The organism is Geomonas anaerohicana (assembly GCF_016458305.1).
Lineage (GTDB): Bacteria > Desulfobacterota > Desulfuromonadia > Geobacterales > Geobacteraceae > Geomonas > Geomonas anaerohicana.
In genome coordinates, this window is sequence record NZ_JAEMHL010000003.1 from 286,410 (window position 1) to 517,095 (window position 230,686).

The window sequence follows — 230,686 nt, forward strand, 5'->3', positions numbered from 1 at the left end:
CATCGAGACTACGCTGGAACATGTCTGCGGTCCTCCCTTGGTAGGCTGATAGAGGGAGGAGGGAAGGGGGCAATACTATGTTTATGCCTCAACACTTCATTTCTCTGTCACTGCTCCTGCTACTCAATGCCACTTCGTCCTCTAGTCTTGCCGCCTCCTGTCCACCAACCCCTTGGGACGAGATTGGTCCTTTCTACCGACCCAACGCGCCGGTGCGCGACACCATCGGCAAAGGTTATCTCCTGAGCGGCACGGTGCGCTCTTCCGCCGATTGCTCGCCCATCCCCAAGGCCCGCATCGAGTTCTGGCAGGCCGGTCCTGACGGCCGCTACGACGATGCCTACCGCGCGACCGTCTACTCCGACAGCAAAGGACGCTACCGCCTGCAGACCTTTCCGGCCGTTCCCTACGCCAACCGCCCGCCGCACATCCATATCCTGGTGGACGTAAAGGACTTCGAGGGACTGGTGACACAGCATTACCCCAAACGAGGCGCCAAAGGGGCGCAACTTGACCTGGTGCTGGTGCCGGAAGGGAAGGATGAAGGGGAGTCGAAGGGCCGGGCCGGTGACCTGGTCCGGCCTGGGAAGGGATCCCGCTAGCGTTACTTTTTGTCCAGCGGCGCCTGCAGCATGATTGCCAGGTCCCTGGCGTTTTGCGGTGCAGCGCCACCCATGTCGTTGTTGAAGTAGATAAAGACGTCCAGGCCGCGGCTCAAGTACTTCCTTATCCTGGCCACGTCCTTCTCCAGTTGTTCCTTGGTGTAGAACCCGTTGTAACTCCCCTCCATACCATGCCGCCTGATATAGACGAAGTCTGCCGTGGTCGGCGGCGCGTCTATGAATACCGGGTAGTCCGCCATGCATAGCGACACGTTGCGGTCGCGGCACAGGCTCACTACTTCGTCGGTAAGCCAGCTTTCGTTCCTGAACTCCAGCGTGTGCCTGCCGTGGTACGGCGCGACCTGGTCGAGGAAACCTTCCAGTCTCTTCAGGTCGACCTTGAACTGTGGGGGGAACTGCCAGAGTACGACCTGCAGCTTATCCTGCAACTCGCGGGTGGGCCCGAAGAATCTCGATAAGGCCGTTTCGATGTCGTGCAACCTCTTGATGTGGGTGATGTACCGGCTCCCTTTCACTGCGAAGGAGAAGTTGGGCCCGCTCTCGTCGTGCCAATGTTTGAAGGTAGCCGCCGTAGGAGTGCGATAGAAGGTGACGTTGAGCTCAACGGTATCGAAGACGGACCGGTAATGGTCGAACCACTCCTTGGTCTTCAGTTCGGTGGGATAGAAGTTGCCGCGCCAGTGGTTATAGCTGAAGCCGCTGCAGCCGAGATAGAGCTTTGCCATGATGATCCCCCTTCATAGACAAGCTGCGCACCATGCGACGTGACGGATTTTCATAGTTAGTTTTTTCAAACGTGGCAAGTATAACCGATGACTCTGCATGAGCCAGCTTCAAGTGGGAAGAGAGCAATAAAAAAGGCGGGACCTTTCGGTCCCGCCTTTGGTGTTCATCTGGTGCTGCCTGTTACATCTTGTGGCACTTGTCGCAGTCGCCGTTGGAGGTGAAGGCGTCCTTGCCGTTGTGGCATGCGCCGCAGGACTGACCTTTCTCCATGTCGCCCATGGTGTGGTGCTTGGCGCCAGCCTGCATCGGGAAGATCTTGTTGTGGCAGTCAACACACTTGTAGGCTTCCAGGTGGAACTCGTGGCTGAACTTCACTTCGCCGCCCTCGTTCTTGAAGATGACGTTGCCCGGCTTGTAGCCTTTGTGGCACTTGTTGCAATCGCCTGCTACGGAGAATGCCTCTTTGCCGTTGTGGCAGCCGCCGCAGGACTTGCCTTTGCCCATGTCGGCCATGGTGAAGTGCTTGGCGCCGGCTTTGAAGGCGAAGAGCTTGGTGTGGCAGTCTTTGCAGCTGAAGGCTTCGAGGTGGAAGTCGTGGCTGAACTTGGCGTCGGTCACCCCTTTGGCTTTCCAGGTGATCTCGCGCGGCTTCATGCCTGCGTGGCATTTGCCGCAGTTACCGGCCACGGTGAAGGCTTTCTTGCCGTTGTGGCATGCGCCGCAGGTCTTGCCTTTCTCCATCTGGGCCATGGTCACGCGGCCGTCTTTGCCGGTGATCACGGTGCCGTTGTGGCAGGCCTTGCAGCCGTCACTGACTTTGGCAAGGTGAACGGCGTGGCTGAACGTAGTCTGACCCAGGCCCTTGACCTTGAACTCTACGTTACGAGGTTTGCCCTTGTGACATTTGACGCAGCTCTTTTCATCGGCTACGCTAAAAGCCTTGATGCCGGTATGGCAGGCACCGCAGGACTTGGTCTTTTCCATTTCGGCCATGGTGAAGTGACGCTTCGCCTTAAGATCAAAGATAGCGTTGTGACAGATCCTGCAATTGTTGTTATATTTCAGCAGGTGCACATCGTGACTGAAGACAACGGCGTCCCCGTTCTTAAGAGGAAACTTGACGTCTTTGGTCTCCTTGGCAAAAAGCGCAACCGGCGACGCACAGACGATAAGAACCATAAGCAAGGCGAGGCGAAACTGCATGGTACACTCCTTCTGGCTGTTTATTTGCTATCACCTTAGGGCAATAGCCGGGTTAATATACACATCGCAAGGGTCATCGTCAATTCAAAACTATTGATTGTTTTTTATGTTTGGCCGATTTGGCCCTGTTGATAAGGAGGGAAGATGAAAACGATTTTGCTCTCCCTTTCGCTGCTTTCACTTCTGATACCCTCCGTAGGCCGCGCTGCTTTCTACCAGTGGACCGACGCCAATGGTGTCGTTCACTTCACCGATAACCGCAGCAACATCCCCAGGCAATATCGCGACAAGGCACAACGCGTCGAGGTGTCCGACAGCGCGCCGGTGACCGTGTCTCCCGGTGCCACTACACCCTCCCATAAGGCGCCTGCCGCGGGCGTGGAGCCGGGCGGACATAACGAGGGTTGGTGGCGCGATCGCTACAAGTCGCTGCGCACCGAGTTGAAGACGCTCCAGGACCAGCGCGCCGCCCTGGACCAGCAACTGGTCGAGTTGCGTCGCAAGCGCACCATCTTCCAGCGCGCCCGGGACCGGGTGGCGATCAACACCATGGAAGCACAGGTCTCCACCATCGACGCCAAGATCAGCGACATGCTGAACCGCATCGCCGCCCTCGACCTCGCCGCAGCCCAGGCCGCGGTGCCGCTAGAGTGGCGTCAGTAGCTTCCTCGCGCAATTTATTAGCGGTTGCGGGCCTAGTTAAGCTGTGCTATAAAAAACTGCCGCTTAACTAAGGGAGACTACCGATTATATGAACCAAATCGATAACATAATCGACAACGCACTTGCCGAGGACATCCACACCGGCGACATCACCACCCTCTCCGTGGTCGCCAAGCCGCGCCGTATGCGCGCCAGGCTGGTCGCCAAGGAGGAGATGGTCCTTTCCGGCATCGACGTGGCCCGCCGCGTCTTTGCAAGACTCGACTCCGACATCGTTTTCACCGCCCACTTCGAGGACGGCGCCCGTCTGGCCAAGGGTGACGTGATCGCCGTGATGGAAGGAAATGCCGCGACGCTCTTGCAGGGGGAGCGGGTTTCCCTGAACCTGTTGCAGCGGATGAGCGGGATTGCCACCCAGACCGCCGCCTACGTGAAGGAACTGGAAGGGACCGGTGCACGCGTCGTTGATACCAGGAAGACCACCCCCGGCCTGCGCGTGCTTGAGAAGTATTCGGTGCGGGTAGGTGGCGGTACCAACCACCGTACTGGCCTGTACGACGGGGTCCTCATCAAGGAAAACCATATCGCCGCAGCAGGCGGCATCGCCGAGGCGGTGCGTGCCGCGCGTGCCTACATCCCGCACACCCTGAAGATCGAGGTGGAGACCGAGACGCTGGACGAGGTCAAGCAGGCGCTCGAGGCGGGTGCCGACATCATCATGCTGGACAACATGTCCCTGGAGCAGATGACCGAGGCCGTGCAGCTAATAAACAAGAGGGCGCTGGTTGAGGCGTCCGGGGGGGTGAACCTGAAAACCATCAGGTCCATAGCCCTGACCGGTGTGGACATCATATCGGTCGGAGCGCTCACCCACTCGGTACGCGCGACCGATATTTCGATGCTGATGGAGGGCGTTTGAAAGACTCCGGGGTCGACGGCAGGATAATCGAGCTGTTCCGCTCCGGCGACGGGGTGGTTTCCGGCGCTGCGCTGAGCCGCCTCCTGGGTGTGTCGCGAACCGCAGTCTGGAAGCACGTCAAGGGGCTCCGCGCCAGCGGATACCTCATCGAAGCCGTCCCCTCCAAGGGTTACCGGTTAGTCTCTTCACCCAAAGTTCTCACCCAGTTGGATCTCTCCGCAGGCCTTGAAACCAAGAGGGTCGGCTCCAACATCATCTGTCTCAAGGAAACCGAGTCCACCAACAAGGTCGCCTTCACGCTGGCCGAGGAAGGTGCCGCGGAAGGGACCGTGGTCATCGCCGATGCCCAGAGCGCCGGCAAGGGGCGTCTCGGACGCATCTGGCTGTCCCCGCCGGGCGTCAACCTGTACTGCTCGGTGGTGCTGCGTCCCGCTATTGCGCCGATGGCCGCCTGCCAGCTCACCTTTCTCTCCGTGGTCGCCGTAGCCCGCGCCATTGAAAGCTGCACCACGCTGAAGCCGCAGATCAAGTGGCCCAACGACATCCTGATCAACGGCAAGAAGGTGGCCGGCCTTTTGAACGAGATGAATGCGGAGACCGAGAAGGTCAACTTCGTGGTGCTCGGCATCGGGGTGAACCTCAACCTGGACATGGCCTCGATATCGGAGTCGCTGCTGCGCCATCCGGCGACATCGCTTTTGCAGGAAGGGGGCGTCGAGGTGGACCGGCTCGCCTTCACGCGGGCGCTGCTGCTCGAGTTGGACAGGCTTTACGACGTGTTCCTGGCTGAAGGGGAAGCGCCGGTGCGGGCCGAATGGCTGGAGCGCTCCGCCATCAAGGGGCGCAAGGTCAAAGTGAGCCAGGGCGAGCGGGAATTCACCGGCATGGTGCAGGGGGTGGACTCCTTCGGCGCTTTGTTGGTGCAGCTGTCCGACGGCAAGGTCGAGACCGTCCTCTCCGGCGACGTCGCCCTTGTTTAAGATCAAAAGAAAAAGGCATTATTTAACGCAAAGACGCAAAGACGCGAAGAAACACTAACCCTTTTAGGGCCTTTAGGCTTTTGAAGTTCGATTCCAGTTTCTGGTTTTCTTTGCGCCTTTGCGGCTTTGCGTTAAAACCACGGTTTTGGTTTCAGGAGGTTCGGCTTGCTTTTGGTGATCGACGTCGGGAACAGCAACATCGTTCTCGGGATTTACGATGAGGAACGATTGGTTCAGGACTGGCGGGTTTCCACCGACAAGTCCAAGACCATCGACGAGTACGGCATCCTGTTCCACGACCTGTTCCGCCTGTCGGGCATCGTGTTCTCGGACGTGAAGGACATCATCGTTTCCTCGGTGGTGCCGACCCTGACCGGCGTCCTGGAAAAACTGGCCCGCCAGTACTTCAAGATCACCCCGTACGTGGTGGGACCCGGCATCAAGACCGGCATGCCCATCCACTACGACAACCCGAAAGAGGTGGGGGCGGACCGGATAGTGAACGCCATCGCCGGCTTCGAGAAGTACCGTTCGCCGCTTATCATCGTGGACTTCGGCACCGCCACCACCTTCGACTATGTCAACAAGAAGGGCGAGTACTGCGGCGGCGCCATCGCCCCCGGACTTGCCATCTCCATGGAGGCCCTGTTCCAGAAGGCGAGCAAGCTGCCCCGGGTGGACATCGCCCGTCCGCCCGCCATCATCGCCAAGAACACGGTGAACTCGATGCAGGCCGGCATCTTCTTCGGTTACGTTGGGCTCGTGGACGGTATCGTGCAACGCATGAAGGCCGAGGGGAAGGAAACCGTCAAGGTGATCGCCACCGGCGGGCTCGCCTCGCTGATCGCACCGGAGTCGACCACCATCGAGGCGGTGGACGAGTTCCTCACCCTGGAGGGGCTGCGCATCATCTACAAGAGGAACAAGCCGTAAAGTTGGATGAAGGGACTGGCTCCGTCAGGTGCCTGTCCCTCTAGCGGAACGCTCCTTTCTGCTCAGCCAGCTTCTCCAAGCCCCAAGGTCACAGACACCTGGCGGTGCCAGTCCCTCCTTGGCGGAGCGTTGTTATTGATCTCGTTCCCAAGGTCCACCTTGGGAACGCAAAGCCTCTCCGAAGTTCCAACTTCTCTCGGATGCAAAGCTGGAGCTTTGCGCCATATGGGGTTCCCAAGCTGGAGCTTGGGAACCAGGAAAAGCTGGAGCTTGGGAACCAGGAAAAGCTGGAGCTTGGGAACCAGGAAAATCCCCCCTGCCACCCCTTTGACAAGGGGGGGACGTGTGGGGCGTGCAACGCTTTGGGAATACAAGGCTGCTGCCAGGGGCGTTCTCAGTTGAATAGTAACAGTTGGTTCACTCGCTTACATGGCGGGTGAGGGAGGTACATCAAAATCCAGTGAGAGTTCAGCCAGGTAGTTGGTAGTTCGCTGTTTGTTTCGTTAGCTTTACTCAAGTCGGTTTCTCGTTGAAGCGTAGGTCATTCATGATCTTCATTCTAAAGGGAGGGCGTTATGGGAAGGTATGAAACGGCAAAACTGCGTAACCTCGGTATTGTAGCTCACGGCGGTGCGGGCAAGACCTCGCTGGCCGAGGCGATCTTGTTCGACACGGGCATGATCGACCGGCTGGGGCGGGTCGACGACGGCAGCTCCACCATGGATTTCGAGCCTGAAGAGATCAAGCGCCGGATCTCGATCACCTCTTCCCTGGACCACTGCGAGTGGAAAGGGCACTCCATCCACATAGTCGACACCCCGGGATACGGCAACTTCATCGCCGATACCCGCGCCTGCATGAGGACACTCGACTGCGCCGTCGTCATCCTCTCCGCCATCTCCGGCGTCAAGGTTCAGACTGAGGAGGTCTGGCAGTGGGCCAACCAGTTCGAGATCCCGCGCATCGCGTTCGTCAACAAGATGGACCGCGAACGGGCCAGCTTCCTGCGCGCCATCGACGACATGGAGAAGGCGCTGGGCGCACGCGGGGTTGCGGTGCAGATGCCCCTGGGCGCGGAGGAGAACTTCGAAGGGGTCATCGACCTGGTGCGCATGAAGGCCTACCGCTACACCAAGGACTTATCCGGTAAGTTCACGGAAGGGGAGGTTCCGGCGGAGTACCTGGACGAGGCCAAGCGCCTCCGGGAGATGATGGTCGAGACGGTCGCGGAGGCGTACGACGCCCTGACCGAGAAGTTCCTTGATGCCGGCGAACTCTCCGAAGAGGAGATCCTGGACGGCATCAGGGTCGGCACCATGCGCAGCACCTTCACCCCGGTATTCTGCGGCTCCGCTGCCATGAACATCGGCGTGGCGCAGCTCCTGGACGCGATCTGCGACTTCTTGCCCTCCCCCCTGGATCGGACGGCGGCGGTCGGGTTGGACCCCAAGAGCGAGCAGGTCATTGAGCGCGCTCCGTCGGAGAGCGAGCCGTTCTCGGCGCTGGTATTCAAAACCACCTCGGATCCCTACACCGGCAAGATCACCATCTTCCGCGTGTACTCCGGCGTACTCAATTCCGACTCCCTGGTCTACAACTCGACCAAAGGGGTCCAGGAGCGCATCGGGCAGATCTTCGAGCTGGAAGGGAAGAAGCAGCACCCGATCAAGCAGGCAGTGGCCGGCGACATCGTCGCGGTGGCCAAGTTGAAGGAAACGGTTACCGGCGACACGCTCTGCGACGAGGCCAAGGCGATCGTCTATGAGCCGGCCCAGCCGCTGCAACCGGTGATCTCCTACGCCATCGAGCCCAAGACCAAGAACGACGAGGACAAGATCCACGGCGCCCTGCAGCGCATGATCGAAGAGGATCCGACCATCGAGAGCCACCGCGACCCGCAGACCCGCGAGTTCATCATCTCGGGGATGGGGCAGGTGCACCTTGAAGTTGTGGTCGAGAAGTTGAAGCGCAAGTTCGGCGTCGACGTCATTCTGAAGACCCCGAAGGTCCCGTATCTCGAGACCATCCGCGGCTCGGCCAAGGTGCAGGGTAAATACAAGAAGCAATCCGGCGGGCGTGGCCAGTACGGCGACTGCTGGATCGAACTGTCACCGCTGCCGCGCGGCGAGGGGTACAAGTTCGAGGACAAGATCGTGGGCGGCGTCATTCCGCGCCAGTACATCCCCGCGGTCGACAAGGGGATCCAGGAGGCGGCCAAGGAAGGGTTCCTGGCCGGCAACCCTGTGGTGGACTTCAAGGTGGCCCTCTACGACGGCTCGTTCCACACCGTCGACTCATCGGAGATGGCCTTCAAGGTCGCCGGTTCCATGGCCTTCAAAAAGGCGATGGAGCAGTGCAAGCCGGTCCTTTTGGAGCCGATCGTCAATATGAAGATCACCGTCCCCGACGAGAACATGGGCGACGTGATCGGCGATCTCAACTCCAGGCGCGGCAAGGTGGTCGGCGTCGAGCCCAAGGCCAATTCGCAGATCATCAGGAGCGTGGTGCCCATGTCGGAGGTGCTTACCTACTCCAACGACCTGCGCTCCATGACCAGCGACCGCGGCATGTTCACCTCGGAGTTCTCCCACTACGAGGAGGTCCCGAGCCATCTGGCCCAGAAGATCATTGCCGAGGCACAGGATCCGAAGAACAACAACCACAAGAGTGCATAGCTGACTTACAGCTTGTCTGCTGCCCGGTCTCCCCGCGGAGGCCGGGCAGGCTTAATTTCGAATGTCATGACATGGAGGATGAGCCAGATGGCGAAGCAATTTACACCCGATGAAGATGAAACTGTAGATCCCAAGAAGAGTTCGCAACAGCGACTCCTTTTGCTTCTGCTGCTGCTCATTGCCCTTTTTGCTTACCTTTATTTCTTTACCGGGCTGATCAAGCCCCGCGAAGAGGCGCCTGCGCCCCCGCCGCCCGCGCCCGCACCGGCCGTGGTGAAAAAGCCGCTGCCGCCGCGCCCGCAGGGTGCCGCCTCTTCCGCACAGGCTCCGGCCTCCGGCAAGGCTTCGGCCGGCAAACCGGCCGCCGGTGCTGCCGCTAAGCCCGCTGAGACGAAACCCGCCCCGGCCAAGCCGGGTGAGCCTGCCAAGGCCGGCGAGGCCAAACCGGCTGCTGCCGCCAAGCCGGGTGCGCCCGCGGCACCGCCGGCCAACACGGCGGCGCCCGCTGCCAAGCCGGGGGCACCGGCTGCCAAACCGGGCGCACCGGCTGCCAAACCGGAGGCACCTGCTGCGAAACCGGGGGCACCGGCAGCGAAACCGGGCGCGCCTGCGGCGAAGCCGGGCCAGCCTGCAGCAGCTCCCGCTGCCGCCAAGGAGGCCAAGCCTGCCGCTGCGGCGAAAGAAGCAAAACCTGCCGGGAAGGAGGCCAAGCCGGCCGCCAAGGAAGCCAAAGCCGCGGCAGCGGGCAAGGAGGCGAAACCTGCCGCCAAGGAGGCCAAAGAAGCCAAGCCCGCCAAGCCGGCGGCCAAGCCCAAGGCGAAAACCGGTGCCTTTGCCCTCGAGCTCGACAGCGAGGTCGCCGAGAGCGAGGTGGCCTCGGTCACCACGAAGCTGAAAAAAGCCGGCGTGGCACCGGTGGTCACCACCAAAACCCACAAGGGCGAACCGATGCACCGCCTGTTCCTGGCCGACTTCGCCAATCGCGACGAGGCCGCCGAAGAGCTGACGCGCCTCAAAGGCGTGGCACCCAACGCCTTCATGCTCAAGGAAGGAGGCCGCTACGCGGTCTACGCCGGTTCCTTCATGAGGGAAGGAAAGGCCGCCGTGGAGCAGGACCGTCTCTATGACAAGGGGGTCCGCCTGGTGCTCAAGAAAGCGAACATCCCGGTAACGGTGGTGAAAGTCCGTGCCGGCAGCTTCTCCGATCCGACCAGCGCCGAGAAGGCGGCAGCAAATCTCAAAAAGACCGGCCTCACTGCCAAGGTCGTCAAGGTAGGGAAATAAACCAGGTGTCGAAGGTAACCTTCAGGATTTCTGCGGCGGCGGCCCCGTACATCGGGGCCGACAAGCCCAGGGAGAACCGGATGGAAGCCGCTGCAGGGCGGGTGGCGCTCCCGCCGGGCGACCTGGTGCTGTTGCTGTACTACCTCTGCCACGATCCGGACCAGGAGGTGAAGCAGCAGGCGATGGGGACGCTGCGTTCCCTGCAACGGCCGATCCTGGAGCAGGTCCTGTCCGATGGCGAGCTCCATCCGCAGATCCTCGACGCACTGGTTCAGCTGCATGGCAGGAAGGCTGAGATCGCGGCGCTGCTCGCCCGGCATCAAAACCTCAGTGAAAAGGCGGCTGCCTTTCTCAAGGCGCAGGGCTTCGCTGTGGCGGCTGCTCCCCAAGCCGCACCGCCGCATGCGGCGCCCCACAAGGAGCACGACCTGGACGAGGCCGATGAGAAGATCGGTCCCGATGCGGACGAACCGATCGACGAAGAGGAGTACCAGTCCAAGTACCAGATGGCCCAGTCGATGGGGGTGAGCGACAAGATCAAGATGGCCATGACCGGGGACAAGGAGTGGCGCGCCATCCTGATCAAGGACAACAACAAACTGGTCTCCGGTGCCGCCATCAAGAATCCGCGCATGACGGAGTCGGAGGTGCTCGGCATCGCCAAGTCCCAGATCCAGAACGACGAGGTGATCCGCGTCATCTGCGCCAACAAGGATTGGATCAAGAACGCGCAGATCAGGAAGGCCTTGGTGGAGAACCATAAAACTCCTCTGCCCAACGCGCTCCGCTTCCTGGGGACGCTGGGGGAGAAGGATCTTGCCAACCTCGCCAAAAGCAAGAACATCAACAGCATCATTGCGACGCAAGCGCGCAAGATCTTGCTGAGCAAGAAGGAAAATAGGTAATTCAGGGGGATCTCGAATGGCTCTGGTCAACCAGGCAAAGCGTGAAATCAACGCGAAGATAGTCTTTTTCGGCCCCGGTCAGGCAGGTAAAGGTACCGGCCTCAGGCATGTCTTCAATAAACTCAAGCCGGAGTTCCGCGGCGCGCTGAAGGTGATGAGCGTGCAGGGCGCCCGCATGCTGTTCTTCGACTTCACCCCGCCCGGTGACGGCAACGTCGACGGCTTCCGGGTCCGTTTCCACCTCTACACGGTGTCCGGGCCGCTGGTCGATCCGGCGGCATGGAAGATGGTGCTGAAGGGGGCCGACGGCCTGGTGTTCGTGGCCGACTCGGCGCCGCAGCGTCTGGCCGACAACCAGGCCTCGTTGGGGCAGCTGGTCGAGTACCTGAAGGGGTACGGGCAGAGCCTGACCACCATCCCGACCATCCTGCAGTACAACAAGAGCGACCTGGCCGACGCCGCTTCCCTGGCTGAGCTGGAGCAGCAGCTGAATTCGTCCCGGCTGGTCAGCTTCAAGACCAACAGCCAGACCGGTGAAGGTGTACTGCAGGGGCTGATGGCGCTGGTAAAAACCGTCCTGACCGGGCTGCGCGCCAAAGGGACCGAGGCCATCGCCAGCAACGAAGGGCTTCAGCAGATGGTGGAACCGCCGGCAGCCGCGGCCCGGCCCGCTGCGGAGGCCCCGGCTGCGCCCGCGCCCGCTCAACCGGCCGCTGCCGTTTCCGGGCCCCTGGTTGCGTCGGCAACGCCGTCTGCAGCGGCGGCACCCGAGGAAACCCCGCTCTCACTGGAGATCGCCGGTGACCCGGTGGCGACGGGGGATTTGGTCCGGGTGCCCCTGACCATTCGCAGCGGCGACCGGGAAAAGACCGTGGTGTTGACCCTGTCGCTCGGCCTTTCCGAGGAATAGCGCTTGGGGCCCGAATTCGACATTTACCTGCTGTGCCGGCTGCTGCTTGCCTCGTTCCTGGGTGGACTGATCGGGCTGGAGCGCGAGATCCACGGCCGTCCGGCCGGGTTCCGGACCCACCTGCTGGTCTCGCTAGGGTCGTGCCTGTTCACCATCACCTCCATCGAGATCTACCGCATCTTCGGTAACTTCACCGGCGGGCCGGTCGGGGTCGACCCGGGGCGCGTGGCCGCCCAGGTGGTTACCGGCATCGGTTTCCTTGGCGCGGGCGCCATCATCCGCGAGCGCGCCTCTATTCGCGGGCTCACCACTGCCGCCTGTCTCTGGGTCGCCGCTGCTCTTGGCGTTGCCTGCGGCATAGGTCTGTTCTGGCTTGCCGTTTCGGTCACCCTGGTGGCCTTGGTGAACCTGTTGCTGCTGAAGGAAGTTGAGAAACGGTTGTCGCGCGACACCTACGTGCTGGTCAAGGTGTGGGGTGAGGATCGCGCCGACTTCGTGACCCGCGTCTACCAGACGCTCAGCGGCGCGGGCATTGAGCGGGTAGAGGCCAAGTTGCAGAAAGACATCGAGCATGGCGTGATGTTCATCGAGTTCCAGGTAAAACAGCCCAAGAAATCCAGCTCGTCCGACCTAATGGCGCGCCTGAGCGCAGTGGAGGGGGTCAAGAGGATCGGGATCGACTGATCCTCGACAACCCCTCCTTTTTTAAAGCAAGTAACTAAATGAAAGGAGAACAGAGCATGGCGGAACTGAAAGGAAGCAAGACAGAGAAGAACCTGCAGGAAGCGTTCGCCGGCGAGTCGATGGCACGCAACAAGTACACCTACTACGCGGCGGTGGCCAAGAAGGAAGGGTACGAGCAGATCGCGGCACTGTTCCTCGAAACGGCCGACAACGAGAAGGAACATGCCAAGCTGCACTTCAAGGCGCTCTCCGGGCTCGGCGACACCATCACCAACCTCAAAGCAGCGGCAGCAGGGGAGTACGCCGAGTGGGTCGACATGTACCCGCGCATGGCGAACGAGGCCCGTGAAGAGGGGTTCACTGCCATCGCAGCCATGTTCGACGGCATCGCCGCCATCGAGAAGGCGCACCAGGAGCGTTACAAGGCGCTGCTCGCAGCGGTAGAAGAGGGGACCGTCTTCAAGGAGGAAGCCCCGACCAGCTGGAAGTGCCGTAATTGCGGCCACATCCACGAGGGGACCGATGCCCCAGACATGTGCCCGGTCTGTCATCACCCGAAGGCGCACTTCGAGCGTCTCGCTGAAAACTACTGATCTGTCGGGGTGGGGGAAAGTCCTCTCCCTCACCCCCTGTTCCGCTCCATCCCCGTTGGGCCTGCCTCCACGCTGCGTGCAGTTCATCCAAGACAGCAAAATTCCTTGTATACGGCAGACTTTACGTGTTATGATGCGGCGGTTTCTCATTAGCAAAGGAGGCTTGCATGGCAATCATCACAATTTCCAGGGAGATGGGTACAGGCGCCTACGCCATTGCCAAGGAACTGGCAAAGAAGCTCAAGTACACCCTCGTTGACCGGGTGAAGATCGAGGAGTTGGCCCCCGCATACGGCCTGACTCCCGAGATCCTGGAAAGGGTGGACGAGAAGCCGCCGTCCTATCGTACCGCCGAAGACCGCCTCCAAGCCGCGCACCTTGCCACCATGGAGCTCATCCTGCTTGACTGCGCCAAAAAGGGTAACGTGATCCTCTACGGAAGGGGAGCGCAGGACCTCATCAAGGTGCTGACCAATGTGCTGAGGGTTCGCTTCATAGCGCCCTTCGAAGACAGGGTGGAAAAGTTTGCCGAAAGGGAATGGATCGATCCGGATCTCGCTCGCGAACTGATCAGGAGGAGCGATCACCAGTTGGGCGGCTTCATTCATTTCTACTTCAACCGCGACTGGAACGATCCCCTGGCGTACGACCTCATATTCAACACGGAAGTTTCCACTTCCCACGCCATGATCGAGGCCATCATTGCCGCCTCCAAGGATCCCCGCCTCAAGGAAGGTGAAGAGGAGTCCATGGCGCTGCTCGAGGATCTGATTGTCGCCAAGAGGGTAGAGGCCGAACTGCTGAAGTCGTCGCTGGCGCGGGCTCTGAAGTTCTGCATCAGCTGCGAGGACGGGGTCGTCACCCTTGCGGGTCACGTGCAGACCGAGGAGGAGATCGAGGAAGCCATCGAGCTGGCCCGGTCCGTCGAAGGCGTCACCGACGTCGAAAGCGATCTGGATGTGCTGAGCTACAAGCCGGTGAAGGACTAGGGCTAAGGCTAAGGCTTAGGCTAAGATCAAGATCAGGAGTAAGCGTAAGAATAACAAAGGGGCTGGAGCGAGGAATACACCTCATCTCCAGCCCCTTTTTCCTGGTTCCCAAGCTCCAGCTTGGGAACCCCATATGGCGCAAAGCTCCAGCTTTGCATCCGAGGGAAGTTGGAGCTTCGGAGAGACTTTGCGTTCCCAAGGCGGACCTTGGGAACGAGATCAAGGTTCGTTAAGGTTAAGGTTAAGACAGAAGGGGCTGGAGATGAGGTGTAATTCCTCGCTCCAGCCCCTTTGTTTTTTGCTTTATCTGAGCCTGCTACGCCCGTTGTTTTTGAGCCCGCTTCAGCGCCTCGACACAGCTGTAGGGTATGGCCATACTCCCCTTGCCGGTGCCCATGTTGATCCCTTCCTCGATGCCGTGGTAGTCGGAACCGCCAGTCCAGATAAGGCCTTTCTTCTCTGCACTGGATACCAGGAACGCGCTTTCCTGCTCATTGCAGACGTTGTTGAAGGCCTCGACTCCGGCGAGCCCCATGGCGCAAAGTTCATCGATGATGCGGTTAAGCGTGTCACGGTCGTTGGTGATGGTGGTGGGATGGGCAAGCACCGCCACGCCGCCCAGCCTCTGCACCGTTGCCAGTGCCTCTTCCATCGGAAAGTACCGCTTGGGGACGTCGCACGGGAGCAGGTAACGCACGAAGGCGTCCTGCATGTCCCTGGCATATCCCTTGCCCATGAGGACCTGCGCGATGTGAGGGCGTCCCAGCGCCCCTCCCGCCAGTGCAGCCGCTTCGGCGCTGGAGATGGGGGCTCTTCCTTCTATTGCCAGCTTCTCGTTGATGCGCCCCACGATCGCCTCGCCGCGCGCCTCCCTGCGGTCCCTGAATTCCTTGAGGATCAACTGCAATTGAGCATCGCGGTGGTCGAGGAGGTAGCCGAGCAGGTGGACGTCTTTAAACGAGCTGTAGGCCACCGAAAACTCCAATGCGGGCAGCACCTCCACGCCGGCGGCTGCGCCTGCCGCGAGCGCCTCGTCGATGCCGTCCACCGTGTCGTGGTCAGCCAGCGCGATGGACTTGAGCCCCAGCCCTTTGGCCATGGCCACCAGTTCGGTGGGGGTGCGCACCCCGTCGGAAAACGTCGAATGTAAATGCAGGTCTACCAGTTCTCTCATGTGTGCCTCTCGAATTTGATCAGGCCATTATAGGGGGTTCTCACGTTTGTGCAACAGTTAAGGACGCAGTTAGCTGTTGCCTTGACGGGGACCATCTTGTATAAGGAAGCATTACTTTTGGGAACGACAGAGGTGTGTGTGGCAAAGAGCAAGGGGATGGCAGGTGCGGTATTCGCTCTGTCGACGTTTATCATAGGGGGGCTTCTCACTTTTACCGGATTGGGGCTCATAGCATTTATGAAGAACCAGGATCTGCTAGGCTGGGGCGAAGGGCGCAGTATCGGCATTCTGCTGGTCTGTGTCGGGCTTCTTGCTTCCATCATGGGCGTGCTGGTAATGCGTGTGATCACCAACAGGTTGTAACATGAGGGATGACCAGATCCACCAGGCGATAGCGATCCTCACCGAGGCCGTCAAGGCGTGGGTGAGTCCCGCGGTGACCATTGTCGCCACCCAGGGCAAGGATCCTTTCAAGGTGCTGGTCTCCTGCATCCTCTCGCTTAGAACCCGCGACCAGGTTACCGCCGAGGCATCGGCCAGGATTTTTGCGCTGGCGGACACCCCTGAAAAGATGGCCCGCCTGGATGTGCCGCAGGTCGAGGCCGCCATCTACCCGGTCGGCTTCTACCGCGTCAAGGCCGAACAGATTCTCGAGATTTCGCGCTCCTTGTGCGAACTGTATCGTGGCGCGGTGCCGGATGATCTGGAAACGCTGTTGAAGTTCAAGGGGGTAGGGCGCAAGACGGCCAACCTGGTGCTCACCCTCGGTTTCGGCAAGCCCGGTATCTGCGTCGATATCCACGTGCACAGGATCTGCAACCGCTGGGGTTACGTCAAGACCCGCACTCCGGAACAGACCGAATTCGCACTGAGAGAGAAGCTGCCGGCTGAGTACTGGATCATAATCAACGATCTTCTGGTAACTTTCGGGCAGAACCAGTGCACGCCGCTTTCACCGAAATGCTCTACCTGTCCGTTGTATGATCTCTGCGATAGGGTGTCAGTTACCAAATCAAGATAAAACAGTGTTGCACAAACTGGCTCTTTGAGTATAATGGGGCCTTGAGTTTTTTCAGTTAAGCAAAAATGCTATCCGCTGATGCCAAGCATCAGCCACTCTGGGGGGATTATGCTTAAGAAGATAGGTTTCGTCGGTCTGGGCACCGTCGGTGTTCACATGGCAGCTAACCTTGCCAAGTCGGACTACCAATTAACGGTGTTTGACCAAGACGCAAATGCGATGGCTGAGCTTGCCAAGCTGGGCGTGAAAGTCGGCGATTCGCCGATGGCGACCGCCAAGGGGCAGGACCTGGTCATCGTGATCGTGCCGGAGAGCAAGTACCTGGTCTTTGGCGAGAACGGCGTCCTGGAAGGGATCGATCCCGGCACCATCCTGGTCGACATGGGCACCCACTGCCTGGAGACCATCGAGCGCATGGCCGAAGAAGCCAAGAAGCGCCGCGTCATGTTCCTCGAGGCACCGGTCTGGGGGAGCAAGGAGCATGCGGCCAACGGTCTGCTGACCATCCTGGCCGGCGGTGACGAGGCCCTTTTGGGGCGCTGCCGCGAGCCGTTCTCCTATTTCGGCCTCAATATCATCCACATCGGCAAGATCGGCGACGCCACCCGCATGAAGCTCATCGTCAACCTGCTGCAGGCCGAGATGATGCAGTCGCTTTCCGAAGGTCTGGTTTTCGGCGAGAGGATGGGCTTCAAGCCGGACAAGATCCTCGAAGTGCTCGACTCCGGCGGGGTTGCCTCGCCGCTGTTCCACTCCAAGGGGCGCTCCATCGCGCGTGGCGACTTCAGCCGCAACCTGGCGCTCAAGTACGTCGACTCGCAGATGCGGCGCGTGCTGGAGATGGCCGAGAAGCTGGAGCTCGACCTGCCGGCCGCGAAGACCGTTTCCGCCATTTACGATCAGGCCGTCCAGGACGGCAGGGGCGAGGAAGACTTCTCCGCCATCGTGAAGCTGCTGCGCAAGTAATTACGTTCCGATACCGCTGCCAAAAGAGGCGCCCCCAAAAGGGCGCCTTTTTTTTGTCCTGTAGGGGCGAATAATCATTCGCCCTGTTTGCTCGAAGGGGCAGGCTCCGTAGGTGCCTGTCCCTTTAGCGGGACGCTCCATTCCGCTCGGCCCCTTTACCTAAACATTAAGGGGCCAGGCACCTAGCGGAGCCAGTCCCCCCAAGCGCCGCCTGTGCCCTAGCGTTCCCCCCTTTGCGAAGGGGGGATAGGGGAGGGGCCTCGCCAGCACGGCGCATCAAAGGCGGGCGAATGATTATTCGCCCCTGCAGGCGGGGGGGTAACACCTCCTTCGCTTTCTACCTGCCGCTGAAAATGAAAAAAAATTGTGTGTACAAAAAACTTCAAGCTGCAGTAAAAATAGATATTCAATTTTTCGAGCACAATTGAAGCGGTTTTAGTATGTGCTAATTGTTGTTCAGGTGCAGTAATAACAATTAGCACTTTTCACTGTTACGGTTATCAAAACTCAATATAGTACTGTATAAGCCGTGACATTATTACTACTACAGTAGTAATGGGAGAACTATGGGGAACACGAGAAACAAGAAGCTTATGTTGTTGGGCCTGTCTTTGAGCTTTTTGGCCGTCGCTGGTTACGGCTTCTATTCCTGGCAACAATCACATGCGGACCATAGCAGGCAGATCAGCTACACCACCTTCATCCAGAAAGTTTCCGCCGGCAACATAGCCAAAGTGAGGATCGTCGGGGACGAGATCACTGCTCACGCCAAAAACGGAGAGCAATTCAGTCTCTTTCTTCCGGCCGGAGCCTACCTGGGCGACTTGCTCATCGCCAAAAAGGTCGATTTTTCCTCCACACCTCCTTCCGGCGGACCGAATTGGTTCGAAATCGGGTTCCTGGTCGCCATAGGCATCTTCCTGTTCGCCATCCTCAGGCGTTTTACCGGCATCGGTCGAAGCCGCGCCCGCATGGTCGACTACTCCGAATCGACCACCCGTTTCGGAGATGTGGCCGGCGCCGAGGAGGCCAAGGCGGAACTGCAGGATACGGTCGAGTTTCTCAAGGATCCGGAGAAGTTCTCTACCTTGGGCGGCAAGATGCCCACCGGCGTGCTTCTCGTGGGTCCTCCGGGCACCGGCAAGACCCTGATCGCCAGGGCGGTGGCCGGTGAGGCCGATGTTCCCTTCTTCTCCATCTCAGGTTCCGAATTCGTGGAGATGTACGTCGGCGTGGGCGCCTCCCGGGTCAGGGACCTGTTCGCCCAGGCCAAGAAGGCAGCGCCGTGCATCGTCTTCATCGACGAGATCGACGCGGTCGGTCGCAAGCGTGACGCCGCCGCGGGGGGCGGCGCCAGCGACGAGCGGGACCAGACGCTGAACCAGCTGCTGGTCGAGATGGACGGTTTTGAGGTCAATTCGGGGATCGTGGTGCTCGCTGCCACCAACCGCCCCGAGATCCTCGACGACGCGCTGCTGCGCTCCGGGCGCTTCGACCGCCAGGTCACCGTGGGCTCGCCCGACATCAGGGGACGCGAAGCGATCCTCAAGGTGCACGCCAAGAACGTCCCGCTGCACGACGAGGTCGACCTGATGGTGATCGCCCGCGGCACCCCTGGCTTCTCCGGCGCCGATCTGGCCAACGTGGTCAACGAGGCCGCCATACTCGCGGCGCGCTCCAACAAGGGTGTCGTGGAGATGATCGACTTCGATCTGGCCAAGGACAAGGTGCTCATGGGCGCCGAGAAAAAGTCCATGGTCCTCTCCGACAAACTGAAGCTTTCCACCGCGTACCACGAGGCGGGTCACGTGCTGGTCGCCAAATTGACCCCGGGTTCCGACCCGGTGCACAAGGTGACCATCATCCCCAGGGGTAGGGCGATGGGAGTGACGGTGCAGATCCCCGAAGACGACATCTACTGCTACACCAAGGAGATGCTGGTCGCCCACCTCAAGGTACTCATGGGCGGACGCGCCGCCGAGGAGCTGATCTACAGCACTACTACCACGGGGGCGGGCAACGACCTGGCGCGAGCTACCGACACCGCGCGCAGGATGGTCAGCGAGTGGGGCATGTCGCGCGCCTTCGGTCCGGTCGCTTTCGGGCACAACGAGAATACCGATAACGGCGGGAAGAAAGGCTTCAGCGACGTCACCGCGCGGGAGATGGACAACGAGATCCGCTCCATCGTTAGTGGCTGTTACTCCGACGTCGTGACACTGTTGCAGGAGCACATGGATGCCCTGGAGCGGCTGACTCGGGAACTGGTAGTCAAAGAGACCCTCGACGCTGCCGAGATCGACGCCATCCTTGGTTTCGGCGACAACAGCGACGAGCCCATATCCGCAGCAGCCTGACACCTCTGTCCCACATCAAACGGGGGGGCGGCGCGCTCTACACCAAGCGCCTGTCCCCCCTCACTTTTCCCGCCAGCAGCAAAAGCTTGCCCCCCCAGCCGATCGATGTTATGAAAGAGCCTGGCTTTGGCCGATCAGAATCGAGGAGCACCCGATGACCAATAACGACGTCTTTCGCAGATTGCGCTACGCGCTTAACCTCAACACCCAGGCTGTCGTGGAGGCATTCCGGCTTTCGGACGTGAAGATGGGGCAGGCGGACATTACCAGCCTGGTCAAGAAGGACGATGAGGAAGGGTTCCGCGAGTGCGGCGATGACGTTCTGCAGGCCTTCCTGGACGGGCTGATCGCCTTGAAGCGGGGCAAGCGCGAAGGTGCGGAGGACAAGGCGGCAGCCACACCGGAGCAACTGACTAACAACGACATCCTCAAGAAGATCCGTATCGCCCTGAGCCTGAAAGAGGACGAGATGCTGGCGATCTTCAAGCTGGCCAAGTTCCCGGTTTCCAAGTCCGAGCTGAGCGCGGTGTTCCGTGCCAAGGGGCAGGAGAACTACAAGCCCTGCGGCGACCAGATGCTACGCAATTTCCTCAAGGGACTGACCATGAAATACCGGGAAGGTGCCTAGAACTAAAGGCTGAAGGGAGGTTCGCTTGGACCGTCACGAAGTCAGAGAGGCCGCCGTCGCGGACGGAACTGCCGAAGCCGAAGCTGCTGCTGAAGCTGCCGAAGCTGCCGAAGCTGCCGAAGCTGCTGCTGCGAAAACTGCCGAAGTTCTCGACCCGGCTGTCATCGCCCGCGGCCTCGCCGCTGTGCGCAAGCGCCGCTGGTGCCTCTGGATCGTCCTCATCGTTTACCTGCCCACCATGTACCTGACCCAGAAGATTACCCATTCCTTCAGCGGATCCATGCCGGTCTTTTTCTGCTGGTTCGCGGTTCTGCTTGGCGTCATGTTCTATTCCGCCACCGCTCGTTGTCCTCGCTGCCGCAACTACTACCATATGCACGGCATGATGTTACTTTACCTGCGCAAGTGCCTGCACTGCCAACTCCCTCTCACCAACGACAAGGGCGACAAACTCTAAGGAGGGGTTGCTCCCTTTCCCTGGTTCGTTTCACTGTATGCCCTCTGCGCCCTGTCCACCACTGACAGTTCCGTCTCGAGCTCGTACAAGAGACTGTCCCCATCCACGCCGCTTTTGCGTATGAAAACCTCCATGTCCCTCACCCCTTGCTCGCTCAACTCCCGGGACAGGTACCCATCGATAGCCTCGATGTCGAACTCGAAGGCGCGGTAGGCGCGCTGTACCGCTTGCCCTTGCTCGGCTATGGGCTCGAAGGCGTCTCCCAACTCCATGCGCGGCAGTCGCGCATTCCGCGAAAGCCTCGGGTAACGACACTCTCCAGCCGACTTTTCCGCTTCGACCAGGTAGGAGTTCCCCTGGTAATGCATGCCGTTAGCGTGTTGCACCAGCTTTTCGCCAGCGCCGGTCATGGTGTCCACCTCTTCCCGGAAGGCCCGGTAGGCCCGCGGCAGGTCGGCCGCGTCGGCGAACCTGACATCATCGAGCGCCTTACGCGTTTCCTGTGTCTTTAGCTGCGCGTACTGCAGATCGTCCTGTATCGTCTGCAGTGATGCGCTACTCCCTTGCCGCGACCCGCCCCACCACGACGTGCATCCCGTCAATGAAATCCCAATGAAGACTACTGCCAGCCAACCGAGAGAGTGGGGTGAGTTCAGTTGTCTCATGACAGGCTCCTGTTATGCTATTGCGATTGGTTAATCGTACTTAATGTGCAGCGGGTGTCAACGCAGCTGGCGGAACAATATCCCGGCAGCCGTCCGGACCGCGCCAGCAACGACTATTGCCAACAAGGCGCTGCCGGATCCTGCGGTTTTTGGTAAAATGAGCATACTTATCTCACCTGCTAATGAGACTGGACGCGATTCAATTAGAGCTGTGTTTGCCGTATTCATTGGTAATCAGCAGCGTGGAGGAGATCATGAAAAAGTATCTTTTGGCTTTGATGATGACCTTGGTAGCGCAAGGGGCCGGAGCCGCAGTGGTGGGACATAACGTGGAGTACCGCCAGGGGGATACGGTCCTCGAGGGATACCTGGCCTATGATGACACCATCAAGGAGAAGCGCCCGGGTGTGCTCATCATCCACGAGTGGACCGGCGTGAGCCCATACGAGAAGATGCGTGCCGAGCAGCTTGCCAGGCTTGGCTACGTTGCCTTTGCAGCCGACATCTACGGCAAGGGAGTGCGCCCGGTCGGACCCGAGCAGGCCGCCAAGGAAGCAGCCAAGTACCGGGGAAACGACCGGAGCCTGATCCGTGCGCGTGGCGCGGCAGGGCTTGAGACGCTGGCCGGGCTGCCCCAGGTTGATCCCAAGCGGCTGGCGGTGATGGGGTACTGCTTCGGCGGCACGGCCGCGCTGGAGTTGGCCAGGAGCGGCGCCGACGTGCTGGGTACGGTCAGCTTCCACGGCGGGCTCAGTACCCCCAATCCAGCCGACGCTAAGAATATACGCGGCAAGGTCCTCGCGCTGCACGGGGCCGATGACCCCTACGTGAAGCCTGACGAGGTGGCTGCGTTCCAGAAGGAGATGCGGGATGCCAAGGTGGACTGGCAGATGAATTATTACGGCAACGCGGTGCACAGCTTCACCAATCCCAAGTCAGGCAATGACAACAGCAAAGGGGCCGCGTACAACGAGAAGGCAGACCGGCGTTCCTTCGAGGCCATGAAGCTTTTCTTCAACGAGATATTCGGAACTCGATAGGCGATTCCGGCATGTGGTCCACTGCTCCTCCCCCCCGGAGGGAGGAGGTTGGGAGGGGGGATGTATTTGGTTGCTACTTTTTGAGCTCCCTGCCCCTCCCCCTCCTGGGGAGGGGAGTGAGACGGCAGGCCTTATGAGTCTCGCTTACTCAAAGCAGCAATGCCCAAAGGTGTAGCCATGGTGGATCGATCCCAGACTGAAGACCATCCGCTCGAATATGCCTCCTTCGAAGGAATCATCCCCGCCGGCAACTACGGTGCCGGGACCGTCCTCATCTGGGATCAAGGCTCCTGGGAACCGCTGTAAGGCGGGAAGGGGGATTACTACCGCGGCAGGCTCCATTTCATACTGCACGGTGAGCGGCTCAAAGGCGCTGGACCCTGATCCCCGTGGCCGGATTACTTCGAGCTTCGGCAAAAGTTGCCAGGTTAGAGAGCTTGACTTGCCCCCGCGGGCGGCGTTATACCTGTGCAATTCACTTTTCCCGGAGCATCCATGCCCGTTCGTTTCATCCACACCTCCGACGTTCATCTCGGCAAGACCTACCGCGCCTCCGGCTGCGACGCCCAGCGTTACCAGGACTTCTTCACCACCTTCGCCGCTATCGTGGCCGATGCCGTGCACGAACAGGTCGACTTCGTCCTGATCGGCGGCGACCTGTTCCACACCGGCCAGATTCTCCCCAGGACCTTCGCCAAGACCATTGAGATCCTGCAGCCCTTGAAGGACGCCGGCATCCCCTGCCTTGCCGTGGAGGGTAACCACGACTGGATCCACCGCCGCGACAGCGTCTCCTGGATGGAAGCGCTCTCGCAACTGGGCTACATCTCCCTGCTGCGTCCCTCCAGGAGCGCCGATGGCGGCTACCTTTTTGATGCGTTTGATCCGGAGCAGGGGAGCGGCGGGCACATCGAGGTCAAAGGGGTGAATATCTACGGCCTCGGGTATATCGGCTCCCAGGCGGGCAACCATGTGCCCCGCATCTGTGACGCCATCGGCACCAAGCGCAACATCCTGCTTTTCCACGTCGGGGTCTGGACTTACTCGCCGGTAGAAATCGGCAACATAAAACCGGAGGAAGCGCAGCCCCTGGCGGCATGCTTTGATTACGTCGCCCTCGGCCACGGGCATAAACCCTACATCGTCAATGATGCCGATGGCCGCCCCTATGCCTTCAACCCCGGCTCGCCCGATTGCGTCAACTTCGGGGAGGAGCGCTACGACAAGGGGTATTACCTTGTTGCGCTGGGCCAGGACGGCAAGGTAGCGCATGAATTCCGTCGCACCACGCCGCGCCCGATGCTGGTGGTCACTGCCAACCTGGACGGGGCGGGCAACGCAACGGACGCGTTGGAGCTGTTCAAAGCCCAGATGGCGCAGAAACTCGCTGGTTGCACGGACGAGCGAGCCCCGCTCATCGAGGTTCGTCTGGCCGGAAAGGTCGGCTTCCACCCCTTCGAGCTGAGTCGCGACCGTCTGCGCGCATCGCTGTGCGAAATCTGCGAGCCGCTGCACTTGGAGATAAAGAACCACCTCTCGCTGGTTGCTGGCGGGGGAGGGGAGGAGAAGGTCAAAAAGAGCCTCGCGGAGATCGAGCGGGACGTGCTGGGCGAGCTGATCGGTGCCAACAGCCACTACCAGGGACGTGTGGACGAACTGACGCGCCTGAGCCTGGCGCTGCGGGACCTGGTGCTCAAGGGTGACGTGGAAGGCGAGGAGCTTTTGAGTCTGCTCTCCTCGGGAGGTGACCAGTGCGCATAGTTTCGGTCCACCTCAAGAACATCAAATCGCATCGCGACAAGGAGCTCGTCTTCTCCCCGGGGATCAACGTCCTTTCCGGTGCGAATGGTTCCGGCAAGAGCACCATCTTCGAGGCCATCGGCTATGCCCTGTTCGGCGTCGACGCCAAGGACTTCGTCTCGAATGCCGAGCGCTTCCTCACCATCGGTACCAAGCGCGGCGAAATCGCTGTCGTCTTCGAACCGGCGCCGGGAGAGCTGTACCGGGTCACGCGGACTGTAGGTGCTGCCGGGAAGTGGCTCCTGGCCAAGGAAATCGGCGACGGGTTTGAGGTCGAGGAACACGCCAACATGGAGGAGACTGAGGCGCGCATCGCGCAGTTGCTCGGACTCTCCGCGGGGCGGCCGCTGTCGGAACAGTTCAAGTTGGTTATCGGCCCCTTCCAGAACGACTTCCTCGGTCCCTTCGTGATCAAGCAGCCAGCGAAGCGTCAGGATGCCTTCGACGAGATCCTCGGCATCGATGCCTGGCGCAAGACACAAGACAAAACAAAGGTTTTGACCAGCACCATTAAGGCAAAACTCGACGTGCTGCAGGCCGAGGTGGATAGCAAGTCTGAGCAGATTGCCGTACTCCCGGCGAAAGAAGAGGAACTGGTACTCCTGCGGGCGCAGGGCGAGTTCAAGCGGGGCGAGTTGGCAACGAAGACCGCGGAGCTTGATCAGGCCACTGCCCTGTTGAACGCGCTGGAAGCGAAAAAAGAGGCGATCCAGTCAGTCCAACAGGAGGTGCAGGGGCTGCAGGAGCGTGTCGAGTCCGGCAAGAACTACGTCGCTACGCAGCAACTTCTGGTCGAACAGTCGCAGCAGGCGGCGGCAGTCGTGGCGGCATCGGCCGCGGGCAAGCAGGCGTATGACGCGGCTGAGGCAAGGCTCAAGGAACTGCGTGAGCAGATACAGCAGAAGCACCAACTGGAAAAGAAGCTTGCTGACCTGGAAAAGGAACAGGGGAGCGTCCAGGCGATGCTGGAGGCGGAAAGCCGCGAACTCGAGCTGGCCAAGTCGACGATGGACGCGGAGCGCAAGCGCCTGAAGAGCGACCAGGACGCACTGGCGGCGGCATTTGCGGAGCAGAAGAAGCTGGAGACCGTGTCGGCCCAGGGGCTGGCATTTGCGGAGCAGAGCCGGCTTCTTTTCCGTGAACTCCCTATGCACAACATGGAGACGACGCTTCCCTATCTCAACGTTGCCCTGAGCCGGATAGAAGAAATCGACCGGCAGATCCGGGAACGGGAGAGCGTTTTGGCCGGTTCTGCGCTCCTCAAAGCGGAGGCCGGACAGTTGGCGGCGCGCCAGCTTCGGCTGGAGCAGATCCAGGCGCGACGGTCCGAACTTGCCGGGCGCAGGCATTCGCTAATCGAGGGGCGCGACAAGATCGGGGCTGGTGCCTGCCCGTTCTTCCAGGAGCCTTGTCAGAACCTGCAAGGGGCAGATCCGGCAGGTCTCTTTGATGCCCGCATTGCCGCCCTGGATGATCAGATCGCAGCCCTTGATCGCGAGGCGGCTGACCTGGCGTCCCAGGTGAGTGCTGCGCAACAGGCTGCTCATGAGCTGGCAGGCATGGAGCAGGTGGCTCTGGAGTTGGCCAAGGCGGGGCGGGAGCGGACAAAGCAGGAAGAAGAGTTCAGCCGCAATTACGCCCAGATCGCCGTGCCAGCACTTCGTGCACCGCTTGAAGAGTGGTTGGCAACTGCCGGTGTTGCCAATGTTTCTCTCCCGGAGTTGCCAGGCGCGGACGTCGACCTGGCGGCGGCACCTCAGCAGCGCCGGGACGCGCTGGCCCAGGCGACAGATGCATGGCAGGGCGTCATAAACCGGCTGGAATCTGCACTGGAAGAGCGCGTGAAGCAGGCGGCCGAGCCAGTCCAGGAATCTGCGCGCAAGCTGGCCGAGCTGTCGGCACGAGGGGAGGCGCTGGAACAAAAGGAGCGCGAGTTGGCCGACGCGCTGCAAAAGGCTGCCCTGCGGGAGCACTCTGTGGCGCGACACAATGCGCGGCTGGCCGCGTTGCTGACGGAGATCAGTGCCCGGAAAACAGAGGTCGCCGCATTCGCCGATGTGGAGCGGAGAGTGAAGGATGCGGAGGAGGAGCTGGTCCGTTTCCAACCGGCGCGCGACACCTACATCGCCAACCAGAAGGCGGCGGATGAACTGGGTAAGCACCAGGAGACCCTGGAGAAATACCAAAGGGGATTGCAGGTGCTCGCCGCGTCGCTGGCCGCCAAGCAGGCGGAACTGGCAAAGCTTGTCGCTGATTATCGCCCTGAGCAGCATGAGGCCGCGAAGAACGATCGGGAACAGCTGGTGATGGCGGCTACCAGGTTGAAGTCCGAGATTGGCGCCATTGCCGAAGGAGTGTCGCGGCTGGAAGGGGAGACTGCAGCGCTGCGCGCCGTCGCCGCCGAGATCGAGCAGAAGCTGGCGGCCATCGAAAAGCTGAAGGAGCAGGCCGACCTGGTCAAGTTCCTGCGCAACCAGGTATTCAAGAACGTCTCGGCCCAGCTCTCCGAGCGTTTCCGGGAGGAAATCAGCTTCCGCGCCGACCGCATCTATCGCAGCATCTGCGAGTCCGACGAGGAACTGCTTTGGGGCGATAACTACCAGATCGTACTCAAGGACATGGCCGACGGTAACATGAGGGAGCGCAGCGACGACCAGCTCTCCGGCGGGCAGATGATGAGCGCGGTCGTAGCCCTGCGCCTGGCCCTGTTGCAGACCATCGGCGCCCGTATCGCCTTCTTCGACGAGCCCACCTCAAACCTTGATGCCGAGCGGCGCGAGAACCTGGCCAAGGCATTCCGCGCTATCGATGTGGGCCAGGAGGAAGTCACCGAGCACTGGTACGACCAGCTCTTCCTGGTCAGTCACGACGTGAGCTTCACCGAGATTACTGACCAGACCATACAGTTGGATTGATTTGGTCTTGGCGGCGCCGGGAATTCCCTCCCCCGGAGGGGGAGGGTTATGGAGGGGGCTTCTTTTTCATTTATTCCCGACCACTTCCCCCCTCCCGACCTCCCCCCTCCGGGGGGAGGAGTATCCAACAAGGATTTTTATTCATGAATAACAAGCATCGTGGAGCCTGGTTCATCGTCGCTTCGGCGGCGGGATTCGCCACGCTCGGCATCCTCATAAAAAGCGCCTTTGACGGCGGTGCCAACATCAGCACCGTGCTGGCGGGGCGCTTCCTCCTGGCTGGTGTCTTTCTCTTCGGCATCCTGCGCGTGCGCGGCGTCAACTGCGCCCTCGACCGTAAGACCGCGCTGCAGCTCATCCTTATGGGGGCGGTCGGCTACGGCGGCATGTCCGGGCTTTACGCCAACGCCATCCACTATCTCCCCGCGTCACTCACCGGCATGCTCCTTTATACCTATCCCGCCTTGGTCACCGTCCTGGCGCTGATCGTGGGGGACGAGCGTTTCAACGCACCCAAAGGCATCGCGCTGGTGGTCTGCTCGGTGGGGTTGGTCTTGCTGCTGGGGGCGTCGTTCGAAGGGGCGCAACTCACGGGCATCCTTTCCGTACTCGGGGCCGCGGTGATCTACAGTTGCTACATCATCATCGGTAACCGCATCCTCAAGAACATCGATCCCATGGTCACCTCGCTCTGGGTCTGCACCGCTGCCGGGCTTGCCTTTTTCTGCTACGGTGCGGCCAAGGGGGAGTTGGTCCTCGATCTGAGCCCCGGTGGATGGCTTTCCATCGTGGGTATCGCCGTCTTTCCGACGCTGTTCGGTGTCATGGGGTTCTTCGCCGGTCTGCGCCTGATCGGCGCCACTAACGCCTCCATCATCAGCATGCTGGAGCCGCTGATCACCGTGCTCCTGTCCGTGATCCTGCTTGGAGAGCGCATCACACCGCTGCAGGGCTTCGGCGGCGCGGTACTCCTCTTCGGCGGGCTTATCCTCCAGCTATGGGGACATGAGGCGCGGCATGAGACGGTCACGGAAGTGTAAGGTCGCACCTTCTCAAAAGCTAGGCGCTGCAAGCTCTTCGCAGGTCGATTCAGTGTCCCCCTTTCGCAAAGGGGGATTGAGGGGGATTTGACTGTCCTTGCAGGCTTTGACGCACTCGCTACTTCGGCTAAATCCCCCTCACGTCCCCCCCTTCGCAAAAGGGGGGGACGTGAGGGGGCGTGCATCGCTTAGTGGACGAACTTGCTCCGCTTCCCTGAATTCTGCGGTGCTAGGGAAAGCTGGTTGAGCTGAAAGAAGCGTTCCGCTAAAGGGACAGGCACCTTATGGAGCCTGTCCCTTCCGCCACGCGATGCCCCCCGCCAATCGCCTGCTATCGTTGACTTTCCAGCACCGATCTGCTAGAGACATAGGGCTTGTAGCTAACCCGGCTTAAAGGAAGACATGGAAGAGTTCTTCATAAAGTTGTCCATCATGCTGGTTCCCGCGTTGATGGCAATTACCTGTCACGAGGTGTCCCACGGCTACGTCGCCGACAAGTTCGGCGACAACACTGCCAGATACCTCGGGCGCCTGACGCTCAACCCTCTGAAACATCTCGATATCCTGGGCACGCTGCTGATCTTCGTGATCGGGATCGGCTGGGCCAAGCCAGTGCCGGTCAACTTCGGCAACCTCCGCCATCCCAAGCGGGACATGATCTGGGTGGCGGCGGCCGGGCCGATCACCAATTTCTGTTTAGCGACCGTGTCGGCTCTCGCCATGCGCGCCTTGATAGCCGGTACCCAGAACGCCGCCGAGGGGTCCATGGTGGCGTCCTTTGCAGACCCGGTCACCTTGATGCTGGCTTTCTCGGTCTATATCAACCTGCTGCTCGGCGTGTTCAACCTGATTCCAGTGCCGCCCCTGGACGGCGGGCGGGTCGCAGTCGGGCTGCTGCCCTACGGTCTGTCCATGGCGCTGGCCCGGGTTGAGCCGTTCGGCATGATCATCATCGTAGCCTTGGTGTTTTTAACCAACGCTTTTAGTTATGTAATTGCACCCGCCCTTAACTTCGGCGTGCACCTGCTGGCCGGTCCCTACGCGAACCTGGTCTTCGGTGTCACCAAGCTCATGATGAAGGGGTAGGGGAGCAGAATCCAAAAAGGAGTTCGATTCTATGAGCAACAACCGTATCGTTAGCGGCATGAGACCGACTGGAAAGCTGCACCTGGGGCACTACCACGGGGTTCTGTCCAACTGGATGGAACTGCAGCGCAACTTCGAGTGCTTCTTCTTTGCCGCCGACTGGCACTCGCTGACCACCGAGTACGCCAGCACGGACGGTATCCAGGACAGCATCAACGAGATGGTGCTCGACTGGCTCGCTTTCGGAATCGACCCCGAGCAGAGCGTGATCTTCAAGCAGAGTCGGGTGCCGCAGCACGCGGAGCTGAACCTGATCCTGTCCATGATCACCCCGGTCTCCTGGCTGGAGCGCAACCCGACCTACAAGGAGATGCAGGAGAACCTGACCACCAAGGATCTCTCCACCTTCGGCTTCCTCGGTTACCCGGTGCTGATGGCCTCCGACATCATCGTTTACAAGGCCGCCCGCGTGCCGGTGGGGCAGGACCAGATCCCGCACCTCGAGATCACCCGCGAGATCGCGCGCCGCTTCAACTACCTCTACGGCGAGGTCTTCCCGGAGCCGGCCGCGCTCTTGACCGAGACCCCGAAGGTACTGGGCATCGACGGCCGCAAGATGAGCAAGAGCTACGGCAACGCCATCTTCCTGTCCGACGACGCCGAGGAGACCAGGAAGAAGGTCATGTCCATGGTCACCGACACCCTGCGTCCCTTCAAGCGTGACCCGGGCGAGCCGGACCGCTGCGTCGCCTTCACCCTGCATTCCCTCTACGTGGATGCCGACAAGCGTGCCGAGATCGTCGAAGGGTGCCGCGGCGCCCAGCTTGGCTGCGTAGACTGCAAGAAGATCCTGGCCCAGGCCATGGTCGACACCCTGGCGCCGTTCCGCGAGAAGCGCGTGGAACTGACCGAGAAGCCGGGCCTGGTGGAAGAGGTGCTCGCCGAAGGCAGCCGCAAAGCCGAAGTCGTCGCCAAGCAGACCATGGACGAGGCCCGCGCCGCGCTCAAAGTCTAACCGCTTTAACGGCTTTAACGGACGTTCAAGGTTCAACGTTCAACGTTCGATGTACCTCCTGCCTGTGGGGAGCGGCATCCCGGCGGCACCTTTGTCACGTTGAGCGGTTAGGGGAGTAACAAGTAACGGCGACCTTGCCCGTCGCGGAAATCCCTCTCGAACGTTGAACATTGAACGTTGAACCGCTTTTTAGGAGTTTTTTTGTCGCTCGAAGAGATGCAAAGCAACCTTTTCTCCGAAGCCCTGGAGCAGTCTTACCGGGTGCAGATCGAGGAGTTCGAGGGACCGTTGGACCTCCTGCTCCACCTCATCAAGAAGAACGAGGTGGACATCTACAACATCCCTATCGCTGCCATCACCAGGCAGTACCTCGACTACATGGAGATCATGAAGGACCTCAACCTCGACATCGCGGGTGAGTTCCTCGTGATGGCGGCAACGCTGCTGCAGATCAAGTCGCGCATGCTCCTGCCGGTTACCCCGGAGGAGGACGCCGATGGCGAGGTGGAAGACCCGCGTGCGGAACTGGTTCGGCGCCTTCTGGAATACCAGCGTTACCGCGATGCTTCGCAGATGCTCAACTGCCGCAACCTCCTGGGGCGCGAGGTCTTTGCCCGCAAGTTCGATTCCCCGGAGCTGGGTGAACTGGACCCGGTGGAAGAGCCGGCGGACGTCGAACTTTTCGAGCTGATCGAGGCCTTCCAGAAAGTGCTGGCGCGCGTCTCGGTCGACACCTTCCACGACGTCGTGGCCGATGGCATCTCCATCGCCGACCGCATCGGGGAGGTGCTCTCCATCCTGCATGCCGAGAAGACTGTCTGTTTCGACTCGCTCTTCAACACCGGCATGACCCGCGATCTCCTGGTGGTCACCTTCCTTTCCATCCTGGAGCTTTGCAAACTCAAGCTGATCAAAGTCGTGCAGATGGACAGCATGGGCTCCATTTGGCTGCATCTGGCTGCCAAAGAGGAAGGAGACGGCGAGGGCAGCGAAGAGGGTGAGGGCGAGGGCGAAGTCGTAGCAGAAGGGACTGGCTCCGTTTAGGTGCCCGTCCCTCTAGCGGAACGCTCCAATCCACTCAACCATCTTACCCAACCCCTAACGGGACAGGCACCTGCAAGCCCCTCTCCCTCCGGGAGAGGGTGCCCGAAGGGCGGGTGAGGGAGGTGCCACGAAGGGGGATCATTGCCTATTGCAGCGCCCTCACCCCAGCCCTCTCCCAGAGGGAGAGGGGGATTGGCATCTTGGCGGAAGTTCATCGCTAGTCAGGTTTGGTTTTTAAGGTTTACGGAGGCATCTGTTGTCGGGAAAGTCGCTAAAAGGAATCGTTGAAAGCATCCTGTTCGTCCACGATCAGCCGCTCACCCTGGACCGGTTGGCCGGCATCCTGGAGGAGTACGACCGTGCCGACCTGCGCGAGGCGCTGGACGAGCTGATCCAGGATTACGAAACAGCGGAACGCGGCATCGTCCTCATCCATGTCGCCGGCGGCTACCAGTTGCGCAGCCGCCCCGAACACGGCGACTACATCCGTAGGCTCAACAAGACTAAAGGGGTGAAATTCAGTCAGTCCGCCCTGGAAACCCTTGCCATCGTCGCCTACCGCCAGCCCATCACCCGTGCCGAGGTGGAATACCTGCGCGGCGTCGATTCCGGCGGCGTCATGAAGAGCCTCCTGGAAAAGAAGCTGCTGCGCATCATGGGCAAGAAGGACGTTCCCGGCAAGCCGCTCATCTACGGCACCAGCCGTGAATTCCTCGAACTCTTCGGCCTGAAGGACCTGAACCAGCTCCCCACTCTCAAGGAAATCCAGGAACTGGTGCCGCCCGATCCGTTCGCCGATCAGCCCGCGCTCCCGCTGGGATCCGCCGCTGCCACTGACACCGCGCCCGGTGCCGATTCTTTGGAACCCGTCGCATCCGTGGAATCAGTCGAATCCTTCGAATCCGTTGATCCCATTGACTCCTTGGAACCCGTTGAAGGGTAATCGCTGCTGAGTTAGAATATTGCCTGGTGCGCTGTTCATTAGCATTTCCGCAAAAGGAGGCTGGTATGGTACGGCAACCTGCAGTAGCTGGTAAGTTCTACACCGGCGATCCCGCCCGGCTCCGCCGGGAGCTCGCAGAGATGATGCCGCAGGGGGAGACCCAAAAGGCCATCGGCATCATTGCCCCGCATGCGGGCTACGTCTATTCCGGCAGGGCGGCAGGCAAGGTCTACGCCGCAGTGGATGTCCCCGACACCGTGCTGATCCTGGGGCCGAATCACACCGGCGCCGGTGTCGCCGCGGCGCTCGCTCCCGAAAACGAATGGCTCACGCCGCTGGGCGCGGTGCCGGTGAACCGGCGCCTATCGCAACTGATCCTCGACAACGCCCCGCTGGTCCGGGAGGACCCGCTGGCCCACCGTTTCGAGCACTCCCTGGAAGTCCAGGTCCCTTTCCTGCAATACCGTAACCCCGGCGTCTCCATCGCCGCCCTCTGCCTTGCGTTGCCCGACTATCGCTCCATCGCGCAGGTAGGCGAGGGGATCGCCCGTGCCATCGCCGCCTACGGCGAGGACGTCCTCATTGTGGCCAGTTCGGACATGACCCACTACGAATCCGCCGCCGCAGCCAAGGTGAAGGACGACCAGGCGCTAGCCCGTCTCGTCGACCTGGACCCGGAAGGGCTTTTGAAGGTCTGCCGCGAGAAGAACATCACCATGTGCGGCGTCATTCCGGCCACCGCGCTCCTGGTTGCGGCCAAGATCATGGGAGCCGACTCCTGCCGCCTGGTGCACTACACCACCAGCGGCGAGGTGAACGGCGACCTGAACAGCGTCGTTGCCTACGCCGCCCTCATGGTTTCCTGATGGAGATAATCACCACCCACGTCAACGCCGATTTCGACTGCATCGGTTCCATGGTCGCTGCCAAAAAGCTCCATCCCGATGCAGTCCTGGTGTTTTCCGGGGCCCAGGAAAAGGGGGTGCGTGACTTCTTCCAGAAAGCACCCCATCCGGAATTCGAGTCCCTGCGCATCAAGGACGTGGATTTCTCCGCCGTAACCCGCCTGATCGTCGTCGATTGCCAGCACTCCGCACGTCTCGCCAAGTTCGGTGAACTCGCCCAGAAAGAGGGGGTCGAGGTGCTGATCTACGACCACCACCCCATCAGCTCCGGCGACCTCAAGGCCGACGGCGGCATCATCCGCCCCTGCGGCTCCACCACCACTATTCTCGCGACGCTGTTGATGCAGCGCGGCATCGAGGTGAGTCCCGCAGAAGCCACCCTGATGATGCTCGGCATCCACGAGGACACCGGCAACCTCACCTTCCCCTCGACCACTGCCGAAGACTACGCGGTTGCTGCGTGGCTCCTGGAGCGCGGCGCCCAACTCAACGAGGTCGCCGACTCCATCGGCCGGGAACTGACGGTTGAACAGGTCTCGCTGCTGAACGACCTGCTCACCTCCCTGAAGACCAGCTCGCTGAAGGGGGTGGACGTCTCGGTCGCGCACGCCTCGGTGGACCGCTACATCGGCGACATCGCTTCACTGGCGCACATGATCCGCGACATGGAGAACCTGCAGGTGCTGTTCCTGGTGGTGGGGATGCAGGACCGGGTCTTCATCGTCGGGCGCAGCCGCATCCCGGAGGTGAGGGTGGGCGAGATCCTGCGCGAACTGGGCGGCGGAGGGCATGCTACCGCGGCGTCGGCCACGGTGCGCGGGCTCACCCTGATCCAGGTGCTGGAGCAGCTGGACGCGGTGCTGAAAAAGCGGGTCGATCCTATCCGTGTCGCACGCAGCATCATGTCCTCGCCGGTCAAGACCCTTCCCCCCGACTGCAGCATAGAGGAGGCGCGCGAGCGGCTGGTGCGCTACAACGTGAGCGCCATGCCGGTGCTCTCGGGCGACCAGGTGCTGGGCATCATCTCGCGCAAAACAGTGGAGAAGGCGCTCTACCACAACCTCAACGCGGTGCCCATCTCCGACTACATGCACTCCGAATTCTACGCAGCGAACCCCGAAACCCCGATCAGCGAGATCCAGAGCTACATGGTGGGTGGGGATTCCCGCCTGGTGCCCGTTCTGGACCAGGGGCGGCTGGTCGGGGTGATCACCCGCACCGACCTTTTGCGTTACAGCCTGGGGAGCGAGGCGATCTACGATCTGTCCCGCGACGCCATTCAGGTGAAGAACCGCGAGGTCGAGGGGATGATGAGACGCTACCTTCCCAAGGCCTCGGTGGAGATCCTGCACAACCTGGGGCGGGTCGGCGACCGGCTCGATCTCCCGGTCTACGTGGTGGGCGGCTTCGTGCGGGACCTGTTGCTCGGTCAGCAGAATTCCGATGTCGACGTCACCGTCGACGGCGACGGCATCCTCTTCGCCGAGACCTTTGCCGCCGAGTTCGGATGCCGGGTGAAGAGCCACGAGAAGTTCGGCACCGCCGTGATCGTCTTCCCCGACGGTTTCAAGATCGACGTCGCCAGCACCAGGCTGGAGTACTACGTCTCGCCGGGGGCACTCCCCACCGTGGAGCGCTCCTCGCTGAAGATGGACCTGTATCGCCGCGACTTCACCGTGAACACCCTGGCCATTGCCCTCAACAGCCAGTCCTTCGGCAAGCTGATCGATTATTTCGGCGCCTACCGCGACCTGCAGGCCAAGGTCATCCGCGTGCTGCACAACCTCTCCTTCGTCGAGGACCCGACCCGGGTGTTCCGCGCCATCCGCTTCGAGCAGCGGCTCAACTTCAAGATCGCCAAGCACACCGAGGACCTCATCAAGAACGCGGTCAAGATGGACTTCCTGGTGAAGCTCGGGGGGAGGAGGCTGCTCTCGGAACTGGTGCAGATTCTGAGGGAAAAGGAACCGCTGCAGGGCATCGCTCGCATGGCGTCGCTGGGACTATTGCGCTTCATCCACCCGTCCATCGAACTGACGTCGGAGTTGCAGGCGTCCCTGGAGGAAGTGCGCTACGTCGTCTCCTGGTTCGACCTTCTGTACCTGGAGCGCCCCTACGAGCGCTGGGCGGTCTACTTTCTCGCATTGTGCGAGGTGCTCTCGCCGGAGCAGTTCTCGGCCACCTGCACCAGGCTTGCCGTCAGCGAGCACCAGAGCGAACACCTGGCCGATATGCGGCGCCAGGGCGAGGAACTGATCGGCGCCATGGAGCGGAAACTGGCGCGGCAGGAGCGGCTTGAGAACAGCGAGATCTACTTCACCCTGCGCGTGCTTTCCGTCGAGATCCTGCTCTACCACATGGCCAGAAGCCACAACCCTGAAACCAAGCGCTGCATCTCGGTTTATTTCACCAAGTTGCATGGCATGGAGCCCCTCATCGGCGGCGAGGAGCTGAAACGGCTGGGCATAAAACCGGGCCCGATCTACCGCGAGCTTCTGGACGCGGTGTTGAGCGCCAGGATGAACGGTAAGGTCTCCAGCAAGGATGATGAAATCCGCTGGGTGCTCAAGCTTATCTCGTAGCTGTTGCAAATTTGCAACACCACCGTCTTTTCACGGTGGTGACGTAAAATGCCGGTTAATAACGTTTTTTGTCACAAGTGCCTATGATGTGAGGCGTTTACAGCACATTAAAGAACCCTTCCTCAACGCCCCCCGTTCCCCCCTCGAGTCCGTTTTGGCGTGCTGTCTGCGTTATTCCAGCTACTTAGCGCGTTGCTGCGATGTCATACCTTTTTTGGCCCCTGATTTGCAGTGGTTACGGCGAATCTGCACAAACCGGAAAAGGGGATCGTATGAAGAACCTGAAGCGCGCAGTGGCTATCGTAGTAACCCTCCTCTCTATGGCAACACCCTGTCTCGCACAAGAAAACGGTATGAAGACCATTTTCGAGGATTCTTTCTACGGCGGTCTCGCCGGCGGCCTGGTCGGCGCTGCCATGCTCGCTTTCACCGACAAACCCGGTGACCACCTGCAAAACGTCGGCATCGGCGCAGGTATCGGTGTCATTGTCGGCGCCGTTTACGGTGCAGTGACCACCTCCAAGTCCCTGGCGGAATACGACAACGGCAAGGTGAAATTCGCCATCCCCACGGTCCGCCCTGAATTCAGGGAAGGGAACGTCAAGGGACAGAGCAACATTGTTGCCATGGCCGAGCTGCTGCGCGGCAAGTTCTAATCAATCCTTACCCACACGAAACGTAAGGGAGGCTTTTGCCTCCCTTTTTTTTGCTCTATTAGCGAATGCTGTTGGTATTTCCTGGTTCCCAAGCTCCAGCTTGGGAACCCCATATGGCGCAAAGCTCCAGCTTTGCATCCGAGGGTAGTTGGAGCTTCGGAGAGGCTTTGCGTTCCCAAGGTGGACCTTGGGAACGAGATCAAGGGAAATACCAACACGGATCGCTAACACAGCCTTTTTTTTTGCACCCGCGCCGGGAGTGGGTTAAACTTCACGGGTTTACAGCTCACCAGCCGGGGGTGCCCATTGGCGGAAATTGAAACTCGCTCCGATTTGCTCTCCTATACCGATGCCATGCTCACCTGGGTCAGTGGGCGGGGGCGCATCCTCATCGTCGTGCACGACAATCCCGATCCCGACTCGCTCGCCTCTGCCATGGCGCTCAGGCACCTCTTCGCAGTACGACTGAACCGCGAGGCGGTAATCGCCTTTTCCGGCATGATAGGTAGAAGCGAGAACCTGGCCATGGCCAAGCTGCTGCAGATTCCGCTCACCCCGTTCCCGCTGATCGACCTTAAAGCCTTTCCCGTAGTCTGCCTGCTGGACACCCAGCCCGGCACCGGCAACAACTCGCTTCCTCCCGACGTGCGCGCCGACATCGTCATCGACCACCATCCCGTGCGCGAGAGCAGTACCTCCTGCCGCTGGGTCGATATCCGCCCTAACTACGGCACCACCGCCACCATCCTTTACGAATACCTGAAGGTGCAGGGGGTCTCAGTGGGGACCAAACTGGCCACGGCGCTCTTCTACGCCATCAAGTCCGAGACGCAGGACCTGGGGCGCGAGGCAACCAGGCCGGACCGCGACGCCTACCTGGTCCTCTTCCCCCTGGCCAACAAGACCCTGCTGAACAGCATCACGCGGCCCAACCTTCCCAGGGAGTACTTCATAGCGCTGCACAGCGCCCTGGAGCACGCCAGCCTCTACGGTAAGGTCCTGGTCGCCTCCCTGGACGGGGTGCAGTTCCCCGAGGTGGTCTCAGAACTTGCCGACCTCCTGGTGCGGCTGGAGGGAACCGAGACCGTGCTCTGCCTGGGACACTACAGCCAGGAACTGATTCTCTCCATCCGGACCACCAGCGAAGAGATCAATGCAGGAGAACTGATCCGCAAGCTGGTGGCCGGCATCGGCGCCGCCGGAGGGCATGGCATGATGGCGGGGGGGAAGATCGACAACGTGGCGACGGAACGGGTTGCGGAACTCGAAGCGGTGCTGACCCAGAGGTTCCTGGCGGAGCTCCAGGTGACCGACCCACCATTAGCGTTAGTCCCGTAAACAATTCATGAAAGCGGTTGCCAAAGCCCCCTTAAAATGCTAGTAAATACGGTATGTCCGTATTCCTAGATAACGCAGCGACTTCATTCCCGAAACCGGATGCCGTGTACCAGGCGATGGACGCTGCCATGCGGGAAGTCGGTGTCGCGCCGGGCCGGGGAGGATACCGCCAGTCGCTTGCCGCCGCCCGCATCGTCTTCGAAGCACGCTCCGCATTAGCCCGCTTTTTCGGGGTCTCGGACTCCTCCCGACTCGTCTTCACCCACAGCGCAACGGAATCGATCAATATTGCCGTGTTCGGACTGCTGAAACCCGGCGACCACGTGGTCTCCACCAGCGTGGAGCACAACGCGCTGTCGCGTCCGCTGCACCTGGCCGCCAAACGCGGTGTCGAGGTCACTTTCGTGCCGTCGGATACCTGCGGCGTGGTCTCGGAGCAGGACATCGCCCGTGCCATGCGCCCCAACACCAGGCTGGTCGCGCTGGCGCACTGCTCCAACGTCACCGGCGCGGTGCAGCCCATCGCCGAGATCGCCCGGGTGGCACGGCAGGGTGGCGCGCTGTTCCTGGTGGACGCAGCACAAAGTGCAGGCTTTTTCCCCATCGACGTGGAACAGATAGGGATCGACCTCCTGGCAGCCCCGGGCCACAAAGGGCTTTACGGTCCTCCCGGCACCGGCATCCTCGCGGTCGCCCCGGGCATCGCCCTGGAGCCGCTGCAGGTGGGCGGCACCGGCGGCAGCGCCAGTAACCCCGAGCCCCCGGAGCAGATGCCCGAGCGGCTGGAGAGCGGCACCATCAATACCCCGGCCATTGCCGGTCTCAAGGCCGGGCTGGACTTCATCGAGGCGACCGGCCTCGACGTCATCCGCGCCCGGGAGAGTACCCTGGTAGACCAGCTCCTGGACGGGCTTTCCGGCATCCCCGCGGTGCGGCTCTACGGGCCGCTCAAGGGAGAGCGCGGCGCCGCCGTCTCCTTCAACGTGGAAGGGCACGACCCGGCCGCCCTCGGCTACCTGCTCGACAGCGAGTACGACATCAGCGTGCGGGTCGGGCTGCATTGCGCACCGGACGTGCACCGCAGCATCGGCAGCTTTCCGGAGGGGACCGTGCGGGTCAGCCCCGGCTTTTTCAACACAGATTCGGATATCGACTTTTTTATTAAGGCACTGCGTGAGATAATATCATGAGCGCGGCTGCGGCTCATTAGTCGGGTACGGTACGCCACTCTCTGCACGAGCCTGTAAGGGCAATGCCGAATGGGGCGGCGCTGGGCGAATGATTATTCGCCCCTACAATAAACGGCACTAGACAGCACGAGACGGCCATGGAGCCGTGGAAGGGGATACTACGAAAAGTTCAGCTTTGTTGGTCAGGGATGAGGTATTCGGTTTTTCTGAAGGCAGCAACGTACAGGGAGTGGATATGAAGAAAATCTATGTTCTTGATACAAATGTACTTCTGTACGACCCGCAGGCTCTCACCAAGTTCGAAGACAACTCCATCATCATACCCATCACGGTCATCGAGGAAATCGACCGGTTCAAGAAGGACATGAACGAGACCGGCCGCAACGCCCGCCAGGTCTCCCGGCTCATGGACGCCTTCCGCAAGGAGGGGTCGCTGTCGCAGGGGCTTGAGTTGGATAGCGGCGGCACCTTGAAGATCGAGATCTACGAAGAAAAGGTGATGAAGCGACTCCCGCCCGAGCTGCGCGAGGAGAGGGGCGACAACCGCATCCTGGCGGTAGCCGTGGACCTCATGGAATCGCAGAAAGAGATGCCGGTCATCCTGGTCACAAAGGACACCAACCTGCGCATCAAGGCGGACGCCCTCGGGCTTTCGGCACAGGATTACGAATCCGACAAGGTCGCCATCGACGAGCTCTACACCGGGTGCGCCACCCTCGAGGTGGGGGCCGATGCCATCGACCGCTTCTACAGCCAGGGATGGCTGGACATGGACAACAACGGCTACCTGCCCAACCAGTACCTGCTCCTCACCGAGGTCGACAACCCGTCCCACAGTGCCGTGGGGCGCTTCGATCACGTTTCCCGCAGGATGGTGCCGCTGGCCAAGCTGGACCAGGATGGGGTCTGGAGCCTGTTCCCCAGGAACCTGGAGCAGTCCCTGGCGCTGGACGCCCTGTTGGATGACGACATCAAGATCGTTACCCTCGTGGGCAAGGCCGGTACCGGCAAGACGCTGCTCGCCATTGCCGCCGGTCTGCAGAAGACCGCGGAAGAGAACGTCTATAACCGCCTGCTGGTATCGCGCCCGGTGTTCCCGATGGGCCGCGACCTGGGCTTCCTCCCCGGCGACATCGAGGAGAAGCTTTCCCCCTGGATGCAGCCCATCTTCGACAACGTCGAGCTCCTTCTGAGCGGGCACGAAGGGGAGAAACGCCACAGCAAGGGGTACAAGGAGCTGATGGCGATGGGGATCCTCGAGATCGAGCCGCTCACCTACATCAGGGGGCGCTCCATCCCGAACCAGTACATGATCGTCGACGAGGCACAGAACCTGACCCCGCACGAGATCAAGACCATCGTGACCCGCGCCGGCGAGGGGACCAAGATCATCCTGACCGGCGACCCGTACCAGATCGACAACCCCTACGTGGATGCAGAGAGCAACGGTCTCACCTACGTGGTCGAGCGCCTCAAGGAACAGACCATCTCCGCCCACGTTACCATGACCAAGGGTGAACGCAGCGACTTGGCCGAACTGGCGGCGAACCTGCTGTAACGGACGCCAAAACCTTAGAACGGGAGAAAAAAGGGGGCACGCTGCTGGTGCCCTCTCTATTTTTTATGCTTTTACTTGCGCTGGAATCTTCATGTGACGAAACCGCGGCGGCGGTGGTAAGAGACGGTAGGACCGTCCTCTCCAGCATCGTGGCAAGCCAGATCAGTACCCATGCCGAGTACGGCGGTGTGGTCCCCGAGATCGCGTCGCGGCAGCACCTGGAGACCGTTTCCATCGTCGTGGAACAGGCGCTCCAGGAAGCAGGGGTGGGGATTGCGGACATCGAGGGCATCGCGGTGACCCAGGGGCCCGGGCTCGCCGGTGCGCTCCTGGTCGGTATCTCCGCCGCCAAGGGGCTCTCCTTCGGGAGGAGGATCCCGCTGGTCGGGGTGAACCACATCGAGGGGCATCTGCTGGCCGTGTTCCTGGAACGTCCGGTCGAATTCCCGTTTATCGCCCTGGCCGTATCCGGAGGGCACTCGCACCTGTACCGGGTCGACGGCATCGGCCGTTATAGAACGCTCGGGCAGACCGTGGATGACGCCGCCGGCGAGGCCTTCGACAAGGTTGCCAAGCTGATAGGGCTCCCGTACCCGGGTGGCGTGGCCATAGACCGTCTCGCTGCCTCCGGCGACCCCCAGGCCATAAAGTTCCCTCGCCCGCTTTTGCACGACGGCACCTTCAACTTCAGCTTCTCTGGGCTTAAGACCGCGGTGCTGACCCACGTGAGCAAGCACCCGGAGGCGAAGGAGGCGGGCATCAATGACCTGGCTGCTTCCTTCCAGGCCGCGGTCTGCGAGGTGCTCACCAAGAAGACGGCGGCGGCTATTGCCGAGACCGGCATCAAGCGGCTCGTGGTGGCCGGCGGTGTCGCGTGCAACAGCGCCCTGCGCCGCTCCATGGCCCAGTACGCCGAGGCCAACGGGGTGGAGCTCTCCATCCCGTCGCCGAAGCTCTGCGCCGACAACGCGGCCATGATCGCGGTCCCCGGTGATTTCTACCTGGGCGCCGGTTACCAAAGCGGCTTCGATCTGGATGCGCTGCCGGTCTGGCCGCTCGACAAACTCGCGGCGCGGTTCCAGGGAGGGAAGTGATGGAAAAAAGGATCAAGGCCAAGAAGGAGTTCGGCCAGAACTTCCTGGTGGACGACAACGTGCTGCACCGCATCGTTTCCTGCGTGGCGCCCACAAGCGACGACTGCATCCTCGAGGTTGGGCCGGGGAGGGGGGCGCTGTCCAGGCTCCTGGTGGCCAGCGGCGCGCGCTTCGTGGCGGTCGAGTGGGACCGCGAGCTGATCCCCTTTCTGCACGCCGAGTTTGCCGGCAACGACCGCGTCGAGATCGGCCACGGTGACATCCTGAGGGTGGATCTCCCCCAGATCCTCACCACGCGGGCCCCGGGTCACAAGTGGAAGGTCGCCGCGAACCTTCCCTACAACATCTCCTCCCAGGTGCTCTTCAAGTTCATGGAGCACTGCGACCTCTTCGAGTCACTGGTGCTCATGTTGCAAAAAGAGGTTGGCGACCGGCTCACCGCCCCCCCTGCCTGCAAGGACTACGGTGCCCTCACCGTGCTGCTCAGGCTGCACTTCGACATCCGCCGCGAGTTCATCGTGAAGCCCGGCTCCTTCCGTCCTATCCCCAAGGTGGACTCGGCGGTGCTCACCTTTACGCCGCTTGCCGCACCGCGGGTCGAGGTGGGTGACGAGGACCTGTTCCGCCGCGTGGTGAAGGGGGCTTTCCTTCAGCGCAGGAAGACGCTCTTGAACTCGCTGCGGTCGGCCGGCTTCGATGACGGCGATGGTTCGCTGTCCGACGCGCTGTCCCGCTGCGGCATTGACGGACTCAGGCGCGGGGAAACCCTGTCGCTGGAAGAGTTCGCGGCGCTCTCCAGGGACTTGTGCGCGGGGAAATCTCTGGCATAAACACACATGAGTGTGCTATATAAGAACGCTAATTTTTTATCCTAAGAGGAGTGCGCCTCATGAAAGTATGCGTGATCGGTTCCGGATACGTCGGCCTTGTTGCCGGCACCTGTTTCGCCGAGAGCGGTAACGACGTTATCTGCGTGGACGTCGACCACCAAAAGATCGAAGGTCTTAAAGGTGGCGTGATCCCGATTTACGAGCCGGGGCTGAAGGAAATGGTGCTCAGAAACGGCGAGGAAGGGCGCCTGAAGTTCACCACCGATCTGGATGCCGCCGTCAAGGAGTCCCTGGTCTGCTTCATCGCGGTGGGGACCCCGCCCGGTGCGGACGGTTCCGCCGACCTGCAGTACGTCCTCTCCGTGGCCCGCAACATCGGCCGTGCCATGGAAAGCTTCAAGATCATAGTCGACAAGTCGACCGTCCCCGTGGGGACCGCGGACAAGGTGCGCGCGGCGGTGAAGGAAGAACTTGACGCCCGCGGCGTGCACATCGAGTTCGACGTGGTCTCCAACCCCGAGTTCCTGAAGGAAGGGGCGGCCATCGACGATTTCATGAAACCCGACCGCGTCGTGATCGGCACCGATAACGTGCGCACCGCGGAAATAATGAAAGAGCTGTACTCGGCCTTCATGCGCAAGTCCAACCGCATGCTGGTCATGGACATCAGAAGCGCCGAGATGACCAAGTACGCCGCCAACGCCATGCTGGCGACCCGCATCACCTTCATGAACCAGATCGCCAACCTGTGCGAAAGGATGGGCGCCGACGTCATGGCCGTGCGTGAGGGGATCGGTTCGGACTCCCGCATCGGCTACGACTTCCTCTTTCCCGGTGTCGGCTACGGCGGCTCCTGCTTCCCCAAGGACGTGAAGGCGCTGGTGCGGACCGCTGACGAGTGCAGCTACGACTTCGTTCTTTTGAAGGCGGTGGAGGAGGCCAACGAGCGCCAGAAGCGGATCCTCTCCGACAAGATCGAGCGTCGCCTGGGGCAAGGTGGCGACAAGCCGCTCGCCGGCATGAGTATCGCAGTCTGGGGTCTGTCCTTCAAGCCGCGCACCGATGACATGAGGGAGGCACCGTCGCTCACCATCATCAACCGGCTCCTGGAGTTGGGCGCGACGGTGCAGGCCCACGACCCGGAGGCCCTCACCGAGGCCAAAAAGCATTTCGGCGACCGCATCGGCTACCACATGAACCAGTACGAGCCGCTCAAGGGCGCCAACGCCCTGGTCATCATCACCGAGTGGAACGAGTACAGAAACCCCGACTTCGACCGGATCAAGACGCTCCTGGTCAACCCGCTCGTCTTCGACGGCAGGAACCTGTACCAGCCCGGCCGCATGCGCGAGATCGGCTACGAGTACCATCCCATCGGCCGAAACGGCGCGGCATCCTGCGAGATGGAATAAGGGTCGTTCAACGTTCAACGTTCAACGTTCGTCCAGTTTTTTTGCTTTGGCTCTTTCTTCCTGGCGGCACCTGGTGTCCCTGCCGTCAAGGTACAGTTCTTCGAAGGCAGGGAACCCTATCGAACGTTGAACGTTGAACGTCGAACGGGTTTTGAGAGGTTTTATGCGCATACTGGTCACCGGCGGTGCCGGGTTCATCGGTTCACATCTTTGCGAGAGGCTCCTGAAGGAAGGGCATGACGTCATCTGCCTCGACAACTTCTTCACGGGGAGCAAACGCAACATCGCGCATATGCTGGAGCACCGCAGCTTCGAGCTGATACGCCACGACGTCACCGAGCCCATCCTCCTGGAGGTGGACCGGATCTACAACCTGGCCTGTCCCGCTTCGCCGATCCACTACCAGTACAACCCCGTGAAGACCACCAAGACCAGCGTCATGGGCGCCATCAACATGCTGGGGATCGCCAAGAGGGTGAGGGCCAGGATCCTGCAGGCCTCGACCTCGGAGGTCTACGGTGACCCGCAGGTGCACCCGCAGACCGAGGCCTACTGGGGCAACGTCAACACCCTGGGGCTTAGAAGCTGCTACGACGAGGGGAAACGGGTCGCCGAAACCCTGATGATGGATTACCACCGCCAGAACCACGTCGACGTCAGGATCATCAGGATCTTCAACACCTACGGCCCCAAGATGGCCGAAAACGACGGCCGCGTGGTCTCCAACTTCATCCTGCAGGCCCTGAAGGGCGAGGACATCACCGTCTACGGCGAGGGGGAGCAGACCCGTTCCTTCTGTTTCGTCTCCGACCTCGTCGAAGGGATGGTGCGCATGATGGAGACCCCCGGCTTCACCGGACCGGTCAACCTGGGCAACCCCGCGGAGACCACCATTCTGGAATTTGCCAAGAAGATCATAGCTCTCACCGGGTCCACCTCGCGCATCGTCTATCGCCCGCTTCCGGCGGATGACCCCAAACAGAGGCAGCCGGACATCACCCTGGCCAAGCAGATGCTGGGCTGGGAGCCCAAAGTGAGCGTGGACGACGGGCTCAAGCAAACCATCGACTATTTCCGCTCCGTCCTCACCTCGGCATAGGAACGCATGCAGAAACGATTTTTTCTAGTACCGGCCGCAGTGATCCTCTTCATTCTCTGCTTCACCGTCTTCGGTGACCGGGGACTGCTGCGCATCAACCACCTTCACCGCGACCTGGACGAGACGCAGAAGCACCTCAACGAGTTGAAAGAGGAAAACGACAAGCTGAAGCGGGAGATCGCCGCGCTGCAGTCGGACCGGCGCTACCTGGAGAGCATCGCCAGGCGCGACTTCGGCCTGGTGCGCAGCAACGAGGTGATCTACCAGTTCCCGGGGGGGGGCAAGCCCGCTGCTGCCGGCACTCAGGCACAAGGGGCGACGCAGGGTGCCGCGCCCGCTGCAGCACCGGTGGCACAGGGTGCCGCGGCGGGAAAGCCGGCCCAGCCGGCGCAGCCGGCGACGCACTCCGGCAAGTAACGAAGCCCCCAGGGGGCATTTTGAGGGAAAAGGTATGACTCAGGCTGGAAAGCAACACTGCGTGGTCTGCGCCTGGCGCGAACACTGCTCCAAGAAGTTTTGCGTGCCCGACGGCGGCGCCCGCTGCCCGGACTTCACACGCGACGTAACCATAAAACCCGTGCCCGACGCGGAAAAGGATAAGGAAAGGGAGGAGAAGATATGAAGGAGCAGCTGCGCGCATGCATCCTGAAGGGAATCGAGGGGTGTTTCGCCGACGGCACGCTCACCTCTGGTGTGGTCCCGGCCATCAACGTGGAGAAACCGGCGCACGCCGAGCACGGAGATTTCGCCACCAACGTCGCCATGCAGATGGCCAAGCAGGAGCGCAAGGCGCCCCGCGCCGTGGCCGAGGCCCTGGTCAAGAAACTCGCCGAGGCGTCCGACCTGATCCAGTCCGTCGAGATCGCGGGCCCGGGCTTCATCAACTTCTTCATCAAGGACAGCGCCTGGAGAAAGATCCTCACCGACATCGACCGTGCCGGTGACCAGTACGGCAAGAGCAAGGTGGGTTCCGGCAAGAAGGTCCAGGTAGAGTTCGTCAGCGCGAACCCGACCGGACCGCTGCATATAGGCCACGGCCGTGGCGCCGCGACCGGCGACGCGGTGGCTTCGCTCCTCTCCGCCGCCGGTTTCGACGTGCAGCGCGAGTACTACATCAACGACGCCGGCAACCAGATGAACACCCTGGGGCTTTCCGGCCTCCTGCGCTACAAGGAACTCCTGGGCGAAAAGATCGACTTCCCGGAGAACTGCTACCAGGGCGATTACATCAAGGACATCGCGCGGGACGCCATCACGAAGCACGGCGACCGCTTCCTCAAGGCGCCCCAGGAAGAGGGTGTCGCCTTCTTCGCCAAGATGGGGGGCGACCTGATCCTCAAGGGGATCGACGACGACCTGCAGGACTTCGGCATCCGCTTCGACAACTGGTTCTCCGAGCAGTCCCTGTTCGACGAGGGGAAGGTCACTTCCGCCATCGCCGAGATGCAGCAGAAGGGGCACATCTACGAGGAGGAGGGGGCGCTTTGGTTTAGGACCACCGCCTTTGGCGACGACAAGGACCGCGTCGTAGTGCGCAGCAACGGCGTCACCACCTACTTCGCCTCCGACATCGCCTACCACCGCGACAAGTACGTACGCGGCTTCGACTGGGTCATCGACGTCTGGGGTGCCGACCACCACGGCTACGTGCCGAGGCTGAAAAGCGTGGTGCAGGGGCTCGGCCGCCCGGCGGACGACCTGGGCATCATCCTGGTACAGCTCGTCTCGCTTCTGCGCGACGGTCAGCCGGTAGCCATGTCCACCAGGAGCGGTGAGTTCGTGACGCTGAAAGAGGTCGTGGACGAGGTGGGGCGCGACGCGGCGCGTTTCTTCTTCCTGATGCGCCGCTCCGACAGCCAGCTCGACTTCGACCTTGAGCTCGCCAAGCGCCAGAGCAACGACAACCCGGTCTATTACGTCCAGTACGCACATGCGCGTATCAAGAGCATCTTCGACACCGCCAAGGAGCGCGGCGTTGAGCCCAACTTCCAGGCGGTGCGCCTGGAGTTGCTGGAAAGCGCCGACGACATGAGCCTCATCAAGAAGCTCTCCCTCTACCCGGAGATCCTGGAGGGGGCGGCGGTGAACTTCGAACCGCACCGGATCACCTACTACCTGCAGGACCTGGCCGGCGAGTTCCACAGCTTCTACAACAAGAGCAGGGTAATTACGCCCGAGGAGCCCGAGCTCACCCAGGCCCGCCTGTTCCTCTTGCACTGCGTGGCCGTCACCTTGAAGAACGCGCTGACCGTGCTCGGGATTTCGGCTCCGGAGAGGATGTAGGAGGAGCGCATGCGGCTTGACTACAGCGACAAAATGAAGGCGGTCAGGGAGAGCGCGGAGCGCGTGAAACCCGTGCAGAAGAACCGCCCGCGCCGCGAACCGATCGGCACCTTTGCGGTGGTCGGCCTGTTGCTGCTTGCCCTGGGGTACGGTGCCGGGGTGCTGACCGGATGGTTCCTCTTCAATGGGAAGGTCGATGCCAAGGCCCTTGCCGCGGCGCAGGCCGCAGCCCAGCAGAAGGCACAGGCCGCAGCCGCGGCGCAGCCGGCGCCCGCCGCTCAGCCCGGGCAGGCGGTTCAGCCCGGCCAGCCGGGTCAGCCCGCCCCCGACGTCCCGCTTACCTTCTACAAGACCCTGCCTTCGGGCGGGAAGGGGGCCATGGGGAGCGGCATCAACACCAAGCTTCCCGAGGTGCAGTCCAAGGCGGCTGCCGCGGCACCGGCCGCGAACGCGGCGCCCGCTGCCGAACCGGCCAAGCCGGCCGCTGCCGCTCCGGCAGCCAGGGCCCCGGAGGCCAAACCGGCGGAGAAACCAGGCGACAGGGCTTCCGATACCGCCGTTGACAAACCCGCCGCCGAAAAGCAGGGTGGCGAGGTGCGCTACCTGGTGCAGGTCGCTTCCTACAAGGACAGGAAAGAGGCCGACGCGGTGCGCGCCAAGCTGGTCGCCAAGGGAGTGGCCGCGTACCTGGTAGAATCGAAACTGCAGGATAAGGGCGTGTGGTATCGGATCAGGGTAGGGCGGCACCTCTCCAAGCAGGAGGCTCAACAACTGGCCGGGAAGGTAGGAAGCGGGGCGACTGTCGTCACCGAGTAGCTTTTTTGCCCCCTGGATGGTTTTTTTTCTCTCCCCGAGCTACAGTTAACCCCGGGATGGGGAGGCACTATGGAAAAGCGAAAAAAACTGGGCGAAATATTCGTCGAGAACGGGCTGCTCACCGATAAAACGGTGGAGCGGATGCTGGCGGTGTCCAAGAAACTGGGCAAACGCTTCGGCACCGTCCTGGAAGACCTGGAGCTGGTCACCGGTGAGGAACTGGCCCAGGCCCTGGCCACCCAGTACGGCTGCCGCGTTGCCAGCAACTTTGCCGGCTACAGTTTCTCGCCGCAACTGCTGAGCACCATCTCGGTGGACGTGGCGATGCAGAACAACATCTTCCCGCTCAAGCTGGACGAGAAGAGACTGGCGCTGGCAATGGCCGACCCCACCGAAACACGGGTGGTGCGCAACATCTCGGCCAACCTCGGTTTGACCATCACCCCTTTCATCGCCACCAGGAAGGAGATCTACGCCGCAATCTGCAAGAACTACCTGCAGAAAGAGGTGTGCAGCGCCGCGGCCCACACCGTGCTGGTGGTCGAGGACGACAAGCTGATCGCGGCCATGTTCGGCGATTTCCTGGCGCGTGAAGGTTTCCGTGTCATCCACGCCGCCGACGGCCTGGAGGCGTACAAGGCGGTGCTGACCGAGAAGCCGCACGTGGTGCTCACCGACCTGATGATGCCCAAGCTGGACGGTTTCGGGCTCTTCGATGCACTGCGCAGCGTGCCCGATTTCAATGCCATACCGGTGATACTGATCACCAGCTCTTTGCAGCCGGAGGACGAGGTCAAGGCCTTCGAGAAGGGGTTCTTCGACTTCATTGAGAAGCCGGTGCGGGAGGAGACCCTGATCACCAGGGTGAAGAGGGCGTTGCAGTTCCGGGAGCGCAAGTACCAGTTGAGTTAAGCGGTTCGCCGCAAAATGACCAGGACCACGCACCCTCCAGCCCCCGTCCGGCGCTGGAGGTATTTATTTGAGGAAACGCCATGTGCGCCATACAGACCGTCAAGTGCCCGCACTGCCGCAAAGAAGCCCCGCTGGCCGGCAACCCTTACCGCCCGTTCTGCTCGGAAAGATGCAAGATGATCGACCTCGGGACCTGGGCCAGCGAAGGTTACCGCATCCCCGGTGAGAAGATGCCGCGACACCCGGATGACGATGAGGACCAGGGGTAGCTGGGCAGCTCCGACTACCTTTTAGGACACACCATTTTATTGCAGCAAGCAATGATCAAAGCAGCAAAGGAGCCTTTCATGTCAGAAGTACGTCTCCGTTTCGCACCGAGCCCGACCGGCTTCCTTCACGTTGGAGGAGCGCGTACGGCGCTTTTCAACTGGCTTTTGGCCAGAAAGCAGCACGGCACCTTCGTGCTCAGGATCGAGGACACCGACGTGACCCGGTCCACCCAGGAGTCGGTCGATGCCATTTTCGAAGGGATGAAATGGCTGGGACTGGACTGGGACGAGGGGCCGTTCTTCCAGTCCGACTACTTCCCGGTGTACAAGGAGTACATCGACAAACTGGTGGCTGAGGGGAAGGCGTACAAGTGCTACTGCAGCGTCGAGGAGCTCGAGGCAAAGCGCGAGAAGGCGCTCGCGGAGGGTGGGAAGCCCAAGTACGACGGTACCTGTCGCGATCTTCCTCCCCAGGAGGACGATGGCCGCCCCTACGTGATCCGTTTCAAGACTCCCAAGGAGGGCGCCACTACCTGGAACGACCTGATCAAGGGCAAGGTCTCCTTCGAGAACGCGGAACTGGACGACCTGATCATCCAGCGTACCGACGGCACCCCGACCTACAATTTCGTCGTGGTTGTCGATGACGTCACCATGAGGATGACCACCGTGATCCGCGGCGACGACCACGTCAACAACACGCCGCGCCAGATCCTGATCTACCAGGCACTGGGGGCGCCGGTCCCGGTGTTCGCGCACGTGCCGATGATCCTCGGCGCCGACAAGGCCCGTCTCTCCAAGCGCCACGGCGCCACTTCGGTCATGGCCTACCGCGACATGGGCTTTCTCCCCGAGGCGATGGTGAACTACCTGGTGCGCCTGGGGTGGAGCTACGGCGACGAGGAGATCTTCTCCCTGCAGGACCTGATCGAGAAATTCTCCATCGAGAACGTCGGCCGCTCGGCAGGTGTCTTCAACACGGAAAAACTCCTGTGGCTGAACGCCCACTACATCAAGACCGGTGACCCGGTGCGCCTGGCCGACCTCCTGACACCGTTTTTGAAGGAGCGCGGCGTCGATCCCGCCCAGGGCGGACCGGACCTGGTGGCCGTGATCAAGACACTGCAGGAGCGCGCTAAAACCATGCTGGAGCTCGCCGACGGGGCGCTGTTCTACTACAGGGACGAGCTCTCCTACGACGAGCAGGGAGTGGCCAAGGCATTCAACGCCGACACCCCGGCGCTTCTCACCGCTCTCGTGGAGAAGCTGGCGGCCCTGCCGGCTTTGGACCAGGCCAACATCGAGCAGGCCTTCAAGGAGCTGATGGCGGAGAAGGGGATCAAGCTGGGCCAGGTCGGTCCCGCCGTCCGTCTCGCCCTCTCCGGCACCACCGCCTCCCCGGGGATCTACGAGATGATCGAGGTGCTCGGCCTGGCCGAGACGAAAAAGCGCATCGAACGTGCCATCGCCGTCCTGGCCAAGTAGCCGCAACGGAGTGCTGAACGGAAAAAAGGAGGGCGCCCCTAGGGGCGCCCTCCTTTTCGTTGTCGCTGCGGCAAAAAATGAGGCCTGCAGCGGACGAGCCGGCTGCAGGCCATGGCATTACATGTTTCTTGTGGTGCGGTTGCTGATTAGGCCGGGGAGATTGCGGACACCGGGCAGGTGTCGACGCAAGCGCCGCAGTCGATGCAGGTATCTGCAGCGATAGCCCTCTTGTTGCCAGCCTCGCTGATAGCGTTGACCGGGCAGGAATCGTCGCAGGCGCCGCAGTTGATGCATTCGTCGCTGATGGTATGTGCCAAAGTATTCACCTCCTTCACCTGGAGTTAAAAGTTGACGTGGAAACTAGCACAGCGCTCGCAAAAAGTCCACCATAAAGCTGTAGACAATAAACTCCTAATCGGGAGAAAAATCTTGAACTGGGAGCCACTCTCCTGTATATATAAAAAAAGGTTTTATTTGTGTACTTTTTGTCCGGTGTGGATCTTCCTCGTATCACTGGGCAAACTACAATCACGGGGGATGCTAATCGATGGATATTCTGGCACTTAACTGCGGGAGTTCTTCTGTAAAATACCAGTTGTTTGACTGGGATAAAAAAGTGGTTGTGGCGAAGGGGATGGTGGAGCGTGTGGTCATCGGCGATTCCTTCATCCTGCACGAGGTCCCCGGGCGTGAAACCTATCGTGAAGACTCCGACTGCCCCGACCACAAGACCGCAGTTGACCTGATCCTGAGAACCCTGACCTCCCCGAGCCACGGCGTACTGAGGGATATCAAACAGATAGCCGCAGTCGGTCACCGCGTCGTGCATGGTGGCGAGAAGTTCACCAAGTCCGTGCTGATCGACGACGAGGTTCTTGCCGCCGTCACCGAGGTACAGCACCTGGCGCCGCTGCACAACCCCCCCAATATCGCCGGTATCGAGGGGGCCATGGCGGTCCTTCCCGACGTACCGCAAATCGCCATTTTTGATACCGCGTTTCATCAGACCATGCCGGAGCACGCTTACCTCTACCCGCTCCCGTACGAGTGGTACGAGAAGTACGGTGTGCGTCGTTACGGCTTCCACGGCACCTCGCACCTCTACGTCTCCAAGCGCATCGCCGCCATCCTGGGCAAGCCGGCCAACCAGTGCAACGTCATCACCATGCACATCGGCAACGGCGTCAGCCACTGTGCCATCAAAAACGGCGTGTCGGTCGACACCAGCATGGGGCTTACCCCGCTGGAAGGCGCCATGATGGGAACCCGCTGCGGCGACATCGACCCGGCCATTCCCGCCTTCATGATGCAGAAGGAGAACCTCTCTGCCAAGGAGATCGACTCCATCCTGAACAAGAAGAGCGGCGTCATCGGCATCACCGGCCGCTTCACCGACCGTCGTGACGTCATCGAGAACGCCAACGGCGGCGACCGCCTCTGCTCGCTGGCGCTGGACATCGAGGCGTACCGTCTCAAGAAGTACATCGGCACCTACATGGCGGTCGTCGGCCGGCTCGATGCGGTGGTCTTCACCGCCGGGGTAGGGGAGATGGGGGCGCCGATCAGGGAGCGCGCCATCGCCGGGCTCGAGCACCTGGGCATCTTCCTGGACAAGGAGCGCAACGCGTCGGCCATGACCAGGAAACGCGAGACGCTGATCACCACCGACGACTCGCCGGTCAAGGTGTACGTCATCCCGACCGACGAGGAACTGGTCTTCACCGAGGACGTCGCCGCCATCCTGGACGGCACCTACACCGACCACATGAACTTCGAGTACAGCTTCTCCAGGCCCGACTTCGTCAGGAAGTAGGGCAGGCGACGCTAGACAGCAAAAAAGGCCGGCGGGGCAACCCCGCCGGCCTTTTTTCTGTGGTTGTCACGCTCTTGCCAGTTGCTTGATACCCCCTCTCCCTCCGGGAGGGGATGGGGTGAGGGCGTTGCAATCGGCAAGTAATCAGTTGTGGCAGCGCCCTCACCCGCCTTGCGGGCACCCTCTCCCAAAGGGAGAGGGAACCCTGGGAAGCCTGAGGAGGATGTTGCGGGTTAGCCTTGCGCCTGCACCGCGGTGATGGCGGTGACGTCGACGATGTCCTGTACGGAGCAGCCGCGGGAGAGGTCGTTGACCGGCTTGGCGAGGCCCTGGATCACCGGGCCGATGGCCTTGGCGCCGGCCAGGCGCTCGACGAGCTTGTAGGCGATGTTGCCGGCATCGAGGGTGGGGAAGACGAGCACGTTGGCCTTGCCGGCCACGCCGCTGCCGGGGGCCTTCTTGGCGCCGACCGCCGGAATGAGGGCGGCGTCGGCCTGCAGCTCGCCGTCGATGGAGAGCTCGGGATCCATCCCCTTGGCGATCTCCAGCGCCTTGAGCACCTTGTCGGCGTCGGGGTGGCTCGCGCTTCCCTTGGTGGAGAAGGAGAGCATGGCGACGCGGGCGGGTACGTCGAGGAAGGAGTTGCAGTTGCGCGCCGTGGCGATGGCGATCTCGGCCAGGGCCTGGGCATCCGGGTTCGGGTTGACCGCGCAGTCGGCGAAGAGGATGACGCCGTTCTCCCCGAAGTTGGGGGTCTGGGTGGCCATCAGGAAGAACGAGGAAACGGTCTTGATGCCGGGGGCGGGACCGACGGTCTGGAAGGCGGCGCGCAGCACGTCGCCGGTGGTGCCGGTGGCGCCGGCCACTTCGCCGTCGGCGTCTCCCTCGCGGACCATCATCCCCGCGAAGTAGAGGTTGTCCTGAGCGGTCAGCATCTCCTGGGCCTGCTGCGGGGTGAGCCCCTTGGATTTGCGCAGTTCCACGAGCTTGCCGACGTAGGCGTCCAGCCTGGGCGAAGTGGCGGGGTCTACCAGTTCCACCCCGGCCAGGTTGATCCCCTTGGCAGCGGCCGTCGCCCGGATCGCGTCCGGCTTGCCCAAAAGCACGATTTTGGCCAAACCTTGTTCCACGATCTGCTGCGCGGCGAAGAGCATCCTCTCGTCATAGCTCTCCGGCAGGACCACCGTCTTGAGTTTCGATTTCGCCTTGTCGTGAATCTGCTTAACCAACGGCATGAGCATTCCTCCGTAATTGAATTATAAAACCGTGTTAGTTATATAACCCAGCGGGCGGGATCGGTCAATAAAAAAGCCGTCTTTGGCGGTCAGCGGGGGAGCGGCGTTCCGCACTCCTCGGGGTCTCCCTGCAGTTTGGCGACCGCGTGCGGAACCGCGGCCCAGACGAAGCCGATGTTCTCGGTGGCGCCCTTGGGGCTGCCGGGGAGGTTGATGATCAGGCTGTTCTTGCGGATACCGGCGACGGCGCGCGAGATGATGGCGTGCGGGGTCTTCTTGAGGCTTTCCATGCGCATCACCTCGCCGAAGCCGGGGAGCAGGCGCTCCACCACGCGCTCGGTTGCCTCCGGGGTGACGTCGCGCGGCGAGACGCCGGTGCCGCCGGTGGTGAGGATGAGGTCGTAGAGGCCGCTGTCGGCCCACTCGGTGAGCTTTGCCGAAATGAGCGCCCCCTCGTCGGGGATGACGTCGGTGCAGGCTACGGTGACGCCGCGCTCCTCGAGCCAGGTCCGAAGTGCCGGGCCGCTGCCGTCGGCACGCTCTCCGGTGGAACAGCGGTCGCTGAGGGTAAGAATGGCTGCTCGCATGTAGAGGCTCCTTTAAGTTGGGTGGACGTTTGACGTCCGACTGGTCTGACGCAGCGGAAGGGGACCGGCACCTGCGGAGCCAGTCCCCCGTCGACGCATGCCTTAGTCCTCGCGCTTGAAGACGCCGCTCTTGCCGCCTTCCTTGTAGTGCAGTTTCACGTCCGAGATGACGATGCCCTTGTCGGTCCCCTTGCACATGTCGTACACGGTGAGCGCGGCCACGGTGGCGGAGGTCATCGCTTCCATCTCGACACCGGTGCGCTCGAAGGCGCGCACGGTGGCCATGACGCCGATGGTCCCCTGCGCCTCGTCCACCTCGAACTCGATGGCGACGTGGTGGATGGCGAGCGGGTGGGAGAGGGGGATCAGGTCGGGTGTCTTCTTGGCGCCGGCGATACCGGCCAGCCTTGCCACGCCGAGGACGTCGCCCTTGGCCATCTTGCCGGACACGATGGACTGCACGGTTTCGGGTTTCAGGGTCAGCACGGCGCCGGCTACGGCGGTGCGCATGGTCGGGGTCTTCTGACTTACGTCGACCATGATGGCGTTGCCGCTGGCGTCGAAGTGGTTGAACGACATGTTAAACCTCCATTTCCAAGGTGGGATCGAGCAGGTGCAGGTCTACTTCCGCGCCGGCGGCGAACTCGGTTGCCTCGGCGGGAAGGATGGCGAGCGCGTTGCAGCGCAGCATGGTCTTCAGTATCCCGGTGTTCTGATCTCCCGAGGTGCTGGCGATATAGCGCCCACCCTCGATGGCGACGTGAACGCGCAGGAAGTTCACCTTGCCCGCCTTCTTGCGTGCCCCTTCCTTGAGGGTGCCGCGCACCGTGCGGCGGAATACCTTCTCGTGCCCCATCATGCGCAGGATGGCGGGGCGCGCGAACTCTTCGAAGGTGATCATGGTGGAGACCGGGTTGCCGGGGAGGGAGAATACCGGGACGTTCCCCTTCATGCCGAAGGCGGTGGGGCCGCCCGGCTTGATGCCCGGTTTCCAGAATTGTTCCACGACACCCAGCTCCGCCAGCACCTCGCGCACCAGGTCGCGGTCGCCGGCGGAAACCCCTGCCGAGGTGATAAGGATGTCTGCTTTCAGTCCCTCGGCGAGCAAGGCCCGGTGGCTGTCCCGGTCGTCGCGGGCGATGCCGAGGATGACCGGTTCGGCGCCGCAGAGCTTGACGGCGGTGGCGAGGGCGAGGGTGTTGCTGTTGACGATCTGGCTCTCCTTGGGCTCGGTGCCGACCTCCACCAGTTCGTCCCCGGTGGAGAGGATGGCGACGCGCACCTTGCGGTAGACCGGGACCAAGACCGTGGAGAAGGAGGCCAATAGACTTACCTGGGGTGCGCCGATCACGGTGCCGCGCGGCATGATCGCCTCGCCGCTGCGCACGTCCTCGCCCTGGAAACGGATGTGGTCGTGCTTTTTCACCTGCTGCAGGAGCTTCACGGTCTCCGCCGTGTTCTCCGTTTCCTCTATGGGCACCACCGCGTCGGCGCCGGGCGGGATGGGGGCGCCGGTCATGATGCGCGCGGCGCATCCCGGCGTCACCGCGTCATCGGAGCTGACCCCGGCGGGGATGTAGTCGGTGACCTTGAGCACGGTGCCCGGGGCGCAGTCGGCGCTCCTGACGGCGAACCCGTCCATGGCGGAGTTGTCCCAGCGGGGCATGTCCCTGGGCGCGATGTAGTCTTCGGCCAGCACCCGGCCGACCGCTTCCAGAAGCAGTACCCTTTCCACGCCCGCGGGCGCCACCTTGTCGATGACCATGCGTCTGGCTTGCTCGTAGTTCGTCATCTCTTCCTCTTTGTTCGTTGGTAATGTCAAAACGAGAAAAGGCCCGACTCCGGTAAGGAAGAAGGGCCCGTGCGCTTAAGCGGCGGTGCTTCTCCTTTCCAAGAGGGAGGCGGTGCCGTTTCCGGCAGCACCCATCGGCTGCGGCGCCCTGGGGGTTTTCCCTTTAGACGGCCGCCGCTCGGAGACGTTCTGCATATTTTCTCAAAGCCATAGCATATTCGCCGCTAAATAAACAATTATTTTAGGTTAAGGCAGTACCCCCGACGGGGGCAAGGCGTCTGTAAAACCTGCAGCAGCCGCTGTTTTTGTTCAGTTCTTGCCCGGGGGGCGGCGCCGTATACTTTCCTGTCCGGGAGGGTGCGGCGGCGGTGACGGCCTCATTAAAGGGGTTGATTTCCGTTTGACAAACAGAGTATGGTTTTTATCGTGTATGCGGAATCCGAGGCGACGTGCCTCGCAACCGGATCACGCGCATCTTGAAGTTGACCGGTCCAAATATACGTAATCAGGAAGTATTATGTCATTGATAGACACCTATGGCAGGCGCATCAACTACCTGCGCCTCTCGGTCACCGACCGCTGTAACCTCCGCTGCAGCTACTGCATGCCGGAAGAGGGCGTCGAGAAACTGAGCCACTGCGAGATGCTCTCCTACGAGGACCTGCTTCGGATCTCTGCCGAGGCGGTCGCCGCCGGGATAGAGAAGATCCGTGTCACCGGCGGTGAGCCGTTGGTGCGCAAGGGGATCGTTGATTTCCTGGGGCGCCTGGCGGCCTTGCCCGGCCTGAAGGAACTGGTGTTGACCACCAACGGCCTGCTTTTGAAGGAGATGGCCCAGGGGCTGAGGGATGCCGGGGTGCAGAGGCTCAACGTCAGCCTCGACTCGCTCAAACCGGACACCTTTGCCGCGATCACCCGCGGAGGCGAACTGCAGCGGGTGCTGGACGGTCTCGACGAGGCGGAACGGGTCGGCTTCCCGCCGCACAAGATCAACGTGGTGGTGATGCGCGGGGTGAACGACGACGAGATCCTCGATTTCGTGGCGCTTACCCTGAAGCGTCCCTACGCGGTGCGCTTCATCGAGTACATGCCGACCTCTGGCGACGCGGACTGGCGCGACCTCACCGTGCCGGGCGCCGAGATCAGGGAGCGCATCGCCCGCGAGTACACCATCGAAGAGAGCACCAACAGTGAGCGTTCCGGCCCGTCCAAGAACTTCCGGGTCCAGGGGGCGCCCGGGTCGCTGGGCATCATCACCGCCATGACCGGGCATTTCTGCGACGGCTGCAACCGCCTGCGGGTCACGGCCTCGGGTGTCGCCAAGGGGTGCCTGTTCTCCGGGACCGGTGTCGATCTCAAGCCGGTGCTGGCGACCGGCGACGACGAGCTTTTACGCAAGGAAATCCGGCGCATCGTGGCGGCCAAACCGGGGCGGCATGAAGTGACCGATGAAGGAGTGGAAACCAAACCTTTTGCCATGTCTCGTGTGGGTGGCTAAAAACAAGGAGAACGCATGATCGGAAAGGTAATCGCCGTCAACATCAGCAAGAACAAGGGGGAAAGGAAGACCCCGGTCCCCGAGGTCACCATGCGCGAGGAACACGGCATCGTCGGTGACGGCCATGCCGGAGACTGGCACCGGCAGGTGAGCCTCTTGGCCCAGGAAAGTATCGCCAAGATGCAGGCGCTCGGGCTGGACGTGAAGGAAGGGGACTTCGCCGAGAACATCACCACGGAAGGGGTGGACCTGGTGAGCCTCCCCATCGGCGCCAAAATCGAGCTGGGGGAGACCCTCCTGGAGGTGACCCAGATCGGCAAGGAATGCCATACCCGCTGCGCCATCTACTACCAGGCCGGCGACTGCGTGATGCCCAAGGAGGGGATCTTCGCCAGGGTGCTCAAGGGCGGGGTGGTTCGGCCCGGGGACAAGGTGGTGGTGTAAGGCTGCTGGTGGCGGCTGCGGTGGGCGGTGCTGCCGGCTGCGGTGGGCGGTGCTGCCGGCTGCGGTGGACTGGCGTGCAGGTTTTTGGTGGACCACATGGACCCGGTGGACTAAGTGGACCCTGTGGACGCTGCAACTGAAAAAAACTTAGAAAAAGGCCGCGAGGCGCTGGGCGCTCGCGGCCTTTGTGTGTTAAAGGGGCGGCTCCTCATTGCTCGCAGGGGAGCAGCACGGTGAAACTGCTGCCGCGACCGGGCACGCTCTCCACGTCGATGCAGCCGCCGTGCTCCCTGATGATGCCGTAACTGACCGACAACCCCAGCCCCGTGCCGTTGGCCTTGGTGGTGTAAAAGGGGTTGAATACCTGCCTCAGGTTCTCCAACTGGATGCCGACACCAGTGTCGGAAATCTTCACCTCGTAGTTGTCCCCACTCCCCACCGGCGCGCTCCTGATATCGAGCACGCCCCCTTCGGGCATGGCCTGCACGGCGTTCAGGATCAGGTTGGTGAACACCTGCCGCAACTGGTCCTGGTCCCCTTCGACGACGGCCACCTCCTCGGCGTAAAACTCAAACACCTCGATCTTCTCCAGTGAAACCTGGTGCCCGATCTGCCCCACGATCTCGTGCAGCAGCTGGTTCAGGTGCACCTCGCCGCGCTCCATCTGCTCGCGCCGGGCGAACTTCAACAGGTTGGACACGATCCGCTCCACGCGCTTCACCTGCTGGAAGATGGTGTCCACTTCCTCGCGGTTGGGGGCGTCCTCCGGAACCGAGAGCTGCAAAAGCTCCGTGTTGCCGCGGATGATCGCCATGGGGTTGTTGATCTCGTGGGCAACGCCTGCCGCCAGCTCGCCGATTGCCGCGAGTTTCTCGACCCGCAACAGCTCCTCGCGCGTCTGCACCAGGAGCCGGTTCTTCTCCTCCAACTCCGCGGTCCTCAGCTGCACCTTCTGCTCCAGGTTCCGGTTCAGCTCGATGATGCTGTCCTCGCGCTCGGCAAGGGACTGGCTCATGTCGTTGAAGCGCTCGGCCAGGTCGCCGATCTCGTCGCGCGAGTCGATGGTGCTCTTCACGTCCCGCTCGCCCGCCGCCACCCGCCGCGTCAAGAGCTCCAGCTCCTTGATCGGTTGCGCCAGCTTGCGTCCCAGGAAACCGGACATGGAAACCCCGGTCAGCCCGCTCAAAAGGAGCACGAAGCTCAACAAGACGGCCATGTCCGTCTTTACCGCCGAGTAGTGGCTCTCCAGCATCCCCACGTAGAGCGCGCCGATCGGCACCCCCTGCAGCGAAAAGATCGGCTCGTAGGCGGTCAGGTACCAGTCGTTGACCACGAAGGCGCGACCCACCCACTTGGTGCCCTTCAACAGGACGCGGTCGTACACCGGCGCCGAGAGTTTGGTGCCGATGGCACGGCTGCCGTCGGTATTGGGGACGTTGGTCGCGATCCTGACGTCCCCCTGGAAGATGGTGGAGTTGCCCACGTCGCGGCCGTTGGATTTGGCCCCTTCGTAGACGACAGTCTTGATCTTGTCCACCAGCTTCTTGTTGTTGTTCAACAAGACGCCGCCGTAGAGGGCGCCCACCACGTTGCCGGCCGGGTCGCGCACCGGCGCCGCCACGAAGAGGAACATGGCGCCGTTGAGCGGGGCGGGCGGGGTGGGGTCGGACTTGGTTCCGGTGACCTGAACGCGCGCCTGGCGCACCAGTTCCTCACCCTCCAGAGTCAGTTCCGCGGTGGGGATGATGGTGGTGCCGCTCACCAATTCCCCCTTCAGGGCCCGCGCCACGAACTGGTTGCGCAGCTTGTCGTCGCCGAACTGTTTCGGGTTGTTGGCGCGGAAGATCACCTTGCCGGATGCGTCCACCGCTGCCAGTACGTCCAGGTGCTCGCTCTTGCGCACCGGCGAGAGCGTGGCAGCAAGGGCGTGCTGGTCTGCGGCCGCCACGGTCTCGGAGGTCCTGCCGAAGGAGGCGGAGAGCTTCACGGCATCGTAGAGGCGGGTCAACTCGTTCAGGTAGGCCTCGCGCGCCACGGAGAGGTCGTAGCGCACCTTCTCCTGGGCCTGGGCGGCCACCTTGGCGCTCAGGATGAAGACGCCGGCCATCCAGCAGATCAGGATGGCGATCGCCAGCGGGATCAGCGTGGCGACCGTGAGCTTGGTCTTGATGGGAAAACGGAGCCTGGGGATATTCATGAGGGGATGGTGATCTCGTACTCGGCGATCTTGCGATCCAGCGTCTTCCTGGAAATGCCCAGGATCTCTGCCGAGCGGCTCTTGTGGTAGCCGGTGCCAAGCAGGGTGCGCTCGATGTGCGCCTTCTCCATGTTCTCCAGGGAAACGAGTTGCGGCTCGACGGGCGCGGCCGAAGCCTTCTGCTGCCTACGCCAGATGGGGAGCTCCTTGGGGGTCACCAACTGGGTGCGGGCCAGGATCACGGCGCGCTCCATCACGTTTTCCAGTTCGCGGATGTTGCCGGGCCAGTCGTAGCCGCACAGGAGGTGCAGCGCCTCGGGGGTGACGCCGGTCACTTCTTTTTTCATCTTGAGGCTGTACTTCTTGAGGAAGTGCTGGGCCAGCGGCTCGATGTCGTCTTTGCGCTCGCGCAGGGGGGGGAGGGGGATGTTGATCACGTTGAGGCGGTAGTAGAGGTCCTCGCGGAACCTGCCGGCGCGCACCTCCTCCTCGAGGTCCTTGTTGGTGGCGGCGACGAAGCGGATGTCGGCGCTCTTGGCGCGGGTGGCGCCCACGGGGATGAAGTCGCGCTCCTGGATCACACGCAAGAGCTTCGCCTGGATGGGGAGGCTCATGTCGCCGATCTCGTCCATGAACAGGGTGCCGCCGTCGGCTTCCTCCAGAAGGCCTTTCTGGTGGGTGATGGCGCCGGTGAAGGCGCCGCGCACGTGCCCGAAGAGCTGGCTCTCAAGGAGGGTCTCGGTGAGGGCGGCGCAGTTGATGGAGAGGAAGCGGCGCTCGCGCCGCGGGCTGTTGTAGTGGATGGCGCCGGCGATCAACTCCTTGCCGGTGCCGGATTCGCCCAGCACCAGGATGTTCGCCTCGCTGGCCGCGACCTGCAGGGTGAGGTCGTAGGTCTCCTGGAACACGGCACTTCTGAAGATGATGGCGTCCTGAAGGATCGGCTTGCCCAGCTCGGTCTTGAGCGCCCGGTTTTCCTGCAACAGCTGCTCCTTCTCCAGGGCGTTCTTCAGAACGCTCAGGATCTTCTCCTTGGGGAAGGGCTTGGTAACGTAGTCGTAGGCCCCCAGCTTGATGGCCTCCACCGCGGCATCTATGGTGCCGAAGGCGGTCATGATGATGATGGGGAGGGTAGGGCGAAGCTGCTTTACCTCCTGCAGCACGCTGATGCCGTCCTGGTCGGGCATCCTGACGTCCTGCAGAATGAGGTCGGCGTCACCGGGATCCCCTTCGCGCAGGCGGCGCAAAAGCAGCGCACCGGCGTTGAAGGTCTCCACCAGGTACCCCTGGGTCTGCAACAGCTTCTTCAGGTAGATGAGGATCCCTTCCTCGTCGTCACAGATCAGAATTCGTTCTTGTGTCATTTTGGGGCGTTCCTCGCTTCTTTCCCGCGCCGTTGCTGGAAGAGTCGTTTTGGACAAAATGTCACACATTTTGACAAAACGACGCATTTGTTAATTAAAGTTAATCTTGCCGAAATTCCCTACCGGCGCTGACAACATTATCATTTCGTAGGTTTACGGTACACAACTATTTTTATCGTAAACGTTTACGGGCTGGCATGGCAATTGCCGTATACGCGGTGCTTATCCGGCGTCGACGACGTTTATCATGGAAAAAGGAGAGATTCAACATGGCAGTTTCACGACGGGAGTTTCTGCAGGGGGGGGCGGCTGCGGCGGCACTGATCCTCTCCGGCAAAAAAGCGGAAGCGGGCGGCGCAGACGGCTCGCAGATGCGCACCAAGGGGCTGAAAAGCTCGACCACCATCTGTCCTTTCTGCGCGGTAGGTTGCGGGCTTGTGGTGCATACCAAGAACGGCAAGATCGTGAACATCGAGGGGGACACCCAGCACCCGATCAACCAGGGTGCGCTCTGCTCGAAAGGTAGCGCGCTGTTCCAGGTGGCCAACAACGAGCGTCGCCTGCAGAAGGTAATGTACCGCGCCCCCGGTAGCGACAAGTTCGAAGAGAAGTCGTGGGACTGGGCCCTGGAGCGTATCGCCCAGAAGATGAAGGAAACGCGCGACAAGTCCTTCAAGGCTAAAGAGATCAACAAGAAAGACAACAAAGAGTACGTGGTCAACCGCACCGAAGGGATGGCATTCCTGGGCGGCGCAGGTCTGGACAACGAGGAGTGCTACCTCTGGAGCAAGTTCGCCCGCTCCATGGGTGTGGCTAACCTCGAACACCAAGCCCGAATATGACACTCCGCTACAGTCGCCGGTCTGGCGGCTTCGTTTGGACGTGGGGCAATGACCAACCACTGGATAGACCTGAGAAACGCTGACGCGATTCTCGCCATCGGCTGCAACCCGGCCGAGAACCACCCGATTTCCATGAAATGGATCGAGGCGGCCATGGATCAGGGCGGCAAGCTGATCGCCGTCGATCCCCGCTTCACCAGGACCGCTTCCAAGGCGGACCACTACGCGCAGATCCGTCCGGGCACGGACATCGCCTTCCTGGGCGGCATGATCAACTTCGCCCTTCAGAACAACATGATTCACGAGGAGTACGTTCGCGAGTACACCAACGCCTCCTTCATCGTGAACGAGAAGTTCGACTTCAACGAAGGCCTTTTCTGCTCGTTCGACGACCAGGAGAAGACCTACGATCCCAAGGCCTGGGCCTACGCGGTCGACGGCGCCGGCAACCCCAAGCGCGACAAGTCCATGAAGGACCCGCGCTGCGTATACCAGCTGCTGAAGAAGCACTACTCCCGTTACACCGTGGACATGGTCTGCAACATCACCGGCACCAAGAAGGAAGACTACATCGCCGTCGCCAAGGCCTTCTGCTCCACCGGCCGCGCCGACAAGGCGGGTACCATCCTCTACGCCATGGGCATCACCCAGTCCACCCACGGCACCCAGAACGTCCGCGCTACCGCCATGCTGCAGATGCTTCTCGGTAACATCGGCATCGCCGGCGGCGGCGTCAACGCGCTGCGCGGCGAGTCCAACGTCCAGGGTTCCTCCGACTACGGTCTGCTGTTCCACCTGCTGCCTGGCTACCTGAAGTCCCCGGAGTTCGACAACGTCGATCTCAAGGCCTACCTCGAGAAGTGGACCCCGAAGACCAAGGACGCGAAGAGCGCCAACTGGTGGGGCAACACCCCGAAGTACACCGTCAGCCTCCTGAAGGCCTGGTACGGCGACAACGCCACCAAGGAAAACGGCTTCTGCTACGACTACCTCCCCAAGAGAAGCGGCAACTACTCCTTCGTGAAGCTGATGGAGAAGATGGGCAAAGGCGAACTCGCTGGCCTGGTCTGCATGGGCCAGAACCCGGCCGTCGGCGGCCCGGACTCCCTGAAGACCCGCGAGGCACTGGGCAAGCTCGACTGGCTCGTCACCGTCGACCTCTGGGAGACCGAGACCTCGATCTTCTGGAAGCGTCCCGGCGTCAACCCGAAGGACATCAAGACAGAAGTCTTCATGCTGCCGGCAGCCTCCTCCGTCGAGAAGGAAGGTTCCATCTCCAACTCCGGCCGCTGGGCGCAGTGGCGCTACAAGGCCGCCGAGCCGGTTGGTGAGGCAAAGAGCGACCTCTGGATCATCAACCAGTTCGCCAAGCGCATGAAGAAGGCCTACGAGAAAGGCGGCGCCTTCCCCGAGCCGATCACCAAGCTGTCCTGGAACTACGGGCAGGGCGAGGAGCCGGAAGTGCACATGGTTGCCAAGGAGATCAACGGCTACTTCACCAAGGACATGACCATCGTCGACAAGGACAAGACCCTGGAGTTCAAGGCTGGCGATCAGGTTCCGATGTTCAAGTACCTCCAGGACGACGGCTCCACCGTCTCCGGCTGCTGGATCTACTGCGGCTCCTACACCAAGGACGGCAACCAGATGGCGCGTCGCGACCTCGCCGACCCGACCGGTCTGGGCATGTACCCGAAGTGGTCCTGGTGCTGGCCGGTCAACCGCCGCATCATCTACAACCGCGCCTCGGTCAACCCGGACGGCGTGCCGTTCAACCCCAAGCGCGTCGTCATCACCTGGGACGCCCTGGAGAAAAAATGGAAAGGCGACGTGCCCGACGGTCCCTGGCCGCCGATGAACGACGCCAAAGAAGGGAAGTACCCCTTCATCATGGTGCCTGAAGGTCACGGTCGTCTCTACGCCCTGGACATGAAGGACGGCCCGTTCCCCGAGCACTACGAACCGGTGGAGAGCCCGGCCAAGAACCTTCTCTCCAAGACCCAGACCAACCCGGCCGTCAAGATTCCGGCCAACATGACCAGCGACACGGCCAAGTTCCCGTTCGTCGGCACCACCTACAGGATGACCGAGCACTGGCAGGCAGGCGCCATGACCCGCAGCCTTCCCTGGCTGGTGGAACTGGTCCCGACCATGTTCGTGGAGATCTCCCAGACCCTGGCCCGCGCCAAGGGGATCAACAACGGCGACATGGTCAAGGTAACCACCGAGCGTGGTTCCATCGAGGCGAAGGCACTGGTCACCTCCAGGCTGAAGCCGTTCAACGTGCAGGGGAAAGAGATAGAGCAGGTGGGTCTCCCCTGGCACTTCGGTTATGCAGGTCTGGCTACCGGCGACTCCGGCAACGTCCTTACGCCGTCGGTCGGTTGCGCGAACACAAGCATCCCCGAGTTCAAGGCATTCCTCTGCAACATCGAGAAAGGGGGTAAACGCGCATGAGCAGCGAGAACCAAGACTTCAACAAAACCAAGGCATTTTTGATCGATATGACCAAGTGCACCGGCTGCCGTGGCTGCCAGGTTGCCTGCAAGCAGTGGAACCAGCTGGGTGCCGAGAAGACCGAGTTCTTCACCGGCGAAGGGTACCAGAACCCGCCGCTCATGTCGGAATACACCTTTACCCGCATCAAGTTCCGGGACTACGAGAAGAACGGGCAGAACGAGTTCGCCTTCTACAAAGAGATGTGCATGCACTGCAACGAGCCGGCCTGCGCATCGGTCTGCCCGGTAGGCGCCTTCAAGAAGACCAAGGAAGGCCCGGTCACCTATGATGCGGAGCGCTGCATCGGCTGCCGCTTCTGCATGGTCGCCTGCCCGTTCGGGGTGCCCAAGTACGAGTGGAGCAAGGCCCTGCCGCTGGTGAGAAAGTGCACCGGCTGCTACTCCAGGGTGAAGGAAGGGCTGAAGCCGGCCTGCGCCACCACCTGCGTCTCCGCCATCACCTACGGCAACCGCGAGGACATGATCAAGGAGGCCAACAAGAGGATCGCGGCACGTCCGGAGAAATACCTGAAGAAACTCTACGGCTCCGAAGAGGCGGGCGGCACCTCGGTCATCTACCTGACCGCGCTTCCCTTCGACGAGCTCGGCTTCAAGCCGGTCACCAAGCGTCCGCTCCCGTCCTACACCTGGCAGGCGCTGCGCCTGGTCCCGGGCATCTTCCTCACCGTCGGCGGCTCGCTGTCGCTGCTGTCCTGGTTCAACCACAGGAAGGAGAGGATCGCCAAGGAAGAGGAGCAGAGAAAATCCGGCGCTACGCCGAAGGAGGAGAGCTAGATGACCGCTGCAAAGATAATCGCTAACGAGATCAAGGGCTACCACCGCTTCGTGCAGTTCCTGATCGTCCTGGTGGCTGTGGGCGCTCTCGCCTCCCTGGCCCGCTTCGTGTTCGGCCTGGGCGTCACCACCAACCTGAACGACACCTTCCCGTGGGGTCTCTGGATCTCCTTCGACGTCGTCACCGCGGTACCGCTCGCGGCGGGCGCCTTCACCCTCGGGGCCATCGTGCACTGCTTCCACATCAAGAAGCTCGAGCCGCTGGTACGTCCGGCCATCGTGACCGGCTTCCTCGGTTACTCCCTGGTCAGCGTGGGGCTTCTGCTCGACCTCGGCCAGCCGCAGCGCTGCTGGCACACCATGGTGTACTGGAACCCGCACTCCCCGATGTTCGAGGTTTCCATGTGCATCATGGCCTACACCACGGTGCTCTTCCTGGAGTTCCTGTCGCCGGTGTGCGAGAAGTTCGGCTACCACGTGCCGCTGCGTCTGCTGCGCACCATCGAGATGCCGCTGGTTGTAGCCGCGGCATCCATCTCGACCCTGCACCAGTCGTCCCTGGGCACCTTCTTCCTGATCGCGGTCGATAAGCTGCACAGCCTCTGGTACAACCCGCTGCTGCCGCTGCTGTTCTGGATCTCTGCGATGTGCGCCGGCATCTCCATCATCATCGTGGAAGCCACCATGAGCCACAAGTACATGGGGCAGCCGGACGAGGGCGAACTGCTCGAGACCCTGGCCAAGATCCTTCCGTGGGTCATCACTGTGTACCTGACCGTCAAGTTCTTCTCCCTCTTCGCCTTGACCCAGGGGCCGCTCTTCAACCGTCCGGGCCTGTTGGTCCTGTTCATCGTCGAGGTTGCCGTCGGCATGGTCCTGCCGCTGTTCATGCTGATGAGCAGGAAGGTCCGCGAAGACGGCCGCCTGCGCGCCACCGCCGCCTGGCTGGTGATCGCCGGCATCATCCTGAACCGCTTCAACGTCTCCATGTTCGGCATGGAAGCGCCGGGTACCTTCTACTACCCGTCCTTCATCGAGAGCCTGGTCACCATCGGCATCATCGCGGCGCACATCCTGTTCTTCGTGCTGATCGCGAAGTACTTCCCGATCTTCGAGCACCATCCGGAAACCGTCGACTACTCGATTCCGGACCACTTCCACAAAACCGAGAAAGGCCACGCTCACGGTGCGGCCAAGGCCTAACGGAAGTTGCAGCAACAGTTTGAATCTTTCGCAGTAACAGCTTAGAAGTACGAGGAAACCCTCCCGAAGTCCCCTCTCCCGCGCAGGCGGGGGAGGGGCAGGGCGGGGGCCGGCAAGAACTCAAGCCAGATCAGATTCAAGGAGTGCGCAGGTGGCAACTATTTACAGTTTCAAGAAGGGCGTCATGGAGCAGGTGGAAGGCGGGGTGGTCACCGAGTACCCCCTGCAGCTGGTGGTGAACGGGCGCGAGATGGCGACCCTGATCGCCTCACCCCACGACCTGCGTTTCCTGGTCGCCGGCTTCCTGCGCCTGCAGGGTTTCGTCTCCAAGGTTGACGACTTCCTTGCGCTGGCCATCTGCCAGGACTTCGGCGCCGCCAGCGTCACCATCCGCGGCGAGCTTCCCGAGCGTCTCAAGCCGGTGCTCACCTCTGGCTGCGGCACCGGGATCAGCTTCAACATGCCCAAGCCGGTCGAGAAGTCCGGCCCCTCCCGGGTGCACGCACCCGAGACCATCTTCGCGCTGATGAACCAGCTGGCCCAGAAGTGCGAAGGGTACAAGAGTCACGGCGGGATGCACTCCGCGGGCGTGGGGAGCGACACCCTGCTCCTGCATGCCGAGGATATCGGCCGCCACAACACCATTGACAGAATTGCCGGCGAGGCCCTCCTGAAGGGGATCTCGCTGGCTGGAACCATATTGGTCACCTCGGGTCGCGTCTCCACCGAACTGGTCGCCAAGGCGTCGATGCTGGGCATCGACCTGATCGCCTCGCGCACCTCGCCCACCGACATGGCGGTGAAGATGGCCGAGGAGGCCGGCATCACACTGGTGGGGTACGTCAGGGCCGATAGTTTCAAGGTCTACACCCACCCCGAGGCCATCAGCACCACCGGGCCGGAGAAGATCGCCGGGGTTACCGGCGTGATCCTCGCTGGGGGCGCCTCCAGCCGCATGGGGAGCAACAAGGCCCTCCTGCCGCACAAGGGTGGGCGCTTCATCGAGAGCATCTACCGGGAACTCTCCGAGATCTTCCCCGAGGTGGTCCTGGTGACCAACACCCCGGAGCAGTACCAGTTTCTTCCCTGCCGCAAGGTGGCCGACCTCTACCCGGGCATGGGCGCCCTGGCCGGGATCCACGCCGGGCTCGCCCAGGCCAACACCCCGAGCGTCTTCACCGTCGCCTGTGACATGCCGCACCTCGATCCGGCCCTGATCAGGCACATCGCCGCGCGTCGCGGCGACTGCGACCTGGTCCTCCCCAAGAGCGAGCACGGCTACGAGCCGCTGCACGCCCTGTACAACAAGAGCGCGCTGGCCGCGATGGAAGAGTGCCTGGAACAGGGGAAGCGGCGCATCGTCTCCATCCTGCCGCAGCTGAAGGTGCACGAGATTGCCGCCGACGAGGTGGCCGGCTTCGACCCGAGTTTCGACTCCTTCAGCAACATCAACACCCCGCAGGAATACTACGAGTTGAGAAACGGCGACAAGGCGAGGCCGGGCATCGAGAACCTCCCTGTCGCAGAAAAGGCACAGAAAGCGCAGGCCTAGCCCAGGGGGCGGTCTGAACCAAGAGGCGTCAACGCAACAGCTCCCCGGCGCGGGAGTTCAAAGGAGAAGGTAAATGTTTGGATTCGGTATGCCGGAAATGATCATCGTGCTCGTGATAGCCCTCGTGGTTGTCGGCCCCGCCAAGCTGCCCCAACTTGGGCAGGCACTGGGCAGCAGCATCAAGAACTTCAAGAAGGCCTCCGCGGGCGAGGACGTGGTCCAGCTCAACGAGGAGAAAAAGGCCTAGATTTCTGCAGGCACATCAGTACTTTCAAGGCCCTGGGCGATCCCGGGGCTTTTTTTTTAACGAAAGTCCTCAAGCAAAGACGGGTACCTGCCGATCTGGGAAGTAACCGGTCAAGAAACCGGTTCTGCGGTTTCGGTGGTGCTTGCAGCCGCCGTGGCGTGTCAAGGAGACGGCAAATGTTGACGCAGTGGCATCAGGATATGGCGACGGGTAGCGAGGCGGTGGACAAGCAGCACAAGGAGCTGCTGCGCCGGGTCGATGACCTGCTCAAGGGGGCGAAAAACAAGAAGGGCGCCGACGAGATCGGCAGGTTGATGTGGTTTTTGAAGAAGTACGTCCGCTGGCATTTCCGGGACGAGGAAAAGCTGATGCTGGAAGCCGGTTTTCCGGGCTACCACTCTCATAAGACGCAGCACGAAATCTTTTTCCGCGAGGTGCTGCGGCTGGAAACGCTGCACGCCGAGCAGGGGGACAACACCCTCATGATCGTCGCCGTCATTACCGCGATGTGCGAGTGGCTCCGCTCCCACTTCAACAAGCTGGACAAGGAGTTCATCGATTTTCTGAAAGAAACAGGTCAGAATGGCAACGGCAACGGCGGCCATAGCGAGAGCCCGGACGGCAACGGGGAGCAGTAGCGGGAGGTCAGGGCGCGGCAGGCGAGAGGGTAGGGCAACAGAGCATTTAAATAAAGGGGAGCGCCGATTGATCGGGCTCCCCTTTTGTGTTTGGCTCTGCCGGCGTATCCAAGTCCCCTCTCCCGGAGGGAGAGGGAGGAAGAGTCTACGACCGGTGCACTGCCAGGGGCCCCCAGGCTTGGTGCACCGACATCACCTCGACGCTGTTGATGTTGACCCGCGCCGGAACCGAGGTCACCCAGACCACGATGTCGGCGATGTCCTCGGCCCGTAGCGGCTCGGTCCCCGTGTAAACCCGCTGCGCCTTTTCGTCCTCACCCTTGAAGCGCACCTTGGAAAATTCCGTTTCCGCCATGCCGGGCTCGATGTTGGTGACCCGCACCGCCGTCCCCAACAGGTCGGCGCGCAGGTTCCTGGAGAACTGCTGCACGAAGGCCTTGGTGGCGCCGTAGACGTTGCCGCCGGGGTAGGGCCAACTTCCCGCCACAGAGCCGATGTTGACCACGTGGCCGCGGTTGCGGGCCACCATCCCGGGGAGGATGGCGCGGGTGCAGTACATGACTCCCTTGACGTTGGTGTCGACCATGGTCTCCCAGTCTTCAAGCGATGCCTGGTGGGCCGGTTCCAGCCCGAGGGCGAGCCCGGCGTTGTTGACCAGCAGGTCCACCTCGGCGAACTCCGGCGGCAATCCTGCGCAGGCGGCAGCAACGGCATCGCCGTCGCGCACGTCCAGGGTCAGCGTGTGCACCTGTGTCTTTCCGGCAAGCTCCTCCTTGAGGGCCTGCAGCTTGTCTCCACGTCGCGCGGTCAACACCAGTTTCCAGCCCAGCTCTGCCAGCGCCCGCGCGCAGGCGGCGCCAAATCCCGACGATGCTCCTGTAATGAGGGCACACTCTTCCATTCCCATTCCTCCTGAGGCTAGTCGCGCTGTTGCGCGCTATCTTAGTTGAGAACGCTTTCCAACACAAGATGTAGCTTGCCTGGTTGGCGCGTTGTCCTCAGTGCTCCCGCCGTCGGGTATGTGCAGCGGCAGCATGTTATTTTTCGGTCATTTTCCCATGAAAAAACCCCGGCCTGGTCATTGCCGCCCCTCGACAATCGGGTAAAGTATTCCAGTTGTTTCACTAGGGGGATAGAATATCTAATGAGCCCTCGCGGGCAGAGCAAGCGGGAGGTGCACGCCATGCGCAAAATCTCTCATAGCTGCGAAGTACACGCTGCGCTTGATACCGTGTGGAAACTTCTCATCGAGAAAATGGAACAGCCGCATTCCTACCTGCCGGGGGTGACCCAGTCGCGCACCCTGCAGCATTACGGCAACGGTCTGCTGCGTGAAATAAGGGGGGAGGGGCTCCTGATCAAGGAGAAGGTGGTGCTCGACAAGCCGCACGGCGAGGTCCGCTACTTTCTCCTGGAGCACCCGCTTTTTACCGGCCGTGTGGTGAACCGGGTGGTGCCCTCCTCGGTGCAAAGCCCGGTGGCACCGCAAGTGCTTACCATAGAGGTCGAGTGGGCGCCCAAAGACGACCAAGCCGAGCGGATGCTCCACGGCGATCTGCCGGAGCAAATCCAAAGAGAGGTGATGAGCTTGAAAGCTAGAGCGGAAGCACTGGAAGCGCAGGAGGCGAAGCCGCTGTCCACGCCGTACGCCTTCGGCATTACCATGGCGCTCCCCTTTGCCGACACCCTGCCCAGGGTGCACCAGGAGCTGCAAAGGGAGGGGTTCGGGGTCCTCTTCGAGATCGACGTGAAGCAGAAATTCAAGGAAAAGCTCGACAAGGACTTCCGCAACTATCACATCCTCGGGGCATGCAACCCCGGTCTGGCGTACCAGGCCTTCGGGGCCGAGATCGACATCGGCACGCTGCTCCCGTGCAACGTGGCGGTGTACTCGGTGAGCGAGTCCCGCACCGTGGTGATGGTGATGGATCCTGTGGCGGGGCTCTCCCTGGTGGGGAACAGCCAACTAAACGAACTCTCGGTCACGGTCAAGCAGAGCCTGCAGCGGGTCATGGCGGGGCTGCACCCCGTTGCGGATTGAGGCCATGATCCGGTTAAAGAGGATATACGACGAGGCGGCAGCGCAGGACGGGGTGCGCGTGCTGGTGGACCGGCTCTGGCCGCGGGGAATCTCCAAGGACAAGGCGCACTTGGACCGCTGGGAGAAGGAGCTTGCTCCCTCGGACGAGCTGCGGCACTGGTTCGGACACGATCCCGAGAAATGGCAGGAATTCCGGGCCCGCTACCGGAAGGAGCTGGAGGGACAGGGGACGCTGATCGAAGAGCTTGCCGCGCTGGCCGCAGGCAAGACGCTGACCCTGCTCTATGCGGCGAAGGACGAGGAGCACAACAATGCAGTCGTACTGAAGGAAATCCTGGAGGACTCCAGCATCGGCTGATGCCGCGGCAAGCCCGCGGGCTCAGGAGGCTAAGATGGGAGACAACCTGGCTAGAAAAATATTGAAGGAACACCTGGTGGAAGGGGAACTGGTGCCGGGGCGGGAAATCGCCATCCGGATCGACCAGACCCTCCTGCAGGATGCGACCGGCACCATGGCCATGTTGGAATTCATGGCTACCGGCATCCCCAGGGTCAAGGTTGGACTGGCGGCGCAGTACGTCGACCACAACCTGTTGCAGACCGATAACAAGAATGCGGACGACCACGTCTTCCTCGCCACGGCGGCGCAGAAGTTCGGGGTCTACCTCTCCAAACCGGGTAACGGCGTTTCGCACCAGGTGCACCTGGAACGCTTCGGCGTCCCAGGCACCACACTTCTTGGCGCCGACTCGCACACCCCGACGGCCGCCGGTCTAGGACAGCTTGCCATCGGCGCCGGGGGACTCGACGTTGCGCTCGCCATGGCGGGGTATCCCTTCCACCTCACCTGCCCGAAAATCTTCGGGGTGAAGCTGACCGGTCAGTTGCAACCCTGGGTTTCGGGGAAGGACGTCATCCTGGAACTCCTCAGGCGCCACACGGTGAAGGGCGGGGTAGGGAAGATAATAGAGTATTACGGTCCAGGCGTCGCCACATTATCGGCGACCGATCGCGCCACCATCGGCAACATGGGGGCGGAACTGGGCGCGACCACGACGGTATTCCCAAGCGACGAGAATACCAGGGCCTTCCTGGAGGCACAGGGACGCGGCGACGTCTGGCGCGAACTCTCCGCCGACGCCGATGCGACCTACGACGAGCACGACGAGATCGACCTGTCCCAGGTGGTGCCGCTGATCGCCTGCCCGTCGTCACCGGACAACGTGGTGCCGGTCTCCGAGATCGAGGGGCTCAAGGTGGACCAGGTCATCGTCGGCAGTTCGGTCAACTCCTCCTTCCGCGATCTGATGACCGTCTGCCGTGTCCTGGAGGGGCGCCGCATCGCCCCGGGCCTTGCCTTCCACATCAACCCCGGCAGCCGCCAGGTGCTGGAGAACGTGGTCTCCCATGGCGGCTACATGATGCTCCTTTTGGCCGGAGGCCAGGTGCACCAACCCGGCTGCCTGGGCTGCATCGGCATGGGGCAGGCCCCCGGCACCAACCAGGTCTCGCTGCGCACCTTCCCGCGTAACTTCCCCGGCCGCAGCGGCACCAAGGAGGACCGGGTCTACCTCTGCTCCCCCGAGACCGCGGCCGCAGCCGGCGTTTTCGGCGTCGTCACCGACCCGCGCAAGCTCTCGGAACTGCTCCCGTGGCCGGACGTGAAGAACCCCGACCGCTACCTGGTGGACGATGCCGGCATCCAGGCGCCGGCAGAGGACGGCGGCCCGGTCGAGATCGTCACCGGTCCCAACATCGTCCCCTTCCCGGAGTTTCCCGCGCTCCCGGACCAGTTCGACCTGGAGGTGATCATCAAGGTGGGGGACAACATCTCCACCGACACCATCATGCCGGCGGGAAACAAGGTGCTCCCCTTCCGTAGCAACATTCCGGCTATCAGCAAGTTCGTCTTCGAACAGGCCGATCCCGAGTTCGCGACCCGCGCGGCGGAGAAGGGTGACGGCGCGGTGGTGGGGGGCGAGAACTACGGGCAGGGCTCGTCGCGCGAGCACGCGGCGCTGGCGCCGCGCTACCTCGGCATTCGGGTGAAGATCGCCAAGAGCTTCGCCAGGATCCATCGCTCCAACTTGATCAACTTCGGCATCCTGCCGCTGGTCTTCAAGGATCCCACCGACTACGACCGCATCAAGCAAGGGGACCGCATTACCATCCCGCGGCTGCGGGAACTGACCGAGAGCGGCGCTACGGAGATCCCGATTCGGGTCGCTGGCGCCGAGATTGTGACCCTCCTGAATGCATCGGAACGCGAGCGTCGCGAACTGGTGGCCGGGGGGCTGCTCAATTCGGTAAAGGAGGAGAACCATGGCTGAGACCCTGAGGGAGCTGCTTTCCGAGGACGAGCTGCTCCGCTTCTACGAGCAGATGGTGCTCTGCCGCGAGTTCGAGGAGAGCTGCGCAGAGCAGTACTCCAAGGGGCACATCACCGGTTTCCTGCACCTGTACTCGGGCCAGGAAGCCGTCGCGGTCGGTTGCACGGCTGGATTGCAGCAAAAGGACTACATCCTGTCCGCCTACCGCGACCACGCCCAGGCCATCGTGCGTGGCGCCGAGCCCAAGAAGGTAATGGCGGAACTGTTCGGCAAGGCAACCGGGCTTTGCAAGGGGAAGGGGGGCTCCATGCACCTCTTCGCACCGGAGCTCAACTTCATGGGAGGCTATGCTATCGTGGGTGGGCAGTTCCCTATCGCCACCGGACTTGCCTGGGGAAGCCAGCTGCTTGAAGAGGACCGCGTCACGGCGTGCTTCTTCGGCGACGGCTCGATGAACCAGGGGACCTTCCACGAGTCGCTGAACTGGTCGCGGCTTTGGGACCTGCCGGTCCTGTTCGTCTGCGAGAACAACTTCTACGGCATCGGCACCGAGGTGCACCGGGCCTCCGCCCAAGCGGCGCTGCACCGGCGCACCTGCGGCTATGACATCCCCAGTGAAAAGGTGGACGGCATGGACGTCATCGCCATGTACCAGGCCACCAAGCGGGCCGCCGAGTGGGTGCGGGAGCGGCAGCGTCCCTACTTCATCGAGGCGGTCACCTACCGCTTCCGCGGCCACTCCATGTCCGACCCCGCCAAGTACCGCAGCTCCTCCGAGACCGACGTCTGGAAGAGCCGGGACCCGATCATCAACCTTTCGCGGAGGCTCCTGGAGGAGGGGATAGCGACCCAGGAGCAGCTCGATGACATCGCCAAGCGCTGCCTGGCCCAGGTAGAGGAAAGCGTCCGCTTTGCGGAAGAGTCCCCCTGGCCCGAGGATGCCGCGGTTTGGGAGGATATCCATGTCTGAGATGACCTACCGTGACGCCATCAACCTGGCGCTTAAGGAAGAGATGCGGCGCGACAAGACCGTGGTTACCTACGGCGAGGACGTGGCGCTGTACGAGGGGGCCTTCAAGGTGACCCGGGGGCTCCTGTCGGAGTTCGGGGAGTTGCGCGTGCGCGACTGCCCCATTTCCGAGAATACGATCGTCGGGGTCGCCGTCGGCGCAGCGATGGCAGGCGTCCGCCCGGTGGCGGAGCTGATGACGGTGAACTTCGCCCTGCTCGCCATGGACCAGATCGTGAACCACATGGCCAAGGTGCGCTACATGTTTGGCGGCCAGACCAAGGTCCCCATGGTGATCCGGATGCCGGGAGGCGGGGGAAGCCAGCTGGGCGCCCAGCACTCGCAGAGCCTGGAGAGCTACTTCATGCACTGCCCCGGCATGCTGGTCGCCTATCCGGCGACGCCGGCCGATGCCAAGGGGTTGCTGAAGACCTCGATCCGCGACGACAACCCGGTTATCTTCCTGGAGCACGAGCTGCTCTACAACAGCAAGGGAGAAGTCCCGGAAGACCCGGAGTTCCTGGTACCCTTCGGCAAGGCCGCCGTGATGAGTGAGGGGGAGCAGGTGACCCTCGTGGGCTACGGACGGATGGCCATCCTTGCCCTGCAGGCCGCGCGGCAGCTGGAAAAGGAAGGGATCTCCTGCGAGGTGATCGACCTGCGCACGCTGGTCCCCCTGGACATGGAGACCGTGCTCGCCTCGGTGCGTAAGACCGGGCGGGCCATGGTCATCGAGGAATGCTGGAAAAGCGCCGGGCTGGGCGGGGACATCGCCTCCCGCATCTACGAGGGGTGCTTCGACACGCTGCTCGCGCCGGTGCGCCGCATATCCGGGCTCGATGTGCCGATGCCCTATTCGCGCAAGATCGAAAAGCTCTGCATCCCGCAGCTGGAGGGGATCGTGCAGGGCGTACATGACCTTCTTAACGAACCGTACTGAGGAGCCGCTATGAACGAGATCGTCATGCCTAAACTCTCCGATACCATGACCGAGGGGAGACTGGTCAGCTGGAAGAAGCGGGTAGGGGACGAGGTGCGCCGCGGCGAGGTGATCGCCGAGGTGGAAACCGACAAGGCGAACATGGAACTCGAGGCCTTCGTGCCCGGAGTGATGCTGGAGATCAAGGTGCAGGCCGGGGAAATGGTGCAGGTGGGGACGGTTATCGCCGTGGTCGGCAAGGCCGGCGAAAAGGGAGGCGGTGCGTCCCCTGCCGAAACCGCTCAGCCGGAGCCGGAAGCCGCGCAGCCTGAGGCAGCCCCCCAGGCGCAAGGCGAGACGCTGGACACCGTGCAGGGGCAGGGAACGGAGGCGCCCACGGCGGCTTCGGCGCAGGGCTCCCAGGATGGCCAGGGGGGTGCAGCACCGACGGCGGAGCCGGCCCGGGCGGAGGACCTTGCCGTCCAGGAGGGGGAACACCAGGCTCCGGCTGCTCCGCCTGTACCGGGAGAGGACACGACACAGCCGGCAGCCGAATCCCCGGGCACTCCTACGCAATACATACAGACGAGGGCACCCTCGCCCGGCGGTCCCGCCCCGGAATTGGGCGCCCCCGGAAGAGAGCGGGCCGCACCGGTGGTCCGCCGCCGCGCCCGGGAACTCGGCATCGATCTGGCACAGGTACGGGGCACCGGTCCTGATGGGCGCATCCTGCTCCAGGACCTGGAGGGGGAGGGGGGGAAACCTTCACAACCTGCCGAGGCCACGGCTGCGGCCCCGCTCCAGGCACAGGCACAGGCACAGGCACAGCCCCAGGTCGTGGCACCGCCGGCAGAGGCCAGGGCGCAGGGGCCGAGGCTGGTGCAGGAGGTAAAGGCGATGTCCCGACTCAGGGCGGCCGTAGCCAAGACCGTTGCGGAGTCCTGGGCACATATACCGCACTTCACCGTGACCATGGATATTGCCATGGACGAGGCGGAATCGGTGCGGCGCCAGTTGAAGCAGGGGGGGATTCGGGTCACGGTGAACGACATCATCGTCAAGGCCGTCGCACTCGCTTTGATCCGCTTCCCGCAACTCAACGCCAGCTTCGCTCAGGATGGGCTGCAGTTTCACGGGGAAGTGAACGTCAGCGTGGCGGTGGGCGTGCCGGAAGGTGTGCTCATGCCGGTGATTCACGGCTGCCAGGATCTTTCCCTGGCGGCTATCGCCCAGGAGGCCGACCGGTTGGTGCAGCGGGCGAGATCAGGCGCCCTGGCCGAACAGGAGATGGGCGGCGGGACCTTCTCCGTCTCCAACCTGGGCATGTTCCAGGTGAGCAGCTTCAGCGCCGTCATTCCCCCCTCCCAGGCCAGCGTGCTCGCGGTTGGGGCGGTGGTGGACGTCCCGGTGTTGCGCTCGGGCGTGCTGGCCAACGCCAAGATGATGAAGGTGACCCTTTCCGCCGACCACCGCGTGGTCGACGGTGCCTATGCCGCCCAATTCCTGGTCGAACTGCGGGACGTGCTGGAGAATCCGGTGCGCCTGCTCATGTAACCGAAAAGGGGCAGGCCTGCGGCCTGCCCCTCGTCCCTTTCTCCCACCGCAGCTCCCCGTCCCATTCCCCCCCGCATGTTCGTACCTCATCCCTGCCTTTTATACCTGCAGTCTCACTCCGGGCACTGCCCATACTTCAGGCGCGGCACCTGTCCCACGCCCCGCCGTAGCCGTCCCGTTTTTTTCATTATGACGCTAAAGAATGGTTCCCATGAGCCGATAGGAACAAGTGCTGCTGGGCGAAAAGACTCCCGAAGGGAAGTGCCTGCCGGCAGGAACACACACCAAGAACTGGGGGAGAGCTATGAAGTGCTTGATAGTAGATGACGAGGCTTTTTGCCGTGACTTTGTCGCCACCTTGCTCAGCGCGACGGCGGACTGTCACCAAGCCACCAGCGGCATGGAGGCTCTCGAAAAATACAACGCCGCCCTGGCGAGCGACGAACCGTTCGACCTCGTGATCATGGACATCATGATGCCCGGGATGAGCGGCCATGACGCGGCCAAGGCGATCAGGCATATCGAGAAGGAACAGAAACCGGCCAAGCGCGTTAACATCGTCATGTTGACCGCGTTGAACTCCTCGAACGACGCCATGGAGTCCTTCTGCAACGCGCAGTCGGCGGCCTACCTGGTGAAGCCGGTTTCCAAAGAGGGGCTTTTCAACGTGCTGTCCAAGCTCGGCTTGATGAAACGCTGAAAGTTTTCGGGCGGGGCTGCCGTTCCCTGAAGGGAGCTCCGCCCGTTCCACCTAGGCCACCTTGAACTGGGTCACCAGCGTGCCCAGGTCGTCCGACAGGCTGGCGAGCTCTGCAGCGGCTGTCGACGAATCCTGGGACCCCTGGACGGTGAGCTGCACCACCTCCGAAATCCTGGTGATGTTGCCGGTTATCTCACTGATGGTGGCCGTCTGCTCCTCCGCAGCGGTGGCGATCTGGTTTACCTGCATGCTGACCGCGTTGATCTGGTCCAGGATCTCCTGCAGAGCTGCCCCGGACTTCGCCGCTTCCTCCGTCCCCTGCTGCACCTCGCGCACACCTTCCTCCATCGCCAGCACCGCCCCCTTCGTTTCTCCCTGGATCGCCTTGATCATTTCGCCGATCTCTCTGGTCGCCTTCGTGGTGCGTTCAGCGAGGGCGCGCACCTCGTCGGCAACGACCGCGAAACCGCGCCCCTGTTCCCCGGCACGAGCCGCTTCGATGGCGGCGTTCAGCGCCAGCAGGTTGGTCTGGTCGGCGATGTCCTCTATGGTTCCCACGATGGCGCCGATCTGGTCCGAGCGTTCCCCGAGGCTTTCCACGGTACGGGAGGTTGCGTTGACCCGGTCGGCGATCCTGTTCATTACCTCGACGGTTTGTGCCACTACCTGTGCCCCCGTCTCCGCTGCGCTGCTGGCCTGCTTGGAATTTCGGGCGGCTTCGTGGCAGTTGAGCGCGATCTCGTTGGACGTGGCCGACATCTGTTCGCTTGCCGTCGCGACGGTCTGGGCTTGGCAGGCGACCTGTTCCGCTCCGCTTGCCATCTGCTCGGCACTGCGCTGCAGCAGGCTCGACGATGCGGCTATGCCGCAGGAGATGTCACCGGTTCGCCTCACCATGTCACGCAGGTGCTGCACCATGGTGCCGATGGCAGCCATGAGCCGACCCGTCTCCGCAGAATCGTCACCCTCGATCTCAGCGGTGAGGTCGCGTTGGGCGATGCGCCCGGCGGTAACGACAGCAACGTGGAGCGGCCCGGATATGCACCTGTCCAGCCACAGTGCCGCGACAAAGGCGCTGCCGATCGCGACCAGCAGCAGGGCGAGGATGGCAAGCCTAGCGCCGCGAACGCTTGGCGGAGTCTGGGCCTGCACCACGCCGCTGTCGGCGCTGGCGGCACCCAGTTGACGCAAGGCGTCCTGGATTTCCCCTCGCCGCACCTTGAGGTCTCGCAAACCCTGGAGTGCCAGGTCCTTGTCCCCCAGGTTGATGAGCTGCAAGGACCTGCTGCGGGCCGCTTGGGCTGCGGCAACCTTGGTCGACAGAGCGAGGATCAGGGACTTTTCCTTGTCGGTGACCGACGCAGACTTTAGTTGATCCACCTTTTCCGAAACGGCTTTTTCGGTCGCCGCTATCGCATTCAACTCCGGTCTGGCCCCCGCGATACCCCCCGTTGCCAGCGCCTCCGCCAGGCGCTGTGCGGCGCCGGCGTTTGCCGCACCCATCTCGGCGATGGCTCGCATCTGCGCGACCTGCCGGCCTGCCTGGCTTTGCGCGCCGGCGGCCGCGGCACTGATGCCGTACAACGCGGTGATTGCAAGGAGGACCGACACCACGCAGCTGATGCCGAAGCCGACGAAAAGTTTCGACCTGAGGTTCAAGTTGGTGCGCATCCCGTTCCTCCCTTTGGACCGTGAACTAATGTAGAAAATTAAAACAAATTCACAGTATAGGGTGGGATGTGTACCTGTCAAGGTGACGTGGGGAGAGTCCGCCGCCAGCTGTCACGGACCGGATTTGTGTCGGTAACAGCGCCAATTGTCTTTGCAGCCGACTCCCCTTGTGTTAGTTTGCGCCAACAGCTACCAAAAGGAGTGAGTCATGGACCAGGATCTAAAAGAAGCGATTTTCCGGCAGGTTGAGCGCGAACCTTTCGCGCAGGCTTTGAAGATGCAACTGGTAGCGCTCGATGACGGATTTTCCGCAGTGGAGATGGCCTACGATGCGGATGCGATGAACAACATGTTCGGTCGAGCCCACGGAGGGGCGATTTTTTCCCTCATCGACGAGGCCTTCGAGACCGTCTGTCAGACGGTCGGCAGCGTCACCGTTGCTCTCAACGTTTCGGTGAACTACGTGGCCAGTCCCGAGGTCGGAGCGAGGCTCAGGGCTGAGGCGCGCGAGGTGAACAGCACCAGGAAGACCGCCAGCTATGACATAAAGGTTCATGACCAGGATGGCACGCTCATAGCGGTCTGCCAGGCGCTGGCATACCGGACCGGGAAGCCGCTCCCTTTCCTCTCAGAGGTTCAGGCGTAGCCGGAGAAGTACTTTCCACACCCAGCTGATAGTGACAGGGGATCTGCGACGGAGTTATAATGGTCGTGATCCGGCTCGCAGTGAGGTCATCGCCAGGCATAGCAGGTTTTACTGCCGGGATGATGTAACAAGCGCGAGCTGAAGAGGGAACCTGAAATGGTTGGGGAGGAGTTATGAAACGGACTTTTCTGATCCTCGTTGCGCTTTTGTCTATCGGCCTTAGTGGTCACAACGCTACTGCAGGAGTAAACCTCAGCATCAATATCGGTCCGCCGGTAGTTTTGGGCGCTCCGTCGGCCATGGTCATGGTGCCGGGGACCACCGTTTACTTCGCGCCCGGTTTTGAAGCCGACATCTTCTTCTACGGCGGCTATTGGTGGTCGCCGCGCGGCGACCGCTGGTATCGGGCCGGCGACTACGACGGGCCGTGGCGCATGGTGTCCCGCAGTTCGGTCCCGCGCCCGGTGTATCGGGTGCCGAGGGAGTACCGCGAGATGTACGGTAAGGAACGCCACATCCCCTATGGTCAGTGGAAAAAGGAACGAGGTGGGCACGGCAACGGCGGCGGACGCGGTCATGGTCGCGGCCACGACTAACTGTCAACCGGACTGGCCGATGGCCAGCCACCAGGCGTAGAGCACCACCGAGGCGCTGGCCAGCGCGAGCAGGGCGTTGGCCAGCCGTCCCGGCCTGCCCAGGTAACCCACCAGCAGTTCAGCGACAAACCCCAACAGACAGCCGAACATGAAGCCGAACAGGTGCGCGCCCAGGTCGGTCCTTTCTCCCTCCGTGCCCAGCAGCACCAAAAGCGACAGCGCTGCGGCGATGGGGAGCGGCCACCTCCTGCGCAGGTGGTGCCGGTAGCGCATCATGGTGAGGGCTCCCAGGATGCCGACGGCGCCGAAGACCGCCGTTGACGCGCCGACCGAGGTGTGGCTGGGAAGCTGGACGTAGGCGTTGGCAAGGTTACCGCAGACACCGGAGGCGAGCAGCAGCGTCCAGGCCAGCCCGGAGCCGAGGTCCCGGCAGAGGTAGACGATGAAGACCCCGCCGATGGCGAGGTTGCTGATGAGGTGCAGCGCGTCGGCGTGCAGGGTAAGCGCCGTCGCCAGGCGCCACCACTCCCCCTTGAGGATCAGGCCGGCATGGGCGTTCCCGATGTCGATCCAGTCGACCGGGTAGTGCCCCAAAACCTTCAGGTCCAGGTTGGTCAGGTTGTAAAAGGTGGCCAGCAGGACCAGGATGGAAAGGGTGGGGAGAGTGTTCTCCTTCATGGGGTGCACCGGCGGCAGGAACGGCGGCCAGTTGCGGTTCTCCTCGACGTAGAGGTTCAGCTCCCGACAGGCGGCGTCGTAGTTCTCCGGCGCGACCCATACCTGCCACCCCCGCGGTCCCGGTTCCAGTCGGCATTCGATGAAGCGCGACTCCAACACCAGCGCCCACAGGCGGGCCTGGCGCAGGGACAGCTTGCGCCCCCGCTCCTCCACCCGCCAGACCGGGACGATACGCCAGTCATCCTGCGGCTCTACGCTATGTTCCTGGTCCTCGCTCATGCCCGGCAGTATGTCAGATCCTTCCCGCTCCGTCATCAATAAAGGGGATGCTCCACCGCAGGCTTCTTCTCCTGGTCGCTCCATGCTGCCTTTACCCGCCGCTGGACCGCTGCAAACGGCGGCCCAACCCCCTTTCCTTGACTATTTTTATCCCAGTGCTACAAGAAGCTAGTGCTGACGCACGGTTAAATCAAGGGGGGGCTGACAGAAAGATTGATCCGAAGGAGAAACCAGGATGCGATCCAGGGTCAGGCTGACTAAAGCGGCGCTCCCGCAAGGGATGCAGCCTCTCGGTGGACGTTGCGGCACTCCCGGTTGCAGGCACCGTCACCCTTCGCGCAGGTGGCCGATCCGGATGCGCTGGCATCGCAGGCTGATCCGCATCGGCAAGAGGAGGTACGTCAACATGATCAGCGACAAGATCAGGGGACTGGCCGAGCAGGTGGGGCATGCTTTCGTGGCAAGCTGCGATACCGGCGGCCATCCGCATCTCGCTGCAGGCAGAGGGATCGCCCTGTTCGAGCCCAACCGGCTGGTATTCGAGTCCTGGTTCTGCCCAACCACCATGAGAAACCTGAAGGAAAATCCCCACGTCTCGGTAGTGGTCGCTGATGATGCCGGAAACGGCTACCAGTTCGTGGGGAAGGTGGAAAAGGCGACCGACACCGCGGTCTTGAACGGATATGCCCCCGAACTCGAGCCTGCCGGTTTACCGCAGGTGCAATGGAGGCTCGAGATCAGGGTAGAAGGGGTGATGGCTTTTACTGCCGATGCTCATTCGGACCGCCCGCTCGGATAGGTGGCGGTCCGCTGTCAGTTTCACTTCGTTTTGAGGAGCAGTTCTTCCGCCCTGGGCAGGTCTTCCTCCGCTACCTCGATTTCACCGCTTACATCCTCCTTGGCTCGGCCGGTCACGAAATACTCGACCCCACCCTGTTTCAGCACCGCCTCGACGCGGGCCAACTCGGCTTCGCTCCTGGCATCGTAGAATTTCACCATGGTTCATCCTCCTTGTTCGCTGGTGCGCCTCAGAGGTGTGAGGGGGGCTGAACGGTCAGTTCCGCCTCTCGTGCCGCACGCTCGCGGCTGATCCTGCTGCGCGGGCTTTCCAGGGCGCGGTCGATGGACCAGCGGCCTGCACCGAAGATCATGATGTTCACCGCCACCGTGATGGCGAGAAGCTGGAACTCCACCCCCGGTGACAGCTGTTTGCCGCTCCACGTGGTCAGGAATCCGTTGCCGTAGTTCAGCACCCCGAATGATGCCAGCATCACCAGGATTACTGCAGCGGCTACGATGCGTACGTAGGCTCCCAGCATTAGTGCGATACCTCCGAAGAACTGGGTCATGATGATGAGTACGCCGACTATCTTCGGCATCCCAAGCTGCGTGGTCATCACAGCCATAGCCTGCTCAAATCCCAGTCCATAAAACCATCCTAGCAGATTTTGAGCACCATGTAGAAACATCACGAGCCCCAGTCCCACTCTCAGTACCGTCCCGCCCCAGCTGTCGTTGGTCAGCAATAACCTTTCCATTGTCCTTCCTCCTTTTGTCTTGTCGTTGCTCGACGCCATTAGTTCAGCTGCCCGTCGCTATGTGGCACTCTCCGGAATTTGGCTTAGCAAATTCTAATCACATCCATTGCAAAAGCAAGAGCGTTCCTCACCGCTGACCGGTGGGGCATTTCGCCTTGCGGGCTACGTCATTTAGCGCAGGACTGGGCCGGATTTCGCGTAAAGGCCGGGTTGCTTGCCGCGGTTGCAGTGGTTTCATGGTTTCACGCGTCTTCACACCATCGGCGTCGGATTAATCTCCCGTGCAAGGTGCTCGGAAATGGACAAAGATTTCCCGAGGTTGGCAAGAGAGCCTGGGACTGGAATTTTAATAAAGGCTTTGCTCCCCCTTAAATGTGCGAAGTTTGCACAATTTGGGCACGCTTTAGGCAGCTAATGTAGTCAAATGCCCACTGGGCGCGGTCAGTACTCGATTGAATGCATTGGGGTGTGAAATGAAGAGAAGGGTCCTGATAGTTGACGACGTAGAAGATATCAGGCAGATGCTGCGTTTCATGGTGGAGAGGGAAGGGCACGTCATCGTTGCGGAGGCCGCCAACGGTGTCGAGGCGGTCGAGAAGTTCCGGGAGCATCGCCCTGACGTTACCATCATGGACATCGACATGCCGCTGATGACTGGCGTCGAAGCGGCACGGGAGATCCGCGACATGGGCGGCAGCACGCGGATCGTATTCTGCAGCGGGGGGTATTCCAAGTTCGAGACGCCCCCCCAGGAACTGCGCAGTGAAGGGAGTACCTTTTTACGCAAGCCCTTTCTGCCCGCACAGTTGTACCAGGCACTGGCTGCCTGAGCACCTTATGTGATGTTGTGATTGCTTGTCATGAATTCCTGCTTGTCATGGATTGTTCTGTATCGGTTGCAATGATGTAATGTGATGTACTGTGATGGATTGATGTGATGTGGTGAATGCAATGTTCTTTCTAATGTCCTTGTTTTGCTGATATGATGGAGACCTGTAGTTTTGTTGATGTTATGACCTTTTGGGTCGCAAATGTTGTCTGATTACTTTAACGATCGCTGTGTTTGAGTTGTGACTGGGGGGCCCTGTGTGGGCTCCCTTTTTTTTTCGTCCCGGCGGTAGCTTCACACTTCCGACTGCCCTGGCCATCTTGTCCTGGTCGAGCGAACTCTTCTTTACTTCGAGCCAGTGACCAATTTGATGTATGCGATTTGCCCCTGCTTGTGCTAGGGTAGTGTTTTGCCGTGCGGGGGGGCGCGCTGCCCCTGCGTCTGGCCACGAGAAATACAATGAATGGTAGGGTGGGTATTTCATCATGACCTCAGAACATCTGCAAAAAGTTACCGATCAGCTCGACAAGCTCCACGGTCACGCCTACTTCCGGGTGGAAGAGGGGATCCTCAAGGAGTGCCTGACCGGATTGATCCTCGATGCCGTCGAGGGCGATCTCGCCGAACAACTGGCGAGCGGTTCCTTCGACCTGGAGGTGAGCGTCGGGGTCCAGGAAGGGGAGACCGAGCCGACGGTCGATTACCGCGTCGATCGTCCCGGAGTCATCTATCGCGCCGATGCCCCCGTTTCCCGCCTCAGCGTCCCCGCGTTGGAGGACCTGGCGCGCTTCCTGGAGCACCTGGTGCAGCAGGCGCAGGCGGCGCCGGTGGTCGAGGAAAAGGGCGCCGGCAGCAACATCGTGCGCAAGAAGCAGGACCACGACCACCATGAAAAAGAGGCGGCCGCGGCGCGGCTCAAGGTCACCCCGCAGTGGCTGAAGAGCGTGGTTCCCTGCACCGATTACAGTTACGACGAGATCGACGGCAAGAAATACATCCGGGAGTACTACTGGTCCCGGGAGCTGATCGAGCGTCTCTTCAAGATCAAGTCGAGCAAGACCACGCCCGAGGATCTGCAGTACGTGGCCAAGGAATGCTGTGACGGTGATGCCGACTGGGCGCGCGACCTGATCGCCCGTCTCAAGTCGCCCAACCGTCCCGAGCAGCAGCCAAAGGAGCAGCCGCAGAAGAACCAGCCCCAGAAGGAAAAGGAAAAGGGTGCCGTGCAGCAGCAGGCGAAACCTGCGGCAGGCGATCGCCCCCGCAGCAGGTCCCGGCACAGGAAGTCCTTCCGGCACGGCAAGGACGGCGGCCGCAAGCCCGAGGGAGCTTCCGAGGCGAAGAAACCTTCCTAACCTTCCTCATTACTCGGTAGCGATCGCTCCGCCCTCACCCTGGCCCTCTCCCGGAGGGAGAGGGGATGTTGGTGGCAGGGGCACAAAAGGATTTGGCACAACTAAAAAAAGGTCCTCCTCGACGCGTGAGGGGGACCTTTTTGTTTGTGCAGGTGGCGGCGGGAGGCGCTACCCCGTTTGCTGGCAACGCGCTTTGCCGGGCCTTATTGCGCGCGCAGGTACTTCGCGAAGGCGGTGTCCACCTTCTTGATGTGCTGGATCAGCCAGTTGGCCAGGGTCCTGTTGGTCTGGATCACCAGGGGAAGGGTGGCCCCTTCGTTGCGGAAGGAGTCGGTCAGCTTGTGCACGTCGGTGATGAAAGCGACGTGCTGCGCCTTGTGTGCCGGGTAGTCGGGATAGTTGCTCCCCTTTTGCAGTTGCTCCTCGGCGGCGAAATGCTCTTTTACGTAGTCCTCCAGGAAGAGCAGCAGCTTGAGGACCTCCTCGTTGCCTTTCCCCTCGTTGCAGGCGCTCAGCAGGCGGTCGAACCTCCTGAAGATCTCCTTGTGCTGCTCGTCGATTTCGTTCACGCCGATGGCCAGGTCACTGGTCCACTCGATGTTCATGTTGTGCTCCTTTTGGGTTTGTCTGCTGTGGTTATGGTGCGCTCCCCAAACAGCTGCTGCGGGAGCGTCATTGTTCGCTTTCGGCGGGGGCGAGCGGGTCCATCCCCGGCAGTTCTATTTCGAAGCAGGTGCCCATCCCCGGGGTGCTCGACACCCTGATGTCGCCGCCGTGGTCCTTGACGATGCCGTAGGAGACCGAGAGGCCGAGGCCGGTGCCGGTGTCCTTGGTGGTGAAGAAGGGGGTGAAGATCTTCTCCAGGTGCTCGGCGCTGATCCCCTTGCCGGTGTCGCGGATCTCGACGATGCAGCCGTTGCCCGGGCCGTGCCGGCGGGTGGTGAGCCGCAGGGTGCCTCCGTCGGGGAGCATGGCCTGCACCGCGTTCAGGATGATGTTGCTGAACACCTGCCGCAGCTGGTCGGTGTCGCCGGTGACCGGTCCCAGGTTCAGGTCGTATTCCCATTTCACGGAGACCGCGTCCATGGGGACCTGGTGCCTGATCTGGGCGACGATGTCGTCCAGTACCTCGTGCACCATGAACTGGCGCTGGTTCAGCGACTTCTGGCGCGCGAAGGTCAAAAGGTTGCCCACGATCTTCGCCATGCGTTCGGTCTGCTGGCTGATGATCTCGACCTCTTCGTGGTTGGGATGATCGCTGGGGAGGCACATATCCAGGACTTCGGTGTTGCCGCGGATGATGGCCAGCGGTGTGTTGATCTCGTGGGCGACGCCGGCGGCGACGATGCCCAGGTCCGCCAGTTTCTCCGCGCGCGCCAGGTCCGCCTGGGTCTGCGCCAGGAGTTTCGTCTTGTCGGAGAGTTGCGCGGTGCGCTCCTCTATCTTCAGCTCCAGGGCCCGGTGCAAGAGGCCGATCTCCGCCTCCTGGCGCCCCAGCGCCCGGGTCATCAGGTTGAACGCCTCGGCCAGGTCGCCCACCTCGTCGGTCGACTGCACCTCGATCTGCAGGTCGCGCTCGCCGCGGGCCACCCGGTGCGCCAGTTTCTCCAGTTCCTTGATCGGGCGCGCCAACAGGGTCCCTATGAAACCGGAGACGGCGATGCCGATCAGCGAGGTGACGAAGAGCACCAGGTACAGGATCGAGTTGACGCTCTTTTGCATGTGGGTGTAGGGCTTTTCCAGCATCCCCACGTAGAGCGAGCCGATCGCCTTGCCCTGCAGGTCGATGATCGGTTCGTAGGCGGTGAAGTACCAGTCGTTGACCACGAAGGCGCGGCCGATCCACTTCTTCTTCTCCTGGATCACCTGCTTGTAGACCTGCTCGGAGACGCGGGTGCCGATGGCCCTGGCACCGTCGGTGGTGCGCACGTTGGTCGCGATGCGGGTGTCACCGAGGAAGATGGTGGCGCTCCCCACGTCGGTCCCTTTGAACTGCACCCCCTCGTAGACGATCTCCTTGATCTTGTCCACCAGGGCGTTGTTGTTGTTGAGGAGGATGCCGCCGTAGAGGGCGCCGATCACGGCGCCGGAGCCGTTTCTGAGCGGGAAAGCGGACACCATCAGCATCCCGGAACGCTCCGTCTTGTCGGCGCGCGGCCGGGCATGCGGCGTGGAGACGAGGGGAATGGTGGCGCGGTTGGTAAGGGCGATCCCTTCCTTGCCCAGTTCCTCCGGTGTGAGCACCGTGGTGCCGGTTACGGCGATCCCCTTGAGCGCCTGTTGCACGAAGTAGGAGGTCTGCTGGTCGCCTTTGAGCTGGGGGCTGTGAGCGCGGAAGAGCACCCGTCCGGAGGCGTCGACCGCGGTGAGAAGATCGAGGTGCTTGTTCTCCATGCGGCTGCGCAAAAGGGACTGGATGTTCTTCTCGCCGGCCACGATGGAGTTGGCGTTGTAGGGGTTGGTGGCGGTGAGGTCCATCAACTCCCGGATATGCTCGAGGTCGTTCCGGTACACCTCGCGCGCCGAGTTGAGGTCGGTGCGCACCTTTTCCTGGGCCTGGCTGGCGATCTTGTCGTTGATGATGTAGAGACCGGCCAGGGAACAGATGAAGAAGGCGACGAAGAGGGGGGCGACGGAGCCGACGGTGAGCTTGGCCCGGATCGGGAAACGCCTGAGCATCAGCGTGCTCCCTCGTCTTCCAGCCCGTACTCCTCGATCTTGCGGTCCAGGGTGCGCCTGGCGATCTCGAGGATCTTGGCGGCCCGGCTTTTGTTGTTCCCGGAGGCCTTGAGGACGTGCAGGATGTGCTCGCGCTCCACGGTCTCCAGGGAGACCAGGCGCTTGCCGCCGTCCTGCCTGGTTTCGGGAAGCTGGACCGGCGTGCGCCACACCGGCAGGGTTTCGGCGGTGATGGTGCTGCCGCGGGTGAGGATGGCGGCGCGTTCGATCGCGTTCTCCAGCTCGCGGATGTTGCCGGGCCAGTTGTACGACTTCAGGAGCTGCATCGCCTCGCGGGTGAAGTCGTTGATGTCGCGCTTCATGCGCGCCGCGTACTTGGCCAGGAAGTGCCGTGCCAGCAGTTCGATGTCCTCGCCGCGGTCCCGCAAGGGGGGGAGGTGCAGCGAGATGACGTTGAGCCGGAAAAAGAGGTCTTCGCGGAAGCGCTTCTGGCGCACCTCCTCCTCGAGGTCCTTGTTGGTCGCGGCCAGGAAGCGGATGTCGACGCTCTTGGCCTTGGTGTCGCCGACGGGGATGAAATCTCCCTCCTGCAGCACGCGCAACAGCTTCGCCTGGATGGCGGGGCTCATGTCCCCCACCTCGTCTAGAAACAGCGTGCCGTGGTTGGCGGCCTCCAGGAGCCCCTTCTGTGCGGTGATGGCCCCGGTGAAGGCGCCTTTCACGTGCCCGAAGAGCTGGCTTTCCAAAAGGGTGTCGGAGAGGGCGGCGCAGTTGATGGTGAGGAAGCGTTCCTTGGCCCTCGGGCTGTTGTTGTGGATCAGGCTGGCGACCAGTTCCTTGCCGGTGCCCGACTCCCCGAGGATCACCACGTTGGATTCGCTCTGGGCTACCAGCATGGCCATGTCGTGGACGCGGCGGAAGGCCTCGGAATTGAAGATGAGCGGCGTGGACGCCGACGGTATGCCCAGTTCGTCCTTGAGGGCGCTGTTTTCCTTGAGCAGTTCCTTGCGCTCCAGGACCTTTTCCAGGATCCCGAAGATCTTTTCCTTGGGGAAGGGCTTGGTGACGTAGTCGTAGGCGCCGAGCTTCATCGCCTCGATGGCGGAGTTGATGGAGGCGTAGGCGGTCATCATCACCACCGGGACGTCCAGCTTCATCCTCTTCACGCGCTGCAGTATTTCCAGGCCGTCCAGGTCGGGCATCTTCACGTCGAGGAGCATCAGGTCGCCGTCGTCAAGCCCCCGGTTTTCCAGGCAGTTCATCAGGGAGGTGCCGGAGCTGAACACCTCGAGCTCCAGCCCCTTGGCCGATAGAATCTTGCTCAGATACCTGAGGATCTCGACCTCGTCGTCGCAAATGATCACCTTGCCGTTATACATGTTCTTGTTCACCCGTACTGTTGGGGCCGTCTGCGTTTATCGGCGCGCTGCGCGGCGCCGGCAACCCGCCCCGGATTCTGTAGACACCGGATCACTATCTTTCGCCGGAGCCTTTCTTGTCAAGGGAAAACCTGACCAGGCGCAGATCTGCGCCGGTCCCTCTCCCTCATATGAGAGGGGGCGCACAGCCATCGTCTGTATCAGGCGCGGTGCCTGATGTTCGACGCAAGGACGATACTGTTTCAGCGTCACATCAGGTCGTAAAGGTTAAGATAATACCACTTTATCCTTTGGATAACCATATCCTGGACGAATTATGTTACTCTTCCCGTTCTGGACAATGAGGTCACTGCAACAAAATAACACCAGCAGGGAGCTTTCATGATTTTTTTTGCTATTCTCTTTAAAGGCATAGTCTGGATCGTCATCCTTCGTTCCGCGCTTAAAAGTGATGGAACAGGGATGTTGCTGCGTGCTGCGGCCGTCGCCGTGGCACTGACCGTGGTCGACAGGTTCAGCGTTGCAGCCAACCTGCGCCTTTCCGCGCATCTGCTCACCCTGTTTCTGTACCTGGTCATGTCTTTCAGCCTCATTCCCGTCGCATGGAAGATCCGAAACGGCCTCTTCTCGCTGGCCTGCGGCGTGGTGGGGACGCTGGGCGCGCTGGCCGGGGTGAATTTCGCCATGGATCTTATGCGTGGCCTGGTTCCGCTTCTGAACCGCTAGCCCCCCTGACATCGTTTGATATACTGCTCCGGTCATTGCCGGGAATGGAGGAAGCCATGCGTTGTGCCGCATCGTTGTTACTGCTCGCTCTCGTCGCCCTGCCGGTGTCGGGCTGGTCTGCGTCGGACCAGGTCCACCTTGCCAAGGGGCAAACCGTGTACGTCCCGGTCTACTCCAACGTGTTCACCGGGCCGCGCAGCCTCCCTTACCAACTGGCCGCCACGCTCGCCATCAGGAACACGGACATGGATTCCTGGCTGCGCATTACCGCCATCGATTACTACGACACCAGCGGAAAACTGCTGCGCCGCTACCAGGACAAGCCGCTCTCTCTGGCCCCCCTGGCGAGCACCTACGTCCATATCGAGGAGAAGGACGTGGCCGGCGGCTTCGGCGCCAATTTCATCGTGAAGTGGCAGGCCGACCGCACCATGAACGCGCCCATCATCGAAACCGTCATGATCGGCGCCACTTCCGGACAGGGGATTTCCTTCGTCAGCCCCGGACAGGTGATCCGTCCGGGCACCAGGTAGCCTGCCGCCGCACGCCCGTGCGGGAGGAGCAGCCGTGATTGCATCGGGGAACCGCCGGCCCAACCGCCCTGACCAGCCAGCGCAGCTTCAGGTCCCCTGGCACAGCCTCGAACCGGGTGAGGTCTTCACCCACCTGGAAAGCGGCCCGGCCGGGCTGGACCACGCCGAGGCCGCGCGCCGGCTCTCCCGCTTCGGCGCCAACGAGCTCACTGCCGCCAAGCCGCTCTCGCCCTGGCCCGTCTTTTTCCGGCAATTCAAAAACGTCCTCATCGTCATCCTGTTCGTCGCGGCCCTGCTGTCGGCTTTCCTGGGCCATGCCGTCGAGGCGGTCACCATTGCCGTCATCGTCGTTTTCGCGGCCTTGCTCGGCTTTTGGCAGGAGTATCGTGCAGAACGGGCGCTGGAGGCCTTGCGCCGCATGGCGGCGCCGGATGCCGCCGTACTGCGGGGGGGGGGCGAGGTGACGGTGCCAGCCCGGGACCTGGTGCCGGGCGACCTGCTCCTGCTGCGCCCCGGCGACCGGGTCCCGGCCGATGTCAGGCTCACCGAGGCCTTCAACCTGCAGCTCGACGAGGCGGCGCTGACCGGCGAGTCGCTCCCGGTGGAGAAGCAATCCGCGGTTGTCTTCTCCCAAGAAACCCCGCTTGCCGAACGGGCCAACATGGTCTACGCCGGCACGGTGGTGAGTTACGGCCGCGGTGCCGGGGTGGTGGTCGCCACCGCCATGCAGACCGAGTTCGGCAGCATCGCCCGGATGATCTCCGGCATCGAGACCGGCAGGACCCCGCTGCAGGAAAACCTGGATCGGGTGGGCAACCTGCTGGCCCGTGCCGCCTTGGTCGCGGTCGCCGTCATCGTCGCCGCCGGCCTTTTGCGCGGCGAACCGTTCATCGAGATGCTGCTCTTCGGCATAGCGCTCGGCGTTGCCGCGGTCCCCGAGGCCCTTCCCGCCGTGGTCACCATCTCGCTGGCCCTGGGCGTGCAGCGCATGGTCAAGCGCCACGCCCTGATGCGGCGCCTGGCCGCGGTGGAAACCCTGGGGAGCACCACGGTGATCTGCTCGGACAAGACCGGCACCCTCACCAGGGACGAGATGACCGTGCGCAGCCTGTACTGCGCCGGTGCATGGTACGAGGTCTCCGGCGCCGGCTACGGTCCCGAAGGGGAGTTTTCTCACCAGGGGAGGGGGGGGGGGGCCTCTGGCGCGCTCGTCGAGTTGCTGCGCGTGGGCGTTCTGGCGTGCGACGCCCGGGTGGTTTGGGACGAGGCTTCCGGGCGCTTTTCCGCGCAGGGGGATCCTACCGAGGCGGCCCTCGTGGTTGCCGCCACCAAGGCGGGGCTGTCCCAGTCCGAGCTCGTCGCCCGCTACCCGCGCCTGGACGAGATCCCCTTCAGCTCGGAGCGCAAGCGCATGACCACGCTGCACGGCGAAGGCCCCGACCTGGTCGCCTGCGCCAAGGGGGCTCCCGAGGTGATCCTCTCCGCCTGTTCCACCCAACTGCCGGGGGAGGGGAATGGCTCCGAAGGTGCCTGTCCCCCTGGAGACGGTGAGTGCCCCCTTGACGAGGCGTCGCTGGCGCGCATTGTCGAGGCCGCTGGCGAGATGGCCGCCAAGGCGCTGCGAGTGCTGGCCGTCGCGCGCAAAAGGGGCACCGACCGCGCCGGTGCCGAGAGCGGCATGACCTTTCTCGGCCTGGTCGGCATGATCGATCCGCCCCGTCCCGAGGCCCGCGCCGCCATCGGCGTCTGCCGGGAGGCGGGCATCCGCCCGGTCATGATCACCGGGGACCATCCGGTCACCGCCGCTGCCGTGGCGCGCGAACTGGGGCTCCTGGAGCAGGGGCGCGTCGTCACCGGCGCCGAGCTGGAGGCGATGGACGACGCGACGCTGGAACGCGAGGTCGCCGACATCCGGGTCTACGCGCGGGTCTCCCCGGCGCACAAGCTCCGGGTCGTCGCCGCCCTGCAAAAAAATGGCGAGGTGGTCGCCATGACCGGCGACGGCGTCAACGATGCCCCGGCGCTCAAGAAAGCAGACATCGGCATCGCCATGGGGATCACCGGCACCGCGGTCAGCAAGGAGGCCGCCGCCATGACCCTGACCGACGACAACTTCGCCTCCATCGTGGCCGCGGTGGAAGAGGGAAGGGCCATCTTCGGCAACATCAAGAAGTATCTGATGTACCTGCTCTCCTCCAACATCGGCGAGATCGGCCTGATGATGGGTGCCATGCTGGTCGGGCTGCCGCTGCCGCTGGGCGCCGTGCAGGTCCTGTACGTGAACCTTGCCACCGACGGTCTGCCGGCCCTGGCGCTCGCGGTCGACCCGGCCGAACCCGATCTCATGCGGCGTCCCCCCAGGGACGCCACCCGCGGCATCTTCAGTCGCACCGTGGTGTCCTTGATCCTCGTGGGGGGAGCCTGGACCGGGCTGGTGAACCTGGCCCTTTTCGCCTGGGCCCGCGCGTCCGGCTGCTCGGACGCCGAGGCCATGACCATGACCTTCGTGGCGCTGGTGCTGATCCAGTTTTTCAACGCCTACAACTTCCGCTCGGACCGCGACTCCATCTTCAGGCGCCCCTTCGCCAACAGGTGGCTGAACCGCGCCGTGCTCTGGGAGATCTGCCTGCTGCTGGTGGTGGTCTACCTGCCGGTACTGCAACGCCCCTTCGGCACCTTCTCCTTGACACCCCTCGACTGGGGCGTCATCATCCTTGCTTCGGGATCGATCGTGCCGGTCCTGGAGCTGGCCAAGTGGTATGTGCGGCGCCGCGGCGCCGCTGGAATATAAAGTGAGGTTTCATGGATTTTCACGCTCTACGTGACATCGTCGTTCTCTTCGGCCTGGCCCTCTTCACCGTCGTGGTCTTGCGCAGGTTCAAGTTCCCCTCCATCATCGGCTTTTTGATCACCGGGGTCCTCGCCGGCCCCTATGCCCTGGGCTTCATCAGGAACACCCACCAGGTCGAGCAGATGGCCGAGTACGGCGTGGTGCTCCTTTTGTTCACCATCGGCATCGAGTTGTCCCTGAAGGAACTCATGCGCATCCGCCAGATGGTGCTCCTGGGGGGCGGTCTGCAGCTCGTGCTCACCATCGCCGCCGTCGCCGGACTGGGGGCCGTCGGGGGATTCCCGCTGTCCCAGGCCGTCTTCTTCGGCTTCCTGGTGGCGCTCTCCTCCACCGCCATCCTGATGAAGCTGATGATGGACGCCGGCGAGATGGACACGCCGCAGGGGAAGGCGGCGCTCGGCATCCTCATCTTCCAGGACCTCTGCATCGTCCCCCTGATGCTCTTCACCCCCTTTCTCGCCGGCGGCGGCAAGGGGCTGGCCGACATCGCCCTCGTCTCCGCCAAGGCGGCAGTCGTCATCGTCGGCGCTCACTACGGGGCGCGCTTCCTGGTTCCCTGGCTCTTCGAGCAGGTGGTCAAGACCAGGAGCCGCGAACTTTTCGTGCTCTCCATCATCTTCATCGGGCTGGGGACCGCGTGGCTCACGGCCCAGGTCGGGCTCTCACTGGCCCTGGGCGCCTTCATCGCCGGCCTTGCCATCTCTGAATCCGAATACAGCCACCAGGCGCTCAGCGACATCATGCCCTTCCGCGAGGCCTTCATGAGCCTCTTTTTCATCTCGGTCGGCATGCTGCTGAAGCCCGCCATCCTGTTCAAGTTCCCGCTGCTTTTGCTCGGCCTGGTGCTTTCCATCATCGTGGTCAAGGCGCTGCTCACCTCGGCTGTCGGCAGTGCCCTCGGCCTTCCCATGCGCATCGCCATTATCGCCGGGCTCTCTCTGGCTCAGATCGGGGAATTCTCCTTCGTCCTCTCTCGCAGCGGGTTGAAGTACGGCCTGCTCACCCCGGAGACCTATCAGCTCTTTCTGGGGGCTTCCATCGCGACCATGGCACTCACCCCGCTGTGCATGAAGGTGGCGGGGCCGGTGGCGGATTTCCTGACCGCCACGCTGCCGCACTCCTGGACCCGCGGCCGCAGCAGCCTGGCGCAAAACGGCGACAAGGTCGGCCTTAAGGATCATGTCATCATCGTGGGGTACGGCGTCAACGGCAAGAACCTGGCGCGCACCCTGAAGAACCTGGAGATCCCGCGCGTCATCATCGAGACCAACCCCTTCACGGTGCGCAGTCTGAGAAAAGATGGGGAGGAGATCATCTTCGGCGACGCCTCGAAACCCGAGATCCTCGAACACGCCGGGATCCACGACGCCCGCATCGTGGTGGTCGCCATCTCCGACGCCGCGGCCAGTCGCCGCATCGCCGCCCAGGCAAGGTCGATGCACCCTTCCATCCACGTCATCGTGCGCACCCGCTACCTGCTGGAAATGGAGCCCCTGTTCCGGCTCGGGGTGAACGAGGTGATCCCCGAGGAGTTCGAGACCTCGGTGGAGATCCTGTTCCGCGTGCTGAAGCGGTTTTTGATCCCGCAGGACGTCATCGAAGACTGCATCGCCGAGGTCAGGCGCGACGGCTACGACATGCTGCGCAGCGTGAGCAAGCGCCACAGCCACGCCGTCGGCATCGCCGGCTTTCTTTCCGGTGCCGAGATCGGCAGCTTCAGGGTACGCAGGAACGCGCCCATCGAGGGGGAGCGGCTCAGGGGAGGGATGTTGCGGTCACGATCCGGTGCCACCGTGGTGGCCGTCAAGAGGGGAGACGACATTGCCGCCAACCCGGACCCGGTCTGGGAGTTTTTGGAGGGGGACATCGCGCTTCTCCTGGGCACCCCCGAACAGATGCGCGCCGCGGCCAGGCTGTTCGAGCCGGCCTGAGGCGGCATCTTCCCTCACCCGGCCTGCGGCCACCCTCTCCCGGAGGGCGAGGGTGCAACCGCCATCCAGGCCGTTCCGTCCACGCCCCCTCTCCCTCCGGGAGAGGGCCGGGGTGAGGGCTGGGTTCAGGGCATTGGGAATTGCCTTCAGATAAACGTTTTTCTGCCGAAAAAGCTAAAATGTATCGCGCTCAACCAAACCACCAGCGAAAGGAGTTCTCGCATGCAAGTTAAAGAAAAGAATATCCTTTGCCCCCAGAACATATGCGAGATGGAGGCGCTCCCCATGGACGCCGAAGGCCTGGTCAAGGATTTCGCACACCACTACTTCCACCACCTGGGACGGGACAAGTTCTGCCGCAACATCCGCTACCACTACCAGGCCATCGCCTATACCATCCGCGAGCGCCTGATCGAACGCTGGAACAACACCCGCTATGCCTACATCAATGCCAATACCAAGACCGGCTACTACCTTTCCCTCGAATTCCTGATGGGGCGGGCGCTGGGCAACGCGGTGCTCAACCTCGGTCTCGATGAACCGGCCGCGGAGGCGATGCAGCAGCTCGGGCTGCACCTGGAGGAACTGGCCGACCAGGAGATCGACGCCGGTCTGGGTAACGGCGGTCTCGGCCGCCTGGCTGCCTGCTTCCTGGACAGCTGCGCCACTTTGCAACTGCCGGTGATGGGGTACGGCATCCGCTACGAGTACGGCATGTTCCGCCAGCGCATCGAGGACGGGCGCCAGGTCGAGGAGCCCGATCACTGGCTGCGCGACGGCAACCCCTGGGAGATGGAGCGCCCCGAGTATACCCAGCGGGTCCGCTTCGGCGGGCGCTGCGAAACCAGGCGTAACGACGACGGCACGATAAGCTACTGCTGGCTCGACACCCACGAGGTGCTTGCCGTTCCCTACGACCTCCCCATCCCCGGCTACCGCAACGGGACCGTGAACACGTTGAGGCTTTGGAAGGCCGCCGCCACCGACGTCTTCGACCTGGAGGAATTCAACGCCGGGAGCTACACCGAGTCGGTCGCAATGAAAAACGAGGCCGAAAACATCACCATGGTGCTCTACCCCAACGACGCCAGCGAAAACGGCAAGGCGCTCAGACTCAGGCAGCAGTACTTCCTCGCCTCGGCGAGCCTGCAGGATGTTCTGCAGCGCTGGATCTCCCGTCAGGGCAAGACCTTCGAACACTTCGCCGAGCGTAACTGCTTCCAGCTGAACGACACCCACCCCAGTTGCGCCGTCCCCGAACTGATGCGCCTGCTCATGGACGAGCAGGGGCTCTCCTGGGACGAGGCGTGGCAGATCACCACCCGTACCATGGCCTACACCAACCACACCCTGCTCCCTGAAGCGCTGGAGAAGTGGTCCGTGCCGCTGTTCAGGCAGCTTTTGCCGCGGCTTTTGGACATCATCCTGGAGATCAACGCCCGCTTCCTGGGCGAGGTCGCCAGCCGCTGGCCCGGCGACGGCGAGCGCCTGCGCAACATGTCCATCATCGAGGAAGGGGAGGTGCAGCAGGTACGCATGGCCTACCTCGCCATCGTCGGCAGTTTCTCGGTGAACGGCGTGGCCGCCCTGCACTCGGAACTGCTGGTGCAGGGGCTGTTCCGCGACTTCTACGAGCTGTGGCCCGAGAAGTTCAACAACAAGACCAACGGCGTCACGCCGCGCCGGTGGCTGGCCCGCTGCAACCCCGGGCTCACCAGGCTGCTCGCCTCCCGGATTGGAGACGGCTTCGTGGCCGACCTCTCCAGGATTTCCGAGGCGCTTCCTTTTGCCGACGACCCGGAGTTCCGTAAGGATTGGCACGCAGTGAAACGGGCCAACAAGGAGCGGCTGGCGGCCCTGGTGCAGGAGCAGTGCGGCGTCACCTTCAACCCGGACAGTCTCTTCGACGTCCAGGTAAAAAGGATCCACGAGTACAAACGCCAGCTTCTGAACGTGCTGCACGTGATCCACCTCTACGACCGGATCAAGCGCGGCGACCTCGACGGTTGGACCGACCGCTGCGTGCTGATCGGCGGCAAGGCGGCTCCCGGTTACTACATGGCCAAGCTGATCATCAAGCTGATCAACAACGTGGCTCGCGTGGTCAACGAGGACCCGGTGGTGGGGGACCGGCTCAAGGTTGCCTTCCTCCCCAACTATCGCGTCACCGCCATGGAGGTAATCTGCCCCGGCACCGACCTCTCCGAGCAGATCTCCACCGCGGGCAAGGAAGCCTCCGGCACCGGCAACATGAAATTCATGATGAACGGCGCCATCACCATCGGCACCCTGGACGGCGCCAACATCGAGATCCGTGAGGAGGTGGGGGACGAGAACTTCTTCGTCTTCGGCCTCACCGCCGACGAGGTGGAACGGGAGCGGCGCACCTACAACCCCGCCGGCATCGTCGCCGCCGACCCCGACCTGGAGCGGGTCATGCAACTGCTCACCAGCGGACACTTCAACATGTTCGAGAAGGGTATCTTCGATCCCATCGTGAAGGCGATCATGAGCCCGCATGACCCCTGGATGGTCGCCGCCGATTTCCGCAGCTTCGTCAGGGCGCAGCGACAGGCTGCCGAGGCCTACCAGGACCGGGAGGCATGGGTGCGGATGAGCATCGTCAACAGCGCCAGGAGCGGCAAGTTTTCCACCGACCGCACCATCTCCGAGTACAACGACGGGATATGGCACCTCCGCGCAGTGGACCCGGAGGCGAAAGGCTAGCGCGCGGAGGGTGTTCAACTTCCCCTCAAGATTCCTTTGCGGTTGCCGATACGTCCAACAAAGTGTCGAGGATGGCGACGTGACAGCAGTAACTGATGCCGTCGCATGTCACGATCCGGTTGAGAGATAGATCCAGAAACCTCGGAGGAATACATGTCTACCGCGAATTTGCCGATCAAAAAGGGTGAGTCGAGCAGCGAACTGATCCAACTCGTGAGCTTCAACCTGGGCGCAGAAGAGTATGCCGTCGAGGTGCTGAAGGTGCGCGAGATCATCAGGATGACTCCCATCACCCACATACCCAACACCCCGCCCAGCGTGGAGGGGATCATCAACCTGCGCGGCAAGGTGATACCGATCATCTCGCTGAGGAGCAGGTTCGGCATGTGCTCCACCGACGATGACCAGCACACCAGGATCATGGTGATGGATATCGACGGCAAGCTCATGGGCTTCATCGTCGACGGCGTGTCCGAGGTGATCAGGATCTCCAGCGGCGAGATCCAACCCCCGCCCAGCATCGCCGCGGGCGGCGTTGACCAGGACTTCATCTGCGGGGTCATCAAGCATGGCGAGCAGTTGCTGCTCATGCTCCAGTTGGACCGCATGTTCACCAGCGCAGAGCAGGATGCCTTCGCCAGCTTCGGGTAGCTGTGCAGCGGGCAAAGGGTAAAGAACGAGGGGAGGTGGGCTGTAGCCTTCCTCCCCTTGCTGCGTCGTGTCACCACCTGTAAAGCTGTAAAGGAAATCGACGCATTTTGGCGAGAAAAGTGTCGGGAAGGTTTACAACTGCCGCGGGAGGCGTGGTTGAAATGCGGATCTCATGCAGGTAGTGCCGCGGGGCTTACGTCTGCGGCCTATTCATGGGAGGAGTGACGAAGCAGCGGCATAGCATTGCGTGGCACCGTCTATGCTTCTATCCTGATAAGTCGGCGGCGGTTCCTTTCTGGATGTGTTGCAGAGCACAGAATTTCCGCCGATGGAGGAGGTGGCCAGTATGGAATACTTAAGCTACGGCCACGAATGCATCATCTACATTGTCCTTATTTTAGTTCTTTGCCATCTGCTTCTGGATGTGCTGCCGGTGTGGTTCAGGCGTGCGCGCCACCTCCTGTTATCGGTGCCGGTCAGAATTACGGGCGGGCTCTTGATAATCATTATCGCGTTTTTCCTTCTGTAGGTGCTTTTGCTATGACATTGGACGGCAGGTAGTAACCAGCGCAGGTAGAAGGTGAAAAGGCCGGGATTGCTTCCCCGGCCTTTTTGCTTCTCTGGCGAGTCGCTCCATGCGCGTGGGGCGGCGGTGGTGAAGGCGGGCGAATGATTATTCGCCGCTACGAGGGCGGGGAAGGTCGCACGATTGTTACCCGGTGCGAGCTGCGGGCTGGTGAGGGTGGCAATGGAGGTCGAGCTTCAGGCGGCAGGATTCCTGGAGCAGGTCGCTTTTGGCCTTGGCACCGTACAGCTCCACCGACATGTCCTCGGCTCCCCCCAGGGTAAGCCGCAGGATGTCTTTGTCGAGCACGCAGTCGAGCTGCTGTACCACGGCGTTGCGGCGCCGGTCCAGGCCGTCGCACAACCTGAGGATGCCACCCAGCCGGGATACCAGGAGCTGGTCGGCAGCGGACAGCCGGGTGTACTCGTCGTGCTTTTTCTTGGGCATGGACTTGCGGTGGTAGCGGGCGATGTTGGCCATCAACTCACGCTCACGCGGGGTGAAGCCGAACAGGTCGGCGTGGCGAATCAGGTGGTAGGAATGCTTGTGGTGGCTGGAATAACTGATGAAGTAGCCGACGTCGTGCATGATGGCCGCTGCTTCCAAGAGCCTCGATTCCTTGTCGCTCCAGCCGTAACGCTTGGCAAGCGCCAGGAAGATCTGCCGTGACAGCCTGGCGACCTGCTGGGCGTGCCCTTCGTCGCTGTGGCAGGAGCGGGCGAATTCCAGGGCGCTGTCGCGCCAGGAACGCTGCTTCTTTTCCGGAAGCAGGTTGCGGCGGCGCAGGCCGCGCAGGATGAGCCCCTCGCGGATGCCGCGCTCGTTCACCTTCAGGTGGTTCACCTGGAAAAAATCCATCAGCTCGTCCACCGCGGTGACGCCGGCGACGATGATGTCGGAGCGGTCCGGGTTCAGCCCCGGCAGGGCGCGGCGCTCCTTGTCGCTCTTTCTGACCAGCATGGCCAGCAGGTGCACCAGTTCGGAGCGGAGCAGCTCGTAGCCGTGCAGGGAATCGAACTTCTCGCCCCTCGCCGCCGCCACCATGGCGGCTATGGAGGTGACGGTGCCCCCCGAGCCGACCAGGCACTGCATCCCGGTGCGCTCCCCGGTGTAGGCTGCCTTCAGGCTCTTGCGGACATGCTTGCGCAGTTTCTGGTGTTCGGTCTGCAGCACGGGATCGCTCTTCAGAAAGCTCTCGGTGAGAAAGACGGCGCCCAGTTCCAGCGACAGCATCTCCTCGGTGTGCGCCCCCAGGGCCGCGATGAGCTCGAGGCTGCCGCCTCCTATGTCGAAGATCAGGTGCCGTACCCCATCGAGTTCGAAGTTGTGCTGGGCGGAAAGGGCGGCCAGTTCCGCTTCCTCCTCGCCGCTGATCACCTCGATCTCCAGCCCGGTCTGCTCCTTAACGGCGGCAACCAGCTCGCGGCCGTTGCCCGCTTTGCGCACCGCGCTGGTCGCTACCGCCTCGATGGAGGTGACCCGGTAGCCGTCGATGATCTTCTTCTGGCGCGACAGCGCCTCGATGGCACGCTGCCACGCCGCGGGGGAGATGATCCCGGTCTGGTGCAGCCCTTCGCCCAGGCGCACCAGCACCTTCTCGTCGTCGAGGATCTTGTATTTGCCTTCCCCCGCTGTCTCGACGATGATGCTGCGGATCGAGTTGGTGCCGATGTCGATTGCGGCCAGCCGATTCTGTTTCAACGGCTACTCCTTGAGCATGATGGGATGCCGAGATTGTATCAGGACGGGACGGATTATGACAACCCGGGAGGGCGGGAGCGGTGACGCTAAGTCAGAGCCTTCAACACTGCCTTTCTCGCCTTCTTGAAACCCTTGCGCACCTTTTTGAGTGTTGCGTCTTCCAGTCCACTGACTTTCTTTTCCACCTTGGTGAGTACCTTGACCATGCGTTTCGAGCGCTTGTTGCCGAAATCATGCATCTGCAGCAAGGCGTTCTCGATCCTTTCCAGATCGGAGCCGAGTTTTCTGCCGCACTTCTCGGACATCTCCCCGGCGAAGCGGTCGCGGGTCGCCTGGGCCAGGTTTTCCACCTTTTCCCGCATACCCGTCACGCGCTGCTGCATGAGCTGCGCCGGCTCCTGCTGTTCGTCCTGCTCCATCCCGGCCAGTTCCCGGGCCTGCTGCAGTATGGAGGGGAGGTGGCGCCGGTTCACCCCGCGCACCTTGCTCAAACCTGCCTCTCCGGCCTGGGCGATCTTGGTGAAGCTGTCGAACCCCGCGTCGTACAGCCGTTTGCCCAGGATCGCGCCGACGCCTTTCAGCCGTCTGAAGTCTGCTGCCGACTGGACCATCTTTGACACTCCTTGTGCGTTGTGTGTGGGGACTGGCTCCGCAGGTACCTGTCCCTCTTGTTTGCCCCGGTGAGGGGACTCTGTTTGCCCGGCCTTATTTCCGGGTCAGCCTCCCTGGCGCAGGCGTTCGAGCGCCTTGGCCTTTGAGGTAACGATCCGGCCGGTTCCGGTAACAAGTTGCAGGAACAGCGGTTCGCCGCTGCCGCTGGCGCTTCTCTTAAACGATGCCGTCCCTCCTTTGGGGAGAGAGAGCGATGTCTCTTCGCCGAGGAGCGCCTGCGTCACCAGGCCCAGGTCCGGTTCGTGGCCGACCAGGGCGACCTCGGTTACCTGGGGGTAGAGCTTGAGCAACTCGTCGAGCTTTTCCGGGCGGAAGCCCGGCGAGAGCTGGGGCGCCACGACGAGTTCGCGCTTGTAACGCAGCTTTTCCGCCAGGATATCCGCGGTCTGGACTGCGCGCACCAGCGGGCTGGTCAGGATCAGGTCGGGCTCGATACCCAGCGTGGCGAGGCTCTTGGCCGCCTTGCGGAAGCGTCTTCTGCCGCGACGGGTGAGGTAGCGGTGCTCTTCGGGCACCTCGGGTGTTCTCTCAATGGCTTCCGCGTGTCTTACTATGTGGATGATCATCGGCGGCCCCCTGGATTAGGCAACGTTAAAGACTTTAACGAATCTGTTTCAAATTGCAACCGGCTGTCTTTACCGGTGTCCGACTGGGTGTGGCAAACGTGCCGTTGCCGGCCGACAGTCGCAGGGGCAATCGTGTGAGTGAGCGGGGCGAATTTGAGGAGAGGCGCCAACGAGGTGGAGAGGGGAGACTCTCCCAGTGGGGAAGGGCACTTCTATGACAATTGTCGAGAGAGGGCATCGCACTGAGCTAACGGTACGAGAGCATCTCCCTGCCGCAACCGGTGAGGAAGTCGAAGACCTCGCCGCGGCTGAAGATGAACCGGGGCATGTCCCGGTTCATCAGGTCCTCCAGGAAGTGCAGGGTGAAGGCGTCATCGCGCTTCAGTTCGTTCATGACAGCCGCCAGCAGCGGCAGGATGTCGTACAGGTCGTCCCGGTTGAACGGGGCGCTGTCGCCCGGACCGGAGAACTTGGCGTCGAACCTGGTCTCGGTAACCTTCGGGTACCTGTACTTCAGATCGGAGGCAAGGATGGTAACTCGCATGGCGTACTCCTAATGGCAGCCGCACCTTGAAGCGGTGCAGGCACTGCGGCAGGCAGGCTGTTGCTGTGCTGACTCGCCGTGCAGTTCATAGTTATCCAGAGAGGCTTTGGTGATGAACCATCCCTGGTCGGACAGGGTTCCCTGTAGCGCCTTCTGCTTGAGCAGCATGAGCACCCGGGTTTCGGTGGTAGAGAGTTCGATGGCAGCCTCGGCTGCGGTGACGTGTGCAATCCCGTCGATGATCTCGGTCATGGCAACTCCTCCTTGCATGCCGCTTTACATGGAGCATGCCATAGTCGGGTAAGGAGGTGGACCGTTGCATTTACGCTCACTTATCCGGGGGCGGTGCCGCTACGCCGCTGCTGGGAACTGCTCATTAAATAGCCATCCTGCCTGTTCGGAGGCATGTGCACAGATGAGGGGGGGGCGTTGGGGCGACCTTTGGTCGTGTACTTGGGAGCACAATGACTATGGAGGAAGGTAAGGGGGACAGGCACCTGCGGAGCCAGTCCCCGTAGAATATCTGAGTTGATAACAAGAGCCAGACATAGTAACCTGCACCCGTAATTCATCACGGTATCTGAGAGATTTTATGCCGACACAATTGCAGCTCCAGTCAGTGAACGGGCTGGTTGAAGCAGAACTGCCTTCGTTGGTGGAGATCTATAAGCATCTGCATGCCCGGCCCGAACTGTCCGGCCAGGAGCGTGCGACGGCCTCGCTGCTGGCCGGGGAACTGAAAACGCTTGGCTTCACGGTAACCGAGCACCTTGGCAGGTACAGCCGGTTCGACTGGCCCGGCTATGGAGTGCTGGCGGTACTGGAAAATGGGGCGGGCCCGACACTGCTGATGCGGGCGGACATGGACGCGCTGCCGGTGGAAGAGAAGACCGGGCTCCCCTATGCCAGTACTGCGCGGGCAATCTACCGGGACGGCGCCGAGGTCCCGGTGATGCACGCCTGCGGGCACGACGTGCACGTCTCCTGTCTGCTGGGCGCTGCACGGGTCCTTGCCCGCGCCAGGGGGTGCTGGGCCGGTACGCTGGTCCTGGTCGGCCAACCGGGAGAAGAGGGGGGTGACGGCGCCCAGGCGATGATCGACGACGGCGCCTACCGGCTCTGCCCGAAACCGGATTACGCCCTGGCCCTGCACAGCACCCTGTTCCTCAAGGCCGGAACTGCCGGGTACGCACCGGGCAACTTTCTCGCCAGCTTCACGGAGGTGGAGATCGTGGTGCGCGGCGTGGGGGCGCACGGTTCCGCGCCTGAGCACGGCAAGGACCCCGTGGTGATGGCGGCACAGGTGGTACTGGCCCTGCAGACCATCGTGAGCCGCGAGATCACCCCGCACGAACCGGCCGTGGTCACCGTCGGTTCCATTCACGGCGGCGCTGCGTGCAACGTGATTCCCGAAGAGGTGGTGCTGCAACTGAGCATCAGAAGTTACGACAACAGGGTGCGCGACAAGATCCTGGAGTCGGTTAAGCGCATCTGTGCCGGGGTGGCCCTTGCCGCCGGCGTTCCCGAGGAGCGCTCCCCGATTGTCTCCGTGCTCGCCTGCCATCCGGCGACATATAACGATCCGGCCCTCGCGGAGCGGGTGGCCGAAGCGCTGCGAGGCGCGATCGGTGCGGACAACGTGGTGCGCTCGGCGGCGAAGATGGTGAGCGAGGATTTCGGTTCCTGGGGGCTTGGCGGTGAGATCCCGATCTGCATGTTCTGGCTGGGAGCAGCCGATCCCGTTCTTTTCGAAGAGGGGCAGCGCCAGGGGGTGTCGCTGCCGTCGCAGCATTCGCCGCTGTACGCGCCGCTGCCGGAGCCGACGCTGCGGGCAGGAGTCAAGGCCTTGGTCGGCGCTGCCTGCGACCTGCTTCCGGCGGGGTAAGCAGGGGGGGGACTAGCAGAAGGGACAGGCTCCGTCCGGTGCCTGCCCCTTTAGCGGAACGCTTCAATTCAGCTCATCCAACTTCTGCAAGCCAAGGGGGACAGGCACCTGGCGGAGCCTGTCCCCTTACGATCAGCGGTCATCGCCCCGCTGCAAGGCTCGCCCGCCCGGGGATTCCCCGCGTCCACCGGATTCGCCGCGTCCGCGGCCCTGTCCCGGCTCGGACTCCCGTACTGGCCGTGCGGGCTCCGCAGGCTCGGCCCGGGGCGCCGGTGTTACTGCCGGGGGCGTCGGTGCGACCCGCGGCTTCTCGACCCGCGGCGTGACGGGGCGCACCGGAGCGGCCGGCACTGCCGGCGTTGTTGCCGGTGCCTTCACTGCAGGCACTGCTGCCGGAGCGTGGGGTGCTGCGCCCCGAACCACAGGAGCTGCTGTCGCAGGCGCCGGTGCAGTCGTGGCTGCGGGAGGCTCAGCACCGGGGCGGTTCATCGGGCGCGGTATCCTGCGCCGGTTTTCACCTCTGCCCTCGCCTTTGCCGGTGCGGCCCGCCGGTTCCTTGGTTGCGGCAGGTGCCGGCTGCTGGGGGGCAGGCTGAACCTGGGACTGCTCTTTAGGCTGGGTCGGCGCCGGCTGACGCTGTGCAGCAGGCGGGGGCGTACCCGGCTTGGCCGGCGTGGTCGCGGGGGCAGGTACGCCAGGCGCGGGCACCGTATCACGCCGATTCCAGGGCTCCCTGCGTCGCTCTATTGCCGGTTGCCCCTTCCCTGGGCGCACTTGCTCCACCTTGCCCGGGCGCTGCTGTTCTACCCTGCCGGGGCGCGGCTGCTCAAGCCTCGGGCTGCGCGGTTCTACCCGCACCGGCGGCATCCTCCCCTCGTCCCTGTGACGCCTGGTCTCCACGCGCAGTTGCTCACGATACCGTCGGGTGTCGCGCTGCACCACGCGCTCATTGATGGTGATGGTGGCGGCGCGCCTGTTGATGTAGATACCGCGGTTGTCGCGAGCGTAGGGGCGTGAGCGATTGATCCATCCGCCGCCGCGCCAACCGTGGTAGTAGACCCTGCGCTCGCGCCAGTTGCAGTCGCGGTTCAGCCACGGCCCGATGGCGAAACCGACGCTGAAGGTGATGAAGGGGGAACTGGGGTAGTAGCGGTCCACGTAGACGACGGTGGGGTCGTACACGGGCACGTAGACGTACTCCGGACGCGCCGGTACGATGCGGATCATGTCACCGTCGAAGAAGACCTGTTGCTGCCTGGTCGAGAACAGGTTGCCCTGGTCGTAGGCGAAGCGGCGCAGCCTCTGGATGGCGTCCATCACGTCCTGGGGCTGCTCGATGTAGGCCTGACCCACCGACGCGGTCCACTGGTACTCTCGGTCCATCATGTACAGTATCTGCGGATAATGAGCTATTGCGCGTACGCTGAAGTCCCAGGGCTGGTAGTCGATGCGCGGGGTGTCACCGTAGAGCCGGACGAAGTTGGCGGCATCGTGGATCTGGTCCACGTAGGTTGCCGCCGGTAGTATCTGGGCTATCAGCGGGTCCGGGTACAGTGCGATCCGGGCCAGCAGGTCGTCCAGTTCCTCGGGGTAGAGGAGGTAGTCCTCCTGATAGCCGTCCTGGTCGGACATCTGGTAGTAACCCGGCTCCGATTGTGCCTGAACCGGCGCGGTAGTGACAGCAATCGGAAGCAATACTGTCATTAGCAGGATGATCAATAACCTTTTCATAGCTTTCTCCTAAAGCTGCGTTGCCTTTAGCCACCGCTCCAGTCTAGCAGAAGGCGTCAGGCATGGCAAAACGGACGGGCGCTGCGCCAGGCGCGTCAGCAGGCGGCCCGCATCTCGATGATCTTGGCGTGCAGCCCCTCCATGTCGAAGGGCTTCTGGATGTAGTGCAGTTCCCGATCGGCGCTGATGCCACACTTGGCGATGATGTCGGACGAATAGCCGGTCATGAACAGCACCTTAGTCTCCGGGCGCAGGTCCGTTATGCCCCGTGCCATGTCCAGACCGTTCATTTCCGGCATGATCACGTCGGAGAGCACCAGGTCGATGTCGTGGCTTGGTTCACCGCAGATGGAGAGGGCGACGTGCGGGGTTGCCGCCTGTATCACCCGGTAGCCGATCTTCTCCAGCATCTGGGTCGCCATGGCCCGCAGCATGTCGTCGTCCTCGACCACCAGGACCGTGCCGGTGCCGCACAGCGCGGCAGGAACGTTATGAACGGCAGGGAGCGCCTCCCCGGTCAGGCTGGGGAGGTAGATACGGAAGGCTGTGCCCTGCCCGGGCTCGCTCTCAACGTCGACGAAGCCTCCGTTCTGGGTCACGATGCCGTACACCGTGGCCAGCCCGAGACCTGTGCCTCTTCCCACCTCCTTGGTGGTGAAGAACGGCTCGAAGATCCGTTTCACCAGTTCCCGGTCCATCCCGGTCCCGGTATCTATGACGCTCAGGCAGGCGTACGGGCCGGGCTTGGCGTCCAGTCGGTAGTCGCAGAACTCTTCGTTCACCACAACGTTCTCGGTCTTTATGGTGAGCATCCCCCCGTCGGGCATGGCATCCCTGGCATTCACGGCGAGGTTCATGAGGATCTGGTCCACCTGCGACGGGTCGATCTTCACCGTCCACAGCGCGGGGTCCGGACTGAAGTTGAAGCGGACCTCCTCGCCGATGAGGCGGCTCAGCGTCTTCTCCGTTTCCAGGCAGTGCTCGTTCAGGTTCACGGCCCTCGGCGAAATGATTTCCTTGCGGGAGAAGGCGAGCAGCTTGCGTACCATGTCGCGGGAGCGTTCGCCGGCCTTGATGATCTCGTGCAGGTAGATCCACAGCGGGGTGGCTTCGGCTGTTTCCAGTTGGCCCAGCTGCGCGTAGCCCAGCATCACGCTGAGCATGTTGTTGAAGTCATGTGCTACGCCCCCCGCCAATTGTCCGATCGACTCCATCTTCTGCGAGTGCCTGAGTTGTGCCTCGATCTTTCTGTGCTCGGTGATGTCGATGCCGAAGCAGAGGGTGCCGATGCGGACCCCTTTCTCGATGATGGTGCTGTTGCGCCAGGAGATGGTGCGCATCGCCCCGGCCTTGGTCACGATCTGTCCTTCGCAGGCATCCATGCGCTGGGTGTCCTTGCCCTGTGGCGGAGCGACGCACATCTTGTAAAAGGCCTCCGCTCCCATCACCGTCTCGAACCAGTTTTGGCCGGCCAGTTCCTCCTGGCTGTAGCCGGTCACCTCCTCGGCGGTCCTGTTGAAGAGGGTTACTTTTCCCTTGAGGTCGAGCCCGAGGATAATGACGCTGGCGGCCTGAATCAGGTTCTCGGTGTACTCCTTGGCCGACCGGAGCGCCTCCACGGCCATCCTGCGCTCTGTAATGTTGACTATGGAAAGGACAGTGCCGGCGATGCGCTTTTCCTGGTACACCGGGGTCGCGCCGCAAGCGATGGTGACCGTGCTGCCGTCCTTGCATAGAAGGTCTGCTTCGAAGTGGACCAGGTCCTCGGCCCCCGTGGCCACAAGGTGCAACTGCTTGATCACCATGTCCCGTGACTCCGGGCACACCAGTTCCGGGAGCCCCTTACCCAAAAGCTCTTCCGCGGTGTAACCGCTGGTCTCGGTGCAGCGCCCGTTGAGCATGCCGATGGTGCCGTCCAGGTTGAGGACGATGAGGGCATTGGCGCTACTCTCCATCACTTTTCTGAGAAAGTCGTAGGAGTCCCGCAACTGGCGGTTAGCGCGGTTGATGGCGCGGAAGGGAAGCAGTATGAACACGATGACGGCGATGCTGAGCCCGATAATGCCTACCAGAAGGGATTTCTTGAGGATGGGGCGCAGGGAGCGGCTGATCTCGACGCTGCCGATTACCTTGTCACCGTAGTGAATGGGCTGTGAGCGTAGAATTACCGGTGCATCAGGATGGTCCCCCCTGACCGCCAGTTCGTTCCCCAGCGCATCGAGGATGCGGTGCTTTTCTTTCTGCGTCGGGTTGTGCTGGGAGAGCAGGGCGTCCAGGCGGTGCGCTTCGCTGTGCCAGGACCCGGGGACCAGGTCGCCGAGACCGGAAATGATCCCTGCGTTTATTTCGGCCTCGGTCTCAAGACTGCCGACGGCGTATTGATAGCTGATGGCGAAATAGCCGAGAGGAAAGAAGAGAGCTACGAAGAAGGCGAGTAAAACTGTGCAGTTGGCGGTGAAGTGGACTGTTTGCTTCTCAGAACCAGTCATGGCAAGCGCTCCTTGCGCAGCAACCAAATCAGGATCTCGTGCTTTGGCGATAAGGCCGCGGCCAACTGCCTCGATCACCAGCGACGCAAATTAGCATCATTTTAGGAAAAAGAGAAGAACATTGTACGCCTTTCACCTAAAAACATTCATCCGTGTTACCACGGTAAACCGCTAACAAGGAGAACATCTGAGGACATCTGAGGAATCCAGAAGCGGGAGACAATCAAATTTGGGGGTAAACCAAAACCGTTGTGGTTCAGATATTCCCGTTGTTCTCGGGTCTTCTCAGAAGTTCTCAGATTTCCTCCTTGTAAGGGTTTTGATTGTGCCTTTATGATGTATACGCGTCCGCGCTGGCAACAGGGGCCATATGCGTTGACAGCATCCGGGGAGTCTTGTATATATTGCCGTGTCACTGAATGGAAAATCGTGCTACTGCATTCTGCACGGCACCTGGAGGAAGATCATGCACATGGCGGACGCTCTGCTCTCGCCCACGGTAGGCGCGGCCATGTGGGCCGTATCCGCGGGTGGCGTCGCCCTTGGCTCGGCACGATTGTGCCGCGAGCGGGACGACCGCCTGGCTCCGCTCATGGGCGTGCTGGGGGGCTTCCTTTTCGCCGCGCAGATGATCAACTTCTCCATCCCCGGCACCGGGTCGAGCGGGCACCTGACCGGCGGGCTGCTCCTCGCCATCCTGCTGGGCCCCAGCGCCGCCTTCCTCACCGTCGCTTCCGTCCTGATGATCCAGGCCTTTTTCTTTGCCGACGGCGGCCTCCTTGCGCTTGGCTGTAACATCTTCAACCTCGGCATGATCCCGGCACTGCTGGTCTACCCGCTTTGTTACCGGAGGCTGATCGGTTCCGCACCGGGGCGCCGGCGCGAAGTGGCGGTGACCATGTTCTCGGCACTTTTAGCCATGCAACTGGGTGCCCTCTGCGTCGTCCTCGAGACGGCGGCCTCCGGCATCTCCGCGCTGCCGCTGGACAAATTCCTGCTCCTGATGCAGCCCATTCACCTGGTCATCGGCCTGGTGGAAGGGGCGGTGACGCTGGCCGTGGTCTCCTTCCTGCGCAAGGCCCGCCCCGAACTGCTGACGAGGGGAAGCGCCCCAGGCGCCGTCCCCGGCCGGGTTGTGCTCGCGTCTTTTCTGGTCTGCGCGGTGCTTGTCGCCGGCGGCCTGTCCCGCTTCGCCTCTGAAAACCCTGACGGGCTCGAGTGGTCCGTGGCCAAGGTTGCCGGGGCAACCTCCCTCTCCGAACACCGCACCGGCCTGGGCGGTTTCCTTGCTGCACTGCAGAAGAAGACCGCTCGCTTTCCCGAGTACCAAGCCGTTCCTGCCGCGGTGCCGGGCAGCGCATCCGCTTCGGCAACGACCGCCCCGCAGGCGAGTACTGTTGCGGGCAAGGGAAGTGCTGTCGCGGGTATCGTCGGCACCGTCGTCACCGTCTTGCTGGTTACCGGTGCAGCGTTCGTGCTGCGCAGGTCCAACCGGGCAGCGGTAGCACCCGAGGCGTAGCGCTGGCCGGACTTGGGCCGGCGAGGATGGGAGCCTGATGGCATCGGTACACGGGGCATTGCTGGATTTGAAGCGGCTGGACCAGCTCGCGGCTGGAGATACCGCCGTGCACCGGCTGGACCCCCGCGCCAAGGTACTCGCCACCCTCGTCTTCATCGTCTGCGTCGTTTCATTCGGCCGTTACGAACTTTCCGCCCTGATTCCCTTCTTCATCTTCCCTGTCTGCCTGATCGCTGCCGGACGTCTTCCCGCCGGCTACCTGGCCGCCAAGGTCGCCCTGGTGGCGCCGTTCGCCATCGCAGTCGGCATCTGCAACCCCTTGTTCGACCGAACGGTGCTCGTGCACCTGGGCACGCTGGATATCACCGGCGGGTGGCTTTCCTTTGCTTCCATCGTTGTTCGCACCGCGCTCACCGTCGCCGCCGCCCTCACCCTGACCGCTCTAACCGGGTTCACCTCCATTTGTCGCGCGCTGGTGCGCCTGGGCATGCCTAAGGCCTTTGCCATGCAGCTTCTCTTTCTGTACCGCTACCTGTTCGTGCTGGCGGAGGAGGGGGGGCGGGCATCGCGGGCGCGTGAGTTGCGCTCCTTTGGCCGCAAGGGGTCGGGCCTTGCCAGCTACGCCTCGCTTTTGGGGCACCTGCTGCTGCGCACGTGGCAGCGGGCCGAGCGGATGCACATGGCGATGCTGGCGCGTGGCTACACGGGGACCTTTCCCGCGGCGCAGGTGGGGCGTTTCGGCGCACGGGAAGTCGCCTTCGTGCTCTTCTGGAGTGCGCTCTTTATCATCTTGAGGTTGTACAACGGCGCCGAACTGCTCGGGACGCTGGTTACGGGGTATCTGCCATGAGCCACCACATTCTCGAAATCGACCACCTGCGCCACGTTTATCCCGACGGCACCGAGGCGCTGCGTGAAGTGACCTTCAGCGTCTGCCACGGCGAATCGGTGGCCGTAATCGGCGCCAACGGCGCCGGAAAGTCCACGCTCCTGGCGCACCTGAACGGCCACCTGCTGCCCCATTCCGGCGAGGTGCGCATCGGCCACGCCCCGGTGGACCGGAGCAACCTGCACGAGGCGCGGCGCACCGTGGGCATGGTGTTCCATGACCCGGACGACCAGCTCTTCATGCCCACCGTGTACGAGGACGTTGCCTTCGGGCCGATGAATCTCGGCTTGACTGGTGTCGAGTTGCAGAACTGCGTGGCCGCTGCGCTGCGCAGGGTCGACGCGGAGCACCTGGCAGGGAAGGCCCCCTATAATCTCTCCGCCGGGGAGAAGAGGAGGGTGGCCATCGCCACCGTGCTCTCCATGTCGCCGGACATCCTGGTCATGGACGAGCCGACCAACGGGCTGGACCCGTACGCGCGCCGCCAGTTGATCGGGCTCTTGAAGGATTTCCACCACAGCAAGATCGTCACCAGCCATGACCTGGACATGGTGCTCGAGGTCTGCGAGCGGACCGTGGTGCTTTCGCAAGGGGTGGTGCGGGCCGACGGGCCGACGCTGGAGATTTTCCGTGACGAGGCGCTGCTCAGGGAGTGCCGGCTGGAAAAGCCGCTTTCGATGCAGGGGTGCCCGGTGTGCGGCAAGTAGGGGACTGGCTCCGCAAGGTGCCTGTCCCCTTGGTGTTTCTGGAAGGTCACTGAGCTGAAAGGAGCGTTCCGCTAGAGGGACAGGCACCTGACGGAGCCAGTCCCTTCTGCCGCAAATAAAGAAAGCCCCGGATTCCTCCGGGGCTTTCGTAAAGTTCTACGCTATGTGAGTGGGATTAGACCCTGCTGACGTTGGCAGCCTGGAGGCCTTTCGGTCCCTTGACGATTTCGAAGGTCACGCTGTCACCCTCGGTGAGGGATTTGAAGCCGTCGCTGTTGATAGCGGAGAAGTGAACGAAGACATCCTCGCCGTTCTCCTGCTCAAGAAAGCCAAACCCCTTGCTGTCGTTAAACCACTTTACAGTACCGTTTACCATTTACTTACTTCTCCCATATTACTTCTTGTTGGTTTTAATCCCCGGGTATTCGAGGACACGTGACAATACCACTGGGCAAATGGTGTGTCAATATATTTTAAATTAGATTTAAAGTTTTTTGCTTTGTATACAGAGTCCGCCGCGTTGACACAGGTGGCGCGCTGTAGTAGCGTGCCGTGACCGCCACTGTGAATGGGGGCGGCAGATCCTGCTGCTGTGCCAGAGTGCTGTGCCGAGAATCTTGCTAGAGCTGCAACCTGAGGAAATGAACCTATGAAGATCTGGATCGATGCCGATGCCTGCCCGAAGGTGATCAAGGAGATACTGTTCCGCGCTTCCCAGCGCCTGAAGGTGCCGGTCTGCCTGGTCGCCAACAGCGACCTGTCCCGGGCGCACACCGCCCTGATCACCTCGGTGCGCGTCGCTGCCGGTTTCGACGTAGCCGACGACTATATAGCCGAGCATGCCGAGGCAACCGACCTGGTTATCACCGCCGACATCCCGCTGGCCGCCCGCGTGGTCGAGAAGGGGGGCGTGGCGCTCGATCCGCGCGGCGAGCTCTACACGGAGGAGAACGTGGGCGAGCGACTGTCCATGCGTAACCTGATGCAGGAGTTGCGCAACGACGGCATGCTGCTCGGCGGCCCGCCCCAGTTCAACCTTGCCGACCGGCAGCGGTTCGCCTCGGCGCTGGACCGCCTGCTGACCCGCATGGTCCGTGGCGATCGTCCCTGACCTTTTCGAGCCCCTTCCATCTCTTCACTTTCCCCTCTCCCTCCGGGAGAGGGTCAGGGCGAGGGGCATTTCCAATGTCACAGTCTTTCTTCCTCCCTGAATCTACATTTCCTTCAGTGTGATAAAATCTTTTGTATGTCAGCCTCAGGTCGTGTTAATGTCTGCTCAAAAATGACGGTTCTCAATAATGTTTGAGACAGTGCGACGCCTATGACAGCACACTATCAACAAAGGTCTTCCGAGGAAGTGGAACTCGAGCACAAGCGCGCCGAGTTGGCCTCCCTGCGTGCACGGCATGCCGAGGCTGCCGCCGTATTGCACCAGTTGCGCGAGGAGATCGCCGGTTTCGAGAGAAGCTATCAGCAGACGCTGGGGCGGCGCATGGCCGAGTTGGAGCGGCTGGAGGAGGAGATCGCCCGCCTTACCGGAAGCTACATTCCGCCGGAGGCGGATGACGTCGAGGAGGAGCAGAGCCGCCGGAGCGACGAGGACGATGTCAGCGATGGGCAGACCTACCAGCGCGGCACATCGTTTCGGGGCGAGGGGCAGGTGCGGGGACGCGTCTGGAAGGCCGATGAGGGCGACATCAAGGCCCTCTACCGCGAGGTCGCCAAGGCCATTCACCCCGACCTGGCCGGGGAGGGCACCGGTTCGCTGCGGCATGAACTGATGCTGAAGGCTAACAAGGCCTACGCTGAGGAGGACCACCGTACCCTGCGCGAGATCCTCAGGAGTTGGCGGCGGCATTTTCCGGATCAGGCCGAGCAGAGCGACCTGAGGGCCGAGCTGGCCCGGCTCAAAAAACAGATAGCGGTAGAGATCGAGGCGATCCGGGAGATCAACGAGCAGGTCGAGCAGTTGCGCGGCAGCTACGTGCACCGTTTCAAACTGCGCGTCGATGAAAGCGCCGCAGCCGGCAGCGATCTCTTTGCCGACCTGGTCGCCGCTGCAGAGATAAACATCGCCCGCGCCCAGCGGCGCCTGGCAGCCCTGCAGGGGGAAAAGGGGCGGGTTCGCGCGCAGGGCGCGAGCAAGCGCAGTCGCGTCGTCTCTTTCCCCAACGACCTCCCCTGCGGCACCCTTTACCTGCGCGAACTCAACTCGGTCAGTTTCAACGCCTGGAAGAAGGCGGGGCCCGCCATCGGCCCGGTGCAGGTCTACCTGGACCAGGCCCTGCGCCTCGACGTGAAAGAGGGGGCGACGCGGCAGCTGAAGTCCTTGCAGGGGCTTGGTCCTGAGGACCTGCATGCGCTCTTTCTGTACGATGTCTGCGACGCCGACCTGGATAGCATAGTCCACCTCTCCGGTCTTGAGGAACTCTACCTGTGCGGGCCGAAACTGACCGACGCGGCGCTGCTCAGCATTTCGACCCTGGCCAACCTTAAGCGGATTTACCTGTACCAGACCCGTATTTCCGATCGCGGTCTGGTCTATCTGCAGGGGATGCAGGGATTGCAGGGGCTTACCAGCAGCGGTAACAGCATCACCGACGAGGGGCTCGCGGTATTCCAGCAGGCCATTCCCGGAGTGAAGACGGTGAGCTTCAAGTGGAAGAGGTGAGGCAGGGGAGGGGACGCTGCCCAGATATGGAATGAAGAAAGCCCGGGAAATGAATTTTCCCGGGCTTTTTGCATGGTACTAAACTTCCCCCTCCCTAACCCTCCCCCTCCTGGGGCGGGAACGTGCCTTCGGCCGATGAGTACACCTCCCGCATCGGTGAAGCTCGAACCTTTCAGCTCTACTCCTCCCCCAGGAGGGGGGAGGCTGGGAGGGGGGCTTGAGCGTGCCTTAAACGTTGAGAAACCGCGCCATATCCGCAATCAGGTCATCCGGGTCCTCGAGACCGACCGAAAGCCTCACCAACGTATCCTTGATGCCGCGCGCCTCGCGCTCGGCCGGCGGCATCGCCGCGTGCGACATCTTGGCAGGGTAGGAGAGGATGCTTTCGACGCCCCCGAGGCTCACCGCGAACGCCGCCAGCTTCACACCTTCCAGGAGACGCTTGGTTGTGTCGTAGCTGGCAAGCTCGAAGGAGAGCACGCCACCGGGGCCGCTCGCCTGGCGGTTGTGGATGTCGTAGCCGGGATGGTCGGGGAGGCCCGGATAGTAGACCCGCTGCACCTCTTTCTGCTCGCTCAACCATGCCACTATTTTACGGGCACTTGCCTGATGTTCCTCCATGCGGACCTTGAGGGTTTTCAGCCCGCGCAAGACCAGCCAGCAGTCCTGCGGACCGAGCACGGCACCGAAGGCATTCTGGATGAAACGCAGCCGTTGCCCCAGCTCGGCATCCTTGGCGACCGCGAAACCGCAGATGACGTCGGAGTGCCCGTTCAGGAACTTGGTGCCGCTGTGGACCACGATGTCGCAGCCAAGCTCCAGCGGCCGCTGCAGGTACGGCGTCATGAAGGTGTTGTCCACGATGGTGAGGATGCCGTGTTCCTTGGCCAGCGCCACCGCTGTGGACAGATCGGTGATCTTGATCAGCGGGTTGGACGGGGTCTCCAGGTAGAGTGCCCTGGTCTCGGGGCGGATGGCCGCGGCGATGGCGTCGTTGTCGGTCGCATCGACGAAGGTGGCCTCCAGCCCCCACCCCTTGAACAGGGTGGTGAGCAGTCGGAAGGTGCCGCCGTAGACATCCTCGCAAACGACCAGGTGGTCGCCCGGCCGGAACAGGAGCAGGGTGGAGGCGGTGGCCGCGATCCCGGAGGCGAAGGCCAGGCCGACGGCCCCCTTTTCCAGCCCGGCTATCGCCTCTTCCAGCGCCTCGCGGGTCGGGTTGCCGGAGCGGGCGTAGTCGTAGCGCCCGAAGCTGTCGATGGAGCGCTGCGCGAAGGTCGAGGAGAGGTAGATGGGGTGGCTGACGGAGCCGTGCTGGGCGTCGATCGGGTCCAGGCCGTGGATCAGTTCGGTGGCGAATTTCATGCGTCTTCTCCTTCAAATGCCTGCGCCAGGTCGGCGATCAGGTCGTCCTTGTCTTCGATCCCCACCGAGAGGCGCAAGAGCAGGTGGTTGATCCCCAGTCGCTGCAGTTTCTCGGGCTCGATGTCTGCGTGGGTCTGCACCTGGGGGAAGGTGATCAGGCTCTCGACCCCGCCCAGGCTCTCGGCGAAGGAGATGAGCTGTGTCTTCAGCAGAAGCTGGTTCACCAGCGCCGGGTCGGTCACCTCGAAGGCGATCATGGCGCCGAAGCCGCCGCACTGGTGCTGCATCAGCTCGTGCCCGGGGTGATCGGGGAGGCCGGGGTAATAGACGCGTCCCACCTGGGGATGCTGTTCGAGCCACTGCGCCAGCGCCAGGGCGTTTTCCTGCTGGCGGTCCATGCGCAGGCCGAGTGTCTTGATGCCGCGGATGGTGAGCCAGGAATCCTGCGGGCCGAGCACCGCGCCGGCGCCGTTCTGGTGGAAATAGACCTTTTCCGCAAGGGTAGGATCCTTCACCGCCACCAAGCCGCAGACGACGTCGTTGTGGCCCGCGAGGTACTTGCTACCGGAGTAGACGGTGATGTCGGCGCCCAGGTCGAGGCAGCGCAGCAGGTACGGGGTCAGGAAGGTGTTGTCGACGATGCAGAGCATGTCGTTGGCCTTACACAACCCGGCCAAGGCGCCGACGTCGGCAACTTTCAGCAGCGGGTTGGTGAGCGATTCCACGAACAGGGCGCGGGTGTTGGGGCGGATCGCCTGGCGCACCAGTTCTACGTTGCTGGTGTCGACGTAGCTGAAGGTGAGTCCGAACTGCTGGAACAGCTTCTCGAAGAGGCGGTAGCTGCCGCCGTAGAGGTCTTCGGTGACGATCAGGTGGTCACCCTGCTGGAACAGGAACATGAGGCTGGTGATGGCGGCCATTCCCGAGGCGTAGGCGAAACCGCGGCTGGCGCCTTCGAGCCGGGCCAGACCCTCCTCGAGGGCCTGCCGGGTCGGGTTGCCGGAGCGGCTGTAGTCGTACCCGGTACTCTGGCCGAGGCCGGGGTGGCGGAAGGTGGCAGTCTGGTAGATGGGGACGGTGACCGCGCCGGTCCGGCTTTCACGCTCCAGGCCTATCTGTGCTGCGGTTGTTGCGATGTTCATCATAGCCTCCAAATGGAAAAGTCCCCTTCCGGGGTCGGAAGGGGACTAGTCTCTATGGCTCGGTCCGCACTTCCTTATCTTCCGGAACGTTTCCGCTCCGCAGGATTTGGCACCTTCCCCACATGGGGAGGTTGCCGCGACGTCATAGGGCCAGTCCCTCGATCGCTCTAGATAAGTAATGCTATTCGGTTGTAAGGGGTTCTGCTTTAAGCAGTGCTCTACTAATACTGGGACGCTGAGGATTTGTCAACCGTAAAAGTCGAGTCTTTGACTAATGTAAAAGTTATTTTGGGTAAATCTTTACCCTACCCCATCGCTGGTGTTGCCGCTGCCGTACGCCGCTGGTGGGAGCGCGTTGACCTTTGATGGTATAGGGAGACTTGATTCAGTATCTGGAAAAGCGGCGACGACGTCTTTGCCTTTGATAAGAGAACCCGATCGAACATTTTGGCGATTGCTGTTTTTAGCTACTGACATCGGCAATGACCTTGCCTGTCATTGACGCGCTTCTGTGGCTATACACAAATAAAGTTTCTTTTGTTGATTTGACAATGCATGGAAACCTGCCACTATATTGCAAGCAGATAATGATCAATGGAGGGATAATCAATGGCAACTTTGGTAGAGATCGCGGCTCAGATCGTAGCGTCACATGCGTCAAGCACTCCGATGACTTCAGATCAGCTTATATTCGAAATCAGCAAAGTGCACAGCGCCCTCAAAAACCTTGAAGCTGGTGAACCTGTCGAGGGTGTAGAGGAACCGAAGGCTTCCATGAGCGTTAAAGAAGCGTTCAAGAAAGGCGAGGTTGTCTGCATGCTGTGCGGTAAAGGGGGCTTCAAGACGCTGGCCCGCCACCTGAACACCGCGCACGGCATGAAGCCGGGCGAATACAAGAAGCAGTTCGGCATCCCGGGCAAGCAGCCGCTGGCGGCCAAGAACTACTCCGAGGCGCGCAGGAAAATGGCTCTGGACCGTGGACTGGCCGACAATCTCGCCAAGGCGCGCGGCGTGCGCATGGCCAACATCGAGGCGAAAAAGGCGGTTCCCGCCAAGGGAGCCAAGCCTGCCAAGGCCGCGAAGGCTGCCAAGCCTGCCAAGGTGACCAAGGTCGCCAAGGCTCCCAAGGAAAGCGCCAAGGCCAAGGTGGCCTGATCCCCATCGTCCCCGACTCTGTAAAGAAGCCGCCCACGCACCGGGGCGGCTTTTTTTGTTCTCTGAAACATGGATGATAAAAGCGGTAGCGTAGTACGTTTCCCTCTGGCGCCGTACGTGACCTGGAGTTCCCCCATTTGCGAAGGGGGGACAGGGGGGATTTGCTCCTTTTGCATTGGTTTTTGCGGACCCCTTCGGTTAAACTCCCTTCCTCGGCGCAGTTGCTCACAGCGTTACCATTGATTGCTCACTACGTTTGTATGGTTGCCAAAGCGATGCTCGCGTGTGACAATGCATCCTTGGGGAAAAGACACGGACGAAATAGTGTCAGTAGGTGGTGCCCCCGGGGCTTTCCTGATTCGAAGTTGTGATCTACATGGTAAAGCTGCAACTGACATGCGCCGTCTACGGGAGTCAGATATGCGGACACTGGTTGATCTATTCCATAGTTTCGCGCAGTGGGGCGACAAGACCGCGTTGGTGAACCGCACCGGCGTGCGCCGTTTCGCTGTCTCCTATCGTGAGCTTTCGCTACTGTCCCTCAAAATGGCCGCTCTGCTGGCACGACAAGGGGTCGAGCCGGGGGACCGCGTCCTCTTGTGGGGACCGAACTCGTCCTGGTGGGGTGTTGCCTATTGGGGCGTAATCATGCGCGGCGCCATCGCGGTTCCTGTGGACTTCATGTCCGACCGCGGCCGGGCCGAATCCATTCTGAAGCTGACCCAGGCCAAGGTGGTGCTGCAAAGCCGCTTCAAGCCGGAACGGCTCCAGGTCGAGAATTCACTGCTGCTTGAGGATCTGAAGTACCTGCTGGAGGACGTGGCGCCTTACCCGGACGTGGTGCATCCCGCCCCCGATGACATCGCGCAACTTATTTATACTTCCGGGACCACCGGCAACCCGAAAGGGGTGATCCTGACCCACAGGAACCTGGTGGCCAACATCCTGCAGATCAACCAGCAGGTGCCTATCATCACTCCGGAGTTTTCCTTTCTCTCGCTGCTGCCGCTGTCGCACATGTTCGAGCAGATGGGTGGTTTCTTCACGCCGCTGTACCGCGGCGCCGCCGTCATCTATCCGCGTACCTTGAAGCCTTCCGCGATCATGGAGGCGCTCGGCGAGGAAGACGTCTACGTCATCATGTCCGTGCCGCGCCTGATGCAGCTTTTGAAGACCACCATCGAGCGCGAGCTGGCCGAGAAGCATCTCTCCGGGGTCTTCGCCTCCCTGGCGAAGTTCGGGGCGGGGCTCTCCAAACCGGCGCGCAAGAAACTCTTCCTGCCGGTGCAAAAGAAGTTCGGCACCAACTTCACCGTGTTCGTCTCGGGCGGGGCTCCTCTCGACCCGGACGTGTTCCGCTTCTGGGACAGCATGGGATTCACCGTCCTGGAGGGGTACGGGCTGTCCGAGTGCTCGCCGGTCCTCTGCGTCAACACCATCGACAAGCAGGTTGCCGGCTCGGTGGGGCCGCCGCTCCCCGGGGTGGAGCTCAGGCTGGACGGCAAGGAGGTGGTGGTCAGGGGGGATAACGTCTTTCCCGGCTACTACCAGAACGAGGCCGCGACCAAAGGCGCCTTCACAGCCGACGGCTGGTTCAGGACCGGCGACCTGGGCGAGATCGGGCCGGACGGCTGGCTCTCCATCAAGGGGCGCGAGAAGGAGTTGATTGTCACCGGCAGCGGGGTGAACGTCTATCCCGACGAACTGGAGGCGGTGCTGAACAAGGTGCCCGGCGTCAAGGAATCCTGCGTCATCGGCCTGGACCGCGGTGCCGGCGAGGAGGTGCACGCGGTCCTGTTGCTGGACGACAGCGGCGCCAAGCCCGACGAGATCCTGGCCCGGGCCAACGCCCAGCTGGACACCATGCACCAGATCACCGGGTACACCATCTGGCGCGAGCCCGAGTTCCCGAAGACCACCACGCTCAAGATCAGGAAGTTCCAGGTCAAGGAGCAGGTGAAGCAGGGCGCCGCTGTGGGGGGCGCCGGGACCACCCAGGACCACCTGGTGAACCTGCTGGCCAAGGTCACCGGTGCCGACCCGGGGGAGATCAAGGAGGAATCCCTGCTGGTCGCCGACCTCGGGCTCACCTCCATCGGCCGGCTCGAGCTGGTCAACTACCTGGAGCAGGAATTCCGCCTCGACATCGAGGATTCCCAGATCGGGCCCCAGACCAGGGTCTTGGAGGTGCGCCGCATCATTGCCCGGCGCGAGAAGGGGCACCGGCGAGGTCACTACCGCTTCTGGACCAACTCGGTGCCGGTGCGCGCGCTGCGCATGCTCGGTGACGCGCTCCTGAACTACCCCCTGTACCGGCTCTTCGTGACGCTCGAGGTGCGCGGGCGCGAGAACGTCGAGCATCTGGACGAACCGGTGATCTTCGTCGCCAACCACCTGGGGTACTTCGATCAGCCCTCGCTGATGTTCGCGCTCCCCAGGAAGGTCCGCTACCGCACCGCCACCGCCGCCTGGGAGGAGTTCTTCTTCGGCGACTACCACGGCCTGGACCGCTTCTGGCGCCTGGCGGCCTATCAGTACGGGACCCTGTTTCTGAACCTGTTCCCGCTGCCGCAGACCAGCGGCTTCTCCACCGCCGTCAAGTACATGGGAAAACTGACCGACCGGGGGCTCAATACCCTTATCTTCCCAGAGGGTGGACACTCGCACGACGGCAGCATGCAGGACTTCCAGCTCGGCCTGGGCATCATCGCCAAGGAACTGGAGATCCCCATCGTGCCGGTGAAGATCGTGGGGACCGACAAGATCCTTGCCCCGAAACAAAGCGGCCTCCCCAACCGGGGCACGGTTACGGTCAGCTTCGGCAAACCGCTCCACTTCCGGTTCGAGGAACCTGCCGAAATCGTGGCGCGGGCGCAGGCTGCGGTGGCTGAAATTCAATGATGTTGTGCTGAAGGAGTGTGTCGGATGAAGGAACCCATTTCCCTGGCTTACCGCCGCTATGCCCTGGGGCTTTTGCTGGCGGTGAACCTCTTGAACTACATCGACCGGCAGGTGCTGTTTGCCGTCTTCCCGCTCATCAAGGCGGACCTCTCCATAACCGACACGGAACTGGGCCTCTTGGGCAGCGCCTTCATGGTGAGCTACATGGTGATCGCCCCCGTTTTCGGCTGGCTGGGCGACCACTGGGATCGGGTCAAGCTCGCCTCGACCGGCGTCGTCATCTGGAGCTTCGCCACCATCCTGGCCGGCTTCGCCCCCGGCTACCGCTCGCTCCTTGCCGCCCGCGCCACCGTCGGGGTAGGGGAGGCCAGCTTCGGGACCGTCTCGCCGGGACTGATCGCCGACTTCTTCGAGAAGGAAAAGCGCGGCAGCGTCCTCTCCTGGTTCTACGTCGCCATTCCCGTCGGGAGTGCCCTCGGCTACCTCCTGGGCGGCGTCCTCGGCCAGCGCTTCGGCTGGCACTCCGCCTTCTTGATGGTCGGCCTGCCCGGTCTCCTCATCGCCGTACCGCTCTGGTTCCTGCGCGCGCCCGAGAGCAAGGCTCCCGATAACGAATCGGCGGCGGGGGAGGGATTCGCCGGCTACCTGCAGCTCTTCCACAACCGCTCCTTCGTCACCAACACGCTGGCCATGGCCGCGATGACCTTCGCCATCGGCGGCTTGGCCCAGTGGATCCCCACTTTCCTGTTCCGTACCCATGCACTGAACGTGGAGAAGGCCAACCTGATGTTCGGCGCCGTCACCGTGGTGGCCGGCATCCTGGGCACCCTGGTTGGGGGCGTCTTGGGTGACCGGTGGCAGAAAAAGAGCAGCAAGGGATACCTGCTGGTGTCGGGCTGGGGCTTCTTCATCGGCGCCCCCTTCGCCGCCTGGGCCATCCTGGCCGGTGGCGTCCCCTCCTGCATGGCGGCGATCTTCATGGCCGAGTTCTTCCTGTTCCTCAACACCGGTCCGCTCAACACCGTGATCATCAACGTGACCAACCCGGGCATGCGCGCCATGGCCTTCGCCGTGAACATCTTCTTCATCCACGCCCTGGGCGACGCCATTTCCCCGTCGATACTGGGATGGTTCTCCGACCAGTGGGGGCTGCGTAACGCGCTCTTATCCACCCCGCTGGTGATGGCCCTTGCCGGCGTCTTCTGCTTCGTCTGCGGCCGTTTCGTCGCCCATGACATGGCGCAGGCCGAACCGGCCCCCTAAGTCTGGATTCCCAATTACCGACCCGAGGTTACCGTGACTGTTCACAAACGTCTTCGTCCACTGCTGCTGATAGTGCTGCTGATTGGCGCCGCAACCCTTACCGGTTGTGCCACCGTCAAGAAACCCCTTACCGGCCTGGTGCCCGGCCGCGGCATCACCACCGTGCAGTCCTCGGTGAGCCTGTCTGCCACCTCGGGAGAGCGGAGCAGCGCCGGGCGTGGCTACCTGGTCTACCAGGCGCCCGACCTGTACCACCTGCTCATTCTGTCCCCGTTCGGGCAGACCATGCTGGAAGCCTTCGGCGAGGACGACCGGTTCACCTGCGTCATCCCGTCGAAGCAGGTTGCCTTCACGGGACTGCTCTCGGAGTTGCCGGAGCAGAGCGCGCTGAAGAGCCTGCAGCTGTTTCGCTGGGTGATGGCGCCATCCCCCCTGCCGGTGCCCGGGCCCCTCAAAGAGAAGGTGGAGGTCGCCGGCACCACCTACTACTTCGACGAGGTCGGCATGCTGGAGCGCAAGGTCGCCCCCTCGGGTGACAAGGTGAGCTACCAGGGCTATCAAAGCCTCGACGGCGTTCCCTTTCCGGAGACTATCGAGATCCGCAATGCCACCGGGGGCGAGGTCCGCATCGTCTTCGATGAACCGCAGCTGAATGCGCCGGTCGAGGCCTCCACATTGAAGCCGGAACTGTCGGGAATGGCGGTCTATCCGCTCTCCGAGTTCAGGGCCATGTGACGCAAAAAGTTGACCGCGCCCGGTTCTTTGCCATAATTAGCCCTTGGTTGTGGTTTTGGCGGCAGTTCGATCAGAAGGAATTGTTGTTGCTACAGCTGCAGTTGCTGAGCCGTTCAAAACAAAACTTTTAATTATATCCGTGTCTTGCTATCCTTACTCTCAGGACCGGCAAAGAGTGCGGTAAGAACGATCAGCAGCAGAATTAGATCCAGCTCACCGGCAACAAATCCTCCAGGAGTCGACGCCATGAGACACGCACGTTCAACGCTACTTGTAATCGCTCTGCTGTCACTCAGCGCCTGCACGATGTTCGCAGCGAAACAGCAGCCCCAGGTACAACCGGCACTGGTAAAAGAACTCTCGGTCCCGGTCGGCAAGAACTGGAAGGTCGTCGAGGAACCGCCCGCCCTGGGCAACGAACGCCGCGAACGGCTTCCCTTCCAGACCGAGCAGTCGGTGCAGCCCGAGGGGACCCAGCGCCCGACCGCGGCGCCCGCGGAGAAGGAACGCAAGATCGAAACCACGCGTTAAGGGAACAGGCACCTGGCGGAGCCAGTCCCCTTTAGCTACCTAACCCTTACCTGTCAGGCGGGCGCCCCGGCGTCCGCCTACATCACGGACCGATCCGGTCCAGCCATGGCACTTCCCGAAGCACCCCGGTAAACCAGCAATGCCCATACCACCCTCCAAGGGGAGACCGATGGACAGAAGACTCTATCTCAGCATAGTTGCGGCCCTGATCACGGTCGCTGTCGTAGTACTGATGGTTATTCTGGCTGCTCCCGTGTTGAAGCCGCTCGCCTGGGGACTCATCATCGGCGTGTCCACCATGCCCCACTACAACCGCGTGCTGCGCCGCTACCCTGAGCATCCGGACCGCTCCGCGGGGATCATGGTGCTCGCCGTCGCGGTCTGTTTTGTCCTTCCGGTAGCCGCACTGGTGGTTACCGCCGCCATCAACGCCCCGGAGTGGTACAAGCAGGTGGTGCAACTGGTCCAGACGGTTGGCAAGACCGGCACCTCCAACTTCGGCCACCTTCCCGTGGTGCAAAAGATCATGTCGCTGGTGCAGCGCTTCAACGTCGACCTGGAAGCCCTGGGCGGCAAGGTGGCCTCCAGCAGTTCCACGGTGATACTGGGGCTCGCCGCCGACCTCGCGCGCAACATGTTCAGTTTTCTCGGTACCCTTGCCATCGCTCTCTTCATCCTTTACTTCATTTATCGCGACGGGGAACGTGTGGTTGCCGCTTTCATCGGCAGGCTCGCGCCCGACCCGCGCAAGGCCCAGCACTACGCCTCCCAGGTACGCTCCATCACCACCGCGGTCACGGTAGGGACCGTGCTCACCTGTGCCACCCAGGGGGTGCTCGCCGGGCTCGGGTACTGGGTCGCCGGGGTGCCGGCGCCGGTCTTTTGCGGGGCGCTCACTGCCATCGCCGCACTGGTCCCGGTGGTGGGGACCGGGGTGGTCTGGGTGCCGCTGGTTGGCGTCCTCGCCCTCAACGGTTCCTACCTCGCCGCCGGGCTCCTCGCGGCCTGGTGCATCATCTTCGTGGGCATAGCCGACAACGCCATCCGTCCCCTTGCCATTGGGGCCTCCAGCGACATCTCGACCCTCGCCGTGGTGCTGGGGGCCATCTGCGGGGTGGTCAGCATGGGGCTCCTTGGCCTGATCGTCGGGCCCGTCATCTTCGCCGTCCTGTTCTCTTTGTGGGACGATGCGGTAGCCGATGCTGAGGCGACGGACCAAGCAGAAATTCCCTGATGCCCGCGCCTTGACCCCGGCAGCAGAGTGGGTGGGCGGAGGAGGTTTTCCCGAATGGTAGTTAGTAAGTGGTTTGCCCGGGCAGGTCTGGGCGCCCTGGTCCTGCTGATCTTCGTTTTCTGCTACGGTCTTGCCTGCGCCGCGGAAGCCGAGCCTGCCGGGGAGCACGCCCTCCTTGCCAAGTATGCCGCCATCAAGGGGAAACTGGACAAGAACCAGTTCGGCGCCCCCATCTACCTCGAGTCCACCGAGGGGCAGGACTCGGTCCGGGTCGACATGTACGGCGTCATCCACCACCCCTACGACATCGTGCGTGAGGCGCTGCAGTCCCCGGCGGCGTGGTGCGAAATCACCCCCCTGCACATCAACATCAAGGCCTGCGTGTACAAGACCGTCAAGCAGCAGACCCTGTTGACCCTCTACAGCGGCCGCAAGTACTTCCAGCCCCCCTCCGACGCCTACCCTCTGAAGCTTGCCTTCCGGGTCGGCGCCAGTCGCCCCGACTACCTGGAGCTTTCCCTGGTAGGTGAAGAAGGACCTTTCGGCACCCGTGATCACCGCATCGGGGTGCAGGCGGTCCCCCTGGAGGGGCAGGCCACCTTCCTGCACTTCAGCTACACCTACAGCCACGGCACCATGGCACGCATGGCCATCAAGACCTACTTCGCCACGCTGGGGCGGGACAAGGTGGGCTTCACCATGGTCGGCGAAGACGGCAAACAGGCCTACATCGACGGGGTGCGCGGCGCGGTGGAACGCAACACGATGCGTTACTACCTGGCCCTGCAGACCTACCTGGATACCCTGAAGATCCCGGAGGGGCAGCGTTTCGAGCAGCGCCTGAACCGGTGGTACGACCTGACCGCCAAGTACCCGCGCCAGTTGAAGGAAATCGACAAGGCCGCCTACCTCAGCAACAAGAAACTGGAGCGGGCCCAGCAGGAGGCTCTGCAGGCCAAGCAGGGAAGCTGATCGGCGCCTCCTCCCCGGGCAAAGGACATGTGATGGCAGAACCGATTGTCGAACTTAAGGGCATCGGCAAGGGTTTTCACGAAGGGGACCGGGAGCGGGTCGTCTTTCGGGATGCCTCCCTTACCATCGACCCCGGCTCCTGGGTGTTCCTGTTCGGGCGCAGCGGTTCCGGCAAATCGACCTTGCTGAACCTGGTATCCGGCATCGACCTCCCCGACCGTGGCGAGGTGAGGGTGGACGGCTCCGACCTCTCCCGCCTCTCCGAACGCGAGCGCACCCTGTTTCGGCGCAACCACATCGGCTTCGTCTTCCAGTTCTACAACCTGATCCCCACCCTTACCGTCGAGGAGAATGTCCTGCTTCCCCTGGAACTCTCCGGGACCCTGACCCTGGCGGGACGCCGACGCGCCGCGGAGCTTTTGGACGCGGTGGGCCTTGCCGACCGGGGGCGCGCCTTTCCCGACCGGCTTTCCGGCGGCGAGCAGCAACGGGTCGCCGTGGCCCGTGCCCTGGTGCACGCCCCCAAGCTGGTGCTCGCCGACGAGCCCACCGGCAACCTGGATGCGGAGACCGGCCGCCAGGTGCTCGACCTGTTCCAGCGCCTGCTCCGCCCGGCCGGCACCACGCTGGTCCTGGTGACCCACAGCGGCGAGGTTGCCTCCCTTGCCGACCGGGTGCTCAGTATCAAGGAGGGCGTCCTGGTCGATGCGGCCGGCGTACCGGGAGCAGGGGCATGATCCTGTGGCGCGCCGGGATGCGCAACGTGCTGCGCCACCCCTGGCTCACCGTGCTGGCCGTCCTCGGTGTCGCTCTCGGGGTGGCCGTGGTCACCGCGGTGGACCACGCCAACGAGGCTGCCCAGCGGGCCTTTCGTCTCGCTGCGGAGACCGTCGCCGGGCGCGCCACGCACCAGGTGGTCGGCGGTCCTACCGGGCTCGCCGAGGACATCTACCGCAGGATCCGCGTCGACCTGCGCGTGCGGGGCTCCGCCCCCGTGGTCTCCGGCCACCTGCAGCTCGCCGGCCGTACCTTCCAACTGATCGGCATCGATCCCTTTGCCGAGCCTCCCCTGAGGAGCTTTTCCTCCCTCTTCGCCGACCGCGGCCTGCTCACCGAACTGATGACCCGCCCGGGTACCGTGCTCATGCTCCCCGAGAGTGCCGTGGAACTGGGGCTCAGGCGCGGTGCGACCTATCCCGCCGACAGCGCCGGTGTCAGGCGACGACTGGTGCTGGCGGGATTCCTGGAGCCCCCCGACCAGGTGAGCCGGGTGGCGCTTGCCTCGGTGTTGGTATGCGATATCGCGACGGCCCAGGAGCTGCTCGGCCTGGCCGGGCGGTTGTCACGCATCGATTTGGTCCTGCCGGAAGGGGAGGCGGGGGCGAGGGTGCTCCAGGAGGTCCGTGCCATACTCCCGCCCGGCGCCGACATCGTCCCCGCCGGCACCAGGGCCGGTGCGCTGGACCAGATGACCCGCGCCTTCCGGCTCAACCTGAAGGCCCTGAGCCTGCTCGCCCTCGTGGTCGGCATGTTCCTCATCTACAACACCATGACCTTCTCGGTGGTGCGCAGACGGCGCCTGATCGGCATGCTGCGGGCGCTCGGGGTGAGCCGCAGGGAAGTCTTCGTCATGATCTGCGCCGAAGCGCTTTTAATCGGGATAGCCGGCACCGTGGCCGGCCTGGTGGCGGGGGCACTGCTGGGCTCGGAACTGACCCGTCTCGTTATCAGGACCATCAACGATCTCTACTTCGTCATGGAGGTGCGCCGGGTCCCGCTGCTGCCAGGCGCACTCTGGAAGGGGGCGCTCCTCGGCGTCGTCGCCACCCTGGCCGCCACCATGCCCGCCGCCCTGGAGGCGACCGGCGCACCCCCGCGTGCGGTGTTGTCCCGCTCGCAGGTGGAGTCCCGGCGCAGGAGGCTCCTGCCGCTGGCGACCTGCGGCGGCGTGCTCCTGATTGCCGTCGGCTGTGGGCTGTTTTTCACCGAGCGCGGCGGCATTGTCGGCGGCTTCCTTGGACTCTTCGCCGTCATCGTCGGTTATACCCTGCTGGTTCCCGCCGCCGTCATGCTCCTCTCTGCGCTGCTGCGTCCGCTGCTCGAAACGGTGCTTGGTTCCCTGGGCAGGATGGCCGCCCGCGGTGTGGTGGTTTCCCTCTCCCGCACCGGGGTGGCGACGGCGGCGCTGGTGGTTGCGGTCTCGGCCGGGATCGGCGTCGGCATCATGGTGGGTGGGTTCCGGCTCACGGTGCAGAACTGGCTGAGCAACTGGCTGCAGGCCGACGTCTACGTCACTTCTGCCGACCGCGGCGGCGGGCGCTACCGGCCTCCGCTCGATCCGGCCCTGGTGAAGCGCCTCTCCGGGCTCGATGGCGAAGCCCTGGTGACGCTGTCGCGCCGGGTCCGCATCGAAGGCCCCGCCGGTGGGGTGGAGGTTTTCTCGGTGCAGGTCCCTGAGCGCACCTTCCTGCACTATCCCTTCAAAGAGGGAGATCCCGCCCGTGCCTGGAGCACGTTCCGCAGCGGGGCAGCTGTAATTATTTCCGAGCCCTACAGTTACCGGCATCGCCTGCACCCCGGGGACAGCGTTACCCTGCGTACCATCCGCGGCGAGCGGCGCTTCCCGGTGGCCGGCATCACCTACGACTACGGCTCCGATACCGGCATCGTTATCATGAGCCGTGCCGGCTACGTCGCCAACTTTGCCGATGACAGCGTGGATGGCATGTCCTTTACGGCGCGGCCCGGGCTGGGCGTGGCGCGGCTCCTGGAGCTGGTGCGAACAAGGGTAGGGGGGGATCAGGTGATGGTGGTGTCAAACGCGCAGTTGCGCCAGGCCACGGTCGAGGTCTTCGACCGCACCTTCGCCATCACGGGGGTGCTGCGCATGCTGACCATGCTGGTCGCCTTCGTGGGGATACTTTCCGCGCTCATGGCGATGCAGGTGGAGCGGGCCCGGGAGCTCGCCGTGCTGCGCGCTATCGGGCTCACGCCGGGCCAGGTCTGGGGGGTGGTTTGCGGGGAGACGGTGCTGATCGGGCTCATCGCCGGGGTGCTGTCGCTTCCCCTGGGCATTGCCGAGGCGCTGGTGCTGATCTACGTGATCAACCTCCGCTCCTTCGGCTGGACCATGCAAGTCGCCATCACACCGGCCCAACTGGGCCAGGCGCTGCTTCTCTCGGTGACGGCGGCTTTTTTGGCCGGCATCTATCCCTCGCTCAGGATTGCCCGCACCTCTCCCGCCGTGGCCTTAAAGGAGGAGGATTAGCATGCGCCGGATCCTGACCTCCGCGGCTGTTGCTGCCTGCGCCTTGCTGCTGATGTGGTTTTTGTGGTCCGCCACGCGCCCTCCCGGTAGCGAGCGCCGGGAAACGTTCTCCGTTGCCCAGACCCTGGGCGGGGCCGCCGCACCGGGGTTTCAGCGCGCCGACAAGCCGCGCCGGTTCTCCTTCCCCGCCGACCACGGACCGCATGCGGGCTTTCGCAACGAGTGGTGGTATTTCACCGGCAACCTGCAGGCGGCAGACGGGCGACGTTTCGGCTATCAGCTCACCTTCTTCAAGACCGCCCTGACTCCCGGTGCCGTGACCAGGGCATCGGCCTGGGGGACCAACGAGGTCTACATGGCGCATTTCGCCGTGACCGACGTGTCGGGAAAGAGGTATCGCTTCGCCGAACGTTTCAGCCGAGCCGCGTTGGGCCTTGCCGGTGCCGGGGGAGATCCTCTCGCAGTGCGCCTGGAGGACTGGACCGCGCAACAGACCTCGCCCCGCCCCTGGGGTGTCCACCTGACCGCCGCCGAGCCCGATGTTGCCATCGACTTCGACTTGGTCAGCGTCAAGCCCGAGGTACTGAACGGGGCAGGGGGCCTCAGCCGCAAAGGCCCGACGCCCGGCAACGCCTCGTACTATTACTCCATTCCGCGTCTGGCAACGTCCGGGATATTGCGCCTCGGCAAGGAGCGGTTCTCCGTGAGCGGGCTTTCCTGGCTGGACCGCGAATGGAGCACCAGCGCCCTCGAACCGGACCAGGTCGGCTGGGACTGGTTCGCCTTGCACCTCGATGACGGCAGGGACCTGATGTTCTACCAGTTGCGCAGGCGTGACGGCAGCAGCGATCCCTTCTCTGGTGGGACCCTGGTCGCTCGCGACGGGCGCAGCAGAAATCTAAGGCGTGACGAGGTGCAGTTGGAGGTGGTCAGTCGGTGGGAGAGTCCCGCCGGCGGTGCCCGCTACCCCTCGGTGTGGCGGCTGCGGGTTCCGACACAGGGGCTTGCCCTGGAGGTGGTGCCCAGGCTAGCCGATCAGGAGCTGCTTACCGGTTTCCGGTATTGGGAGGGGGCAGTCGCGGTGCGCGGTTTGGATGGGAGCCCCGGCGGTTCCGGGTACTTGGAGATGACCGGGTACCAGGGTGCTGCTGCGGAAAACAAGGAACCGCCGCACTGAGGCAGCGTGGCAAGCAGAGGGGATTGGCTCCGCAGGTGCCTGTCCCCCAAAAAGAAAAGCACCCGGCGCTGATGCCTGGTGCTTTTCACGTTGAGTAGCAGATTGTGTTTAGTGCTGAAACAAAAAAGGACTTAGGAAAGCCCTAAGTCCTTTGTAATTGATGGTGGAGCTGAACAGGATCGAACTGTCGACCTCTTGAATGCCATTCAAGCGCTCTCCCAACTGAGCTACAGCCCCATCGAAGGAGCCCTGTTTATAGCAAACGGTGCTTTGACTGTCAATACCTAATTCTTACGTGAATGCAAAAAACTTTTTCACGTACAGCCGCACTAGCTGCGGATCTATGCACCAGCGGCCGCCCAATATATCTTCTTCTCGTGCAGCTGATCTAAACCATGTGTTTATCATAGATGAGCCGGCTGTGCTCTTGCCTTGTATCGGGGTGGAGACGCTGCGAATGAAAAAATTCGTTTGCTCCTATAAAGCAAGGGCGGTTTTAAACCGATATGTCTGAGAAGACCTCAACCGGACAGCGGTACTCATGGCCCTGCTCTCCGACCCTGACGCTGCTTCAGCCCGGCATCAGAACGCCTAGGAGAATGTCTTCTGGTGAAAGCCGATCAACAAAACTCCTTTCCGCATCACGGACCCGTCAAAACAATCACTTCTAGAGCTATATTCGCAGCACTAGTCTGGACCCTGCTTATAGCCGTCGCCGTGTGGTGGAACGTCCGCGTTGCCTACCAACAGGCGTTGGCTCTTGCAGAGACCCAGGCCGAGATAGCGCTCGGCAAGGACCTCGCTTTCAGGAAATGGGCCTCCAAACGAGGCGGTATCTATATGGAACAGGGGCCCCTGGTTTCACCAAGCCCGTTTCTGAACCATGTGCCGGACCGGGACCTGGAGACCACCCGGGGCGTGCACTTGACCCTGAAAAACCCGGCCATGATCATGAATGAGATCACCCGGGAAGCGCCGCGGTTCTTCGGAGTCGATACCAGGATCACCTCCAGGTTGTACATCAACCCGGTTGATGCCCCTGATGAGTGGGAGCGGACCGCGCTGTTCATAGTCGAGGGGACGCGCGAGGATTATCACGCTGCTACCATCATAAACGGGAAGCCTTACCTGCGCATGATGCAGCCCATGATCATGGAGGAGTCCTGCCTCAAATGCCATGCCTGGACCGGGATAAAGGTCGGGGAGTTGCGCGGCGGGACCGACGTCTCGATACCGCTGGCGCCTTTTTACGCCGCTGCCGGGAAGCAGGCTCGTGGTGTGGCCGCCAGTCACGGCGCGATCTGGCTTTTGGGGCTCGTCGCCATCGGTTTCATCACGCGCCGCACCATGACCGTCGAACTGGAGCGCTCCCGCCATGAAGCCCAGTTGCGTGAAAAAAATCTGGAGCTACAGGACTCCAGGCAATACCTGCTGACCATCATCGAGTTCCTCCCCGATGCCACCCTGATCATCGACAACCATGGCAAGGTTGTAGGATGGAACCGGGAACTGGCTAGGTTGACCGGCGTGTCTGCCGAAGAGATGATCGGCCGTGGCGATCTGGAATATGCCCTTCCTTTCTACGGCCAGCGGCGCCCGCTCTTGATTGATCTCGCTTTGGATCCTGGCTGCGAAAGCGACGGGCGCTACGAAGGGTTTTCCCGCATCGGAGACATTGTCCATGGCGAATGCTACGCCCCAGGTCTCGGTGAGACCCCCGCTTACCTTACCTCCGCCGCTTCCGTACTGCGCAATTCGAAGGGGGATGTCATTGGCGCCATTGAGTGCATCAGGGATACCACCGAGCAGATGAAGGCGCAGCAGCGAATCAAGCTGCTGGCGAAGATCTTCAACGAGAGCGGCGAGGCCATCGTCATCACCGACAGCGAAAACAGGATCATGGAGACCAACAAGGCCTTTGCCCAGTTCACCGGTTATTCCCGCGAGGAGGCGGTAGGCAAGAACCCGCGGGTGCTCAAGTCGGGTATTGAAGACAAGAAGTTCTACGAGAACATGTGGCGCTCCATCCTGGAGAGTAACTACTGGCAGGGTGAAATCTGGGACAAGCGCAAGGACGGTTCTCTCTATCCCAAGTGGCTCACCATCACGGCCATCCGCGGCGAGGACAACGTCATCACCAACTACTTTGCCACCTTCTCGGACATCACCCAGCGCAAAGAGGCGGAAAAGCGCATCGAGCAACTGGCGCACACCGATACCCTCACGTCGCTCCCCAACCGGCACACGCTGGTCGAGCGGTTGACCCAGGCGCTGGAGCAGGCTAAGCGTGGCGGTCATCTGCTTGCTGTCCTTTTCGTCGACCTGGACCGTTTCAAGATGATCAACGACACGCTTGGGCATCACGTCGGGGACCTGCTGCTCATGGAAGTCGCCTCCCGGCTCAAGAGTTCGTTGCGGGCCGAGGACGTCGTGGCTCGCTTCGGGGGCGACGAGTTCGTCGTGGTACAGCCAAGGATCCGGTCGCAGGTCGAACCCGCACATCTGGCCGAGAAGATCCTGAAGACGGTGGCAGCTCCCTACTTCCTGGACAACAACACCGTCTATACCAGTCCCAGTATAGGTATCAGCGTATTCCCCAATGACGGGACTACGGTCGCGGAGCTCTTCAAGAACGCGGACGTGGCCATGTACCACGCCAAGGCAGCGGGGCGCAATACCTACCAGATGTTCACCAAGGAGATGCACACCGCCGCCCGGCAGCGGCTCGCCATTGAGAACAGCCTGCGCAGCGCGGTCACCAACGACGAATTCGTGCTCCATTACCAGCCCCAGCTGGACCCGGCAACTGGCAAGCTGCTGGGATTCGAGGCCCTGGTCCGCTGGCAGAGCCCGGACAACGGACTGGTCTATCCGGACCGTTTCATTCCCGTCGCCGAAGAGACCGGCATGATCCTGGAAATAGGCCGGCGCGTGTTTGAGATGGCATGCCAGCAGGCCGCACGGTGGCGCGATGCAGGCTACCCGTCGGTTCGGATCGCCGTCAACCTCTCTGCGCGACAGCTGCGGCAGCCCGATCTGCCCGAAATGCTGTCCGGGATCATGAAGGAGTGCGGCGCCGACCCGGAAATGATCGAGCTGGAGGTGACCGAAAGCATGACCATGGAGCGCCCGGTGGAGAGCATCAGGATTCTCGGGGCCTTGAAAGCCATGGGAATCGGTCTCGCCATCGACGATTTCGGCACGGGGTACTCCTCGCTGAGCTATCTGAAGCTCTTCCCGGTGGACAAGCTGAAAATCGACCGCTCCTTCGTAAAGGACATCGAAGTTGATCCCGACGATGCTGCTATTGCGTCCGCGACCATCGCCATGGCGCACACATTGGGCAAGAAAGTCGTGGCGGAAGGTGTGGAGAGCCAGGCCCAGCTCGACTTCCTGGTTCAGCACGGCTGTGACATCATCCAAGGCTATTTCTACAGTAAGCCCCTGGCTGTGGAAGAAGCCGAACAGTATCTGGCGCGGCACGCGCAGAGTGGGACAGTCTGACCAGAAAGAAAACAGGTTAGGGAAAGTTACTTGACCAGCATTCGTTTTGTTGGTATAAGATGTGTCTCTTTTGCGGCGGGATCTTGATTCCGTTTTTAAAAGATGCCGGAGTGGTGAAATTGGTAGACGCACTGGACTCAAAATCCAGCGCCGCAAGGCGTGCCGGTTCGACCCCGGCCTCCGGTACCATATCTACAATCAAAAGGCTTAGCTCTCACGGGCTAGGCCTTTTGTTTTTTGGCATTGATCGGGCCTAACCTTGCGTGTTAGTTTGAGCTTGTTGACGCAACATCCTGGGAGGAGTCATGACATTATCGGAGGTGAGTACCTGCCCTAAGTGTTCAGCGCCGGTCCCGCCAAGTTGTGACACCTGTCCCAAGTGCGGGGTTATCTTCGCCAAGGTGCGGCAACGTCCTGACCAAACGCCTGCGGAGCAGGTGCTCGGCATCTCTTCGACTGTGCATGTTGCTGGCAAGCCCGCAGCCTTGGGCATTGTAGCGGCGCGATTGGTATTCCTCGCTCTCCTCGCTTTCTATAGTTTTCGTATCCTGAGCAATTCCATTGCCTCCAATTACGTCGGCGAAACGTTTCTTCACCTGGTCAATCTCCCCTTTCACGAGGCAGGACACATCCTGTTTTCCCCTCTGGGCCGATTCCTCCTGGTCGCCGGGGGGACCATCATGCAACTACTCGTCCCGACGGTGGTGGCAATATCCTTCTATCTGCGCCGGGACCGCTACGCTGCGGCGGTCGGTATCTGGTGGGTAGGGGAGAGCATGGCGGACGTGGCGCCCTACGCGGATGACGCCCGCGCAGGGGAGCTACCGCTCCTGGGCGGAGTGACGGGGAGCGAGGTGGAGGATTACCACGACTGGGAGGTGATGCTAGGGAAGCTTGGACTGCTTTCCTTGGATCATTCCATCGGCAGCTTCTTCTTTGTAACCGGCGGTATCATCATGACATCAGCCATCGTCTGGGGAATCATGATATCATTCCGCCACACACAAGCGGTCTCCGACTAAGTTTGTCGGTACTCTCACAGACCCTTGAAGTGCACCTACAGGGAGAGTGACATGAAGAAACTATCGCTGTGGTTGACGCTTTTGTTGTCAGGCTGCGCGGCAATGCCGGAACGGGTGAAACCGGTTGATAACTTTGACGTGCAGAAGTACCTGGGAAAATGGTACGAAATCGCACGACTGGATCATTCCTTCGAACGAGGCTTGAGCCGCGTCAGCGCGGAGTACAGCTTGCGGGATGATGGTGGCATCAAGGTCATCAACCGAGGCTACCTGGCAAAAGAGAACCGGTGGAAGGAAGCCGTCGGCAAGGCATATTTTGCAGATGCCCCCGAAAAAGGTTTCCTGAAGGTCTCCTTCTTCGGACCCTTTTATGGCTCATATGTCATATTCGACCTTGACCATGACAACTACCAGTACTCTCTGGTCTGCGGTCCCAACACAGGTTACCTCTGGATTCTGTCACGAAGCCCGGTGATGGAAGCTTCAGTTAAAGACCGCCTCGTGGCAAAGGCTGCCTCACTGGGCTTCGACACCAGCAAACTTATCTACGTTACCCACGACTAAACAAAATGATCGCAGGAGCCACATTGCCATCTGAAACAGGAACTCGTAGGGTAGTCATCGCCGCAGCCTGCACGCTCCTCATGTTGAACCTGGGGACGGTGTATGCGTGGAGCTTCTTTCAGAAACCGCTGTGCCAAACCTATGGCTGGTCCAACAGCCAAGTAATCTGGACCTTCAGCCTCGCCATCTGCTTTCTCGGTCTTTCTGCCGCTGCCGGCGGTCTCATCCTCCCCAAAAGCGGGCCGCGTCCGCTTGCTCTTGCCGGCGCTGTCTTCTTTGGTTCGGGTTACCTCCTTGCGGCCCTCGCACTCCGGATGCACTCGTTGCCGCTTCTTTACCTCGGCTACGGTGTCGTCGGCGGCATCGGCCTCGGGCTCGGATACGTAACTCCGGTCGCCACCGTGTCGCGCTGGTTTCCCGACCGCAAGGGACTGGCTACCGGGACGGTGGTGATGGGGTTCGGTTTCGGCGCGCTGCTCATGTCCAAGGTGATAGCTCCTTTTTTACTGCGCAGTGTCGGCGGAGACATGGTGCTCGCCTTCACGGTCATGGGCGTAATCTTCCTCGCTCTCTCGCTCCTGTCCGCCGCCTTCATTTGCAACCCTCCCGCCTCGGTGCTTGCCAACGCTACAGCCGGAACAGCCCCGGATGGTGACGTTGCGACTGCCGGAAATTGCATCGCGTCGAGGCCGTTCGTCTTGATGTGGTTGATCTTCTTCTGCAATATAACCGCCGGGATCGCACTCATCGGGTTCCAATCCCCATTGTTCCAGGATGTCTGTGCGAAGCACGACCCGGCACTCGGGGTGGAAACCCTCGCCGGTTACGGCGGGACCCTCATCGCCGCAAGTTCGGTGTTCAATGGTATCGGGCGTTTCCTGTGGGGAGCTCTATCCGACCGTCTCGGGCGACTGCTGGCTTTCAGGCTGATCCTCGCTTCGCAGATTGCGGCCTTCGCCGTTTTGATGCAGACCTCACACCCGTGGCTGTTCGCGACTCTTGTCTGCTACATTCTTCTCTGTTACGGCGGCGGGTTCGGGACCATGCCTTCGTTCGTCCTGGACATGTTCGGCGCACGGCTCATGCCGGCGGTCTATGGTGCCATCCTCACTGCCTGGTCGGCCGCCGGGATCGCCGGGCCCCAGCTTGTGGCTGCGATGAAAGACCGTTTTCCCGGTCAACCCGGGCTTGCCTCCTTCTACAGCTTTGCCGCCGCCATCTGTTTCCTTGGCACCGGGATGGTGCTTTCGTTCTTCGTTAAGGAGCGAAGCAAGGGGTAAAGATATAAATAACCGTCACCGCTGTGTAGGCAGCACTTAAATGGAGAGCAGCACGATGTTCGAGATGCAGTACAACGAGGAGATGGAAGCGGAGGTAAGGCGGTTGGAGGCTAAGAAGAGGGCGGGGGAAGCGGGGCACCCGGAATGGGACAACGCCTGCGCATCTTGTGGATGCCAACTCGCCGGTACCGATGACAAGTTCTGCGAGCACTGCCGCCGAACCGCCCAGCCCTAACCGGCATACCACCTAACTCTATCCGTTATGACCTTAGGGCTGAGGGCATACCCCTCATCCATGGTCGGTATGCCACTCATGCATGGTCGGTATGCCACCCATCCATGGTCGGTATGCCACCCATCCATGGTCGGTATGCCACTCATGCATGGTCGGTATGCCACCCATCCATGGGTGGTATGCCCTCAAGGTCTGACGGCATACTACCCAACCATGGTTGGTATGCCCTCAAGGCCTAACGGCATGCCACCCATCCATGATCGGCATGCCCTCAAGGTCTAATGATCAACCACTTTATTCTAGGTGGTTCACCATCCTGGCCAAAAGGTCTACCACTTACTCCTAACTGGTTTACCATTTAAGCCAAAAGGTCTACCACTTACTCCTAACTGGTTTACCATTTAAGCCAAATGGTCAACCACTTACTTCCAACTGGTTTACCATTCGAGCCAAATGGTCAACCACTTACTCCCAGCTGGTTTACCATTTAAGCCAAATGGTCAACCACTTACTCCCAGCTGGTTTACCATTCAAGCCAACTGGTCTACCACTTACTCCCAACTGGTTTACCATTTAAGCCAAATGGTCAACCACTTACTCCCAACTGGTTTACCATTTAAGCCAAATGGTCAACCACTTATTCCCAACTGGTTTACCATTCAAGCCAAATGGTCAACCACTTATTCCCAACTGGTTTACCATTCAAGCCAAATGGTCTGCCACTTACTCTCAACTGGTTTACCCTCCAAACGAACGGTATACCACTTCACTTGAACCGGTACGCTGATCCAGCGAAATGGCATACCACCTAACAGCGCTCTGTTCTCATCGTTTCACAAGGCAAGGGTGTAGCGTAATTGACGGCATTAGCACTTATATGCAAAAACAAAAAGGGCCCCCTCCCGGAGGGGGGCCCTTTTCCTTCAAACGTTCTGTCGTAGGCGCTACTACATCTGCATCCTTTCCTCGGCCTTCGTCCACTCGATGTTCTGGAAGAAGGAGTTGATGTAGTCGGCGCGCTTGAGGCCGTAATCGGTCATGAAGGCGTGCTCGAAGACGTCCATCACCAGGATAGGAACGCAGCAGGCAGGATGACCGACATCGTGCTCGTTGATCCAGCAGTTCATCAGCTTGCCGCTGTGGGCGTCCTGGTACAGGATCGCCCAGCCGATGCCGCGCATGGCGCCTACCGCCTTGAAGTCCTGGACCCACTCGTCGTAGCTCCCGAAATCCTGGTGCAGCCTGGCCGCCAGCCTGCCGTCCTGGTTGATGGGCTGGTTGCCGCCGAGGTTCTCGAAATAGAGCTCGTGCAGCTTCATGCCGTTGAACTCCCACCCGAAACGTCTCTTCAACTCTGCAAAAGTCGGGTCTGAGCCCTTGCCGTCCTTGCGCAGCTGCATGAGCTGCTCGTCGAGGGCGTTGCTGTTTTTCACGTACCCCTGATACAGGGTGAAATGATTGTTGAGAAGCGCCTCGCTGAAGCCGGGCATCCCGATCAGCTGGGAGTAGTCTTTTGCCGTGAACGCCGTCATATCTCTCTCCTTTGTATGTAGTTTTGGGCATTTGCGACGGTTCCGCAAAAACACGGACCAATTGTACAAGCCCGATTAGATCTGTCAAACGTGGGCGGCGGCGAGGTTGGCTGGATGCCTGCTCTGCCATAGATTATTTTCATTGACCGCTGGTGCTTCCATCGTTAAAGTGACGGTTTGACTGTGGATTGCATAAATTTCGTCCGTCGCCATCTTTCTTGCACAATTAACGATTACTCTGACGCAAGACTGGTGTCGCTTCTGGCGCTGCAAGGACAGTCTCAAGAATCAACCAAGAGGTGGAATCGTGAAAAGAATCGTAGGCGCCGTCATATTATTGTCCGTTCTGGGAGTGGCCGGCTATTTCTACTTCAAACAACCTCCTAAAGCGCAGTACAAGACTCAGAAGGTCGAACGCGGCGCCATCACTTCCACGGTTTCTGCCACCGGCACCCTCAATGCTGTGGTGACGGTCCAGGTGGGCACCCAGGTTTCCGGGACCATCGCCAAACTCTACGTGGACTTCAACTCGCCCGTGAAAAAAGGGCAGCCCATAGCACAGATCGACCCGGCCCTGTTTAATTCAGCGGTGCAGCAGTCCCGCGGCAATGCGCTCAACGCCGAGGCCAGCCTCGCCAAGGCCAAGGTGACGCTTGCTGATGCCAAGAGGACGCTGGGGCGCAACAGGGAACTGCTCAAAGAAGGCATCATCGCCCAGAGCGATCTCGACACTGCCCAAACCGCCTACGACTCGGCACTCACCGGGGTGAGAGCAGCCGAGGCCGCCGTGATGCAGACCAGGGGCGCCTTAAAACAGGCCGAGACCAATCTCAATTACTCCACCATCAGGTCGCCGGTAGACGGCACCGTCGTTTCCCGCAACGTCGATGTGGGGCAGACCGTGGCGGCTTCGTTCCAGACGCCGACCCTGTTCACCATCGCCCAGGACCTCACCAAGATGCAGATCGACACCAGCGTCGACGAGTCGGACATCAGCAAGCTCAAAGTAGGTCAGCGGGCGACCTTTACCGTGGACGCCTACTCTGATCGCCAGTTCGAGGGGACCGTGGTGCAGATCAGGAATGCGCCGGTGGTGACCCAGAACGTGGTCACCTACGTCACTGTCATCGCGGTGGACAATAAGGAAATGAAACTAAAGCCGGGCATGACCGCCAACGTCACTGTGGAAACCATGAGAAAGGACAACCTGCTCAAGGTCCCGGCTGCCGCGCTTCGCTTCAAGCCGCGCTCCGACAAAGATAAAAAAGCATCCGGCAAGACCGGTCCCGGCAGTATGACCGGCACCGGCGGTGGCCGCGGCGCGGGTACCGGTCCCAAGGGCAAGCCCGGCGGCAAGGATGGCGGGCAGAAGGTCTACACCCTCAGTCCCGAGGGTAAACCGGTGACGGTTACCATTACTACCGGGATCAGTGACGGCAGTTTCGTCGAGGTGCTGACCGGCAACCTGAAGGAAGGTGACGACGTCATCCTTGAGCAGGTGAGCCAGGACAAGAAGAAGGGCGGCATGGGGTCGCCCATGGGGCCGAGGTTCTAAATGGACGAAGTGGTCCGTCTCACAGACGTCGTAAAGATTTACACCATGGGAGAGGAGCGCGTCGAGGCGATGATGGGGGTCTCCTTCACCGTGCACCGCGGCGAGTTCGTCTCCATCATGGGGGCCTCCGGCAGCGGCAAGTCCACCTGTATGAACATCCTGGGATGCCTGGACGTTCCCACGCGGGGGAGCTATTTCCTGGACGGCGTGGACGTGGGCGGCCTTTCTGCCGATGCCCTGGCCGAGGTGCGCAACAAGAAGCTGGGTTTCGTCTTTCAGGGGTTCAACCTGCTGGCGCGCACGACGGCGCGGCAGAACGTTGAGTTGCCGCTGGTCTACGCCCAGGTGCCGGCAGCAGAACGCAGGAGCCGCGCACTGGAGGCCCTGGAGCGGGTAGGGCTTGCCGGCAGGGAAGGGCATTACTCCAACCAGCTTTCCGGCGGACAGCAGCAGCGCGTGGCTATTGCCCGGGCACTGGTGAACCGGCCGTCCATCATCCTGGCCGACGAGCCCACCGGCAACCTCGATTCCAGGACCACCATCGAGATCATGTCCATCTTCCAGGAACTGAACCGGCAGGGGATCACCATCATCATGGTCACTCACGAGCCCGACGTGGCCGAGTTCACCAGCCGGCACATCATCTTCAAGGACGGTCAGGTCATCTCCGACCAGCCGTACCAGGCCAAGAGCGCCGTTTTGCCCGCGGAGGCCCAGCAGCGATGACCACCCTGTATCAAAGCCTGCTCATAGCCCTGCGCGCCCTGCGGGTCAACAAGATGCGCGCGCTGCTTACCATGCTAGGCATCATCATCGGCATCGCCGCCGTCATCGCCATGGTCGCCATCGGCTCCGGCGCCAGCAAGATGATCTCGGATCAGATCTCCAGCATCGGCTCAAACCTGCTCCTGGTGCTCCCCGGTTCGGTCACCTCCGGCGGCATGCGCTCCGGTTCCGGCGGCACCCAGACGCTTACCTATGACGACGCCCGCGCCATCAAGGCGGAGTGTCCCTCCGTCGCGGCGGTCGCCCCCAACGTGCGCGGCTCCGGCCAGGTGGTCTACGGCAACCAGAACTGGTCCACCGTTGTCTATGGCGTGACGCCGGAGATGGTCGATGTGCGCGACTGGACTATCGTGGCGGGACGCAACCTGACCCAGTCCGACGTCGACGGCGCCACCAAGAACTGCCTGATCGGCCAGACCGTCGCCGAGAACCTCTTCGGCGGCACCGACCCCGTGGGCAAGATCATCAGGATCAAGAAGATCCCCTTCACGGTGGTGGGAGTGCTGGGGAGGAAAGGGCAGTCGCCCCAGGGGCAGGATCAGGACGACGTGATCTACGTGCCGCTAAGGACCGCGCAGAGGAAGCTTTTGGGGAGCCAGTTTCCGAACGTGGTCGGTTCGATCATGGTGCAGGCCAAGAACGCCGACGTGCTGGACAAGGCCGAGGACGAGGTGACCGAGCTTTTGAATCAGCGCCACCGCATCGGCCCCAACCGCGAGGTCGATTACACCATCAGGAACCTCTCGGAACTGCTGGCGGTCACCGAGCAGTCCTCCAAGGTGATGTCAATCCTGCTCGGTGCCGTCGCCTCCATCTCCCTTGTAGTGGGTGGTATCGGCATCATGAACATCATGCTGGTTTCGGTCACCGAACGGACCCGCGAGATTGGTATCCGCATCGCCATTGGTGCCAAGAAGCGGGACATTTTGCTGCAGTTTTTGACCGAGGCCGTGCTCCTCACCACCTGCGGCGGCGTCATCGGCATGCTGCTCGGTGTGGCGGGAGCGAAGCTCGTGGCGAGCTTCATCGGCTGGCCCACCCTGATCTCGGTCAACACCATCATCATCGCCTTCGCCTTCTCGGCAGGGGTCGGGGTATTCTTCGGTTTCTACCCGGCACGCAAGGCGGCGTCGCTCAACCCGATCGACGCACTGAGATACGAGTAACCGTTTAACTAGCTGGTCGAAAGGATCGCATATGAAGAGAAACAGGAAAACCGCGCTGGCCCTTTCCCTTGGCCTTGTGCTCGGCGCCGCCACCTCGGCTTTCGCGCAGCCCACCGTCAACCTGACGCTGAAGGACGCCATCAGGATGGCCTTCGAGAAGAACCTCGACCTGAAGGTGGAACTGTACAATCCCGCCATGGCCGAGGCCGATATCCGGCGCAACCTCGGGATCTACGATCCGCTGCTTACCCTCGGGTTCAACTACGAACGCAGCAACAGCAGCAACTTCCTGACCTTCCGGTCGCAACCGATCGACCAGGTCACTGCCAACGCCGGGGTGAGCCAGCTGCTCCCCACCGGCACCGTGGTCGGTGTCACCGCGCAGAGCGGCTGGATCAGCAACTCCGCCAAGTACTACTCCAACGCCGTCGACCTCACCCTGCAACAGCCTCTGCTCAAGGGGTTCGGGCAGGAGACCACCGATCTGGCCATCAACGTCTCCCGTTTCACCAAGGGGGAGACCATGAACGTCTTTAGGACCCGGCTGAGCGACACGGTCGCCAAGGTGCGCAACGACTACTTCCAGCTCTACAACCTGATCGAGGTGCTCGAGGTGCGCCGCACCTCGCTGGCGCTGGCCAAACGGATCCTGCAGGATGACCAGGGGCGGGTCAAGGCGGGCGTGCTCCCTGCATACGAGCTTTTGAACTCCGAGTTCCAGGTCGCCACCCGTGAAAAGCAGGTCATCGACGCGGAGCGGGCGGTCCGGGACCAGATGGACGTGCTGCGCGTTGAGCTGCAGCTACCTGCGACGGCGGAGATCGTTGTTGCCGACCAGCCCTACCGCGGCAGCTTCAACACCTCGGAACAGGAGGCGGTGCAAGATGCCCTGGGTAACCGCCCGGAGCTGGCCACGCAGCGCGACGTGATCAAGATCAACGACCTGCAGCAGCGGGTGGCGAAGACCCAGACTCTGCCCGATCTCACCCTTAATGCCAGCGTCGGCACCGGCGGCTTCGACCGCCGCTTCCTGCGCGGTATGGAGAAAACCGCGACCATCGACGAGCCGAGTTGGGGGGTAGGGCTGCAGTTCAGCTATCCGTTGGGCAACCGCGCCGCGGAGAACGACTACATCAGGAAGAAGCTCGCCCTCGAGCAGGCCCAGACCCAGTTGCATAACCTGGAATCGGCCGTGGTGCGGGACGTGAAGGCAGCGCTGCGCCTGGTGGCAGCAAGCTACACCCAGCTTGACGTGACCGCGCGCGGCAGGGCCTATGCAGAGGACCGTCTGCGCGCCTTCCAGAAGCGTCACGATGTCGGCCTGGCCACGACCAAGGACGTCTTCGACGTCGAGAACGACCTGGTGGCCGCCAAGGGGAACCAGATCCAGGCCGTGGTTGATTACAACAATTCCATCACACAACTGTGGCGGGCGACCGGGGAGATCCTGGACCAAGAAGGGATCAGCGTGACCGACACGGACGCCGATCACCTGTATCAGAAGATGAAGTAGCCACCACAGCCGCTCCATTTGCCAGCCGCACGATCCACGCTACAATTGGCGGGTGTTAATGCGGCGGGCGGAGGTGGCTATGCAAAGGGTGCGCTACGAGCATGTTCATCAGATCAGGTTCACCGCCGTCGGCGCCAGGACCATTGCCGACCTGATTCGCAATTTCGACGACAGCCTGCAGCTCTTCAAACAGTGGGAAGCAAAAGGGATCCAGCTGGATCCGCATGGCGTAGGGAGCAACTACGCCATTTTCTATACCTACGATGAAGAGGTCGCCAAGCAGGAAGGTTTCGAACGGATGCGGACCGAGTCGGGGAACCCGCTGCCGCGCCGATGACAGTTGATATGGTTAGACAGTGATAAAGGGGACAGGCACCTGCGGAGCCAGTCCCCTTTTTGCTTCCAACAAGCGCCCCACCTGTGCGATACTTTGCCGTCACCATCTCCGGAAAATCATCAAAGGCAAAGGAATCAATGTCACATCTGCATCGCTTCTCCCGTACCGAACTCCTCATTGGACCTGCTGGACTCGATAAACTGAAAAACTCGACTGTCGCCATCTTCGGCCTGGGCGGGGTAGGGAGCTACGCCGCCGAAGCCCTGGCTCGTGCCGGGGTAGGGCGCCTGGTCATCGTCGACTTCGACGAGATCTGCCTCACCAACGTGAACCGTCAGCTGCATGCCATGGACGGCACGGTGGGCAAGGCCAAGGCCCTGGTCATGGCCGAGCGCATGCGCCTGATCAACCCGCAGGCGGAGATCGTCCCCTACCACGACTTCTACTCCGCCGAGAACAGCGATTTCCTGCTCCACGATCACTACGATTACGTGGTCGACGCCATCGACCACATCACCAGCAAGCTGCACCTGATCCGCACCTGCCGGGAAAAGGACATTCCCATCATCTCCAGCATGGGGGCCGCCGCGAAACTCGACCCGACCAAGATCGGCGTGGCCGACATCTCGCAGACGCACAAGTGCCGCATGGCGCGTTCCGTGCGCAAGCTTCTGAAAAAACAGGGGATTGAGAGCGGGGTGAAGGTGGTCTTCTCGACCGAGGAGTACCGCGAGCAGGAGATGAAGGACGGCGGCTGCAAGGGGAACTGCATCTGTCCTAACAAGGACGATCAGAAGTTCTCCTGCGAGCACCGCCGTGTGATCCTGGGTAGCGTTTCCTTCATCCCCTCCATCTTCGGACTGACCATGGCGGGGGTGGTGGTAAACGACCTGTTGGCGGGTAAAACGACCCGCTAGAGAAGTGTCTGCAGCGCCTTGTACCGCTTGCTGGCGCTCTTCAACTCCTGCTTCAGGTCTTCGGGCAGAGTGGATTTGAAGTTGCGGACCGCCCCCTGGTACTCGGTGTCGAACTTGGCGGTTGCATCGACCAGTTCGTTGACTGTAGGGGAGGGTGAAAGCGCCAGCGCCTGCATCTTTTTGGATGCGGCATTGAGGGCCGCCACCGCTTCGCTGCTCTGCTTGTATTTCTCCGGAGGGGTGGCGGTCTTGGCTTGCAGGTCTTCTATCTGCGTGGCCAGGATAGAGAAATCCTTCTCGTCCTCGGCCGGCATGTGCGGCGCCGTCCTCTGGACGCTGGCCGTTTTCCATTCCGCCGCTATCTTGGTTGCCGCGTCCTTGCTGCGCAGCTGTCCGGAGTGGATGCAGTAGGTCAGCTTCACGAAGCTTTCCACGAAGGCCTTTTCCGCTTTCAGCTTGTTGTAGTAGGTGAACCCGGCGGCGCCAAGCGCCAGCACCAGGAGCACGGCTATCACGGCGCCCAGGTTCTGCGGTCTGTTCACCGCGGTATCGCTGCTGGCAGTACGGGAGACCTGCGGCAGATAAAGTTTTGCCGAGGGGGCCGGGAGTGAGAAGCTGCCCGAGCCTCCCTCAGTCTTGGGCAGTGGCGTGGGCTTGCTTCCTGGTGAGGTGACCAGGTACTCGGGGTAGGGCGCGCCGCACCCCAGGCAGAAGATTTCCTGGCCGAGTTGTTCCCCGCAGGCGGCGCAGGAAACCTGGCCGATCTTGCGGAAAGCGCGCGCTCCGAACGACTCCCTGTGGACGTACAGTTTGGCCTTGCAGGACGGACAGGCTGCAGCAGTGCCTTTTTCAGACACGGCTTCGAGGTGGAGTTCGATCTGGGCTTGGCATTTGGGGCAAGTGGACTTCATGTATGATCCTCTTTCATCCGGTGCCGGCGCACCGACCATCTTAATTAGTAGGACGCTCCCAATCCCATGAAGGCGCCGTCGGCGCCACGGATGATGTCGTCGAAGCTCTTGGGGTTGGAAAGGAGTTGGGCGGTGAGACCGTCCCCCCCCTTGCTGTAGAGGTCGTAGTCCGTATTGATGCTGACCACTGCCAGGTCTTTGCGGGGAGGCCCCCCATCGGAGAGCCTGACGTAGACGTACGGGTTTCTCCAGGGGTCGAGGAACTCACCTTGGTTCAGCTGGGCCAAGCTCGTTGGCAGTGTCCCCGATTCGAGGCTGTAGCCGGCGATAACTTTTTCGATCGCCCGCAATTCTTCCATGGCCCGTGCGCTGTAAACCTTCCGCTTGATGTCGCCAAAGGCTGCCAGCGCCATGAGGGTCAACGCGGTAAGGATCGCCACTACCACCAGCAACTCCACCAGGGTGAAGCCCCGTTGGCGCTGCAGGTTGTGCTCTTGAGGGGGCCGGTTCGGGCAATGCTGCTGTCTGAATACGGTCACTGAGTTGTTCCTTCGCTTTGCGCGCACGTGGCGAGCGGGTGGGGACTACGTTCACGATAAAAGCTGCCGGAGCGGACATCCTATACTATTACGGCTTTTCGCGCAATCTTTACTGGAATGATTCTCTTTTTCTGATAGTGCACAACTCGAGCGCGTTACGCATGGCATAGCCGCAGCGACAGTTGCTGAACATGATGAAAATGGTTCGCACCGCCTCGCTTAGGCGCACCGCATGTCGTGCGATCTCCTGCAGCTCGTACTGGGGGTAGAGGTACTCGTCTGTAGGGGCTTCACTGTGCCAGCTGTCGCCGTTTCTGCCGTGCAGCCTGAAGTAGGCGATACCGGTTGTTGCGGCGGGATGGAAGGGTGCGGTGGAGAGGTTGCCGAACTGGGGCTCGTCGCAGGTGATATAGGTAATCTTGTGCTTCTTGAGGAAGGCGAGCATGTCGTCCCGGTGCTGCGACGTGAACCAGCTGCCGTGACGGAACTCTACGGCGATGGGTATCCCGGCCATAAGTTCCCTGCAGTAGTGGATGTAGTCCAGGTTGGACTTCTTGTAGCCGAACCAGGGCGGGAACTGGAAGATGACGAAGCCCATCTTGTGCGCCTGTTTCAAGGGCTCCAACGCAGCCACCAGCGCCTGAGCCATGGCCTTGAGCAGCGTCGGTTCGGCCACGTGCAGGTCCTCCCGTTCCAGGTCTGCCGGGGCGAGCATGGCGCGCAGCCGCTCCGGCAGCCTGTGCGGGTCGATGTTGTGGCCGGTGAGTGCGCCGAAGGCCTTGACGTGGAACAGGAACCCCGGCGGCGTGCGCTCCGCCCAGGCCTGCGCCATCTCGAGAGTCGGAATCTGGTAGTAGGAACTCTCTATTTCCACTGTATCGAACCGGCGGGCGTAGAACTTCAGGCGTGCTTTCGGGGTGGAGGCGCCGTGCGGATAAAAGGTGCCGCTTTCGATGAGGCTGCTTTCGGTCCAGGAGCAGGTGCCGATGCGGATCTTGCCCGGTGCCATGAGACCTCCGGTTGTTGTCCCCCCCCTCTCTTGACGGGAGGGGGCCGGGGGGTGGGTGAAGCGGCAATGTGCGGATATGATGGCACCTTCCCCCACCCCCTAACCCCCTCCCGCAAGGGGAGGGGGGACCAGGGCAATCCTTCAGGTAATTCACCAATGAAGCAAATGAAAGGGTGAGATGGACCGATCTTCCAAGAACCGACTGACCGAGCACATGCTGCCGCACTTTGCGGGCGACACTCTCTTTGACCGTATTGCCCGCGCTGTCTGCCGGGCCGGTTGCCTGCCGCGCAAGGAACTGTACGAGGCCTGGGAGGTGGCGCGACGGGTGCACCGGCGCTTTCGCGGAGGCCGGGTGGTGGACCTTGCCGCCGGGCATGGGTTGCTGGCCCAGGTGCTGCTCATCCTGGATCGCGAGTTGCGTGAGGGGATCGGCGTCGATCTGCGCGTTCCGCCCAGTGCCGCGCGCCTTGCCTCCGAGATCCGCACCGATTGGTCCGCAGCGTCGGAGCGGTTCACGCTCCTGAAGCAGGACCTTAACCTGGTCCAACTGCGCCCGGACGACATCGTCGTTTCCGCCCACGCCTGCGGCTCCCTTACCGATCTCGTCCTGGCAAAGGCCGCGGCCGCCCGCTGCCGGGTAGCGGTGCTGCCGTGCTGCCATGACCTGCACAGTTGCGACGACGGCGGACTCACCGGCTGGCTGGATGGTCCCCTCGCTGTCGACGTCACCCGGGCCGCTTGGCTGCGCTCCCAGGGGTATCGGGTCTACACCCAGACCATCCCGTCCGACATCACGCCGAAGAACCGCCTTTTGATGGGCGAGCCGCTCTAGAAGATCGCGTTCAGAAGGAAGTTGACCACCGACAGCACCAGGCTGAACAAGAGCGCCCATAGGAAACTGCCCACGGAGAAGCCGCTCACCAGCGCGCTGGTCAGCATGATGAGCAGGGCGTTGATCACGAAAGTGAGCAGCCCCAGGGTCAGGATGTTAAGCGGCAGGGTGAGCAGCATCAGCACCGGCCTGATGAAGGTATTGATGAGGCCGAGCACCAGTGCCGTGATCAGCGCTGCGCCGAAACCCGATAAACGTACCCCCGGCAAGAGATATGCGGTGATGACGATCGCCACCGCGTGTACCAGCCACTTCACAATGAATCCCACGTTGAACCTCCTTGGTTTCCAGCAAAAAAAACAACCCGCACATTATACCTGATTCTCTTCCGTGACAAAGCTCTGTTTAATGCCTCCGGCAGCGGTGGGCAGGGCTTCGTTTTGAGCTGTTGTTTCGGCTCCTCAAAACGATGTTCAACCAGACAGTAAACACCTGCTCGACACCCCCTCTCAAAAGCATTAAAGGTGGTTTGTGATTGGTGGTGGCAGTATTGTAACTCCGCATAAATATTGATTATAGCGATTAAGTTGCTCCTATAAAGCAGTTGACAGCGCTGCCAATACTCGGGTATATTTCGCCGACTCTCACATTAAACAGCAAGGGGGACAGGCACCTGGCGGAGCCAGTCCCCTGGACTAAAGAGGACACGTAACCCATGAAGGAAATACTTTCCGGCAACGAAGCCATTGCCAGAGGCGCATACGAGGCAGGGGTGAAAGTTGCCTGTGCCTATCCCGGCACCCCTTCCACGGAGATCCTGGAAAACACCGTCCGCTACAGGGAGATCGACTCCTCCTGGGCCACCAACGAAAAGGTAGCCCTTGAAGTCGGCATCGGTGCCTCTTTCGTCGGCGCCAGGGCCCTGGTCACCATGAAACATGTCGGCGTCAACGTTGCCGCCGATCCCTTGTTCACGCTCTCCTACACCGGCGTGAACGGCGGCCTGGTGCTGGTCTGCGCTGACGACCCGGAACTGCACTCTTCCCAGAACGAGCAGGACAGCCGCAACTACGCCAAGTTCGCCAAGGTGCCCATGCTCGAGCCCGGCGATTCGCAGGAGTGCCTGGAGTTCACCAAGCTGGCCTACGAGATCTCCGAGAAGTACGACACCCCGGTCCTGCTGCGCACGACGACCCGCATCTCGCACAGCAAGTCGGTGGTAAACCTGGGCGAGCGCACCGATCTGGTCCGCGAGGCGAAGATCGAGAAGAACGCCGCCAAGTTCGTCATGCTGCCCGGTAACGCGCGCGTGCGCCACGTCGTGGTCGAGGACCGCACCGTGCAACTCTCCAAGGACGGCTGCAGCATGCCCATCAACCGCGTCGAGATGCGTGACGCGAAGGTCGGCGTGATCACCGCCGGTATCGCTTACCAGCACGTGCGCGAGGCGCTACCCGAGGCTTCGGTGTTGAAACTGGGCATGGTGCACCCGCTTCCCTTCGACCTGATCCGCGAATTTGCCGCCAAGGTGGAAAAGCTTTACGTGGTCGAGGAGCTGGATCCGTTCATCGAGGAACAGGTGAAAGCGATCGGCATTCCGGTCATCGGCAAGGAGATCATCTCGATCTGTGGGGAGCTCACCCCGGGACGGGTCAGGAAGGCCTTCGGTCTTCCCGAGAATGCCCAGGCTACCGTCGGGAAACTCCCGGGGCGCCCCCCCAACATGTGCCCGGGCTGCCCGCACCGCGGCGTCTTCTACACCCTGAACCAGCTGAAAGCCTATGTATCCGGCGACATCGGCTGCTATACCCTGGGCTTCATGCCGCCGCTGTCCGCCATGGACACCTGCGTCTGCATGGGCGCCTCCATCGGCATGGCTACCGGCGCGGTCAAGGTGCTCTCCCCGGAGGAGAGGAAGAAAGTGGTCGCGGTTATCGGCGACTCCACCTTCCTGCACACCGGCATCAACGGGCTGATGGACATGGTCTACAACAAGGGTGCGGCGACCGTCATCATCCTGGACAACAGGATCACCGCCATGACCGGCCGCCAGGAAAACCCTGGCTCGGGGCACACCCTGATGGACGATCCCACCAATGCCGTCGACTTCGAGCTTTTGTGCAAGGCGATCGGCGTCAAGAACGTGCGTACCATCAACCCGCTCGACCTGGACGAGTGCAAGAAGGTGATCTCCGAAGAGATGGAGCGTCCCGAGACTTCCGTCATCATCACCGACAAGCCCTGCGTCCTCATCAAGCGGGAAGGTATCTTCAAGGCGGGCGCGCCGCTGCAGGTGGTTGACGAGTCCTGCACCGGCTGCCGTGCCTGCCTCAAGATCGGCTGCCCCGCCATCGAGTGGGTCCCGGCCAGCGGCAAGAAGGGCAAAGCACATATCGATCCGCTGTTATGCAACGGTTGCGACGTCTGCAGCCAGCTGTGCAAGTTCTCTGCGATCCAGGAGGCAAAATGAGCGACAAGGTAACCAACATAGTCCTGGTAGGCGTGGGTGGCCAGGGCATTCTGCTCGCCGCCGAGATCCTTTCCGAGACCTTCATGCTGGCGGGCTTCGACGTCAAGAAGAGCGAGATCCACGGCATGTCTCAGCGCGGCGGCTCCGTCGTGTCCCACGTCCGTTATGGCAAGGAAGTCTTTTCTCCCATGGTTCCCGAAGGGGAGGGTGACATCCTGTTCGGCTTCGAGCTGATGGAGAGCTATCGCTACCTGTCGCTTTTGAAGCCCGGGGGCACCGTCGTGGTGAACGACCTGTGCATCGCGCCGCCGTCCGTCCTGGTCGGGCAGGAGGCGTATCCTGCTGACATGGCACTGAAGATCCAGGAGCTCTGCCCGGACTGCCTGCTGGTGGACGGCCAGAACCTCGCCATAGAGGCCGGCAACGCACGTGCCGCCAACACCGTGCTCTTGGGCGCCGTTTCCAAGCGTCTGGATATCGAGGAGAAGTACTGGATCGAGGCCATCGAAAAGATGGTGCCCAAGAAGGCGCTCGAGGTGAACCTCAAGGCCTTCCAGATGGGGCGCGGGCTGAAGTAACACAGACCTGAAGTCAAAAACATATTTGTAACGCAAAGACGCAAAGACGCTAAGGCTGACAAAGGCAAAAGATTTTGGGTTTAAACCAGTTTTCCCGGGTTTCTTTGCGCCTTTGCGGCTTTGCGTTAAATACGCCTTTAGGCCTCTGCTGTCGTATTTGAGTTAAGGAGTCAGTCATGTTTTTCAACGAGGAATTCGAGACACTGCCGAGGGAGGCGCTGGAGGCGCTGCAGCTCAAGAGGCTGAAGGCGATGGTGGCCCGGGTAGAAAAAAGCGTTCCCTTCTACAAGGAGGCGCTCGCCAAGGCCGGTGTCACTTCCGATTCCATCAAGACGCTCGCGGACCTGCAGCGACTCCCGTTCACCTACAAGCAGGACATGCGGGACTCCTACCCGTACAACCTGTTCGCAGTGCCCATGGAGGACATCGTCCGCATCCACGCCTCCTCCGGTACCACCGGCAAGCCGACCGTGGTCGGCTACACCAAAAAGGACATCGAGACCTGGAGCGAACTGATGGCGCGCTCCTTCGTCGCGGCCGGGGTGCACAGGGGCGACATCATCCACAACTCCTACGGCTACGGCCTCTTCACCGGCGGCCTGGGCGCGCACTACGGCGCCGAGCGGCTGGGGGCCTCGGTCATCCCGATGTCCGGCGGCAACACCAAGAAGCAGATCATGATCATGCAGGACTTCGGCTCCACCGTGCTCACCTGCACCCCGTCCTACTCGCTGTTCATGGCCGAGGCCGCCAAGGAGGAGGGGATCGACTTCCGCGACCTGAAGCTGCGCGTCGGCATCTTCGGCGCCGAGCCCTGGTCCGAGGAGATGCGCCGCGACATCGAGGCCAAGCTGAACCTCTCCGCCGTCGACATCTACGGTCTCTCGGAAATCATGGGGCCGGGCGTCGCCATCGAGTGCTGCGAGGCGAAGAAAGGGCTCCACGTCTGGGAGGACCACTTCATCCCCGAGATCATCAACCCCGAGACCTGCGAGGTGCTAGGGGAGGGGCAGATGGGTGAGCTGGTCATCACCACCATCACGAAGGAAGGGATCCCGCTCATCCGTTACCGGACCCGCGACATCACCTCCATCACCTACGAGCCGTGCGCCTGCGGCAGGACCCACGCCCGCATCGCCCGCATGAGCGGCAGAAGCGACGACATGCTCATCATCCGCGGCGTCAACGTGTTCCCGTCCCAGATCGAGGCGATCCTCATGGGGGTCGAGGGGGTCGAACCGCACTACGTGCTCATCGTGGAAAGAAGGGACAACCTCGACACGCTCGAGGTCCAGGTCGAGGTGGGCGAGAACATCTTCTCGGACGAGATCAAGCACCTCCAGGCGCTGTCGGTCAAGATCGAGAAGCAGATCAAGGAGATGCTGGGCGTCACCTGCCGCGTGAGACTGGTGGAACCCAAGAGCATCACCCGCAGCGAAGGGAAGGCGAAGCGCGTCATCGACAACAGGAACAAGGCCTAAGGAGGGAACGTCATGCACGTAGAACAGATCTCCATTTTCATCGAAAACAAGTTCGGACGTCTGGCCGAGGTGACCCGCATCCTGGGCGATGCCGGGGTGAACATCCGCACCCTGTCCCTGGCGGACACCTCCGATTTCGGCATCCTGCGCCTGATCGTGAACGACACGGAAAAGGCGCGTACCGTGCTCAAGGAGCGCGGCTTCACCGTTAGCAAAACCGAGGTGGTCGCGGTCGAGATCCCGGACCGTCCCGGCGGGCTCGCCGACATCCTGCAGGTGCTGGACGCCGACGGCATCAACGTCGAGTACATGTACGCCTTCGTGGAGCGCTGCGGCGAGAACGCGGTGATGATCTTCCGCTTCGACGAGACGGAGAAGGCCATCAGCACCCTGACCGGCAAGAGCTTCAACGTGCTGCCGGGGGAGAGGCTGTACAGCATGTAGTTTTTCCCGCGAGGGGAGGGCGGCCAGGCTCCCTCCCCCGGAGGGGGAGGGTTGAGGAGGGGGAACCTTCGCCTGATCTTACCCCCCTCCCGACCTCCCCCCTCCGGGGGGAGGAGTGTGCAATCGCAGGTACATACGGTGCCTGTAGGCGAATAACCATTCGCCCGGCACCGGTGCCCTACCTGAACCGTTTCTTCAACGGCTGTCGTACAACCTGTTCATATTTGATGTGTTTTACCAAAGAGGGGGGCAACAGATGAGAAAGATGTTCGCTGTAATCGGTATCACCATGCTGCTTCTGTGCAGTGCCAGCGCGGCCCTCGCCGCGGCTCCGATCAAGATCGGGGGACTCTTCGCCGTTACCGGTCCTGCTTCCTTCCTTGGCGAACCTGAAAAGAACACCCTTGAGCTGCTGGTCAAAGAGGCCAACGCCAAAGGGGGCATCAACGGCTCCAAGATCGAGCTCTTCATCTACGACACCGGCGGGGACGCCACCAAGGCGGTGCAGCTCGCCAACAAGCTGATCAAGAACGACAAGGTTGTCGCCATCATCGGACCGAGCACCACCGGCGAATCGATGGCCGTCATCCCGGTCGCCGAGAAGGAGCAGATCCCGCTCATTTCCTGCGCTGCCGGCATCAAGATCACCGATCCCGTTAAGAAATGGGTTTTCAAGACCCCGGCCAACGACCACGTTGCTGCCGAGAAGATCCTGATCCAGGCCGAGAAACTGAAACAGAAGAACATCGCCCTGATCACCGTTTCCGACTCCTTCGGCTCCTCCGGTCGGGAACAGTTGAAGCAGATGGCCGCCAAGCGCGGCTTCAAGATCGTGGCTGACGAGGTCTACTCGCCCAAAGACACCGACATGACCCCGCAGCTCACCAAGATCAAGGCTGCCAAGCCGGACGCCATCATCTGCTGGGGCACCAATCCCGGCCCGGCCATCATCACCCGCAACATCCAGCAGCTCGGCATGAAGACCCAGGTCTACCAGAGCCACGGCGTCGCTTCCAAGAAATACATCGAGCTCGCTACCGCCCAGGCCGCCGAGGGGATCATGCTTCCGGCCGGCAAGCTGGCCGTGTTCGACCTGCTGAAGCCCAGCGACCCGCAGGCGAAACTCTTGAAGGATTACAACACCGACTACAAGAAGAGCTACGGCGTCGAGGCTTCCACCTTCGGCGGCTATGCCTATGACGGCTTCCAGTTGGTTGCCGCGGCCATCAAGAAAGGGGCTGCCACCCCGGCCCAGATCCGCGACGGCATTGAGAAAAACGGCCGCATGGTCGGCGTGTCCGGCATCTTCAAGATGACGCCCACCGACCACAACGGCCTCGACTTGGGCGCTTTCGAGATGGTCCGCATCGTCAAGGGCGACTGGGTCATCGTTAAATAACGACCGGCGGCAGGAGTGCCGCTCAAAAGGAGAGGGAAATCGTGAAAAAACTTGTCTCGACTGCTTTTGCTTCGTTTGCATTGTTCTGCCTGTCCACCGCTGCACTGGCAGCCCAGCCCATCAAAATCGGCGCGCTCTTCGCCGTGACCGGCCCCGCTTCGTTCCTTGGCGAGCCAGAGCGCAACACGGCGCAGATGGTGGTCGACGAGATCAACAAGGCCGGCGGCGTCAAGGGGCGCAAGCTGGAACTGATCACCTACGACACCGGCGGGGACGCCACCAAGGCCGTCCAGCTCGCCAATAAGCTGGTCAAGAACGACCAGGTCGTCGCCATCATCGGCCCCAGCACCACCGGGGACAGCATGGCGATCATCCCGATCGTCGAGAAGGCCCAGGTGCCGCTCATCTCCTGCGCTGCCGGCAGCAAGATCACCGAGCCGGTGAAGAAGTGGGTCTTCAAGACCGCCCAGAACGACGGGCTGGCCGTGGCCAAGATCTACGAACAGCTGAAGAAAGAGAAGAAGACCAAGGTGGCCATCCTGACTGTCTCCGACGGCTTCGGCGCCTCCGGGCGCGAGCAGTTGAAGGCGCAGGCGGCCCACTACGGTATCCAGATCCTGTCCGACGACACCTACGGCCCGAAAGACACCGACATGACTGCACAGCTGGCCAAGATCCGCGGCTCGCAGGCCCAGGCCCTCATCTGCTGGGGCACCAACCCGGGTCCGGCCGTCATCGCCAGAAACGCCAAGCAGCTCGGCCTCTCCATCCCGGTCTACATGAGCCACGGCGTATCCTCCAAGAAGTTCATCGAACTGGCCGGCGATGCCGCCGAAGGGATCCGTCTGCCGTCCGGCAAGGTGCTGGTTGCCGACCTGCTGCCTAAAAACGACAAGCAGAGGGCTTCGCTGCTCGCCTTCATCAAGGATTACCAGAACCACTTCAAGGCCGAGGGCGACCACTTCGGCGGTCACGCCTGGGATGCGGTGATGCTGCTGAAAGGCGCCATCGAGAGGGGAGGGGACACCCCTGCCGGCATCCGCAACGCCCTGGAAGCTACCCGCAACTTCCCGGGCATCGGCGGCGTGTTCAGCTACTCCGCCAAAGACCACGCCGGTCTGACCAAGGACGCCTTCACCCTGGTCGAAGTGCGCAAAAAAGACTGGGTGCTGGTCAAGTAGGTAAAGAGGATTCATGGAGCTTTTAAACCAGGTAACGCAGTTCGTCATATCGGGGCTCGCCACAGGTTCCATCTACGCCCTGATTGGCCTCAGCTTCGCCATCATCTTCAATTCGACAGGGATCATCAACTTCGCCCAGGGTGAGTTCGTCATGCTGGGCGGGGTGTTGACCATCTTTTCGCTGAACGTGCTGCATCTGCCGCTAATAGCTGCCATTCTGGTCGCGGTAGCGGTAACCACCGTAATCGGCCTTGTTTTCGAGCGGCTGGCCATCCGGCCGCTCAAAAACGCCACCCCGCTCATGCTCATCATCATCACCATCGGCGCCAGCATCCTGATCCGCGGCCTGGTGATGCTCCTGTGGGGCAAGGACACCCAGGCGCTGCCGGCCTTCTCCGGGACCGACCCCATCAGCGTGGCCGGCGCCACTCTGTTGCCGCAGCACCTCTGGATCTTCGGCGTCACCGTCCTGGTCATCATCGGCTGCAGGCTCTTCTTCAACCACACCATCAGCGGCAAGGCCATGCGCGCCTGCTCCTTCAACCGCCGCGCCGCCAACCTGGTCGGCATCAGCGTCGGGCGCATGGTGCTCTTCTCCTTTGTCATTTCCGCTGCGGTCGGCGCGCTGGCCGGCGTGATCATCGCGCCGCTCACCATGACCGCTTACGACGTCGGGGTCATGCTGGGGCTCAAGGGGTTCTGCGCCGCCATCATGGGGGGCATGGGGAGCGGTCTGGGCACCGTCCTGGGCGGCCTGATCCTCGGCACCCTCGAGTCGCTGGGTGCCGGCCTCATCTCATCCGGTTACAAGGACGCCATCGCGTTTTTCATCCTGCTCCTGATCCTTTTCATCAGGCCGCAGGGGCTTTTCAAGAAGGGCGAAACAGAAAGGGTTTAAAGGTTTTACTTTGAAATCGGACAGAATAAAATTTCTCGTTTTTGCCCTCGTGGTGCTGCTCATCCCGCTGCCGCTCTCCGGTGGGTATCTCACCAACGTCCTCATCTTCGTCGGGATCAACAGCGTGCTCGCCCTGGGACTCAATCTCCTTCTGGGCTATGCCGGGCAGATCTCGCTCGGGCAGGCTGCCTTCTTCGGCCTGGGCGCCTACGGCTCCGGCGTCTTGACCACCGCCTACGGCCTCAACCCGTGGCTGGCCATGGTCGTGGTCGCCGTCTGCGTCGCCCTGTTCGCCTTCGCCATCGGCTTCCCGGTGCTGCGCCTCAAGGGGCATTACCTGGCCATGGCCACCCTGGGCGTCGGCGTCATCGTCAACATCGCCTTCAACGAGACCGTGGAGCTGACCGGCGGACCGTCCGGGCTCTCCGGCATCCCCAACCTCAGTATCGGCAGCCTCACCTTCGACTCGGACCTCAAGAACTACTACCTGGTCTGGGTGTTCGCGCTGGGGATGATCCTCCTGTCGCTGAACCTGGTGAACTCCCGTTTCGGCCGGGGGCTGCGCGCCATCCACGATTCCGAGGTGGCCGCCCGCGTCATGGGGGTCAACGCGAGGCTGATGAAGGTGCAGGTATTCACGCTTTCGGCATTCATGTCGGCCATCATGGGGAGCCTGTACTGCCACGTGATGACCTTCATCTCGCCCAACTCGTTCGGCTTTCACTTCTCGGTGGAGATCCTCACCATGATCGTCATCGGCGGCCTGGGGAGCGTGTACGGCTCCATCCTGGGCGCCCTGCTGCTGACCCTGCTCCCCGAGATGCTGCGCACCTTCCAGGACTACGACATCATCGTGTACGGCCTTTTGCTGATCACCATGACCATCTACCTCCCCGGCGGTCTGGTGGAGGGGATTCCGGCGCTGCTGCGGCGCCTGGTGCCGGCGAAGAAGGTAACGGAGGGGAGCGATGCTTAGCCTGAACGGAATCGGCAAGAGGTTCGGCGGGTTGACCGCCCTGGAAGGGATCAGCTTCAACGTCGGTAAGGGGGCCATCACCGGCATCATCGGCCCCAACGGCGCCGGCAAGACCACGCTCTTCAATGTCGCCACCGGGATCTATCCCCCCTCCTGCGGAGCGGTGCTCCTGGAGGGGAAGGACATCTCCAAGCTGCCGCCGGAAGGGCGTGCGCGGCTGGGGCTGGTGCGTACCTTCCAGAATATCGAGCTCTTCGGCAAGATGACCGTGCTGGAGAACGTCATGGTCGGCCTGCACACCCAGAGCAGCTCCGGCCTGTTCGCCTGCTCCTTCCGGATGCCGTGGCAGATGAGCGAGGAGAAGCGCATCCGGGCGCGGGCCATGGAGCTGCTCGACTTCGTCGGCATTCCCGAGCTGGCCGAGGTTCAGGCGGGGACGCTTTCCTTCGGCAAGGGAAGGCTTTTGGAGATCGCCCGGGCCATGGCGCTGGAGCCGAAGCTCCTCCTTATGGACGAACCGGCGGCGGGGCTCAACAGCAGCGAAACTGCGGATTTGGCGGACCTCATCAAGAAGATCCGCGACCTGGGTGTCACGGTGGCGCTGGTCGAGCACGACATGGATCTGGTCATGGACATCTGCGACCAGTTGGTGGTCTTGAACCTCGGCACCATGCTGGCCGAAGGGACCCCGCGGCAGATTCAGGACAACCCGGCCGTCATCACCGCGTACCTGGGCGAAGAGTAGCCAGTCTGGTTCCTCCCCCGGAGGGGGAGGAGAGTGCAGGCTCACTCCCAAGAACCAAATCTGCTTCCACGGGAGCATGCGGGGCAGAGAGCTTCAAAGGACACAAATGCTAAAGATCAAGAACATCAACGCCTATTACGGCAAGGTGCACGCGCTCAAGAACGTTTCGCTGCACCTAAAGGCCGGCGAGATAGTGACGCTCATCGGTGCCAACGGCGCCGGCAAGACCACGCTGCTCAACACCCTCTCGGGCATCATCCCTACCGCAAGCGGTGAGATCCTGCTGGAGGGGAAGGATATCGTGGGGCAGGCGGCAGACCGCGTGGTCTCGCTGGGGCTGTCCCAGGTGCCGGAAGGGCGCCAGGTCTTCAACCCGCTTATGGTCGAGGAAAACCTGGAACTGGGTGCCTACCTGCGCTACCGGGCCGGCGGACAGAGAAACGAGATCGCGGTGGACCTGGAGCGGATGTACCAGATGTTCCCGAGGCTCAAGGAGCGTCGTCGCCAGGCCGCTGGGACCCTGTCCGGCGGGGAGCAGCAGATGCTCGCCATCGGCCGCGCGCTCATGGCGCGCCCGAAGCTGTTGCTGCTCGACGAGCCGTCCATGGGGCTCGCCCCCCTGGTGGTGCAGGACATCTTCAAGGTGATCGAGCGCCTGCGCAGAGAGGAGGGGACCACCATCCTCCTGGTTGAGCAGAACGCGCGCGCCGCGCTGAAGGTCGCCGATCGCGGCTATGTCCTCGAGACCGGTAAAGTGATACTTGAAGGAAAGGCATCCGAGCTGCTGGAAAACAAGGATGTGCAGCGCGCCTATCTGGGGCGCGACAAGAAAGAAATTTGGGAGAGGTAGCTATGCAGATTTGGGAGCCCGAATACGAGTGCATGCCGCGGGAGGAGATCGAGCAGCTCCAATTGGAGCGGCTCCAGGCTACTCTGAACCGCGTTTACAAGAACGTCACCTGCTACCGCACCAGGTTCAAGGAGATGGGGATCGTCCCCGAGGACGTCCGGTCCCTCGCCGACCTGGCCAAGCTCCCGTTCACCACCAAGGAGGACCTGCGCCTCAACTACCCGTACGGCATGTTCGCGGTGCCGCTGCGCGAAGTGGTCCGTATCCACTCCTCCTCCGGCACCACCGGCAAGCCGACCGTCGTCGGCTACACCAAGCACGACCTCAAGGTCTGGTCCAGCCTGGTGGCCCGTTTCATGACGGCAGCCGGCGTCAACAGCGACGACGTGGTGCAGATCGCATTCGGCTATGGCCTCTTCACGGGCGCCTTCGGCCTGCACTATGGTTCCGAGATGATCGGCGCCTCCGTCATCCCGATGGGCGCGGGGAACACCGAGAAGCAGATCATGATCATGCAGGACTACCGCACCACCGCGCTTGTCTCCACCCCGAGTTACGCGGTCACCATCGCGGAGCGGATGGAGAAGATGGGGATCGATCCCAAGGGGCTTACCCTCAAGGTCGGTCTCTTCGGCGGCGAGCCCTGGTCCGAGGCGATGCGTCGCGAGATCGAGGAGCGCCTCGGCATCACCGCCACCGACAACTACGGCCTTTCCGAGGTCATCGGCCCGGGCGTCGCCGGCGAGTGCCAGTGCAAGCGCGGCATGCACATCTCCGAGGATCACTTCATCGCCGAGATCATCGACCCCGATACCGGCGCGGTGCTCCCTCCGGGGAGCGTGGGCGAACTGGTGCTCACCTCGCTCACCAAGGAAGCGTTCCCGATGGTGCGCTACCGGACTCGTGACATCACTTCGCTGGACTACGAAAAGTGCGACTGCGGCAGGACCATGGTGCGCATGAAGAAGACCATGGGGCGCTCCGACGACATGCTCATCATCAAGGGGGTCAACGTCTACCCGTCGCAGATAGAGGACGTGCTGTTTGCCATCGAGGGGTGCCAGCCGCACTACCAGCTGGTCGTGGATCGGAAGGGGGCGCTGGACACTCTGGAGATCCGTATCGAGGTGACCGAAAACATCTTCTTCGACGAGATGAAGAAGCAAAAGGCCTTTCTGGACAAGGTGGAGAAGAAGATTGATTCCGTGCTCGGCGTCGGCGCCGTCGTGAAGTTGGTTGAGCCCAACAGCATCCCGCGAGCCGAAGGCAAAGCATGCCGCGTCATTGACAACAGGAAAATCTAGACTAGCATTGATTCCGCTTTTGGTTTCCAGCCGGGTGTTATTAGGCTGCAAGCGATACTCAACTGGGGCACGCCCCCCCGATACTACCAAGGAGGAATCAACATGAAAAAAGTTGTCATTGCTACTGCTGCTGTGCTGTCTATGTCGGTAATCGCGGTTCCCGCCTTCGCTGACGTCAAGAAGGGCGAGAAGATCGATGCCAAGGCCGAGTTCGATAAGCACTGTGTCGCCTGCCACCCGAAAGGGGGCAACATTATCAACCCCAAGAAGGGCCTGGGCAAGAAGGACCTCGCCGCCAACGGGGTAAAGACCGAGAAGGATATCGTCGCCAAGATGCGCAACCCGGGTCCCGGGATGACCAAGTTCGACGCCAAGGCCGTGCCCGATGCCGAGGCCCACGCCATTGCCAAGTACATTCTCGCCACTTACAAGTAATACCGTTTCAGATAGCAGCATCTAAAAGCACCTGCCGGCCTCGCGCCAGTAGGTGCTTTTTTATTCGCCCCGCAATGCCAGAGCCACTACAGCAAGTTCATCAACGAAGTGCATTACGTGACTTACGTTCCCCCCTTGTCAAAGGGGGGACGTCAGGCCGCGTGCAGCGCTTCGGGGAACGTCAGGCCGCGTGCAGCGCTTCCGATGGGACGAAGAGCGCCGCAGGAAATCCTGCGGCGCTCTTACTTTGTTTTGGCTCGTTTTCCCTCTCCCTCTGGGAGAGGGTGCCCGAAGGGCGGGTGAGGGAGGTGCCCAGCGCACCGTATTGCCAACTGCAGCGCCCTCACCCCTGCCCCTCTCCCGGTGGGCGAGGGGGACTGCCCGGCAGCTTCGGCTGCCGCTCTACAGCGTCTGCTTGGCTGTCGTTACCTTGATCTCGAGGACCGCTCGGGCCCAGGGGAATTCACCCTTGGTGGAGTCGAAGGTCGGGCCGGAATCGAGGATGGTTCCGGTGCCCTCCACAAAGAACCCCGTGCCGGGACCGTGACTTCCTTCCACTTCGCGCGTGCCGAGGGTAATCAGTACCCGCGGGTTCTGGGCCAGGTTGTTCTCGGTCACGTGCATGTAGCCGACCGGTACCAGCAGTTTCCCGTCGGGACTGATCCGCAGGTAGCTGTTCCAGGTGTTGACCATGTGCGGGCCTTCAATGCCCTGGGTCACTATGGCCACCACGCCCTCATGCGCCATCACTTCTTTCATCTTGTCAGGAATAGGAATCATCATATAGCTCCTCCTTTGGTGGCTACCACTGTCTCAGTTCAATAGAAAATCCGTCGCAATCCCGTATCTCGGCACGTTTGGAGGGGCCGAGTTGGACCGGTCCCCAACTGGGGGTGATGCCCTTGCCGGCCAGGTAGGCGAGGGCGGCGTCCATGTCTTCCACCTCCAGCGCCATCATCCGGTAACCGGTACTCCAAGGCTCTGCCGTGGTTATGGTGGGATCCTTCACCCGCATCAGTTCCAGCACCGTGTCTCCCAGTGCGAGATAGGCGATTTCCTCCAGCGGTGCTGCTGCCACCGCCATCTGTTCCTTAATGGAAAAGCCAAGAACTTCCGTATAGAACTTGACGGAACGATCAAAGTCGGTGGGGATTATCTCAATGTGATCAATCCTTTTGAACACTCTTGTCTCCGTATCGCTGTATCTACTTACCGTATTACCTGCTGTGGTATTTATTGTGCTTCCGCTATGAGTGTCGCTTCCGGCGCTTTATGAGGGACCCGCATCCACTGTGCTGCGATCAGCGAGATAACACCGAGCACTGTGCCGCCGATGAACGGTATCCGGTAGTCCATCATCCAGAAGTACCCGCCCAGGGCCGGCAGGAACACGGCGGCTATGTGGTTGATGGTGAACCCCACTGACATGGAGGAGGCGATATCTGCCGGATCGGCCACCTTCTGGAAGTAGGTCCTGATGGCGACCTCGAAATTGTAGAGGATGTTGTCCAGTATGTACATCAGCATGACCAGATTTTTCGAGGTGGTGAAGGCGTAAACCAGGAAGATGACGATGACGCCGGAGTACTCGATGGATGAGATGGTGCGCTCGCCGAAGTGGTTGATTGCCTTGCCGATCAGCGAGTTGAGGATGTAGGCCACCACGTTGTTGACGATGAAGAGGATGGTCATCTCCCGCACCGTGAAATGGAACACCTGGACCAGGAGCAGGATGGAGAACACCACGAAGATCTGGCGCCGGGCGCCAGACAGGAGCGTCAGCAGGTAAAAGAGCGAGTAGCGGCGCCGCAGGATCATCTTCTTGCGCTGCGGCACGATCCCGCCGTGGGTCGGGTTCTGGAACAATCCCCAGATCCCTGCGGCCAGCACGAGACCGCCGATGGTCAGGTACATCTCGCGGTACTGCGCGATGCCGCTCAGGCAGTACACGATGATCCCGGCGACGACGCTTGACACCGCCGCGAGCGCCCGCAGACGACCGAAAATCAGTGGCGACACGGCCGTGGAGAAATATTGCAGCGTCAGTGACTGGTTGGTGCTCTCGTAGTAATGGAAGCCGAAGCTCATGACCACCGTGGTGAAGATGACCCAGCCGTAGGAGGGGATCAACGCGGTGATGCCGGTGCCGAGGCCGAGAAGGACGATGGAAAGCGCTGCCAGCTTGTGCTCCCGTACCAGCAGCAGTACGAACACGACCAGCAGCGACAAAAGCCCCGGGATCTCGCGCACCGACTGGGTCACGCCGACTTGGCTTCCGTTCAGGTGCACCATCTCGGCGGCGAAGTTGTTGAAGAGGATGGTATAGCCCTGCAGGCCGATGGTGGAGGCTGCGGTGAGCACCACCAGAAAGCGCAGCATCGGGCGCTGCTCCGAGGCCAAAAGCCCAGTGTCGAATTTTCCCAGTACGCCTTTCATGAACTCTCCGGTAGTCGTGTTGCGATCCCCGCACCGGCTCAAGCCGCGCAGAGCGCTATTCTTAGCACCGTTGGCGTCGCCTGTATATACCACTCTCTCTAATGATTACGCGGCGGCTTGACATTAATGGGGCGCCAGCTACTTTTTATCAATGTTTTCAACTCAGGTTCCAGCGGCCAGCCAGTCAAGGCGCGGTAGGGGCTGCATCAAATTCAAGGAGGACGTCATGCAAAAGTATCGCTGTACTGTGTGCGGGTACATCTACGATCCGGAGGTAGGGGACATCGATAGCGGTGTTGCCCCGGGGACCGCTTTCGAGGACATCCCGGAGGATTGGGTCTGCCCCATCTGCGGCGTCGACAAGAGCATGTTCGAGCCGGAATAAGCCAGTTGAGGGAGACCCGCTCATGAAGTGCGTGATCATCGGCGGCATTGCCGCCGGCCTCTCGGCCGCGAGCCAGATCAAGCGGCAGTCTCCGCAGGCCGAGGTGGTCGTCCTCGAAAAGAGCGGCGACGTTTCCTACGCCGCGTGCGGCATGCCTTACAACCTGTTCTTCAAGGACAGGCCGGTGGAAAGGCTCTACGCCATCCCGTTGGAGGTCATCCGCAGCGAACGCGGGGTCGACTATCGCCTGCGCCAGGAAGTGACCCGTATTGATGCTGACGGGAAAAAGGTCGAGGTTGCCGATCTTCAAACCGGCCGGACTTACAGCGAAGGTTACGATTTTCTGGTCTATGCCACCGGAAATAAAGCGATCCGCCTGGATTACCCCGGTTTCGACGACAACGATGTCTTCTATTTCCGCACCCTCGAAGACACCCGACGCGCCAAGGAGTTTCTCTACCGCACCCCTCCAGCCAAGGTGCTCCTTATTGGGGCCGGCTATACCAACCTCGAGGTTGCCGACGTCCTGACCAACCTGAAGCTCGCCCCGGTGATCGTCGAGAAAGCGCCGGTGATCCTGCCGTCCTTCTGTGAAGAGGTGCGCGAGCAGGTGGTGGCGAAGGCATTGGAAAAGGGAATTGAGCTTTTCACCGGCGTGGATATCGAGGAGAAAGCCGGGCGCCAGGTGAAGACCTCCGCCGGGACCTTCCAGGCCGACATGGTCGTGGTTGCCGCGGGGGCGCGACCCAACACCGCCCTCTTTGCCGCCGCAGGTGGGGAACTTGGTGTGGCCGGCGCGGTAAAGGTGGACCGTTACCTGCGCACCAACCTGGACGGGGTCTTTTCCGGCGGGGACTGTGCCGAGCACTACGTCCGGCAATTGGGGCTGAACTCGTACTTCCCGCTGGGGCCGGCTGCCAACAAGCAGGGCAGGGTGATCGGTCACAACATCTGTAATCCCGACCGTATGACTGAGTTCTGGGGCATCGACCAGACCGCGGTCTTCAAGTTCTTCGACTACACCGTGGCCACCACGGGGCTGAGCGAGCGGCAGCTGCAGACGCTGGGCAAGGACGTGGTCAAGGTAGTGGTTGACGGTCCGACCAGGGGAGAGTTCCCCGGTGGCGGCACCATCCGCATCGTGCTCCTGTGCGAGAAAGGAAGCGGTCTGCTGCTCGGCAGCCAGATGATCGGCGAGGACGTGGTCGCCAAGCGGGTCGACGTCCTGGCCACCGCTATCTACAAGCACATGACGGTTTTCGAGATCGCGGAATTGGACCTGAGCTATTCCCCACCGTACGCGCCGGTCTGGGATCCGGTCCTGGTCGCGGCCAACGTGGCAGTAAAAAAAGTCTGAGGAGAAGACATGAGTGTATTGAACAGCTACAACACCCTCACCACGCTCACCGTGGACGGCAAGACCTACCGTTATCACTCCTTGAAGGCCTTCGCGGCCAACTCGGGCATCGATATCAGCCGCCTGCCGTACTCGATGAAGATCCTGCTGGAAAACCTGCTGCGCCGGGAAGACGGCGTGGTGGTGAAAAAGGAAGACATAGAGGCGGTCGCGCGCTGGGACGCACAGGCAGAGCCGGACCAGGAGATTCAGTTCATGCCGGCCCGCATCCTGCTGCAGGATTTCACCGGCGTGCCCGCCGTGGCCGACCTGGCCGCCATGCGCTCAGCCCTGAACCGGCTCGGTGGCCGCCCCTCGGACATCAATCCGATGCAGCGCGCCGACCTGGTCATCGACCACTCGGTTCAGGTGGACCAGTACGGCAGCCAACTCGCACTGAAGGCCAACTCGGTGCTGGAGTTCGAGCGTAACCACGAGCGTTACCAGTTCCTGCGCTGGGGACAGTCCGCGTTCCGGAATTTCAGCGTGGTGCCCCCCGCAACCGGCATCTGCCACCAGGTTAACCTGGAATACCTGGCGCAAGTGGCACTGGTGAACACTGGTGAAGGCGAGGGCGGCGCGGAGTGGGTGCTCCCCGATACGCTGGTCGGTACCGATTCGCATACCACCATGATCAACGGCTTGGGCGTGGTCGGCTGGGGCGTTGGGGGCATCGAAGCGGAGGCCGCCATGCTGGGGCAGCCCTGTTCCATGCTCATCCCGCAGGTGGTCGGCTTCCGTCTGACCGGCGCCCTGAGCCCGGGTGCAACCGCGACGGATCTCGTGCTGACCATCACCCAGATGCTCAGGAAGAAAGGCGTGGTCGGCAAATTCGTCGAATTCTACGGCCCCGGCGCCGCCTCGCTCAACATCGCCGACCGGGCCACCATCGGCAACATGGCCCCCGAATACGGCGCCACCATCGGCGTCTTCCCCGTCGACGAGCAAACCACTGCCTACCTGCAGCTCTCCGGCCGGGGCAAGGTGGTGCCACTGGTGGAGGCGTACTTCAAGGAGCAGGAACTGTGGCGCTCTTCCGACCGGCCCGAGCCGGTGTTCAGCGATACGCTGGAACTGGACCTGGCCGACGTGGAACCCTCCCTTGCCGGCCCCAGCCGTCCCATGGACCGGGTGCGCCTGAAGGAAGTGCGCGGCTCGTTCCGCAGGCAGTTGGTGACCCTGAGGCAGCAGGACGCGGCCCACGTGGACAAGGAAACCCTGAACCGGTGGCTCGGTGAAGGAGGCTCGCCCGTTACCGTCGCCCCGGAACTGATGGCCGAGCACCCGGACAAGGCGCTTGGCTCGCTGGGCCAATGCGTTCCGGTGCGCCAGCCCGACGGCACGAGCTACAACCTGTGCCACGGCTCCATCGTCATCGCGGCCATCACCAGCTGCACCAATACCTCCAACCCCTCGGTCATGATCGGCGCCGGCGTACTGGCGAGAAACGCGGTGCGGCGCGGACTCCAGGTGCGTCCCTGGGTGAAGACCAGCCTCGCCCCCGGCTCCAAGGTGGTGACGGATTACCTTGCTGCGGCGGGGCTCACCCCGTACCTGGATGCGCTCCGCTTCCACCTGGTCGGCTACGGCTGCACCACCTGCATCGGCAACAGCGGACCGCTGGCGGACCACATCTCGCGCGCGGTGGTGGAAGGGGATCTCGCGGTAGCGGCGGTCCTTTCCGGCAACCGGAACTTCGAGGGGCGCATCAATGCCCACGTGAGGGCCAACTACCTCGCTTCGCCTCCGCTGGTGGTTGCCTACGCCCTGGCCGGCAACATCAACATTGACCTCACCCGCGATCCACTCGGCACCGACCCCAACGGCGAACCGGTCTACCTGAAGGACATCTGGCCGGACGACAAGGAGGTGGCGGAACTGGTGCAAAGCTGCGTCCACGCCGAGTCCTTTGCCACCAACTACGCCGACGTCTTCCACGGCGACGACGAGTGGCGCAGCCTGGTCGTTCCCAGCGGCGAACTGTACCAGTGGCAGGATGACTCTACCTACATCAAGGAGCCGCCCTTCTTCCTCGACCTCCCGCCCGAGCCGCAGCCGGTAGCCGACATCACCGGGGCGCGCTGCCTGGCGCTGCTGGGCGATTCCATCACCACGGACCACATCTCGCCTGCAGGCTCCATCGGCAAGACGACTCCTGCCGGGCGCTACCTGATGTCGCTGGGCATCGAGCCCAAGGACTTCAACTCTTACGGTGCGCGACGCGGCAACCACGAGGTGATGGTGCGCGGCACCTTCGCCAACACCCGCATCAGGAACGCCCTGGTTCCCGGCGTGGAAGGCGGAGTCACCATGTTCTTTGCCAAGGGAGACGGCAGCGGCAAGCAGATGTCCATCTTCGATGCCTCGGAGCAGTACCGCGCCGAGGGGACGCCGCTGGTGGTCATCGCGGGCAAGGAATATGGCACCGGTTCCTCGCGTGACTGGGCCGCCAAGGGGACCAAGCTCCTCGGGGTCAGGGCGGTGATAGCGGAAAGTTTCGAGAGGATCCACCGCTCCAACCTGGTCGGTATGGGGATTCTGCCGCTGCAGTTCCTCCCTGGCGATAGCTACAAGAGCATCGGCCTCAACGGCACGGAGAGTTTCGATCTCACCGGGCTGAACGACCTGACACCGGGCCAGAAACTCGATGTGAAGTACACCGGCGTGGATGGTTCCAGCGGATCCTTCACCGTGCTGGTGCGCATCGACACGTCCAACGAACTCGACTACTACCATCACGGCGGGATACTGCCGTTCGTGCTGAGGCAGTTCCTCAAGAAGTAGCCTCGCCTTTTGTCCCCTCCCCTGGAGGGGGAGGGCTAGGGAGGGGGATGGTTTGCGTTCTCCCCTCCCAACCTCCCCCCTCCAGGGGGAGGAGCCTTCCGCCGCCTATCGCCGTCTCGTCCCCAGTACCTCTCGCACTCAATCACACCATCCATCACATTCCCTCTTGACGATTTATACCCCCTGGGGGTATTGTTGCCTTAACTGAATACCCCATGGGGGTATTGCGAAGGACGGAGGGACCCATGAGCGACTCGTCGAAAAACAAGCTGAACACGCGCGTGAAAAGGATTGCCGGGCAGGTGGCCGGTATCGAGCGGATGCTGGAGGAGAAGCGCTACTGCGTCGACATCCTGAACCAGATCTCCGCAGTCCGCTCCGCCCTCGATTCCCTGGGTGTCGAACTGCTCACCCGTCACCTGGAAAACTGCGTGCTGGGGCAGGGGGGCGACAAGCAGCACGACCAGGCCAAGCCGATGAGCCAGCAGCAGTTGTTGGACGAGGTGAAGACCGCCTTGTCCCGTTTCCTGAAGTAGTGCTTTACGGAGGAAAAAGTGATGGCTGAGAAAGTATCGTTTCGCGACCCGGTCTGCGGGATGGAAGTCGGCGCAGCAGCGCCCCTGTCCGCGACGCATAAAGGGACCACTTACAAATTCTGCTCCGCGGGCTGCCTGGAGAAATTTCTTGCCACTCCCGACACCTATCTTGCGCAAGCCGCCGCGCCCGCACCGGCCGAGGCGTCTGCCCCTGTAGAGCCGCCGGCATCATCTCAGGCGCCTGCACCTGAGCAGGTGGAGCAGTGCGAACTGCCGCTTCTGGGGATGAACTGCGCCGGGTGCGCCGGGCGGATCGAGAAGACCTTGAATGCGACGCCCGGCGTCGTGACCGCGGCGGTTAACTTCGCCACCACGCGCGCCACCATCAAGTACGATCCTGATGGAACCAGCCCGGATACCCTCAAGCAGGTGGTGCGCGACATGGGCTATGACGTCCTGGAGTCCGGCGGCGGAGGGGAGACGGACGAGGCCGGTATGCTGGAGGCGCAGACCCAGGTGCACGAGGCGCAGTATCAAAAGAACAAGAAGAAGTTCTTCGTTGCGCTGGCGCTGACTCTTCCGGTGGCCGTTCTAGCCATGGCCGGGCACCTGGTCCCCGCCTTGGAAGATGCCCTCAATTTCCCGGGCCGGGCCTGGGTGGAGCTGGCTCTAACAACCCCGGTCCTGTTCTGGGCCGGGCGTGAGTTCTTCACCGGTGCCTGGGCCGCAGCCAAGCACCGCGTCGCCGATATGAACACGCTGGTTGCTCTGGGCACCTTGTCCGCCTACCTCTTCAGCTTGGTTGCCACCATCGCGCCGCAATGGCTGATGGCCGGCGCCAGCGAGGGAGGCGTTGCCGGGCACGGCCACGCCATGGCCTCGCCGGTCGGCGTCTACTACGAGGTGGCCGCCATCATCGTTACCCTGATCCTGATGGGGCGCCTCCTGGAAGCCCGGGCGCGCAGCAAGACCAGCGGCGCCATCCACGCCCTCATCGGTCTGCAGCCCAAGCTGGCCCGCGTCGTTCGCGAGGACAGGGAAGAGGACATCCCGATTGCCGAGGTGGTGCTTGGCGACGTAATCGTCGTGCGTCCCGGTGAAAAGGTGCCGGTGGACGGCGAGGTTATCGAGGGGGGCTCAGCGGTCGACGAAAGCATGCTGACCGGCGAACCGCTGCCGGTGCACAAGAAAGCCGGCGATACCGTCATCGGCGCCACCCTGAACAAGACCGGCTCGTTCCGGATGCGCGCCACCCGGATCGGGAAGGACACGGTGCTGCAGCAGATTGTGCGCCTGGTGCAGCAGGCCCAGGGAAGCAAAGCACCCATCCAGCGCCTGGCCGACCTGATCGCCAGTTACTTCGTCCCCGTGGTGATCAGTCTCGCCATTGCCACCTTCGTGATCTGGTTTGATGTCACGCCGCCCGAGACCCGTCTCAACATGGCGGTGCTCACCTTCGTCTCGGTGCTGATCATCGCCTGCCCCTGCGCCCTTGGTCTTGCCACCCCGACCGCCATCATGGTCGGCACCGGGCGCGGCGCCCAAAGCGGCATCCTGATCAAGGGGGGCGAGGCACTGGAGACCGCACATAAACTCACTACCATCGTCCTGGACAAGACCGGCACCATCACCCGCGGCGTCCCTTCGGTGACGGACGTCGATACTTTCGTAGTTGATCGCCGCACCTTATTGCAACTTTCTGCCTCTGCTGAGGCAGGCAGTGAACATCCGCTGGGTGAGGCAATCGTGCGTTCCGCAGAGGAGGAGGGTATCGACCGGCTGCCGGTGACCGGGTTCAATGCCATCCCAGGTCATGGCATCGAGGCTGAGGTGGACGGCAAGAAGGTCCTTGTCGGGACCGAACTGCTGCTGACCAACCACGGGATCGCGGTCAATCCTGCCAAAGCGCATGGGCTGGCAGATGAGGGAAAAACCCCTGTGCTGGTTGCCATCGATGGCAAGTTCGCCGGTGTCATCGCCATTGCCGACCCGATCAAGGAAAGTTCCGCCGCTGCGGTGAAGCGACTTCACGAGCTGGGGCTCGAGGTGATCATGCTGACCGGCGACAATCGCCGCACCGCCGACTCCATCGCCCGCCAGGTCGGTGTGGATCGCGTGGTTGCCGAAGTGCTGCCGGACGGCAAGGGCGAGGAGATCAAGAAGCTCCAGGCGCAGGGCAAGATAGTCGCCATGGTCGGCGACGGCATCAACGACGCCCCGGCGCTGGCGCAGGCTGACGTGGGGATCGCCATGGGGAGCGGCACCGACGTGGCCATCGAGGCGGCTGACATCACCCTGGTGCGCGGCGACCTGAACGGCGTTATCTCCAGCATCGCGCTGTCCCGTGCCACCATCGCCAACATCAAGCAGAACCTGTTCTTCGCCTTCATCTATAACATCCTCGGCATTCCCATCGCCGCCGGCATCCTGTACCCGTTCACCGGCTGGCTGTTGAGCCCGATCATCGCTTCACTGACTATGGCGCTCTCATCGGTCAGCGTGGTCACCAATGCCCTGCGCCTGCGCGGGTTTACTGTAGAGAGGGGGTAATCATGGATACCTCGCAGATATTCGTTACCCTGGGCGGCGTCGCCCTGATATCGTTCAACCTCTGGTTCTTTTTCGGCAAAAAGGCTACGATCAAGCCTGCCACCAAGGGGGAAGTCTACGCCTGCCCGATGCACCCCTGGATCACCAGCGATGACCCGACCGCCGATTGCTCGATCTGCGGCATGAAGCTGGTCCGCAGCAACGAGGTTGGGAAGTAGTCGGGCAGCGGCCGTGTGTGGAATATTCTGCGCACCACGTTGAATATTCTTCCGCGGCCGTTGTCGTGTCCTGTCCTCGGGCAGGCACCTGTCGCGCTGTTCCAGGCACTTAGGCATTTGCCGCCACTTTGGCATGACACTTGATAAAGAGCTAGCCGGTAGTCGTTGAAGAAGATGCCGCGGGGTTCCGCCTCCTCGGTCCCGCGGCATCTTTCAAACCCGCAGCACGGAGACACGATGAAACTGCACACCATCTCGATCAACAACCTGAAGCGCCGCAAGGCCAAGATGGCCTTCCTGACCATCGGCCTCATGGTCGGCATCGCTACCATCGTGACCCTGGTCACCCTGACCCGTTCCATGTCCAACGACATCGAACGCAAGATGGACGAGTTCGGCGCCAACATCCTGATCACCCCGCAGAGTAACGGCCTGTCCATGAACTACGGCGGCATCAACCTGGGCGGCGTCACCTTCGATCAGCGCGAGATCAAGCAGGAAGACCTCGACAAGGTCCGCAAAATCAAGAACAACAGGAACATCTCGGCGATCTCCCCCAAAGTCCTTGGCGGCGTCAAGGTCGGCACCCACGACGTGTTGCTGGTCGGGGTGGACTTCCCGGCCGAGCTCAAGATGAAACAGTGGTGGCAGATTTTCGGCAGCGAACCCAAGGGGGACAACGAGGTGCTGTTGGGGAGCGACGCCTCCAATACCCTCAACGCGACCTCGGGCGACAACATCGAGATCAAGGGGGAGCAGTTCAAGGTGGCCGGCGTTTTGAACCAGACCGGCTCGCAGGATGATTCCCTGGTCTTCGTCACGCTCCCGAAAGCACAGAAGATCCTGGGCAAGGAAGGGAAGATTACCATGGCCGAGGTGGCTGCCCTCTGCTCCGGCTGCCCGATTAGCGACATGGTGAACCAGATTGCCGAACTGCTGCCGGACAGCAAGGTCTCCGCCATCCAGCAGGTGGTGGCCGGGCGCCTGAAGGCGCTGGACCAGTTCAAGCGCTTCTCCTACGCCATGGCCAGCGTGGTCGTCTTCATCGGTTCGCTCATCGTCTTCGTGACCATGATGGGGAGCGTGAACGAGCGCACCACCGAGATCGGCGTGTTCCGCGCCATCGGTTTCAGGAAGAGCCATATCATGCGCATCATCCTGCTGGAGGCCGCGCTGGTGAGCCTCCTGGCTGGCATCCTCGGTTACGCGGCGGGTATGGGGGGCGCCAAACTGGCACTCCCGTTCATGGCGGAAACCAAGAACGCGCACCTGGTCTGGGACACCACGATCGCCTTTGGCTCTATCGCGCTGGCGCTGCTCCTTGGCATCCTGGCCAGTCTCTACCCGGCGCTGCACGCCAGCAAGATGGACCCGACCGAAGCCCTGCGGGCGCTTTAAGAGAGGACGACATGGCTATCATAGAAATGAAGAACGTGAAGAAGCAGTACCAGACCGGCTCGGACCTGGTCGAGGCGCTGCGCGGCGTGGACATAACCATCGAGGCGGGCGAGTTCATTACCATCATGGGGCAGTCCGGCTCGGGCAAGAGTACACTGCTGTCGGTGCTGGGCGGGATGAACCATCCTACCAGCGGCGAGGTCGAGATGGCCGGGGTCAAGCTGTACCAGTTGAAGAGCGAGGAGTTGGCTGACTTCCGCGCCCAGAACCTCGGCTTTGTTTTCCAGTCCTTCCACCTGATCCAGTACCTGACCGCCCTGGAAAACGTCATGCTGCCGCTGGCGATCGTGAAGATGAGTACGGCTGCCAAGAAAGATGCGGCACGACAGGCGCTGGAACGGGTCGGCCTGGGTGCGAAGACGGACCGTCTCCCCAACCAGCTTTCCGGCGGCGAGCAGGAACGAGTCGCCATCGCACGCGCCATCGTGAACAACCCGCACATCCTGCTGGCCGACGAACCGACCGGCAACCTCGATTCCAAGACCAGCGAGGAAGTGATGGCGCTGTTCAGGCAACTGAATGAAGCAGGGCAGACGGTGGTGATGGTTACTCATAACCCCGAGAATGGCGCCTACTCTGACCGAACTATCCATCTCAAGGACGGCTTGATCAGCGCGTAGATTTAGTAGAACTTGCTGAGTCGCCCCAAAATCTGGGGAGCACACACTTCTTATACTTCGTGCTCTTCAGATTTTTCTTTTTATGCCGATTTTCTGTGAATGAAAAAGTAAATGGTGCCGATATGTGTATAATATTCCACGGTAACTGCCGAATATCCTTCTGGGATTTTGTATGAGTCGCTGGCAAAAATGCGGTAAAACAGGCACTTAAAAAACGGGCACGGATCGTGTAAACCCATTGTGAAAGCTACCGCCACGTTTCTGGAGTCACCATGAAATACCGGCTTTTCCCGCTGTACCTTTTGTTAACCGTCCTGATGACCGCCCCTGCGGTTCTCGCAGAAGACACAAAGCCCGCCACCGAAAACCTTGACCAGCTTGTGCAGGCTGCTCTGGGCAATAACCCGGAACTGAAGTCGACGTCGGCCCGCTGGGAGATGTACAAGAGCCGCATCAAGCAGGCCGGTGCCCTGGAAGATCCCATGCTGATGCTGAAGCTGCAGAACATGATCGTCACCGATCCATTGAGCTTCAACAAGGATTCCATGACCCAGAAGGTGGTGGGCATCAGTCAGCTGATCCCCTTCGCCGGCAAGAGAAAGCTCAAGGAAGACATCGCCGCCGCCGAGGCCGAGACCTATCGCTGGAGTGTCGAGGAGCGCAAGCTCGAACTGACCCGGATGGTGCGTGAGGCGTACTACCAGGTCTACTTCATCGATAAATCCCTTGCCATCATCGATAAGAACATCAAGATCCTCGACGACTTCATCACCCTGGCCCAGACCAAGTACTCGGTCGGGCAGGGCGCGCAGCAGGACATCTACAAGGCGCTTCTCGAGCGGTCCAAAATGCTGGACATGAAAATATCACTGGAGCAGCAGCGCAGGAGTCTCGAGGTGAGCCTCAACTCGCTGCTGAATCGCCCCCAGAGCACCAAGGTCGGCGCCGTTCCCGATTTCAAGCTGACTCCCTTCACCTACACCCCTGAACAATTGGTCGACATGGCCGAGGAAAACCGCCCGCAACTCAAGGCGGTCAAGGCGCAGATCGAGAAGGGGAGGGCGGGGCACATGCTGGCGCAGAAGGAGTCCTACCCCGACTTCAATGTCTCCTTCGAATACATGCAGCGCCAGAAGGCCATGGGGAGCGACGGTTCCGACATGTACTCGCTGGGCGTAACCTTCAATCTTCCCATTCAAAAGGAGCGCCGCGCTGCCATGCGGGCCGAGTCTTCCTCGGAGATCAACATGGCCAGCGAGGAGTTGAACGGCGCGCGCAACACCATTTCTTCGGGGGTGAATGATCTGCTGGCGCAGCTGGAGCGGCGCAGGAAGCTGATCGACCTGTACACCACCGGCATCATCCCGCAGGCCGAGCAGTCGCTGGAGTCGGCAGTCATCGGTTACCGGGTCAACAAGGTGGACTTCCTGACCCTGCTGGACAACCGGGTCACCCTGTTCAACTACGAGCGCGAATACTACGACTCCATGGCCGATTACCAGATGAAGCTGGCCCAGCTCGAAGCCCTGGTCGGCAAGGACCTGCAGTAGCTATAGCTCCTCCCCCCGGAGGGGGGAGGTTGGGAGGGGGGAGCCCCCAAGGTAACGATCCCCCTCCCTGTCCCTCCCCCTCCGGGGGAGGGGACGTGACAGCATATTATGTTGTAAAAGCAGCATGTTTCCCCGGTTGACCGCTGCAATTTATTTAATTTCTACCCCGCGAGGTATTTACTCATGAACAAAAGCGTCAAGGTCGCAATCCCCGTCGTCCTGATCCTGGTTGCCGCGGCAGCCGGTGGAGGTTACTACCTGTGGCAGCAGAAGCACCAGGCGCCGGCCGGCAAGGAAAAAGCGGCCCAGGGGCAGGTGCTCTACACCTGCGCCATGCACCCTTTCATCATCAAGGACAAGCCCGGGGTCTGCCCCATCTGCGGGATGCAGCTGATCAAGAAGGTCGAGGGGACCCAGGCCAGCGCCGAGGAGCAGAAGATGCTCGGGCACGTCTCGCTGTCGCCGACCCAGTCGGTCATGGCCAACGTTGCCACGGTGCCGGCCGAGTACGCACCGCTTTCCAAGGAGATCAACGCCGTCGGCATCGTGCAGTACGACCAGTCCAAGCAGGCCAAGGTGACCGCCTGGGTGGCAGGGCGCATCGACAAGCTCAATGTGAGCACGGTGGGCGCCTTCGTCTCCAAGGGAAGACCGGTGGCGGAGATCTATTCCCCCGACCTGGTCGCTGCGCAGCAGGAATACCTGCTGGCCTTGAGAAGCCGTGAGCAGTTCAAGAAATCCACCATCGACGCCATCTCCCAAGGTGGTGAAGGTCTGGTGGCATCGGCGCGCCAGAGGCTCAAGCTCCTGGGGGTGAAGGACGAGCAGATCGCCGGGCTGGAAAAGGCCGGGCATCCCAATATCAAGCTCCCCATCTACACGCCGCTTTCCGGGGTGGTGATCGAAAAGGTGGTCCAGGAAGGGCAGTACGTGAATATGGGCGATCCGCTCTTCAATATCGCCGACCTCTCCACCGTCTGGGTCGACGTCGAGGTCTACGAGAACGAGTTCAGCTTCGTGAAGATGGGGCAGCGGGTGGAGATCGTCTCCCAGTCGTATCCCGGTAAGACCTTCGCCGGTCGTGTCTCCTTCATCTATCCCTTCCTCGATCCCAAGACCCGTACCGTGAAGGTGAGGGTGGAGATGGGGAACCCCGGCCTCAAGCTGAAGCCGGACATGTTCGTCAATGCCTCCATCAAGGCGCCGCTGGGGAGCGCGCTGGTTGTGCCGGCGACAGCACTGATGGACACCGGCAAGCGCCAGGTGGTGTGGGTGGAGTCCCAGCCCGGCATGTTCGAGCCGCATGACGTCCAGGTGGGCGCCCGCGTCGGGGACAAGGTGCAGATCCTGTCCGGTCTGAAGCAGGGTGACAAGGTGGCGGCTTCGGGCGGCTACCTGATCGATTCCGAATCGCAGCTTGCCGGCGGTAGCGGTGGCGGCGGCCACGAAGGGCATGCCGGCGGAGCTGCCGCTCCCGGCGCTGCCACGGCCCCTGGTGCAGCAGGTCAGCACCAGGGGCACGGCGCCCCGGCCGCACCCGCCGCACCCAAAAAGGGCGGCGGCATGGATATGGGCGACATGAAGATGTAGTTGTTAACTCGTTCCCAAGCTCCAGCTTGGGACGCACCGCCATCTCAAAGCTCCAGCTTAGAATCGGAAACGGACCTGAGAAATTTTGCTTCGCAAAGTGTGAAGCTGGAGCTTCACGGAGCTGTTACGTTCCCAAGCAGGAGCTTGGGAACGAGGTTAAGCAGGAGCTTGGGAACGAGGTTAAGCAGGAGCTTGGGAACGAGGTTAAGCAGGATCTGGTTCACGAACGGCATTGTTTTTATTGTTCTCCTTGAGGGGTTTACATGATTGAAAAGATCATCGAATATTCCGCCCGCAACCGGGTGATAGTGCTGATGCTGTTCGCCCTGCTGATAGCCTGGGGCGTCTGGGCGGTCTACAAGACCCCGGTGGATGCGATACCGGATCTCTCGGACAACCAGGTCATCGTTTTTACCGATTATCCGGGGCGCTCACCGCAGGTAGTCGAGGACCAGGTCACCTATCCGCTGGCGGTCAACCTGCAGGGGCTGCCGCAGGTGCGCGCCGTGCGTGCTTCCTCCGCCTTCGGCTTCTCCATGATCTACGTGATCTTCGAGGACAAGGCGGACATCTACTGGGCCAGGACCCGCGTCCTGGAGCGCCTGAACTACGCTGCCAGCCTGCTGCCGCAGGGCGTCGTGCCGACCCTCGGCCCGGACGGCACCGGCGTCGGCCACGTCTTCTGGTACACGCTGGAAGGGAAGGGGTACGACCTCGAGCAGCTGCGGACACTGCAGGACTGGTTCGTGCGCTACCAGTTGAACACGGTGCCGGGCGTGGCCGAGGTCGCCTCCATCGGCGGTTTCGTGCGCGAGTACCAGGTCGATCTCGACCCCAACCGCCTCTTTGCCTACAACATCAAGGTGGGACAGGTTGCCGATGCCATCAAGAAGTCCAACAACGACGTCGGCGGCAGGCTTCTGGAGCAGGCCGATGCCGAGTACCTGATCCGTGGCCGCGGCTACGTGAAGTCCACCGCGGACCTGGAAAACATCGTGGTCGGCGCCGACATGCGCGGCACGCCCATCTACGTGAAGAACCTGGGCACCGTGCAGCTGGGCGGCGCGATCCGGCGCGGCATGCTGGACATGAACGGGCAGGGCGAGGCCGTGGGCGGCATCGTGGTCATGCGATACGGCGAGAACGCCAAAGACGTCATCGACCGGGTCAAGGAGAAGATCGTTTCGCTGGAGAAGGGGCTCCCGCCCGGCGTCAAGATCATGGTCTCCTATGACCGTAGCGATCTGATCGAGCGCGCCATCCACACTTTGAAGCACTCGCTGATCGAGGAATCGGTCGTGGTGTCGCTGGTCATCCTGGTGTTCCTGCTTCACTTCCAGAGCGCCATGGTCATCGTGCTCACGCTCCCGATCGCCGTGCTGATCTCGTTCATCACCATGAAGCTGATGGGCGTCACGTCCAACATCATGTCGCTGGGCGGCATCGCCATCGCCATCGGCGTCCTGGTCGACGCCGGCGTCATCATGGTAGAAAACTGCTACCGCCACCTCTCCGAGATGCCGCCCGAAGAACGCAAAGAGAAGCGCCTGGACGTCATCATTACCTCGGCCAAGCAGGTTGGGCGCGCCATCTTCTTCTCGCTGGCCATCATCATTCTCTCCTTCGTGCCGGTGTTCCTGCTCGAAGGGCAGGAAGGCAAGATGTTCCATCCCCTTGCCTTCACCAAGACCTTCTCCATGATGGGGTCGGCCTTCATCGCCATCACGCTGGTGCCGGTCCTCATGTACTTCCTGATGCGCGGCAAGATGCCTCCGGAGAGCTCGAACCCGGTTTCATCTTTCTTCATCAAGCTCTACTCCCCGGTGATCCGGTGGGTGCTCAAGTGGAAGAAGACCACCATCGCGCTGAACGTGTTGGCGCTGGCCATCGCCATCCCCATGTTCATGAGCATCGGCAGCGAGTTCATGCCGCCCCTGGATGAGGGCTCGCTGCTCTACATGCCGGTGACACTGCCCAATATCTCCATCAACGAGGCCAAGCGCCTGATCCAGGTGCAGGACACCGTGATCAAGAGCGTGCCCGAGGTGGAGCACGTGCTGGGCAAGGTTGGACGCGCCGAGACCTCCACCGACCCCGCGCCCGTCTCCATGTTCGAGAGCATCATCATCCTGAAGCCCAAGGAGAAGTGGCGTCCGGGCATCACGAAGGCCGATATCGTGGCGGAGCTGGACGGCAAGCTACAGCAGATCGGGGTCAGAAACGGCTGGACCCAGCCGATCATCAACCGTATCAACATGCTCTCCACCGGCGTGCGTACCGACCTGGGCGTCAAGATCTTCGGCTCCGACCTCAACGTGCTGAAGGACCTCGCGGTGCAGGCCGAGGGGATCCTGAAGACCGTGCCGGGCGCTGCGGACGTCGTCGCCGAGCGAGTCACCGGCGGCAACTACATCGACATCGACATCGACCGCGAAGCCGCGGCACGCTACGGCGTCTCGGTGGGGGACATTCAGGAAGTCATTTCCACCGCCCTGGGCGGTGAGATGCTCTCCACCTCGGTGGAAGGGCGCAACCGTTTCCCGATCCGCCTGCGCTACATGCGCGAGATGCGCAGCGACATCCCGTCCATTCAGCGCATCCTGGTTTCCGGCATGGAGGGGGCGCAGGTGCCGCTCTCGCTGGTGACCAAGCTGAAGGTTTCCACCGGTGCCCCCGAGATCAACAGCGAAGGCGGTCTCTTGCGCTCCATCGTCTTCCTCAACGTGCGCGGCCGCGACATGGGTGGCTTCGTCAACGAGGCCAAGACGGTGCTGGAGAAGCAGATGAAACTCCCCCCGGGCTACTACGTCGCCTGGTCCGGACAGTGGGAGAACCAGGTGCGCGCCAAGGCGCGGCTGCAGATGCTGGTTCCGGCCGGGATCCTGATCATCTTCATCCTGCTCTACTTCACCTTCCACTCCGCGCTGGAGGCGAGCATGGTCATGCTCTCGGTGCCGTTCGCGCTGGTGGGCGGGGTCTACCTTGTGAAACTGCTCGGCTACAATATGTCGGTTGCCGTCTGGGTCGGCTTCATCGCCCTCTATGGTATTGCCGTCGAGACCGGCGTCGTGATGGTCATCTACCTGCACGAGGCGCTGGACAAGAAGCTCCTCAAGGGGCCGGTCACCGAGCAGGATATCTATGACGCCACCTTTGAGGGGGCGGTGCTGAGGCTGCGGCCCAAGCTGATGACGGTTGCCGTCGCTCTCCTCGGCCTGGTCCCCATCATGTGGTCCTCCGGCACCGGCGCGGACGTGATGAAGCCGATCGCGGCGCCGATGATCGGCGGCATGATCTCCTCCGCGGTGCACGTACTGATCATGACCCCGGTGATCTTCGTACTGATGAAGAAGCACGACCTGAAGAAAGGGAAGCTGAAGTACTCGGGGATGAAGCATTAGACGAATATGCTACTGCTGCAGTAGAATATTCCTCTAGTGGTCTTGCTGCACCACAGCGAGACCACGTTGAAACGGCACTTTAGCTCTTGGCACACCGCGTGCTTAGTCAATCACAGATTATTTTTCACGCAAAAGGAGAATTACCATGAAAAAACTCGTCGTCCTGGCTGCCGCCGCACTCGCTCTGTCTGCTCCGATCGCTTCTTATGCTATGGATCACGGTTCCATGGACATGGGCCATGGCAACATGAAGATGGATCATGATATGGGTGGCGTCGCCCACGAAGAGGTTGTCAATGGCGTCAAGGCTACTTTCAAGGTCATGAGCATGAAAGAGCATATGGCTGCCATGAAGATGGAACTTCCCAAAGGTATGAAAGAGACCCATCACATTGCTGTCGAGTTCAAGGACGCCAAGACCGGCAAGCCGCTTACCGAAGGTGAAGTGAAGGCCAAGGTTCAGGGTCCGGACAAGTCCGAGCAGACCAAGGACCTGATGGGGATGCAGGGCCACTTCGGCGCCGACTTCGACCTCTCCAAGAAGGGGAAGTACGGCGTGATGTGCAAGTTCAAGCTGAAAGACGGCCAGGTACGCACCTCCAAGTTCTGGTACACCGTGAAGTAGCACAGTCTGGGCGGCTCCTGATCGGGAGTCGCCCTTTGCTTTACCTTCTCCCTCCTGCTATATCCTGTCCTCTTCTGCCGTTGGTGTCTCGCTCTGACTACCTGTAAGGGTAACTGATTGAACCATAAGAATTATCGGTTGGCGTTTTTTCAGAAAATACATTAGAGGATACTTTTCATGGACAACGTCTCCCTCGTGCGCACCGCTCGTGCCCTAATCCTGTTTCTTCTTGTCTTCGCTTTTACAGGATGTACTTCCCGTAAGGAGCCGCCCGCGGAAGCGAAGGGGAGGGTTAACGCCACCGGGGCTTTCGTCAACTACTTCGGACCGGTTCCGCCGGTAGACAAGGGCACCTGCTACGGTTTCGTCATCTACTTCCCCTCGGCGAAGGAGCCAGGGAAGGTGCTTCCTTTCCCGTTCTTCACCTTTGATGAGGCGAGCATTAAAAAGGTTGCGCTGGGCAAGCTCCTAGCGGGAATGGGGGACCAAAAGGCGTACCAGGGCGAACTTGCCCAACCATTCCCGGCTGGTAGCCGGGTCCTCGACGTGTCCCAGTCCGGCGGCACGGTATCCGTCAGCTTCAGCAAGGAACTGGGCACGATGAAGCCCGACCCGCAGGCAGAGCGGGCAATTGTCAACGCCGTGGTGCTGACCATGCGCCAGTTCAGCGGTGTGACCGATGTCACCATCAAGGTCGATGGGGCCTATACTGCGTTCAACAAACTTGTTGCTGAAGCCGATGAGAAGGCGGTGCTTCCTCTCACGGAGCCCCGTCTGTTAGGCGTGGTCGGCATGAAGGAGAAGGGAGCTGCCAAGGTCGAGGAGGTAGATGCCTTCTTCGACCGCCCGGTGGATATCAAGGAATTGTCGTTGTCCGGTGCCGATGGCAAAAAGATCGATGGGGAGATCTACCAGTCCGTCTTTGACATGGCAGGAGTGCTGAAAACCAGGACTCCGCTTTCCCTCCAGGCGGGGGCGCCGATCAAGGTGCACTGGAAGATCACCGACAAACTGGGGCGGAGTGCCTCGGGTGACGATGACGTTGCGCTGGAGATAAAGGAGCACTAACTGGAGAAACTATGATCAAGGTTATGACAGTAATAGCTGCTGCCATGTTGCTGGCCACAGCAGTGGCAGATGCCCACGAAGGGCAGCACCATGACAAACACCACGTCGACGCCCATATGGCTAAACTGCACAAGATGATGCCGCGGTACGCCAAGGCTCAGGTGCTGATCGTGACGTCGTTGGATAAGGGTGATTTGAAGGGTGTGGTCAAGCAGACTGACTACATTCTCTCCACCACTGCCGATCTGAAGAAGTCAACGCCCCATAAAAACGTGGCCAAACTGAAAGACTTTCAGGGCATCGTCAGCGACTTCGAAAGGGATGTCACGGTCCTTGCCGACTCCGCCAAGAAAGGTGACCTTCAGGGCGCCCGGGCGGCCTTCGCTTCTGTGGCAAAACGCTGCAATTCTTGCCATGAAACGTTCCGGGCGGAGGTGGGGTATGGGGGGGCAGCTAGTGAAGTGTCCGGGTAGATAGTATGTTCAGGAAAGCGATCTTGCTGCTTGGTGTCGCCGTTACCTGTTGTCTGCTCTGGTTTGCAGTCTACGACTACCGCGAGGCCGGGCCCATAGCCAGGGAAAACCTGCGTGGGCTCGAACTCTCGCTGACTACCGCCATAGAAAAACTTGCTGCCAACGACCCCTCCCTGGAGACGCTGCACTCTTTCCATCCACCAGATGTCGCCTATTTTGCGCTTGTCGATCGACAGGGCGTCTATCGCTTCCACTCCAATCATGATCTCATCGGTGCCACAGTCGGCCGCCATTCTGATCAGGATATCTCGCTGCTGACGCGGTCCGAGACCCGTGTTGTCCTCGGCACCGGTGAGCGCGCCTACCAGTTCGTTTCGCCCGTGACGCTGCATGGGGAGCCGCTCGCCTTGGTGCTCGCCCTGCACACCTATCGCGCGGACGCGGTGATCCGGCGCGCCCGGCTCAACATGACCATCGTGCTCGGGCTGGTTGCCGTGGGTTGGCTTTTGGCCGTCGGTCTCGCTCGCTATGCGCGGCGCGACGAACGCCACCGGGAGGAACTGGCGCGCAGGGAGGCGCTGGCGAAACTCGGGGAAATGGGTGCCGTGCTGGCCCACGAGATTCGCAACCCGCTGGCGGGGATCAAGGGGTTCGCCCAGGTCATCGCCGCGAAGCCCCAGGAAACGCGTAACGCTGCATTTGCCCAGAGCATCGTGACCGAGGCGGTGCGTCTGGAGAGCCTGGTGAATGATCTTCTGGCCTACGCGGGGAATGAGCCGGAGGTGGTCGCTGATTTTCCCCTCGCTGACCTTCTAGCGCATACTGTCTCTTTACTCCAGCCGGATGCCGTAGCCAACGGTGTCACCATCAACTGGCGCTGTCCTGCAGATTTGCTGCTCCGCGGCAACCGGGACAGGATCGAACAGGCGCTGCTGAACCTCGGGCACAACGCGGTTCAGGCCATGCCTGACGGCGGACAGTTGCACGTGCTGGCCGAACGCTCCGGCAAGGATGCCGTTGTCAGCATTCGTGACAATGGTAGCGGTATCGCGGAGGAACATCGCACGCATGTTTTCGACCCGTTCTTCACCACCAAAAGCCGGGGGACCGGGTTGGGGCTTGCCCTGTGCAGGAAGATCGTGGAAGCAAACCGTGGCAGCATCATGCTGCAAAGCAGGGCAGGGGAGGGGACCGTGGTTACGCTGACTCTCCCCTGCGCCCGCTGACCAGGTAGAGGAGCCGAAATGAAGGGATCTGTGCTGGTTGTTGAGGATGACGAGACCTTTCGTGCTTTTTTGCGGACCGTTCTGCAGGACGAAGGGTACCAGGTGGAAACTGCAGGCGACGGCGCGAAGGCGCTGCGCCTGTTGCGCCAGACCGGCTTCGACGTCGTGGTTTCCGACCTGAAGCTCCCCGGCAAGAGCGGCCTTGACCTGTTTCGGGAGACACGCACCGATCCCGGCGCGCCCCCCTTCATCTTCCTTACCGCTTTCGGCACCGTTGATGAGGCTGTCTGCGCCATCAAAGAAGGGGCGGTGGACTTCCTGACCAAGCCGCTGCAGGACCCGCAGGCGCTGCTCGTCCTGGTGCAGCGCACCATCGAGGCGCAAAGCCGGACGCGGGAATACCTCTCCCTCAAGGAGTCCGAGGACGCGGGGCTGCCGCCGGAGGATCTTCTTTTTGCCGGTGACGCCATGCGCGCCGTGCGGCAACTGGTCCATGACGTGGCCGGCACCATGGCGAACGTGCTGATCTTCGGTGAAAGCGGCACTGGAAAAGAACTGGTTGCGCGAACCGTTCACTTGATGAGCCAGAGAAGAAATGGCGCCTTCGTCGCCATAAACTGCGCCGCCATACCGGAAAACCTCCTGGAAAGCGAACTGTTTGGTCACGAGAAGGGAGCCTTTACCGGCGCCATCCAGGCGCGCCAGGGGAAATTCGAGCTGGCCAAGGGGGGCACCATCTTTCTTGACGAGATCGGTGAGATGCCGCTTTCCCTGCAGGCGAAACTGCTGCGCGTAATCCAGGAGCGGGCGTTCGAGCGGGTAGGGGGAAGCCGGGAGATAAAGGCAGATGTCCGCATCATCGCCGCTACCAACCGAAACCTGCGCGAGGAAGTTGCCGAACGTCGCTTCCGCGAAGACCTTTATTACCGGCTCAACGTCTTCCCGCTGCAACTTCCATCTCTGAAGGAAAGGGTAGATGCCATAGCAATTTTGGCTGAATACTTCATGCAGCACTTCAGCTCTCAACTGGGCAAGACACTGAAGGGAATCGAGCACGATGCCCTGTCAGCCCTGCGTCGTTATGACTGGCCCGGCAACGTTCGGGAGCTGCAAAACGTGATGGAGAGGGCGGTGATCCTGTCGAAGGACCTGGTTCGGGTAGCTACGCTTCCGGGGGAGATCGTGTCCACGAGTGGGGACAGGCCACTGGACAGCAGAGAGCGTTTGAAAGGAACGGAGCGTGACCTGATCGCCCAGGCGCTTGCAAAACATGTCGGCAATCGCCGCCTCGCTGCTGCGGAACTCGGCATCTCACGTCGCTCTTTACAGTACAAGTTGAAGGAGTACGGCTTTCTCGACGAGAAGGCAGTTGTGCAAGACCCTTGAGGTGCGGTGCAAATCTTTGCACCAAACGAGCACCCCCCGTACATGGCCGAGCGCATAGTTGCATGCTGATCCGGTGACTTACGCTGTTGCGGCATCCTGGCACGAACCGTGATAACCCTTCACCGTCGACATTTGGGAAAGGAGGTGGATATCTTGGGACGAAGTGGGCTGCTGAGCGGTGCCGGTAACCGGAACAATGGGGGGATGATGAAGGCTATTGCGGTGGTTGTGGTGCTGGCGGCGTTTACGCTGCTGACCGGATGCTGCATGTTGCATCCGATGTGGTGATCAACCGGAAGGACGGTGCATTGTTATGGCTGGTTGGCGTTTAATTTTGATGGCTGTGCTCCTGAACGGGCTGTGGCTCGGCAATGCTTCCGCGGGCTTTCTCGGCTTCGGCTCGGACGACAAGGGGAAAAGCGGTCTTGACTTCAACCGTGGCTACGACCTCAACACTGTGGGGAATGTATCCGGTCGGGTCAGTGCTGCGCCGCACCAGGTAGAAAACGAGCAGTTCATCGTAGAGGTGCAGACGGCCTCCGGCACCGTGAACCTGAGCGTAGGGCCGGGCACCTACTGGCAAAAGAAAGGAATCGCTGTCCGGGTTAACGACGAGATCAGCGCCAAAGGCGCCAGGGCGCAGGGGCAGGACGGCAAAAATTACCTGCTGACACAGAAACTGGTGAACAAGACTACGGGAGCCGCGGTCGAGCTGCGCAGCGACAGCGGTGACCCCGTCTGGGCGATGAAAGGAACAGGGGCAGGCATGCGATCACAGGATGGCCGGTTCGGCGCTGGAGGCAGTGGTGGTTTCGGCGGCGGCTTCATGCGTGGCGGCGGTATGATGGGCGGCGGCATGCGGCGCTAGCGCCGCCAGAACGGCCGGACCATGAGGTGAAGATGATCAAGAAGGGTATCGTTGGCTTCTTCCTGTTGGCAGGATCTTTACTGCTTCCAGTGCTGGCGCGGGCGGAAGGGCCTGCACTTTCCGCCACTCTCGGGTTCGAGTTCGCCACCGGCGATTACGGCACTGGCGTCACGACGCGGTCCATCTATCTTCCCGTGACCGTGGCCCTCGCTGCAACCGACCGGCTCGGGTTTTCCCTCGAAATACCGTATGTCTATCAGAGCAACTCTGCCGTCAATACCGGGGTCTTGCTCGGTTCAGGCGGCCATATGGCAGGGATGCAGAAACAAGTTGCAGCGATGAGCGGACAGCACGGCGGCAGCGGCTCGATGTCAACCGCCAAGCCCGACAACTACGGCCGCTCCTCGAGCGGTCTCGGCGACATCACCGCCAAGGCCGGTTACGTCCTGGTGCCGGAGGGGGAGTTGATGCCGCGGATCCGTCCCTACCTCTTCGTGAAGATTCCGACGGGAGACGAAAACAAGGCTCTCGGGACCGGGGCCTTTGACGAAGGAGGCGCGGTGGAGCTCTTCAAGCAGGTGGACAGGTGGTACTCCTTCGTTGAAACGGGTTATACCTTCCAGGGGAAGTCATCGTTACTCCCTTTGAAGGACTACTTAAGCTTCAATGCCGGAACCGGTTACGCGGTAACAGATACGCTGCTCCCCATGCTGGTAGTGAAAACGTCCACCGCTCCCATCGAAGGGAGCAGCACGCTAGTGGAAACACGCCTCAAATTGAAGTACCTCGCCACCGGCCACACCAGTATCGAAGGGTACCTTGCCAAGGGGTGGACCCGCAGCAGTGCCGATTATGGTAGTGGCATCGCGGTTTCCTACGAGTTTTGAACATTACTTACAACGATAGAAGAGGGGGCATTACTATGAAACGACAGATTGTCACGGTAGCGGCAGCGGTCATGGCGGTCGGTATGCTGGCAGGGTGCGGTGGCGGTTCTTCGTCCACCACTGCGAAGGTGGCTGGGAAGGTAGCCGACGGTTACCTGGAGAAAGCGACGGTTTTCCTCGATAAGAACAACAACTATCGTCTCGATGCGGGTGAGCCGAACACGCAGACCGACGCAAACGGCGCCTATACGCTCACCGTGGACCCCGCCGATGTCGGCAAATATGCGATCGTCGCCCTTGCGATCAAGGGTGTCACCATCGACCATGACAGCGGTCTCGCCGTGGACCACAGTTACCTATTGAGCCTTCCCAAAGACAGTGTTTCCGGAAGCGTGAGCAGCAACTTCATCAGTCCCATCACGACGCAGGTGCGCGAAATGATGGAGACCGGCAACTACACCATGACCCAGGCCATGGACCAATTGCGCCTCAAGCTGCACCTTGCCCAGGATGCCGACATGATGGGGGATTACATGGCCGGGCATAATACGGCGCTGCACCAGACCGCCCAGAATATGGCGACCCTGATGGGGGGACAGATGGGGCAGGTGTACCAGTCGGGCAGCGACACCGTGGTGGATGTCAACCGCTACCGCGGCATGATGGGGGTGATGTTCAGCAACGTGTCATCGGTGCGGGCTGCAACAACCGATGCCGACAGGCAGCAGTTGATGACCATGATGTTTTCGGATCTGAACAACATCACCATCGGACAGCCGTTCCACAACATGTCCTCCTACTTCGGCGGCATGATGGGGAGCGGAGGGATGATGGGCAGGTAGATTGTGCTAATGGCGTCCCCGGTGTACAGGCAGACCAGGGACGCCATTAGTTAGTTGGGGTGCTCCCGCCGAGCGCCTCCCTCACCTTGGCCGCCAGCGTCTGCATGGTGAAAGGCTTCTGCAGAAAACACATGTCCCCTTCAACCTTGCCTCTCTCCGCTATGACATCTGCGGTATAGCCGGACATGAACAGGCACTTCAAGCCGGGGCGGCTGCTGAGCAACCGCTCGGAGAGGTCGCGGCCGTTCATGCCGGGCATGATGATGTCGGTGAGGAGCAGGTCGATCACCTTGCTGTCATCAGCCGCGATAGAGATAGCCTGCTCAGGTGAGCCCGCCGCATAGACGGTGTAGCCCAACCCGGAGAGGATCGTGGTGCCGATATCCATGATCGCCGCTTCGTCCTCCACCAACAGGATGGTCTCCGTACCCCCCACCGGCCTTGCCCCCTCCGGCTTCGTTTCCTGGGCGACGTCATGCACCGCCGGAAGATAGATCCGAAAGGTCGCTCCATGGCCCGGCTCGCTGTCGACCTCGATGTTGCCGCCATTTTGCTTCACGATGCCGAAGACGGTGGCGAGCCCCAGTCCCGTACCGCGTCCCAAGGCCTTGGTAGAAAAAAATGGCTCGAAGATGCGGTCTATGACCTCGCGCGTCATCCCGGCGCCGCTGTCCGCGACCACCAGCATCACGTAGTCGCCGGGCTCCAGGTCGACCATGCGTGCCTGGTCGTGGTGGCTCAAGGTGACGTTTTCGGTGTAGATGTTGATGGTGCCGACCCCGGCGATGGCGTCGCGGGCGTTGACGCAGAGATTGGCCATGATCTGGTCCAGTTGGGACGGATCGATGCGCACCTTGCTGACGTTGAAGCCCGGGGACCAGGACAGGTCGACGTCCTCGCCGATCAGACGGTGCAGCATCTTGAGCATCCGCGCGATGGTCTCGTTGAGGTCGAGCACCTTCGGTTCTGCGTGCTGCTGACGGGAAAATGCGAGCAGTTGCCTGGTGATGTCGGCGGAACGCTTGGCCGCGTCCAGTATCTCCTTGAGCCGGTCGTGCATCTCGCCGGAGGTGTCGGTGCGCAGCAGCGCCAGTTCGGCATGGCCGATGATGACCCCCAGCATGTTGTTGAAGTCGTGGGCCACACCGCCCGCCAACTGCCCCACGGCCTCCATCTTCTGGGATTGGGCCAGCTGCTGTGCCAGCCCCCGTTTCTCCGCCTCGATAGCTGCCTTCTCGGTGACGTCTCGAATCACCAGTACCATACCCGCCAGCTGGCCCGAACTGTCGATGATCGGTGCTCCGTTGGCGGTCACGGTGCGGCGTGCGCCGCTCTTGGAGACCAGCAGGTGCTGGCCCGGCAATTCGAGCGTTCGCCTTGCCTGCAGGACGCAGTCAAGTTGCGCCATCGCCTCGTCGTGTTCCTCCTCCGTGCCGAGCTTCAGCACCTGGCCCAGTTCCGCCCCTTTGGCTTCGCCCTCGCTCCAGCCGGTAAGTTCTTCGGCTATCTGGTTCAGGAGCATGATCCTGCTGCCGGTATCGGTGGCGATGACGCCGTCTCCGATGGATTGCAGGGTTACCGTGAGCCGTTCCTGCTCCGCGAGCAGGCGCTGTTCTGCGTCGCGCAACTGGGTCGAAGAATGGTTCAGCGCATCGGCCAGCAGGTCGATCTCGTACACCCCGCGCTGGACCGAGACCTGTGCCCCTTTGTGGTCCTGCAAATCCTGGGCGAAGCTGCTCAGTTCCCGTACCGCTCTCAATGGGCGCTTGACCACGACGATCATGAGCAGCGTGCCGACCATAATCCAGAGCGCCCCTATCTGAAGGCTGCTGTTCCAGGTCGCGGCCTGGAGCTGGTTGGCGGTCTCGAGGCTCAGTGCCATGCGGACCCAGCCGAGGTGGGTGCCGGCAAAGATCGGTGCCCAACTCACCAACTGGTTCCCGTCGCGCCGGAGATCGGGTTTAGGGGCGCTCGGAACGGGTATCGACCTGGCGGCGTAGCTGAGCGTCGGGAGGGTGTTGCGCGATGAGCGCTTGATGTTGCACAGCAGATGGCCATCCGGTTCGGTCACCTGGATGGAGAGAACGTCGGGCATGCTCGCCGCATTCATCATATGCGATTCCAGCCCCGCGTACTCCTGGGTCACGATGTAACTGGCGGCGTCGTCGGCGTGGTTGTACGAGAGCACGCGCAGGTTGTCGGAGAGGGCTTGGATATAAACGGACTGCTGTCTGCTGCCGGTCCACCAGCCGTAGACGGCAATCATCACGGCCAGGATCAGGGCCAGTAAAACGATGATCTTTACTTCCAGGCGCTTGAGCATCAAAGAATCCGGTTATTTAGGTTGCTGCCTGTCGAGCCGGTCGAAGTTCACGTCGGCAAAGAAAGAATAGTCCCGCTTGTAGTCCGCCTTCACCGGCTTGGCCAGCTTAGCGGTCTCCAGCATCTTGCGCCCCTGTTCCGACTTGTCCAGGTTCAACAACGCGGTGGTGACGGCGTCGCGAACCTGTTTGGGAATACGGGGATGCGCTGAGAAAGGGTGGGGGGCGATCTTATCGGTCTGCATGAGGACCCGGAATTCCCTCTGCATCTCCGGGGCGTCTTCCATCATGCTGCTGTCCAGCGTGGCGCCGGCATCGGCCTTTCCGACCAGGACGCTCTTCGCCACATTGATGGTGGAACCACCGTAGGAAACATTGAAATCGATGTTCTGTCCGCTGAGGAGGGCATGGCGGGTGATAACGCTGCAAACGTTCTTCGGCCCGACGATGGCGATGGTCTTGCCTTCCAGGTCCTTCACCTTGGTGAAAGGTGAGTCCTTGCGCACGAATACCTGGCCCCGCAGCATGTTGGACCCGCGCACCAGCGGGATGTACTTCTGTTTCTGGTAGGCAAGATAGAACATGTTCGGGGCGGCGTACATGAAGTCGGCGTTGCCCGCCTTGGTCTCTTCGAGGAAGGTCGTTATCTTGTCGTAGAGTTTCAACTGCACCTTGACGCCCAGTTCACGGGAAAGGTACTCCGCGATGGGTGTCCAGTTTTTGTGCAGGGTCACGGCGGGGAGGTTGGGGACGATGGCAAGGGTGTAACTCTTTTCCGCTGCGGCAAGCGTACAGGGGAGGGCGGTGAGGAAGATGAAGACCAAAGCAAGACTGAAAAATGCAGACCTCGAACGTGACATAGACATCCTCCGGAAGGCATTGGCGTTGTAGCAGCAGCTTTCTTCTCTTTACAGCATTCTGCAGATATAGACTCAGAATCGACTTATAAGTAATACCATAGAAAATTAAAAAGTCAGCTGTGGTTGCTGATTACCTGTGGTCTCAGTAATAACTACTATTGTCGACGCGGCAGACTGGATAGGTTGTGTTACGGGCATCGCTATGCCTATTGCTGTTGTTTTTCATGCGGGGGTGCGGTGACGTTCAGAAAGGGATGAGAGAGAGGGAGGTAAAAAAGGGAAATTAGTTAAAGGTGGAGTCTTACCCGTAAATGTCCCATAAGATATATTGCTGCAAGTTCAATTACTTATAAAGATACAACAGCCCCGACCCGTAACGTGCCACCCTGTAAGGTCGGACCTTGTACGACTTTGTCTTACCTTTTGTTAGAAGCACCTATGATTTCACAAAAGCGAAATCGGCGAAACTGCTTTTCTACGTCAGGGGCCTTGATGCCTTTCTGAAGCGCCCTGAAGCTCTCAGCACCCCCTGCACCGTCTCGTAGCTGGCCCAAGGGCAATTCTCGGCTTTAAGGGCGGAATTCGTGCGACTGACGGCCTCTTTTACATCGAAACCCTGACCGACCAGAAAGTCAAACGTGGAACAGACTCTCTCTCTAAAGCTAGCCAGCCTCGCCTCAGCCTTGGCGATCTCCGAGGGATCCAAAGCTTTCCTCGATGCTGCCGCGCTCCTGGCCTTGATGTCCATGTGCCTGAAGAAACCGTGCATCGACTCCAGGAACTGAATGAAAAAGCGAGTCATGCCCTCAGGAAGTGCTATCGAGAGAAACACATACCCGTCTCGAGCTTTGGAGACGTGGAAGTCAAAAGCGAAGTCCCGGTGCAGCGGATTAAATGTCGTGTTCAACTGAGAAAGCGCACGATCAATGTCGGCAATGACTGATTGAGGCGCAAGGGAAGGGGAGGCCCCTTTGGTTTTAATCAATGGCGCAGTGTTAGAGTTCATCCTTCAACTCCGGTTGTAATGAAGGAGAGAACCTCTGTTGGCTTTCAAGAAAGCGGCTGACAAGATGTCGCAAAAGAATTGATACAGTGATTCCCTCCTTACGCGCATAATCATGCAGCGCCTCAAAACGTCTGTCATCGATTTTTATACTGATTTTCCTGCCGTAGATGACCACATAGTCCTCCAAAGGGCCTGCCTGACCACAGGCATAGGGGCCAAAACCGCCCCAAAGCGGGCCGCCATGCGCGCCACCCTGGCGCGCGGCCCTGGGGCCATGGCCATGCCTATGGACAGGCCCAGATACGAGGGCGGAATTTGTGTAAGGTGTTTCTAATAATGACCCTGATTTCCGACGTAACCCATTGATTTGCCGTTCTGCCCCCCTACGCTTGCCGCACTTTAGTTATATGTATCAAGAAATAGGCGCTGCCGGCGCCTCTCTCTCTCCGTCTCCGCCTCCGAGCCGATCGCCACCGGCATCACCTAAAACGACCAGGGGGGACAGCGGACAGAAGGGCATCAGTGCCTCACCCCAATTTGCGAATCCAAGGCAATATCGCCCTGGTCAATCACATCGGGTAAGAATGATTCATCGAAAGACTGAGCGATAGGCAGACGCTTTCTCAGAAGATCGAGCAGCTCCTGGTCAACCAAGTAAAGACGGTTTCCTTCAACCGGGCCCTCACATTCAAAGCCTTCATCGTCAGTGAAGACTTGATTGACAAACTTGACCTCAGCAACAAGCAGGGGGGGATTCAAATGATTTTTGCCCATAACACACCTCCGAGGTTTATCGCCCATAAGATATATTATGTCAAGTTGAAGGTCTCTATTTGCGGGTGGACGCTTTGGACGGGCTCCCCCCGACCCCGAAGGCTGTCGCCGAACGAAATGAGATCGGCTGCAAAAGCGAACCGCGCAGTGGCAGGCTTCGCTCATGTCGTGGGTCCCGTAGGCTCTATCATGCTTCGGCCGACTGCACCGCGTGGGCAGGTTTTGACGGGCGAATGATTATTCGCCCTTACAGGACGTTCGATCCCCGCACTTGACGGATGCCCCATGCTACCAGGCCATTCCCGGGCCGGGTTCCGCTGGTCGCCTTTTCGATCCTGGATTTGCTTACTGGTCGGCGCCTGCCCGTCCGCCCCGTTGCTCGACACCTTTCGCTTGCCACCCTTGTTCGCTCGACACTCGGCGACTCAAATCGAGGTTGCATCGCCGGAGGGACCTCGCCGCGCGCCGTAAAAGCGCTTCTGGCGCCTGATGGCAAAAATCCGGTGCAGGGTTACCCCTGCGCCGGATCGAAAAGTCCCTTTAAACGGCAAATTTGGAAGCCGCTTTTTTGGGCAATTACCAGCGGCGGCTCTCGAGGGCCTTGACCAACTCGACCACCTTGTCTGCGACCAGTGATTCCAGTATCTTACCTTTTTCCGCGCTCGCCTTGCCGGGGTCACCCCAGACGCCGCCGGGCCAGAAGCTACGTTTGTCACGTACCAGGATGCCGACGGGAAAAATCGGATACTCGGCCGGCGCCAGGCCTTTGACCAGGTGCGGGTGTGAATGCATGATGCGCGAGGTCTCGATCTCGCCGGCATGGGCGTCGCCGCGCGTCTCGATGAGATGGGCGCCGCTTTCCTTGGCCAGTTCATACTCGGTGACCACGGCCATATTTATTTCCGGCAATTCCTGGATCAGTTCCTCGCCGGCATCCTGGAGTGCCATGCGGTGCGATCCGCCAGCGTGCCCGGTCAGCACGACGAAGTTGATCAACCCCTGGGCGTGCAGCGAGCGCACGATGTCTTTGAGTAAAGCCTTAAGGGTTGCCGTGCTGATGGACACGGTGCCCGGATGGCGCGCCGTCGAGCGGCAGCAGCCATAATGTATCGGCGGCGCCACGAACAGCGGAATCCGCTCCGCCGCGCGCTTGCCGACCTCGTATGCTTCGATGGTGTCCGTTGACAGCGGCAGATGGCTGCCATGCTCCTCTACGGAACCAAACGGAATATAAATGGTTTTACAGACCTCCAACCCTTGGGCGAACTCGTCCATGGTGATGTTCTCGATCAGCATAACCTTTCCCCTTGTAATCCATTGAATTTAAATGCATTTTTCGTAAGACGTCCCCCTCCCCTGTCCGTGAGCGGGGGAAGGGCGGTCAGGAATCGAGCATCTCCCGGACCTTCTTGGCCAGTTCGATCGGCCTTGCCGGCTTCTTGATGATGTCGACCCCCTCTTCCATGAAGATGCCCTTGTCCTGTATTACGTCGGCGGTATAGCCGCTCAGGAAAAGGACTTTCAACTGCGGTGAGTGGCGGCGCAACTCCTCGCAGAGCTGCTTCCCGTTCATCTTGGGCATGATCACGTCGAGCAGTGCCAGGCTGATCTCCTGGTGCCTGGACTGGAACAGCTGCAGCGCCTCATCGCCACTGCCCGCCAGGATCACCTGGTAGCCATACCTCTTCAGGACCGACTCGACCAGATGCCCCACGGCGGCATCGTCCTCGACTACCAGGATGGTCTCGTTGCCCCCTTCCGGAATGAAGGAGGCGGGCTTTTCTCTGGGCTGTACCTTTTCCGTGATCAGCGGCAGATAGATGCTGAAGGTGGTGCCGAAGCCGACCTGGGAAAAGACTGTAATGTAACCGCCGTGCTGCTTGATGATGCCGTACACGATGGACATGCCCAGGCCGGTGCCGCGCCCGGGGAGCTTGGTGGTGAAGAAGGGCTCGAAGATCTTCTGCTGGGTTTCGGTATCCATCCCGGTCCCGGTGTCGGTCACGGTAATGAGGGCGTAGCGCCCTGGCATGCCGTACCCATACTGGCGGTGGAACTCTTTGTCCACGGTGGTCAGTTCGGTGCGGATGGTGAGCTCGCCGCCGGTGGGCATGGCATCCCGGGCGTTGGTGGCGAGGTTCATCAGTACCTGTTCCAACTGCCCGCTGTCCGCCATAACCAATAGCTTCTCGTCGGTGAACGATGTCTTCAGGGTGACGTCTTCGCCGATGATCCGGACCAGGAACTTCGCGTGCCTGCGGGTGAGCTCGTTCAGTTCCACCTGCTGCATCACCATTACCTGCTTGCGGCTGAAGGCCAACAGGCTCTTGGTGAGGTGGGTGGCACGGTCCGCTGCATCGAGGATCTGTTCCATGTGCTCCAGCATCGGGTCGTCTTTGGGCAGGGAGTGCTGCAGCAGTTGCCCGAAGCCGAGGATGACGGTAAGTATGTTGTTGAAATCATGGGCGACCCCGCCGGCGAGCTGGCCGATGGCCTCCATTTTCTGCGCCTGCCTCAGCTGCTCCTCGAGTTTCTTGCGCTCGTTTATGCTCTCCATGAAGGCCATGAAATGACTGATCGCGCCTGAGCTGTTGAGGATCGGCGAGATGGTGGAGTGCTGCCAGAAGGTGGAGCCGTTCTTGTGCCGGTTGTACAACTCGCCGGTCCAGACGCGACCCGCTGTGATGGTGTCCCACATCCCCTGGTACAGCTCGGGCGAGGTCTTGCCGCCCTTCAGGATGCGCGGGTTCTGTCCCACGATCTCTTCGGAGGTGTAGCCGGTGACCTCGGTAAAGCGGGGATTGACGAACTCGATGTCGCCCCTGATGTCCGTGATCATTATGGCAACCGGGCTCTGCATGACGGCCTGGGACAGCTTCAGCAACTGTTCGTCGGCCAGCCTGCGCTCGGTCACGTCCTTGTAGATGACCACGGCGCCGACCAACTCTCCACCCTCCCGCAGCGGGCGGCAGTTGTACTCGGCGTAGAAGCTGCTGCCGTCCTTACGCCAGAACAGCTCGTCGCTCCCCTGGTAGGGGCGCCCCTCGAAGCAGGCGGCGGACATCGGGCACTCCTGCTCCGGGAACGGGGACCCATCTTCGCGGGTGTGGTGCATCAGCGAGTGTTGATGCTGCCCGAGCAGTTCTTCCTGGTTCCAGCCCACCATGTGCGCAGCGGCCGGGTTGACGAAGGTGATGCGTCCCTGCATGTCGACGCCGTTGATCCCCTCGCCGGCGGCGTCGAGAATCAGCTGCATCTGGCGGCGGGTTTTCTCGTGTGCATCTTCGGCCTGCTTGCGCTCGGTGATATCCTCGAGGCTCTGGATCGCTCCGACCACCCTCCCCTGTCGATCCCTGATCGGCGCTGCGTTGACCGTAATGTAATGCCCGTTGCCGTCAGGGTCCTGGTACCATCCTTCCGCCTGTATGCCTTCCTCGATGAGTGCGGACCTTCGATAGTTACTGTAAAGCTTTGTTCCCTCGTCATGATTTTCGTAAAGCACGATGTCGGCGAGAACCGGTCGCTCGCTGCCGTAGAAAATTTTGCCCAGATTGCCGGTCCCCAGCACTTCGTCCGCCTTGATTCCCGTCAGGGCCTCCAGGGCATGGTTCCACATGATGACGCGGTGTTCGTTGTCCAAAACGAACGTCGGTTGGGTCATGTTCAACACCAGGCTCTCGGCAAACTCCTTCTGCGACTGGAGATCTGCCTCGGCCTGTTTGCGCTCGGTGATGTCGTGCATGACTCCGACGATGCCGCCACTGGCGCCGCTCACCGCCGTGAAGCTGGTTTTGCAGAAGATGACGTCGCGGGCCGTATGATCGGCATGTATTGCTTTGCCTTCGTACACCTGAATGCCGCCCCGGGTGATCAAATCCTGGTCGGCGTGGTGGTGCACTTCGGCGACCGGTTCGGGGGTGAGATCGAACACGGTCTTGCCGATGACCTGATCCCTGCTAAGGCCGGTAAAGTTGAGGAAGGCCTGGTTGCAGCCAAGGTACCTGCCGTCCGCGCCCTTGTAGAACACCGGGATAGGTGTGACCTCGATAAGTTTTTGCGAGAACTCCAGCTGTCGTTTCAGCACGTGTTTCTGCTCTTGTAGCTCCAGCACCAACTGGTTAAAGGCATCGCCCAATACTCCGATCTCATCGCCGGCCGGGATGTGTATCGGGGCTACGTCGCTTTCCTTGTTCTGGGTCAGCACCCTGATCTGTTCGGTGAAGGTGGTCAGGGGCGCGGTCAGGAACTTCATGCACAGCGAGACCACCAGCATGGATATGAGAAACACCACGAACAACGCGATCAGGATGTAGCTCCGGGCACGGTGGATCGGCGCATAGGCCTCCTGCTGCGGGAAGTTGCTGGCGAGGATCCAGTTGGTGGATTTGAGCCGCTTGAAGGAGCTGATGACCGCCATGCCACGGGAATTCGTGGTCTCGCCGGTCCCCTCGTACCCCCCGATGGCCTCGTCGTAGAGGCGGTTCTTGCCGACCGGGACGTCCTGCTTGAAGACCCGGCGGCTGTCGGGGTGGGCTATCATCACCCGGTCCGTGTTGTACAGGTAGAGGTAGCCCTTGTCCCCGAGGGTGATCCTGCCTACCCGGGTCACGAAATTGTCCCTGGTGAGGTCGATGCTGCCGGCCAGGACGCCGGCCACCTCTCCCCTGGCGTCGAGTATCGGCGCGGTGAGCATGATGATGGGGTGCCGGTGGTTTTGCGCCGAGAGGAACGGGGCGGAAATCTGTGGTTGTCGGGAGGCGAGGGTCTTTTTCAGGTAGTCGCGGTGCAGGAAGTTCTTGCCGACGATGCCGCTGTCAAGCGGGCTGCCCGAGATGAGTGTCCCATGGGCGGAAAACAGGAACAGGCCGTTGTCGAACATGGTCAGGTTGCCCGGACGCTGGTCGAAAAAGCTCTGCATGGTGCGCGCGTCGTGCAGAGCCGAGGTCTTGAGGGTGCGGGCGGTGGCCACCAGTTCCGTCTGTGACAGGAGGAGCTTGTCGTCGATCTGGTCGGCCAGAGCGGTGACCATGTCGAACTGCTGCGTGTACAGCAGCCCCTTGATCTGGTCGGTGACGTAAAGGTGGGTGGTAAGCGCAAGTATGGACAGCAACCCCGCGATCAACAGGGAGATGGTTACCGTCATCTTCGTTTTCAGGCTAAAGGGGCGCAATCAGCCTCCACTGGCAGGACCGCAACCTAGGCGTTACGGAACTCGTTACCTTAGTATGAAAATGTTGGAGCTGTCCAGTTTAAAAAGTATTTTCACGGTTGTCGCAAGTTACTGTTTATTAATGGTTTTCTCTGCTGCTGGCCAGCGGCGTACAATGCTGCTCACCCGGATGCTGAAAAGATTGATAGGTTCTCGCAGGTATTTGATATAGTATTTCGGTTTGCGGCGGCAAAACATTAGAGCCGCGTGGAGGAGTAGAGACAAGATGTTAGAGATCGGCAAGTACAACCGTCTGGAAGTGAAGAAGCTCAGCGCCATCGGTGCCTACCTCGCGTCGGAACTGGGTGAGATCCTGTTGCCCACCAAGTACGTTCCGGAGGGGCTGCACCACGGCGAGCACCTGAAGGTGTTCGTATACCTCGACTCCGAGGACCGCCTCATCGCCACCACGCTGGAGCCCAAGGCGCAGGTGGGCGACTTCGCGCTCATGGAGGTGAAGGACGTAAGTCCGGTGGGGGCATTCCTGGAGTGGGGGCTGGAAAAGGACCTCCTGGTGCCGTTCAGCGAGCAGCCGCGTCCCATGCACAAGGGTGAGCGGCACCTGGTCCGGGTGTACCTGGACCGCTCCGAGCGCATCGCGGCCTCGGCCAAGATCGGCAAATTTCTGGAAAAGTCGGCGGCTGGTCTCAAGGAGGGACAGGAAGTAACGCTTACCTTCTACGAGTTCGGCAACCTTGGCGCCAAGGTGATCATCGACGGCCGGTATGACGGGCTGTTGTTCAAGACCGAGCTGTTCGGCACATTCGGTGCCGGCGACAGCGCGAAGGGGTACATCAAGAAGATCAGGGGCGACGGCAAGATCGACGTGACGCTCAGAACGGGCGGCAAGCAGGACCTCACCGGTGGTCGTGAGACCCTGTTGCGGGTGCTTGGGGAGCGTGGAGGTTTTCTGCCCGTGGGGGATAAGTCGCCTCCGGAATTGATCGCGGAGATGTTCCGGATGAGCAAGAAGAATTTCAAGGCGGTGATTGGCAACCTGTACCGGGAGGGGGTAATCGAGATTACCAAGGAAGGGATCAGGCTGCGCTAGGTTCCCCCCTCCCCTGTTGAAAAAAGCCCCCCGGCGTGATGGTGCGCCGGGGGGCTTTTTTACTTTCTTACCTGCGGTCACCCAGGAAGCGGAGCAGCAGCAGGAACATGTTGATGAAGTCGAGGTACAGGGTGAGCGCCCCGAGAATGGCCCCCTTGCCGCCGGTATTGCCCATCTGCTTGATCCTCTGGGTGTCGTAGGCGGTGAGGCCGGTGAAGACGATGATGCCGCACAGGCTTAAGACCCAGTTGAGCATCGAGCTGTGCAGGAAGATGTTCACCAGGGAGGCGATGACCACGCCCACCAGGCCCATGAACAGGAAGCTCCCCCACGAGGAGAGGTCGCTCCTGGTCAGGTAGCCGTAGAGGCTCATGGCGCCGAACATCCCGGCGCTGACCAGGAAGGTCGAGGCGATCGAGGAGTGGGTATAGACGACGAAGATGGTGGACATGGTCAGGCCGTTCAGCGCCGCGTAGAGCAGGAAGAGCATGCTGGCCGTGGCGGCGCTGATCCGGTTGATGGCACCGCTTATAGCCACTACCAGCCCCAGTTCGCCGAACAATAGGGCGTAGAAAAGGATGCGATTGCCCAGGATGGCTTGTAAAAGGGCCGGCGAGGACGCGGTGATCACGGAAACGAGTGCGGTAAGCAGCAGCCCGCCGCTCATCCAGCCGTACACTCCTCTCATTACTCCGCTGTTGACCACGCTGATGGTCCGGTACTGAGTTTGATATCTTTCCATTAATTGCTCCCTTTGATTGCCGTCTGCGCTAGAACAGTTCCCGCCGCAGTTTTCAGTGATTTACGCCCCTTCTTTATAGCATGAAGCGATGGCTCAGTGAGAAAAATAAGCACTCCGAGGTGAATATGCAAGGGGTGATGCTACAATCTTAGTCCCTTTATCTATTGGTGCCACACGGCACCGTTGCGCGGCGTTTCCGCCGCATCGACTCAAAGGAGGATCCATCATGTTGAAAAAAATCATCATCCTTGCCTGTCTCGTCTCTTTGTTTCCCGCCGTTGCCGGCGCCCAGGACGTGGCGTTCATGGTGAACCAGCTGCCTGCGCAGCAGGCCCCAACCCAGAAAAACGTCAATCTCATGCCCCGCGAGGAGTCCGCTACCACCCTGGTTGCGGCAAACGACGTCCAGGGGGCGGCCGGTGTTGCCGAAGAGCGGCCCAAGAAGAGCCACTCCGGCATGACCTTCAAGGAGTTCTGCGACGTGCATTTCGGCGAGTACCGCTGGGTGTATTGGGTGGGCGCGGTCGCCGCGATAGTTGCCATCCACGTGGTAGCGGCCGACTAACTACGGGGGCGGCAGGTCATCAACCTGTCGCCCCTCCCTTCCCTTCCCGTTACACCTGCCCAGCCTTCCCGACGCGACACACCAGTTGACGTTCTTTCTTATTTCGCCCTTTCGTATTGCACCGGCCAGGGGAGGTCTACGCCCAGCGACTTGGCGGCATGCAGCGGCCAGTACGGGTCGCGCAGCATGGCCCGCGCCAGGAACACGGCGTCGGCCAGCCCGGTGGCCACGATCTGCTCGGCCTGGACCGGGTCCGTGATGACTCCCACCGCACCGGTCGGGATGCCGACCTCGTTCCTGATGGCCGTGGCGAACGGGGTCTGGAAGCCGGGACCGAAGGGGGGCATGGCCTCGGGGACCATCCCGCCGCTGGAGCAGTCGATCAGGTCGACCCCGATATCCTTCAGCGCAGTGACCAGGTGCAGCGTCTGCTCCAGGTCCCACCCTCCCTCCATCCAGTCGGTGGCCGAGACCCGGACGAACACCGGCAGGTGCCCGGGCCAGATCTCACGTACCGCCTTGGCGACGCGCAGCGGAAAACGGCAGCGGTTTTCCAGCGAACCACCGAATTCATCGCTGCGCTGGTTGGAGAGCGGCGACAGGAACTGGTGCAGCAGGTAGCCGTGCGCCATGTGGATTTCGACCACCTCGAACCCGGCCTCGATGCTGCGCCGTGCCGCGGCGGTGAACTGCCCTAAGAGCGTTTCCAGGTCCTGCAGGGTCGCCTCGCGGGGGATCACCGGCTCCTCCCTGGAAAAAGGGACCGGGCTCGGGGCGATGGTCTGCCAGCCGCGGTGGTTGACGTCGACCGGGCGCCCTCCTTTCCAGGGGAGATCAGTCGACGCCTTGCGCCCCGCGTGGGCGAGTTGAATGCCCGGGACGGATCCCTGCTCCTTGATGAAGCGCGTGATGGGGGCAAAGGCGGCGGCGTGCTCGGCGCTCCAGATGCCGCTGTCGTCGGGGGAAATGCGCCCCTGCGGGGTGACGGCGGTCGCCTCGACCATAACCATGCCGGCGCCGCCCACGGCGCGGCTCCCCAGGTGCACCATATGCCAGTCGGTGGGGAGCCCCTCCTTGCTGGAGTACATGCACATCGGGGACACGAAGATGCGATTCTTGAAGACCAACTCGCGCAGGGTAAGCGGGGTGAAAAGGATGCTCATGCTGGAAAACCTCCTGAAGCTGGTGTGATGTGGCAGGGGTGCGTCTGCGGCAGTTTAGCAGGCATCGGGATAACTGCAACGAAATCAGGCGGCCCGGGTCACGGCGCGGTCCGCTGCTCCGGCTGGCACTGCGGACAGAAGAAGGTGGAGCGGTTACCGAGCCTCCCCCTGCGGATGGCAGTGCCGCACTCCCGGCAGGGAAGCCCTTCCCTGCCGTAGACGTAGAGCTGCTGCGGGAAGTAGGCCAGTTTTTCTTCGGCTCTCCTGAAGTCCATGCTGGCGCGACCGGCGGCTATGGACGAGGCGAGAGTCTCCTTGATGGCGGTGACCAGTGCGGTGCAGTCGGCGGCAGTCAGTTCACCCGCAGGGGTGTCCGGGTGCATCCGCAAGCGAAACAGGCTCTCCGCCGCATAGATGTTGCCGATGCCCGCCACGACGGCGCTGTCCATCAGGAACCGCTGCAGGGCCACCCGCCGGCCACGGCTCAGCCGGTACAGGTAATCCGGGCCGAAGGCGTCGGTGAGCGGCTCCGGTCCGATCTTCCTGAGCAACTGGTGCTGCAAGGGATCGGACCCGGTGAAGTGGATGGAACCGAAACGGCGCGGGTCGTTGAGCCGGAGCACGAGTCCGGAGTCGAGCCGCAGGTCGAAATGGTCGTGCGGGCCGGGCGCGACCGAGGCCGGTACCAGGCGCAGGTGGCCGGTCATACCCAGGTGCAGAAGCAGCGAGCCGGCGCTACAGGTGAGGATCAGGTACTTGCCCCGGCGCTGGACCGAGCGGATAGTCTGGCCCACGAGGAGCTCTGGGAGCCCCTCCGGGACCATGTTGCGCAGCTTGGCGATGTGCAAGTCGGCGGATGCGATGCGCGCACCGGTCAGGTGGTCCGTTATCCCCAACCGGGTTACTTCTACTTCAGGTAACTCTGGCATGAACGCTCCGGCTACTGGTCCAGCGGCATCGGGCTGCAGACGTTGTCTTCGGAGTTCGCCTCCGCACCGCAGGTGAAACAGACCACCGTCGGGCGGTCGGTGATGTGAGCGACCTCTTCCAGGCGCCCGGCGCTTTTGAGCATGCAGATGTGTCCGGTGTGTTTGGCACCGCAGCGGCAGGTTTGCGTGGCTTCCATATCATCCCCCTTTGTCTGACGTATCCCTCATTACTACTGCAAACCGGCTGTGGCAGTCAACTCTTAGGTGGCTCATTGTCAGGGCGAACAGCAATGCCTTACGCCTCCAGACATTATTTTTTTATAATTTGTTGTTGCTACTTTTGGATATTGTGTTTATATTAGAAAAAACTTTCTCTATGCCAATCCTGCCCGGCCTGAGACAGAAGACGACAGGTAGTTTAGGTACGCTTGGACACAACGTTGCCCAAGGGGGAGTCATGAACGGATTGTTGCAGGTAAACCAGGTTGCCGATCACAACAACAGCGCTTCCCGCACCTGCATTGGCGGCGATGCCCTGACGCTGTCCCGGACCGCTGTGTCCGGGCCTGGTTACGAACAGGTGTTGCGCAACATGTTCCGGGCGGCCCCCCTGGGAGTGTACCAGACCGATAGCCACGGCCACCCCCAGGCTTCCGTGGTGAACGGCCCGGCGGACCCCGCTGACGCCGGCATGCACCGGGGCGGCTATCTCACCCCCCAGGAGCGCAAGGGACTGGCCGCATCCTTCCAGGTCGCCATGGAGGCAGGACAGCAGTGGCATCGGCAGTTCCCTTACCGTTTCGCCGATGGCGCCGTCTGCCTGCTTCAGGCCGTGGTCGCCCCGCTGTATGGCGACGGAGGCGCGCTCACAGGCTACCAGGTCTGCACCCTCGACGTCACGGCACAGCACCAAGCCCAGCAGGAGCTGGCCCTGAGCGACGACCGGCAACGGGTCGCCCTGGATGCGGCGGAACTAGGCATCTGGGATTTCGACGTCACCGGCAACGATTGCTACTTCAGCCCCCTCTGCTACCAGATGCTGGGCTACAGCGGCGGACAGATGCAGGTGCGGCTGGAGGATTGGACCAACATCATCCACCCTCAGTACCTCGACAGCGCCCGCCGGGTACTGGAGAACTGCATCAGCGGCAGCATCGACAAGTTCGAGCTGGAGTTCCGCCTCAAGACCAACGAGGGGAAATGGCACTGGTTCCGCTGCACCGGCAAGGCAGCCGCGCGGGATGCCAGCGGCAGGGCCAGCCGCCTCGCCGGCACCCTGTTGGACATAAACCAGGCCAAGCTCATGGAGCACCTGCTGCAGATGGAGCACGGGCTGCTGAACCTGATTACCTCGACCAGCCCGGTAGGCATCATGTTCATCGAGTCAGACGGCAACATCACTTTCGTGAATCCCAAGGCGGAGCGCATCCTGGGCCTGACCAAGCAGCAGATGGCGCTCAGGGACCCCCCTGTCGTCGACGCCATCTTCTCCGTGGAGGATGGTGCGGCCGCCGGTGCCGAACTGTCTCTGGGCCAGATCCTGGAACAGGGACGTTGCCTGCTGCAGTCCTGCTTCGTCTTCGCCCGCCCTAACGGCGTCAGCGCGGTCATCTCCATCAGCACCGCGCCCTTCCTGGACCCGGCCAGCACGGTAAGCGGCACGGTAGTGACCCTTGAGGACGTGACCGAGCAGAAGACGCGTGAGCAGGTGCTGGCGGACAACGACCGCCTGCTGCGGGAGACACAAAGGATCGCCCAACTGGGCAGTTACGTCCTCGATATTGCCCAGGACCACTGGGCCTGCTCCAGCAAGCTCGAGGAGATCCTCGGCATCGACGCCGCCTACCCGAAGACCATGCAGGGGCACTTCGACATCGTGCACGAGGAATTCCGGGACCAGTTCAGCGACAGCTACCGCGCCGCCATCAGCAACAACCGCCCCTTTGAGCACGAATACAAGATCAGAAGGCACAACGACGGCGAGGAACGCTGGGTGACCGAGTGCTGCGAACTGACCTGGGACGCGGCCTGCAAGCAGGCACGCATGATCGGCACCATCAAGGACATCACCGAGCGCAAGGCCGCCGAGGAGGCCATCCGCAACCTCAACGACGAGCTCGACCGCCGGGTCATCGAGAGGACTTCGCAGCTGGTAGCCGCCAAGAAGGAGATCGAATCCTTCAGCTACTCCGTTTCCCACGACCTGCGCGCGCCGCTGCGGCACATCAACAGCTACAGCGCCATCCTGGTCGAGGAGTACGGCGAGTCACTGCCCGAGGACGCCCGTTACTACCTGGAACGGATCTGCACCGCCAGCAGCAGGATGGGTAAGCAGATCGACGACCTGCTCGCCCTGACCCGCGTAGGTCGCGCCATCATGAAACGGAGCACCTTCAACATCAGCCAGTTGGCTGCCGACGTGGTGGACATGCTCAGCGAGGAGTCCGACAACCCGCCGGAGTTCGTGGTACAGCCGGGGATCAGCGCCTACGGCGACAGCGCGTTGGTCCGGCTGGTATTGCAGAACCTCCTCGGCAACTCGGTCAAGTATTCCTCGCGTGCTCCCTTCCCGCGCATCGAGTTCGGACAGACGCTCGTGGCGGGAAGGCACGCCTTCTTCGTCCGGGATAACGGGGTCGGCTTCGACATGGCCTACGTCGAAAAGCTGTTCCAGCCCTTCCAACGCCTGCACGGCTCCGAGTTCGAGGGGACCGGCATCGGCCTCGCCACGGTGCGCCGCATCATCGAGCGCCACGGGGGGAACATCTGGGCCGAAGGCAAGGAACAAGAGGGTGCTACCTTCTACTTCACCCTGTCCCACCCGCGCAAATCCGACTCCAGTTTCCGCTAGAGCATCCTGCCGATTCACATTCGCTGCACCGCGGGGCGGCCATCCCCTCGCGGCGTCTTTCCTAATGCACCCGTAGGGGCGAATAATCATTCGCCCCGATTTCGCGATGGATATAGCCGCAGCATCAGTTGGGCACGCGCGGATGGGCAAATGGTTATTTGCCCCTACAGGCACAGTGTTCGTACCCGTCTCTCCATACTTGATCCCTTTTTGGTATTAAAACGGTGTCTACCGGCTGGGTGTCTGCGATCGTCACAACTGCGCCGTCCTAACCGGATGCAGTAACTGGCGCAGCTGGAGAGTCACCCCTGATGCCCCAATTCCTGCGTCGGTACTGCACGTTAGCGGCTGTTGCTAGCAAAAAAAATTGATTGTCAAATAATCAAAACTGTGTTTTAAATGTGTATGCACCTGCAACTGACCCGATACAGTCAGCGCAGCAGATCAAGGCATGCGAGCCCGCCTGCGGTCTAACTATAAGTGAGGCGCCTATGAGGAAAACCTGTCAGATGGTGGAGAAGGCTTTGGTCGACGGGATGTTGAAGGGGGAGTTCAAACCGGGGAGTCCGCTGCTGAGCGAGCGGGACCTGGCGGAGCGCTTCGCCGTCAGCAGGACCACGGTGCGCGAGGCGCTGCAGAAGCTGCAGGACGCGGGATGGATCTCGGTGCAGCAGCGGCACGTCACCATCGTCAAGGATTTTTGGTCCCAGGGGGACCTGGAGATCCTCTCCTCCATCACCAGGAACAGCGACCCTTTTCCTTTCGAGTTGGCGACCCACCTGCTGGAACTCAGGGTCCAGTTCGCTCCGGATTACGCCCGCCGCGCCGTCGAGAATAACGCCGCCGGGGTGGCGGCGGTACTGCGCAAGGCGGAGAAGTTGCGTAACTGTTCGTCGGCCCTGGTCAACTTCGACTGGGAATTGCACCTGGCCATGGCGGTGATGTCGGGTAACCGTATCTATCCCCTGATGCTGAACACGTTTTCCGGCATCTACTCCAAACTGAGGTACTCACTGTTTTCCAGGGACAAGCACCGGTTGCAACTGCGTGACTACTACCGCGACATGCTGGCCGCCGCCACTGCCGGCAACGCCCTGCTGGCGGAGAACATCACCCGCGCCGCGATGCTGGTGAGGTTGAACGATTTCAAGCTGTACTTCGGGTCGCTGGCCCCGGACTGCCCAGCCCCGGCCTAGCCTGAGGGAGCCGGTCAGCTCCCCAGGGTGAAGTAGAAGGTCGCCCCTCCGTTCACCTCCGCCTCCGCCCAGATTCTGCCGCCATGCCGGTTGATGATGCGCTGCACGATGGCGAGCCCGATGCCCAGCCCGGGAAACTCCTCGTCACGGTGCATGCGCTGGAACGGACCGAAGAGCCGTTCGGCGAAGCGCATGTCGAAGCCGGCCCCGTCGTCCCGCACGAAATACACCACCTCATCCCCTTCCTTCCTGCTGCCGATTTCGATGGTGGCGGACTCCTTCTTTGCCGTGAACTTCCATGCGTTTTCCAGGAGATGTTCCAGGGCCGTGCGCAGCAGCACCGCGTCCCCGTGCGCGGGGAGCCGTTCCGGGACCTTGAAGGTGACCTTTCTGCCCGGGTCCCCTTCCCTGACGCAGGCGGTGTAGCTGTTGGCCATCTGGGCGAGATCGAGGTTCAGCGGGGTCATGTCCTGGCGCCCGATGCGCGACAGCGCCAGCAGCGCGTCCACCAGCCCCTCCATCTTGCGGCCGGCCCGCACGATACAGTCCAGGTAGCTGTGCGCGGTCGGGTCCAAACTCTCGCCGTAGTCCTCGAGCAGGGCGTTGCTGAAACCGATCAGGTGCCGCAGCGGTGCGCGCAGATCGTGGGAGACGGCGTAGCTGAAGGTTTCCAACTCCTTGCCCAGGTTTTCCGCCGTGGCCTTGTGCCGGGTCAGCTCCCGCTGAGCCTCGGCGAGCCTCATTTCGCAGTCGCCGGCCGGCTCGCGACCGTGCAGCTGCGTCCCGGCGCGCTGTGCTGCGGCCTCTGCGCCGCTGCCGGTGCTGTTCCGGGTGTCACCCTTGCGCTCACCCTTGCTGTTAGGCGCGTCCATGTGCTCCTCCCGCTGCTACTGACACAGTCCCGCTTAAAACTCTCTTAAAAACAAATTCTGCCACAACTTGCGGCGTTGCACCACTCATAAAATAACAATTTTACTCTCAGCTACACCTTCTGATACACCTTTCTCTGTTTCATAGCTGCAGGCTCTGTCTTGGAAAAAACAACGGGCCGGCTCTGCTGAAATATCAGTCAGAACCGGCCCGGTCCGTGTCCGAGTGCACCCTGTCAGAAGGGGTACTTTTCCGTTTCTATGACGGCCTGGGCCAGGATCCGCTTGTCCTGAAGCAGACCCGCCGGCTGGTAGCGGGTGAACCGCCGGACCGCGCCCAGGAGGACGGCCAGGGTATCCCCCTCCTCGCTGTAGAAGGCGGCCTTGCGGGCGGCGGTGGCTGTTTTTTCGTTGGCACCGAAGCAGAAGCTGCGTACCGCCGCCGTCACCGCGCGTCGTTTCGCCTCGCTCAGGCGCGGCAGGATCTTGTCGGCGCGCAGCACGGCGCTTTCCATGGCGAAGATGTTGATTACCACGTCGGCCAGCGCCAAGAGCACCTCCTGCTCGTCCTTGATCGCCGCCTGGAACTTCTGCGCCGCGGAGCCCGCCACTACCAGGAACAGCTGCTTGAGCCCCGCCAGGAGGGCCTTCTCAGCGGCGAAGGGGACGCTGTCGTCGGGCTCGTCGAAGGAGGGTGTGGTGAGGGCGTCCAGCGCCTTCATCGCCTCGCGCTGCAGCGGGACCTCTCCCTTCAGCGCCCGGGTGAGCAGGGTGCCCGGGATGAGCAGCCGGTTGATCTCGTTGGTCCCCTCGAAGATGCGGTTGATGCGCTCGTCGCGGTAGTAGCGCTCGGCCGGGTACTCCTGGATGAAGCCGTAGCCGCCGTGCACCTGGACCACCTGGTCCGCCACGAAGGCCAGCATCTCTGAGCAGAACACCTTGGCTATGGCGCACTCCATGGCGTATTCCTCGATCCCCTTCTGGTAGGCGTCGTAGTAGTCGGGCGTCTCCTTGGGGATGGTGGCGAGCCGGTCGTCGATCAACCCGGCCAGACGATACACCAGCGATTCCGAGGCGAAGATCTCGGCCGCCATGTCGGCCAGCTTTTCCTGGATGGCGCCGAACGAGGCGATGGGGCGCCCGAACTGTTTCCTCAGCACCGCGTATTTCACCCCGTCGCCCAGGGCGAACTTGGCGGAACCGGTGACTGCGGCCCCCAGCTTGAAACGGCCGATGTTGAGCACGTTGAAGGCGATCTTGTGCCCTTTGCCGATCTCGCCCAGGACGTTCCCGACCGGGACCTGGACGTTGTCGAGGATGACCTGGGTGGTCGAGGAGCCTTTGATGCCCAGCTTCTTCTCCTCCGGCCCGACGCTCACACCTGTCATGGTCCGCTCCACGAGGAAGGCGGTGAAGTGCTCCCGGTTCACCTTGGCGAAGACGGTGTAAAGGTCGGCGATGGAGCCGTTGGTGGTGAACTGCTTGGTGCCGTTGAGGATGTAGTGGCTTCCATCTTCCGAGAGCGTGGCGGTGGCCTTGGCCCCCAGGGCATCGCTGCCGGAGTCGGGCTCGGTGAGGCAGTACGCCGCGACCCATTCGCCGCTGGTCAGCTTTTCGAGATAGCGTGACTTCTGGTCCTCGGTACCGTAGTAGACCAGGGGCAAGGTGCCTATGCCGCTGTGGGCGGCGTAGGCGACCGAGAAGGAGCCCGAGCCGGAAATCTTTTCCGCCGCCAGCATGCTGGTTGCCTTGTCCAGTTCCAGCCCGCCGTACTCCTCGGGGACGTCGATCATCAACAGCCCCAGCTCGCCGCAGCGCCTAAGCAATTGCACCACCTTGTCGAAATTCTGGTGCTCGATCTCTTCGCGGGCCGGGATCACCTCGTTGGCCACGAACTGCTCGGTGGTCGCGCCGATCTGGCGCTGCTCGTCGCTGAAATCCTCCGGGACGAACACCTCGTCCTTCCTGGTCTCGGTGATCAGGAACTCCGCTCCTTTAAATATCCTTGCTGCCATGGCACACCTCGTTGGTTGTAATGGAAACGGTCGTCCCGGGTCAGGTCATCTCGAAAATACCGGCCGCGCCCATGCCGCCGCCGATGCACATGGTGACCATGCCGTAACGATTGCCGCGGCGCCGCATCTCGTGCAACAGGCTCGCAGTGAGCTTGGTCCCGGTGCACCCCAAGGGGTGCCCCAGCGCGATGGCGCCGCCGTTGACGTTGACCCGCGCAGCATCGAGCCCCAGTTCCCCGAGGCAGGCGAGTGTCTGCGCCGCGAAGGCCTCGTTGAACTCGATGAGTTCGATCTGGTCCCGGGACAGGTTCGCCATCTTCAGCGCAGCCGGGATGGCCTCCACCGGGCCGATTCCCATGATCTCAGGGGGGACGCCTCTCACCGCGAAAGAGACAAAGCGGGCCAGCGGCTTCATTCCCGTCCGCTTCAGGAACTCCTCCGACACCACCAGTGCCGCGGCCGCGCCATCGGTCATCTGCGAAGAATTACCGGCGGTAACGGTGCCGTCCGCTTTGAAAGCAGGTTTGAGTTGTGCCAGGGCCTCCAGGGTGGTGTCGCCCCTCACCCCGTCATCGGTGTCCACCAGCTCCTCGACGCACTGCATCTTCCCGTTGTGCAGCGCGCAGTGCGTGGCCGGCACCGCGATGGTTTCCTCGGCGAAGCTTCCCCGCGCCAGGGCACGCGCCGCCTTCTGGTGACTTGCCAGCGCGAAGGCGTCCTGGTCCTCCCGGGAGATGCCGTATTTCTGCACCAGCCGTTCGGCGGTGATGCCCATGGAGGCGTAGGTTTCGGGCCAGGCGCCCACCAGACCGGGGTTGGCGCTGTACTTGTTGCCCCCCATGGGGATCATGGACATGCTTTCGGTCCCCCCGGCGATGATGCAGTCGGCGTTTCCCGCCATGATGCGATCCGCCGCCGAGGCGATGGTCTGCAGTCCCGACGAGCAGAAGCGGTTCACGGTCATGCAGGGGACCTGGTACGGGATGCCGGCCTTGAAGGCGGCGATGCGCGCCACGTTCATCCCCTGCTCCCCTTCCGGGAAGGCGCAGCCGATGATGACATCCTCGACCAGGGCCGGGTCCAGGACGGTGCGCTCGATGAGCCCCTTGATGGCGATGGCGGCCAGGTCGTCGGGACGGACGTCCCTCAGTTTCCCCTTGTAGGCCTTGGTGGCCGGCGTCCGTACGGCTTCCACGATATATGCTGCTCGCATGGCGTTGCTCCTTTGCTGACTTCGGTTGAACTTGGGTGGAGCTTCCTTCCCCCTCCCCGGCCCTCCCCCTCCTGGGGAGGGAGCATATTGCGCTTCCCCTGTTACGGGGGGGGAGGATGATGGCGCGTCCCCTCCCCTGCTGTACGGATCAGTTCCGCAGCGGTTTCCCCTTTTTCAGCATGTGCTGGATGCGTTCCTGGGTCTTCTTCTGGCCGCAGAACTTGAGGAAGGTTTCCCGTTCCAGCTCCAGCAGGTATTCCTCGGTGATCACGGTCCCGGCCGGGACGTCGCCGCCGGTGATGACGTCGGCGATGCCGGAGGCGAGGTAGTGGTCGTAGGCGGAGATGAAGCCCCCCTGCTCCAGGTTCCAGAGCTGGGTCTTGATGCTGGCGGCGATGCCGCGTCCCGGCGCCTTGACCGCAGCCTCGGGCCTGCCGGGACGGTAGTTCGCGGCGAGGGAAATCGCCTTCAGTTTTGCGTCGAAGATGCGGCGGTCCAGGGCCAGGGTGATGCCGTCGCCCGGGCGCATGAGCCCCATCGCCATCAGTTCGGTGGCGGAGCTGCTCACCTTGGCCATGGCGATGTTCTGGTAGTTCTTGACGAGAAACGGGGTGACGTCGGCGCCGTTGCTTTCGGCGAGCCTGACGGCCCTGAGGGCCATCTCCTTGGTGCCGCCGCCGGCCGGGATGAGTCCCACCCCGATCTCCACCAGTCCCATGTAGGTCTCGGCGTGGGCGTTGATGGCGTCGGCATGCAGGCAGGTCTCGCACCCGCCTCCCATCACCAGGTTGTGGGGAGCGGCGACCACCGGGATGCCGGAGTACTTGATCGCCATCATGGCGCGCTGGAACGATTTCACGGTGAGGTTCAGGTCGTCCCAGGCGCCTTCGGCGCAGGCCATGGCGATCAGCATCAGGTTGGCGCCGGCCGAGAAGAGGTTCCCCTCGTTGGCGATCACCATGCCGATGCCGTCGGACTCGCTCCTGCGCAGCCCCTTCTGGATCATGGCCAGCGTGTAGCCCCCCATGGTGTTCATCTTGGAATGGAACTCGAGGCAGAAGATGCCGTCGCCGATGTCGATGAGCGAGGCGGCGGCGTTATGTTCCACCACCCCGGCTGCGCTTTTGAGCAGGGTGAGCGACACCTGTCCGCGGTTGAGCGGCACCTCCCGGTACTTCTTCTCGGTGATGCTGTAGTAGTAGCGTTTGCCCTGCTCTACGCGATAGAAACTCTCCACCTCCCGCAGCCACTGCGGTACGGCGACGCCGTCACGGTCGGCGCGGGCCACGAAGGAGGCGACGCCCAGGGCGTCCAGCAGTTCGAAGGGGCCGAGGTCCCAGTTGTACCCCCACTTCATGGCGTTGTCGACGTTGACCACGTCGTCCGCGATCTCCGGGATCCGTTTGGCCGTGTAGACCAGGGTGTCGCGCAGCGACCGCCATGCGAATTCGGCGGCCTTGTCGTTTCCCTGCAGCAGCGCCTTCACCCGCGCGCCGGGCTCGTCGATCTGCTTGGCAGCCCCCACCGACGGGAACTTCGGCGAGACGCATTCGCGGTAGGCGCCGCTTTCGGGGTCGTAGCAGAGCTTGACGCTGGCGCCGTCAATCGTCTCGCGCTTGAAGAAGCCCCCCTTCGCTTTCTTTCCGGTCAGGCCTTCGGCCACCATGCGGCGCGTGCTTTCCGGAACCCGGAACAGTTCGCGCTCATCGTCGCCGGTAAGCAGCTGGTAGCTGTTGTCCATGACCCGCACCACCGTGTCGATGCCCACCAGGTCCCACAGGGCGAAGGTGCCGGTCTTGGGACGCGCCATGGCCTGCCCGGTGACGGCGTCGACCTCCTCGACGGTGAGTCCCATCTCCACCATGTGGCGCCAGGTGGCGGCACCGGCATAGGTGCCGATACGGTTGGCGATGAAGTTCGGGGTGTCCTTGGCGAAGACCACACCTTTGCCGAGCCGCTTGTCCATGAAGGAGCCCATGCTCCGTAGCAGGTTGGGATCGGTCTCGCTGCACGGGACCATCTCCATGAGGCGCATGTAGCGCGGCGGGTTGAAGAAGTGGGTCACCATGAAGCGGCGCCTGATGTCGGGAGGGAGCGCCTGTGCCAGTTCGTTCACCGAAAGGCCGCTGGTGTTGGTGGAGAGGATGGCCTCTTCCTTCAGGTTGGGGACCACGGTCTCCTTAAAGAGACGCTGCTTCACCTCGAGGTTTTCCAGCACTACCTCGATGACCCAGTCGCACTCCTTGAGCCGTTGGCCGTCGTCGTCGAAGTTGCCGGTCTCGATCCAGGCCGCGTACTCGGGCGCATAGAGCGCGGCGGGCTTGCTCTTGGCGAGCGCGGCCAGCGCGCGGTCTGCGATCTGGTTGCGCTGCGCCTTAGCGTCCGCGGCCGCCCCTTTGGCCGGTTCCGGCACCATGTCCAACAGCAGGACCTCTATCCCCGCGTTGGCGAGGTGCGCGGCGATGGCCACTCCCATGACACCGGCCCCCAGGACGGCAACCCGTTTTATCTGTCTCATCACAACCTCCGGCTCCGGACGCGGCCTCAGTTCTCCGCGACGGTATACATCCGCTCTATCTTATCCTTATAACGCTCAGAAATCACGCGTCTTTTCACCTTCAGGGTCGGGGTGAGCTCTCCCGCCTCGATGGTGAAGTCGCGCGGCAGCAGCGCGAACTGCTTGATAGTTTCGTAATGGGCCAGCTCGGCATTCACCGCTTCGACCCGCTGCCGGTACAGTTCGAGGACCGGCTCGTGCACCACCAGCTCCTCGAGGTCGTTATAGACGATCTTCTTCTCCTGGGCGAACTCCAGCAGCTTCTCCAGGGTCGGCACGAGCAGCGCGGTCAGGTAAGGGCGCTTATCCCCGTAGACGTAGGCCTGGGAGATGTACTTGTCCCTCTTCAGCAGGTTCTCGATCGGCTGCGGCGCGATGTTCTTGCCGCCGGCGGTGACGATCAGGTCCTTTTTGCGGTCCGTGATCACCACGAAACCCTGCTCGAGGCGTCCAATGTCGCCGGTCTTCAGCCAGCCGTCGCTGAAGGCCTCCGTGGTCGCTACCCGGTCCTTGTAGTAGCCGAGCATCACCTGCGGTCCGCGCGCCAGGAGTTCGCCGTCCTCGGCGACGCGGAACTCGGTCTGTTCCAAAGGGGTCCCCACGCTGCCGAAGCGCAAGAGTTCGAAGGTGTTGTTGCAAAGGACGGGGCTGGTTTCGGTGAGCCCGTACCCTTCCAGGATGGGGACCCCGATGCTCCAGAAGAACTCGTTGATCTCGCGGTCCAGCGGAGCGCCGCCGCTGGAGCAGAATTTCAGGTTGTTGCCGAAACGCTGCCGCAGCTTGCTGAAGACCAGCCGGTCCGCGACGGCGTGCTGCAGCGCGAGCCACAGCGGCACCTTCTTATCGATGTACCTGGCATAGACGTACCTGCGCCCGACAGAGAGCACGGTTCTGAAAAGCTTCCTCTTGAACAGGGAGAGCTGGTGCACGTGCTCGTAGATGCGTGAGTGGATCTTCTCGAACAGCCTGGGGACGCAGACCATGATGGTGGGCTGGATTTCCAGCATGTTTTCGGCTATCTTCTCGATGCTGTCGGCGAAGGCGATCATCGCCCCGCTGGCGATGGGGAGGTAGTAGCCGGTGCACCGCTCCAAAACGTGGCTTAGCGGCAAAAAGCTCAGGAACACTTCCCCCTCCTGCACCGCCGCCTTCTCGATGGTGGCGAAGGCGTCGAAGAGCAGGTTGTAGTGCGAGAGCATCACTCCCTTGGGCACGCCGGTGGTCCCCGAGGTGTAGATGATGGTCATCAGGGAGTCCGGTTCGATGGCATCGATCGCCGCGAACAGTTCCTGCCTCTCCTCGTCGCTGATCGGGTCGTCGATCTCCGAGAGCTGGTAGAACGTGGTGACGGGGAGCGAGGGCTCTCCCAGGAAACGCTCGAACGACACCGCCAGTTGCAACATGGGGATGGCGTCCTTGATCTGCAAAAGTTTGCGGTACTGCGATTTTCCCGAGATGAAGACGATGCGTGCGTCGCTGTGGTTCAGGGTGTATTCGACCTGGTCGGGGGTGTTGGTGGCGTACACCGGGACGGTCACCGCACCGGCGCAGAGGATCCCCATGTCGGCAATGGCCCAGCCGACACGGTTTTCGGAGAGGATGGCGACTTTGTCGCCCGGCTTGATGCCCAGCTTGCGCAGGCCGCGCGCCACCATGAGGGCGCGGTTGAAGAACTGGGCGTAGCTAAGGGTGACCCAGTTACCCTGCTTTCTGTACTTCACCGCCGGCCTTGTATCCAGTCGGGCTGCCTGGTGCCGTAGCAGGTCAGGTATGGATCTAAAAGGCACCTTTTCCACGGTAAGCTCCATTTCAAACAGAAGAAAGTCCATCCCTGTACTTAAAAGATAGTGCATGCCTCGCATAATTCAAGAGTGACAGCGGCACATTGGCAAAAAAGACTGGCACAGAAGGAACACTGCAATTCAAAGACAGATGAAACTGCCGGTAAAGGAATAGTTTGACACGCTGCAGGTCGATCAATATTATCGCGACGACCGAATTGCCAAATTTGCTGGAAATGAAATCAGTTGTCCAGCAATCCACATTCAACCGGATTGATCCCTCTTGAGATGATCAACGGAAAATTTTACTGTCACGCAAGGAGTTAGCTGTGATCGAAACGATGATATCGGAAATGGAAGCTGCGTTCTGCAAGGGAGTCTTTGACAAGGACACCGTCTTTCGTTTCAACCTGGAGCAGGAGACCATTACCATCGCGGTGGGACCCGACGGGTATCGCGTGGTCAGGGGGGCGACGCCGGAAGCGGTCGACTGCGAGTGCAGCACCAGCGCCGAAATGTTCAGAAAGATCTGGTACGACGGCTACCGCCCCGGGCTCATGGACTTCCTGGGCGGCGCGATCAGGTGCGACAATCCCTTCTTGCTGCCCGGTTTCCTGAAGGCCTTCGGCCGCTAGTCCTACAGCGGTATCGCTCCCCCGGGCGCCGGCCGGACCAGCATCAACTCGAACTGCGCTGCCGGCAGCGGCCGGCCGATCAGGTCCCCCTGGACCTCGTCGCAGCCGTAGTTCTGCATCAGCTCCAGTTGTTCCTGCCGCTCCACCCCCACGGCGTTCACTTTGAGTTTCAGGCTGTGCGACATGCAGATCATCGCGGTCACCACGTCCAGGTTGTCCGGGTTGTCCAGGTCCCTGATGAAGCTGCGGTCGATCTTCAGCTTGGCGATGGGAAGCTGCCTGATGCGCTGCAGCGACGAGGAGCCGACGCCGAAATCGTCCACCGAAAAGGCCACCCCCGCCTCGGTGAGGCGCAGCATGTTCTGCCTGGAGGCCGTCCCGTTGTCCATGATGGCCCGCTCCGGGATATCCATCTGCAGCGTTCCGGCACCGATGCCGGTTTGCGAGAGGGCGGCAAGGGTCTGCTCGAGAAAATGGGGCTGGTGGAACTCACGGTTGGAGAGGTTGACGGCCAGCGCGAGGTCGAATCCCTTCTCCTGCCACTGTTTCACCTGCGCCAGCGCCTGGTGGATGACCCACTCGCCGATGGGGACGATGGCGCCGGTCTCCTCGGCCATCGTGATGAACTGGTCCGGAAGCAGCAGCCCCCGTTCCGGATGGTGCCAGCGCAAAAGGGCCTCGGCGGCAATGATGCGCCGGTTGCCCAGGCTCAGCAGCGGCTGGTAAAGCAGCTCCAGTTCGCCCCTGGCAACGGCCTGGCGCAGTTGCCGTTCCAGGTTCTGGCGGTTTACGGTGCGCGCGTTGATCTCGCTGTTGTAAAACTGGTAACTGTTGCCGCGGTTCTGCTTGGCCGCGTACATGGCGCTGTCGGCTTTTTGCAGCAGCTCCTCCGAGCTGTCACCGTCGGCCGGGAACATGCTGATGCCGACGCTCGTGCCCACCTTCACCTCGACCCCCTCCAGCCGAAACGGCGCCTGGAACACCCCCATGATCTTGCTCACGACGGTCCCCACGTCATCGGTCTGCGCCAGGTCCGGCATGAGCACGTTGAACTCGTCGCCGCCAATGCGGGCCACGGTGTCGGATTCGCGCACGCAGGCCTTGAGTCTCTGGGCCACCGACTGCAGCAGCAGGTCCCCGGCCGCGTGCCCCAGCGTGTCGTTGATCTGCTTGAAGTGGTCCAGGTCCAGGAAGAGCACCGCCAGGTTCTTGCGGTTGCGGCGCGCCTGGGCCAGTTCCAGTGCGAGAAAGTCCATGAAGAGCTTGCGGTTGGGGAGGTCGGTCAGCACATCGTGCTGCGCCTGGTGCTTGATCACCTGCTCCAGCCGCTTGCGCTCACTGATGTCCTTGAACAGGGTGAGCAGGAAGGGAGTCCCGTCCATCTCGATGGACTCCGCCGATACCAGCCCCTCCAGTTCCTGTCCCGATTTCGACCTGATGCGCACCTCGATGTCGCGCACCGCCCCCTTTTCCGACAACTCGACCAGCAGAGATCCGGCCTGCGCCGGGTCTAGCCAGAGTCCGAGCTCCTCGCCGCTGCTGCCGATCACCTCGTCGCGGTCATAGCCCAGCACCTTCAGAAACGCCTCGTTCACCTCCACCAGCTTGCCGTCGACGAGGTTCGCGATGCTCAACAGGTCTGGGGTCGCCTGGAAGATGGTGGAGAAGCGCCGCTCCGACGCCCGTAGCGCCGACACCTGCTGGGCCACGAGCCGCCGCAGAGTGATCTTTTCGCCGACCCGGTCCAGCACCCGGAACAGTTCCGGGTAGTTGACCGGCTTCAGGATGTAGTGGTCCATCCCGATTTCGATGGCGTTCATGAGGTAGGCGGTCTCACTGTGGGCGGTGACCGCGACGATGGTGGCGTCAGGGTTGAGCAGCTTGATCTCGCGGGCCATGGCGATGCCGTTCATCTGCGGCATGTTGATGTCGGTGACCACCAGGTCCGGCTGGTACTGGCGGTACAGCTCCAGACCGGACCTGCCGTCGTCGGCCGTGTAGATCCTGATCCCCGGGTAATTGAGGGAGAGCATCCTGGCGAGCATCTCCCTTGACTCGATCTCGTCCTCGACAAGGAGCAGGGAGACGTCGTTGAAACGCTGTCGGGGCTGTTCCATCTGTCACACCTCAATGCAGAAACGGGCGCCCTGCTCCGTGTTGCTGACCGTGAGCGTCCCTTTCATGTTCTTTTCGACGATGGTCTTGGACATGAACAGGCCGATGCCGGTCCCCTTGTCGGGTCCCTTGGTGGTGAAATAAGGATCGAACACCTTCTCGATGATGCCGGCGGGGATGCCGCCCGCGTTGTCCTCGATGCAGAGGACGGTCTTGCCGTGGTGGCGGCGCAGACGTATTTGGATCCTGGGCTCGGCGACCTTGCGTTCCAGCAGTGCGTCCTTCGCGTTCATCAGGATATTGACCAGCACCTGAGAGTATTCGTTGGGGGAGCCGAAAATCTCGGCCTCCGGGTCTGCCTGTACGTCGAAGGTGATCCTGGCCGCGGCGAAGGCGGCCTGGAGAATGGCGAGGGTCTGTTCCAGGGTGGTGGCCACCACGAACTTCTGCTTCTCCTTTTCCGGCCCGAAGAAGTTGCGGAAGCCGTCGATAGTCTGCGACATGTAATTGATCACCTGCATGGCCCGGGAGACGCTGTTGTCCAGGTACTCCCTGGTGAACATCCCCTGCTCGTAGAAGCTTGGCAGTTCCTGGACGATGAGCCCCAGCGTGTTCAGCGGCTGGCGCCACTGGTGCGCGATGTTGCCGATCATCTCCCCCATGGCCGCCAGCCGCCCCTGCCGGATCAGGAGCTGTTCCTGGCGACGCAGTTCTTCCACGGCTCGGATCCGCTCGGTCATCTCCTCCCTCAGCGCATCCTGCGCCAAGACGCTGTCGGTGATATTTAGGCAGGCGCCTACCAGCCTGAGCGGGGCGCCGTGCTCGTCGTAGGAGACGCGGGCGCGCATGCTGAGCCAGCGGATCTTGCCGTCGGGCGGCGCGGTGCGGTAGTCGGCGCTGTAGAGACCGGCGCCGGTGGTGCTCCGGGCGTCCCTGACGATCTGCTCCAGCCGCTCGCGGTCGTCGGGGTGCACCAATCGCAGTACGGTGTCGAGATCGAGGTCGCTTTCGGTGCTCAAGCCGTAGTGCTGTTTGGCAATGGGGGACCAGTTCCCTTTGCCGGTCTGCAGACTGACGTCGAAGATGCCGAGACCGGTCGCCTCGACGGCGAGCTTCAGCCTCGCTTCGCTTTCCTTGAGCGCCTGCTCGGCGCGTTTGAGGTCGGTGAGATCGATGGCGAACCCGATCCCCTCGGCGGGCGAGTCGGCCATCCGGGCCATGGCGGTGAGCGCTGCTACCGGTTCCTTGCTGGTGCGCCTGATGAATATTTTTTGGTAGGTCCTGCTGATGCCGCGGGTGATGGTTTCGTCCATGGCGGCACGATCTTTGGCGTACTCTGCTGGAGGTGTGACATCGGAAAGACTCAGGGTCCCGCCGCGGCACTCGTCCCCGCTGTAGCCGACCAGTTCGCAGTAGGCGTCGTTGGCGTCGGTGATGAATCCGTCCCGGTTCCAGAAGAAGATCGCGATCAGGCTCGACTCGTACAGCCAGCGGAACCTGGTCTCGCTGGCGCGCAATTTTTCCTGGGTCTCGCGCAGGTCGTTGATGTCGGTCGCCGTGCCGTACCACTTGACCACCCTCCCCTCCTCGTCCAGTTGCGGCACGGCGCGGCTCAGGTGCCAACGGTACCCGTCGTTGCTGTATTTGATGCGCTGTTCGATCTGGTAGATTTCCCCGCTGGCGACAGCGTGGCTCCATGCCTGGGCGGTCGGTTCCCGGTCCTCGGGGTGAATGCAGTCGGTGATCAACTGCCCCGGGTCTCCCTTGCTCTGGACCAGGATGCTGCGTTGTACGCCGGTGTAGTTCTCGAAGTGGGCGTTGAGGTAGTCCAGGTTGCCGTCGGGGTTGGCGGTCCAGACGATCTGCGGCATCGAGTCGGCAAGGTCACGGAAATGCTGTACCGACCGGCGCAGTTCCCCCTCGATCGCCTTGCGCCCGGTGACGTCGAAGATTACCCCGATGAAGCGGCAGGACGTATCCTCGCACCAGAACCGCCCCAGGACGTTGACCCAGAGCTGGGCCTCGTCGTCGAAGCGGAAGATGCGATGCTCGGAACTGAACAGGTCGCGCTCCTTACAGGCCCGGTCCAACTCGGTCAGGACCCGGTTCTTGTCGGCGGGATGGATCCGGTCCTGCCACATGGCCAGGGTGGCTGCGCCGGTTTCCTGCTGCGGGTCAGGGTATCCCATGAGGAGGTAATGCCGCCGGGACCATACCCCTCTTCCGCTGGCCACGTCGATGTCGCAGGAACCCATCTGCGCGGCGTCCAACGCCAGCTTCAGGCGCTCCTCGCTCTCCAAAAGCGCTTTGGCCGCGCTCCTGCTCTCGGTGATGTCATTGAAGGCGGCCAGGCCCGAGATAACGTCGCCGGAGATATCGCGCAAGGGGGTGGCGTTGACACTGATGAAACCGCGGCTGCCGTCACCGCGCTGAATCTGGTACTCTTCGGCGAAGACGGTCTCTCCCCGGCTGATGGCGCGGATGAGCGGGTATTGCTCAGAAGACAGAGGCGTCCCGTCCAGTGTGTACATCTTCCACCGTTCGAAATCTGAGCTGCCAGCCGCTTCGCCCACATCCTCCCGAAAGATGGTCCGGGTCAGCTCGTTCTGGTAGACAACCTTGCCGGAAGGTGCCTCGGCGATGATCACGCCTACCGGGAGTTGTTCGACGATCGCCTCGAAGCGCTCCTGCTGGAAGGCCAGTTGCCTCAGCATGCTCTCGCGTTCCTCCTCGGCGGTCCGGCGCTCGGAGATGTCGCGTGCGATCATTTGGATGGCGTGCGCGCCCTGGTAGTCGATCCGGGTCGAGGATCCCTCCATGCAGCGTTCGCCGCCGTCCAGGCGCAGCAACCTGAACTCCAGTGTCGACGGTTCCTTCCCCTCCATTGCCGTCTCGATGCTGTCGCGCATCGCCTGGCGGTCTTCCGGGTGCACCAGGTCCAGCACGGTGTGTTGCTGCAGTTGAGAGAGGGCGCGTGCTCCATAGGTTCCGAGCGCCGCGCAGTTGGCGTAGAGGAAGGCGCCGTCATGGTGTACCAGCACCGCGTCAGGGGCCATTTCCACCAGGGATCGGTAGTAGCGCTCGCTCTCCCGAAGCAGCAGTTCCTTCTGGATCCGTTCCGCATTTTCCCGCGCGATGATGGATATGCCGGTAAGGACGCCTTGGGGATCGAAGATGGGGGACAGGGTGAGGGAAACCTGTACCATGCGCCCCCCCTTGGCCAGGCGCACCGTCTCCAGGTTTCTGATTTTCTCCCCCTGCAGCACCTTCCGGGTGATCCGGTCCAGCTCATCGAGGCGGTCCGGGGGGACCAGCATGCTGATGTTCTGTCCCACGGCCTCCTCGGCGTCGTAGCCGTAGAGGTGCTGGGCCGCCTGGTTCCAGCTGGTGATGGTGCCGTCCGGGGTCTTGCTGAGGATGGCGTCGTTGGATGAGTCTACGATGGCAGCCAGATGCGCCATGGCATCTTCCTTGTCGGCAGCCTGAATTGCCCCTGGTTTTCGTGTCATGGCGCCTCGCAAGGGCTAGGTCTCCTTAAGGTAGCTGCCCGACTCCGGATTGGGCTCCAAGGTAAAATAGAAGGTCGCCCCCTGCCCCACCTCACCTTCGGCCCACATGCGCCCCCCATGCCTGAGCACGATGCTGTGGGCGGTCGCGAGCCCGATCCCGGTCCCGGTCCACCCGAACTCTTCGGGGGCGTGGATGGTCTGGAAGGGCTTGAACAGCATCTGGGCATATTTCATGTTGAAGCCCACCCCGTTGTCCCGCACGAAGTAGGTTCGCACATCGTGCCGGTCGGTCCAGCCGAATTCGATGCGTCCCCGCTCGGTCCTGGAGGTGAATTTCCACGCGTTCTCCAGCAGGTGCCGCAGTGCCTTGCCCAGCAGTTCCGGGTCCCCCTTGACTCGCGCCCCCTCCGCTATGACAAACTCAACCCTGCGCTCAGGGGCCTCGGCGGATAGCGCGTGGGCGATGTCGCGGGCCAGTCGGCTCATATCGGTGTCGCGTATGGTCAGGGCGCAGCGGGCCAGGTGGGTCAGGCTGTTGAAGGCATCCATGATCTGTTTGATCTGCTGCACCACGTTGGCGCTCCGCTCGGCGTACTGGCGGCAGTTGGCATGGCCGCAGGCGCCGCAGTCTTCCAAAAGCGCGGTGCAGAATCCTTCCAGGCGCGCCACCGGGGCCCGGAGATCATGGGATACGAAGTAGCTGAAGTTTTCCAGCTCGCTCACGGTGGCCTGCAGCAAAGAGGTGCGCTGCAGCACGCGCCGCTCCAGTTCTTCGGTAAGGGAACGGACCTGTTGCTCGGCCTGTTTCAATTCGGTCACGTCATGACAGGTGCCGATGACCCCGGCAGCGTGGTCACCCTCCCGGACTCCCTCAACGTCGAGCCGCACGATCCGGTACGACCCGTCCGGCCGCACTACCCGGACGAACCTGTGTTCCGGCTGATGCTGCGGATCCTGCGCGCTCTGCATCGATGCGGCAATGTCGTCCCGGTCGTCGGTGTGGAAGCGCTCCAGGAAGGCATGGTAGGATGCGGGGACGGCGCCCGGCTCAAGGCCGCAGATGCGGTACATCTCGTCGGACCAGTCCATGCCCTCCGCATCGGGCTCCCGCTGCCAGCTCCCCAGGTGGGCGATGCGCTGCCCGGCGGCCAGTTGCCGCTCGCTTTGGGCCAGGCGCCGGTGCTGCTCACTCACCAGCCGCTTCAGCTCCATCTGCTCCAGCACTTTGTCCAGGACGGTGAACAATTCCTGGTAGTTGAGAGGCTTGAGGACGTAGTGGTGCACGCCGATCTCGATTGCGCTCAAAAGGTAGGAGGTGTCGCTGTGGGCGGTGACGGCGATGATGCGGACCTCGGGGTTGATTGCCTTTATCTCGCGGGACATCCGGATGCCGTCCATCACCGGCATGTTGATGTCGGTCATCACGATCTCCGGGATGTACTGCCGGTACAGTTCCAGGGCTTGTAAGCCGTTGTCGGCACCGTAGACGATGAGGTTCGGGTAGTTCATGGCCAGCATCCGGGTGACCATCTGGCGTGCGTCGGCCTCGTCCTCGACGTAGAGCATGCTGACGCCTGCGCCCTCCCGAACCTCGTCTTTCATTGGGCCCCCTCGATGCGCGACAGGATTCCCTTCAGCCGGTCCACGGTCATGGGCTTGTAGATATAGTCGACCACGCCCAGTTGCCAGCACTGTTCCTGGTCGGTCTCGTTGTCGGATGAGGTGAGTATGGCGACCGGAAGCCCCTGCAGTTTGACGTTGTCGCGGATGCCGCGCAGCAGGTCCAGTCCGCTGATCTTGGGGAGCTTCAGGTCCAGGAGGACCAGCCTGATGTAGCGGTAGCTGTCATCCTGCTCCATGCGCCTGAGCAGTTCGTCGGCCTCTTCCCCGTCGCGGGCGGTGACGAGTTCGTGCTGGCAGGCCTTGCCTATGATGCGGCTGGCCAGGAACAGGTCGTCCGGATTGTCCTCGACGAGCAGGATATAGAAGGGCGCCATGGGAACTCCGCGCTTGCGGCCGGGTAGTCGAAGGCCGAAAAAGGCCGAGCGTTGTAACATTGCCCCTCTGCTCGGCCGCCTGCCGATGTGGCAGTGTTAGAATGTATGCCCATTAACATTAACAATCGCTTATTCTAGCCTGCCCCACCACCTTGTCAATTAAACCGTCACTCGGAGCCTCCCCTGCCCGGCGCTTCGATCCGGAACTCGGCCCCGTTGGCGACGTTGCGCGCGGTCAGCCTGCCGGGGATGTTCTTCTCGATGATCACCTTGGACATGTACAGGCCGATGCCGGTGCCGCGTTCCGGCCCCCGCGTTGTGAAATAGGGGTCGAAGATCTTTTCCATGATCTCCTCGGGGATCCCTCCGGCGTTGTCGCGCACGGTTACCACCGACCGCCCCTGCTCCTCGAAAACGGCAACCCATATCTCGCGGTCTTCGATCTTTCGGTCCAGGAAGGCGTCGCGGGCGTTGAACAGGATGTTGAGCACCGCCTGGGAGAACTCGTTGGGGTGGCCGGTGATGATGGGATCGCCGCCGACCTGCAGTTCCACCGATATCTGCAGCGTCCTGAAGCTCTCCTGGACCAGGGAGAGCGTTTTTTCCACCACGTCTGCGACCCGGAACGGGACCGACTCCTTGTCGGGCTTGAAGAAGTTCCTGAAGTCGTCGATGGTGCGCGAGGTGTGCCCCAGCACCTTCATGAACCTTGCCACGCTGTCGCCTAAGTAATCGCGGGTAAACCCGCCCCGGTCGTACATGACCGGCAGTTCCTGGACGATGAGCCCGAGCTCGTTGAGCGGCTGGCGCCACTGGTGCGCGATGTTGCTGATCATCTCCCCGAGGGCGGCCAGCCGGTTTTGCTGCAGGAGCATGCGCTCCTTCTCCCCCAGTTCTTCCAGCGCCTGCAGCCGCTGCGCGGTCTCCTCCTCCAGCTCGAACAGGGTCCGCGTCAGTTCTTCGTGCTGCAGTTCGATCTTGTGCCTGCTTTGTTCCAGGTCCGCGGTGCGCTGTGCCACCCGCTCTTCCAGCTCCAGCTTGGCCTGTTCCAGCGCGCCGATCAGCTCGCAGTTGCGGTAGCTGATGCCGATGATGGAGGCGGTGCCCATGAGCAGGCTCACGTCCCGCTCCACCAGGGGGCGCTTGGTCTTCACGTTCTCGGCGGTCAGCACGCCCAGCGAAACGCCGTCTGACACGATGGGACAGCAGATGAAGGCCCGGGTGCCGTTCTTTATGGCGCAGGCCAGGGTCCGCAGCCCGAGGGTCTCCTTCTCCTGTTCCAGGTTGTTGATCAGGAACGGCCTTTGTTCGTTGAGGCAGGCGACATAGACGTCCTCGACGGAACTTTCGTGGCCCAGGGGAAGGTCGAGGCCGTTCAGGCAGGCCAGTTCGCCGGCGCCGTAACCGTAGCTTGCGCGCAGTTGCAGGCGCCCCTCTTCGCTATTGACGAGGAAGATGGCGCCGCGGTCGTACTCGAGCCTGCGCTGCATGATGTCCGCCACGTCCATGAGCATCTCCTCGAGCCGCGTCAGGTTGCCCAGACGCTGTCCGATCTCGTGGGTGAGCATCGCGTTGTTGTAGTTGAGATCGATCTGTTCCAGGAGATTTTCGATGGAGTGGTTGGTGCTGCTGAGCCCTTCCTTGATCGCCCTCTTCTCGCTCATCTCCGCTGCCAGCGAGACCAGGAGCAACAGCGACAGCGAGCCGAGCAGGATCTCGAGCACCCCCCTGCCCTGCAGCGCCACGAGGAGCGCCAGGTTGGCGACCACGAGCAGCGGCAGCATGAGGTTGCGTGCCTTCTTGAGGTAGGTGTAGGCGCTCTTCTCCCAGGTGACGATGTAGCGGCAGACCTGGTCGCCCCGAAACACGCACTCCGGTTGCTGTATGGTGGGGAGGTGGCGGATTTCCGGGAAATACTGCAGGTCGGTCAACTTGTGGTTGAACATGAGCACGATCGCCTCGAAGAAGCCGATGCGGTTCTCGCACTGGTACTGTTTCTCCAACCCCGGCTCCACGGGAGTCACCGTTATTTCGACCATGTTGGAGGCAAGGGGGCGCGAGTGGTAGGTGGTGCTCCTGGTGAAGTTGGCAGTGGCCTTGCTGATGATGTCGAAAGTGCTGGAGGCGTCCACGAGCCCCAGGATGTACTGGCGCATGGCCCCCAGCACATCGGGGGACGCGGCGTAGCGTCCCGCCTCGCGTGCGATCTTCGGGTTGCCGGTCATCTGCAGCAGCCGCTCGTAGAAACGATCCACCTGGTCCTGCCGGAACCAGTGCGCCTGGTCCGCCACCTCGTAATCCTTCATTCCCGCGTACTCCAGGAGCTCGTTGATGTCGACGTGGCTGTACTTGTGCTTAACCAGCAGGATGAAGGAGTTGATGATCCTGCTGTTGTACAGCGGCATGTCGCGCAGGCGGGATGATTCCATTCCGGCTCCACTGGGCTTCACTCCCCTTTCGGGTGTCCCTTGAAAAGTCCGTCGCAATACTGCAGAAAATGGTCGCTGTAGTGCATGTCCAGGGTCCAGAGCAGGTAGCTTTTCTCGCGGGGGAGTCCCTTCTCTTCCACGTAGGCGTGCGGGAAGGTGAGCACCGGCATCCCTTCCCCCTGGTAGTGGCGGCTCAGCTGCCTCAGTGAGAGCACGATCAACTCGGGCGGCGTTTCCTCGTCGATGATAACGACCGTGACGCAGTTGGTGAGTTCCGCCATGTTGAAGCCGGCGTCGGTGCAGTTCACCAGGAAGAAGGCCTTCAGGCCGCCCCCCTTGCGCAGCGAGTACAGGTAGAGCTCCTTGTGAAAGCCGAGGTTGCGGTAGTCGTCGTTGACCTCGCGGCTTCCCGCCGCGCCCGGGTACAGGTCGAAGGCGTCGATCATCAGCCCCCCGGAGACGTGGCGGTAGAAGCGACCCAGTTCGTTCAGGTCAAAGTCGCTGCTGGGGGACAGGAGCCACTGTTCCGGCCAGGGAGGCTCCTCTCCCTCGGGACGATAGTGGGAGTAGGCGAACAGGTCGAGCGAACAGCTTTTCTGGTCGCCGTGTTTGTCTGCGAAGCCGCCGAAGACCCGCGCCGGGAACTTGTTGTCGGGGCGGTAGTAGCAGAAGACGTAACGGAGATGGGCAAAAGGGAAGCTCTCCAGTTCGTTCAGGTATTGCCCTACCTGTTCCAGGACTGCCAGGCCTGCCTTGACCGACGCGGATTTGCGGGCGGCGTGGTGGTGGATGAGCCAGGAGTTCTGGTAGAAGCGGACCATGGCCAGGTGCCCCAGGATGGCGCCGCGGTCGAGGTAGATGAAGTGCCGGGCTATGTGCGGGTTCTCGTTGTAGAGCCGGGCGTAGGTTTGCTTGATCCGTTCCTTGTTGGCCTGAAAGTGGGCGTACTTACCTGGGTAGATAAAGCCGGTCTGGAAGAAGAAGTCCCACAGGTCGTCGAGGTCAACCTCGGTACTGACGTAGGCGTTGCGGTCCGCCGCCTGGTGCAGGATGGAGAGGAGCTTGACATGGTCGTGGATCTCCATTTCCAGGATGGCGCAGCCGCAGCGGGCGCTCTTTTCCTCCCCCTCTTCTCCGGTGACGTTGCGCGAGAGCACCTGGGCCAGGCACTCCAGGGTCAGCCCCTGCGCGAAGGTTATCTTCACCCCCGGCATCATCATGCCCGGCAGCAGTACCGATTCCCCCTCGCTTTCCTCGACGGAAAAGCCGGTGCCGGAGAGGTCCCCCATCTTCAGGTTGCCCCTCTTGCCGATGAGCGGGTGGTCGAAGACGACGTTTGGGGACGGCACCAGTTCCTTGCGCGCGTTACGGTAGGCCTTGGGGCGGAAGCGGCGGAAATTGTCCTGGTGCTGCTTCAAGACGAAGGAGCAGCGCCGGTTGTCGCTGTTTATCGACTGGATGTCGAAACTCCCCGAGAAGATCAGGTTCCCGCCGCGGGACAGTTTCAGGTGGACCGGTTCCTCCGCGTTGATCCAGTTGAGCGCCTCGGGCCGCTGCCAGGTTCCCGTAACCCGCAGCGTGACCGGGGTGAAATCGACCAGTTCGCAGTCGAAGAGAACGCCGTGCTGCAGCAGTTGCGCCGAGATGTCGTTGGCCGGATGGCGCCGGATCTTGCGGGCCTGGAATTCGCGGCAGGCCGTGGGGAGTAGCAGGGTCAACCCTGTGTCGTCCATGGAGAGCAGCTCGGAGTTGACCACCAGGTACTTCTTGCCGTCGGCGATGAGCAGGTAATCGAAACGGTAGGTCTTCAGGATCTGCTGGACGCTCCCCGGCTCGTCCCACCGGCACAGCAACTCCTCTCCGGCGCACGGCTCGGGGCGGGCGGGGAGCAGGATGGCGTCGTCGTAGACCAGGTGCTTCAGGCACACCAGTACGGTCTGGTCCTGGAAATTGATGTAGTTCAGGCGGTTCACCAGGTGGCTTCGGCTGACGCTCTTGCCGGTCGCCGGGCTCTCGGCATCGGGTGGGACTGCACGAAGTGTCGTTACCGCGTCTCCCATGTGTCCCTCTTGGGCGCTCCAGGATGTTCTCTTCGACGACGCTCGGGTTCACCTGCAATGGATCAGACAGAGGTGCCGCTTTGCTCCTGGGCCGGTGGCAGAGCCGCAAGCTCCGGGGCAACGTTCAGCCCCAGCCAGTACTGCACCAGGTTCTGCATCATCACCAGGAGCGCGTTGAATGAGTTGGGCTTGAACAGGAAGGAGTTGCAGCCAAGCTCGTAGGCCCGGTTCAGGTCCGCCGGCGGCACCGGCGCGGTGAGCACCACCACCGGCAGCCGTTTCAGGGCTGGTTGTTCCCGAAGCCAGGACAAAAGTCCCACCCCCGAGATGTGCGGCAGCTTCAGGTCGAGCAGCATCAGTACCGGCATCGGGTAGCTTTCCCGGTCCTGGAAGGCGCCGCTGCCGCTCAGGTAACCGATGGCTTCCTCGCCGTCCCGGGCGCTCTGCACCGGGGTGATCACGCCTACCCTCTGCAGGGCGAGTCTGGTGAAGTGGGCCTGGTCCTGGTCGCTGTCGACCAGGAGGATGGTGTGGTGCACGTAGCTCATGGTTCCCCCCGGCGCTATTCCGCTCTCCTGAGTTCGATCCAGAACCGGCTCCCCTCCCCTTCCTTCGATTCCAATCCAATGCGCCCCCCGAGGCGCTGCACCGCCCTGCGCACGATGGCAAGCCCCACCCCGGTGCCCGGGTAGCTCTCCATGCTGTGCAGGCGTTCGAAGATCTTGAAGATCCTCTCCTGGTGCTGCTGGGCGATACCGATACCGTTGTCCTGTACGTACAGGCGGCAGTATTCCTGCGACTCGTCGGTCCAGATGCGCAGCAGGGGTACGACACCCTTGGGGACGAACTTTATGCCGTTGGTCATCAGGTTGAGCACCACCTGCACCAGAACGGCGTGGTGCCCGATCACGGTGGGTAGGTCGCTGGCGGTCTCCAGTCGGTAGGGTTTGCCGCCCGCTGCCAGTTCCAGTTGCTGGGACGCGTCGCGCACCACCTGGTCCAGCCGCACCGGCTCCAGCGTGATTTCCTGCCTGCTGACCCTGCTGTAGGCGAGCAGATCCTGGATGAGCCGGTCCATTCCTTGTGCGGCGTTCTTGATGCGCACCAGGTAGGCGCTGCGTTCGGCCGGCGTCTGCTGCTCGTCGTCCAAAAGGATCTCGGCGAAAGCCTGCATGGCGCGGATGGGAGCGCGCAGATCGTGGGATACCGAGAAGGCGAAGGAATCGAGCTCCTCGTTGATCTCCTCGAGCTGCGCGGTGCGCTCGGCGACGCGGCGGTCCATGGTGGCGGCTTCTTTTTCCAGCTGCGCGGTGAGGTCCGCTATCTCCGCCTCCTCCTCGCGGTAGCGCGTGCAGTCGCTGATGACCATGCCGATGTGGTTGTCGGTGAGGGCGAAGATGCGGACCCGGTAGAAGAACTCGTCACGCGCCACCTCCCCCAGCTCCAGGGACCCGCCGAACGCGGCCAGCCGGTGGCAGTGGTCCTTGAATTGATCGGGATCGAACCACCCCGGAAAGCAGTCGGTCACCAGGCAATTGTTGAAGTTGAAGGACTTGCACCGGCACAGCCTGACCGCGGCAGGGTTCATCTCGATGACCTTCGGAGGAGTTTCCGGGTTGCGCACGTCCAGGAGCAGGATGGCGAGCGCCTCCCGCATGTTGGTGAACATCAATCGGTAGAGCTGCTCAGCCTGTTCCATGTCCATGGCGGGCTCTCCTTGGCAAATGCAGAAGAGTATAGCGAAGTAAGATTTGTTTGCACTAATGTTTTGTCGGGCCAAGCGACATGGATCATATGGCGGGATTGCAGTGGCGGCGCGGATGGGAGGGGAGTTACTTTATCGAGATGTAAGGATTTCCGTCGAGGTAGAATCGCAGCGGCTTTGTGGCCCAGATGCCGGAGTAGTCGACGCCGACGCGGGGGCGCGCCACCACCTGACGTGGAGCGCTCTGGTCCCGGGGCGAGATGAAGAAATCGGGGCTCTCCAGGTCGTGCCCGTTCTGGCGCAGGTCGATGCCCATGGCGCGGCACAAAAGCCCCGGCCCCTGGGTTCGGCCAGCCAGGTTCTGCACCGGTTCGAGGGCGCGCAGCAAAACGGCGCAGGCGCTGCCTTCCCGCTCGGTCACCACGTTCATGCAACAGTAGATCCCGTAGATGAGATAGACGTAGGCAAAACCGGGCGGGCCGAAGAGGATGCGGGTGCGCGGCGTCAGCCCCTTTGAGGAATGCGCCGCCAGGTCGCTCTCGCCGAGATATGCCTCCACCTCGACGATCTTACCCACCCTCACCTCTCCGGCCACATCGTGGACCAGGAAGGCGCCCAGGAGATCGTGTGCGACTGCAACCGTGTCGCGGTCGTAGAAGGCGCGCGGCACCGGGGCCAACGAGGTCATCGGCATCTCCTAGATCAATCCTTCCTTCTTGAGGGATTTGACCACCTTGTGCGCCAGATCCTTGCCCACCTTGGTGACGTTCTCCGGCTCCATGGTCTGCATGGTGGAGGCCCAGACGAGCTTGTCCGAGCCCAGGTCGAACAGGTTTACCTGCATGGTGGCTACGTCGTAGGTGGACACGTAGATCGGGCCGTAAAGCGCCATGGAGCGGTAGTAACCGGGGAAGTCCCAGTCAGGAAACGCGGGAGGATACCAGTACCCCGGATACGGCGTGGCGACGGCACTCGGCTGCACCGTGGTCTGCTTCTCCACCTTGATGGTCTGCACGGTCAAGACGCCCTGCGAGCCGGTGGAGCGCACGGCGCGGTCCAGTGCGTGCCAGTCCGGCAGCTTCACCTGCGACAGGATAGTGTAGCTGGAGACCGCCTCGACCCCGTGCCGGTGCAGTTCGCTGACCAGCATGTCCTCGTAGACGGCCCGGCTCCCCTCTTTCCTGGCAAAACTGACCACGAGCACCTTGTGCAGTCGGCTGCCGCTCAAAACCGGGTTGCGCCAGGTATCCACGACAGAAACCGAAGCGCAGGAGCAAAGTATGGTGGTCAAACACAACACTACGGCGATCCTGATCAGGTTGCGCATGTGTCACCTCCGTTGACGGCTGGAATTGGCTTACTGGCTGGGTTTGGAAGGGGTTCCGGGAAAAGATTGGAAATATTTATACCAAGTTGCTGCAGGTTGGCAATCGTATATACTGGGGTGGTCAATCATTAGCGCCTCCCCCTCGCCGCATTCGTTAACAACATCGTAAAAAAGCGCAATTCAGGCTACAACATTCACTCAGGAGGCAAGGCCATGGAAAATTACAAACGTGTTCTCGTGGTCAACAGGATGAGCGAATACTGCCGGGATGCCGTCCAGGCAGGCGTATCCATCGCCAGGAGATACGGCTCGGAACTGATGGTGCTCCACATCGCCACCAATCCCGAAGGGACCATGAGTATGGCG

General features: G+C 61.7%; 200 protein-coding genes, 2 tRNA genes, 1 pseudogene and 2 riboswitches (2 of these 205 only partly in view). Of the genes and pseudogenes, 139 read left to right on the forward strand and 64 right to left on the reverse strand.

All coding sequences use genetic code 11. The features are described from left to right. Positions 1-49: the 3' end of a YaeQ family protein gene (locus JFN91_RS07625; RefSeq protein ID WP_199388608.1), read on the forward strand. It extends 503 nt beyond the left edge of the window; 49 of the gene's 552 nt are visible here — the last part of the coding sequence; its start codon lies off the left edge, out of view; its stop codon occupies positions 47-49. 28 nt (positions 50-77) lie between these two features. After that, positions 78-602, forward strand: coding sequence for an intradiol ring-cleavage dioxygenase (locus tag JFN91_RS07630; RefSeq protein ID WP_236015024.1), 525 nt, complete (start codon positions 78-80; stop codon positions 600-602). 2 nt (positions 603-604) lie between these two features. Here JFN91_RS07630 and JFN91_RS07635 read toward each other — a convergent pair whose 3' ends face one another. Together JFN91_RS07635 and JFN91_RS07640 are read right to left on the reverse strand one after the other, a co-directional pair. After that, positions 605-1,348 carry a DUF72 domain-containing protein gene (locus tag JFN91_RS07635; RefSeq protein WP_199388609.1) on the reverse strand — a complete coding sequence of 248 codons (744 nt, stop codon included), beginning with the start codon at positions 1,346-1,348 and terminating at the stop codon, positions 605-607. Positions 1,349-1,529: 181 nt separating this feature from the next. Next, positions 1,530-2,552 (reverse strand): cytochrome c3 family protein, encoded by a 1,023-nt coding sequence (locus JFN91_RS07640; protein WP_199388610.1) that lies wholly within the window; start codon positions 2,550-2,552, stop codon positions 1,530-1,532. Between the two features lie 144 nt (positions 2,553-2,696). Between JFN91_RS07640 and JFN91_RS07645 the strand changes: the two genes are divergently transcribed. From JFN91_RS07645 to JFN91_RS07695, 11 genes are all read left to right on the forward strand, one after another. Next, the gene (locus tag JFN91_RS07645) at positions 2,697-3,215 is read left to right on the forward strand and encodes a DUF4124 domain-containing protein (RefSeq protein WP_199388611.1); all 519 of its coding nucleotides are present in this window, start codon (positions 2,697-2,699) and stop codon (positions 3,213-3,215) included. An 88-nt stretch (positions 3,216-3,303) separates the two neighbouring features. After that, positions 3,304-4,134 (forward strand): carboxylating nicotinate-nucleotide diphosphorylase, encoded by an 831-nt coding sequence (nadC, locus tag JFN91_RS07650; protein WP_199388612.1) that lies wholly within the window; start codon positions 3,304-3,306, stop codon positions 4,132-4,134. Further along, positions 4,131-5,114 (forward strand): biotin--[acetyl-CoA-carboxylase] ligase, encoded by a 984-nt coding sequence (locus tag JFN91_RS07655; RefSeq protein ID WP_199388613.1) that lies wholly within the window; start codon positions 4,131-4,133, stop codon positions 5,112-5,114. Before nadC ends, JFN91_RS07655 begins: the two co-directional genes overlap by 4 nt. Positions 5,115-5,279: 165 nt before the next feature. After that, complete coding sequence (locus tag JFN91_RS07660) at positions 5,280-6,047, forward strand: type III pantothenate kinase (RefSeq protein WP_199388614.1); 768 nt, start codon at positions 5,280-5,282, stop codon at positions 6,045-6,047. Positions 6,048-6,622: 575 nt separating this feature from the next. Beyond that, complete coding sequence (gene fusA, locus JFN91_RS07665) at positions 6,623-8,722, forward strand: elongation factor G (protein ID WP_199388615.1); 2,100 nt, start codon at positions 6,623-6,625, stop codon at positions 8,720-8,722. 87 nt (positions 8,723-8,809) lie between these two features. Then, the gene (locus JFN91_RS07670) at positions 8,810-10,006 is read left to right on the forward strand and encodes an SPOR domain-containing protein (RefSeq protein ID WP_199388616.1); all 1,197 of its coding nucleotides are present in this window, start codon (positions 8,810-8,812) and stop codon (positions 10,004-10,006) included. Positions 10,007-10,011: 5 nt separating this feature from the next. Continuing rightward, the gene (locus tag JFN91_RS07675) at positions 10,012-10,911 is read left to right on the forward strand and encodes a hypothetical protein (protein ID WP_328746174.1); all 900 of its coding nucleotides are present in this window, start codon (positions 10,012-10,014) and stop codon (positions 10,909-10,911) included. A gap of 16 nt (positions 10,912-10,927) precedes the next feature. Then, positions 10,928-11,821, forward strand: coding sequence for a GTP-binding protein (locus tag JFN91_RS07680; RefSeq protein ID WP_199388617.1), 894 nt, complete (start codon positions 10,928-10,930; stop codon positions 11,819-11,821). A gap of 3 nt (positions 11,822-11,824) precedes the next feature. Continuing rightward, complete coding sequence (locus JFN91_RS07685; protein ID WP_199388618.1) at positions 11,825-12,505, forward strand: MgtC/SapB family protein; 681 nt, start codon at positions 11,825-11,827, stop codon at positions 12,503-12,505. Positions 12,506-12,561: 56 nt separating this feature from the next. Continuing rightward, positions 12,562-13,098 (forward strand): rubrerythrin, encoded by a 537-nt coding sequence (gene rbr, locus JFN91_RS07690; protein WP_199388619.1) that lies wholly within the window; start codon positions 12,562-12,564, stop codon positions 13,096-13,098. A gap of 167 nt (positions 13,099-13,265) precedes the next feature. Continuing rightward, entirely contained in the window at positions 13,266-14,087 is an 822-nt protein-coding gene (locus JFN91_RS07695) for a cytidylate kinase family protein (protein ID WP_199388620.1), read from the forward strand. Between the two features lie 316 nt (positions 14,088-14,403). Here JFN91_RS07695 and JFN91_RS07700 read toward each other — a convergent pair whose 3' ends face one another. Next, entirely contained in the window at positions 14,404-15,261 is an 858-nt protein-coding gene (locus tag JFN91_RS07700) for a PHP domain-containing protein (RefSeq protein ID WP_199388621.1), read from the reverse strand. A gap of 138 nt (positions 15,262-15,399) precedes the next feature. On the opposite strand from JFN91_RS07700, the gene JFN91_RS07705 reads away from it, so the two are divergent. The 6 genes from JFN91_RS07705 (at position 15,400) to JFN91_RS07730 (ending at position 20,690) form a co-directional block, all read left to right on the forward strand. Then, entirely contained in the window at positions 15,400-15,624 is a 225-nt protein-coding gene (locus JFN91_RS07705; protein WP_199388622.1) for a hypothetical protein, read from the forward strand. A 1-nt stretch (position 15,625) separates the two neighbouring features. Continuing rightward, positions 15,626-16,282, forward strand: a complete 657-nt coding sequence (locus tag JFN91_RS07710; RefSeq protein ID WP_199388623.1) for an endonuclease III domain-containing protein — start codon at positions 15,626-15,628, stop codon at positions 16,280-16,282. Between the two features lie 108 nt (positions 16,283-16,390). Further along, the gene (locus JFN91_RS07715) at positions 16,391-17,248 is read left to right on the forward strand and encodes an NAD(P)-dependent oxidoreductase (protein WP_199388624.1); all 858 of its coding nucleotides are present in this window, start codon (positions 16,391-16,393) and stop codon (positions 17,246-17,248) included. A 566-nt stretch (positions 17,249-17,814) separates the two neighbouring features. Next, positions 17,815-19,605, forward strand: coding sequence for an ATP-dependent zinc metalloprotease FtsH (gene ftsH, locus JFN91_RS07720; RefSeq protein WP_199388625.1), 1,791 nt, complete (start codon positions 17,815-17,817; stop codon positions 19,603-19,605). Positions 19,606-19,759: 154 nt separating this feature from the next. Further along, positions 19,760-20,233, forward strand: a complete 474-nt coding sequence (locus JFN91_RS07725) for a YehS family protein (protein ID WP_199388626.1) — start codon at positions 19,760-19,762, stop codon at positions 20,231-20,233. Positions 20,234-20,258: 25 nt separating this feature from the next. Then, positions 20,259-20,690: a hypothetical protein gene (locus JFN91_RS07730; RefSeq protein WP_199388627.1), complete on the forward strand. Its 432-nt coding sequence runs from the start codon at positions 20,259-20,261 to the stop codon at positions 20,688-20,690. On the opposite strand, the gene JFN91_RS07735 is transcribed toward JFN91_RS07730, so the two are convergent. Beyond that, entirely contained in the window at positions 20,687-21,292 is a 606-nt protein-coding gene (locus tag JFN91_RS07735; protein WP_199388628.1) for a hypothetical protein, read from the reverse strand. The two genes, JFN91_RS07730 and JFN91_RS07735, sit on opposite strands and share 4 nt — an antisense overlap. Positions 21,293-21,609: 317 nt before the next feature. Between JFN91_RS07735 and JFN91_RS07740 the strand changes: the two genes are divergently transcribed. The 26 genes and pseudogenes from JFN91_RS07740 to gltX all read left to right on the forward strand — a co-directional run bounded on the left by JFN91_RS07740 (position 21,610) and on the right by gltX (position 50,667). After that, positions 21,610-22,395 (forward strand): dienelactone hydrolase family protein, encoded by a 786-nt coding sequence (locus JFN91_RS07740; protein ID WP_199388629.1) that lies wholly within the window; start codon positions 21,610-21,612, stop codon positions 22,393-22,395. Positions 22,396-22,572: 177 nt separating this feature from the next. Next, positions 22,573-22,701, forward strand: coding sequence for a DNA polymerase ligase N-terminal domain-containing protein (locus JFN91_RS07745; RefSeq protein ID WP_215907312.1), 129 nt, complete (start codon positions 22,573-22,575; stop codon positions 22,699-22,701). A gap of 189 nt (positions 22,702-22,890) precedes the next feature. Beyond that, positions 22,891-24,156: a metallophosphoesterase family protein gene (locus tag JFN91_RS07750; RefSeq protein ID WP_199388631.1), complete on the forward strand. Its 1,266-nt coding sequence runs from the start codon at positions 22,891-22,893 to the stop codon at positions 24,154-24,156. Further along, the gene (locus tag JFN91_RS07755; protein ID WP_199388632.1) at positions 24,147-27,110 is read left to right on the forward strand and encodes an AAA family ATPase; all 2,964 of its coding nucleotides are present in this window, start codon (positions 24,147-24,149) and stop codon (positions 27,108-27,110) included. Before JFN91_RS07750 ends, JFN91_RS07755 begins: the two co-directional genes overlap by 10 nt. A gap of 143 nt (positions 27,111-27,253) precedes the next feature. After that, positions 27,254-28,150, forward strand: coding sequence for a DMT family transporter (locus JFN91_RS07760; protein ID WP_199388633.1), 897 nt, complete (start codon positions 27,254-27,256; stop codon positions 28,148-28,150). Between the two features lie 402 nt (positions 28,151-28,552). Then, a complete protein-coding gene (locus tag JFN91_RS07765) occupies positions 28,553-29,236 on the forward strand; it encodes a site-2 protease family protein (protein WP_199388634.1) in 684 nt (227 codons plus the stop codon). Positions 29,237-29,267: 31 nt separating this feature from the next. Next, positions 29,268-30,251, forward strand: coding sequence for a tryptophan--tRNA ligase (gene trpS / locus JFN91_RS07770; protein ID WP_199388635.1), 984 nt, complete (start codon positions 29,268-29,270; stop codon positions 30,249-30,251). A 201-nt stretch (positions 30,252-30,452) separates the two neighbouring features. After that, complete coding sequence (locus JFN91_RS07775) at positions 30,453-31,295, forward strand: segregation and condensation protein A (RefSeq protein ID WP_199388636.1); 843 nt, start codon at positions 30,453-30,455, stop codon at positions 31,293-31,295. Between the two features lie 256 nt (positions 31,296-31,551). After that, positions 31,552-32,118: pseudogene (gene scpB / locus JFN91_RS07780) on the forward strand (SMC-Scp complex subunit ScpB); the annotation flags it as partial. 185 nt (positions 32,119-32,303) lie between these two features. After that, the gene (amrB, locus tag JFN91_RS07785) at positions 32,304-33,104 is read left to right on the forward strand and encodes an AmmeMemoRadiSam system protein B (RefSeq protein ID WP_199388637.1); all 801 of its coding nucleotides are present in this window, start codon (positions 32,304-32,306) and stop codon (positions 33,102-33,104) included. Next, complete coding sequence (locus JFN91_RS07790; RefSeq protein ID WP_199388638.1) at positions 33,104-35,725, forward strand: CBS domain-containing protein; 2,622 nt, start codon at positions 33,104-33,106, stop codon at positions 35,723-35,725. The genes amrB and JFN91_RS07790 overlap by 1 nt, the downstream gene beginning before the upstream one ends. Before the next feature lie 353 nt (positions 35,726-36,078). After that, positions 36,079-36,381, forward strand: a complete 303-nt coding sequence (locus JFN91_RS07795; protein ID WP_236015027.1) for a hypothetical protein — start codon at positions 36,079-36,081, stop codon at positions 36,379-36,381. Between the two features lie 354 nt (positions 36,382-36,735). After that, complete coding sequence (locus tag JFN91_RS07800) at positions 36,736-37,719, forward strand: DHH family phosphoesterase (RefSeq protein WP_199388892.1); 984 nt, start codon at positions 36,736-36,738, stop codon at positions 37,717-37,719. 53 nt (positions 37,720-37,772) lie between these two features. Further along, the gene (locus tag JFN91_RS07805) at positions 37,773-38,909 is read left to right on the forward strand and encodes an aminotransferase class V-fold PLP-dependent enzyme (RefSeq protein WP_199388640.1); all 1,137 of its coding nucleotides are present in this window, start codon (positions 37,773-37,775) and stop codon (positions 38,907-38,909) included. A gap of 235 nt (positions 38,910-39,144) precedes the next feature. Beyond that, the gene (locus JFN91_RS07810; protein ID WP_199388641.1) at positions 39,145-40,467 is read left to right on the forward strand and encodes a PhoH family protein; all 1,323 of its coding nucleotides are present in this window, start codon (positions 39,145-39,147) and stop codon (positions 40,465-40,467) included. Positions 40,468-40,532: 65 nt separating this feature from the next. Next, a complete protein-coding gene (gene tsaD / locus JFN91_RS07815; RefSeq protein WP_199388642.1) occupies positions 40,533-41,561 on the forward strand; it encodes a tRNA (adenosine(37)-N6)-threonylcarbamoyltransferase complex transferase subunit TsaD in 1,029 nt (342 codons plus the stop codon). Continuing rightward, a complete protein-coding gene (gene rsmA, locus JFN91_RS07820; RefSeq protein WP_215907313.1) occupies positions 41,561-42,391 on the forward strand; it encodes a 16S rRNA (adenine(1518)-N(6)/adenine(1519)-N(6))-dimethyltransferase RsmA in 831 nt (276 codons plus the stop codon). The genes tsaD and rsmA overlap by 1 nt, the downstream gene beginning before the upstream one ends. Before the next feature lie 59 nt (positions 42,392-42,450). Next, positions 42,451-43,803, forward strand: coding sequence for a UDP-glucose dehydrogenase family protein (locus JFN91_RS07825; protein ID WP_199388644.1), 1,353 nt, complete (start codon positions 42,451-42,453; stop codon positions 43,801-43,803). A gap of 163 nt (positions 43,804-43,966) precedes the next feature. Further along, on the forward strand, positions 43,967-44,902 hold the full coding sequence (locus JFN91_RS07830; RefSeq protein WP_199388645.1) for a UDP-glucuronic acid decarboxylase family protein: 936 nt from the start codon (positions 43,967-43,969) through the stop codon (positions 44,900-44,902). A gap of 6 nt (positions 44,903-44,908) precedes the next feature. After that, a complete protein-coding gene (locus JFN91_RS07835) occupies positions 44,909-45,319 on the forward strand; it encodes an FtsB family cell division protein (protein WP_199388646.1) in 411 nt (136 codons plus the stop codon). A 34-nt stretch (positions 45,320-45,353) separates the two neighbouring features. Continuing rightward, the gene (locus tag JFN91_RS07840; RefSeq protein ID WP_183346272.1) at positions 45,354-45,524 is read left to right on the forward strand and encodes a hypothetical protein; all 171 of its coding nucleotides are present in this window, start codon (positions 45,354-45,356) and stop codon (positions 45,522-45,524) included. Then, positions 45,521-47,185, forward strand: a complete 1,665-nt coding sequence (argS, locus tag JFN91_RS07845) for an arginine--tRNA ligase (protein WP_199388647.1) — start codon at positions 45,521-45,523, stop codon at positions 47,183-47,185. The genes JFN91_RS07840 and argS overlap by 4 nt, the downstream gene beginning before the upstream one ends. Positions 47,186-47,194: 9 nt before the next feature. Further along, positions 47,195-48,001, forward strand: coding sequence for an SPOR domain-containing protein (locus tag JFN91_RS07850; protein WP_199388648.1), 807 nt, complete (start codon positions 47,195-47,197; stop codon positions 47,999-48,001). Positions 48,002-48,070: 69 nt separating this feature from the next. After that, positions 48,071-48,913 carry a response regulator gene (locus tag JFN91_RS07855; RefSeq protein ID WP_199388649.1) on the forward strand — a complete coding sequence of 281 codons (843 nt, stop codon included), beginning with the start codon at positions 48,071-48,073 and terminating at the stop codon, positions 48,911-48,913. A gap of 80 nt (positions 48,914-48,993) precedes the next feature. Further along, positions 48,994-49,182, forward strand: coding sequence for a DNA gyrase inhibitor YacG (locus JFN91_RS07860; protein WP_199388650.1), 189 nt, complete (start codon positions 48,994-48,996; stop codon positions 49,180-49,182). A gap of 78 nt (positions 49,183-49,260) precedes the next feature. Next, a complete protein-coding gene (gltX, locus tag JFN91_RS07865; RefSeq protein WP_199388651.1) occupies positions 49,261-50,667 on the forward strand; it encodes a glutamate--tRNA ligase in 1,407 nt (468 codons plus the stop codon). 146 nt (positions 50,668-50,813) lie between these two features. Here gltX and JFN91_RS07870 read toward each other — a convergent pair whose 3' ends face one another. Continuing rightward, the gene (locus JFN91_RS07870; protein WP_199388652.1) at positions 50,814-50,984 is read right to left on the reverse strand and encodes a DUF362 domain-containing protein; all 171 of its coding nucleotides are present in this window, start codon (positions 50,982-50,984) and stop codon (positions 50,814-50,816) included. A 230-nt stretch (positions 50,985-51,214) separates the two neighbouring features. Between JFN91_RS07870 and JFN91_RS07875 the strand changes: the two genes are divergently transcribed. Next, positions 51,215-52,480: an acetate kinase gene (locus tag JFN91_RS07875; RefSeq protein WP_199388653.1), complete on the forward strand. Its 1,266-nt coding sequence runs from the start codon at positions 51,215-51,217 to the stop codon at positions 52,478-52,480. 233 nt (positions 52,481-52,713) lie between these two features. Here JFN91_RS07875 and pta read toward each other — a convergent pair whose 3' ends face one another. From pta to JFN91_RS07895, 4 genes are all read right to left on the reverse strand, one after another. Beyond that, the gene (gene pta, locus JFN91_RS07880) at positions 52,714-53,715 is read right to left on the reverse strand and encodes a phosphate acetyltransferase (RefSeq protein ID WP_199388654.1); all 1,002 of its coding nucleotides are present in this window, start codon (positions 53,713-53,715) and stop codon (positions 52,714-52,716) included. Positions 53,716-53,804: 89 nt separating this feature from the next. Continuing rightward, entirely contained in the window at positions 53,805-54,302 is a 498-nt protein-coding gene (locus tag JFN91_RS07885) for a MogA/MoaB family molybdenum cofactor biosynthesis protein (protein WP_199388655.1), read from the reverse strand. A gap of 102 nt (positions 54,303-54,404) precedes the next feature. Then, on the reverse strand, positions 54,405-54,881 hold the full coding sequence (gene moaC / locus JFN91_RS07890; RefSeq protein WP_199388656.1) for a cyclic pyranopterin monophosphate synthase MoaC: 477 nt from the start codon (positions 54,879-54,881) through the stop codon (positions 54,405-54,407). A 1-nt stretch (position 54,882) separates the two neighbouring features. Next, positions 54,883-56,094 (reverse strand): molybdopterin molybdotransferase MoeA, encoded by a 1,212-nt coding sequence (locus tag JFN91_RS07895; RefSeq protein WP_199388657.1) that lies wholly within the window; start codon positions 56,092-56,094, stop codon positions 54,883-54,885. 75 nt (positions 56,095-56,169) lie between these two features. After that, positions 56,170-56,290: riboswitch (molybdenum cofactor riboswitch) on the reverse strand. A gap of 321 nt (positions 56,291-56,611) precedes the next feature. On the opposite strand from JFN91_RS07895, the gene moaA reads away from it, so the two are divergent. Both moaA and JFN91_RS07905 read left to right on the forward strand, forming a co-directional pair. Beyond that, positions 56,612-57,592 carry a GTP 3',8-cyclase MoaA gene (gene moaA, locus JFN91_RS07900; protein WP_199388658.1) on the forward strand — a complete coding sequence of 327 codons (981 nt, stop codon included), beginning with the start codon at positions 56,612-56,614 and terminating at the stop codon, positions 57,590-57,592. A 15-nt stretch (positions 57,593-57,607) separates the two neighbouring features. Continuing rightward, the gene (locus tag JFN91_RS07905; protein WP_199388659.1) at positions 57,608-58,036 is read left to right on the forward strand and encodes an MOSC domain-containing protein; all 429 of its coding nucleotides are present in this window, start codon (positions 57,608-57,610) and stop codon (positions 58,034-58,036) included. 208 nt (positions 58,037-58,244) lie between these two features. Here JFN91_RS07905 and JFN91_RS07910 read toward each other — a convergent pair whose 3' ends face one another. Together JFN91_RS07910 and JFN91_RS07915 are read right to left on the reverse strand one after the other, a co-directional pair. Continuing rightward, the gene (locus JFN91_RS07910) at positions 58,245-60,233 is read right to left on the reverse strand and encodes a cache domain-containing protein (RefSeq protein ID WP_199388660.1); all 1,989 of its coding nucleotides are present in this window, start codon (positions 60,231-60,233) and stop codon (positions 58,245-58,247) included. Further along, positions 60,230-61,597 (reverse strand): sigma-54-dependent transcriptional regulator, encoded by a 1,368-nt coding sequence (locus tag JFN91_RS07915; protein WP_199388661.1) that lies wholly within the window; start codon positions 61,595-61,597, stop codon positions 60,230-60,232. The genes JFN91_RS07910 and JFN91_RS07915 overlap by 4 nt, the downstream gene beginning before the upstream one ends. 269 nt (positions 61,598-61,866) lie before the next feature. Between JFN91_RS07915 and fdnG the strand changes: the two genes are divergently transcribed. The 6 genes from fdnG to JFN91_RS07945 all read left to right on the forward strand — a co-directional run bounded on the left by fdnG (position 61,867) and on the right by JFN91_RS07945 (position 69,372). Continuing rightward, entirely contained in the window at positions 61,867-64,896 is a 3,030-nt protein-coding gene (gene fdnG / locus JFN91_RS07920; RefSeq protein WP_199388662.1) for a formate dehydrogenase-N subunit alpha, read from the forward strand. Continuing rightward, positions 64,893-65,732 (forward strand): 4Fe-4S dicluster domain-containing protein, encoded by an 840-nt coding sequence (locus JFN91_RS07925; RefSeq protein ID WP_199388663.1) that lies wholly within the window; start codon positions 64,893-64,895, stop codon positions 65,730-65,732. The genes fdnG and JFN91_RS07925 overlap by 4 nt, the downstream gene beginning before the upstream one ends. Further along, complete coding sequence (nrfD, locus tag JFN91_RS07930; RefSeq protein ID WP_199388664.1) at positions 65,733-66,935, forward strand: NrfD/PsrC family molybdoenzyme membrane anchor subunit; 1,203 nt, start codon at positions 65,733-65,735, stop codon at positions 66,933-66,935. Positions 66,936-67,086: 151 nt separating this feature from the next. Further along, a complete protein-coding gene (gene fdhD, locus JFN91_RS07935) occupies positions 67,087-68,487 on the forward strand; it encodes a formate dehydrogenase accessory sulfurtransferase FdhD (protein ID WP_199388665.1) in 1,401 nt (466 codons plus the stop codon). Positions 68,488-68,560: 73 nt separating this feature from the next. Beyond that, the gene (tatA, locus tag JFN91_RS07940) at positions 68,561-68,734 is read left to right on the forward strand and encodes a twin-arginine translocase TatA/TatE family subunit (protein ID WP_129126225.1); all 174 of its coding nucleotides are present in this window, start codon (positions 68,561-68,563) and stop codon (positions 68,732-68,734) included. Positions 68,735-68,910: 176 nt separating this feature from the next. After that, complete coding sequence (locus JFN91_RS07945; RefSeq protein ID WP_199388666.1) at positions 68,911-69,372, forward strand: bacteriohemerythrin; 462 nt, start codon at positions 68,911-68,913, stop codon at positions 69,370-69,372. A 145-nt stretch (positions 69,373-69,517) separates the two neighbouring features. Here the strand turns inward: JFN91_RS07945 and JFN91_RS07950 are convergent, their stop codons facing one another. Then, positions 69,518-70,273 carry an SDR family oxidoreductase gene (locus JFN91_RS07950; RefSeq protein WP_199388667.1) on the reverse strand — a complete coding sequence of 252 codons (756 nt, stop codon included), beginning with the start codon at positions 70,271-70,273 and terminating at the stop codon, positions 69,518-69,520. A 282-nt stretch (positions 70,274-70,555) separates the two neighbouring features. Between JFN91_RS07950 and JFN91_RS07955 the strand changes: the two genes are divergently transcribed. The 7 genes from JFN91_RS07955 (at position 70,556) to JFN91_RS07985 (ending at position 77,925) form a co-directional block, all read left to right on the forward strand. Next, positions 70,556-71,413, forward strand: coding sequence for a DUF302 domain-containing protein (locus tag JFN91_RS07955; protein WP_199388668.1), 858 nt, complete (start codon positions 70,556-70,558; stop codon positions 71,411-71,413). 4 nt (positions 71,414-71,417) lie between these two features. Beyond that, the gene (locus JFN91_RS07960; RefSeq protein WP_199388669.1) at positions 71,418-71,771 is read left to right on the forward strand and encodes a DUF488 domain-containing protein; all 354 of its coding nucleotides are present in this window, start codon (positions 71,418-71,420) and stop codon (positions 71,769-71,771) included. A gap of 34 nt (positions 71,772-71,805) precedes the next feature. After that, entirely contained in the window at positions 71,806-73,743 is a 1,938-nt protein-coding gene (locus JFN91_RS07965; protein ID WP_199388670.1) for an aconitate hydratase, read from the forward strand. Next, positions 73,736-74,713: a pyruvate dehydrogenase (acetyl-transferring) E1 component subunit alpha gene (pdhA, locus tag JFN91_RS07970; RefSeq protein ID WP_199388671.1), complete on the forward strand. Its 978-nt coding sequence runs from the start codon at positions 73,736-73,738 to the stop codon at positions 74,711-74,713. Before JFN91_RS07965 ends, pdhA begins: the two co-directional genes overlap by 8 nt. After that, on the forward strand, positions 74,706-75,692 hold the full coding sequence (locus JFN91_RS07975) for an alpha-ketoacid dehydrogenase subunit beta (protein ID WP_199388672.1): 987 nt from the start codon (positions 74,706-74,708) through the stop codon (positions 75,690-75,692). The genes pdhA and JFN91_RS07975 overlap by 8 nt, the downstream gene beginning before the upstream one ends. A gap of 9 nt (positions 75,693-75,701) precedes the next feature. Continuing rightward, complete coding sequence (locus JFN91_RS07980) at positions 75,702-77,225, forward strand: dihydrolipoamide acetyltransferase family protein (RefSeq protein WP_199388673.1); 1,524 nt, start codon at positions 75,702-75,704, stop codon at positions 77,223-77,225. A 304-nt stretch (positions 77,226-77,529) separates the two neighbouring features. Then, the gene (locus tag JFN91_RS07985) at positions 77,530-77,925 is read left to right on the forward strand and encodes a response regulator (protein WP_183346240.1); all 396 of its coding nucleotides are present in this window, start codon (positions 77,530-77,532) and stop codon (positions 77,923-77,925) included. A gap of 51 nt (positions 77,926-77,976) precedes the next feature. On the opposite strand, the gene JFN91_RS07990 is transcribed toward JFN91_RS07985, so the two are convergent. Next, positions 77,977-79,596 (reverse strand): methyl-accepting chemotaxis protein, encoded by a 1,620-nt coding sequence (locus tag JFN91_RS07990; RefSeq protein ID WP_199388674.1) that lies wholly within the window; start codon positions 79,594-79,596, stop codon positions 77,977-77,979. A gap of 208 nt (positions 79,597-79,804) precedes the next feature. Between JFN91_RS07990 and JFN91_RS07995 the strand changes: the two genes are divergently transcribed. Further along, positions 79,805-80,242, forward strand: a complete 438-nt coding sequence (locus tag JFN91_RS07995) for a PaaI family thioesterase (protein WP_199388675.1) — start codon at positions 79,805-79,807, stop codon at positions 80,240-80,242. Between the two features lie 173 nt (positions 80,243-80,415). Next, positions 80,416-80,838 (forward strand): hypothetical protein, encoded by a 423-nt coding sequence (locus JFN91_RS08000; RefSeq protein ID WP_199388676.1) that lies wholly within the window; start codon positions 80,416-80,418, stop codon positions 80,836-80,838. 3 nt (positions 80,839-80,841) lie between these two features. Here the strand turns inward: JFN91_RS08000 and JFN91_RS08005 are convergent, their stop codons facing one another. After that, positions 80,842-81,831 carry a rhomboid family intramembrane serine protease gene (locus JFN91_RS08005; protein ID WP_236015029.1) on the reverse strand — a complete coding sequence of 330 codons (990 nt, stop codon included), beginning with the start codon at positions 81,829-81,831 and terminating at the stop codon, positions 80,842-80,844. Between the two features lie 319 nt (positions 81,832-82,150). Here JFN91_RS08005 and JFN91_RS08010 point away from each other — a divergent pair, with 319 nt between their 5' ends. Further along, positions 82,151-82,594: a pyridoxamine 5'-phosphate oxidase family protein gene (locus JFN91_RS08010; RefSeq protein WP_236015030.1), complete on the forward strand. Its 444-nt coding sequence runs from the start codon at positions 82,151-82,153 to the stop codon at positions 82,592-82,594. Positions 82,595-82,614: 20 nt separating this feature from the next. Here the strand turns inward: JFN91_RS08010 and JFN91_RS08015 are convergent, their stop codons facing one another. Together JFN91_RS08015 and JFN91_RS08020 are read right to left on the reverse strand one after the other, a co-directional pair. Continuing rightward, positions 82,615-82,794 (reverse strand): putative signal transducing protein, encoded by a 180-nt coding sequence (locus JFN91_RS08015; protein WP_199388677.1) that lies wholly within the window; start codon positions 82,792-82,794, stop codon positions 82,615-82,617. Positions 82,795-82,823: 29 nt separating this feature from the next. After that, the gene (locus tag JFN91_RS08020; RefSeq protein ID WP_328746258.1) at positions 82,824-83,372 is read right to left on the reverse strand and encodes a DoxX family protein; all 549 of its coding nucleotides are present in this window, start codon (positions 83,370-83,372) and stop codon (positions 82,824-82,826) included. A 434-nt stretch (positions 83,373-83,806) separates the two neighbouring features. On the opposite strand from JFN91_RS08020, the gene JFN91_RS08025 reads away from it, so the two are divergent. Together JFN91_RS08025 and JFN91_RS08030 are read left to right on the forward strand one after the other, a co-directional pair. Next, positions 83,807-84,163, forward strand: coding sequence for a response regulator transcription factor (locus JFN91_RS08025; protein ID WP_199388679.1), 357 nt, complete (start codon positions 83,807-83,809; stop codon positions 84,161-84,163). Positions 84,164-84,647: 484 nt separating this feature from the next. Beyond that, on the forward strand, positions 84,648-85,517 hold the full coding sequence (locus JFN91_RS08030) for a hypothetical protein (RefSeq protein ID WP_199388680.1): 870 nt from the start codon (positions 84,648-84,650) through the stop codon (positions 85,515-85,517). Between the two features lie 203 nt (positions 85,518-85,720). Here JFN91_RS08030 and JFN91_RS08035 read toward each other — a convergent pair whose 3' ends face one another. The 3 genes from JFN91_RS08035 to JFN91_RS08045 all read right to left on the reverse strand — a co-directional run bounded on the left by JFN91_RS08035 (position 85,721) and on the right by JFN91_RS08045 (position 89,575). Next, positions 85,721-86,122 carry a bacteriohemerythrin gene (locus JFN91_RS08035; RefSeq protein WP_199388681.1) on the reverse strand — a complete coding sequence of 134 codons (402 nt, stop codon included), beginning with the start codon at positions 86,120-86,122 and terminating at the stop codon, positions 85,721-85,723. 67 nt (positions 86,123-86,189) lie between these two features. Beyond that, complete coding sequence (locus JFN91_RS08040) at positions 86,190-88,196, reverse strand: cache domain-containing protein (RefSeq protein WP_199388682.1); 2,007 nt, start codon at positions 88,194-88,196, stop codon at positions 86,190-86,192. Beyond that, the gene (locus tag JFN91_RS08045) at positions 88,196-89,575 is read right to left on the reverse strand and encodes a sigma-54-dependent transcriptional regulator (protein ID WP_199388895.1); all 1,380 of its coding nucleotides are present in this window, start codon (positions 89,573-89,575) and stop codon (positions 88,196-88,198) included. The genes JFN91_RS08040 and JFN91_RS08045 overlap by 1 nt, the downstream gene beginning before the upstream one ends. Before the next feature lie 462 nt (positions 89,576-90,037). Between JFN91_RS08045 and JFN91_RS08050 the strand changes: the two genes are divergently transcribed. The 7 genes from JFN91_RS08050 to JFN91_RS08080 all read left to right on the forward strand — a co-directional run bounded on the left by JFN91_RS08050 (position 90,038) and on the right by JFN91_RS08080 (position 99,523). Then, positions 90,038-90,301 (forward strand): hypothetical protein, encoded by a 264-nt coding sequence (locus JFN91_RS08050; protein ID WP_199388683.1) that lies wholly within the window; start codon positions 90,038-90,040, stop codon positions 90,299-90,301. Positions 90,302-90,357: 56 nt separating this feature from the next. Next, positions 90,358-90,834 (forward strand): DUF3124 domain-containing protein, encoded by a 477-nt coding sequence (locus JFN91_RS08055; RefSeq protein ID WP_199388684.1) that lies wholly within the window; start codon positions 90,358-90,360, stop codon positions 90,832-90,834. A 34-nt stretch (positions 90,835-90,868) separates the two neighbouring features. Next, entirely contained in the window at positions 90,869-93,625 is a 2,757-nt protein-coding gene (locus tag JFN91_RS08060; protein WP_328746267.1) for a cation-translocating P-type ATPase, read from the forward strand. Positions 93,626-93,636: 11 nt separating this feature from the next. Continuing rightward, positions 93,637-95,616 (forward strand): monovalent cation:proton antiporter family protein, encoded by a 1,980-nt coding sequence (locus tag JFN91_RS08065; protein ID WP_199388685.1) that lies wholly within the window; start codon positions 93,637-93,639, stop codon positions 95,614-95,616. A gap of 222 nt (positions 95,617-95,838) precedes the next feature. Then, entirely contained in the window at positions 95,839-98,343 is a 2,505-nt protein-coding gene (locus JFN91_RS08070; protein WP_199388686.1) for a glycogen/starch/alpha-glucan phosphorylase, read from the forward strand. Between the two features lie 153 nt (positions 98,344-98,496). Then, positions 98,497-98,994, forward strand: coding sequence for a chemotaxis protein CheW (locus JFN91_RS08075; RefSeq protein ID WP_199388687.1), 498 nt, complete (start codon positions 98,497-98,499; stop codon positions 98,992-98,994). Between the two features lie 346 nt (positions 98,995-99,340). After that, the gene (locus JFN91_RS08080) at positions 99,341-99,523 is read left to right on the forward strand and encodes a hypothetical protein (RefSeq protein WP_199388688.1); all 183 of its coding nucleotides are present in this window, start codon (positions 99,341-99,343) and stop codon (positions 99,521-99,523) included. 183 nt (positions 99,524-99,706) lie between these two features. Here the strand turns inward: JFN91_RS08080 and JFN91_RS08085 are convergent, their stop codons facing one another. The 5 genes from JFN91_RS08085 to JFN91_RS08105 all read right to left on the reverse strand — a co-directional run bounded on the left by JFN91_RS08085 (position 99,707) and on the right by JFN91_RS08105 (position 103,294). After that, the gene (locus JFN91_RS08085; protein ID WP_199388689.1) at positions 99,707-101,260 is read right to left on the reverse strand and encodes a Ppx/GppA phosphatase family protein; all 1,554 of its coding nucleotides are present in this window, start codon (positions 101,258-101,260) and stop codon (positions 99,707-99,709) included. Positions 101,261-101,346: 86 nt separating this feature from the next. After that, complete coding sequence (locus JFN91_RS08090) at positions 101,347-101,871, reverse strand: helix-hairpin-helix domain-containing protein (protein WP_199388690.1); 525 nt, start codon at positions 101,869-101,871, stop codon at positions 101,347-101,349. A 105-nt stretch (positions 101,872-101,976) separates the two neighbouring features. Then, a complete protein-coding gene (locus JFN91_RS08095; RefSeq protein WP_199388691.1) occupies positions 101,977-102,498 on the reverse strand; it encodes a SixA phosphatase family protein in 522 nt (173 codons plus the stop codon). A gap of 247 nt (positions 102,499-102,745) precedes the next feature. Next, entirely contained in the window at positions 102,746-103,042 is a 297-nt protein-coding gene (locus JFN91_RS08100) for a hypothetical protein (RefSeq protein WP_199388692.1), read from the reverse strand. A 9-nt stretch (positions 103,043-103,051) separates the two neighbouring features. Next, positions 103,052-103,294 carry a hypothetical protein gene (locus JFN91_RS08105; RefSeq protein WP_199388693.1) on the reverse strand — a complete coding sequence of 81 codons (243 nt, stop codon included), beginning with the start codon at positions 103,292-103,294 and terminating at the stop codon, positions 103,052-103,054. Positions 103,295-103,634: 340 nt separating this feature from the next. Between JFN91_RS08105 and JFN91_RS08110 the strand changes: the two genes are divergently transcribed. Next, positions 103,635-104,927, forward strand: coding sequence for an amidohydrolase (locus tag JFN91_RS08110; protein ID WP_199388694.1), 1,293 nt, complete (start codon positions 103,635-103,637; stop codon positions 104,925-104,927). Between the two features lie 132 nt (positions 104,928-105,059). Here JFN91_RS08110 and JFN91_RS08115 read toward each other — a convergent pair whose 3' ends face one another. Next, positions 105,060-106,658, reverse strand: a complete 1,599-nt coding sequence (locus tag JFN91_RS08115) for a DUF3300 domain-containing protein (protein WP_199388695.1) — start codon at positions 106,656-106,658, stop codon at positions 105,060-105,062. Positions 106,659-106,753: 95 nt separating this feature from the next. Beyond that, the gene (locus JFN91_RS08120; protein WP_199388696.1) at positions 106,754-109,147 is read right to left on the reverse strand and encodes a hybrid sensor histidine kinase/response regulator; all 2,394 of its coding nucleotides are present in this window, start codon (positions 109,145-109,147) and stop codon (positions 106,754-106,756) included. Positions 109,148-109,613: 466 nt separating this feature from the next. On the opposite strand from JFN91_RS08120, the gene JFN91_RS08125 reads away from it, so the two are divergent. The 3 genes from JFN91_RS08125 to JFN91_RS08135 are packed head-to-tail and all read left to right on the forward strand — an operon-like array spanning position 109,614 to position 112,262. Next, the gene (locus JFN91_RS08125) at positions 109,614-110,666 is read left to right on the forward strand and encodes an energy-coupling factor ABC transporter permease (protein WP_199388697.1); all 1,053 of its coding nucleotides are present in this window, start codon (positions 109,614-109,616) and stop codon (positions 110,664-110,666) included. A 37-nt stretch (positions 110,667-110,703) separates the two neighbouring features. Continuing rightward, positions 110,704-111,516 (forward strand): cobalt ECF transporter T component CbiQ, encoded by an 813-nt coding sequence (gene cbiQ, locus JFN91_RS08130; protein ID WP_199388698.1) that lies wholly within the window; start codon positions 110,704-110,706, stop codon positions 111,514-111,516. Beyond that, positions 111,513-112,262 (forward strand): energy-coupling factor ABC transporter ATP-binding protein, encoded by a 750-nt coding sequence (locus JFN91_RS08135; protein ID WP_199388699.1) that lies wholly within the window; start codon positions 111,513-111,515, stop codon positions 112,260-112,262. Before cbiQ ends, JFN91_RS08135 begins: the two co-directional genes overlap by 4 nt. A gap of 175 nt (positions 112,263-112,437) precedes the next feature. On the opposite strand, the gene JFN91_RS08140 is transcribed toward JFN91_RS08135, so the two are convergent. Then, positions 112,438-112,638, reverse strand: coding sequence for a cold-shock protein (locus JFN91_RS08140; protein ID WP_129126184.1), 201 nt, complete (start codon positions 112,636-112,638; stop codon positions 112,438-112,440). Positions 112,639-112,911: 273 nt separating this feature from the next. Here JFN91_RS08140 and JFN91_RS08145 point away from each other — a divergent pair, with 273 nt between their 5' ends. After that, positions 112,912-113,373, forward strand: a complete 462-nt coding sequence (locus JFN91_RS08145) for a YaiI/YqxD family protein (RefSeq protein WP_199388700.1) — start codon at positions 112,912-112,914, stop codon at positions 113,371-113,373. Positions 113,374-113,583: 210 nt separating this feature from the next. Continuing rightward, a complete protein-coding gene (locus JFN91_RS08150; protein WP_199388701.1) occupies positions 113,584-114,933 on the forward strand; it encodes a molecular chaperone DnaJ in 1,350 nt (449 codons plus the stop codon). 228 nt (positions 114,934-115,161) lie between these two features. Here the strand turns inward: JFN91_RS08150 and JFN91_RS08155 are convergent, their stop codons facing one another. Then, entirely contained in the window at positions 115,162-116,298 is a 1,137-nt protein-coding gene (locus tag JFN91_RS08155; protein ID WP_199388702.1) for a trans-sulfuration enzyme family protein, read from the reverse strand. After that, positions 116,295-117,440: a trans-sulfuration enzyme family protein gene (locus JFN91_RS08160; RefSeq protein WP_199388703.1), complete on the reverse strand. Its 1,146-nt coding sequence runs from the start codon at positions 117,438-117,440 to the stop codon at positions 116,295-116,297. Before JFN91_RS08160 ends, JFN91_RS08155 begins: the two co-directional genes overlap by 4 nt. Positions 117,441-117,511: 71 nt before the next feature. Next, positions 117,512-117,618: riboswitch (SAM riboswitch) on the reverse strand. Positions 117,619-118,049: 431 nt separating this feature from the next. On the opposite strand from JFN91_RS08160, the gene JFN91_RS08165 reads away from it, so the two are divergent. From JFN91_RS08165 to JFN91_RS08210, 10 genes are all read left to right on the forward strand, one after another. Next, positions 118,050-118,595, forward strand: a complete 546-nt coding sequence (locus JFN91_RS08165) for a MucR family transcriptional regulator (RefSeq protein WP_199388704.1) — start codon at positions 118,050-118,052, stop codon at positions 118,593-118,595. Between the two features lie 420 nt (positions 118,596-119,015). After that, positions 119,016-121,496, forward strand: a complete 2,481-nt coding sequence (locus tag JFN91_RS08170) for an AMP-binding protein (RefSeq protein WP_199388705.1) — start codon at positions 119,016-119,018, stop codon at positions 121,494-121,496. Between the two features lie 24 nt (positions 121,497-121,520). Beyond that, positions 121,521-122,759, forward strand: a complete 1,239-nt coding sequence (locus JFN91_RS08175) for a spinster family MFS transporter (RefSeq protein ID WP_199388706.1) — start codon at positions 121,521-121,523, stop codon at positions 122,757-122,759. A gap of 33 nt (positions 122,760-122,792) precedes the next feature. Beyond that, the gene (locus JFN91_RS08180) at positions 122,793-123,494 is read left to right on the forward strand and encodes a lipoprotein insertase outer membrane protein LolB (RefSeq protein WP_199388707.1); all 702 of its coding nucleotides are present in this window, start codon (positions 122,793-122,795) and stop codon (positions 123,492-123,494) included. A 246-nt stretch (positions 123,495-123,740) separates the two neighbouring features. Next, positions 123,741-124,025 carry a hypothetical protein gene (locus tag JFN91_RS08185; RefSeq protein ID WP_199388708.1) on the forward strand — a complete coding sequence of 95 codons (285 nt, stop codon included), beginning with the start codon at positions 123,741-123,743 and terminating at the stop codon, positions 124,023-124,025. 169 nt (positions 124,026-124,194) lie between these two features. Then, the gene (locus JFN91_RS08190; protein ID WP_199388709.1) at positions 124,195-125,259 is read left to right on the forward strand and encodes an AI-2E family transporter; all 1,065 of its coding nucleotides are present in this window, start codon (positions 124,195-124,197) and stop codon (positions 125,257-125,259) included. A 54-nt stretch (positions 125,260-125,313) separates the two neighbouring features. Then, positions 125,314-126,231 carry a hypothetical protein gene (locus JFN91_RS08195; RefSeq protein WP_199388710.1) on the forward strand — a complete coding sequence of 306 codons (918 nt, stop codon included), beginning with the start codon at positions 125,314-125,316 and terminating at the stop codon, positions 126,229-126,231. Between the two features lie 32 nt (positions 126,232-126,263). Further along, on the forward strand, positions 126,264-126,968 hold the full coding sequence (locus tag JFN91_RS08200; RefSeq protein WP_199388711.1) for an ABC transporter ATP-binding protein: 705 nt from the start codon (positions 126,264-126,266) through the stop codon (positions 126,966-126,968). Next, positions 126,965-129,499 (forward strand): ABC transporter permease, encoded by a 2,535-nt coding sequence (locus tag JFN91_RS08205; protein WP_199388712.1) that lies wholly within the window; start codon positions 126,965-126,967, stop codon positions 129,497-129,499. Before JFN91_RS08200 ends, JFN91_RS08205 begins: the two co-directional genes overlap by 4 nt. Before the next feature lies 1 nt (position 129,500). Further along, positions 129,501-130,676: a lipocalin-like domain-containing protein gene (locus JFN91_RS08210; RefSeq protein ID WP_199388713.1), complete on the forward strand. Its 1,176-nt coding sequence runs from the start codon at positions 129,501-129,503 to the stop codon at positions 130,674-130,676. A gap of 161 nt (positions 130,677-130,837) precedes the next feature. Here JFN91_RS08210 and JFN91_RS08215 read toward each other — a convergent pair. Continuing rightward, positions 130,838-130,913: transfer RNA gene (locus JFN91_RS08215), tRNA-Ala, on the reverse strand. 480 nt (positions 130,914-131,393) lie between these two features. On the opposite strand from JFN91_RS08215, the gene JFN91_RS08220 reads away from it, so the two are divergent. The 6 genes from JFN91_RS08220 (at position 131,394) to JFN91_RS08245 (ending at position 137,281) form a co-directional block, all read left to right on the forward strand. After that, positions 131,394-134,180 (forward strand): EAL domain-containing protein, encoded by a 2,787-nt coding sequence (locus JFN91_RS08220; protein ID WP_199388714.1) that lies wholly within the window; start codon positions 131,394-131,396, stop codon positions 134,178-134,180. Positions 134,181-134,284: 104 nt separating this feature from the next. Further along, positions 134,285-134,369 (forward strand) — tRNA-Leu (locus JFN91_RS08225). Positions 134,370-134,860: 491 nt separating this feature from the next. Then, complete coding sequence (locus tag JFN91_RS08230; RefSeq protein WP_199388715.1) at positions 134,861-135,202, forward strand: hypothetical protein; 342 nt, start codon at positions 134,861-134,863, stop codon at positions 135,200-135,202. Between the two features lie 51 nt (positions 135,203-135,253). Next, positions 135,254-135,766: a lipocalin family protein gene (locus tag JFN91_RS08235; protein ID WP_199388716.1), complete on the forward strand. Its 513-nt coding sequence runs from the start codon at positions 135,254-135,256 to the stop codon at positions 135,764-135,766. A gap of 23 nt (positions 135,767-135,789) precedes the next feature. Then, positions 135,790-137,046, forward strand: a complete 1,257-nt coding sequence (locus tag JFN91_RS08240) for an MFS transporter (protein ID WP_236015033.1) — start codon at positions 135,790-135,792, stop codon at positions 137,044-137,046. 55 nt (positions 137,047-137,101) lie between these two features. Continuing rightward, positions 137,102-137,281, forward strand: a complete 180-nt coding sequence (locus tag JFN91_RS08245; protein WP_199388897.1) for a hypothetical protein — start codon at positions 137,102-137,104, stop codon at positions 137,279-137,281. A 947-nt stretch (positions 137,282-138,228) separates the two neighbouring features. Here JFN91_RS08245 and JFN91_RS08250 read toward each other — a convergent pair. After that, entirely contained in the window at positions 138,229-138,813 is a 585-nt protein-coding gene (locus JFN91_RS08250; protein WP_199388718.1) for a superoxide dismutase, read from the reverse strand. Positions 138,814-139,120: 307 nt separating this feature from the next. On the opposite strand from JFN91_RS08250, the gene JFN91_RS08255 reads away from it, so the two are divergent. The 6 genes from JFN91_RS08255 to JFN91_RS08280 all read left to right on the forward strand — a co-directional run bounded on the left by JFN91_RS08255 (position 139,121) and on the right by JFN91_RS08280 (position 145,087). After that, positions 139,121-140,368, forward strand: coding sequence for an efflux RND transporter periplasmic adaptor subunit (locus JFN91_RS08255; RefSeq protein ID WP_199388719.1), 1,248 nt, complete (start codon positions 139,121-139,123; stop codon positions 140,366-140,368). Next, on the forward strand, positions 140,369-141,094 hold the full coding sequence (locus JFN91_RS08260; RefSeq protein WP_215907314.1) for an ABC transporter ATP-binding protein: 726 nt from the start codon (positions 140,369-140,371) through the stop codon (positions 141,092-141,094). It begins immediately after the preceding gene. After that, positions 141,091-142,320 (forward strand): ABC transporter permease, encoded by a 1,230-nt coding sequence (locus tag JFN91_RS08265; protein ID WP_199388720.1) that lies wholly within the window; start codon positions 141,091-141,093, stop codon positions 142,318-142,320. The genes JFN91_RS08260 and JFN91_RS08265 overlap by 4 nt, the downstream gene beginning before the upstream one ends. Before the next feature lie 31 nt (positions 142,321-142,351). Continuing rightward, a complete protein-coding gene (locus tag JFN91_RS08270; RefSeq protein ID WP_199388721.1) occupies positions 142,352-143,833 on the forward strand; it encodes a TolC family protein in 1,482 nt (493 codons plus the stop codon). Between the two features lie 79 nt (positions 143,834-143,912). Continuing rightward, positions 143,913-144,170: a hypothetical protein gene (locus JFN91_RS08275; protein WP_199388722.1), complete on the forward strand. Its 258-nt coding sequence runs from the start codon at positions 143,913-143,915 to the stop codon at positions 144,168-144,170. A gap of 137 nt (positions 144,171-144,307) precedes the next feature. Next, positions 144,308-145,087, forward strand: a complete 780-nt coding sequence (locus tag JFN91_RS08280) for a tRNA threonylcarbamoyladenosine dehydratase (protein WP_199388723.1) — start codon at positions 144,308-144,310, stop codon at positions 145,085-145,087. Here JFN91_RS08280 and JFN91_RS08285 read toward each other — a convergent pair. From JFN91_RS08285 to JFN91_RS08295, 3 genes are all read right to left on the reverse strand, one after another. Further along, a complete protein-coding gene (locus JFN91_RS08285; protein ID WP_199388724.1) occupies positions 145,084-145,998 on the reverse strand; it encodes a zinc ribbon domain-containing protein in 915 nt (304 codons plus the stop codon). The two genes, JFN91_RS08280 and JFN91_RS08285, sit on opposite strands and share 4 nt — an antisense overlap. A gap of 44 nt (positions 145,999-146,042) precedes the next feature. Continuing rightward, the gene (locus JFN91_RS08290) at positions 146,043-146,537 is read right to left on the reverse strand and encodes a type II secretion system protein (RefSeq protein WP_199388725.1); all 495 of its coding nucleotides are present in this window, start codon (positions 146,535-146,537) and stop codon (positions 146,043-146,045) included. A 109-nt stretch (positions 146,538-146,646) separates the two neighbouring features. Continuing rightward, on the reverse strand, positions 146,647-147,546 hold the full coding sequence (locus JFN91_RS08295; protein WP_199388726.1) for a DUF72 domain-containing protein: 900 nt from the start codon (positions 147,544-147,546) through the stop codon (positions 146,647-146,649). Between the two features lie 178 nt (positions 147,547-147,724). Between JFN91_RS08295 and JFN91_RS08300 the strand changes: the two genes are divergently transcribed. Next, the gene (locus JFN91_RS08300) at positions 147,725-148,381 is read left to right on the forward strand and encodes a methyltransferase (protein WP_199388727.1); all 657 of its coding nucleotides are present in this window, start codon (positions 147,725-147,727) and stop codon (positions 148,379-148,381) included. Here the strand turns inward: JFN91_RS08300 and JFN91_RS08305 are convergent. After that, positions 148,378-148,710, reverse strand: coding sequence for a phage holin family protein (locus JFN91_RS08305; RefSeq protein WP_199388728.1), 333 nt, complete (start codon positions 148,708-148,710; stop codon positions 148,378-148,380). The two genes, JFN91_RS08300 and JFN91_RS08305, sit on opposite strands and share 4 nt — an antisense overlap. Positions 148,711-149,096: 386 nt before the next feature. On the opposite strand from JFN91_RS08305, the gene iorA reads away from it, so the two are divergent. The 12 genes from iorA to JFN91_RS08365 all read left to right on the forward strand — a co-directional run bounded on the left by iorA (position 149,097) and on the right by JFN91_RS08365 (position 161,142). Then, on the forward strand, positions 149,097-150,851 hold the full coding sequence (iorA, locus tag JFN91_RS08310) for an indolepyruvate ferredoxin oxidoreductase subunit alpha (protein WP_199388729.1): 1,755 nt from the start codon (positions 149,097-149,099) through the stop codon (positions 150,849-150,851). Next, complete coding sequence (locus tag JFN91_RS08315; RefSeq protein WP_199388730.1) at positions 150,848-151,429, forward strand: indolepyruvate oxidoreductase subunit beta; 582 nt, start codon at positions 150,848-150,850, stop codon at positions 151,427-151,429. Before iorA ends, JFN91_RS08315 begins: the two co-directional genes overlap by 4 nt. Positions 151,430-151,605: 176 nt before the next feature. Then, positions 151,606-152,910, forward strand: a complete 1,305-nt coding sequence (locus tag JFN91_RS08320; RefSeq protein WP_199388731.1) for a phenylacetate--CoA ligase family protein — start codon at positions 151,606-151,608, stop codon at positions 152,908-152,910. A gap of 12 nt (positions 152,911-152,922) precedes the next feature. Then, positions 152,923-153,354, forward strand: coding sequence for an ACT domain-containing protein (locus tag JFN91_RS08325; protein ID WP_199388732.1), 432 nt, complete (start codon positions 152,923-152,925; stop codon positions 153,352-153,354). A 256-nt stretch (positions 153,355-153,610) separates the two neighbouring features. Then, positions 153,611-154,753 carry an ABC transporter substrate-binding protein gene (locus tag JFN91_RS08330; protein ID WP_199388733.1) on the forward strand — a complete coding sequence of 381 codons (1,143 nt, stop codon included), beginning with the start codon at positions 153,611-153,613 and terminating at the stop codon, positions 154,751-154,753. Between the two features lie 41 nt (positions 154,754-154,794). Further along, positions 154,795-155,934, forward strand: a complete 1,140-nt coding sequence (locus JFN91_RS08335) for an ABC transporter substrate-binding protein (protein WP_199388734.1) — start codon at positions 154,795-154,797, stop codon at positions 155,932-155,934. 13 nt (positions 155,935-155,947) lie between these two features. Beyond that, a complete protein-coding gene (locus JFN91_RS08340; RefSeq protein ID WP_199388735.1) occupies positions 155,948-156,832 on the forward strand; it encodes a branched-chain amino acid ABC transporter permease in 885 nt (294 codons plus the stop codon). Between the two features lie 10 nt (positions 156,833-156,842). Next, complete coding sequence (locus JFN91_RS08345; RefSeq protein ID WP_199388736.1) at positions 156,843-157,808, forward strand: branched-chain amino acid ABC transporter permease; 966 nt, start codon at positions 156,843-156,845, stop codon at positions 157,806-157,808. Continuing rightward, the gene (locus JFN91_RS08350) at positions 157,801-158,553 is read left to right on the forward strand and encodes an ABC transporter ATP-binding protein (protein WP_199388737.1); all 753 of its coding nucleotides are present in this window, start codon (positions 157,801-157,803) and stop codon (positions 158,551-158,553) included. Before JFN91_RS08345 ends, JFN91_RS08350 begins: the two co-directional genes overlap by 8 nt. A 106-nt stretch (positions 158,554-158,659) precedes the next feature. Then, entirely contained in the window at positions 158,660-159,403 is a 744-nt protein-coding gene (locus tag JFN91_RS08355; protein ID WP_199388738.1) for an ABC transporter ATP-binding protein, read from the forward strand. 2 nt (positions 159,404-159,405) lie between these two features. Beyond that, on the forward strand, positions 159,406-160,707 hold the full coding sequence (locus JFN91_RS08360; RefSeq protein WP_199388739.1) for a phenylacetate--CoA ligase family protein: 1,302 nt from the start codon (positions 159,406-159,408) through the stop codon (positions 160,705-160,707). A 102-nt stretch (positions 160,708-160,809) separates the two neighbouring features. After that, entirely contained in the window at positions 160,810-161,142 is a 333-nt protein-coding gene (locus tag JFN91_RS08365) for a c-type cytochrome (RefSeq protein ID WP_199388740.1), read from the forward strand. 402 nt (positions 161,143-161,544) lie between these two features. Here the strand turns inward: JFN91_RS08365 and JFN91_RS08370 are convergent, their stop codons facing one another. Genes JFN91_RS08370 through JFN91_RS08380 form a run of 3 tightly spaced genes read right to left on the reverse strand, consistent with a single transcriptional unit; the run spans position 161,545 to position 163,578 of the window. Further along, on the reverse strand, positions 161,545-161,925 hold the full coding sequence (locus JFN91_RS08370) for a pyridoxamine 5'-phosphate oxidase family protein (protein ID WP_236015034.1): 381 nt from the start codon (positions 161,923-161,925) through the stop codon (positions 161,545-161,547). 19 nt (positions 161,926-161,944) lie between these two features. Next, positions 161,945-162,325 carry a VOC family protein gene (locus tag JFN91_RS08375; RefSeq protein ID WP_199388741.1) on the reverse strand — a complete coding sequence of 127 codons (381 nt, stop codon included), beginning with the start codon at positions 162,323-162,325 and terminating at the stop codon, positions 161,945-161,947. A 50-nt stretch (positions 162,326-162,375) separates the two neighbouring features. After that, positions 162,376-163,578 (reverse strand): MFS transporter, encoded by a 1,203-nt coding sequence (locus tag JFN91_RS08380; protein ID WP_199388742.1) that lies wholly within the window; start codon positions 163,576-163,578, stop codon positions 162,376-162,378. A 226-nt stretch (positions 163,579-163,804) separates the two neighbouring features. Between JFN91_RS08380 and rd the strand changes: the two genes are divergently transcribed. From rd to JFN91_RS08475, 19 genes are all read left to right on the forward strand, one after another. Continuing rightward, positions 163,805-163,963 carry a rubredoxin gene (gene rd / locus JFN91_RS08385; protein ID WP_199388743.1) on the forward strand — a complete coding sequence of 53 codons (159 nt, stop codon included), beginning with the start codon at positions 163,805-163,807 and terminating at the stop codon, positions 163,961-163,963. Between the two features lie 22 nt (positions 163,964-163,985). Then, the gene (locus JFN91_RS08390) at positions 163,986-165,320 is read left to right on the forward strand and encodes an FAD-dependent oxidoreductase (protein WP_199388744.1); all 1,335 of its coding nucleotides are present in this window, start codon (positions 163,986-163,988) and stop codon (positions 165,318-165,320) included. A 9-nt stretch (positions 165,321-165,329) separates the two neighbouring features. Beyond that, entirely contained in the window at positions 165,330-168,143 is a 2,814-nt protein-coding gene (acnA, locus tag JFN91_RS08395) for an aconitate hydratase AcnA (protein WP_199388745.1), read from the forward strand. Between the two features lie 245 nt (positions 168,144-168,388). Further along, positions 168,389-168,679 carry a metal-sensitive transcriptional regulator gene (locus JFN91_RS08400; RefSeq protein ID WP_199388746.1) on the forward strand — a complete coding sequence of 97 codons (291 nt, stop codon included), beginning with the start codon at positions 168,389-168,391 and terminating at the stop codon, positions 168,677-168,679. Positions 168,680-168,700: 21 nt separating this feature from the next. After that, positions 168,701-171,229: a heavy metal translocating P-type ATPase gene (locus tag JFN91_RS08405; protein ID WP_199388747.1), complete on the forward strand. Its 2,529-nt coding sequence runs from the start codon at positions 168,701-168,703 to the stop codon at positions 171,227-171,229. A 2-nt stretch (positions 171,230-171,231) separates the two neighbouring features. After that, a complete protein-coding gene (locus tag JFN91_RS08410; RefSeq protein WP_199388748.1) occupies positions 171,232-171,447 on the forward strand; it encodes a heavy metal-binding domain-containing protein in 216 nt (71 codons plus the stop codon). A gap of 237 nt (positions 171,448-171,684) precedes the next feature. Next, a complete protein-coding gene (locus JFN91_RS08415) occupies positions 171,685-172,845 on the forward strand; it encodes an ABC transporter permease (RefSeq protein WP_199388749.1) in 1,161 nt (386 codons plus the stop codon). A gap of 11 nt (positions 172,846-172,856) precedes the next feature. Next, positions 172,857-173,525 carry an ABC transporter ATP-binding protein gene (locus JFN91_RS08420; protein ID WP_199388750.1) on the forward strand — a complete coding sequence of 223 codons (669 nt, stop codon included), beginning with the start codon at positions 172,857-172,859 and terminating at the stop codon, positions 173,523-173,525. Between the two features lie 272 nt (positions 173,526-173,797). Then, positions 173,798-175,075 carry a TolC family protein gene (locus JFN91_RS08425; RefSeq protein WP_199388751.1) on the forward strand — a complete coding sequence of 426 codons (1,278 nt, stop codon included), beginning with the start codon at positions 173,798-173,800 and terminating at the stop codon, positions 175,073-175,075. A gap of 183 nt (positions 175,076-175,258) precedes the next feature. Then, complete coding sequence (locus tag JFN91_RS08430; protein ID WP_199388752.1) at positions 175,259-176,665, forward strand: efflux RND transporter periplasmic adaptor subunit; 1,407 nt, start codon at positions 175,259-175,261, stop codon at positions 176,663-176,665. Between the two features lie 263 nt (positions 176,666-176,928). Beyond that, positions 176,929-180,066, forward strand: coding sequence for an efflux RND transporter permease subunit (locus JFN91_RS08435; protein ID WP_199388753.1), 3,138 nt, complete (start codon positions 176,929-176,931; stop codon positions 180,064-180,066). Positions 180,067-180,211: 145 nt separating this feature from the next. Continuing rightward, positions 180,212-180,691 carry a hypothetical protein gene (locus JFN91_RS08440; protein ID WP_199388754.1) on the forward strand — a complete coding sequence of 160 codons (480 nt, stop codon included), beginning with the start codon at positions 180,212-180,214 and terminating at the stop codon, positions 180,689-180,691. Positions 180,692-180,868: 177 nt separating this feature from the next. After that, the gene (locus tag JFN91_RS08445; protein ID WP_199388755.1) at positions 180,869-181,759 is read left to right on the forward strand and encodes a GerMN domain-containing protein; all 891 of its coding nucleotides are present in this window, start codon (positions 180,869-180,871) and stop codon (positions 181,757-181,759) included. An 11-nt stretch (positions 181,760-181,770) separates the two neighbouring features. Further along, positions 181,771-182,232: a cytochrome c gene (locus JFN91_RS08450; protein WP_199388756.1), complete on the forward strand. Its 462-nt coding sequence runs from the start codon at positions 181,771-181,773 to the stop codon at positions 182,230-182,232. A 5-nt stretch (positions 182,233-182,237) separates the two neighbouring features. Next, entirely contained in the window at positions 182,238-183,458 is a 1,221-nt protein-coding gene (locus tag JFN91_RS08455; protein ID WP_199388757.1) for a two-component system sensor histidine kinase NtrB, read from the forward strand. A gap of 18 nt (positions 183,459-183,476) precedes the next feature. Beyond that, a complete protein-coding gene (locus JFN91_RS08460) occupies positions 183,477-184,844 on the forward strand; it encodes a sigma-54-dependent transcriptional regulator (protein ID WP_199388758.1) in 1,368 nt (455 codons plus the stop codon). Between the two features lie 313 nt (positions 184,845-185,157). Then, complete coding sequence (locus tag JFN91_RS08465) at positions 185,158-185,712, forward strand: DNA-binding protein (protein WP_199388759.1); 555 nt, start codon at positions 185,158-185,160, stop codon at positions 185,710-185,712. A 32-nt stretch (positions 185,713-185,744) separates the two neighbouring features. Next, a complete protein-coding gene (locus JFN91_RS08470; RefSeq protein WP_199388760.1) occupies positions 185,745-186,599 on the forward strand; it encodes a transporter in 855 nt (284 codons plus the stop codon). Positions 186,600-186,634: 35 nt separating this feature from the next. Further along, positions 186,635-187,441 (forward strand): hypothetical protein, encoded by an 807-nt coding sequence (locus JFN91_RS08475; RefSeq protein WP_199388761.1) that lies wholly within the window; start codon positions 186,635-186,637, stop codon positions 187,439-187,441. A gap of 46 nt (positions 187,442-187,487) precedes the next feature. Here JFN91_RS08475 and JFN91_RS08480 read toward each other — a convergent pair whose 3' ends face one another. The 7 genes from JFN91_RS08480 to JFN91_RS08510 all read right to left on the reverse strand — a co-directional run bounded on the left by JFN91_RS08480 (position 187,488) and on the right by JFN91_RS08510 (position 197,545). Then, on the reverse strand, positions 187,488-189,764 hold the full coding sequence (locus JFN91_RS08480; RefSeq protein ID WP_199388762.1) for a hybrid sensor histidine kinase/response regulator: 2,277 nt from the start codon (positions 189,762-189,764) through the stop codon (positions 187,488-187,490). Between the two features lie 12 nt (positions 189,765-189,776). After that, the gene (locus tag JFN91_RS08485; RefSeq protein WP_199388763.1) at positions 189,777-190,622 is read right to left on the reverse strand and encodes a phosphate/phosphite/phosphonate ABC transporter substrate-binding protein; all 846 of its coding nucleotides are present in this window, start codon (positions 190,620-190,622) and stop codon (positions 189,777-189,779) included. Between the two features lie 475 nt (positions 190,623-191,097). Then, a complete protein-coding gene (locus tag JFN91_RS08490; protein ID WP_199388764.1) occupies positions 191,098-191,628 on the reverse strand; it encodes a hypothetical protein in 531 nt (176 codons plus the stop codon). After that, complete coding sequence (locus tag JFN91_RS08495) at positions 191,618-191,803, reverse strand: hypothetical protein (RefSeq protein ID WP_199388765.1); 186 nt, start codon at positions 191,801-191,803, stop codon at positions 191,618-191,620. Before JFN91_RS08495 ends, JFN91_RS08490 begins: the two co-directional genes overlap by 11 nt. 344 nt (positions 191,804-192,147) lie before the next feature. Then, positions 192,148-192,402, reverse strand: coding sequence for a hypothetical protein (locus JFN91_RS08500; RefSeq protein ID WP_199388766.1), 255 nt, complete (start codon positions 192,400-192,402; stop codon positions 192,148-192,150). Between the two features lie 576 nt (positions 192,403-192,978). Continuing rightward, positions 192,979-193,698, reverse strand: coding sequence for a creatininase family protein (locus JFN91_RS08505; RefSeq protein WP_199388767.1), 720 nt, complete (start codon positions 193,696-193,698; stop codon positions 192,979-192,981). An 85-nt stretch (positions 193,699-193,783) separates the two neighbouring features. Continuing rightward, positions 193,784-197,545, reverse strand: coding sequence for a PAS domain S-box protein (locus tag JFN91_RS08510; protein WP_236015035.1), 3,762 nt, complete (start codon positions 197,543-197,545; stop codon positions 193,784-193,786). Between the two features lie 292 nt (positions 197,546-197,837). Here JFN91_RS08510 and JFN91_RS08515 point away from each other — a divergent pair, with 292 nt between their 5' ends. Further along, positions 197,838-198,662: a CvfB family protein gene (locus tag JFN91_RS08515; RefSeq protein WP_199388769.1), complete on the forward strand. Its 825-nt coding sequence runs from the start codon at positions 197,838-197,840 to the stop codon at positions 198,660-198,662. A 67-nt stretch (positions 198,663-198,729) separates the two neighbouring features. On the opposite strand, the gene JFN91_RS08520 is transcribed toward JFN91_RS08515, so the two are convergent. Further along, complete coding sequence (locus tag JFN91_RS08520; protein WP_199388770.1) at positions 198,730-199,404, reverse strand: Bax inhibitor-1/YccA family protein; 675 nt, start codon at positions 199,402-199,404, stop codon at positions 198,730-198,732. A gap of 226 nt (positions 199,405-199,630) precedes the next feature. On the opposite strand from JFN91_RS08520, the gene JFN91_RS08525 reads away from it, so the two are divergent. Next, positions 199,631-199,969, forward strand: a complete 339-nt coding sequence (locus JFN91_RS08525) for a hypothetical protein (protein WP_199388771.1) — start codon at positions 199,631-199,633, stop codon at positions 199,967-199,969. 98 nt (positions 199,970-200,067) lie between these two features. Here the strand turns inward: JFN91_RS08525 and JFN91_RS08530 are convergent, their stop codons facing one another. The 3 genes from JFN91_RS08530 to JFN91_RS08540 all read right to left on the reverse strand — a co-directional run bounded on the left by JFN91_RS08530 (position 200,068) and on the right by JFN91_RS08540 (position 202,258). Then, complete coding sequence (locus tag JFN91_RS08530; protein WP_199388772.1) at positions 200,068-201,132, reverse strand: NADH:flavin oxidoreductase/NADH oxidase; 1,065 nt, start codon at positions 201,130-201,132, stop codon at positions 200,068-200,070. 98 nt (positions 201,133-201,230) lie between these two features. Continuing rightward, positions 201,231-202,061 carry a bifunctional DNA-formamidopyrimidine glycosylase/DNA-(apurinic or apyrimidinic site) lyase gene (gene mutM, locus JFN91_RS08535; protein WP_199388773.1) on the reverse strand — a complete coding sequence of 277 codons (831 nt, stop codon included), beginning with the start codon at positions 202,059-202,061 and terminating at the stop codon, positions 201,231-201,233. 11 nt (positions 202,062-202,072) lie between these two features. Further along, positions 202,073-202,258, reverse strand: a complete 186-nt coding sequence (locus JFN91_RS08540) for a hypothetical protein (RefSeq protein WP_199388774.1) — start codon at positions 202,256-202,258, stop codon at positions 202,073-202,075. A 260-nt stretch (positions 202,259-202,518) separates the two neighbouring features. Here JFN91_RS08540 and JFN91_RS08545 point away from each other — a divergent pair, with 260 nt between their 5' ends. Together JFN91_RS08545 and JFN91_RS08550 are read left to right on the forward strand one after the other, a co-directional pair. Continuing rightward, the gene (locus JFN91_RS08545; protein ID WP_199388775.1) at positions 202,519-204,912 is read left to right on the forward strand and encodes a PAS domain-containing protein; all 2,394 of its coding nucleotides are present in this window, start codon (positions 202,519-202,521) and stop codon (positions 204,910-204,912) included. 491 nt (positions 204,913-205,403) lie between these two features. Further along, positions 205,404-206,108 carry a GntR family transcriptional regulator gene (locus JFN91_RS08550; protein ID WP_199388776.1) on the forward strand — a complete coding sequence of 235 codons (705 nt, stop codon included), beginning with the start codon at positions 205,404-205,406 and terminating at the stop codon, positions 206,106-206,108. Between the two features lie 14 nt (positions 206,109-206,122). Here JFN91_RS08550 and JFN91_RS08555 read toward each other — a convergent pair whose 3' ends face one another. From JFN91_RS08555 to JFN91_RS08575, 5 genes are all read right to left on the reverse strand, one after another. After that, complete coding sequence (locus tag JFN91_RS08555; RefSeq protein ID WP_199388777.1) at positions 206,123-206,980, reverse strand: sensor histidine kinase; 858 nt, start codon at positions 206,978-206,980, stop codon at positions 206,123-206,125. Positions 206,981-207,213: 233 nt separating this feature from the next. Next, on the reverse strand, positions 207,214-208,992 hold the full coding sequence (locus tag JFN91_RS08560; protein WP_199388778.1) for an acyl-CoA dehydrogenase family protein: 1,779 nt from the start codon (positions 208,990-208,992) through the stop codon (positions 207,214-207,216). A gap of 40 nt (positions 208,993-209,032) precedes the next feature. Continuing rightward, positions 209,033-210,205 (reverse strand): thiolase family protein, encoded by a 1,173-nt coding sequence (locus tag JFN91_RS08565; RefSeq protein WP_199388779.1) that lies wholly within the window; start codon positions 210,203-210,205, stop codon positions 209,033-209,035. 148 nt (positions 210,206-210,353) lie between these two features. Continuing rightward, entirely contained in the window at positions 210,354-212,723 is a 2,370-nt protein-coding gene (locus tag JFN91_RS08570) for a 3-hydroxyacyl-CoA dehydrogenase/enoyl-CoA hydratase family protein (RefSeq protein ID WP_199388780.1), read from the reverse strand. Positions 212,724-212,749: 26 nt separating this feature from the next. Beyond that, complete coding sequence (locus JFN91_RS08575) at positions 212,750-214,615, reverse strand: long-chain fatty acid--CoA ligase (RefSeq protein ID WP_328746380.1); 1,866 nt, start codon at positions 214,613-214,615, stop codon at positions 212,750-212,752. Between the two features lie 257 nt (positions 214,616-214,872). Between JFN91_RS08575 and JFN91_RS08580 the strand changes: the two genes are divergently transcribed. Further along, positions 214,873-215,178 carry a hypothetical protein gene (locus JFN91_RS08580; RefSeq protein ID WP_328746383.1) on the forward strand — a complete coding sequence of 102 codons (306 nt, stop codon included), beginning with the start codon at positions 214,873-214,875 and terminating at the stop codon, positions 215,176-215,178. Between the two features lie 2 nt (positions 215,179-215,180). Here JFN91_RS08580 and JFN91_RS08585 read toward each other — a convergent pair whose 3' ends face one another. The 10 genes from JFN91_RS08585 to JFN91_RS08630 all read right to left on the reverse strand — a co-directional run bounded on the left by JFN91_RS08585 (position 215,181) and on the right by JFN91_RS08630 (position 230,320). Next, the gene (locus tag JFN91_RS08585; protein WP_199388782.1) at positions 215,181-217,295 is read right to left on the reverse strand and encodes an EAL domain-containing protein; all 2,115 of its coding nucleotides are present in this window, start codon (positions 217,293-217,295) and stop codon (positions 215,181-215,183) included. Between the two features lie 3 nt (positions 217,296-217,298). Next, the gene (locus JFN91_RS08590) at positions 217,299-220,802 is read right to left on the reverse strand and encodes a PAS domain S-box protein (RefSeq protein ID WP_199388783.1); all 3,504 of its coding nucleotides are present in this window, start codon (positions 220,800-220,802) and stop codon (positions 217,299-217,301) included. A gap of 15 nt (positions 220,803-220,817) precedes the next feature. Beyond that, the gene (locus JFN91_RS08595; protein WP_199388784.1) at positions 220,818-222,404 is read right to left on the reverse strand and encodes a sensor histidine kinase; all 1,587 of its coding nucleotides are present in this window, start codon (positions 222,402-222,404) and stop codon (positions 220,818-220,820) included. Next, the gene (locus tag JFN91_RS08600) at positions 222,401-222,799 is read right to left on the reverse strand and encodes a response regulator (RefSeq protein WP_199388785.1); all 399 of its coding nucleotides are present in this window, start codon (positions 222,797-222,799) and stop codon (positions 222,401-222,403) included. The genes JFN91_RS08595 and JFN91_RS08600 overlap by 4 nt, the downstream gene beginning before the upstream one ends. A gap of 167 nt (positions 222,800-222,966) precedes the next feature. After that, complete coding sequence (locus JFN91_RS08605; protein WP_199388786.1) at positions 222,967-225,228, reverse strand: GAF domain-containing sensor histidine kinase; 2,262 nt, start codon at positions 225,226-225,228, stop codon at positions 222,967-222,969. A 17-nt stretch (positions 225,229-225,245) separates the two neighbouring features. Beyond that, positions 225,246-227,288 (reverse strand): pilus assembly protein PilZ, encoded by a 2,043-nt coding sequence (locus tag JFN91_RS08610; protein ID WP_199388787.1) that lies wholly within the window; start codon positions 227,286-227,288, stop codon positions 225,246-225,248. Between the two features lie 62 nt (positions 227,289-227,350). After that, a complete protein-coding gene (locus tag JFN91_RS08615) occupies positions 227,351-227,836 on the reverse strand; it encodes a response regulator (protein WP_199388788.1) in 486 nt (161 codons plus the stop codon). A 14-nt stretch (positions 227,837-227,850) separates the two neighbouring features. Further along, on the reverse strand, positions 227,851-228,993 hold the full coding sequence (locus JFN91_RS08620; RefSeq protein WP_199388789.1) for a sensor histidine kinase: 1,143 nt from the start codon (positions 228,991-228,993) through the stop codon (positions 227,851-227,853). Positions 228,994-229,120: 127 nt separating this feature from the next. Next, complete coding sequence (locus JFN91_RS08625; RefSeq protein WP_199388790.1) at positions 229,121-229,681, reverse strand: DNA-3-methyladenine glycosylase; 561 nt, start codon at positions 229,679-229,681, stop codon at positions 229,121-229,123. Positions 229,682-229,690: 9 nt separating this feature from the next. Then, entirely contained in the window at positions 229,691-230,320 is a 630-nt protein-coding gene (locus tag JFN91_RS08630; RefSeq protein ID WP_199388791.1) for a DUF4136 domain-containing protein, read from the reverse strand. A 213-nt stretch (positions 230,321-230,533) separates the two neighbouring features. On the opposite strand from JFN91_RS08630, the gene JFN91_RS08635 reads away from it, so the two are divergent. Then, on the forward strand, positions 230,534-230,686 hold the start of the coding sequence (locus JFN91_RS08635; RefSeq protein WP_199388792.1) for a universal stress protein. Its footprint extends 330 nt past the window's final position; only the first 153 of its 483 coding nucleotides appear in the window; the start codon lies at positions 230,534-230,536; its stop codon lies beyond the right edge, outside the window.

Excerpts from the sequence above, each read along its gene's own strand:
- JFN91_RS08390 (WP_199388744.1), top strand. The coding sequence starts at position 163,986 with ATGAAGTGCGTGATCATCGGCGGCATTGCCGCCGGCCTCTCGGCCGCG.
- JFN91_RS07875 (WP_199388653.1), top strand. The coding sequence starts at position 51,215 with ATGGATATTCTGGCACTTAACTGCGGGAGTTCTTCTGTAAAATACCAG.
- JFN91_RS07835 (WP_199388646.1), top strand. The coding sequence starts at position 44,909 with ATGCAGAAACGATTTTTTCTAGTACCGGCCGCAGTGATCCTCTTCATT.
- JFN91_RS07905 (WP_199388659.1), top strand. The coding sequence starts at position 57,608 with ATGATCGGAAAGGTAATCGCCGTCAACATCAGCAAGAACAAGGGGGAA.
- JFN91_RS08170 (WP_199388705.1), top strand. The coding sequence starts at position 119,016 with ATGCGGACACTGGTTGATCTATTCCATAGTTTCGCGCAGTGGGGCGAC.
- JFN91_RS08530 (WP_199388772.1), bottom strand. The coding sequence starts at position 201,132 with ATGAGCATCCTTTTCACCCCGCTTACCCTGCGCGAGTTGGTCTTCAAG.
- JFN91_RS07915 (WP_199388661.1), bottom strand. The coding sequence starts at position 61,597 with ATGACACAAGAACGAATTCTGATCTGTGACGACGAGGAAGGGATCCTC.
- JFN91_RS08475 (WP_199388761.1), top strand. The coding sequence starts at position 186,635 with ATGAAACGACAGATTGTCACGGTAGCGGCAGCGGTCATGGCGGTCGGT.
- fusA (WP_199388615.1), top strand. The coding sequence starts at position 6,623 with ATGGGAAGGTATGAAACGGCAAAACTGCGTAACCTCGGTATTGTAGCT.
- JFN91_RS07960 (WP_199388669.1), top strand. The coding sequence starts at position 71,418 with ATGATCCGGTTAAAGAGGATATACGACGAGGCGGCAGCGCAGGACGGG.
- JFN91_RS08045 (WP_199388895.1), bottom strand. The coding sequence starts at position 89,575 with ATGTATAACGGCAAGGTGATCATTTGCGACGACGAGGTCGAGATCCTC.
- rd (WP_199388743.1), top strand. The coding sequence starts at position 163,805 with ATGCAAAAGTATCGCTGTACTGTGTGCGGGTACATCTACGATCCGGAG.
- JFN91_RS07645 (WP_199388611.1), top strand. The coding sequence starts at position 2,697 with ATGAAAACGATTTTGCTCTCCCTTTCGCTGCTTTCACTTCTGATACCC.
- JFN91_RS07975 (WP_199388672.1), top strand. The coding sequence starts at position 74,706 with ATGTCTGAGATGACCTACCGTGACGCCATCAACCTGGCGCTTAAGGAA.
- JFN91_RS08065 (WP_199388685.1), top strand. The coding sequence starts at position 93,637 with ATGGATTTTCACGCTCTACGTGACATCGTCGTTCTCTTCGGCCTGGCC.
- JFN91_RS07700 (WP_199388621.1), bottom strand. The coding sequence starts at position 15,261 with ATGAGAGAACTGGTAGACCTGCATTTACATTCGACGTTTTCCGACGGG.
- JFN91_RS08550 (WP_199388776.1), top strand. The coding sequence starts at position 205,404 with ATGAGGAAAACCTGTCAGATGGTGGAGAAGGCTTTGGTCGACGGGATG.
- JFN91_RS08120 (WP_199388696.1), bottom strand. The coding sequence starts at position 109,147 with ATGACTGGTTCTGAGAAGCAAACAGTCCACTTCACCGCCAACTGCACA.
- JFN91_RS08245 (WP_199388897.1), top strand. The coding sequence starts at position 137,102 with ATGTTCGAGATGCAGTACAACGAGGAGATGGAAGCGGAGGTAAGGCGG.
- JFN91_RS08315 (WP_199388730.1), top strand. The coding sequence starts at position 150,848 with ATGAGCGACAAGGTAACCAACATAGTCCTGGTAGGCGTGGGTGGCCAG.
- JFN91_RS08235 (WP_199388716.1), top strand. The coding sequence starts at position 135,254 with ATGAAGAAACTATCGCTGTGGTTGACGCTTTTGTTGTCAGGCTGCGCG.
- JFN91_RS08415 (WP_199388749.1), top strand. The coding sequence starts at position 171,685 with ATGAAACTGCACACCATCTCGATCAACAACCTGAAGCGCCGCAAGGCC.
- JFN91_RS07630 (WP_236015024.1), top strand. The coding sequence starts at position 78 with ATGTTTATGCCTCAACACTTCATTTCTCTGTCACTGCTCCTGCTACTC.
- mutM (WP_199388773.1), bottom strand. The coding sequence starts at position 202,061 with ATGCCAGAGTTACCTGAAGTAGAAGTAACCCGGTTGGGGATAACGGAC.
- ftsH (WP_199388625.1), top strand. The coding sequence starts at position 17,815 with ATGGGGAACACGAGAAACAAGAAGCTTATGTTGTTGGGCCTGTCTTTG.
- JFN91_RS07985 (WP_183346240.1), top strand. The coding sequence starts at position 77,530 with ATGAAGTGCTTGATAGTAGATGACGAGGCTTTTTGCCGTGACTTTGTC.
- JFN91_RS08510 (WP_236015035.1), bottom strand. The coding sequence starts at position 197,545 with ATGACGGTAACCATCTCCCTGTTGATCGCGGGGTTGCTGTCCATACTT.
- JFN91_RS07860 (WP_199388650.1), top strand. The coding sequence starts at position 48,994 with ATGTGCGCCATACAGACCGTCAAGTGCCCGCACTGCCGCAAAGAAGCC.
- JFN91_RS07745 (WP_215907312.1), top strand. The coding sequence starts at position 22,573 with ATGGTGGATCGATCCCAGACTGAAGACCATCCGCTCGAATATGCCTCC.
- JFN91_RS08445 (WP_199388755.1), top strand. The coding sequence starts at position 180,869 with ATGGACAACGTCTCCCTCGTGCGCACCGCTCGTGCCCTAATCCTGTTT.
- JFN91_RS07840 (WP_183346272.1), top strand. The coding sequence starts at position 45,354 with ATGACTCAGGCTGGAAAGCAACACTGCGTGGTCTGCGCCTGGCGCGAA.
- JFN91_RS08350 (WP_199388737.1), top strand. The coding sequence starts at position 157,801 with ATGCTTAGCCTGAACGGAATCGGCAAGAGGTTCGGCGGGTTGACCGCC.
- JFN91_RS08540 (WP_199388774.1), bottom strand. The coding sequence starts at position 202,258 with ATGGAAGCCACGCAAACCTGCCGCTGCGGTGCCAAACACACCGGACAC.
- amrB (WP_199388637.1), top strand. The coding sequence starts at position 32,304 with ATGGTACGGCAACCTGCAGTAGCTGGTAAGTTCTACACCGGCGATCCC.
- JFN91_RS08100 (WP_199388692.1), bottom strand. The coding sequence starts at position 103,042 with ATGCGAGTTACCATCCTTGCCTCCGATCTGAAGTACAGGTACCCGAAG.
- JFN91_RS08515 (WP_199388769.1), top strand. The coding sequence starts at position 197,838 with ATGTTAGAGATCGGCAAGTACAACCGTCTGGAAGTGAAGAAGCTCAGC.
- JFN91_RS08450 (WP_199388756.1), top strand. The coding sequence starts at position 181,771 with ATGATCAAGGTTATGACAGTAATAGCTGCTGCCATGTTGCTGGCCACA.
- JFN91_RS08555 (WP_199388777.1), bottom strand. The coding sequence starts at position 206,980 with ATGGACGCGCCTAACAGCAAGGGTGAGCGCAAGGGTGACACCCGGAAC.
- JFN91_RS08080 (WP_199388688.1), top strand. The coding sequence starts at position 99,341 with ATGGAATACTTAAGCTACGGCCACGAATGCATCATCTACATTGTCCTT.
- JFN91_RS08295 (WP_199388726.1), bottom strand. The coding sequence starts at position 147,546 with ATGGCACCGGGCAAGATCCGCATCGGCACCTGCTCCTGGACCGAAAGC.
- JFN91_RS07740 (WP_199388629.1), top strand. The coding sequence starts at position 21,610 with ATGAAAAAGTATCTTTTGGCTTTGATGATGACCTTGGTAGCGCAAGGG.
- JFN91_RS08090 (WP_199388690.1), bottom strand. The coding sequence starts at position 101,871 with ATGGTCCAGTCGGCAGCAGACTTCAGACGGCTGAAAGGCGTCGGCGCG.
- JFN91_RS08210 (WP_199388713.1), top strand. The coding sequence starts at position 129,501 with ATGCGCCGGATCCTGACCTCCGCGGCTGTTGCTGCCTGCGCCTTGCTG.
- JFN91_RS08585 (WP_199388782.1), bottom strand. The coding sequence starts at position 217,295 with ATGGAACAGCCCCGACAGCGTTTCAACGACGTCTCCCTGCTCCTTGTC.
- acnA (WP_199388745.1), top strand. The coding sequence starts at position 165,330 with ATGAGTGTATTGAACAGCTACAACACCCTCACCACGCTCACCGTGGAC.
- JFN91_RS08105 (WP_199388693.1), bottom strand. The coding sequence starts at position 103,294 with ATGACCGAGATCATCGACGGGATTGCACACGTCACCGCAGCCGAGGCT.
- JFN91_RS08075 (WP_199388687.1), top strand. The coding sequence starts at position 98,497 with ATGTCTACCGCGAATTTGCCGATCAAAAAGGGTGAGTCGAGCAGCGAA.
- JFN91_RS08055 (WP_199388684.1), top strand. The coding sequence starts at position 90,358 with ATGCGTTGTGCCGCATCGTTGTTACTGCTCGCTCTCGTCGCCCTGCCG.
- JFN91_RS08600 (WP_199388785.1), bottom strand. The coding sequence starts at position 222,799 with ATGGCGCCCTTCTATATCCTGCTCGTCGAGGACAATCCGGACGACCTG.
- JFN91_RS07710 (WP_199388623.1), top strand. The coding sequence starts at position 15,626 with ATGAGGGATGACCAGATCCACCAGGCGATAGCGATCCTCACCGAGGCC.
- JFN91_RS07715 (WP_199388624.1), top strand. The coding sequence starts at position 16,391 with ATGCTTAAGAAGATAGGTTTCGTCGGTCTGGGCACCGTCGGTGTTCAC.
- JFN91_RS08425 (WP_199388751.1), top strand. The coding sequence starts at position 173,798 with ATGAAATACCGGCTTTTCCCGCTGTACCTTTTGTTAACCGTCCTGATG.
- JFN91_RS08250 (WP_199388718.1), bottom strand. The coding sequence starts at position 138,813 with ATGACGGCGTTCACGGCAAAAGACTACTCCCAGCTGATCGGGATGCCC.
- JFN91_RS08145 (WP_199388700.1), top strand. The coding sequence starts at position 112,912 with ATGAAGATCTGGATCGATGCCGATGCCTGCCCGAAGGTGATCAAGGAG.
- JFN91_RS08010 (WP_236015030.1), top strand. The coding sequence starts at position 82,151 with ATGCGCTGGCATCGCAGGCTGATCCGCATCGGCAAGAGGAGGTACGTC.
- JFN91_RS07795 (WP_236015027.1), top strand. The coding sequence starts at position 36,079 with ATGAAGACCATTTTCGAGGATTCTTTCTACGGCGGTCTCGCCGGCGGC.
- JFN91_RS07895 (WP_199388657.1), bottom strand. The coding sequence starts at position 56,094 with ATGACGAACTACGAGCAAGCCAGACGCATGGTCATCGACAAGGTGGCG.
- JFN91_RS08485 (WP_199388763.1), bottom strand. The coding sequence starts at position 190,622 with ATGTCACGTTCGAGGTCTGCATTTTTCAGTCTTGCTTTGGTCTTCATC.
- JFN91_RS08265 (WP_199388720.1), top strand. The coding sequence starts at position 141,091 with ATGACCACCCTGTATCAAAGCCTGCTCATAGCCCTGCGCGCCCTGCGG.
- JFN91_RS08505 (WP_199388767.1), bottom strand. The coding sequence starts at position 193,698 with ATGCTGATCGAGAACATCACCATGGACGAGTTCGCCCAAGGGTTGGAG.
- JFN91_RS07825 (WP_199388644.1), top strand. The coding sequence starts at position 42,451 with ATGAAAGTATGCGTGATCGGTTCCGGATACGTCGGCCTTGTTGCCGGC.
- JFN91_RS07805 (WP_199388640.1), top strand. The coding sequence starts at position 37,773 with ATGTCCGTATTCCTAGATAACGCAGCGACTTCATTCCCGAAACCGGAT.
- JFN91_RS08410 (WP_199388748.1), top strand. The coding sequence starts at position 171,232 with ATGGATACCTCGCAGATATTCGTTACCCTGGGCGGCGTCGCCCTGATA.
- JFN91_RS07925 (WP_199388663.1), top strand. The coding sequence starts at position 64,893 with ATGAGCAGCGAGAACCAAGACTTCAACAAAACCAAGGCATTTTTGATC.
- JFN91_RS08625 (WP_199388790.1), bottom strand. The coding sequence starts at position 229,681 with ATGACCTCGTTGGCCCCGGTGCCGCGCGCCTTCTACGACCGCGACACG.
- JFN91_RS07855 (WP_199388649.1), top strand. The coding sequence starts at position 48,071 with ATGGAAAAGCGAAAAAAACTGGGCGAAATATTCGTCGAGAACGGGCTG.
- JFN91_RS08275 (WP_199388722.1), top strand. The coding sequence starts at position 143,913 with ATGCAAAGGGTGCGCTACGAGCATGTTCATCAGATCAGGTTCACCGCC.
- JFN91_RS07670 (WP_199388616.1), top strand. The coding sequence starts at position 8,810 with ATGGCGAAGCAATTTACACCCGATGAAGATGAAACTGTAGATCCCAAG.
- JFN91_RS08360 (WP_199388739.1), top strand. The coding sequence starts at position 159,406 with ATGCAGATTTGGGAGCCCGAATACGAGTGCATGCCGCGGGAGGAGATC.
- JFN91_RS08560 (WP_199388778.1), bottom strand. The coding sequence starts at position 208,992 with ATGGCAGCAAGGATATTTAAAGGAGCGGAGTTCCTGATCACCGAGACC.
- JFN91_RS08355 (WP_199388738.1), top strand. The coding sequence starts at position 158,660 with ATGCTAAAGATCAAGAACATCAACGCCTATTACGGCAAGGTGCACGCG.
- JFN91_RS08330 (WP_199388733.1), top strand. The coding sequence starts at position 153,611 with ATGAGAAAGATGTTCGCTGTAATCGGTATCACCATGCTGCTTCTGTGC.
- JFN91_RS08000 (WP_199388676.1), top strand. The coding sequence starts at position 80,416 with ATGAAACGGACTTTTCTGATCCTCGTTGCGCTTTTGTCTATCGGCCTT.
- JFN91_RS08340 (WP_199388735.1), top strand. The coding sequence starts at position 155,948 with ATGGAGCTTTTAAACCAGGTAACGCAGTTCGTCATATCGGGGCTCGCC.
- JFN91_RS07760 (WP_199388633.1), top strand. The coding sequence starts at position 27,254 with ATGAATAACAAGCATCGTGGAGCCTGGTTCATCGTCGCTTCGGCGGCG.
- JFN91_RS08570 (WP_199388780.1), bottom strand. The coding sequence starts at position 212,723 with ATGAGACAGATAAAACGGGTTGCCGTCCTGGGGGCCGGTGTCATGGGA.
- iorA (WP_199388729.1), top strand. The coding sequence starts at position 149,097 with ATGAAGGAAATACTTTCCGGCAACGAAGCCATTGCCAGAGGCGCATAC.
- moaC (WP_199388656.1), bottom strand. The coding sequence starts at position 54,881 with ATGTCGTTCAACCACTTCGACGCCAGCGGCAACGCCATCATGGTCGAC.
- JFN91_RS07725 (WP_199388626.1), top strand. The coding sequence starts at position 19,760 with ATGACCAATAACGACGTCTTTCGCAGATTGCGCTACGCGCTTAACCTC.
- JFN91_RS08435 (WP_199388753.1), top strand. The coding sequence starts at position 176,929 with ATGATTGAAAAGATCATCGAATATTCCGCCCGCAACCGGGTGATAGTG.
- pta (WP_199388654.1), bottom strand. The coding sequence starts at position 53,715 with ATGCCGTTGGTTAAGCAGATTCACGACAAGGCGAAATCGAAACTCAAG.
- JFN91_RS07635 (WP_199388609.1), bottom strand. The coding sequence starts at position 1,348 with ATGGCAAAGCTCTATCTCGGCTGCAGCGGCTTCAGCTATAACCACTGG.
- JFN91_RS08405 (WP_199388747.1), top strand. The coding sequence starts at position 168,701 with ATGGCTGAGAAAGTATCGTTTCGCGACCCGGTCTGCGGGATGGAAGTC.
- JFN91_RS08185 (WP_199388708.1), top strand. The coding sequence starts at position 123,741 with ATGAGACACGCACGTTCAACGCTACTTGTAATCGCTCTGCTGTCACTC.
- JFN91_RS08070 (WP_199388686.1), top strand. The coding sequence starts at position 95,839 with ATGCAAGTTAAAGAAAAGAATATCCTTTGCCCCCAGAACATATGCGAG.
- JFN91_RS08030 (WP_199388680.1), top strand. The coding sequence starts at position 84,648 with ATGACCTCAGAACATCTGCAAAAAGTTACCGATCAGCTCGACAAGCTC.
- JFN91_RS07765 (WP_199388634.1), top strand. The coding sequence starts at position 28,553 with ATGGAAGAGTTCTTCATAAAGTTGTCCATCATGCTGGTTCCCGCGTTG.
- trpS (WP_199388635.1), top strand. The coding sequence starts at position 29,268 with ATGAGCAACAACCGTATCGTTAGCGGCATGAGACCGACTGGAAAGCTG.
- JFN91_RS08490 (WP_199388764.1), bottom strand. The coding sequence starts at position 191,628 with ATGAACTCTAACACTGCGCCATTGATTAAAACCAAAGGGGCCTCCCCT.
- JFN91_RS08470 (WP_199388760.1), top strand. The coding sequence starts at position 185,745 with ATGATCAAGAAGGGTATCGTTGGCTTCTTCCTGTTGGCAGGATCTTTA.
- JFN91_RS08260 (WP_215907314.1), top strand. The coding sequence starts at position 140,369 with ATGGACGAAGTGGTCCGTCTCACAGACGTCGTAAAGATTTACACCATG.
- JFN91_RS07810 (WP_199388641.1), top strand. The coding sequence starts at position 39,145 with ATGAAGAAAATCTATGTTCTTGATACAAATGTACTTCTGTACGACCCG.
- JFN91_RS07680 (WP_199388617.1), top strand. The coding sequence starts at position 10,928 with ATGGCTCTGGTCAACCAGGCAAAGCGTGAAATCAACGCGAAGATAGTC.
- JFN91_RS08200 (WP_199388711.1), top strand. The coding sequence starts at position 126,264 with ATGGCAGAACCGATTGTCGAACTTAAGGGCATCGGCAAGGGTTTTCAC.
- JFN91_RS08300 (WP_199388727.1), top strand. The coding sequence starts at position 147,725 with ATGGACCGATCTTCCAAGAACCGACTGACCGAGCACATGCTGCCGCAC.
- JFN91_RS08605 (WP_199388786.1), bottom strand. The coding sequence starts at position 225,228 with ATGGAATCATCCCGCCTGCGCGACATGCCGCTGTACAACAGCAGGATC.
- JFN91_RS08205 (WP_199388712.1), top strand. The coding sequence starts at position 126,965 with ATGATCCTGTGGCGCGCCGGGATGCGCAACGTGCTGCGCCACCCCTGG.
- JFN91_RS08420 (WP_199388750.1), top strand. The coding sequence starts at position 172,857 with ATGGCTATCATAGAAATGAAGAACGTGAAGAAGCAGTACCAGACCGGC.
- rsmA (WP_215907313.1), top strand. The coding sequence starts at position 41,561 with ATGGAAAAAAGGATCAAGGCCAAGAAGGAGTTCGGCCAGAACTTCCTG.
- JFN91_RS08270 (WP_199388721.1), top strand. The coding sequence starts at position 142,352 with ATGAAGAGAAACAGGAAAACCGCGCTGGCCCTTTCCCTTGGCCTTGTG.
- JFN91_RS08110 (WP_199388694.1), top strand. The coding sequence starts at position 103,635 with ATGCCGACACAATTGCAGCTCCAGTCAGTGAACGGGCTGGTTGAAGCA.
- JFN91_RS08135 (WP_199388699.1), top strand. The coding sequence starts at position 111,513 with ATGAGCCACCACATTCTCGAAATCGACCACCTGCGCCACGTTTATCCC.
- JFN91_RS08520 (WP_199388770.1), bottom strand. The coding sequence starts at position 199,404 with ATGGAAAGATATCAAACTCAGTACCGGACCATCAGCGTGGTCAACAGC.
- nrfD (WP_199388664.1), top strand. The coding sequence starts at position 65,733 with ATGACCGCTGCAAAGATAATCGCTAACGAGATCAAGGGCTACCACCGC.
- JFN91_RS08480 (WP_199388762.1), bottom strand. The coding sequence starts at position 189,764 with ATGCTCAAGCGCCTGGAAGTAAAGATCATCGTTTTACTGGCCCTGATC.
- JFN91_RS08325 (WP_199388732.1), top strand. The coding sequence starts at position 152,923 with ATGCACGTAGAACAGATCTCCATTTTCATCGAAAACAAGTTCGGACGT.
- JFN91_RS07750 (WP_199388631.1), top strand. The coding sequence starts at position 22,891 with ATGCCCGTTCGTTTCATCCACACCTCCGACGTTCATCTCGGCAAGACC.
- gltX (WP_199388651.1), top strand. The coding sequence starts at position 49,261 with ATGTCAGAAGTACGTCTCCGTTTCGCACCGAGCCCGACCGGCTTCCTT.
- JFN91_RS08320 (WP_199388731.1), top strand. The coding sequence starts at position 151,606 with ATGTTTTTCAACGAGGAATTCGAGACACTGCCGAGGGAGGCGCTGGAG.
- JFN91_RS08190 (WP_199388709.1), top strand. The coding sequence starts at position 124,195 with ATGGACAGAAGACTCTATCTCAGCATAGTTGCGGCCCTGATCACGGTC.
- JFN91_RS08035 (WP_199388681.1), bottom strand. The coding sequence starts at position 86,122 with ATGAACATCGAGTGGACCAGTGACCTGGCCATCGGCGTGAACGAAATC.
- JFN91_RS08150 (WP_199388701.1), top strand. The coding sequence starts at position 113,584 with ATGACAGCACACTATCAACAAAGGTCTTCCGAGGAAGTGGAACTCGAG.
- JFN91_RS07955 (WP_199388668.1), top strand. The coding sequence starts at position 70,556 with ATGCGCAAAATCTCTCATAGCTGCGAAGTACACGCTGCGCTTGATACC.
- JFN91_RS07990 (WP_199388674.1), bottom strand. The coding sequence starts at position 79,596 with ATGCGCACCAACTTGAACCTCAGGTCGAAACTTTTCGTCGGCTTCGGC.
- JFN91_RS07640 (WP_199388610.1), bottom strand. The coding sequence starts at position 2,552 with ATGCAGTTTCGCCTCGCCTTGCTTATGGTTCTTATCGTCTGTGCGTCG.
- JFN91_RS08160 (WP_199388703.1), bottom strand. The coding sequence starts at position 117,440 with ATGAACATCGCAACAACCGCAGCACAGATAGGCCTGGAGCGTGAAAGC.
- JFN91_RS08140 (WP_129126184.1), bottom strand. The coding sequence starts at position 112,638 with ATGGTAAACGGTACTGTAAAGTGGTTTAACGACAGCAAGGGGTTTGGC.
- JFN91_RS08630 (WP_199388791.1), bottom strand. The coding sequence starts at position 230,320 with ATGCGCAACCTGATCAGGATCGCCGTAGTGTTGTGTTTGACCACCATA.
- cbiQ (WP_199388698.1), top strand. The coding sequence starts at position 110,704 with ATGGCATCGGTACACGGGGCATTGCTGGATTTGAAGCGGCTGGACCAG.
- JFN91_RS07695 (WP_199388620.1), top strand. The coding sequence starts at position 13,266 with ATGGCAATCATCACAATTTCCAGGGAGATGGGTACAGGCGCCTACGCC.
- JFN91_RS08155 (WP_199388702.1), bottom strand. The coding sequence starts at position 116,298 with ATGAAATTCGCCACCGAACTGATCCACGGCCTGGACCCGATCGACGCC.
- JFN91_RS08195 (WP_199388710.1), top strand. The coding sequence starts at position 125,314 with ATGGTAGTTAGTAAGTGGTTTGCCCGGGCAGGTCTGGGCGCCCTGGTC.
- JFN91_RS08370 (WP_236015034.1), bottom strand. The coding sequence starts at position 161,925 with ATGATGATTCCTATTCCTGACAAGATGAAAGAAGTGATGGCGCATGAG.
- JFN91_RS08365 (WP_199388740.1), top strand. The coding sequence starts at position 160,810 with ATGAAAAAAGTTGTCATTGCTACTGCTGCTGTGCTGTCTATGTCGGTA.
- JFN91_RS08460 (WP_199388758.1), top strand. The coding sequence starts at position 183,477 with ATGAAGGGATCTGTGCTGGTTGTTGAGGATGACGAGACCTTTCGTGCT.
- JFN91_RS08040 (WP_199388682.1), bottom strand. The coding sequence starts at position 88,196 with ATGCTCAGGCGTTTCCCGATCCGGGCCAAGCTCACCGTCGGCTCCGTC.
- JFN91_RS07910 (WP_199388660.1), bottom strand. The coding sequence starts at position 60,233 with ATGAATATCCCCAGGCTCCGTTTTCCCATCAAGACCAAGCTCACGGTC.
- tatA (WP_129126225.1), top strand. The coding sequence starts at position 68,561 with ATGTTTGGATTCGGTATGCCGGAAATGATCATCGTGCTCGTGATAGCC.
- JFN91_RS08620 (WP_199388789.1), bottom strand. The coding sequence starts at position 228,993 with ATGGACATGGAACAGGCTGAGCAGCTCTACCGATTGATGTTCACCAAC.
- JFN91_RS08595 (WP_199388784.1), bottom strand. The coding sequence starts at position 222,404 with ATGAAAGACGAGGTTCGGGAGGGCGCAGGCGTCAGCATGCTCTACGTC.
- JFN91_RS08280 (WP_199388723.1), top strand. The coding sequence starts at position 144,308 with ATGTCACATCTGCATCGCTTCTCCCGTACCGAACTCCTCATTGGACCT.
- JFN91_RS08005 (WP_236015029.1), bottom strand. The coding sequence starts at position 81,831 with ATGACGGAGCGGGAAGGATCTGACATACTGCCGGGCATGAGCGAGGAC.
- JFN91_RS08615 (WP_199388788.1), bottom strand. The coding sequence starts at position 227,836 with ATGAGCTACGTGCACCACACCATCCTCCTGGTCGACAGCGACCAGGAC.
- JFN91_RS08015 (WP_199388677.1), bottom strand. The coding sequence starts at position 82,794 with ATGGTGAAATTCTACGATGCCAGGAGCGAAGCCGAGTTGGCCCGCGTC.
- pdhA (WP_199388671.1), top strand. The coding sequence starts at position 73,736 with ATGGCTGAGACCCTGAGGGAGCTGCTTTCCGAGGACGAGCTGCTCCGC.
- JFN91_RS08500 (WP_199388766.1), bottom strand. The coding sequence starts at position 192,402 with ATGGGCAAAAATCATTTGAATCCCCCCCTGCTTGTTGCTGAGGTCAAG.
- moaA (WP_199388658.1), top strand. The coding sequence starts at position 56,612 with ATGTCATTGATAGACACCTATGGCAGGCGCATCAACTACCTGCGCCTC.
- JFN91_RS08380 (WP_199388742.1), bottom strand. The coding sequence starts at position 163,578 with ATGAAAGGCGTACTGGGAAAATTCGACACTGGGCTTTTGGCCTCGGAG.
- JFN91_RS07950 (WP_199388667.1), bottom strand. The coding sequence starts at position 70,273 with ATGGAAGAGTGTGCCCTCATTACAGGAGCATCGTCGGGATTTGGCGCC.
- JFN91_RS08230 (WP_199388715.1), top strand. The coding sequence starts at position 134,861 with ATGCAACTACTCGTCCCGACGGTGGTGGCAATATCCTTCTATCTGCGC.
- JFN91_RS08455 (WP_199388757.1), top strand. The coding sequence starts at position 182,238 with ATGTTCAGGAAAGCGATCTTGCTGCTTGGTGTCGCCGTTACCTGTTGT.
- JFN91_RS08545 (WP_199388775.1), top strand. The coding sequence starts at position 202,519 with ATGAACGGATTGTTGCAGGTAAACCAGGTTGCCGATCACAACAACAGC.
- argS (WP_199388647.1), top strand. The coding sequence starts at position 45,521 with ATGAAGGAGCAGCTGCGCGCATGCATCCTGAAGGGAATCGAGGGGTGT.
- JFN91_RS08050 (WP_199388683.1), top strand. The coding sequence starts at position 90,038 with ATGTTGCTGCGTGCTGCGGCCGTCGCCGTGGCACTGACCGTGGTCGAC.
- JFN91_RS08465 (WP_199388759.1), top strand. The coding sequence starts at position 185,158 with ATGGCTGGTTGGCGTTTAATTTTGATGGCTGTGCTCCTGAACGGGCTG.
- JFN91_RS08125 (WP_199388697.1), top strand. The coding sequence starts at position 109,614 with ATGCACATGGCGGACGCTCTGCTCTCGCCCACGGTAGGCGCGGCCATG.
- JFN91_RS08440 (WP_199388754.1), top strand. The coding sequence starts at position 180,212 with ATGAAAAAACTCGTCGTCCTGGCTGCCGCCGCACTCGCTCTGTCTGCT.
- JFN91_RS07945 (WP_199388666.1), top strand. The coding sequence starts at position 68,911 with ATGTTGACGCAGTGGCATCAGGATATGGCGACGGGTAGCGAGGCGGTG.
- JFN91_RS07980 (WP_199388673.1), top strand. The coding sequence starts at position 75,702 with ATGAACGAGATCGTCATGCCTAAACTCTCCGATACCATGACCGAGGGG.
- JFN91_RS08165 (WP_199388704.1), top strand. The coding sequence starts at position 118,050 with ATGGCAACTTTGGTAGAGATCGCGGCTCAGATCGTAGCGTCACATGCG.
- JFN91_RS07850 (WP_199388648.1), top strand. The coding sequence starts at position 47,195 with ATGCGGCTTGACTACAGCGACAAAATGAAGGCGGTCAGGGAGAGCGCG.
- JFN91_RS08590 (WP_199388783.1), bottom strand. The coding sequence starts at position 220,802 with ATGACACGAAAACCAGGGGCAATTCAGGCTGCCGACAAGGAAGATGCC.
- JFN91_RS08565 (WP_199388779.1), bottom strand. The coding sequence starts at position 210,205 with ATGCGAGCAGCATATATCGTGGAAGCCGTACGGACGCCGGCCACCAAG.
- JFN91_RS08020 (WP_328746258.1), bottom strand. The coding sequence starts at position 83,372 with ATGGCGTCGAGCAACGACAAGACAAAAGGAGGAAGGACAATGGAAAGG.
- JFN91_RS08115 (WP_199388695.1), bottom strand. The coding sequence starts at position 106,658 with ATGAAAAGGTTATTGATCATCCTGCTAATGACAGTATTGCTTCCGATT.
- JFN91_RS07800 (WP_199388892.1), top strand. The coding sequence starts at position 36,736 with ATGCTCACCTGGGTCAGTGGGCGGGGGCGCATCCTCATCGTCGTGCAC.
- JFN91_RS08095 (WP_199388691.1), bottom strand. The coding sequence starts at position 102,498 with ATGATCATCCACATAGTAAGACACGCGGAAGCCATTGAGAGAACACCC.
- JFN91_RS08610 (WP_199388787.1), bottom strand. The coding sequence starts at position 227,288 with ATGGGAGACGCGGTAACGACACTTCGTGCAGTCCCACCCGATGCCGAG.
- JFN91_RS07830 (WP_199388645.1), top strand. The coding sequence starts at position 43,967 with ATGCGCATACTGGTCACCGGCGGTGCCGGGTTCATCGGTTCACATCTT.
- JFN91_RS08575 (WP_328746380.1), bottom strand. The coding sequence starts at position 214,615 with ATGCACTATCTTTTAAGTACAGGGATGGACTTTCTTCTGTTTGAAATG.
- JFN91_RS08525 (WP_199388771.1), top strand. The coding sequence starts at position 199,631 with ATGTTGAAAAAAATCATCATCCTTGCCTGTCTCGTCTCTTTGTTTCCC.
- JFN91_RS07790 (WP_199388638.1), top strand. The coding sequence starts at position 33,104 with ATGGAGATAATCACCACCCACGTCAACGCCGATTTCGACTGCATCGGT.
- JFN91_RS08400 (WP_199388746.1), top strand. The coding sequence starts at position 168,389 with ATGAGCGACTCGTCGAAAAACAAGCTGAACACGCGCGTGAAAAGGATT.
- JFN91_RS08430 (WP_199388752.1), top strand. The coding sequence starts at position 175,259 with ATGAACAAAAGCGTCAAGGTCGCAATCCCCGTCGTCCTGATCCTGGTT.
- JFN91_RS07885 (WP_199388655.1), bottom strand. The coding sequence starts at position 54,302 with ATGCGAGCAGCCATTCTTACCCTCAGCGACCGCTGTTCCACCGGAGAG.
- tsaD (WP_199388642.1), top strand. The coding sequence starts at position 40,533 with ATGCTTTTACTTGCGCTGGAATCTTCATGTGACGAAACCGCGGCGGCG.
- JFN91_RS07965 (WP_199388670.1), top strand. The coding sequence starts at position 71,806 with ATGGGAGACAACCTGGCTAGAAAAATATTGAAGGAACACCTGGTGGAA.
- JFN91_RS08285 (WP_199388724.1), bottom strand. The coding sequence starts at position 145,998 with ATGAAGTCCACTTGCCCCAAATGCCAAGCCCAGATCGAACTCCACCTC.
- JFN91_RS08025 (WP_199388679.1), top strand. The coding sequence starts at position 83,807 with ATGAAGAGAAGGGTCCTGATAGTTGACGACGTAGAAGATATCAGGCAG.
- JFN91_RS08175 (WP_199388706.1), top strand. The coding sequence starts at position 121,521 with ATGAAGGAACCCATTTCCCTGGCTTACCGCCGCTATGCCCTGGGGCTT.
- rbr (WP_199388619.1), top strand. The coding sequence starts at position 12,562 with ATGGCGGAACTGAAAGGAAGCAAGACAGAGAAGAACCTGCAGGAAGCG.
- nadC (WP_199388612.1), top strand. The coding sequence starts at position 3,304 with ATGAACCAAATCGATAACATAATCGACAACGCACTTGCCGAGGACATC.
- JFN91_RS07995 (WP_199388675.1), top strand. The coding sequence starts at position 79,805 with ATGGACCAGGATCTAAAAGAAGCGATTTTCCGGCAGGTTGAGCGCGAA.